We start from the raw sequence: 201,144 nt of genomic DNA on the forward strand, positions 1-201,144 counted from the left end.
TAGACGGTTATCATGTCGGTCTGTTTGCGGAAACTTTTCAAAAACTTATGGATTTGTAAATGTTCCCGATTGCCTATCACCCAATTTACAAGCATCCGTTACCAGAGGACCATCGCTTTCCGATGATCAAATATGAACTGTTACCCCAACAACTTTTATATGAAGGGATTGTAAGTAACGGCGCTTTTTTTGAACCAGATTTACCAGACTTGCAACATATTTTATCCATTCACAAGAAAGAATATGTTGAAGATTTGCTCAATCTTACTTTGGATGCTCGAGCCGTTCGAAAAATCGGGTTTCCGCTATCCGCTGAATTGGTGGAACGCGAGTTACGATTGGCTCAGGGTACTATTTTAGGAGCTGAAAGAGCACTGCAAACCGGCATCGCTTTTAACATCGCCGGAGGAACACACCATGCCTATTCTGACCATGGGGAAGCTTTTTGCCTTTTGAACGATCAGGCGATTGCCGCACAATATTTACTGGACAAAAAACTCTCAAAAAAGATTCTGATTGTCGATTTGGATGTACATCAAGGCAACGGTACGGCTGAAATTTTCCAAAAAAACAAAAAGGTTTTCACCTTTTCCATGCATGGCAAATCCAATTATCCGTTTAAAAAAGAAAAATCGGATCTGGACATTGAGCTTCACGATAACACGGAAGATGCTAAATTCTTAGAACTACTCCAAAATACGTTACCCTATCTTATCGAAACACAAAAACCAGACTTTATCTTTTACCTGAGCGGAGTTGATATTTTAGCTTCCGATAAATTAGGAAAACTTGGATGCACCTTAAACGGATGTAAAAAACGTGATGAAATCGTATTGTCTCTATGTCACAAATACGAAATTCCAGTTCAGGTAAGCATGGGAGGAGGTTATTCTACCGAGATCAAAACCATTATTGAAGCACATACCAATACCTACCGAACAGCAGCAAACCTTTATTATTAAAATAAAACCACCGAGAATCTCGGTGGTTTTCCCCCAACTTAAACGGCGTTCAATAAAGCAATAATGTCCGCGCCTAATTTTTCGGTTTTCACACTTCCAAAACCTTTTATTTCTTTTAGTTCATCAATAGTTTTAGGCAAGTAAAAAGCAATATTTACCAGCTCTGAATTGGTGCAAACGTAATATCTTGGCACTTTCAACGACTCTGCCTTGTCTGCCCGCCATTCTTTCAAACATTCCAAAACGTAAGAGCTCCCGGGGCTTAAATCCGATTCCTCTATGTTTGGCTTTTTATCAATCTTGGATTCCTTTTTTGGTTTTTCTTTGAGCTCATAATGAACCAACACCGACCAATATCCGCCTTGTTCCAACTCTACAAAATGCGTTGCAGATTTTACAAACTTTACAGTTTCAAGAAAGTCATTTATCTTTTTCTGATCCGACTCCAGTTCTTGCGCGATAAGCCGAACGGCAAAGACTTCAATATACATAACCGCTTATTTTCCTCCTAAAAGCAACACTTCATTGGCTACCACTTCGGTAACGTATTTTTTATTTCCGTCTTTGTCATCGTAGCTGCGATGGGTAAGTTTTCCTTCAACAGCAATCTCTTTTCCTTTTTCAACGAATTTTTCCACAATTTCTGCCGTTTTTCCCCAGGCAGTCACTTTATGCCATTCGGTTTGCTCTACCTTATCTCCTTTTTCGTTATAATAAAAATCATGGGTCGCTAGTGTGAAGTTGGCAACTTTTCGTTCTCCGTTAATGATTTTTACTTCCGGTTCCTGACCCACATTCCCGATTAATTGTACTTTGTTTCTCATGGCGTTTAAAATTAAAATTTGCGTAAATAAAATTGGTTATACTCGAAAATTTGATTCCGACCCTGCAAAGATGAACAGACCTTCAAAAGTTAATCGGTACTTAGTCGTTTACTTTCGATTGTACTCGTTTGTTGTCGTTTGTTTTCAGGAATTTTCCTATATTTGAAACTTGTAAGAAATTATTAACACAATCTTTCCGAATCAAATCATGAAATCATTTCATAAGTTAGAGTTACTTTTCCTGTTATTGGTGTTTTCAGCAAACGTCTTTTCCCAAGAAAACGCACCTCATATTAAAGGAAAAGTAAAAATTTCCATAAAAGAAGGCACTTTTGATTGCGATCTGACTTTAAGCAACATCCCAAGAGTAGAAGATTATGTAATACGATTGAACTCCGGGATGAATTTACTGCATATCCGAAGCAAAAAACCAAATGATTTTGTGCTTGGCTATGATAGATCCGACAAAGATTCCACCTCAACAGGAGAATCGTTAGCTTATTATTTTCCGGGTAATAGTGGCAAAGGCAAATTTCTTCCGCAAGAATTACAATTTAGATACGTCGGTAAATTTCCAATTGCCAATGACACCCTACAAAATTATTCAAAGGCAGACTGGAAAGGAAACATTGCCTTTAACGGAATGTCTGTGAGAAGTGACGGTACTCAAAGTGCCTGGTACCCTATTTTGTACGATGCCAAAAAAGATGTGGCTTATAACAAAGTAGTATACGACATCGAATTGACCTGTAGTGATTGCTCAACTTTATACCTAAACGGAAACAAACCCATTAGTGCTACCTCAGCGAACCTAAAAAGCGCTGAACCACAAGAAATGGCCCTGTTTTGCGGGAATTTCAATGTTACAGAGGATGGAAATATTGCGATTTTAAATCCTACATTTTCTCAAAAGGAAATACAGGAATTTTCAAATTTGGTAGCGACGTATAAAAAGTATTACGAACAGAAAACAGCTATAAAATTCAACCAAACTCCAGTATTTGTAAATACAACTCCAACTTCGATAAAAAACGCCTGGCTTTTTGTCTCCTATCCTACCATTATGGGAATTGGTTATGGTAAAAATGGTTTAGGAGGGCTTTTCGAAAAAGAAAGCCAGAAGTTCTACAAACCTATGATCGCTCATGAATTGGGTCATTATTACTTTGGAACCTTTAAGGTGTTTAATTCGGAATTGGGTGATATGATCTCGGAAGGGTTTACCGAATACATGGCACTAAAACTAACCGAAGATCTACAAGACATCTCCACTTACAACAAGATGTTAACTGAAAAATTCAACAGTTTAAAAGAATTCAAACCAACACCAGTTGCCGCTGTTAAATCGATAAACGACATAAGCGACAGACAAACTTATGTGTATGACTATGCTCCTATACTTTTTACAGCCATTGAAAAAGAAATTGGGAAAAAGAAAATGTGGCAATGGATGAAAACGCTATTGGAGAAGAAAACAGCGTTCACCAACTATGAGTTTTTACTTTCAGCACTAAAAGACACTCTCAAAGACGACAAAAAACTAGAATTAATTAAAAACCAATACCTTACAAGTGAAAATGCAGCCGAAAATGCCATTAAAAAAATAAATGAAAAATAAATTCACCAGTGAAACAATTCCTTAAATTTACTGTAACTTTTACCGAATCATCAGAAGTTTACAAACACAAAAGACCCTAACCAACCAGCCCTGGTTGCAGTGAAAATCCTTTTACAACGTAAAAAATTGCAACGAAAAACAGGAACAGGGCTTCCTGATAAAAACCGAGCCATTCGCTCCAAAAATTAAAATTTAAAAGCCATGAAACACCATGTAGAGCTTGAACACTTAAAATTCCCCATCGGACGTTTTAGCTGTCCGTTAGAAATCGATTCCGAACATTTAGAACAATGGAAAGCAACCATCAGAAACTTTCCGCAACAGCTTCAAGAGATAACCAAAAACCTTACTGTTGAGAATTTGAACTGGAAGTACCGCCCTGAAGGATGGACAGTAAAACAAGTTGTGCACCATTTGGCAGACAGTCATATCAATGCGATAATCCGATTAAAGCTTTCCCTAACCGAAGATGCTCCGGTAATTCGCCCTTATGAAGAAGCACTTTGGGCCGAACTAAACGACGGATTGAACAACGATGTAAGCGCTTCCCTAAAAATAATTGAAGGGGTACACCAGCGTTGGTTCCAACTTTTAGATTCGCTGAACGAAAAAGACTGGAACCGTATGTATTTTCATCCGCAGCACCAGCGTTTGTTTTCCGTAAAGGAAGGTTTGGGCATTTACCATTGGCATTGCAAACATCATTTGGCACATATTCATCAGGCGTTGCAATACAAAGGGGAATTCTAAACTGATTTTATGAAAACGTGTTTGGAATGCGATGAGAAAATCATCGGGCGGGAAGATAAAAAATTCTGTAGTGACGGCTGTCGAAATACCCATAACAACAAGAAAACCAGAGACAGTACTAATTTAATGCGCAACATCAACAATAAATTGCGAAAAAATTACCGAATTTTGTGCGAGCTCAATACGGAAGAAAAAACAAAAATCCCAACCAAAAAAATAAAGGAAAAAGGATTTGATTTTGAGTATTTTACCTCAATACATCAAACTAAAAACGGCAATACTTACTATTTTCTGTACGATCAAGGCTATCGGTATATTGAAAATAATGGAGTACTCTTGGTAAAAAGAACCCAATAGAAAATGAACAAAAAAAAGGAAACCATTTCAATTTTAGGCTGCGGCTGGCTGGGTTTACCCTTATCGGAAGCATTGATTCGTGATGGATTTTCCGTAAAAGGATCGACTACTTCTTCCGAAAAAATGCAATTGTTGAAAACCAAAAACATTCAACCTTTTTTAATTGAACTTTCAGAATCTAAAATTCAGGGTGACATTGACCTTTTTTTAAAGGATGCTAGCCTTCTTATTATTGATATTCCGCCGAAATTGCGCAGTGTTATCTCAGAAAATTTTGTTCAAAAGATAAAAAACCTGATTCCGTTTATTACAGAATCTTCCGTTGAAAAAGTACTTTTTGTAAGCTCCACTTCGGTTTATGCCGATCAAAACAAGACCATTACCGAGGCGACGCTTCCCAATCCCGACACGGAAAGCGGAAAACAACTTTGGGAGGTTGAACAGCTTTTGCAAAACAACCCGAATTTTAAAACTACAATTGTGCGCTTCGGTGGTTTATTGGGCGAAGAACGCCATCCAATCAAACAACTGGCCGGTAAAGAAAATCTTGAAAACCCGGATGCCCCCATCAACATGATTCATCAGAAAGACTGCATAGGAATCCTTCAGGCCATTATTGAAAAACAAGCCTGGAATGAGCAATTTAATGCGGTAGCGCCTTTTCATCCCACCCGAAAAGAATTTTACCAAAGAAAAGCTCAGGAATTGAATTTGCCTTTACCTACCTTTGTTTCAGAAAAACCGTCTTTAGGAAAACTGATTTCAAGCGAAAAAACTGAAACGGTTTTAAACTATACCTTCCGAAAAAAAGAACTTTAACGTGATAAAAATCTCAAAGCTCCATCATTCCACCAAAAACCGATTACAATCTGTTGGGTTACCGATGTTGGCGCTGATTTGGGTGAGTTTTTTCTGGGGCACCACCTGGTTAGCTTCCAAAGAAGGGGTAAAACACATGCCCGCATTACAATTAGCGGCAATCCGTCAATTTTTTGGCGCAGCAGTTTATATCTTTTATTTTCTTTACAAGAAAACCGATTGGCCAAAAGGAAAGCAGTGGAAAACCATTGTCATCCTGAGTTTTCTGAACTTTGTGTTGAGCAACGGGCTGAGCACTTGGGGCGTAAAATACATTTCCAGCGGATTGGGTGCCATCATCGGGGCGATGTTCCCCTTGTGGATCGTAGTGATTAATTTATTCCGGGGAGAACGACTTTCCAAATGGTCTATTATAGGAATGCTGATCAGTTTTGGAGGGGTATGCCTTATTTTTTACGATTACTTGTCCGATTTTCTAAAACCCGACTTCCGTTTTGGCATCTTGCTTTCAGTTACCGCAACCCTGACTTGGGCTTTTGGAAGTTTGTATACTAAGAAAAAAGCCGCAAGTTTCAATCCTTATTTTAGTTTAGGACTCCAAATGCTCCTTTCCAGCTTTTTGCTTTTTGCTTATACCGGTGCGACTGGAACTTCGGTACCGTTAACTGAAATACCGGCTGCTTCCTGGTGGTCGATTGCTTATCTGGTAGTCTTCGGATCTGTGTTTACTTTTATAGCTTTTATTTATGCTTTGCAGCATTTACCGGCCGAAATAAGTAGTGTGTATGCTTATATCAATCCAATAGTAGCTGTAATTTTAGGATCTTTTATTTTTGACGAACCGCTTACCGTTATGATTGCAATTGGCGGAACGGTAACACTTTTTGGTCTGTATTTGGTGAATCGAACCATGCGTAAAAAATAACTTGCTGTGAAAATTTCATTCTTTATGAAACTCATGAAAATGCCGCATTATCTAATTTTATTCCGATTTATGTTGGCTCCTACAATCGTTAGCTTAGCCTTAGTTTTAAAAGGTGAAAGTCGCTTGGTTATTGTAATTCTGATGTATTTAGGATTATTATCTGATATTTTTGATGGAATTATTGCACGAAAACAAAATATCGCTACTGAAAAATTAAGACGCTTAGACAGTCAGGTTGATTTAATTTTTTGGATCGCCATTGCTTTAGCTACCTGGATTATATTTCCCTCATTAATAAAGGCAAACCGTATTGGATTACTTTGCATTCTGGTTATGGAAGGTTTGTGTTACTTAATCAGTATTCTAAAATTTGGGAAAGAAACCTGTACGCATGCATTTTTATCCAAAATGTGGGGCATCTCATTACTGATTGCTTTCACTGCCTTAATCGGGTTTAACCATGCTGGGCTTCCTTTTAAAATAACAGTTGCCTTAGGAATTATTTCACAGGCCGATGTAATTGCCATCATTTTAATTCTTCCTAAATGGACGCATGATATTCCGAGTGCTTACCATGCCTATTTAATTCGAAAGAACATTCCTTTCAAGAAAAACAAACTTTTTAACGGATAAAAAAAATCCCAAGCGTTCACTCGGGATTTTTAATTTATCTAAATTTTCAAAATTACCAGATTTTAACTCGGTTTTCCGGTTTTACGTACAACTTCTGACCTTCTTTAATGTCGAATGCCTGATAGAACGATTCCACATTTTGTAACGGTACATACGCACGGTACATTCCCGGAGAGTGCGGATCGGTTTTTACCTGATTTTTGATTGCTTCGTCTCTCATTTTTGAACGCCAGATCGTTGCCCAAGAAATAAAGAAACGCTGCTCTTGCGTATAACCATCGATTAAAGCCGTTTTTCCACTTTTCTTCATAGCAATTTGTAAACCATCGTAGGCTGCGTTTACTCCACCTAAATCCCCGATATTTTCCCCTAAGGTAAATTTACCGTCTACAAAAGTTCCCGGAAGCGGCTCCAAAGCACTGTACTGCGCTGCTAAAGCTCCACCTAAACCTGTGAATTGTTTTAAATCGTCATCCGTCCACCAGTTTACTAAGTTACCGTCTGCATTGTAACGAGCACCTGAATCGTCAAAACCGTGAGAGATTTCGTGACCGATTACCGCCCCGATTCCACCGTAGTTCACGGCATCGTCCGCTTTATAATCGTAAAATGGCGGTTGTAGAATAGCCGCTGGGAATACGATTTCATTGTACGATGGGTTGTAGTAAGCATTTACCGTTTGTGGCGACATTCCCCATTCGGTTTTGTCTACCGGTTTTTTTAATTCGGCTACGTTCTCCTCAAATCCCCAACGTGCCACATTTTTCATGTTCTCGAAATACGTTCCGCCTTCCGCTTTAGATTTGATTTCTAACTTAGAATAATCTTTCCATTTATCAGGATATCCGATTTTAATGGTCGATTTTCTTAATTTTTCAATTGCACCCTTACGCGTTGCCGGTGTCATCCATGGCAAGTTGTTGATGCGGTTTTCAAAAGCAAGGAACACGTTATCGATCATCGCTCTAGCTTTAGCTTTAGCTTCTGCTGGGAATTTTTTCTCAACGTATAATTTTCCTAATGCTTCACCAACAGTACCGTTTACCACTTGAAGTGCTCTTTCCTCACGAGGACGTTGTTTTAACGCTCCTGTTAACGTTTTGCTGTAAAACTCCCAGTTCGCCTTTTCAATATCGGTCGTTAAAACATCTGTAGATTTATTGATTAACGTCCAACGCATGTAGGCTTTCCAATCTTCAATTTTGTTTGCCTTGAAAATACCTTCCAACGCCGTCATGTATTTTGGCTGTGATACAATTAACGAATCCACTTTTCCAATACCAACCCCTTCTAAATAACCGTTCCAGTTTATCGAAGGTGTTAACTTTTGCAGATCAGCAACCGTCATCGGGTTGTAGGTTTTTCTGCGGTCACGACGTTCAACACGGTCCAAACGAGGACGTGCCATTTCCGTTTCAAGGGCTAAAACTTTCTCCGCCTGAATTTTCGCTTCCGCCGGTTTAATTCCTAAAAACTGAAGCATTCTTGCTACGTGAAGCACATATTTTTCACGCTTTTCTTTCGAATCTTTATCATCAGAAACGTAATAATCACGGTCTGGTAATCCTAAACTTCCCAGTCCTAAATAAACTACGTTACGGTTACTGTTTTTAGCATCGGCACCTACACCCACACCATAAAAACCTAAACCACCTTGAGATTCCATTTCGATTAAAAGTTTGTTCACATCGGCAACAGTTTTCACTGCATTGATTTTTGCCAAGTACGGTTTTAAAGGTGCAATTCCTAATTTATTTCTGGAAATTGTATCCATGTACGTTCTGTAAACGTTTACCGCTTTGGCCTGATCGGATTTTGGATCAAGATTTTTATTAGCTGCTGCTTCTTTTAAAATCGCAAGCGCATCCTTATCCGTGTTCTGACGCAACTCATCGAAACTTCCCCAACGGGTTTTGTCTGCCGGGATTTGCGTTTTGTCGAACCATGTTCCGTTTACATAACGAAAGAAATCGTCTCCCGGTTTAACGGATTTGTCCATTAAATCCAGGTCGATTCCCGGATTTTTGGGCTTTGCCTGTTGTGCCGAAGCCTCTAGACTAAGCAGTGAAAAAACAGCAAGCGAGCCGGCTGCCAGAATGTTTTTTTTCATAATCTTATAATTTGTTTTTGCTTTTTGATGATAGAGCCGTTTGGATAATGTATTGCTTTTTATAAACGACTCACAGTCAAATAGGTGTTCCCTTTTTTCATTTTGTTACAACCTGAGCCAAATTTATAAATTCTGAAATGGGTTTTGCAATTTTTAACATATTGTAAATAAATTGGTTTGCCGTTGTTTTGATTCTAATTGTACCTTTGCGAAAAATTTTGGCATGCTTAGCTTTTTTAAAAAATACATTCCTTTTTTTATCGTTTTAGGGATTTTATCCGTGGTAATTATTTTTCTTTTTTACAACGCACTGAAACCTAAGAAAACATTACCTATTTATACTCCATCAATGGTTAACCCTGAACTAGTGGATTCCACCGTTCAGCACATTGCCAACAAAACCCAACACCATATTGCGGATTTCGCCTTTACCAACCAAAACGGGAAAACCATTACCCAAAAAGACTACGAAGGAAAAATTTACGTGGCCGATTTTTTCTTTACCACTTGCCAAAGTATCTGCCCGATAATGACCAACAACATGGGCTGGCTGCAGGAACAAATCAAAAACAACCCGAAAGTTATGCTCCTTTCCCATTCGGTAACTCCCGATATTGATAGTGTTTCCGTTCTGAAAAAATACGCGCAGGAAAAGGGCGTAATCGACAGCAAATGGAACTTGGTTACCGGGAACAAAAAAGATATTTACTACATCGCACGCAAATCCTATCTGGCGGTTAAAACAGGGAATCCTTCCGAACTATACGACATGGTTCACACCGAAAACTTCGTATTGGTAGACAGCAAACGTCGTGTGCGCGGTTTTTACGACGGAACCAAAAAAGAAGAAGTTGAAAGATTATTACAGGACATCAACTTTTTAGTGGAAGAAGAAAAGTAGTTCACCGGATCATAAAATTTTGCAAAATTGACTTTTATCATCTTTTCAAGGATTATTATCCTTATTTTTGCAATCTAAATTCAATCTAAATAAAATTTGACCCTTACGTTAGCCCAATTACAACGCGGACAAAAAGCGCTCATTCAGGATTTTAACATCGATGAAATTCCGTTAAAATTATTGGAAATGGGTTGTTTGCCCGGAAACGAAGTGGAACTGCTGCAAGTGGCTCCTCTCGGTGATCCGTTGTACATTAACGTAAACGACAGTCATGTGGCCATTCGATTGGAAACCGCCAAAGAAATTCAAATTACCATCATAAAAGAAACTGCTTTATGATGTACAATACCATAAAAGTTGCCCTGATCGGAAACCCCAACGTGGGAAAGACTTCCGTTTTTAATGAGCTGACCGGCCTTAACCAGCAAGTCGGGAACTATCCCGGAATTACCGTGGAAAAGAAAGTCGGTTTTGCCAAATTATCCGAATACACCAAAGCAACCATTTTAGATTTACCCGGAACCTACAGTTTGAATGCCAGTTCGATGGATGAAAGTGTGGTGATTGAACTGCTCATGAACAAAAACGACAAAGATTTCCCGGATGTAGCCGTAGTGGTTTCGGAAGTGGAAAACCTAAAACGTAATTTGTTGCTCTTTACCCAAATTAAGGATTTGGAAATTCCTACGATTTTAGTAATCAATATGTCTGATCGTATGGAAGCTAAAGGAATTACTTTGGACATTCCGTTTTTGGAAGCGCAATTGAAAACTAAAATTGCCTTAGTAAGCTCCCGCAAAAAAACCGGAATTGAAGAACTGAAAAAAAACATCATCAACTACAAGGAATTGCCCACCGATCCTTGTTTGAACGCCTCAAGCATCGATCCGGAGTATTTCAACAGTTTACGTCGGGCCTTTCCAAACCAGTTATTGTACAAGTTGTGGCTGGTAATTACCCAAGACGTGAATTTCTCCAACTTGCACCGCAAGCATATCGAAGAAAATTCGTTTGCCAAACCCAAGGTGGAATTAAAGCGTTTGCAGCAGAAAGAAACCATCAAGCGGTATCAGTTCATCAACGATACTTTAAAAGTTGGGTATAAAGTCGACAAAGAAAAAGCTACCGATATCCGTGAAAAACTGGATCGGATTTTAACCCATAAAGTATATGGTTACTTAATTTTCTTCGGGATTTTAATGCTGATTTTTCAATCGATTTTTGACTGGTCAAGCATTCCGATGGATTTTATCGATACCAGTTTTGCCACCTTAAGTTCGTATGCTAAAACGCATTTACCAGCCGGAATTTTAACCGATTTAATAGCCGAAGGAATCATCCCGGGCTTGGGCGGGATCATCATTTTTATTCCTCAGATTGCCTTTTTGTTCCTTTTCATTTCAGTCTTAGAAGAGAGTGGCTACATGAGCCGCGTGGTGTTTCTTATGGATAAGATCATGCGCCGTTTCGGGCTGAGTGGTAAGAGCGTCGTGCCCTTAATATCAGGAACAGCCTGTGCTATTCCGGCAATTATGGCGGCCCGAAATATTGAAAACTGGAAAGAACGTCTAATTACCATTTTGGTAACCCCGTTCACCACTTGTTCTGCGCGTTTACCGGTGTATGCGATTTTGATTTCCTTAATCATTCCCGATAAACGTGTGCTGGGTGTCTTTAACATGCAAGGGCTTACTTTGATGTTGTTATATATGTTAGGTTTTGGAATGGCCATTTTATCGGCTTATATTCTGAACAAAGTCCTCAAAATTAAATCCCGCTCCTATTTTGTGGTGGAAATGCCAAGTTACAAAGTTCCGATGCTTAAAAACTTGGGAATCAATGTGGTAGAGAAAACCAAATCATTTGTCTTTGGAGCCGGGAAAATCATTTTGGCCTTGTCGGTGATTTTATGGTTTTTAGGTTCTCACGGGCCGAGCGACACCTTCCACAAAGCAGAAAGTATTGTAGAAACCCAAATAAACAACAAAGAAGTTTCAGGAGAAAAAGACGATTTAGTCGCTTCTTATAAATTGGAGAATTCCTATATCGGTATCGTTGGAAAAACCATTGAACCGGTAATCAGACCTTTGGGTTACGATTGGAAAATCGGGATTGCCGTAGTGAGTTCCTTCGCCGCCCGTGAAGTTTTCGTAGGTACGTTGGCAACCATTTACAGTGTGGGAAGCCATGCCGAAGAAGAAACCACCATCAAAAACAAAATGGCAGCCGAAGTACATCCGGTAACCGGAAAGAAGATTTTCAACTTTGCTACGGGAGTTTCCTTGTTATTGTTTTATGCTTTCGCCATGCAGTGTATTTCTACGTTGGCCATCACCAAAAAAGAAACCAATTCGTGGAAATGGCCCATGATTCAGCTGCTGTTCATGAGCGGATTGGCCTATAGCGTTTGTTTAATCGTATTTCAGATTTTAAAATAAGATGATCTCGTTTCAGGAAATAATTGCTTATTTATTACTCGGATTTGCTGTTGCTTTTCTGTGGAAGAAATTCTTCGGAAAAAAGAAGAAAAACGACAATTGCGGCAACGGCGGTTGTGGCTGCAGTTAATAGTCCAGCACAATTTTATAGTCTTGTGGTTGAATTTGAATGCCTTCTTTAGGATATGGAAGCACACTCACCCCTTTTAGTTCTTGCTGTTTTTTAGGCGAATGAAGGTCAAACCATGTTTTTATTTCCTTCTCGTTTTTTAAGTTGAAGGTAAATTGAGTTTGTTCTACCAGTTTTTTATTTTCATAAGCCGCAACTTCTACCGTGACTTCACCGGCCCAAACACATTGCACGCCCTCGGGACAGCGCGAATCCTCAAGCACTTTTACCAATACGATTTCCTTATCTGAAGGGCTGTCCAATTTTTGATTGACTTCGTTATTTGAAACGGAAGCACATCCTCCTAACAAAACAAGTACACTATAGAAACTAAACCTTTTTTTCATCAAATTAATTTTTTACAATCAAGAGCGGGATAGAAATACCATGACGTACCGCATCAACTGTAGTACCGAAAAGCAAATCCTTGAACCAATGGTGCCCGTGCGCTCCTAAAATAAGAATATCAAAATTTCCCTCGTTTACGATTTTGGCAATGCTTTTTTTCGGGTTTCCGAAATCCAGTTTTATGGCGACTTTATAGCCTTTATCTTCCAATGCTTTTTTATAATCGTTCAGATAATTGGAATCACTCGAAGTTTCAAAATCTTCAATTTCATCACCGTATACCATCGCTCCGACAGTTTCAACCACGTGGATGATAGTATAATTCGCTTCTTTTCCTCCCAATTGTAACGCACTTTCGATGCTTTTCTCATCCGTAGTAGAGAAATCCAAAGCAACGGCAATATTGGAATAAACGATAGGCTGCTCGGCTTCCCGCACCACCACTTTTTTAATATGCGGCACTAACGTTGGGGAGACCATCGTTTTTTCTATAAACGGTTTGATGATGATGTACAAAAGCAACAATGCTGCCGCAATGGCTAGCGGAACCACAAAAATCCAAATGTAAACCGGGTTATCCGAAGTTTCCATCCAGCCTTTGATTTCGTCATAAACCAAGCGGGCATTCAGCGAAACAATCACCAGCGCAATCAGCCAGGAGGCTATTTTCGTATATTTTCCAATGGCGAAACCTTTCATCTTTGCATTGTCGCTCACAAAATGAATCAGCGGAATGATCGCAAATCCTAATTGCAAACTCAAGATTACCTGACTTAAAATTAGTAATTTCCCGGTAGCTTCTTCTCCAAAATACATAATTGTGATAAAAGCGGGCACAATGGCAATTAACCGCGTAATGATACGGCGCACCCAAGGCTGAATCCTTAAATTCAGATAGCCTTCCATTACAATCTGTCCGGCTAAAGTTCCCGTGATTGTTGAACTTTGTCCGGCTGCCAATAAAGCCAGGGCAAACAAAATCGAAGCCCATTTGGTTCCCAAAAGCGGTGCCAATAAACGGTGGGCGTCCTGAATTTCGGCTACTTCAAACATTCCGTTTTTATAAAACGTTGCTGCGGCAAGAATCAAAATGGCGGCGTTTACAAAGAAAGCCAGATTTAAGGCAATAACCGAATCAAAGAAATTATACCGAATCGCTTGTTTGATGCCTTTTTCCGAACGATCAAATTTTCGGGTTTGCACCAATGAAGAATGCAGGTATAAATTGTGTGGCATTACGGTCGCCCCAATAATTCCGATGGCAATATAAAGCGCCGTGCTGTTGGGAATCGAAGGAATAAGACCAGTAGCTATCTGACTCATGTCCGGTTGGGCCAAGAACATTTCCACTAAGAAGGAAAATCCAATAATGGCAATTAACGCAATGATGAAGGCTTCCATTTTTTTTATTCCTTTATTCAGTAGAAACAGAAGCAGAAAAGTATCGAGCATCGTAATACTCACCCCCCACAGTAGTGGAATATCAAAAAGTAATTGCAACCCGATGGCCATCCCTAAAACTTCGGCCAAATCACAGGCGGCAATGGCAATTTCGGCTAAAAAATACAACACAAAGTTAATCGGTCTGGAATAAGTATCACGAGAAGCCTGCGCCAAATCGCGCTGACGCACAATTCCTAATCGTGCACTTAAACTCTGCAGCAACAAGGCCATAATGTTGGACATCAAGAGCACCCAAATTAAGGTATAGCCAAACTGACTCCCCCCGGCCAAATCGGTTGCCCAGTTCCCGGGATCCATATACCCTACACTCACCATGTAAGCGGGTCCGAAGAACGCCAAAACGCGCTTCCAAACGGTTGTGTTCTGGGTAATTGCCACCGACTGGTGTACTTCTTCTAAGGAATTGGATTTTGTTGAGGCCATACTTATGAAATGGTTTTCGCAAACAGATTGCCTGCTATTTTATTGGAAATGATCATGGATTTTCCGTTTACTTCTATCGTTAAGGACATATCAAAACTTTCTTTGGCAACCACTTTAATTTTAGAACCCAAAGCGATTTGCTGCTTGTCCAGGTATTGTAAAAAGCTGGAAGAGGAATCTTTAACCCCTACACAAATTCCGGTTTGCCCAATTTCAAATTCCGAAAGCAATTGTTTTTCGACTTTTATGATGTTTCCGTTTTTATCCGGAATCGGGTCGCCGTGCGGATCTTCGGTAGGAAATCCTAAAAAAGCATCCAGTTTGTTGATGAGTTTTTCGGATTTGATGTGTTCGAGTTCTTCGGCTACATCATGCACCTCATCCCAAGCAAAATCCAGCTTCTCTACCAAAAAAACTTCCCATAAGCGGTGTTTGCGTACAATCATCTTGGCAGCCATCAAGCCTTTATCGGTAAGTGATACGCCTTGGTACTTCTGATAGATTACCAGTTCTTTTTCGGCTAATTTTTTAATCATATCGGTTACCGATGATGCCTTACTTTCTATTAATGCAGCTATGGCGTTGGTACTCACTCCTTGCTTTTGTGATAAAGAAAGATGATAGATCGCTTTGAGATAATTTTCTTCCGAATAAGTCATTACTAGCTTTTTACGTTTCCAAAAATACAAATTTTTTTGATTGAAAATAATTTTTTAGATTTGCCTAAATTTTTATTTCAATTACAACTAAAATATAATTGTGAAAAATCTAATTTTAATACTGTTTCTTTTTCTTTCATTTATACTTTCTGCTCAAAACTCAGTTAAAGGAAAAGTTTCTGCTGAGGGCGCACCTTTGCCTTATGCAACTGTGGTTCTGGTCAAAACCCAATTGGGAACCGTAACCGACAGCCTGGGAACTTATAACTTAACCAACATCCCTAAAGGTGAATACCATCTCAAAATATCGCATACCGGTTTTAAAAATCAGCAGCGAAAAATTATTCTCAACGACACTACAACACTTGCCTTCGATTTTGATCTAAAAGCCGACAACGCTTTGGACGAAGTTGTAGTAACCGGAACCCTAAAAGCTGTAAACCGACTGGAAAGCCCGGTTCCTGTTGAAGTCTACAAACCCACGTTTTTCAAAAAAAACCCAACGGCGAATATCTTTGAAGCCTTGCAAAACGTAAACGGAGTGCGTCCGCAATTGAACTGTAACGTTTGTAATACCGGCGATATTCACATCAACGGTTTGGAAGGCCCTTATACTCTGGTTTTAATTGATGGAATGCCCATTGTGAGCGGGCTTTCAACAGTTTACGGGCTCTCGGGAATTCCGAATTCATTATTGGAAAGAATCGAAGTAGTAAAAGGTCCGGCTTCATCCTTATACGGTAGTGAAGCCGTGGGCGGACTGATCAACATCATCACTAAAAACCCGAAAAGCGCTCCGGTTTTTGCTGCGGATGCTTTTTCCACGAGTTGGGGCGAGGCCAATCTTGATTTAGGGTTCAAAGCCAATCTTGGAAAAGTCGCTTCGTTGTTAACCGGTGTGAACTATTTCAACTACAGCAATCCGATTGACAACAACCACGACAATTTTACAGACGTAACCCTACAAGACCGTATTTCCGTTTTTCAAAAATTAAATTTCAACCGCAAAAACAACAAATTATTCTCTATGGCGGGACGTTTCTTTTATGAAGACCGTTGGGGCGGAGAAATGCAATGGGAGAAAAAATACCGAGGGGGAAGTGAGGTTTACGGAGAAAGCATTTACACCAAACGCTACGAAATCTTAGGTTCTTATGAATTGCCCATAACCGAAAAAATGCTGTTCACGTTTTCCTATACCGACCACGATCAAAATTCAGTGTACGGAAACATTCCTTATTTAGCGCAGCAAAAAATCGGTTTTGGGCAATTAACTTGGGACAAAAAAATGAGCCGTCACGATTTTCTTTTCGGAACTGCCCTTCGCTATCAGTTTTACAACGACAACACACCGGCTACTCCAAAGGCTGATAAAAGCTGGATTCCCAGTTTGTTTGCGCAGGACGAAATCCGCTTGAGTGAAAAACACAACCTGCTTTTAGGCATGCGTTACGATTACAACAACCGCCACGGCAACATTTTTACTCCGCGCTTGGCACACAAATGGAAAATCAACGAGAAGGCCATTTTTCGTTTTAATGCAGGTACGGGCTTCAGGGTAGTGAACCTTTTTACAGAGGAACACGCCGCGCTGACGGGATCTCGTAAGGTTGAAGTTTTGGAAGATTTACAGCCGGAACGTTCCTACAACGCCAATGTAAATTTTTTAAAAAAATTCTATACCAACGATGGAGACTACATCGGTTTGGAAACTACGGCTTGGTACACCTATTTCACGAATTCCATCATTCCGGATTACGATACCGATCCGAACAAAATCATTTATAAAAACTTAGATGGACATTCAGTAACACAAGGAGTGAGCATTAATCTGGATGCGGTGTTCCAAAACGGTTTGAAAATTATTTTGGGTGCCACTTACATGGATGTAGCTAAAACCGAAAACGGCATGAAGACCCGTCAGATGCTTACCGAGAAATTCACCGGAACCTGGGCGATTTCTTATCGTTTAAAAAAATTATACCTCGATATTGATTACACCGGAAATGTTTATGGCCCGATGCGTCTGCCAACCCTTGGAGATTCCGACCCGAGAAAAGATTATTCGCCAACTTGGAGTATTCAGAACATACAATTTACCTTCAACAAAATAAAAAACTTTGAATTTTACGCCGGAATCAAAAATTTATTAAATTGGACTCCAAACAAAGGCAATCCGTTTATCATTGCAAGGGCAAACGATCCTTTTGACCAAAATGTACAATACAATCCTGATGGAAGCGTTATGGTTACACCAAACAATCCGTATGCTTTAACGTTCGATCCAGGCTATGTTTATGGTCCCAATCAAGGTATTCGAAGTTTTTTCGGCCTCCGATATACTTTAAAATAATGAACAAGAAAGTGTTACTCCTATTGCTTTTCCTTTGTGGTTTCTCCGGATTCGCACAACTGAAAACCTATACCTTTTCCGAAGCAGAACAATTGGAACAGCAAAGTCCGAAACCTATTTTTGTCTTTGTACACACCTCATGGTGCAAGTATTGTAAAATGATGGAAAACTCAACGTTCAAAAACACGGAAGTCGTTCAGCTTTTAAACGATCATTTTTATTTTGTGTCTCTTGATGCGGAACAAAAAACCCCGATTACCTTCAAGAACCATACTTTTAAATTCAAGCCCAAAGGACAGAATTCCGGAGTTCACGAACTCGCTGAAGAGCTAGGAACCGTTGACGGCGCCATCACTTATCCGACTTTTTCAATTCTGGACAAAAACAATACTATTTTGTTGCAAATCAGTGAATATACCGATGCAAAAACCATGATTACCTTGCTCAAAGAAGCAGCCACTTTTCATTAACAAGATTGTAACAGTAATTTGAATTTTACTTTGTAAATTTGCCTCACGATAATCTTAGAACTTAAAAATATGTATCCAGAAGAAATGGTAAAACCGATGCGCGCTGAACTATCAGAAGCCGGTTTTCAGGAATTATATAGTGCAGAAGCAGTAGAAAATGCTTTAGCTAAAGAAGGCACTACTTTGGTAGTGGTAAACTCCGTTTGTGGTTGTGCAGCGAGAAATGCACGCCCGGGAGCAAAAATGAGTTTGGAAGGCGGTAAAAAACCGGACAATTTGGTAACGGTTTTTGCAGGGGTTGACAAAGATGCTGTGGATGCAGCGCGTCAGCACATGTTCCCGTTCCCACCCTCTTCTCCAAGCATGGCTTTGTTCAAAAACGGAGAGTTGGTACACATGTTGGAACGCCATCACATTGAAGGCCGTCCGGCAGAGCTAATCGCCGAAAACTTGAAAGATGCTTACAACGAATTTTGCTAATCGGTACTATGCAAGCATACAATAAAACCGCCATTTTCTTGGCGGTTTTTTATTTTATAAGCTTATATTTGCCTATTATTTGATAAAAATGCAAAAGATTGTCTCTTATCCCATCTCTATCGTTTTCTATGTGGCCTTTGCATTGTGCCTTTTAGTATTCCATCCGATTCAGTGGATTTGCTTCAATGTGTTCGGTTATCAGTCCCACAAAAAAAGCGTGGATTATCTGAATTTCTTCCTTACCAAATGCACCAATATTTTAGGAACAACGTATCATTTTCAAAACGTAAACCTGATCCCGAAAAACGTTCCGGTTATTTTCGTGGCCAACCATCAGAGTTTGTATGATATTGTTGGGATCATATGGTATTTAAGAAGATTCCATCCGAAATTTGTCAGTAAAAAAGAATTAGGCAGAGGAATTCCAAGTGTATCGTACAATTTACGTCACGGCGGTTCCGTTTTAATTGATAGAAAAGACCCCAAACAAGCCTTACCCGTTATTAAAGGCTTGGGGGAATATATTGAAAAGCACCGACGTTCGGCTGTAATTTTCCCGGAAGGAACCCGCAGCAAAACCGGTGTACCGAAGCGTTTCTCGGAAAACGGGCTGAAGATTTTATGCAAATATGCCCCTTCAGCATACATTGTTCCGATATCAATCAACAACTCATGGAAAATGGTGCGTTACGGCCAGTTTCCGATGGGCTTAGGCAACAGATTACAATTCACCATTCACGAACCTATAGCGATTAAAGATTTTTCATTCCAAGAAATAATGGAGAAGACCGAAAATGCAGTAGTACAAGGAATAAAAAATTAAAGATTATGTCAATACAAAATGTGCGTCTGGAAGTGATGCAGTTTTTAGAAAAAAACATCGACAGTTTCGTAGAAAACTACTTGATTCCTGTTGAGAAAATATGGCAACCGAGCGATTTATTACCCAATTCTGAAAAGGAAACTTTTTTGGATGAAGTAACTGAATTGCGTGAGATCGCCAAAGACTTACCTTATGATTTCTGGGTGGTTTTAGTAGGTGATACCATTACCGAAGAAGCCTTGCCAACTTATGAAACCTGGCTAATGGACGTAGAAGGTGTAAAGCAAAAAGGAGATGGAGGCGACAACGGCTGGGCCAAATGGTTACGCCACTGGACCGGTGAAGAAAACCGCCACGGCGACCTTTTGAACAAATACCTATACTTATCCGGACGGGTTAACATGCGCGAAGTAGAAATCACTACCCAACATTTAATCAACGATGGGTTTGACCCGGGAACCGATCGCGATCCGTATAAAAATTTCGTGTTTACCAGTTTTCAGGAATTGGCAACGTACATCTCCCACAACCGTGTGGCGCAGATGGCCAAAAAATTCGGCGATCATAAATTGTCGAAAATCTGCCGTTTAATTGCCGGAGACGAAATGCGTCACCATCATGCCTATTCGGAATTTGTAGACCGTATTTTCAAAGTTGACCCTAGCGAAATGATGCTGGCCTTCCAATACATGATGAAACAAAAAATCACCATGCCGGCGCATTTAATCCGCGAATCCGGGGAAAGCATCGGAACTGCGTTTGAGAAATTCTCAGAATCCGCACAGCGCATTGGGGTGTATACCTCTATGGATTACGTGGAAATTCTTCAGAAGCTTATCGACCGTTGGGAAATCGAAAAAATCGGAAACCTTACCGACGAAGCAGAAAAAGCACGTGATTACCTAGTAAAACTTCCGGCACGTATGACCCGAATTGCAGAACGCATGGTAGTACCTACCGAAGAAAAAATCTTCAAATGGGTACAGCCAGCCTTAGTGAAATAATTTTCAAAAATCCTTTTCAAAATAAAAATCCTTTCCGCAACGAAAGGATTTTTTAATCCAATACCATGACTTTAATCGAGAACACCATACTTTTTGTAAAACAGCAATTGGAAAATGCCGAAGGTGGCCACGACTGGTTCCACATTGAGCGCGTGTATAAAAACGCGCTATTAATTGCCCAAGGAGAAGCATGTGATTTAACCGTGTTAAAATTAGGCGCCTTACTGCACGATATCGCCGACAGTAAATTTCATAATGGCGACGAGCAAATCGGCCCGAAAACAGCCCGTGTTTTTTTGGAAAGCCAAGGCGTTTCGGAAGAAATCATTTTACACGTGATCGCGATCATCCAAAACATCTCGTTTAAAGGTGGCAACTTTGAAAAGAAATTCACCTCCAAAGAACTGGACATCGTTCAGGATGCCGATCGTTTGGACGCGCTAGGCGCTATCGGAATCGCGCGTACTTTTAACTATGGTGGTTTTAAAAACCGTCCGCTATACAATCCGTCGGTTCAGCCCAAGCTGAACATGAGCAAGGAAGAATATAAAAATTCTCAAGCGCCAACCCTAAACCATTTCTACGAAAAATTACTGTTGTTAAAAGACAAAATGAATACCAAAACCGGAAAACAAATCGCCGAAAAACGCCATGAGTATATGGAAAACTTTTTAGCGCAGTTTTATGCGGAATGGGAGGGCGAACGTTAATCAAAAATCAATTCGAATCGTTGTTGAAGCACCATAAATCATGCCGAAATCTACAAAAGCTTACTTTCGATCTTAATCGTTTTTAATGATTTTTTTAGTTAGTTCACCGTTGGCTGTTTTAATCTTAAGTAAATAAATCCCTGATTCTAAATCTCGGACATCTAATTCTATCCCGATTATTTCTTTATCGAGGATACGTTTGCCTTGTATATCGTAAACCTGAACATTTAAAACACTTTCGCCATCATTTGTGTTTATGAATAACGTCTCTTTTACCGGGTTGGGAAATACCACTATCGCTTCCTTGGTAAAATCAGCATCAGAAAGCAACTCTCCTGCTTCTATACGGATTAGTCGGGTGTGAGTTTGTCCTTTATAGGAATTGAACATCCCTCCTGCGAGAATCTTACCATCCGGCTGTGAGGTTAGGGTGAAGATATTACTGTCAAATCCGGTTTCAATATCAAAGGTGGTATCTTTAGATCCGTTAGCATTCAAACGAATTAAATAGTTTTGGGGCTGCCCTTGATAAGAGTTAAACTGCCCTCCCAGAATAATCTTCCCATTAGCTTGCAATACCGATCCGGAGACACTCCCGATGAAACCGGTTCCAACATCAAAAGAAGCATCCTTAGAACCGTCAGAATTCAAGCGAACCAACCCTTTTTGAGATTGCCCTTGGAAGGTACTAAACCAGCCTGAAGCTAGTATTTTTCCATCAGGTTGCACCTCTACCATGTTAACACTTTGGTCAAAGCCTGTTCCGATGCTAAAAGAAGTATCTTTCGTACCATCCGAATTTAAGCGAATCAGTCCTTTTTGACCTTGTCCTTTATAGGTGGTAAAGCCGCCTGCAACAAGGATCTTTCCATCCGCTAGAATGGTGACATGATTGACGACACCATTGAGCCCGCTTCCAATATCAAAAGAAGCATCTTTGGAACCATCCGGGTTTAATCGGATCAATCTCAGCTGTGTTTGGCCTTTATAAGAAGTAAAGTTCCCTCCCACGAGAATTTTACCGTCTGTTTGCATCGCCAAAGCATAAACATAACCGCCAAATCCCGATCCAATATCGAAAGTATTGTCTTTAGTACCATCCGGATTCAATCGAATTAAATAATTTTGCAATTGCTCTTGAAAATAATTAAAACCGCCTCCCACAAGTATCTTTCCATTATTGTCCCATACTATCGGCATTACGAATTGATTAAAACCGGTTCCGATATCAAAAGAAGTATCCTTGGAGCCATCAGCATTCAGACGAATTAAACTATTTTGAGACTGGCCTTGATAGGTAGTAAACAAACCACTTACAAGGATTTTCTCGTCAGGTTGGACATATATTTTATAAACATTATTATTAAACCCTGTGGAGGCATTAAAAAGCGGATCCGGATCGGATGGATTTTGAGCAGTTAAAAAAACGGATTGTAAAACACAAAAGAATAGTACAAAAATCTTCATAAACGTCGAATTAGTGGTTAAACAGTACTTCTCTTATCCTATTTGTTTTCTAATTTTAATTGGAAATTTCGGCTCCATTTTAAGCAAGATGACCATTAGCAATGAAATAAAACATAAGAATTTACCACCAAATTAATCGAAACAATGTTATGATTTAAAGATTTTTTTTATATTTAAGTTATTATCACAAAGTTGATTCTCAGGGTTATAAAAAAAACGGCTTCGATCCAAAGACCGAAACCGCTGGTATTAAAATCATAGAATAGCTATCCACTATCGCAAAATTTAATCACACCACACCTTGCGCCAACATTGCATCGGCTACTTTCACGAAACCGGCAATGTTTGCTCCTTTAACGTAGTCAATATAACCCGTTCCGTCGGCACCGTATTTCACACACGCTTCGTGAATATCGTGCATGATGCGTTTTAAACGCTCGTCCACCTCTTCAGACGACCAGCTCAAACGCAAGGAGTTTTGTGACATTTCCAAACCGGATGTAGCCACCCCACCAGCATTGGACGCTTTCCCAGGAGCAAATAGCGTTTTCTTGTTATGAAATACCTCAACAGCTTCCGGTGTACAAGGCATGTTGGCGCCTTCAGCTACTGCAATGCAACCATTGTCAGTCAATATTTTTGCGGCTTCCCCGTCCAATTCGTTTTGGGTGGCACACGGTAATGCGATATCACATTGTACTTCCCAAGGCGTTTTTCCTTCCACAAATTTTACATTCGGATATTGGTTAACATACTCGCTTATTCTTCCATAACGCACATTTTTAAGATCCATTACAAAAGCCAGTTTATCGGCATCAATTCCATCGGCATCATAAATATAACCCGAAGAATCGGAAAGCGTTACCACTTTCCCGCCTAACTGACGGGCTTTTTCTGCCGCATATTGCGCCACGTTTCCGGATCCCGAAACTACAATCGTTTTCCCTTCAAAACTTTCGCCTCTGGTGGATAACATACTTTGTGCAAAATACACACAGCCATACCCCGTAGCCTCTGGACGAATCAAAGAACCTCCAAAAGAAACTCCTTTACCGGTTAAAACTCCCGTGAATTCGTTGCGCAGTTTTTTATATTGTCCGAATAAATAGCCTACTTCTCTTCCTCCAACTCCGATATCTCCCGCGGGAACGTCGGTATCGTTACCGATGTGACGTGCCAACTCGGTCATGAAAGCCTGGCAAAAACGCATGATTTCCGTATCGGATTTTCCTTTAGGATCGAAATCAGAACCTCCTTTTCCACCACCCATTGGCAGCGTGGTCAAACTGTTTTTGAATACCTGCTCAAAAGCTAAAAACTTAAGGATGCTCAAGTTTACAGACGGGTGAAAACGCAATCCTCCTTTATAAGGCCCAATCGCGGAATTCATCTGAATACGGTACCCACGGTTTAATTGGGTCTGTCCTTTATCGTCGATCCAGGCTACGCGAAACATTACCACGCGCTCCGGCTCGGCCATACGCTCCAAAAGCATTTTATTTTTATATTTTTCATTTACTTCGATAAAAGGAATTACAGTTTCGGCTACTTCTTTTACCGCTTGTAAAAACTCCGGTTCGTTTGGATTTTTCTTCTCTACGCTTTCTAAAAAATCGCTAATTTTTTTGTGTGTCATTTGTTTTTCTTGGTTTGTGTGTTATTTATGTTTACAAAAAAAGCGAACCAAATTGGTTCGCTTTGTAATTATTCTCCAGGAAATACTGCTTTTCTTTTTTCTAAAAACGCAGTGGTACCTTCTTTAAAGTCTGCAGTTCCGAAACAGTCCCCGAAGGCTTTGATTTCCGACTGATACCCGTTAACGCCATCTACATAATTGTCGTTGATCACTTTGATGGCATGAGCAATTGCTACAGAAGAGTTGTTCATGATTCGCGTGGCAATTCCTTTGGTGAACTCCAACAAGTCCGGTTGCGCTACCACGTGGTTTACCAGTCCGGCGCGGTAAGCATCTTCTGCCGTGACCATTCCGGCGGTCATGATCATTTCCATGGCGCGTCCTCTTCCTATTAATTGGGCCAAACGTTGCGTTCCTCCATATCCAGGAATAACGCCTAACGAAGTTTCCGGAAGGCCCATTTTGGCGTTGTCGGAAGCTACTCTGAAATGTGCGGCCATCGCCAATTCCAAACCGCCTCCTAAGGCAAATCCGTTAACGGCTGCAATTACCGGAGTAGACAGATTCTGCACAAAGTCAAACAACAATTCTTGTCCTTTGGCAGCTAATTCTGCTCCTTGTTCTACTGAAAAACTTGCGAATTCCGAAATATCGGCTCCGGCCACAAAAGCCTTTTCCCCGCTTCCGGTTACAATGATCACTTTGGTAGTTTTATCCGCATCTTCCGCCTTAAAAGCGTGGTGCAATTCCTCAATGGTCGCTTTGTTTAAAGCGTTCAGTTTGGTCGGTCGGTTGATGGTTATTACGGAAATTCCGTTGTCTTTTTCAATTAAAATGTTTTCGTAGTTCATGATGCAATTTATGTATTTATTATAGGAAGGGTAACGGTGAATTCGGTGCCTATTCCCAGTTCACTTTCAAAATCGATGGAACCGTGGTAACTTTCCACTATGTTCTTGATAATTCCCAATCCAAGACCCATTCCGCTGGTTTTGGTGGTGAATTTAGGTTCGAAAATACGATTTTTATTTTCAATGGCGATACCTTTTCCGTTGTCTTTTACCACAATTTTTGCCGCGTCGTTCTCACGGAAGACTGTAACGGAAACCATAGGATGCGCTTCCTCCTCCGGAATCGCCTGAATCGCGTTTTTCACCAAGTTGGTAATAATACGGATTAACTGGGTACGATCGATTTTGGTGATGATTTCCTCTTCTTCGGATACAAAACGGATGTAATCTTCATTGAAAATATCCAAAGCCAGCTGCACCACGTACACAATATTTAAAGTTTCGTTCTGTTGCGCCGGAAGCGATGCAAAATTGGAAAAAGCCGAAGCCACCGAACTCATCGTGTCGATTTGTTGGATGAGCGTTTTGGAGAAATCGTCCATTTTTTGCTTTACGTTGACATCGTTGGGATCGAATTTCCGTTGAAAACTTTGCACGGTCAAACGCATTGGCGTGAGTGGATTCTTGATTTCATGGGCCACCTGTTTGGCCATTTCGCGCCAGGCTTGTTCCCGTTCGCTTTGCGCCAACAATACCGCACTTTCTTCCAGTTTGTCCACCATGGCGTTGTAAGCCGTAATCAGGGATTTGATTTCCTTACTGGATGATTCGAGCTGGATTTTTTCGTTCTTTTTATAAAATTGCGTTTGCTTTAATTTGTCGCTAATGGTTTGCAACGATTTAGTAATGTAACTCGAGAGAAAATACGCCAACACGAAAGAAATCAAGAGCATAAAAGCATACACCTGGCTGAAACGCATTAAAAAACTCTTTACCTCGTTTTCGTAAAACCCGGTTTCTTCCACATAAGGTAAGTTAATGATTCCCAAAGGTTTGAATTTCGTGTCTTTCAGATAACTGTAGGAAGAACGGTATTTTTGCCCTTCCACCATCTGCAAATCGACAAAGCGTTTGCTGGGCGAGGATTGGATGATTTTCAGAATAATCGGCTGGATTGGTTTGGCTACCTTGTCTACCGAAAAAGCACCTTTAGAAGAAATCAGCAGTTTTCCATTCAAATCGTACATATTAATCTCCAGACTGTGAATGTTGGCCAGTTCGTAAATCTTGTCTTTAAAAATAAGGGGAAGATTCTGAGTGGTTAACGGATAAGTTGTCGTGGAAAGAATGTAATTGATGTGCTCAGTAATGGCATCTTCCTTTCGTTCCAAACGGTCCTGATGGTAATCACGTGCTTCTTTTCGGAACTGATAAATGGAAACGGCCGCAATTAAAACCGACGCAACCAGCGTTAAAAAAATCATCGAAAGGAAAATCCTCAATCGAAGGGAGAGCTGCGTTATTTTAAAAGCGTCCGGCATTTAGCTTTGGTTTTTCTCGCGTAATTTTTTATAAAATTTATAGCCCAACATGAGCAGTATGGAAAAAAGAAGAATTCCTATTACTCCGTACACCCAATTAAAGGCATCTTTTAATATTACCAGAAAAACAACTGCAAACAAGATAATGGTCGCTCCTTCATTCCACAATCTGAAAAAAGAAGAAGAATGCTTTACCTGATCGTTTTGCAACTGCTTAAAAATCTGATGACATTTCAGATGATATAAATATAGTAAAAAGACAAAACCTAATTTAACGTGCATCCAGGGCATTTTCAGCCAGGCATTGCCCAAAGCCGTTCCGAAAAGCATCCAAAAGGCGAAAACACTCGCCAAAACCGCAGAAGGCCACGTAATGATGTACCACAAACGGTAGCTCATCAATTGGTATTGTTTGATCAGTATGCTTTGTTCCGGTTCGGGTTTGGCCTTCGCTTCCGCATGGTACACAAAAAGCCGAACGATGTAAAAAAGTCCGGCAAACCAAGTGATCACAAAGATCAGGTGTAATGATTTTATGTAATTGTAGTACGTGTCCATAATTACTTGTTGGCCCAGTCGTTGATCCAACGGGCTATGGTGTCCATCCAGGCATCATCGTCATTTAAACAAGGGATGAATTTGAAGTTTTCTCCTCCGTGTTCCTTGAATTGATGGTTGGCTTCCATGGCAATTTCTTCCAGAGTTTCCAAGCAATCCGCAACGAAAGCCGGTGTTACCACAGCCAGATTTTTGATTCCTTTGCCGGGCATCTTATTGATTTCGATATCGGTATACGGTTCCAACCATTTGTCCCCCGCCAATCTTGACTGATAGGTTTGGCTGTATTTTTCCTTCGGAAGCCCTAAAAGCTCCACGACTTGCCTGGTGGTTTCCGTACACTGATGACGGTAACAAAACTCATGCGCCGGCGAAGCCACCGAACAGCAATTCCCGTCAATTTTACAATGTGATTTGGTTACATCGGCCTTACGGATGTGACGTTCGGGAATTCCGTGATAGGAAAACAACAAATGGTCGTAGTCAAATCCTTCCAAATGTCTTTTGATGGAATCGGCAAGGTTTTGAATGAAATCCTTTTTATTATAAAATGCCGGCACGATTGTAAACGTCATGTTTGGAAAATGTTTCTTGCGCAGTTCTTCGGCCAAAACCAAAATTGTGGTTGTGGAAGCCATCGCATGTTGCGGATATAAAGGGAACAGCATAACTTCTGTCACTCCTTTATCATGTAATTCCTGTAACCCGGAAAGAATGTTCGGTTTTCCGTAACGCATGGATAACGCAACCGGCACCTGAACCCTTTGCTGTACTTTCTTATGTGTTTTTTTTGAAATAACGATTAGTGGTGAACCTTCCTCAGTCCAGATTCTTTTGTATGCATTGGATGAATTTTCAGGACGCTTTCTTAAAATGATTCCACGAACCAAAAAAGCACGCAACAGATATGGTACATCAATTACGTATTTATCCATTAAAAATTCGTCCAGATATGGCTTGACATCTTTCGGCTCCGGACTGTCCGGAGAACCTAAATTGACCAATAAAACTCCCTTCATTTTTTCTTTTTTTCAAAAGTACTATTATTTAATAACATACATGCTTTAAACTATTCTTAACAATAAATTATTTTAGATAAATAGTTCTCAATAAATATAACAATATTTTATTATAATCATTTTTTTTAAACAAAAACATTGTTATTAGTTAAAATTAAGTTAACTTAGATAAAAAGTAGCTTTTAAAAGGCAAAATACTAACAATCACATTCTTACAAATGAAAAAAAACTAAAAAAATAACAAATCACGCGCAACCATTGTTAAATAATTGCGTCTTTACGGTAAATAATTTTACAAAACTAACAAAACGTGGACTTATGAGAAAAATTTACATTATGCCCCTAATCATACTGTTAAACACTCTTCTTCATGCCCAGGTTAGCGGTGTTGGAATTGGAACCTCCAACCCTCAACAAAAACTACACTTAGCCTCATCTAGCGGAACAATTCGAATCGACGGGCTGAATTCCGCCAACAACGCATTCAACGGAGGCGGTATAGACAAGACCTATCCCGTATATGTTAACGACACCGGTGATTTAACACTAAGCTTATCGACTTTTCAAAACAGTGACGGTAGTGATGCCATAACTGCCACAACTCCTTTCGTTACAACATCACTGCTCGTTCCTACTTCAGCAACCGCTCCAAACAACGGGCTTCGAAACCTTGTCATTCTTCCTTACACCATTACTATTGCAAGAGATGCAGTCTTGGAGATTAAATACAGCATCAGTTTTGAAGTAATGAGTACTGCTGCCACTAAGCTAAAAAGTACAAAAGCCAGAAGAATTTCAACCTTTTACACTGTTGATACAGCACCCGCTTCGTTTACATCAACAACACCAAGGTTCGGACAGGCCTCAAAATGCTATCATAACAATAATGATCTGGCAGCCACGCCGGTCAATGCCTCTAAGGGGAATATGTACAATTCCAGCACAACTTACATTAGTCTGACCGCCGGAACACACACTATTCGATTTTATGGGGAAGTGAGTACCGGAACCACAAATGATCAGACCCGAGTAAATTTTGCTGTAGGTAATGATTCTGTTTTCATGCGTTTATACTAAAAACTTAGAATTATGAAAAAATTACTACTCATACTATTAATACCTACCGCAACGATAGCACAAGTGGGTATAGGAACCGCCAATCCGCAAAAAGATCTGCATGTGGCCGGCAGTACTTCCACCATTCGTATTGAGAAATTAAACTCTGTAAACGGCGCTCCTTTAAATGATGGTGTAAAATTAGCGCCGGTATATGTCGATAAAGACGGAGAACTCACATTGTACCCTCCAAACTATGCTTCAGGAGGTGGGGTTCCCGGAACGGTTGCTCCTCTAAATTTCTTAATTAATGTGGGTAATTTTATCCCTGATGGAACCGCTCCTTACTACAATGGAATTGTTTTAAACAATGACACTACCACAACTACTGCTTCTATGGAGTTAGTTTCCGTACCTTTTTCAGCACCACAGGCTGCATTAATCGAAGTAAAGTACGGAGTAACCATTATCGTTTCCGGAACCGATATGATTACCACTCCTGCCGGATCAACCCTAAACGACCGATCTGCACGAACGTATGAACTCTACTTCTGTATCGATCTTAACAACGATGGTCTGGATGCAACAGAACTTTCAAAACAATACGGAAACAAAGGACAATCCTACACCAGTTTATCTCAAGGAATCATGGGGTACCCCTATATGAATGCACATGGATATGCTAATATTCCGGCTGGAAACCATTCCTTACGCTTTTTTGCAAAAACTACAGACGGAACCAACAAATACACCAGTATTGGATTTGGCGGTGATTTGGATTACTTAAAAATCAGATTATATAATTAATATGAAAAAACTACTTTACTTAGTATATGTTATTCCTTGTTCTGTTATAGCACAAGTTGGAGTAAACACCTCAACCCCACAAGAAGAATTACATATCGCCGGGAACACCTCAACGGCTCGAGTTGAAGGTTTGAGTGCTGCAAACAATACCGCAAATTTAGGAGCCGGAAACTCCACCCGCGTCTTTGTCAATGCAAATGGAGACTTGGTTCTGGGTGCCGCAACCAATAATGTGGAAATTCTTTTCAACCCCTACAACTACTTAAACGATGCTCAGGATACCGGAGGAAGTGATGCAAACGTAATCACACAAACCGGTGTTGGTTCCGGTTACACAATTGCTGGATGGCCAAGACAAATTGGGGCAGGTCTCTCTACTTTCACCTTAACCAAATCCGCCATTGTTGAAATTAATTATTCGCTTTCTTGGGAATTGGAAAAAAATGCCAGCAGTGCTCCTGATGATGAAAATGCTAGGGTTATTCAAACCTATATGTATTTACTGAAAATGCCACTTACTTCGCACGATCCAACCTTTGCAACCGGACTTGTGACTACTGATTTAGACGGAGTCCCTTTAACCATTGGAAGAGCCTTAGGGCTGAACGGACAATTTCACACCAATGCTGCCAGTGACGGAGCTGCAAAGTTATTTCACAATACCGGCACCGATTATGTTAAACTACCAGCCGGAAGATATTGCCCGATGTTTGCCGCACAAGTTGCTGTAGGAAACACCGGTGGAGCTGGAGCTTGTAAAATGTACATCGGAACAGGACAAGACGAAGTTCAGGTTATTGCTCATTATTATAATTAACGATTTATAGCAAACTAAGAAAGCAGCCTATTGGCTGCTTTCTTAGTTTATAGAAGTTAAACAACCCGAAAAAATATACATTTTATTTAGATTTTGTTACACTTTATAAGACAAAAGCACTCCTTGTTAAAATAACTTCAAAAACATTCGTTTTGTCGTAAAAATCATCAATTAAACCAAATTGTAACATTTCTAATGATTAATGTTATTTTTAATGAATTTTCATTATTAAATATTTATAAAAACATAACTTTTTATTAACTTACCTCAACAGACTAAGTTTTTTTTTGTCATTTTACTTGTTTTTTAATATTTTTTTTAAAATTAACGCAACCCTATTTTGTTTTCTGCATCTTATAAGTACAAGCCCCCTTAACAAAGTACTAACCAAATCCTAAAGAGCATGAGAAACGCCTACATTTTATCCGCATTGCTCATTTGTTGTTCCCTATTTGCACAAACCAGTGCAGTAGGAATCGGAACAACAAATCCACAACAAAAATTGCATTTAGACAAAAGCGTTGGAACTGTTCGTGTTGAAAGTCTTAGTAAAGACAATAATCCGTTTAACGGAGGAAACACCAACCCAACAGGTACCTATCCGCTTTATGTTGACAGCAATGGAGTCCTTACCTTAGCATTAAATACCTTTGAAAATTCCGATGGTAGTGATGCTATTGACCACACCACAATCCCAACTGCCACCCTAACAATGACCGCCGCCGATGCTGACGGTAAAGTAGACGGGACCATCCTTACGTATACTGTAAGTGTGCCAAGACAAGCCATCTTGGAAATCAAATACAGTATCAGCTACGAAATTTACCATAACAACTCCATGCTTAAAATAAGAGATGCTGGAGCAAGACGCATTACCACTTATTATACGGTTGATGACCTGCCAAGAAAATACGGTCAAGCAAGTAAAAGCTACATGAGTTACAATAAAAACAATCCTGCTCCCTACATTGCTACCGATCGTCTTTGTGCGGTAGGACAAATGTACAACACTAGTACAACTTATGTTCAATTATCTGCCGGAACACACACTATTAAATTAAAAGGCGAGATCAGTTCAAATCTTCCATCTTTACCAACTTATGTGAAATATGCCGTAGACACCGATTCGCTATTTATGAGACTTTACTAAAACCCCAAGCTTATGAAAAAGTCATTACTCGCTTTACTATTAACCTCATTTATAGGTTATTCCCAAGTAGGAATTGGCACAGCTAATCCTCAATCGGATTTACATATTGCAGGAAATCTTTCAACCATTAGAATTGAAAAACACAGTGCAGTAAACAACCCTACACTAAACAACGGACTAAAACCGGCGCTTGCATATGTAAACGCAAACGGAGACATTACATTATCTCCCTCAGGAGCAAATGGATCTAGCTCAACAGGTCTTACTCCGCCTATTAATTTCTTAATTGACGTTAATGATTTTGTACCTGCGGGTCCTTTGGGATATGGTACCATAATCAATAATTCAACCGCCGTAACTTCATCAAACGGATTGATTACCGTGGTTCCTTTTTCTTCCCCACAAGCCGCCTTAATTGAAGTAAAGTATGGCATTACCGTTTTATTTTCCTCTACCGATTTGAATTCTGCCGCAACCCCATTTAACGACTCATCTGCAAGAATAGCCAAGGTGTATTTTTGCATTGACTTGAATAATGACGGGCTTGACGCAACAGAATTATCAAAAAGATACGGTTTAAACGGTTTACCTTATTCTTCATTTGCACAAGGAATTTTAGGGTATGCCTACATGAACTCTCACGGCTATTCCTCCATTCCAGCAGGCAACCACTCCTTACACTTTTTTGGGCAAATCAATGATGGTGAAAGCAAACTAACAAGTGTAGGCTATGGTGGTGCAAAGGATTTTCTTAAAATAAGAATCTATAACTAAACTTACTATGAAAAAATATATTACACTCTCCGTTCTATTAACTGCACTGGGCGCCAATTGCCAGGTAGGAATCAAAACAACCAATCCACAGGAAGGCGTTCACGTTGGTGGCGCAAATTCAACGGTAAGGATTGAAGGTTTAAATGCGGCAAACAACACAAACAATCTTGGAGTAGGAAATTCATCTCGTGTTTATATTGATGCCAATGGCGATTTAGTTCTTGGTTCAAAAGACAACAACATCGAAATCTTGTTTGATGCAGAAAATTATTTAAAAGACGACAAGGAAAACGTGAACAACGTAATCCAACACGGCTATGGTGATGGTTACACCTATGCGGGAATCCCGAGAGATATTCCAAACTCAACCTTTACCTTAACGCGTCCGGCAATCGTTGAAATCAATTATTCCGTGTCTTGGAATATCGAGAAAAATGCCAATTTACGTGTAGGCGACAGTTATGCCCGTGTTGTTCAAACTTTATTGTACTTTAGACAGGGAAGTTATGTTGGTCCTGTCGTTACAACTGATTTGGAAGGAAATTTAATTGGTGGTGCCTTCGAAATTGACGGCGGCACTTCAACCTTAGGGGGCGGACTGGGCATCACCGGACAATACTATTCCAATGGAGCTACAGGAACCGGGGAAATTGAAAACTTCCACAACACCGGTTCAGATTATGTTAAACTGCCTCCAGGAACGTACTGCCCAATGTTTTCTGCTCAGTTAGCCGTTACCGACACCAGCGGATCCGGAGCGATGAAAATGTATTTGGGAACCGCAAACGATGAAGTTCAGATTATTGCACACTACTATAATTAAAAAAAACGGCCAGAGGGCCGTTTTTTTATGCACTTTTCTCTAACAGGTATTTTTTTGGAGTTGTCCCGAATTTCTTTTTGAAGGCTGCAATAAAATGACTTGCGGTACTGTACCCGATTTTCAATCCGACTTCGTTCACATTGTAAGAACCAGAATCCAACAGTCTTCGCGCATGTTCCATTTTATAATCAAACAAAAAACCGTAAACCGTATCGCCGTAAATCTGTTTAAAACCCATTTTTAGTTTTTTTAAATTCAAACCAACTTGATCCGCCAGTTCCTGTAATCCTGGTGGTTCCGCCATGTTTGCGATGACGATTTCTTTGGCTTTTTTGAGTTTCTGAACATTTTCTTCATCAATTAAAAACGGACATTGTTCGGCATCCGGATCTTCGTTTCGGTTAAAAAACAGACTCAGCAACTCATAGCCCTTGCCTTTGTAATACATATTTTTGATGGACGGGTTCAACGAATAATGAAACATCTGGTTGAGCACAATGGCCATGGAAGGACTGATGTTTTCTTCCCCATAATACTTCTTATCCTTATTCTCATCACTCAAAAAAGGAATATGTTCCGCTTGCTCAGAAAACAAACCATGGAATTTTTTAATCGACACCAAAACAGTGATTACCCAAGATTTTGGCGCAATTTCCATTTGAAGCGGCAATTCTTTCTGCGGATTGTACAACAAAAGTGACTTTTCTTCCTTCAACTCTAATGCGTAATTCCCTTGATTAAAGATGAATTTTGCACTGCCTTTCAATCCGAAATGAAACTGGATCAGCCCTGTATGTACCTGACGCTCAAAACGAACCGTCTCTTCCGAATCGTTCTGAAAACGCAACAGGATAAAATCCTCTTCAATTTTTATTTCTTCCGTAGAACCCATAGCGGTATTTTTTCGTATGTATTTATAAATCAAATTTACAAAACTATTTAGAATCACTCTAAATTAAAAAGTTCTGAAGGCTTGATTTTCATACAAATTTAAGAGAAATAACGCGTAAAAGTCAAATTCACTCAAAAATATCCCTGAGCGACATAAAAAGAACTTCCAGCGTTATTTTTATAAAATTGCAGGTAGTACTTTTGTTGAACTTTAAGGATAAAGTGAAAAGAATGGAAAATAACACGATATCAAAGCCTGCTTCGTTCTATGTTGTTGGATTGAGCTATAAGAAAGCAGACGCCGAGATTAGAGGTAAATTCAGCCTTGACCCCGAGGCCAAAACCAACTTGTTACAACAAGCCAAAGATACAGAAATTGACAGTTTACTGGTTACTTCAACTTGTAACCGTACTGAAATTTACGGTTTTGCCCAGCATCCGTTTCAACTGATCAAATTGCTTTGCGACAATTCCCAAGGGACCGTGGAAGATTTCCAACAGGTGGCCTACGTACATAAAAATTCTGAAGCCATCAACCACATGTTCCGTGTAGGAACCGGTCTGGACAGCCAGATTTTAGGGGATTTTGAAATCATCAGCCAGTTGAAAAACGGTTTTATCGAAAGTAAAAATGTCGATCTTACCAACAATTATATGGAGCGTTTGACCAATGCGGTAATACAGGCCAGCAAACGCATCAAGAACGAAACGGAAATTTCTTCCGGAGCCACTTCGGTTTCTTTTGCCGCGGTTCGTTACATTTTCAATAATGTTGAAGACATTTCCAATAAAAATATTCTGCTTTTCGGAACCGGAAAAATCGGAAGAAACACTTGCGAAAACCTGGTAAAACACACCAAACACGAACAGATTACCTTAATCAACAGAACCAAAGACAAAGCCGAGAAATTAGCCCGAAAATTAAATGTGGTGGTAAAAGACTACGCGAATTTAGAGGCTGAAATTCAAAAGGCCGATGTTTTAGTGGTGGCCACAGGAGCACAAAATCCAACAATAGACAAAGCGATTCTGAACCTGAAAAAACCTTTGTTGGTTTTAGATTTATCTGTTCCGAAAAACGTGAACGAAAACGTGCAGGACGTGGAGGGCGTAACTTTAGTACACATGGATCATTTATCGCAAATGACCGATGAAACTTTGGAAAACCGCAAAAAGCACATCCCTGCTGCCGAAGCGATTATCGAGGAAATCAAAGACGAGTTCATCGGCTGGACCAAAGCAAGAAAATTCGCCCCAACAATACATGCTTTAAAGGAAAAATTAAACACCATTAAAGATAAAGAATTGACCGCTCAACGCAAGAAAATCAGTAATTTCGACGAAGAGCAGGCGGAACTTATCAGCAACCGCATCATTCAGAAAATAACCAACCATTTTGCCAATCATCTGAAAGACGACAATACCATGGTCGATGAAAGCATCGAATGGATCGAGAAAATCTTCCAGATAGAAACCGTAAAAAATGACTAAAAAAATACGCATCGGAACCCGTGACAGCGAATTGGCGCTTTGGCAGGCACACACTGTACAGCACCAATTGCAGGAGTTAGGGTATTCCACCGAAATAGTGGCCGTAAAATCTACCGGTGACATCATACTGGACAAACCTTTATACGAATTAGGCATCACGGGCATTTTTACTAAAACCCTAGACGTTGCCATGTTAAGAGGCGATATCGACATTGCCGTACATTCCATGAAAGACGTACCCACCGCTTTACCGCAAGGGATCATTCAGGCAGCTGTTCTGGAACGTGCTAATGTGCTTGATATTTTGGTTCATAAAGGAAACGTTGATTTCTTAAGTGGAGAAGGAACCGTGGCTACCGGAAGTTTACGCCGTCAAGCCCAATGGCTGAACAAATACCCACAACACCAAGTGGTCGATTTACGCGGAAATGTAAACACCCGTATGCAGAAATTGCAGGAAAACGATTGGAACGGAGCGGTTTTCGCAGCAGCTGGTTTGGAACGCATCAACTTAAAACCGGAAACCTATCTCGATCTGGATTGGATGATTCCGGCTCCGGCACAAGGCGCGATGATGGTAGTTGCGATGGAAAACGATGAATTTGCCTTGGACGCCTTAAGTCAGTTGAACCATATCGAAACGGAAATCTGTACCTATATCGAACGTCAGTTTTTAAGAACCTTGGAAGGCGGTTGTACTGCTCCGATTGGAGCTTTAGCAAACTACAATGAAGAGAACGATACCATTGATTTTCACGGTGTTTTATTTTCCATTGACGGAAGTCAAAAACTGGAAATCAAACGCGCTTTCGATATTTCCGAGTGGAAGAAATTAGGCTTCAACTGTGCCAAAGAAATTTTAGACAACGGCGGCTCGGAATTAATGGCCGACATCAAATCGAAACTGAAAAAATAATGAGTGAAGCTGTTCGCATCGTATCCACCAAAAAACTGTTAAGCAATCAGAAACAATATCTTTTGAATGCCGGATTTTCAGTTGTGGAAGCCGATTTCATTGCCACAAAACCAGTCGATTTTCAATTAAAAGACATTAATGAAACCTTGATTTTCAGCAGCCAGAACGGCGTGGAAAGTGTATTAAAACATCCTAAAGCTGAAGAATTAAAAACAAAAGACGTTTTCTGTGTAGGTATCAAAACCAAAACTTTATTAGAAGCAAACGGTTTTAATGTAGTGGCTTATACAGGTTATGCTGAAGATTTGGCAGAAATCATCACGCTTGTCTACGGAAACAACAAATACACATTTTTCAGCGGCAACCTGCGTCGTGACACCTTACCGGAAATGATGAAAGAAGCAGGTGTAGTCTTCAACGAAATTACTGTGTACGAAACCATTTTAACACCCCAAAAAATAGATTCCAAACCGGATGGCATCCTATTTTTCAGCCCATCAGGTGTGGAAAGTTATCTGAAACAGAATAAAATCACCTCCGAAATCGCTTTTTGCATCGGGAACACCACAGCAGATGCGGCCAGCCAATCGGGAATCAAAAATATCGTAATCGCCAATCAACCTACCATTGAGAACACGATTATCCAATGTATCAACGAATTTAAATAACACTTGCAATTACTGCAACAGATAGAAAGCATGATTAAAAACGACCTATTTCTAAGAGCACTAAAAGGAGAAACTGTAGAGCGCCCTCCGGTATGGATGATGCGTCAGGCAGGAAGATATTTACCGGAATTCCGTGCACTTCGCGACAAATACGATTTTTTCACCCGTTGCGAAACTCCGGAATTAGCGGCTGAAATTACCGTACAACCGATTCGTATCGTAAAACCCGATGCTGCAATCTTATTCTCGGATATTTTGGTAGTACCAAGAGCAATGGGTATTCACGTGGAATTAAAGGACAATTTAGGACCTATCATTCCTGATCCTATCCGTTCGATGGAGCAAGTAGAAAAGGTATTCATTCCAAATATTGAAGAAAGTTTAGGCTATGTGATGGACGCCATCAAACTAACCAAAGAAATGCTGAACGACGAAGTACCGTTAATCGGATTCGCCGGTTCGCCTTGGACGATTTTCTGCTATGCTGTGGAAGGAAAAGGATCAAAAAGCTTTGATACCGCTAAAGGATTCTGCTTTTCAAACCCAGTTGCCGCGCATACCTTATTGCAAAAAATTACCGATACCACCATCCTATATTTAAAAGAAAAAGTAAAATCGGGAGTAAACGCTGTACAGATCTTCGATTCTTGGGGTGGCATGTTATCCCCAACCGATTACCATGAATTTTCGTGGAAATACATCAACCAAATCGTAGAAGCTTTGGCTGAAGAAACTGAAGTGATTGTTTTCGGAAAAGGCTGTTGGTTTGCTTTAAACGAAATGTCAAAATCGAAAGCATCTGCTCTAGGAGTAGATTGGACGTGTTCTCCAAGAAACGCCCGTTATTTAACCGGAGGCAACATCACTTTACAAGGAAACTTTGACCCAAGCCGTTTATTATCGCCGATTCCAACCATCAAAAAAATGGTACACGAGATGATCGACGAATTCGGAAAAGACAAATACATCGTGAATTTAGGCCACGGAATTTTACCGAACATTCCGGTGGATCATGCTAAAGCGTTTGTGGAAGCGGTAAAAGAATACAATATGTAATGCTTAAAAAAAGAGAAAGTATCTTCAATTTAGAATTTGATAGCCCTTGGGTTAAATACTTTTTCTTTGCTTTTGTACTTGGTTTGGGATTCTTTATTCTTGCTCATGACATTTATAAGCAATCAAATTATGATTATAAAGGAGAATTTTATAAAGAACACATAAAAGATGAAGTCAATGCAAAGGTTCAATACAAAATAGATAATGAATGGCATAGAGATAAATTAGGAAAAAATCATTTTGACCGAGCAGTATTAAGACTTTCTGACTCATCTGAAATTGGTTATTATTCTATTTATTTCAAAGTAAATGTTGGAGATTCACTTATAAAAGAGAAGAATTCAAAAACAATAAAAATCATAAAAAAAGATACTATTATTTATAATGATATTTATGATGAAAATAAATTCCATTATGAATTAAGATACGTTTCTAAAAATGAAAGAACAATTTTATTCCTACATACAGAATCTTCAAGACCAAATCTGTAAAGGTTTGGAAGGTCTGGACGGCAAAGCCAAATTTCGTCAGGATTTATGGGAGCGTCCCGAAGGCGGTGGCGGAAGAACCCGCGTGATTGAAAACGGCAACGTATTCGAAAAAGGCGGTGTGAACATTTCAGCCGTGCACGGTGCCTTACCGGTGGCGATGCAAACCTATTTTGGAGTTGGTGAAGTCGATTTTTTTGCCTGCGGACTAAGTCTGGTGATTCATCCGAAAAATCCGATGGTGCCGACTGTTCATGCCAACTGGCGCTATTTTGAAATGTACGACAAACAAGGCAACATCGTAAACCAATGGTTTGGTGGTGGTCAGGATTTAACCCCATATTATCTGTTTGAAGAAGACGCAAAACATTTTCACCAAACCTGTAAAACGGCTTGCGACAAGCACAACCCGGAATTCTATCCAAAGTTTAAAAAACAATGCGACGACTATTTCTGGAACGCTCATCGTGACGAAGCACGAGGCATTGGCGGTTTGTTTTTCGACCATTTAAAAGCAACTGAAGAAATGTCAATGGAAAACTGGTTCAATTTTGTAACCGAAGTCGGCAACAGTTTCCTTTCCGCTTATTTACCGATTGTTGAAAAACGAAAAGATTTACCTTCTACAGAAGCCAACCGAACCTGGCAGGAAATCCGTCGCGGTCGTTATGTAGAATTCAATTTGGTTCACGATAAAGGCACCCTATTCGGCTTAAAAACCAACGGAAGAATCGAATCGATTTTGATGAGTTTACCTCCGCATGTGCAATGGGTGTACGACCATCATCCGGAAGCGCGAAGCGAAGAAGAAAAATTAATTAAAGTATTAGCCAATCCAGTCGATTGGATTTAAAAATAAACGTTATGTACCCATTACACCGAGGCAGAAGATTACGCGTAAACGAAAGCATTAGAAGTTTAGTGCGTGAAACTAGTTTAAGTCCCGCAGATTTCATGTTCCCGATGTTCATCGCAGAAGGTGAAAACGTAAAAGTGGAAATCCCATCAATGCCGGGTATTTTCCGCCGTTCAATTGATTTGACGGTAGAAGAAGTAAAAGAATTGTTTGCTTTAGGCATTCGTGCGGTAAACATTTATGTAAAAGTAAACGACAACTTAAAGGACAACACCGGAAAAGAAGCCTGGAACCCCAACGGATTAATGCAACAGGCAATTAAAGCAATCAAAACCGCTTGCCCGGAAATGATCGTAATGCCCGATGTAGCTTTAGATCCGTATTCGATGTATGGACACGATGGAATAATAAAAAATGGCGATGTAGCCAACGATGAAACGGTGGAAGCACTTGTGAAAATGGCCGTTTCCCATGCGCAGGCCGGAGCTGATTTTGTAGCGCCCAGCGACATGATGGACGGACGCGTGTTGCGTCTACGCGAAGGTTTGGATGCAGCTGGTTTCCATAATGTGGGAATTATGAGTTATTCGGCGAAATATGCTTCGGCATTTTACGGACCGTTTCGTGATGCTTTGGATTCTGCCCCAAAAGAAGCGGATATCGAAGTACCGAAAGACAAGAAAACCTATCAAATGGATTACGCCAATCGCATTGAAGCCATCAAAGAAGCGGTTATGGATGTGGAAGAAGGAGCCGATATGGTCATGGTAAAGCCGGGAATCGCTTATCTGGATATCGTTCGTGAAGTTAAAAACGCCGTGAACGTTCCGGTGACGGTTTTTCATGTTTCGGGAGAATATGCGATGATTAAAGCTGCTTCGGAACGAGGCTGGTTGGATCACGACAAAATTATGATGGAACAACTCATGTGCATCAAGCGTGCCGGAGCTAGTTTGATTTCTACTTATTTTGCCAAAGAAGCCGCTATTTTATTGAATCATAAATAATGAAGAAGAATGTTTTAGTGCTTGCTGCTCTTGCCCTGACAGCCTGCAAAAATGAAGAAAAAGAAAAAGCTGCCTTATATCCGGAAGTAAAAAAGTCTCCAAAAGAAGTCGCTTTAGCTTTAGGAAAAGAAGTTTTTGACGGAAAAGGTATGTGTTATTCGTGCCACAAACCCAATCAGAAAGTAATTGGGCCGAGTGTGGCGGATATTGCTAAAATTTACAAAGAAAAAGGCGCCAGCATTACTGATTTCCTTACTGAAAAAAGCGGTCCAATTGTAGATCCGACACAATACAGCGTAATGAAAACGAATTTTGCCATTACCAAAAACCTGCCGGAAGAAGAACTGAAAGCCCTTGAAACTTACATACTTAGTTTCGCTAAATAATATTTCTGTCCTCTTCGGAGGACATTTTTATTTGACAAAATGTAAAATTTATTTGTCATTATGGAAATTATGTTTTACATTTGAAGTAATCATTTAAAAATCAATCATCATGAAAACGAACTTTTTATTTCCGAATGTGCTTAAAAAACCAAGCTTAATTCTATTGTTACTTTCTTTTTTCGGACTGGTATTTGTGTTGAATTTCAACGACGACGAAGCGGTGCAGCTGCAAGCCAAAGTATTTGCTTTAATGAACGATCAGAACTTAAAAGGTCCTTTTTATTTCAGTTGGGCCAAGAACAACATACTTGATGAACTGGCAATGCTGCTTTTCATTGCAAGCGGATTGGTGTTTGCCTTCTCTAAAGAGAAAACCGAAGACGAAATGGTCGCAAAAATTAGGGTGGAAAGCTTGGTATGGGCCACCTATTTCAATTACGCAGTATTAGCATTCTGCATTCTTTTTATTTACGGACTGCCTTTCTTGAATGTGATGATGTACAACATGTTTACCCTGTTGGTCTTCTTCATCATCCGTTTCCATTGGATGCTATACAAATCAACTAAATTTGAACCCAATGAAGAATAACGTAAAAGTACAACGCGCCATCGCCAACCTCACTCAGGCGGAACTGGCCGAAAAAATTGGGGTAAGCCGACAGACCATCAACGCCATTGAAGCGGGAAAATACGTTCCTTCCACTGTTTTGGCTTTAAAGATTGCCAAACTGTTCGAAAAATCCGTTAACGATATTTTTGAATTGGAAGCCACCGACTAATTTGCTATCTTTAGCAGATGCAAACGGTTTTTATCAATACTCCATTAGGTACCGCTAAAATAAAAGGCGATGAACTGGGCGTTTCGGTGATTTCGATTCTTCAGGAAGGCGAAATTTCGAAAACCATACCTGTGGAGTTGAAGGATGCCGTAAAGCAATTGCAGGAATACTTCGAAGGGAAACGCACCACGTTTAATTTTCCGATCAATCCCAAAGGTACCGAGTTTCAGCAAAAAGTATGGAAAGCCCTTTTGGAAATCCCGTACGGAAAAACCACTTCCTATATGAATTTGTCCAAGAAGTTGGGCGATGTGAAAGCGATTCGTGCCGTTGCTTCGGCAAATGGCAAAAACCCTCTGTGGATTGTGGTGCCTTGTCACAGGGTGATTGGTTCCGATGGTTCACTGACAGGTTATGCCGGTGGTTTGTGGCGTAAGAAATGGTTACTTGATCATGAAAACCCGCAAAAGCAACAAAGTTTATTTTAATGCCATGGCTTCCCACCAGCCCCGATAGCAGCAACTACCTTGTAGTGCGGATAGCGGGAATATGGTTTACAAAAATTCCTGAATCATTCGCTCCAAAAAATAAAAAAGATAATCCGAATTTGTGTAAATTCGTGGAAATCGGTTAAACCTTACATTATGAAATTCCTGAAAAGCTTCCTGAAATGGTTTTGCATCATTTTGGCATCCATCATTATTTTGATGTACATTTTCGATGTAGATTACTTACTTCGCGCCGTAAGAACCATTTATTTCAGAGGGTATACCACGGCATTTTTGGATGATTACACCCATTTTCCGAACCGTGAAATCAAAAAAGGAACAGGTCAGCCGTGGGCTATTGCCAAAGATTATAATTCTGTACCTGCAACTGAAGAATTAAATAAAACCCATAAAGAATTGGGAACCGTCGCTTACCTCATCATTAAAAACGACAGCATCTGGCACGAGAGTTATTTTGACGGGTATGGAAAAAAATCCAAATCGAATTCGTTTTCTATGGCCAAAAGTGTGGTTTCGGCAGCACTAGGCAAAGCAATTATGGATGGTAAAATAAAAAGTTTAGACCAAAAAGTAACTGATTTTTTTCCGGAACTCAAAGGTAAATTTGCCAAGGAAGTAACAGTAGGAGATTTATCTTCAATGGCTTCCGGATTGAGTTGGGATGAAAAGTATTACAGCCCATTTTCCATAGTCACCCGCGCCTATTTTGACAACGATTTAAAGAAAGTGATTTTAGGATTGGATGTTAAGGAAAAGCCCGGACAGTCTTTTAAATATTTAAGCGGTGCCACGCAATTATTGGCGATGTGCCTCGAGAAGGCGACTGGCGAATATTTATCGGATTATGTTTCCAAGAATTTCTGGCAACCGATGGGCGCAGAAAACGACGCACTCTGGCAATTGGACCACAACGGCGATGGAATTGAAAAAGCGTATTGCTGTATTGCCAGTAACGCACGAGACTTTGCCCGCTTTGGGAAACTCTACCGCGATTTTGGAAAATGGAACGGCAAACAACTTTTAGACAGCACTTTTGTAGCGAAATCCATTAAACCAAGATTTGCAGACAGCCCACAGTATGGTTATGGCTTCTGGTTGCATAAAATCAATGGGAAACAATTGTTTTACATGCGAGGCCATTTAGGTCAGTTTGTGATTGTAGTACCACAAGACAATGTGATTATCGTTCGTTTGGGTCATATCAAAGGGGTGCAAACCGAGGAAGATCCTCATAGTAACGATTTATACGTATACTTTAACGAAGCTTACAAAATGTTGGAAAAGCGAAAAAAATAATCTTAATTTGTACTACTTTTCATCTATAAACCAAATAGCATTTTTATACACCAAACATCATGATTGAGAAAATTGCCTTAGACAACATTCTGTTTCTGGACATTGAAACCGTACCTGAAATAGAAAATTTCACCGAACTGGATCCGGTAAAACAGGAACTTTTCGCGACAAAAACCCAATACCAGCGCAAAGAAGATTTCACTCCGGAAGAATTTTACGAAAGAGCCGGAATTTGGGCGGAATTTGGAAAAATCATCTGCATTTCGGTTGGGTATTTTACCTTGAAAAGCGATATCCGTCATTTTCGGGTGACTTCTTTCTTTGGGGAAGAATCTAAAATTCTGAAAGACTTTTCTAATTTACTGAACAATCATTTTTCACAGCCCCAACATCTGTTGTGCGGGCACAATGCCAAAGAATTCGATTTTCCGTTCATCGCCAGAAGAATGCTTATTCATGGGATTCAAATCCCCCAGAAACTAAATTTGTTTGGGAAAAAACCTTGGGAAGTACCTCATCTGGACACTATGGAACTCTGGAAGTTCGGGGATTATAAAACCTTTACTTCTTTAAAACTACTGACCAATGTTTTGGGTATTCCTTCACCTAAAGACGATATCGACGGCAGCGAAGTTGGAAAAGTGTATTACATCGACAAAGACATCGACCGCATAATTACTTACTGTGAAAAAGATGTAATAGCCGTGGCGCAAATCTTTTTGAAAATGCGCCGCGAGGATTTGCTCATTGAAGAAGAAATCATTCATGTGTAACCATAAAAAAAGGGCTTCAGTTATGAAGCCCTTTTTATTTGTATCATTTTAAATTATCGGTTTAAAACAATTTTCTTAGTGGTTTTCTTCCCATTGTTCTCAATAGAAAGCATGTAAACCCCACCTTGTAGGTTTTCAATATTCAACACCTCGAAAGATGTAGAGATTGTTTTAGAAAGGATATTTCTTCCTTGAACATCCATCAGTTTCAATTGCGTATCTCCGGAAAGTTCCTGAGGCAGGCTGATGTTTAAAATCCCTTTTGTTGGATTCGGATACACCTTAGCGCCTTTTATTTCGTTATCTACAACACCCATCGATGGTGTAAGGTTACAGATTTCAATACTAACACTATTTATTGAACCACCATCAGTAGCATAAGGATCATCTACGTGAAGTACCCAGGTTCCATCTGCAACCAAACCGTTTAAATTACTCAAGGGTTGTAATGGTGCAATAGAGCCGGAAATGTTAGGATTTCCTGAACAGGTTGGTGCACCACCTGAATCCTCAACGGTACAAATAATATTGTCTCCGCCTCCACAAGCTTCCTGGATTAAGGTTACCGTTGGGCTTCCAAGAGCCGCCGGCCCTTCTAACCAAATAGTCATATCCTGCACATATATGTGAGAAATATTCAAATTAATTTTCATTTCTCCGATGGTTAATCCACCTGTTATATCTACCGGAACAGTTGCTGTGGCATTAGCGGTGTCAGCAATATAAGCATTCGAATAATCCGTAGCATCAAAAATGTTTCCGCAAACTAAAAGACCGGTTTTAAAGTTAAACACCGTTGCATTAGAAGCAGAAGCCGCACCACATCGATTCGAAGGCACTACTCTCCAAAAGTAAACTGTATCTTCGTTTAATCCTGTTAATAAAAATTTATTAATTGTAACCGTTTCATTAGCAACCATCAACGTAAAGTTTGGATCGGTAGCTACTTGAAGATTATAACTTTCTGCGTTGGCATCAGCATTCCAAGTAAGAATTAATGATGTAGAAACACCATTACTTTCAATTGCAGGAGAAGTTAAAACCGTCGGTTGGAACGTCGAGTTAAAAATTTTCAAAACTCTGTAACGAGTTTCGGTTTCTGTACCGTTGTTTCCAACAATTCCAATATTGTACTCTCCCGGAACTACACTTGAAAGGTTGCTAATCGTAGCCGTTACCGTACCATTGGCACTTAAAGAACTTGGTGTAAAGTTTGCAACTGCACCTGCGGGTAATCCTACCGCAGAAAACGTTGTAGTACCCCCACCAGTTTGTTTGTAATTAAAAGTATAAACCGCATTTTGGTTGGCACACAGCAAAGCATCTGTAGAGGTTGGCACTAATGCAAACACTGAATTTGCTCCACTTACAACAAAGGAAAATTCCTGTTTCCCATTTGTCATAGCATTTCTACCCGACAAATTCCCTTTGTGGCTAATCGTTACCGTATAATCTCCTGCTGTAGGCGCATCAATTTCAACTTGTTCAACGTTATCAACACTATTGTCTCCATCACGTAAAGCATCCGAAGTTGGGTCCACCAATCTCCATGGATAATAAGTCGTTCCGTTTCTTGTAACTCGTATATCCAAATCATTTACCAGTGCAGGAGTCGGATCGTTTGTTGGTAGCGTTCCATTATTGGCAACCCCTGGCAAGTCTGTCCATGCAATTCCAACGATAAGAGGTGATGATCCATTAGATCTAACGGTGGTGGTAAAGGTTTCTCCTTGACTAAGGGTTTGCTCGGAAACCCAACTGTTTAATCCGTTATCGGTTATGGCTTGTGCCGCTCTTTTAGCGTTCAACAATCCCCAACCGAAAACTGCGTCCGGCCCTGTGTTTCCGGCATCATCTGCTGTTTGACACACTAAAGCTTTTAAAGTAGCCGCTTTCATAAAACCATTGGTTAGGTTTTTATAATGTTGCTGCAATAACAATATAGTTCCTGCTACGTTAGGACTCGCCATAGAAGTTCCTGAGAGTGTTTGAGTAGCTGTATTAGAGGCACTTCCTGTTGATGTAACACCCGTTCCGTTCCCGGTAATATCAGGTTTGATTCGCAAATCATCCGTTGGACCTTGACTACTGCTCGTGTTTATCTGCAATGGTGCAGTTAGATTTCCAGCTGTATCCACAGAAGCATCTTGAGCGTTGGCTACCACTAAATTATTTTTACAAACTTTATTTCCTGTAAGTTTATCATACCCTCCAGCTAAAGGTTCATTGTTTTCATCAAGTCCGTTATTACCTGCCGAAGCAACCATTAAGTAATAGGGAGCCAGATATGCTACTTCGTCCCAATTTCTAGCATCTTGAGTGTAGGCTCCAATATACCAGGCCGGAATCGGATTTCCATTACTGATGATCGGAACGCCATATGAATGATTGGAAATCAACATCCCTCCTTGAATCTCCGTTAACACTTCTGAAATATCATTGGTCCATTCAAAAGTTCTTGCCGATGCTTTCCACGCCATTCCTTTTGTTGCCGCCGAAAGATCAGAAGCCATAATAGTTCCTGTTACGTGTGTTGCATGAAAATTATAGGTGGTTCCAGAAGGATCGTCTACCGTGGTAACTCGGTTGGAAAAGGAGTTATGGGTACGTCTTACTATACCTCCATCCCATACGCGGGCTACCATATTCTCCCCATTAAGGTTCAAACCTAAAGACCCTCCAGTATGCAGATGATTAGCTCTAGTTGATTTTGCAGCAGCCGCATTGTCTGTTGAAAAATACAATGGAAAACCATCCGGAGTCAACCTCATCAATTCTTTATACGAACCATCCTTTTCTATAATTTTGATTGGCCAGTTGTTCTGTATGGCTGCCTGCTCGGCTTTGCGCTTTTCATCAGCGTCTTTTTTCTGATGAAATTCCCTTAAGGAGTTGATTTTTTTTAAGTCGTAATTTTCAGTTATCTTACTTACATCCTCTTTTGTTTGTGCAAAAGCAGAAGCGGAAGAAACCAGAAACACAAAACTCAACAAATAATTTTTTTTCATTTTTTGGTAGTTCTAGTTAGTTATGTTGTCAAATATACATTTTTATTTTTTATTCTGTTATAAAACAGCAACTTAGACACATAATTTCACACAATTGTTAATTTATTGTTTTCACAATCGTTCACCAATGATCGTGGCAGATGAGCCAAAAAATTGAAATCGGTGAAAATATTTCGCAACAAAACCTATAAATGTTACATTTACGAAAAATATAGTTTTATGGTATTAAGCAGATTTTGGCTCGCAATTTTCATTTCTTCCATTGCATTTGTAATCATCAGTTTGTTTTCCGGGAACAGCTATTCCATCGATTATATCCTCAATGGAAAAAAAGACGAACCAATGCTTATTTCGGAAAAGTACCTAAACGAAATACCAGTATTTGTCAAAGACAGCATCGAAAAAGCACCTGAAAACACGATCATAATTAATACGGTTACTTCCAATCCGGATACAACCTACGTTTATAAAAACCAAACCGTAAAAATCTATAGCGGCGTTCAAAAATCGGACGGTTTATTGCCTACCTGTAAAAACAGCTTATTGGATTTGATCCTGCCGTTAATTGCCTATCTGGCTTTTTTCTGCGGACTGATGCAATTGCTGATTGATTCCGGTGCCGCCGAAAAGCTGGCCAAAAAACTAAGTCCTGTTTTTGTAAAAGTCTTTCCTTCGGTTCCCAAAAACCACGAATCGATTTCGTATATGACCCTTAATTTTGCCGCAAACTTTCTCGGATTGGATTCCGCGGCAACCCCATTCGGTTTAAAAGCCATGGAAAGTTTACAGGAACTCAATCCCGAAAAAGACAAAGCCAGCGATGCCCAAATCATGTTCATGTGTTTGCATGCAGCCGGCTTAACATTAATACCAACCTCGATTATTGGTTATCGTGCTGCTGAAAACGCTTCCAACCCAGCCGATGTGATGCTGCCTTGTATTATCACCTCGTTTGTGGGGACTATTGCCGCATTTCTTCTAATCGGAATCAAACAGAAAATTAATTTTAAAAGCGCTTCGCTGGTTTTGGCATTAATGACCATCATTGCTGCAATAGCCGGTTTGTTGTTCTACATCAGCGGATTGGATTTGATCGGTAAAAACTATTTCACCGGGAATCTTTCCGGGTTGATGCTGATCGCTATCATCGGTTTTACCCTAGTGTTTTCCTTCATTCATGAAAAAAAATTCGCCGAGAAAAACACTACAATTTTTGATGCTTTTGTTGAAGGCGCCAAAAACGGACTGCAAACCGGAGTTAAAATCTTCCCTTATGTAATGGGAATGCTAGTGGCCATTTCGTTCTTCCGCAACAGTGGCTTGTTTGAAATTATTAGTAACGGGATTTCGTTTGTTTTTTCCAACATTGGAGTAAGCAAAGAGATTACCGATTCCTTACCGGTGGCGATGTTACGCCCTTTCAGTTCGGGAGGTTCCCGAGGATTTATGATTGATGCCATGCGTAATTTCGGGCCGGACTCCTTCACCGGACGCTTAAGCTGTATTTTCCAATGCAGTGCCGAAACCACTTTTTATGTGATTGCGGTTTATTTTGGGTCGGTAAATATCAAAAACACTAGATATACTTTAGGAGCAATGCTTTTAGTGGATTTGATTTGTGTGATTACGGCGATTTTCGTGGCAAGCTGGTTTTTTTAATCGAATAACTATTAATTATGAGACCATTCGGTTTACTGCTTGGACTTCTGCTGCTGCTTGGATGTAAGGATAAAAAACAAAGCATCAGTCAGCATATTGATACCGAAACACCTAAAACCTTACCGGAAGAAACCGTCATTTCTAAAACCGATACGATTTTCTTTTTTTACGAAGAACCTCAAAGACTCAAAGAATATGTACTGGTCCGCTTTCTGGATCAAAAGTTCGACAAAGACAGTATTTGTACCGCTAATTTTAAACTGGACTTCATCAAAGATAAAAAACCCCTTGGCTCTTACAAAATACAAATAAAAGGTTTTGATCAAGGTTCGGATTGGTCGGGTTCTCTGGAACTGGACTCCATTGCATCACCCTTGAAAAGCATTCGCGTAGGCTATCCTGCCTGTGGCTACAATCAAAACAATTTTCTCTTTCACACCCAAGGGAAAAAGATTGATTTAGTTCATCAGTGGCTTTCCATGTCCGACAGCGGTTGGGGAACTTGGGGTAAGATAGTTTCCGGAACTCCTCAGGATTTTTATTTCAGAATGGAATCCTATCTGCCGGATGATAACGAGGAAGAAATGGGAATCAGTGAATGTTTCGACTCCACCCATTTCGAATTAAAAGACAACCGATGGGCAAAAAAACTCTTAACTCCCCAAGGTAAAGCCTACCGAAGTAAAAAGTTATCCTTCAACGATTTTCACAAATCTTAAGAAGAGTCTAAAGAAAAACTGTTCCTAAAAAAGGACAATATTCCTTATATTTACGCTCCGAAAAATTACTAAACTATGGACTTTCTATACCAAGACCCGTATCCGATTTTAAAAGACGATACGCAGTACCGAAAAATCACTTCCGACTACGTAAAAGTAGAGCAATTAGGCGACCGTGAAATTCTAACGGTTGACCCAAAAGGATTGGAATTGTTAGCCGAAGAAGCCATGAGCGATGTGTCGTTTATGCTTCGTTCTTCGCATTTACAAAAATTGAGAAACATCATCGAAGATCCGGAAGCGACCGACAACGACCGCTTCGTAGCCTACAACTTATTGCAAAACGCCGTAGTAGCTGTTGACGGGCAATTACCTTCTTGTCAGGATACCGGAACGGCAATCGTGATGGGAAAAAAAGGCGAGAACGTGTACACCGGAGCTGATGACGGTGAATGGCTCTCAAAAGGAATCTTCAACACCTACCAAAAAAGAAATTTGCGTTATTCTCAGATTGTACCGATTTCGATGTTCGAGGAGAAAAACTCGGGTTCGAATCTTCCGGCACAAATCGATATTTATGCTAAAAAAGGCGCTTCGTATGAATTTCTGTTTTTAGCCAAAGGTGGAGGTTCTGCCAACAAAACCTTCTTATACCAGAAAACCAAATCCTTATTAAACGAGAAATCGCTGGATGAATTCGTTCGCGAGCGCATCATGGATTTGGGCACCTCAGCTTGTCCTCCGTACCACTTAGCCATTGTGATTGGCGGTACTTCTGCGGAAGCGAATTTAGCAGCCGTTAAAAAAGCCTCAGCCGGTTATTTCGACAATTTACCAACTTCCGGAAACATGGCGGGTCAGGCCTTCCGTGATTTGGAATGGGAAAAACGCGTTCAGCAAATTTGCCAGGAAAGCCACATCGGAGCGCAGTTCGGTGGAAAATATTTAACGCATGATGTTCGTGTGATTCGTTTACCACGTCACGCTGCTTCTTGCCCGGTGGGAATGGGCGTTTCCTGTTCGGCCGATAGAAACATCAAAGGAAAAATCACCAAAGACGGAATTTTCGTAGAGCAGTTGGAAGTGAATCCGAAACAGTTCTTGCCGGAAACCGCTCCGCATTTGGAAGCACCGGTGGAAATCGACTTGAACCGCCCAATGGCTGAAGTTTTAGCCGAGCTTTCAAAATACCCAATCAAAACACGTTTAAAACTAAACGGAACCTTGATTGTGGCCCGTGACATCGCCCATGCAAAAATCAAAGAATTATTAGATGCCGGAAAACCAATGCCGGACTACTTTAAAAACCACCCGGTGTATTACGCCGGACCAGCAAAAACTCCAGAAGGAATGCCTTCGGGAAGTTTCGGACCAACTACAGCAGGACGTATGGACGTTTATGTAGATGAATTCCAAAAACACGGTGGTAGCATGATCATGTTAGCCAAAGGAAACCGTAGCAAAGACGTAATGAATGCGTGTAAAACGTATGGTGGTTTCTATTTAGGTTCCATTGGTGGGCCAGCCGCAATTTTAGCTAAAGAAAACATCCTTTCTGTGGAAGTGGTTGATTTCGAAGAATTAGGTATGGAAGCGGTTCGTAAAATTACCATTAAAGATTTCCCTGCATTTATTATTACCGATGACAAAGGAAATGACTTTTTTGAAAATTTATAATCCGAACAAATTGCTATAAAAAAAAGACCGTCTTAATTGACGGTCTTTTTTTTATTCTACATATAAAACTAATCCTTTCAGGTAATGCCCTTCCGGATGGTAAATGTTGGTAGGATGGTCCGGGCCTTGGGATAATTTATGCAACACACGGATGTTTCTTCCGGTTTCGATGGCTGCAGCAGCTATGGTATTGTAAAACAACACATCGTCAATTACCTGTGAACAGGAAAATGTGAATAGAATTCCTTTTGGAGCTAAGGCTTTTAATCCGGCGATATTTAAGCGTTTATAAGCTTGGGTTGCCGTGTGTTTGCTTTTGATACTTTTGGCAAAAGCCGGCGGATCCAGTACGATCAAATCGTATTGTTGGTTGTGTTCTTTTAAGAAATCGAAAACGTCGGAAGCTACAGCCTCGTGGTTGCAATCGTCGTAATTCAGCTCCATGTTTCGTTCGGCTAGAGCCACCGCTTTTTCGGAAATATCTACCGAAGTAACCAGTTGCGCTCCTGCACTCATCGCATAAATGGAAAATCCACCGGTATAACAGAACGTATTCAGAACACGCTTACCATGAGCATACTGTGCCAATAATTTACGGTTGTCTCTCTGGTCTAAAAAGAAACCCGTTTTCTGTCCTTCCACCCAATTAACTGCAAACAAAATATTGTTTTCTTTGGCTACGGTTTCAGGCTTATTTCCATGTAAAAAAAAATCTTTTCCTGTGTTGGGAAGCGTTCCGGAACTTTTGCAATATATCGTTTCGCAATAATCGGCAAAATTATTTCTAATGGCTTCCGTAATTTGTTCCATTTGAGCATAAATTCCGGAAGAATGTGCCTGCAATACCCAGTTTTTATCGTAATAATCGATAATCAAGCCCGGAATTCCATCCCCTTCTCCATGAATTAGACGGAACGCATTGGTTTCTTCTAACTTTAATAATTTCAAACGCAATTCCCATGCGGATTTTAATTTATCGGCCCAGAAATTGGTATCGAATTGTTCCTTTTCGAAAGTTAAGATGCGCACCACGATACTTCCGCGGTCACTGAAATAACCAGTTGCCAAGTGCTTATTATTGGAATCTACCACATCGACCATTTCTCCATCGTTCAACTCCTGACTCACACCATACACCGCTCCACTAAACACCCATGGGTGACGGCGTTGTACTGATTTTTCTTTTCCCGGCTTTAATATTACTTTCGGATAACTCATTGTTCTGTATTTTGATGCAAAGTTAAAAACAAAAAGCATCTTTAGTGTTTTTTACTAAAGACGCTTTTTAACTATTTTGATTCTGATTAATCGATAGCCATTTCCGGAATATCGCCTTCAATGATCAATTCGGCTTCGGTAGCTTTGATAATATCTTCAACAGTTACTCCTGGTGCGCGTTCCAAAAGTTTGAATCCTTTCGGAGTTACTTCTAAAACAGCTAATTCGGTTACTACTTTCTTCACACAGCCAACACCCGTTAAGGGCAAAGTACATCGTTTAAGGATTTTAGATTCCCCCGCTTTGTTCACGTGCATCATGGCCACGATGATATTCTCTGCGGAAGCTACCAAATCCATAGCACCTCCCATTCCTTTTACCATTTTCCCCGGAATTTTCCAGTTGGCAATGTCTCCGTTTTCAGAAACTTCCATCGCCCCTAAAATAGTTAAATCCACTTTTTGCGCGCGGATCATACCGAAACTGAACGCCGAATCAAAGAAACTTGCGCCCGGTAAGGTAGTGATGGTTTGCTTACCGGCGTTGATGATATCGGCATCTTCTTCCCCTTCAAACGGGAAAGGTCCCATACCCAAAACCCCGTTTTCACTCTGAAATTCTACGGAAATATCGTGACGCACATAATTTGCCACCAACGTAGGAATTCCAATTCCTAAGTTTACAAAGTAGCGGTCTTTTACTTCTTTTGCTATGCGTTTTGCAATCTGATTTTTATCTAAAGCCATGATTATTCTTCTCTTTTTCGGGTGGTACGTTGTTCGATTCGCTTCTCAAATTTCGCTCCTTGGAAGATGCGCTGCACCATAATTCCCGGGATGTGAATCTGGTTCGGGTCTAAAGTTCCAGCAGGCACCAATTCTTCCACCTCAGCGATGGTAATTTTTGCCGCTCCGGCCATACAACCGTTAAAGTTACGTGCAGTTCCTTTGAAAATCAGGTTTCCGGCTTCATCACCTTTCCATGCCTTCACAATGGAGAAATCCGCATTGTACGCCAATTCCATTACATGCATTTTTCCGTTGAATTCACGGGTTTCTTTTCCTTCGGCTACTTCGGTTCCGAAACCTGCCGGTGTAAAGAAGGCTGGAATTCCTGCTTGAGCTGCGCGGCATTTTTCTGCCAAAGTGCCTTGAGGAGTCAATTCCACATCCAATTCTCCGGAAAGCATCTGACGCTCAAACTCCGCATTTTCCCCAACGTACGAAGAAATCATTTTTTTAATCTGATGTTTCTGAAGCAACAAGCCCAATCCGAAATCATCCACCCCTGCATTATTGGAAATACAGGTCAATTCTTTTATGTCTTTTTTTACCAATTCGGCGATACTGTTTTCGGGAATTCCGCACAGTCCGAAACCACCCAACATGATGGTTTGCCCGTCTTTGATATCGTGCAACGCTTCCTGAACATTGGCCACTTTTTTGTTAATCATAACGTTATTGTGTTAGTTTTAGTTGTTTGTATATAAAGCAAGCGCCTTATGGTAAGGCGCTCATAGTCTTAAAAATCAAATTCTTCGGTTTGAGTATCCCCTTCCACGGCTGTACTGTCGACCACTGCTTTTTTAGGCGTCCAACAGTCTACCTTAATAGAGAAATTTTCCGGTTTTTCAAAGGGTTTTTGGGAAACATTCAAACTTGGGTCTTCATAACATTTTTTCATAAAGATTCCCCAAATCGGCAAGGCCATTGTGGCTCCCTGTCCCATATTGGTCTGTTCAAAATGTGCGGATCGGTCTTCATTCCCTACCCAGACTCCGGCGGCTAAATTCGGCACCATCCCGATAAACCATCCGTCGGAATTGTTTTGGGAAGTACCTGTTTTCCCCGCTATCGGATTTCTTAAATTATACGGAACTCCGGTAACTCTGGCCGATTCCGGTGCACTTCCCCAGCGCAAACGGGAACCAGTTCCGTATTCGGTAACCCCTTCCATCAATTTGATCATGGTATAGGCGATGTCTTTACTCATTACATCACGGGATTCCGGCGCCGGTTCATATAAAACCACTCCGTTTTTATCCACAATTTTCACAATTACCTGTGGCTTCATGTAAACCCCTTGATTGGCAAACGTACTAAAAGCGGCAACCATTTCTTCCACAGTGATATCCACAGCTCCCAAAGCGATGGAAGGCTGAACGGGAATTTTAGAGGTAACGCCAAGTTTTTTGGTCATGTCCACCACCGCTTCAGGACCTACTTTGTCAATCAATTTCGCAGAAACGGTATTTATGGAATTTGCTAAAGCAGATTTTAAGTTTACCAAACCACGATAATTTCCGGTAGAGTTTTTAGGCGTCCAGTCGGCATCGATCCCGTAACGTCCTTTTGGCATAGTAAACGGTGAATCTACTATAGAGTCACAAGGAGACATCTTCAATTGTTCTATGGCAGTAGCATACAAAAATGGCTTAAACGTAGAACCTACCTGTCTGGCCCCTTGTGCTACGTGATCGTATTGAAAGTGCTTATAATTGATTCCACCAACCCAAGCTCTTACATGACCTGTTTGTGGTTCCATGGCCATCATTCCGGCCTGAAGGAAATGCTTGTAGTACAAAATGGAATCGCGCGGTGTCAACAAAGTGTCTTTTTCTCCTTTCCAGGTAAAAATTTGCATTTTTGTCGGTACTTCAAATGATTTCAGGATTTTGCTTTCCTCAAAACCTTTTTCTTTCATGATACGCCAACGTTCAGAGTTTTTCATGGATCGTTCCATGATTAGTTTGGTCTCCTCTGGTGTAATACCTACGAAAGGTGCGTTTGGATTGTCTTTTTGTCTTTTGTTAAATTCCTCTTGCAGATTAGCCAAGTGTTCTGAGGCCGCTTCTTCTGCATATTGCTGCATTCTGGAATCAATGGTTGTATAGATTTTCAGACCGTCACGGTAAATATCATATTCACCATCACCGTCTTTTTTAGGATTTTCTTTCACCCATTTTTTCATAAAATCACGCAAATATTCTCTAAAATACGTTGCGCTTCCTTCAATATGACTCTCAGGTGTAAATTTTAAAATGATCGGTTGCCTTTGGAAGTATTCTTTTTTCTCTTTGGTTATAAATCCGTTTTTCTCCATCTGGTGCAACACCACATTTCTTCTTTGTCTGGATTTTTCAGGATTTTTTTTCGGATTATACGTAGACGGAGCTTTAAGCATTCCTACAAACACAGCCGCTTCATCCACCGTCAGATCTTTAGGTTCTTTCCCGAAATACACTTTAGAAGCCGAACGGATTCCCACTGCAGTATTCACAAAATCCACCGTATTCAAATAGTGGGCAATAATTTCCTGTTTGGTATACTGACGCTCCAATTTAGTAGCAATAATCCATTCCTTAGCTTTCTGAATGATACGGAACGGTAAAAACTTCGATCCTTCTCCGTGAAATAGGTTCTTCGCCAACTGCTGGGTTAAGGTACTTGCCCCACCACTTCTTCCTAAACTCAAAACGGCACGAAGGGTTCCTTTACTGTCAATTCCGGAGTGTTCGTAAAAACGTTCGTCCTCCGTAGCCACTAAAGCTTTTACCAAATGGTCCGGAAGCTCTGCATATTTTACCGGGGTTCTGTTCTCCAGATAGAATTTCCCAATGGTTACCCCATCGGAAGAAATAATCTCTGTAGCGACGTTAGAATTCGGATTCTCCAATTCATCAAACGAAGGCATCGAACCGAAAAGCCCCCATGAGGCGAAAAGAAAAAATAAAATCACACCACCAAAACAGTAAAAAAACAGTTTCCAGAACTTTTTAACGTACGGTGAAAAATCTTCTTTTTTATTATTGATTTGAGCCATGCTTATTTTGTTTTTTCAATTCTAAATCCAACTTCAGAAACTCCGGGAAGTTGCTCCATTCCAGGTACTTTTCCGGTTTCTCGAACTGCCTGTTCGATACTCACAACATACTTTCCTTTTTGATGAAAATTCTCGTTTTCCTTGTACCAAAGTTTGCTTTCTTTAACATCCGACCAGCCTTCACCCATTAGTGAACCATCCGGATTTGCCATCTGGTACTCCAATGTATCTACCTTGGTTACCCCGTTTGGCTGCAACATGGAAACAATAAGGAACAAATTATTGAACGGATAATCGTTGTTGTTTCGAATGTTAACAAACATATTGTAGCGTTGCACCGTATCGTTCTGATCAAAGGTAAAGGCAATCTTCTGTTTTTTATGCCAAGAACCGTCTATTTTTTGGTACTCGTCGAAAACTCTTTGCTTATCACAGGAAATCAGCGAAAAAACAACTGCAAATCCCAAAATGAAAAATTTATTCTTTGGAAGCATCTTTATCATTTGACGGTTTGTTTCGATTAGGTTTGTATCGTTTTTTAGTTCTTTTTTGCTCCTCAGAAGCATTGTTTTTATTGGTTGGTTCCGGACGCTCCTGATTCTCCTGTCTTTGCGGACGCTCTCCACGCTCTTGCCTTTGTGGCTTTTCAGGACGCGGTTTTCGTTCCCCTTGAGGTCGGTCTGTTTTTTCTACGGTTGCATTCGGACGTTTTTTATTGGGGCGTTTCTTTTTCTTTGGTTGATCAAAACGGGTCAGACTGTCTTGCCCTACCGCATTTTGGAAGTTTTTCTCCACCGATTGGGTTTCTTCCACCGCATAATCTTCTATAGACGAAATGCGTTTTTTCTCTTTGTTTATCGCAACAATTTCCTTTACCTGCTCCACGCGCAACACGTGCCAATGGGCAAAATTATCGGTATAAGCAAACCACATTAGCCCTTTAAAAATGTCTAATTTTTGGCAAACCGCGTCTCCTTTTTCGGTGTAGAGTTTGGTGTCCATTTCCGGAAAGCCTTTTAAAGCATCCAGATACGTGTCTAGTTCATAGTTTAAACAGCATTTCAGTTTTCCGCATTGTCCGGCTAATTTCTGTGGATTCAATGAAAGTTGCTGATAACGCGCCGCCGCTGTATTCACACTTCTAAAATCAGTCAGCCAAGTCGAACAGCACAATTCACGGCCACAAGAACCAATTCCTCCCAAACGAGCTGCTTCCTGACGGAAACCAACCTGCTTCATTTCAATTCGGATACTGAATTCTTTTGCAAAATCTTTGATCAATTGACGGAAATCCACACGGTCGTTCGCCGTATAATAGAAGGTCGCTTTGGATGCATCGCCCTGAAATTCAATGTCGGAAATTTTCATTTCCAGTTTTAATGCGATAGCGATTTCACGCGCACGCACTTTCATTGGTTCTTCCCTGTCGCGGGATTCACTCCAGATGTCGATGTCTTTTTGAGACGCTTTTCGGTACACTTTAGGGACTTCTCCTTCCGGATTCACTGCTTTTTTCTTCATTTGCACCTTTACCAACTCGCCGGTTAAGGTTACAATTCCCACATCGTGACCTGGTGAAGCCTCTGTGGCTACGATGTCACCAATGGACAAAGTTAACTTTTCGGTATTTCTGAAAAACTCTTTTCTTCCGTTTTTAAAGCGAACTTCCACGCAGTCGAAAGGTTCCTGACCTCCCGGTAAACTCATGTTGGAAAGCCAATCGAAAACCGTTAATTTGTTGCAGCTATCGGTGCCGCAAGTCCCGTTATTTTTACATCCGCGCGGTGTTCCGTCCTTGGAACCCGTGGAACAGTTGGTACATGCCATAGTTTGAATATATAGTGGTCGTCCTTGAATTGGACTACTTGGTTCGTAATTAAGTTTTGTGTGTAAAGATAGTATTTTTTACTTGCAAAGCCACAATCTGAAAAGTTGTAATCTTCTTAAATTTTGCAAACAAAAAAACCTACTACATTTATAAAACGCAGTAGGTTTAGTATTAGTATTTTAAAACAGACTTAGTCTAAAATTTTGTATAATTTATCGGACAAACGAACACGGAACGGAACCGCAAAGGTAATTTTATCGCCTTTTATTGCTACCGTATTGTCTTGGCCGTTGACACGCATTGCCTCTACAATCAATTCCTGATTTCCAGTAGTTGGCCCAACAATTAAAATTTTATCTCCCGTTTTAATTTCGTTGTGTGTTAGTGAAAATTGTGCCACACCGGCTTTGGTGAAATAATGTTCTGCAACGCCCAAGATCGTTTTCTTGGTTTTAATGCGTTGACGGATGTTTTTCGGTGCTTCATCCTCCGATGCAACAGCTAACGAAATGCCTTCCAAAACACCTGATTTTTTAAATTTCAGGGATTCCGATTTCCCTTTGCGGAAGATTTTATTCCCTACTTGTAATCCTTTACGTTTTTTGATTTGATCCACTAATGGCAAATGGATTGTTTCCTGACAGTCTGTAGAACAACAATTTTCCATTTTTTCCGCACACGCATCACACTGAATGAACAACAAATGACACGCATCGTTGGCACAGTTGGTATGATTGTCACACGGTTTTCCACACTGGTGGCATTGTGCAATGATATCGTTGGTGATTCTTTCTCCTAAACGGTGATCGAATACGAAATTCTTTCCGATGAACTTGCTCTCGATCCCTTCTTCTTTAATCTGTTTGGCGTAGTTAATGATTCCGCCTTCTAACTGGTACACATTTTTAAAGCCTTGGTGTTTGAAATACGCCGAAGCCTTTTCACAACGGATCCCTCCGGTACAGTACATCACCAGGTTTTTGTCTTCTTTGTGATTTTGCAATTGCTCGTTAATAATAGGCAACGATTCGCGGAAGGTTTCCACATCCGGAGTGATGGCTCCTCTGAAATGGCCTACTTCACTTTCATAATGGTTTCTGAAATCCACCACGATGGTATTTGGATCGTCTAAAATATCGTTGAACGCTTTGGCATTTAAGTGAACACCTTTATTGGTTACATCGAAAGTTTCATCGTTTAAACCATCAGCAACAATCTTATTTCGAACTTTGACCGTTAATTTTAAAAAGGAATGGTCGTCGTGTTCTACCGCTACATTAAGACGAATCCCTTTCATAAAATCATACGCTTCCAAAGTATCTCGAAAGGCTTCGAAATTTTCGGCCGGAACGCTCATTTGGGCATTGATTCCTTCTTTAGCCACATAGGTACGGCCAAGAGCATCCAGCCTGTTCCAAGCTAAAAATAAATCGTTACGAAATTGTTGAGGGTTTTCAATGTGCGCGTATTGGTAGAAAGACAAAGTAAGACGCTGTTGACCTGCCTGATCGATTAGCTCTTTTCTTTCTTCTGCGCTTAAGGTGTTATACAGTTGCATGCTATAAACGTTAAGTGAGAAATTATGTTCAAGACTCTAAATGGAAGAATCCGCTGCAAAAATAATCATTTTAAAATAAATTCCAAACACACTAACAATCAATGCCTTGAAAATATATTCAATTGTTGATAACATCTTCATGGTAACTCAAAAAAAAGCATTATTTTTAGCAAAAATTTATACCATGAGTTCAGAGAAAGAAGCCAAATTAAAAGCCTTACAATTAACATTAGACAAGTTAGACAAAACCTACGGAAAAGGCACGGTAATGAAGTTGGGAGATGCTGCCGTTGAAGAAGTAGATGCCATTCCTTCAGGTTCATTGGGAGTAGATTTAGCCTTAGGGGTAAACGGCTACCCGCGCGGAAGAATTATAGAAATCTACGGACCGGAATCTTCGGGAAAAACCACTTTAACGTTACACGCCATTGCTGAAGCTCAAAAAGCGGGAGGCTTAGCCGCCTTTATCGATGCAGAACATGCTTTCGATCGTTTTTATGCACAAAAACTAGGTGTGGATATCGACAACCTGATCATTTCACAACCGGACAACGGGGAGCAAGCCTTGGAAATTGCCGAGAACCTGATTCGTTCGGGAGCCATTGACTTAGTAGTAATTGACTCCGTAGCTGCTTTAACACCGAAAAGTGAGATTGAAGGAGAAATGGGTGATTCCAAAATGGGATTACACGCCCGTTTGATGTCACAAGCACTTAGAAAATTAACTGCTACTATTAATAAAACCAACTGTACCGTTTTCTTCATCAACCAGTTGCGTGAGAAAATCGGGGTGATGTTCGGAAATCCGGAAACCACAACAGGTGGTAATGCACTGAAATTCTACGCTTCGGTTCGTATTGATATTCGCAAATCGACACAGATCAAAGACGGGGAAACTGTTTTGGGTAACCGCACTAAAGTAAAAATCGTTAAAAATAAAGTAGCGCCACCGTTCCGTACCGCAGAATTCGACATTATGTATGGTGAAGGAATTTCAAAAACCGGCGAAGTTTTGGATTTGGCCGTAGAATTTGAAATCATCAAAAAGAGCGGTTCTTGGTTCAGTTATGGCGATACTAAGTTAGGACAAGGTCGTGATGCCGTGAAAGCTTTAATTAAAGACAATCCGGAATTGATGGACGAATTGGAACAAAAAATCAAAGAGCTCATCAAAGAAAATAACAATTAAGTTTAAAATCCCGATTTTTTTCGGGATTTTTTATTTCCAGACGCAACCTTTCTGTTTTTTTGCATCCTATAAGTACTAACAGACTATTAAATGAAAAAGTTTTTATTGTTACTAATTGTTCCTTTGTTTCATGTTTCCTGCAGCAATGACAGCGAGAGTGAAGATGTGACCTTGGAATTGTTACCGGTTAGCGAAGTGGAAATTCCCGGAAACATCAATGCTGGGAAAGACAACTCAATAAAAGTGCGTTTTGTGCGCCCTACGGAATGTTACTCATTCAATAAGTTTTATTTTGAAATGAGCAGCTCCACCCGAACAATAGCTGTGGAATCTAAAGTTGCCCATAATAATGGCAACGGTAATTGCAGGCCTTTAACAAGCAACAATATTTCCACTGAGGTTTTGAAATTTCACCCGGAAACAACAGGTAATTACAAATTAAAATTTTGGAAAGGGAAAGACACCAACGGAAACGACTTGTTTTTAACCTATGACGTTACAGCACAGTAAAAATTAAAGTTTTGGGTATAGATCAGATCGTATATAATTGCCAGCAGAACGATGTTGCAGCTCAAGAACAGCTGTACAGACTTCTTGCTCCCAAATTATTCGGGGTCTGCTTGAAATATTCCCGCAATTCCGTTGAAGCGGAAGACAATTTACAGGATGGTTTTATCCTGATTTTTGAAAAAATACACAAATTTGAATTTAAAGGCTCTTTTGAAGGCTGGGCAAAAAGAGTCATTATTAACAATATCCTTCAGCGTTACCGCACCGAAGGGGTTTTCGAAATTGTTCACGAAAACATACCCGATGTGCCCACAATAGATATTGAAGAAGACTCTGTTTCGATGGATTATTTGGTTTCAATCATTCAGGAACTCCCCGATCGGTACAGACTAGTGTTTAACCTTTATGTGGTAGATGATTATTCCCATAAAGAGATTGCAGAAATGCTGAAGATTACTATCGGAACCTCCAAATCGAATTTGGCACGTGCCCGAATGATTTTGAAAGAAAAAATTGAATCGCAACAAGCAAAAAGAAAAATTCAATCGAACAAATGAGCGAAAGACAAAATATAGATCGACTCTTTCAGGAAAAATTTAAAGACTTTGAAGTAGCTCCACCCGAACACGTTTGGAATAACATTCAATCTAAAATAAGTACTGATACCAAGAAAACACAGCCTTCTCTTCCATCATGGTTGAAATTAGGAGGTACTGCTGTGGCCTTGCTTATCGGACTGTTCCTTTTTGAGACTGTTTCTGAGAAAGGCATTCACTTTTTAAACGATAAGTCAAGAACCGCTCCAGAAACTAAATCTACGACCGCCGGTTCAGATAAAAACAATACCATTACAACTGCTGATTCGGAAACAGTAACTAACAATTCTGAAGTTAATCCAGATCAGACAGCGGTTGACAACCAATCGGTTTCTTCCAACACCGCTACCGACAAGGGTACTATTAATGCTTCGAATGCCCTGAGGGAAACAACAGCTGGAAGTACTTCTAATGGAGTATCCGCAAAAGAAAACAGTTACTCATCCTATTCAACAAATACTGTTTCTGGATCAAACAACAAGAACTCAACATCAAACAACAGCTCTTCAAAAAGAGGAACTTTTGCAAATGGGGTTTCTACAGCAAATGCTTACGCAGTAGAAAACTCTGGAAGAAAATCGCATGGAGATGCCAAATACAGCATAACCGCAAAATCTGTAAAGAGAGGCTCAACTGCTGCTTCCTTTTTGCAACGTAATACTAAGATAAATAACGGAACAATTGTAAGTGGTAAAAACGCAACTGCAAATCAACACCTTGCATCGGAAAAAGCACTTGCGGTTTCTGGCGATTCTTCTGCATTGAAAACACAAAACACTTCAAATCAGAAACTACAAAACAATGGGCAAATTATTACTAATGATGCTCAAACTGTTGCTCAAGTAAAATCAAACGAAAACAATAAATATACACTGGCTAATTCCGCTAATCAAGAAGCACACAAAACGGAACCCGGAATTAAAAATGAACCTCAGGACAACAGCGGTGATTTATTGTATGAAAACAACGCCAAATCTAAAATCGCTTACGAATCAGGCAACCGTCACCTGACTCAAAAAAACAAAAACAAAGCAGTGGTATCAGAGGTTAAAAACGAGAGCGCTGCTAAAAATAATTCTGAAAAAGACTCTAAAACTCTTATTGTCAACAGCAAAGGTGCCGATAAGATCACTTTGAATGAAAAAGCAACTAATTCTGCCCTTTCTTCTTCAGACTCAATTGCCGTTAAACAAAATACTGTAGCTAAAAATTCAGAGAAAAAAGGCGAAAAAGAAGCTACTGAAGAAAAAGACAAAAAAGACACTAAACGCAAAGACCGTTGGACCATAACCTCAAGCACAACTCCTGTTTACATGAATTTGAACGGGTATGGTTCGACCATCGATTCCAAATTCGACAACAACTCTAAAAGTTATCTTACCAAGATGAGTTACGGAGCCGGAGTAAAATATGCTCTTAACGAGAAATGGGCCATCCAAACCGGAGTAAGTACCGTAAACTTTGAATACAACACCAACGACATTACATTTTATCATTCCAATAGAAATAATGGTTTGGAACACGTTACACCCAATGGTGCAGGCACAGGAATTGTGGTGGAAAACCCAGATCCTAAAGGAATTGCATACGACAGTGGCGGTATAGTAACCACTCGTTTTGTTGGAGACATCAACCACAGAATCAGTTATGTAGAGGTTCCGATGCAGTTAAACTATAAATTGCTTAATAAAAAATTCGGAATCGATGTTATCGGAGGATTCAGTACCTTGTTTTTGAACGAAAACCGTGTAAGTGTGGTTTCTGCTGAAACAAGCATCCATATTGGTGAGGCAAACAATTTGAACCGAATCCATTTCAGTACAAACGCCGGTTTAGGTTTTCATTACAATTTTATGAAAGCTCTTCAGGTGAATTTCGAACCAATGTTTAAATATCAGATCAATACATTTAAAAGTGAATCCGACAATTTCAAACCGTATTTCATAGGGTTGTATTCCGGAATCAGTTATAAATTTTAAAAGTTAGTTAGTTAAGTTTTAGTTAAGTCAGTTTCTTTCGTGGTGGTTAGAAACGTAAATAGGCACTCTTTTGGGTTAGAGTGCCTATTTTATTTTTAGTACTTAGCTGTTTGAAATCACTTGCTGCTTTCAAAAACTTCCAACTGATTTAAAATCACTTGTCGAACCTGCTGTTTGATTTCTGCTTTATTTTCCAATGTTTTTCCTGAAGTTTCAATTGGCTCATGAATTTTGATGCGCATTTTTCCAGGACTTCCGCTAAAGAACGTAAAAGAGAATCGCTCCTTAACATCTCCAAAAGTCATTGGTAAAATTGGCAATTGGTGCTCTATGGCTATACGGAACGCACCATCTTTAAATTCATCCAACATAACACTTTCGTCTTCCGGTACACCGCCTTCGGGAAAAATACAAATACTCAATCCTTGATTGATTCTTCGCTGTGCGCGCTCAAAAACGGCAAAACGACTTTTCGAACTGCTTCGGTCAACCATAATGCAAGTCCTTTTATAGAAAAAACCAAAAAGCGGAATGTTTACCAGTTCTTTCTTCCCTACAAAAACAAACGGGTTGTCTTTTACCAAAAGCAGCATCAGCATAACGTCCATCATGGAAGTATGATTAGCCACTAACATATAACTTTTGTGCTTTTCCAATTCGTATTCCTTTTCCACTACGTAATAGAAACCCATTCCGTACAAAATGATGCGCGCCCACAAACGAGCCAACACAAAAAATTGTGGATACGTTCGTTCCGAAACAATCGAAAGAAACAATAATGGAAACAAGATTACGATTGGCACGGTCACCAAGATGTAAAACCAAATACGCCAAAGCGTCCAGAAGAGGATTTTAAAAACTTTCATAGCTTCAAAAATAACAATTCGGTTCCAACATTTTAGTAAAACCTTTACCTTTGCGTAAATTTTAAACAATGGCAAAAATATTAACCGGTGTTCAAAGTACAGGAACGCCACACTTAGGGAATCTTTTGGGAGCAATTATCCCGGCGATTGAAATGGCCGGAAAACCCGAAAACGAATCGTTTCTTTTTATTGCCGATTTGCATTCGGTAACCCAGATTAAAGACGGGAAAACATTACGTGAGAATACCTATAGTGTAGCGGCAGCTTGGCTTGCCTGTGGTTTGGACGTTAATAAGGTTACGTTTTACCGCCAGAGCGACGTTCCGCAAACGGCAGAATTGTCCTGGTACCTGAGCTGCTTCTTTCCATTCCAGCGCTTAACCTTGGCCCATTCTTTTAAAGATAAAGCCGATCGTTTGGAAGATGTAAACGCTGGGTTATTTACGTATCCGATGCTAATGGCTGCAGATATTTTATTATACGATGCTAATTTTGTACCGGTAGGAAAAGACCAGTTACAACATGTGGAAATTACTCGTGATGTTGCTTCACGCTTCAACCATCAAATGGGAGAAACTTTTGTGTTGCCTGAGGCAACAATCGAAGAAAACATCATGATCATTCCGGGAACCGATGGAGAAAAAATGAGTAAATCGCGCAACAATTTCATCAACATCTTTTTAGATGATAAAGCGTTGCGCAAACAGGTGATGTCGATTGTTACCGACAGTACCCCACTAGAAGCTCCTAAAAATCCGGATACTTGTAACGCTTTTGCTTTATATAAATTGTTGGCCACACCGGAACAAACCGAAGTGATGCGTACCAATTATTTAGGAGGAAATTACGGTTATGGTCATGCCAAACAAGCGTTATTTGAAGTTATTGTAGAAAAATTCCAAACGGAAAGAGAAAAATACAACCACTACATCAATAATCTAGAAGAAGTAGACCGACTTTTAAAAATAGGTGCCGAAAAAGCCCATAGCGTTGCTGATGGTGTTTTAGCTCGAGTACGAGAAAAATTAGGATACTAAAAAAAGCGTTCCCATTGCGGAACGCTTTTTAATTTTATATCGCTTCAAAAAGTTTGCCCGGTAATGGGCGCACAATACCTTTCATTTCGAGATTAAACAATATGGTTGCCATTTTATAAACTGGAATATGGTTTTTTAAAGCGATTAGGTCCAGCATTTCTTTTCCGTTTTGTTGCAGATACTCATAAACTTTTTGCTCTTCCGGTTCTAGCGAAACAAAAAGCTGCTTTTGCACAGTAGAAGTCTTGTTCGCATCACCAACTTTCTGCAGCTGCCAACCCAACATATAAATTAAATCTGAAGCCGATTCCAGTAAATGGGCACGCTGTGTTTTAATCAGTGCATTGCAACCCTGACTGAATTTGTCGGTACTTCTTCCCGGCACGGCAAAAACTTCACGATTATAATCGTTGGCCATGGTCGCGGTGATTAACGAGCCTCCTTTTTCGGCACTTTCAATAACGATGGTTGCTTCCGAAATTCCAGCTACTATACGGTTTCGCTTTACAAAATTTTCCCGTTCGGGATTGGACGAGCTCCAAAATTCCGTGAGAAAACCACCATTTTGTTCCATTTTTGGAATGTACTTCTTGTGCGTTTTCGGATAAATTTGGTTCAAACCGTGCGCCAAAACACCGATGGTTTGCAAACCACAGTCTATTGCGGCCTGATGGGCAACAATGTCCACCCCGTAGGCAAAACCACTCACAATTGTCGGTTCAAAGACAGAAAGCTCTTCAATGAGTTTACGAGTGAAATCGATTCCGTAACCCGTTATTTGTCTGGTACCGACTATGGAGATTATTTTTTTTGTTTCGGTTGAAAAATTTCCTGATTTGAAAAGAATTGTTGGCGCGTCAATACAGTGTTTAAGTCGTTCCGGATAAGATGAATCCTGATAATAATCGAAGGCGATCTTATGCTGTTCTATAAAATCCAGTTCGGTTTGGGCTAAACTGAAAACGGTTTTGTTCTGTAGTTTTTGATAAAGTTTCTCTCCAACACCGTCTATGGTGAGAAGCTGCTTCTTTTTGGCAGCAAAAACTTTTTCGGCGGAACCGCAGTGGTTGATGAGTTTTTTGGCAACGATGTCGCCTACTCCTTCGACTTTCAGTAAAGCCAACGTGTAAAATAAATCGGATGTGGTCATGGCGTAGAATAAAATTCAAAGAAACTCATTTTTTATAAAATTTGAAATAAAAAGATTACAAAAATTAAAATGATTTCCAAAATAGCCCCGGTTGCAGTGGAAATCCTCCCTTAGGAGATTGCAACGAAAAACGGGAAAAGAGAAGCCAAAAAAACCTAAACCATTCGCTCCTAATCACTTAAACAATATTCAGATTGTTAATAAAATTTGTTGATAATTTTTGGAGGTGGCTATTGAATAATTAAATTTGTAGCTATGAAGATTGAAAACCACATCTCCGCTTTATTATATCGCTATCAGTGCGTTACCGTACCTGGTTTCGGTGCGTTTTTAACGGAAATCCAATCATCCCAGCTGCTTTCGGATTCCAACACGTTTTTCCCACCGAAAAAAGTAGTGTCGTTCAATCCGCACTTAAAAAACAACGACGGTTTGCTGGCCAATCACGTGGCGTTACAGGAAAAGATTTCCTATGACCAAGCGGTTTCCGCCATTCAAAACGAAGTTGCGCTTTGGGTTGAACAGTTGCAACGTAAAGAAGTTTTGGTATTAAAAAACATTGGCGACATTTCGGTAAATTCCGAGTGGAACTGGGTTTTTGAACCAATCAGCGCTGTAAATTATCTGGCAGATGCTTTCGGATTAAGCACGGTGGTTTCTCCTGCTGTAAAACGCGAAGTGTTCAAAGCTCAAGTAGAAGAACTGGAAGAAAAAGCACCGATTGTTTTCACACCGGAGCGTAAGAAAAACTATTCGTTCCTGAAATACGCAGCAGTAATCGTAATGGCATTCGGAGTGGGAGGCGCTGCTTATAAAGTACAGTACGACCAACAAATTTCTCAAGAAAACCTAATGGTGGAGAAAGCCGTTCAGGAAAAAGTACAACACAAACTACAAGAGGCTACGTTTTTTATAGAAAGTCCGCTGCCGGCAGTTACCTTAAACATTAAGGAAAACGCAAAAAAACCGTATCATGTGGTTGCAGGCTCGTTCCGTAATCAGGCTAATGCCGATAAAATTTTCAACGAACTGAAAGCTTTGGGGTATGAACCTATCCGTTTGGAACAGAATCAGTTTGGATTGTATCCGGTACTGTACGGAAGTTTCGCCAGTTATACCGAAGCACAGAATAAAATGAAAGAAATTCAAAAGACGCACAATAAAGAAGCCTGGGTGCTGATCAAAGAACTATAAAATTACGAAATCCTCATTTTTTGAGGATTTTTTTATTTCATAATTGCTAACTTTGCAAAAAACAAACACAATGCAAGAGAAATTCCCATCTGATTCCCTTACCACCTTAACCGATTTGGTCCTGCCGGGAGAAACCAATCCTTTAAACAATCTTTTTGGAGGTGAATTGTTAGCGCGTATTGACCGTGCCGCCAGTATTACAGCCAGAAGGCATTCGAGAAGAATTTGTGTTACGGCCTCGGTGAACCATGTGGCATTTAACCGCGCCATTCCTTTGGGAGCGGTAGTTACCATTGAGGCGAAAGTATCCCGAACCTTTACCAGTTCGATGGAAATCGTGATTGATGTATGGACCGAAGACCGCGAATCCGGAATTAAAAACAGCGCCGGAACCGCCATCTATACTTTTGTAGCAGTAGACGATACCGGAAACCCTGTTCCTGTTCCTGCAGTGGTTCCGCAAACCGAAGAAGAACAAAAACGTTTTGAAGCGGCTTTGCGCAGAAAACAATTAAGCTTAATCTTGGCGGGAAAAATGAAACCTTCTGAGGCTACAGAACTTAAAGCACTCTTTGCGGGAGAATAAATAAAGTTATCACATAAAAAAAGCGTTCATTTTCTGAACGCTTTTTTATTACATATTGTTGATCCAACTCTGTGGATTAAGTGTAGTTGTGTTTTGCAGTACTAAAAATTTCATAACCGCTTTACCGGAAGAATTGGTATGAATCCTCCCTAAGTTTTGCTTGGCAGAAACCTTATCGCCTTTCCCAACATTTACGCTCGATAAGTTCAGATATACTGTAATATAATCCCCATGCTGAACATATACTGCTTTATTGTTGGCAGAAATCACCTGAACCTGAAGCACCGTTCCGTTAAATACCGCTCTGGCATTGGATCCTGGTTCGGTAGTAATCTCTACCCCACTGTTATGCACGGTTAAATCTGGATAAGCCGGGTGAGGCTGGTCTCCATAACCTAAAGAAACGAATCCTTTTTCTACCGGCCAAGGCAAACGACCGCGGCTTGCTTTGAAATTGTCAGCCAATTCTTTTCCTTCGGTTGTTAAGACAAAACGAGCGGATTCATCTGAAGAAGTTTTAGCAATGGTTTTCCCTGAAGCTTTGGTTTGACGGTTGGCCGCAGCAATCGCCTCACGAATCATGCGTTGGATTTGCGCATCAATTCTTCGGGACTCGGCCTGCATTTTCTTGATTTCACCGGCATATTTTTTCTTGTCCTTCTGAACCACTTTTGCCAAACGTTGCTGTTCGGCCTTATCTTTTTCGTATTCCTTTTTCTCTTTTTCGCTTTCGGCAATTACCTTTTCCTTTTCTTTTTTCTTGACTTCCAGTTTTCCGGTTGCTGTAACCAATTGCCCTGATTTTATTTTGATCTCATCACCTTGCATTTTTCTAAAACTGGCATATTGCTTCATATACTGCATACGCTTATACGCCTGAAGAAAATTTTGAGAAGACAGCACAAACATAATGCGGCTCTGTTCGGAGCGGCTTTTGTACGACTTCACAATCATGTTGGAATAATCTTTTTTAAGTTCGTCAAGCTCTCGTTTGAGCTTGTTGATTTCCAACTGCTTCAGATAAATATCATCGGATAGCAAACGTTTTTGTTTTGAAGTAGTATTGATCAAACGTTCACTCAATCGAATTTTTGCGTTTTGTTGGGAAATCTGACCCAAAATATTTTTTTCTTTCTTTTTTTCTGCCTGCAACAACTGCTGCATCTCGCGGATTTCTTTCTGAATCTGAGCTTTGCGTTCTTCCAACTGGCGCTGCTTATCGTCTCCATTTTGCGCTAAGGCAACGGTAGCGGTACAAAAGAAAAGTATCGTGAGAAGTATTTTATGCATGTTTTATTTTTTTGGCGAATTTAATCAATAAAAATTTGTTCGAACCCTTCCGGCACATTATACGAAAAAGACAGGTCTTCATTTATTGCAAACGAATTGTACACAATCTGAATTGTGGTTTTGTGCTCCTGAAACGCCTCAATTAAAATTTCCATCGGAAGAATCCCTTTTCCGGAATCTTTATGAGCCGGGTAAGCAATTTCGATGGAGCGGGTTTGGCTGTCTTCTTTTTGAGACAGGGTTTCTTTTTTCAGCAGGAAATTACCTTCCTCAAACAAAAACTCTTTTTGAATGGCCTCGGTTTTTTTAGTAGACAACTTGTGCAGGTTGTTTTCAATGCTCTCAATAAATTGACCTTGAGTTAAATCATCAATAGCCTGACCCAAAAACAGATTCTGAACTTTCTGGTAATCCAAATCGGTTCCCAGCCAATTGCTTAGCACCTTATAATTTCCTTCAAAATACTTTCCGTTGATTTTTTCGTAATAGCTTACCTTATCCGGTGTAATCAAGGCTTTGGCCATGGTAATCCCGAAGAAACGAACGATTACCAAAATCTTTTCGTCTTTCTTGATCCGTATTTCAGCCGTAACGTTCTGCGTTTGTTTATCGTCTTGATAACGGGCACTTGCCTTGAAGTTTATGGTTTCAAAGTTTTTTTTGTTTGCATAATGTCCACTAATGATTTTGGACACCGCCACGGTTTCGGAAGCCGTTTGTTCCGATACTATTGCTTGTTTTGATTTACACGACACTAAAAAAAGTACGCTAAAGACGACAAGAAATTTTCGCATTATTGTTTTTTTTGTTTGAGCAGCTGTTCTGCTTTTAAAAAATATTTTTCTTTGTTTTTGGTGTCGCCCAATCCGTGGTAGGCTTCTCCCATCTGAATGGCAAAATTAACTTCCAATTCAAAATCATCTACCACAAAATCCATTCCCGAATTTAAAAAGACAAGTGCTTTTTTGAAGTTTTTTAGCTGATTTTGTGCCAAACCTGCAAAGTAATACAATCTTGCGTGCGTAGGAAACAACTCCAAATAATTTTCCGCTTTTTTACCTACAACGTCAAACTGCCCTTTTTCCGTATATGCCTGAAGCAAAAGTTCTATGGCGCTAATGTCGTCTTTATGTGTAGCAACGCTTTTTTCAAAATAGACAATCGCCAAATCCACTTTCTTCTTGTTCAGGAAAAACACACCAACTTCTTTGGCCACATTGATGGTTCCATCGTCTCCTAAAAATTCCACCGCCTGGCTTAATTCTTTTTGAAACGTATTGGTATTGTTCACAAAAATCAGGAATTCGTTTAAAATACGATGTTTGATCTTCGCATCAATTTTTCTGCTTTTCAACACTTGGAACATCGTCTCGGAAGCTTTTTCCCCATTGCGGTTGTTCAGGTGAAATTTGAACAGACTCACTTGTGCCCAATCCGAATTTGGAATTTCTTTCTCAAGGCGTTTGGCCACTTCCAGTGCTTTTTCCTCCTGATTGCTTTCCGAATACAGATAAATAAGCTGGATGTAATTTTGCTCGTCTTTCGGATTTTTACGGATGGCTTCTTCCAACTGGTCTTTTTGCGGTTTTTTATAACGCGTTTCACTGGTAATCTGCATTTTGTACAATTCCAAAGTACTGCTAATCCCAATGGTTTGTTCCATCTCTTCAATCAGCGCTAACGCTTTGTCGTACTGTTGGGTATACATATAGAGCGACACCAAATCTTCCTGGTATTTTTTGTCGAATTCGATGAGTTTCTGCACCACTTCTATAGCGCGGTTGAAGTCTTTGGTGTCGTAAAAGACATCGTAAAGACCGCTCCAGTACCAACGCTCTTTCGGGTTAAGTTCCACCGCTTTTTTGAAGGCTTTTTCAGCTTCAGAATAATTGCGCAGCGAGAGGTGATTTTTTCCCAATTCGTTGTAAAGCGCAGGATTAGCAGGTTGCGTTTGGATGCATTGCTGAATTTCGTCGATCGCTTTGTCGTAGTTTTCGATGGCGCGTTGCTTCAACGATTCATAAAAATGGTTCTCAAAGGCATCGTTTTTCAAAGCAATATCATCCGGATTGACCTGCGCGCCGATCTGCATCGGAAAACAGCACAATCCCAACAAAAGAAAACGGATGATATACTTGTTGCCTTTCATAAATCTATTCTAAAACGGAATAATCCCCAATACTGATACTCTGGAATTCCCCATCAAACGACGCGTGGTTTCCAATCATTGAATTGTCCAATTTTGCATTTTTGATATGGGCGTGGGTTTGCACCAAACTGTTTTCAATCTTGGTGTTAGTCAAATGTGTAGCTTTTCCTAAAGATACATTAGGCCCAACTATTGAGTTAATCAACACTACGTCCTCCCCAATAAAACAAGGTGGAATGATGGTTGAATTTTCAATGCGTACCGAATCGGAAACCAAATTTTCTCCGTCCTTGTGAAGGAAATTCAGCATTCGGGAATTGGTTTCCACTGTAACGTTTTTATTTCCGCAGTCCATCCACTCGTCTACTTTACCCGGAACGAATTTCAGTCCTTTTTGTTTCATGTTTTCCAAACCGTCCGTTAGTTGGTATTCGCCACCTTTCACCACATTGTTGTCTAACAAGTATTGCAATTCGGCACGTAGAGTTTCCCCGCTTTTGAAATAGTAAATTCCGATGATAGCCAAATCCGACACAAAATCTTTTGGTTTTTCCACGAAATCTACAATCTGGTTGTTCTCATTAAGCTGGACCACTCCAAAGGCGCTTGGGTCTTCCACCTGTTTCACCCAGATCACACTGTCGGCAGTAATATCCAAAGTGAAATCGGCACGGAAAAGCGTATCGGCATAAGCCACCACAATCGGACCACTCATACTTTCCTTGGCACACATAATAGCGTGCGCCGTTCCCAAGGCTTCATTTTGATAATAAATCGTTCCTTTTGAACCTAACTTTTCTGCAATAGCAATAAGGTCATTTTCAACCGCCTTCCCAAAACTTTCGTGTATGATGAAAGCAATTTCTTCAATGTCCTGATTGATTACTCCTGCGATATCTTCCACCAAACGGTGTACGATCGGTTTTCCGGCAATCGGAATTAATGGTTTTGGAACCGTTAACGTATGTGGACGAAGGCGCGAACCACGTCCGGCCATAGGTACTATAATCTTCATATTGTTTTATTAAAAGATTGAAAGATTAAATAATTAAAAAATTCACATAAATCTTTAAATCATTCAATCTTTAAATTATTAAATTATTTCACTCCGGTACTTCCGAAGCCACCCTCACCTCGGGAAGTTTCGGAAAGTTCAAAAGTTTCTTGCCATTGGGCTCTTTCGTGTTTGGCAATCACCAATTGAGCAATGCGCTCTCCGTTTTCCACCACAAAAGGCTCGTTAGATAAATTTACTAAAATTACCCCGATTTCCCCTCGATAATCTGCATCGACTGTTCCCGGAGAATTTAAAACGGTAATTCCTTTTTTGAAAGCCAAACCGCTTCTCGGGCGTACTTGCGCTTCATAACCAATAGGTAACTCGATAAAAAGACCTGTTTTTACTAATGCTCTTTCTAAAGGTTTTAAGGTAATGGGTTCGGAAATATTGGCGCGCAAATCCATACCGGCTGAAGCGTTCGTTTCATAACTAGGCAGCGGATGCTCAGATTTATTGATGATTTTGATTGTCATTGTCGGTAAAATTTATAAAGTCTAAAAGTAAAAAAATTAAGCCACTTTTCTTCGTAGAATGCGCAGTAAAGTTTCTTTTTCATTGTAATAAATGAAATAACTGAAAAGCAGCAGAGCAGCAATTCCGAAAATATAGCTTTCGCGGAATAATTCAACATAAAACGAAAGCCCTGCCAAGATCGTGGAAAGCAGCAAATACCCAAAAATTCGTTTTTTATCGTAAGGAATCGGATAGTATTTGTTTCCTAAAAAATAAGAAATTGCCATCATGGAGCCATATGCCGCCAGAGTTGCAACTGCGGACCCCATATAACTGAATTTCGGTATCAGTAAAAAGTTTAACACTAAAGTAACCACTGCTCCAAAAACAGAAATATAAGCGCCAATTTTGGTCTTGTCAATGAGTTTGTACCATACGGATAAATTCGTGTAAATTCCTAAAAAGAAATTCGCCAAAATAATTAGTGGAACTACTTTCATCGCGTCCCAATAATCATCGTTAGGTACCAATACCTGTTTAATCAAATCTGCAAAGACTACCACCCCAAGAAAAATGAGCGAACCGAAAATCACAAAATACTTGGTAACCGTGGCGTAGGTTTGCGGTGCGTTGTCATTGCCGGCATGACTGAAAAAGAAAGGTTCAATCCCTAACGTGTACGCCGTTCGGAACAACACCATAAACAAACCGATTTTATAACAGGCAGCATAAGCCCCAACCTCTGCTTTGGCAATGTTTTCCGGTAATAAATTGTCCAGCAGAATTTTGTCAAAATGTTCATTCACCCCGAAAGCCAATCCGGCAAAAAGAACCGGAAGCCCATATACGAGCATTTGCTTCCAAAGTGAAAAATCAAACTTCCATTTCAAGGTGAAATACTCCGGAACAAACACCAGGAGCGTAGCCAAACTCGCCAGCAAATTCGCCACAAAAACATAGCCTACTTGAAAATCGGGAATGTAAAGGCTTTCGAAAAAACCTTCCGGATCGGCATGGGCCAGTTTGGGCAGAAAGATTAAAAAGAAAATGTTCAAGCCTAAATTAATCAAGACATTTCCAATTTTGATCGCCGCGTATTTCATCGGTCGCTGGAAGGCTCGTAGTTTACAAAACGGAATGGCAACCAGGGCATCTAAGACCAAAATCCAAATCGTGTAAGTGATGTATTGGGAATCAATATTCAAAAAAGCGGCAAGACTGTTTTTGAAAAGTAAGGCCAATCCTAAAAATGACAAAGAAGTCCAGAAAACCGAAAGAGTCGTGGTTTGGATAACGTTCTGCTTGTTTTCCTCTTTATTGTAAAAACGGAAAAACGCCGTTTCCATTCCATACGAAAGCAGTACATTGAAAAAGACCATATACGAAAAAACCACCGTTACTTCACCAAATTCGCTTTTATTGGGCAAATATTTTACGTAAAGCGGGTTGAGCAAAAAACTGATCATACGCGGAAGCACCGTGGCGATTCCATAAATAAAAGTTTGTTTGAAAAGATTTTTATATAAACTCAAAGTGTTTTGTTTTGACTTGTGCTAAGCAAAAATAAGGATTCTGATGGTTTTTTGGCAACGAATCTCAGGTTAAACCTTCGGGATCGAGAATTTTTACAAAGTGGAAGCCCTTCGGACCATACCCCTGATTGTAGTAAAAACGATGCGCATCGAAATTTGTTGTGAAAGCATCCAATACTATATTAGTGCAATTCAGCTTTTTTGCCTTTTCTTCGATGAAATCCGTGAGCAATTTTCCAATTCCGTTGGAACGGTATTCCCGGTCTACAATAAAATTATCAATTTCCAGGTACTTTCCGCTCCAGAGTTTGGTGGAAGACCAGCATCCGGTAAGCCCTAAACATCGGCCTTGTTTGAAAACTGCTATCTGAGTGTAATCCTTGGGAATCATTTCCTTTAGAAAACAACGGTATTTTTCCTGAGTCATCTTCGGATACAATTGCTGCATCAGCTCCAATTGCTCCAGCATCTGCTCGAGTGTAGTCAGTTCACGAATTTCCATGTTGCTGTTGTTGGTTAGCATAAATGTAACCAAAAAAACAACAGCTCTGCAAAGGGATTGGTTTATATTTGCATAAATTTTCTTTCACTTTTTATGATCAAGCACATCTTAAATTTACTGTCTTTTTTAGTTTGTACAGTAATGCTCTCACAAAACTCGGTTTCTGTCCAAAAAAATACTGATACTTATCGCAAACACGACACCTTGATTTCCGATAAATACGCCTGGTTGGAAAATTACGAAGCTTCGGAAGTAAAAAATTGGGTACGCTCTGAAAATGAAAGCTTTCAAAACCATTATGAAATGGTTAAAAAAGACAATTCCAGTGCTTTTAAAATAAAAGAGTACAATTACTATTCATCAAACCCCATGCCTTCAAAAAAAGGACGTTACTTCTATTCTTTGTATATTGAAGACCGAAGCAAACCCGCATCGCTCTTTTACCGAAAAAGTTTAAATGATGATGCCGTTATGCTTTTTAATCCCTCAAAAGTTTATAAAAACAATACTGCTTTTGTAGCAAATTACCATCCATCGAAACATTCAAAATACGTTGCCTGCAAAATCAACACCAACGGAAGCGATGTGCATGAAGTAAAATTCGTAGACATTACCAACAATAAGATTTTAGAAGAAACTCTTTCTGAGGTCAAATATTCCGATATAGCCTGGAACGAGGACAAGGGTGTTTTTTATACCAAAACCAGCAATGAGCGTGTTTTCGATGTAGATTCAACCTATCAATTGTTTTACCATCAAATTGGAACCTCACAAATTAAGGACCGGTTAATTTTTGACACCACGGTTTCCGGAAATTATTTCTCCTACTATACCCAAGACAACAAACTCTACATCACGGAATCCACAAAAAATAAAGACAAAAACGCATACTATTTTACAAACCTAAACGACCCTGAGTTCAAAATCAATCGTTTTTTGGAGGATGAAGCCCCCGATTTTCAATTGTTAAAAATTCGTAACGGTAAAGTGTATTTTACAACGGATCAGTATGACTGGGGAAATATTCGGGTTTTTGATCTGGAAAACAGAACTTCTGAGCGTTCGCTTATTCCACAAATTTATACTCATTTGCTGGTCAATTCTTATTTTCTGGACGAGTACATTGTCTGCAAATACAAAACAATCGCAAAAAGCTACATGATTGTTTACGATTATACCGGAAAATTCATTCGGAAATTTGACATTCCTTTCAATATGGATTTCAAGGTTCGTTTCTACAATCCGGAAACCCAAGATTTATTTGTGATGTTCTATTCACGCACCATTGCGTATCAAAACTATCAATTAAACCTGCAAACCGGAGAAGCGAAACACTTTTTTAATGATTACATCAAACCCAAACCTACCGTATTTCCACTTAATTATTTTGAAACCAAAAGCATTACCTATAAAAATCGTGACAACAAAGAGGTGCCAATAACTATTATTCATAAAAAAGGAATCACTATGGACGGCAATAACCCAACCCTTTTGGAAGCTTATGGTGGTTTTGGAGTGGTTAGTGGGCCACAATACGATACCGGTTTACTGTATTTCCTTGAAAAAGGTGGTGTGTACGCTTTTGCTGAAATTCGTGGAGGAGGAGAACGCGGAAAAAAATGGCACATCGAAGGCCGGGGAAAAAAGAAAAAGAACACCTTTAATGATTTCATCGATGCAGCCGAGTTCCTGATCCGCGAAAAATATACTTCTCCGAATAAATTAGGAATTACAGGCGCTTCCCACGGTGGGTTGGTTGTTGGTGTGGCCATGACTCAACGACCGGAATTATTCAGGGTAGCCATTCCAAAGGTTGGAGTTTATGACATGGCAAAATTTAATTTATTCACGGTTGGGAATTATCATTTGGATGAATTTGGCGATCCACAGAAAAAAGAAGATTTCAAAGAGTTGCTTAGTTATTCTCCTTATCATAATATTAAGGAAACGGTTAATTACCCCATAACCTTGATCATTGCTTCGGAAAATGATAACCGTGTCACTCCTTTTCAATCCTATAAATTTGCGGCTGCATTGCAAAACCGTACAGCGCAAAAAAATCCCATCTATTTAAAAACAAATGAAGATGCCGGACATTACGGAAAAGTAGCTTCTTATAAAGATCAGATTTCGAGTGAAGCGCTTTTCTATGATTTTTTAATGTACCATTTAAGCCAATAAAAAAAGCGGAACCAATGTTCCGCTTTTTTTATTTTAACTATTTTATTTCTTAGTTGTTCAACGCCTCTGCTCCACCTACAATTTCCAAAATTTCTCCGGTAATTGCCGCCTGACGCGCTTTGTTGTACGTTAACTTCAATTGATTTCTCATTTCGGTTGCGTTGTCGGTTGCTTTGTGCATTGCCGTCATACGGGCACCATGCTCTGCTGCAAACGAATCACGGATTGCTTTATACAACTGTGTTTTTAACGATTTTGGAATCAACGTCAACACAATTTCCTCTTTTGAAGGTTCAAAAATATAATCCGATGAAGCTGCTTCTTTGCTTTGTATAGGAGCTAACGGTAAAAACTGCTCTGTAACTACATTTTGTGTAGCCGCATTTTTAAACTGATTGTAAACCAATTCAATTTTATCGTATTGTCCTTCTACAAATAAATTTGTTAAAGATTCTGCGATGTGTGCAACGTTCTCGAAAGTTAAATCATCAAAAATATCACTGCGGTTTGCCACCACAAAATTTGATTTGTGCAACGCATCGTTTGCTTTTTTACCTAAGGCAAAAATTCCAACGTTGTCGTTTCCATAGGTTTCCGTTAACGTTTTTACCTGCTTAAGCACATTGGAGTTGAAGGCACCACAAAGCCCACGGTTGGAAGTAATAGCAACCACTAATACTTTCTTCACTTCTCTTTGCTGCGTGTATTGTCCTGCAAAATCTCCTTCTAATGAAGCGCTCAGGTTTTGAATCAATTCCGTAAGTTTTTCGGCATAAGGGCGCATGGCTGTAATTGCATCTTGTGCTTTTTTCAGCTTGGCCGCAGAAACCATTTTCATCGCCGAGGTGATTTGCATCGTCGATGATACGGAGGTAATCCTGTTACGTATTTCCTTTAAGTTTGCCATTGTTCTTTTAAGTAATAGCGGACCGCAACCAGTGATTAGTTTTCGTTAACCACTGATTACCAATCACATTTATTAATATTTTGCAGAAACTTCTTTTGCTACTTTTTCTAAAACATCAGTGATGTTGTCATCGAATTTACCTGCTTTTAAAGCATCCAACGTATCTCTGTGTTTCGCTTTTAAGAAATCCAAGAAGTCTTTCTCGAATTCTTTCACTTTCTCAACCGGCACGTTTCTCAATAAGTTCTTCGTTCCAGCGTAGATAATTGCAACCTGATCTTCCACAGTAAACGGAGTATTTACCGACTGTTTCAAAATTTCCACGTTACGTTTACCTTTCTCGATTACGTTCATTGTAGCCGCATCCAAATCCGAACCGAATTTTGCGAACGCTTCCAATTCACGGAACTGCGCCTGGTCTAATTTTAACGTACCCGATACTTTTTTCATCGATTTGATTTGCGCGTTACCTCCAACACGAGATACCGAGATACCTACGTTGATCGCCGGACGAACCCCTGAGTTGAACAAGTCGGACTCTAAGAAGATCTGACCGTCGGTAATCGAAATTACGTTGGTTGGGATATACGCAGAAACGTCACCCGCTTGTGTTTCGATGATTGGCAACGCTGTTAACGAACCACCACCTCTAACGATTGGTTTTAACGATTCCGGTAAATCATTCATATTTTTAGCAATGCTGTCATCCGCGATAACTTTTGCAGCACGCTCTAATAATCTTGAGTGCAAGTAGAATACGTCTCCTGGGTAAGCCTCACGACCTGGTGGTCTTCTTAACAACAAAGACACCTCACGGTAAGCTACCGCTTGTTTAGATAAATCATCATAAACGATAAGTGCCGGACGACCTGTATCACGGAAGTACTCTCCGATAGCCGCACCAGCGAATGGAGCATATACCTGCATTGGAGCAGGGTCTGAAGCATTAGCAGCAACGATAACCGTATAAGCCATTGCTCCTTTTTCTTCTAATGTTTTAGCGATTCCAGCTACTGTAGACGCTTTTTGTCCAACAGCAACATAGATACAGAATACTGGTTTTCCAGCATCATAGAATTCTTTTTGGTTTAGGATGGTGTCGATACAAACCGTTGTTTTACCAGTTTGACGGTCACCAATTACAAGCTCACGCTGTCCACGACCTACAGGGATCATCGCATCTACTGATTTGATACCTGTTTGTAACGGTTCAGTTACCGGCTGACGGAAGATAACTCCCGGAGCTTTTCTCTCTAATGGCATTTCGTAAAGATCACCACCGATTGGTCCTTTACCGTCGATAGGGAAACCTAAGGTATCCACTACACGACCTACCATTTGCTCACCAACTTTTAAAGAAGCGATACGCTGTGTTCTCTTTACAGTTGAACCTTCTTTGATTCCTGTAGAAGGTCCTAATAATACAACCCCTACGTTATCTTCTTCTAAGTTCAATACAATAGCTTCCAACCCGTTTTCGAATTGTACTAACTCCCCGTATTGAGCATTAGACAAACCGTAAACACGAGCGATACCGTCACCCACCTGAAGAACTGTTCCCACTTCCTCTAAGGTAGCACCTGATTCAAAACCAGATAATTGTTTCTTTAATATTGCTGAAATTTCAGCAGCTTTAATCTCTGCCATTCTGTTTTATAATTTAAACACTTTTCAGTGTGGTAAATACTAATTTAAAAGTTCTCTTCTTAATGTCTGTAACTGACTTGCAATTGAAGCGTTGTACTGTTTGTCGCCGATTCTCAATACAAATCCTCCAATGATTGATTCATCCACGATGTTCTCAATAGTGATAGTTTTATTTGAAAATTCTTTGATTTTAGCCATTACTTTAGCTTCCAATTCCTGAGTGATAGGAAACGCTGTGGTTACTTTCGCCACTTCAACACCACTCATTTCATCAAACAACAAATTGTACTGAGATGCTACCGCAGGTAAAATCTCGAATCGTTTGTTTTCCAATAAAAGTTGGAACAAGCCTTTTGTTTCATGCTGTGCCGAAGCAAATATTTCGGATAAAGCAGAACTTTTTACCTCGCCCTTTACAGTTGGGTTGGTCAAAAATTCTCTCAACTCTGCGCTTTCAGCCACCGATGTAACGATAGATTTCATATCGTCGTTCACGTTAGTTGCCTTACCGTTTGAGTTTGCAATATCTAAAATTGCTTTTGCATATCTAATCGCTGCTCTTGACATATACGATTAATTTAATTTTACCTCGTCTAACATTTTCTCAACCAAAACCGTTTGAGAAGCTTTGTCAGAAAGTTCACCTTTCAATAATTTCTCAGCAATTTCCAAAGAAAGTCCTGAAACCTGAGTTTTCAATTCTGCCATAGCAGCATTTTTCTCGCTTTCGATGGTTGCTTTTGCCTGTGCAATCATTTTTGCACCTTGTACTTCCGCTTCAGATTTAGCATCGGCGATCATTTTTTCTTTGATTTCGCGCGCTTCTTTAAGCATCGTATCTCTTTCGGCACGAGCCTCGTCCAATAATCTTTGATTATCAGCCTTAAGGTTCATCATTTCTTTTTTAGCAGTTTCAGCAGAAGCGATAGCATCGCGAATACCTTCTTCTCTTGCTGTGATCGATTCCATGATTGGTTTCCAAGCAAATTTCACCAAAAGTAAAATAAGTACTAACAAGATGATTGCCTGCCAAAAGAACAATCCGAATGAAAAATCGTTAATTAATTTCTCCATTATAATGACTATAAAATGATTTAATTTTTTTCTAACTGATAAAACAACACCTGTAACCAACCGTTACAGGTATTGTTAAATTTCTCTTTATTATTTTCCTAAGATTAAAGCAGCAAATGCTAAACCTTCTAATAAAGCCGCGATGATGATCATCGCAGTTTGGATTTTTCCAGCAGCTTCTGGCTGACGAGCGATAGCGTCCATAGCCGAACCACCGATTTTACCTAAACCTAAACCAGCACCGATTACTACTAAACCTGCACCTACTAAAGTTGGAATAGTTCCCATAAGTATATATATAAAAAATTAAACTTCTAAATTATTAAACTAACGAATTATCTGTATAGTCATGTCCGTCATGGTGTTCATGCTCATCATGGTGATGATCCTGAACCGCCATTCCGATAAATAATGACGACAACATGGTAAAGATAAACGCCTGTAAGAACGCTACCAACAATTCAATTACCGAGATGAACAAGGTCAATCCAATTGAAATTGGCATATCGGATGCTAAATTTTTACCCACGAAAATCATCGCAATCAAGCTCATGATTACTACGTGACCCGCAGTAATGTTTGCAAATAAACGAATTAATAATGCGAAAGGCTTGGTTAATGTTCCTAAAATTTCAATTGGAGCCAAAATGATTTTCATCGGCACCGGTACGCCTGGCATCCAGAAAATGTGTCCCCAATAATCTTTGTTTGCACTAAATTGTGTAATGATATAGGTGAAAATTGCCAAACAAACGGTTACCGCAATGTTTCCTGTAACGTTGATTCCGATTGGTGTCATCCCTAAAAGGTTCAACAACCAGATAAAGAAAAACACAGTCAATAAATACCCCATGAATTTTCTATACTTCTTCTCTCCGATGTTCGGGATTGCTACTTCATCTCTAATGAAAAGGATAAGCGGCTCTAGTATTCTTCCGAAACCTGTTGGAACCGGTCCTTTTTTGTATGATTTAGCTAAGCTGGTAAACATGAACAACAACATCGCAGCCACAATCAACATGGAAAACACGTTTTTCGTAATTGAAAAATCTAGTGGTTTCACATTGGTTGGGTGGTGGTGCTCATCAAAAGTAATGGTTCCAGCCGCATCGGTTTTGTAGATTTTACCGTGCTCTAATTTATAATAGTTTCCGTCTACTTCCGCCACTGCTTCTCCGTGGTGTAATTTGGAAGAAGAGAATATTTTCAAACCGTTGTCCCATAAGATAACCGGCAACGAGAAACCATAATGTTTCCCTTCTTTCTCGTCAGAGAAGAAAGTAAAATCGTGAGAATCCTGAAGGTGGTGCTCGATAAACGCTGCAACTTTTTCTTTCTTTTCCTCTTCCGGAGTTAATGCTTTTACTTCGTGTCCTGCCTCTGCGTGAGCAGTTTCCGCAGTAGCGTGCACCTCATGAGCCGCTTCGGTTTTTACTTGCGTTGAATCCGTCGTAGGATTTGCCATTGCAACAAAAGAAAGCAATCCTACAAAAGTTGCCAACATAAATCTTACAGGTTGTTTAGAAATCACCATACCTTATTAAATATCTTAATTTTTACGGTCTTTAAATTTGGTGCAAAGGTACATTTTAAATTAATATCTCAAGACACCTGAACAGATTTTTTAATGCATTTGTGAATATTTATTCGCTTTGTTTTGTATCGTTCAAAAGTTTTGAAGTAAAAACTACTTCTATTGCTAAAAACAAAACGAAAATCATAAAAAAGTTGATTTTTTCCCAATCGGCTCCAGCTCCGTCTTTTTCTAAAACCGGCAGCAATACAAGATAACACAAAGCTAATTTAATGCTACTCACCAACAGAAAAACATAGCCCAGCTGATCCCGATGCTTGTCTTTCATCTTAATTAGGATGCCTAAAACAAGAACTGAAGTGCTTATAAAAAACAAGTAAAGCTCAAAAATGGAATAATGAAATGCTTGAAAAACTTCTTTGGGAAGCAAATATTCCAAGATCAAAAAATTCAAAAAGGCAAGTGGTAAAGCAATGAATACTACTTTAAGAAGGAGTGCATATTTTTTACGCTGCATTATTTGGAACGGTTTAAATCGTTTACCTGACGGATTACATTATAAAGAGCCACAAAAACCCCAAACAAGGTAAGTCCCTTTACATAGAGATCATTAGGGTTTGGGTATTTTTCATCCAACCAGGTGCCCAGCCAGGAAAAAGCAAAAATAATTAACCCCATCTGAAAAGGGATGTTGATTAACGCCATCCATTTATTGTTAGGTCTTTTATCCTGCTGCTCCATAATCAATTCTTTATTTAACCACAGCTAAATACTGTTCCAAAAGCTTCTTGATTTGCACCACTTTATAATCTTCGGTAGAAATTACAAAAGCGGGTTCCGAAACCTTATATCCTTTAAAGTCTTTTAAAACACTAATGGTGGACTGAGCTCCTTCTTTATTGCTGAAACCGTGAATAACCACTAAACTTTTATCCATAGTATAGACGTCATTGGAGAGGAAAATTTCCTTACTGTCGCGGTCCTTTACATATTTTTGAAGCTTAGTTAATAAGGTTTTCACCTTAGCGTCATTATCGTTCGGAAACGGGATTTGATACACGATTTTCCAACTTGACGGTGCAGCACCCAAGGCCATTTGTTCCAATTTAGGTAAATCGTTTTTCACGATAGCATCAGCTCTTTTTCCTTCGTCGATGTTCGGATAATTGTGAGCAATCTCCAAAAGTGTCTTTTTGTATTCCTCCAAACCTTTAAGACGTCCCAGAATATTGGCGCGTAAGAATTCGAATTTAGGAGCGGTTTCATCTCCTGAAAAACCTGGAAGCAACGCCTCTACTTGTTTTAAGGTTTCTTGATAATTTCCTTTTTGGTATTCCTTATACAAAGTATTGAAAACCGTTTGCGGATTGTCTAGTGTTTTGGCAATTTCAGAATTCGGATTAGCCAACACCTGAGCATAATGGCTTCCCGGATAATTGGTGATGATGTCCTGTTTCAGCGCTTCGGCTTTGGCAGGATTAATGATTTCGTAGATTTTGTACAAATTGTATTTCGCCGGAAGCAGCAAACGTTCTTCCGGTTGACTTACCAAGAGTTTTTCAAGTTTGGATGCCGCCAATTCGTATTCTTTGAACTTTTCCTTATAAATGGTTCCCAATTGGAAATAGGCAAAATTGCGGTCGCGCGCCAAACTGTCCAATACTTTTGAATCCGTTGGGAGTTGTTTCAGGTAAAAATCAACCGAATATTCCTGTTTTTCGGTTTTAATCACAGGGTTTTCATCCACTTTCACCACTTCGTCTGGTGTTTCTGTGTCGTCCGACTGGTCTTTGGTAGAACTTGAAGACCAGCGCCAATTGTCTTTCATGGCTCTAGTACCCCATTTCTTCTTAAACTCGGTTTTTCCGTAGGCAACAGTTGTCGGATTATAAAAATAGAAATTGCTTTGTACCTCTACTCCTTGTGCCTGCGTAGACACATTGTCTTTTACAGGAGCCTGAATTTGAATTTCTTTTTTTCCAACCCCTTTAACAGAGCTCATATCGTCCATCAAATCAGGATTAAGCCCTGGAGGCATGCCTTTACCTCCTTGTGGTTGGATCTGCTGCTGGGATTGCTGCTGTAGCTGTTGCGCTTTTTTAGCCTCTTCCAATGCTTTTTTTTCATCGGCAATTTTTAGTTGGGCAATGTGTGCTTCATAGAAATTTCTACGATCGTTCTCATTCATGGCCACCACTTTCAAAATACTGTCGTTGGCTTGTACAATTCCTTCGTATTTGATTACATCCGCCAAATTCTCGCGTTTCTTTTTAATTGAAATAAATTCACGGGATTTCGCATTAAGATGGGTTAAAGTACTATCGTAGTACATACCCGCTGTCTTATATTTTGCCTCCTTAAAATAAAGTTCTCCAAGATTACGATAGTTGGAAGCTGTTAGGTATTGATCCTGAACTCCGGAACGCAACGATTTATTATAGTATTTTTTAGCTTTGTCTTTAAGTTGTTGCTTATCATAAAATACGGCCATTTGGTGATTCAACACATCCAGATACGGTCTGTTTTCACGGTCTTTTAGTAAGTCTCTGAATTTTTCTGTAAACTGAAGCGTATCACCTGACTTATAATCAAACTGCTGTGCTTGTTTTGCATGGGCCCAAACCACATAACGACGCGGTGCTTTTCGTTTCATGTCGATAACATTCTGAAACTCGGTATAAGCACTGTCTTTGTAGTTTAAACTTTCATACAGTTGACCTAAGATGAAATGATAACGGGCCTTTTCTTCTTTATGATCGGTAAGGTCGCGTGCAATTTTAAGTTTGGCAATTGCGGTATCTTTTACATTGGTATTTAGATATGCCTGTGCCAGAATCGCGTTGGCATCGGCTTTAACCTGACCTTTTAACTTATTCTCTTTAAGAAGTTTTTTTAAATTTTTGATGGCCTGAACATCATTCTCCAAACGAATATTGGTTTTTTCCCTCCAAACCTTGGCCTCATAAATTTTATCACTGTTGGAATATTTATACAAAATGTAGTTGAAGGCTTCTAAGGCGGGAAGAAAACGATTATCGTAATAACGGGCTTTACCTAAAAGCAAATGCGCCTCGTCCATTTGTGGGTTTTTCTCGCCTCCTTCAATGTACATGGCGTGCTTTTGAATTGCCTTAACCGCTTTGGTTTCGGCACGTTCAAAATTGGAATTTTTAGCTTGACCCGGGAGCATTGCTTCGCTTTTTTCCTGCATACGCTCCACTGGTAAGATGTCCCAGAAATTATCCTTGTAGGTAACTTTTAAATCCTCTACCCCTTTATCAAAGGCAACCTGACCGTTATACAATACGTTGTACTCGGTGGTTACGGCGTGAAAATTTCTATTGACAAACGAATTCCTTTTGGTTGAACAGGCGATCAGAAAAACAACAGCTGCAACACTCAGAACATATTTTTTATAATTGGCTTTCAATGTAAAACGCTTTTATCCTTTAACTTAAAAACTTCCTTTTTGGTATAAAGTAATGGGTAAAAATACGTTTCTTTTTGATATGTAAGAAATTTGAAGGGAAAAATCGGCAGGAAGTAAAAAAAATCCCCTGAAATTTCAAGGGATTCGTTATTATAAAGCAAAAAAGGCTTCGAGTTCCTTTAAGGTTTCCGGAGAAGTTTGTATGTCTTTCACAATCGTTCCTTTTTCAAGGGTAACAATACGGTCGGAAACCTCAACGGTGTGCTGTAGATCATGACTGGAAACCAAAATCGTTACTTGTGGATTGTCGGCCAGTTCCTTAATGATTTTCTTGAGTCGAATTTGGGTGGTCGGATCCAGATTAGCAAAAGGCTCATCTAAAATAATCACTTCCGGATTTCCAATTAACGAAGCGATGATCCCTACCTTTTTCATGTTTCCTTTGGAAAGATCGCGTAGGTATTTTCTCTTTTTAAGGATTTCCCCGTTGAAAAAATCTTCATGTTTGGAAAGCAGTGCATCCACATCGGCTTTGTTCTGTCCGCGTAATTCTCCGATAAAATAAAAATATTCCTCCGGAGTTAGATAACCGATCAAAAAACTCTCATCTAAAAAAGCAGACGTGAACGGTTTCCAGGCTTCACTGGTATTGATTTGGATTTCGTTACTGGTAATTTTTCCGGTAGAAGGCTGAATCAAATCCAGCAGCAAACTGAAAAAAGTAGTTTTTCCTGCACCGTTGTTCCCTACTAGTCCGAAACTTTCTCCCTTTTTAATCTCAAGCTGGTCAATTTTTAAAACGGTTACTCCGTTATATACTTTGGATAAATTATGTACTTGTATCATGTGGTTCTGAATTAGTCTTTTTGGTTATACGCTGCTATGGTTAAGTATTTTTCCTTTTTATATACCTTCTCGATCAGGGCAAACATTTTGTTTCTAAAGGCAAATCCGGCAATTCCAGCCAAGGCAACAAAAAGAAGCCCGATTTCAACACTGAAAAAGGCTTTACCCGACCAATACAACAACATCGGGACCAACAATTTTGGAATCGAAATTAAAAAGGTTTGGATGTTAAACCCTTGAGAATTTCCAAAGGCTCCTTTAGCCGAAGTCAAATCGATGGGTTTTTTCACATACGCCCCGCCCAACAAAACCAGGTGTGCGTTAACCCCAATATTATAAATCGCTCCTACCACAATCAGCATATAAATCTGCCAGCCGAAATACAGGTAAAAAGAAGCAACCAACGTCGATATAATGGTTGCAATAACGATAAGCCACCATTTTGAATTTAAGTACTCTTTGTACTGAATGTTCTGGCTCATCATTAAAGGATAATACGCGCTGTCCCAACTCGGTACAAACTGGCCAAACGTAAAGAGAAACCCTCCGGAAACGAAAATTCCGGCAAAAACCTGCATCATTGGGTTTTGATACGCTTCAATGGAATTGGTAAAAAACAATAGTCCGTAAAAAATAAAGATAACGCTCATAAACAAGGTTGCACGCGAACGCTTGTTTCGCTTGATGAGTTTGATGTCGTTTTTAAGGAAGGTTCCTAAGGTTCCGAACTGGTTCAGCCATAATAAATCTTCGGTTTTGGCTTCGGATTGTTTTATGGAAAGCCCTTCGTCCAAATAAAGATTTTTGATAAAGAAACGAAACGTAAACCAATAAATGATTAGCAAGGCCAGTAGCGGAAAAACAATCACCCATTTAGACTGATAAATCAGGTTAAAAAAAGCTCCGGTATACTGGGTAATGTCAAAAAGCTGATAATACTGTGAAAGACCGAAACCTGCAAAAATTAAGGCAACCGTGTAAAAAACCGTATTCTTCTTATCAATGAGAATGTTCAGGAAATTATTGAAAAACACAACTGTCATCGCGGTAAAAAACCAACTAAGCACTCCGGTTACCTGAAAACCTTCTTTCAAAAGTACCACCGAAAACGGAATAAAGAAAAACAGATGCAGCACATTAAAAAAAGACAATAAAGTCTTCCCTAAAGCGAAATTGACAATGCTCTTCCTTTTAATGTTGATGTACAGTAACGGCTTAATGTTCATTACCGGGGTTTTCTGCATGAAAAAACGCAGCAGTAAATCGAAAAAGAAATAATAAATAAGGTACTGGTTGATGGTTTCCAGCGGTTTTAGTCCGTAATCTTCCAACATATAATACGAAGCAGCTCCCAGAACAAGGAAACAACCTCCAAAGTAAAGCGCCCCGATAATCATAAAAATTTTCAGCGCTACATTGGTTGAAAAGGAAGCAGACCGTAAAAACGATTTCCATTCCAGGGTAATAAAATGTTTCAGCATAATAAAGTTGATTGTACGAAATTAGATGCAAATACTGTTAAAACGTTACAGCGAATTTGCAAATTTATATTCGGGATACGTTTCCAAAAGGTAAACTTCCGATTTTTTAGGAATTTCGACCAGTAGAATGTACTCCAAAAGTGCCATGACAACAATACCTGTGCTCACAATCCAAAGAACGTATGCGCTATCAGTATGATTGAAAAGGCGCAAAAGCAGCTGCATCGGAAGATAAGTCAGTCCGGCGAAAGAACCGTAGTTATAAATGATTTGCTCAAGCATCCATTTTTTACCTGAGGATTTGAAACGCACATTAATTTTTCTTCGAGAAAGCACCAGTCCGGTAAAGAACATTAACAACAATCCTAGGAATAACGCAAACGTCAATTCTTCTGCAAAAGAAACCTTTGACAAGATTAGCTTCAACAACAAAACTGCTATAAGACTAAGTACAATTTTAGGAGTTTTGAAAAACATTTTAAAGTGGTTCCAGACCAAACCGTTATACTTTTTTGTTAAAGCCGCCTGGCGTTGCTCCACCACCGTCATAAAACCGAATACTCCAAACTTTTTGAATTCTTTTTGCAAGGCTTCCTCAAAAGTAAGCTTAGGATTTTCCCGCCACTGGCGTTCAATTCCGTTAGCCAGATGATCGACCAGTTCGGTTTGCAAATCGTAGTATTCTACAAAATGCTGACGGGTAAAAGCGTATAATTGTTCGATGTGTTGGTCGGTTATTTTCATCGTTTTATTCTAAATCAATTTCAAATAATTCTGGTTCTCTTTACGCAATTGAAAAAACACCACCCAATAGTAAACCGAAGCGCTCATAAAAAAAGAAAACAACAGCAATCCAAAAAGCGAATCCCATTTACGAACCAGTTGAATCCCAATCATCAAGTAAAACATAAAAAGAAAGTTGATGGAAAACAAAACCGAAACCAATCTTCTGACGAATTGTTTTTTATATAAAAACTGATACAGTAAAACCGCTGATATTGGTGCCGGCAGAATCATGGGCAAAACATCAAAATTTCCCATCAACCAATCTTTACCCATAGTTTGAGTAAGTTGATACAATACCGAGGTCATTACCAAATACACCACCAGAAAAGGCACTGAAAAAAGTTTCTTGAAGAAAAGACGAAAACCTTCCACGCCGTTATTCTTATTAATCAAGACCAGCATTTGGTCCAGCATTGGTTTTTTGGATTCGAAATACGGTTCAAACTCGGTGTCAAAATCTCCGTCCAACTGCTCAAGTTCCTCTGCAAAATGATCGATTAACTCGTAACGGGTATCTAAATAAACCACCGGGTAATTTTTTAATTTCTGATTAATGGTGTTGATGTTTTCAGTAGTAACTTTCATATTAATAACTTAATTTAGGGTTTACAAGGGTTTGCATGTTTCGAATAAATTCTTCCAGTTCCGACAAACGGTTTACGGTTTCCTGCTGGCCATTTTGAGTAAGCTTGTAGTACTTGCGCAGGCGGTTATCTACCTTTTCTACTTCCACTTCCAAAAAACCTTCCGCTTCCAATTTATGTAAAGCCGGATAAAGCGCTCCTTCGGTTATGCTAAGTTCTCCCGCAGTAATTTCTTTTACCTTTTGGGTGATTTCATACCCGTACATTCGTCCGTTCTGATCCAGCAGTTTCATGATGATTGTATTGAGGCTTCCTTTATATAATTGTGAATTTTTCATCGGTTTTCTTTTCAGCAAATATACATAAGTTTCTTATACATAAAAATCTTAGGTATCTTTTTTTATGATTTTTATCATTCTTACAAAACTCAGAATGTCTATTTTTGTAACTACAAACAATATACTTATGTCTACATTTCATACTCTTACCATAAAAGAAGTTTCCCGAGAAACCCCACATGCCATTTCAGTGGTTTTTGATGTTCCCGAGAATTTAAAAAAAGACTACGCGTTTATTGCAGGTCAATACCTTAATTTAAAGTTTATCATTGACGGAAAAGAAATCCGCCGTGCTTATTCTATCAGTTCTTCCCCCAACAACCACGAATTGCGCGTTGCCATTAAAGCGGTAAAAAACGGAGTGGTTTCCTCTTATGCCAACGAGAAAATAAAAATCGGTGATAAAATGGAAGTGGGAACTCCCGAAGGACGTTTTACTTTCGAACCTAAAGCTGACAACCAAAAAAATTATGCAGGATTTGCAGCGGGAAGCGGGATTACTCCAGTGATGTCCATCATCCACAGCGTATTGGAAAACGAACCGAAAAGCACCTTTGTATTAACCTACGGAAACAAATCGCCGGAAGAAACGATTTTCCACAAACATTTACACGAATTACAGCAAAAACACGTTGGACGTTTCTTTGTTCACTATGTTTTTTCTCAAGCTAATGCTCCTGAAGCTCATTTTGGAAGAATTGACAAATCGGTAGTAAATTTTATTCTGAACAACAAACACGCTGAAAAAACCTTCGATAAATTCTATTTGTGCGGACCGGAAGAAATGATTTCTTTGGTAAGCAATGTTTTAAAAGAGCACAACATCTCCGAAAAAGAAATTAAATACGAGTTGTTTTCCACTACGCCAAACGAAACAAAAGCTGAAAATACCCTAGGAGGCCATACCAAAATAACCGTGATGGTAGACGATGAGGAGTTCGAATTTGAAATGGCACAAAAACAAACCGTTTTAGAAGCGGCTTTAAAGCAAGGTATCGATGCACCGTATTCTTGCCAAGGAGGAATTTGCAGCAGTTGTATTGCCCGTGTAACCAAAGGTGCGGCTGAAATGAAAAAGAATTCCATCTTGACGGATAAAGAAATTGCAGACGGTTTGATCCTGACGTGTCAGGCACACCCAACTTCTTCAGAAATCTATGTGGACTATGATGACGTATAAAACATTTTGTCCCGAATAAGAATATTTACATCCCAAAAATTACCGAAAATCGACAAATCATGCATTTCGTCGATTTTTTTGTTGTTTAATCGAAAATATTTAACAATAAGAATTAGTAATGTTTGTTTTTTATAGTTTCGCCCAAATTTCACAAAAACTATAACATTATAACCTAATTACTAACCCCTTATGAAAACTTTTATCAGGTTTTCAATTTTTGCTTTGGTATTCGTTATCAACACTACGGTACAAGCACAAGTTGGAATCGGAACCACAACACCTAACTCAAGTTCAGTACTTGATGTTACCTCAACTACAGCGGGTCTATTAACACCGCGAATGACAATGGCACAACGCAACGCCATTACAACTCCGGCAACCGGTTTATTGATCTATCAAACCGACAACACTCCCGGATTTTACTACTACAACAGCTCAGCTTGGGTTCCTTTTGGGGGATCAGGTTGGGGATTAACCGGTAATGCAGGTACCACTGTTGGAACCAATTTTTTAGGAACCACAGACAATCAGGATTTTGCCATCAAAACCAATAATACCGAAGCAATTCGCGTTAAGAATGACGGAAAAATAGGGATTGGTAATACTGCCCCTTCGAGTAAAATCCACATTACCGGAACAACGGTGCCAGGAGTTACCGGAGGAACCACAAACCTTATCAATCAGAATTTCTCCTCGTATACGGTAACTCAAAACTACACTCCGGATGCTGCTTGTACTACTACTACCGGATGGACAACTTCATCGGCGGCTCCGGCTTCGTATGTATGTACCACTTGTGTGGCTCCATATTTATATATTGATTCGGATGATTCCGGATGTGACCAGGTAGCTACGGCATACATGAACTTTACACCAACAACTTCCTCTGTGGCAGTTAGCTTTGGATATCGCTTCGATGAGTATTCATCCGGTGTAGATTCCTTCCGAGTATATCTATACAATAACGGAACATCGGCTCAAGTAGGAGCTAACTTAGTTTCTGCTGCCGTTGATGTTAACTCCACTTATTCAGGAACGTTGACAGTTACTCCGGGAGTAAGTTATTCTTTGCGTTTTGAATACATCGGAACTTATTCTTTTGGCGCAACTGTAGATAACGTTTTAGTAACCGAAACTGTTGCTCCGGTAACCGGTTCTTATGTATTCCGTTTAGAAGACGGAACTCAGGCTGCTGGAAAAGTATTGACTTCAGATGCAAACGGAAATGCTTATTGGCAAGTACCTGGTGGGGGATCAGGTTCGGGAAGTACCTATACGTTCACAAATGGTCTTACCAATGCATCCGGAACGGTAAAACTAGGTGGTGCTTTGATCGAAAGTACTACTATTGGAGCTACTTCTTTTCCATTAAACGTAAGCAGTGTAACTAAACCCTACATGTTGCGCGTGGATAACGACGAAGACGTGGTAAAATTTGGGCATGATACCACCTTGTCTGATGAAGGTGCTGCTTTAACCATTGATGGCTATGCTACCACCGTGAAGTACTTAACTTCTGCAAAGAACGGAAATTCAAGAGGAACTGCCGTGGGCGTAGGATCAATCGAATATTTAGTGGACGGTGAGGCAACCATTGCTTCGAGTTTCAGTCTTACTCCAACCATTACCAATACTTATGATTTGGGGACCAGTGCAAGCCGTTGGAGTAACATTTATTTACAAAATGCTCCAATTGTAACTTCAGACGTTACTTTAAAAAAGAACATCAAAACATTAGGATACGGTTTAAAGGAACTTATGAAATTGACTCCGATTTCCTATCAGTGGAAAAACGACTACATTGGAAAAACATTGATTCCTGAACATTTAAGACAAACCTCGCTTGGTTTTTCGGCACAGGAATTACAAACCGTTTTACCGGAAGTAGTAAAAACTCACGACTGGAAAATCAAAAGTGAAGCTACCCCGGATCAGTACGAGTATGTACAAAACGATAAATTGGGGGTAATGTATTCACAAATTATTCCGGTAACGGTAAAAGCAATTCAGGAGCAACAAGCGGAAATCGAAGAACTGAAAACCGCAGTAAAAGAACTGAAAGCACAAAACGAAATGTTAATGCAATTGCTTCAAAAGAAATAAAAAATAAAAGAGCTGAATTACTTCAGCTCTTTTTTTATAGTATTAATAACAGTTTGAGGTGAGATGGTACGCATAGCATCTTCGTATCCCGGAACTTCTTTGTTACCATAAACCGAAGTAGGCAACAAGGGGTACTTGTCACGATCCGCAATTATGCAATTTTCCATCGGTTGATTAAAAGGAACAAAACCAGCATACGGATGTGTCGCACCCCACAAGGTAATAACCTTTACCCCCAACATCGCGGCAATATGCGCGTTTCCGGAATCCATGCTGAGCATCACATCAAGGTTGGAAATCAAATCCAGTTCTTGGTTCAGGTTTAGCTTACCAGCAACAACTTCAACATTAACGTGATTTTTTTTGAGTTGGTTCAACAACTGTATTTCTTTAGCTCCGCCTCCAAAAAGCAAAAGCTTATTTTCTAGGTCTAAGGCCAATTGATCAATTACTTCCTGCAGCAAATCAAGCGGATACACTTTACTTTGGTATTGTGCAAAGGGAGCAATTCCAATCCATTTTTGGTCTTTCAATCCGGTCACTGTAATAACTTCAGGAGTTAAAACCGTTTTTGCTGGAAACTTCGGATGCGCTAAATTAATAGGAAGTCCAAGAGCTTTAAAAGTATCGGCATGACGCTCGACCATTGGTTTAACCGGTTCTAAGACTTTGTTTTCGGCTCGCGTCAGCGCCTTTTTTGCCGCTCTTCCTTTATCGGTTGTGGCAGTCGCCTTTCCGCTAAGGGTAAAGAGGTTTCGAACTACATGAGAGCGCAAAACGTTGTGCAAATCGGCAACGGCATCAATATTAAGTTTTCGCAGATCATTAAAGAGGCGTAACAAGCCTACAAAACCTTTATGGCGTTGTTTTACGTCAACCGCAAAGAAATTAACATTGGGTATATCGCGAAAAAAAGGTTGAAAAAAAGGGCGGGAAACCACCGTTAGTTTTACTTCAGGGTACTGCAAAACTAAGGCTCTGAGCACGGGAACTGTCATTGCGACATCGCCCATTGCCGAGAGCCTTATTACTGCAATATGCTTTGGTTTAGCCATCAAAAAGATGCTATTTTTTATTCTGATACAACACCGGATTCAATTCTTCGTCGTTGTACATTTTCATTTGTTTGTACACTTTCATGTACTTGTCTCCACTTGAAATATCGGTAAGCAATTCACTAATGGAAGTAAACATATCGCTTTTCTGATCTAACAATACGTTTAATTTTTCCTGACATTTTGCGCGGTGCTCCGGGGTAGCTTCCACTCGGTTAGCTTCCTCGCTCATGTGGTAAATTTTAAGTGCTAAAATCGACAAACGATCAATCGCCCAAGCCGGACTTTCGGTATTGATTTTGGCATTCGGTTTTACCTGAACGTCTTTGTATTTCTGTAAAAAATAACTGTCGATGAATTCTACCATATCGGTACGCACCTGGTTCGAAGCATCAATCTTACGTTTTAAATCTAAGGCCGCTACCGGGTCAATGTTCGGATCACGAACAATATCTTCATAGTGCCACTGTACGGTATCTACCCAGTTTTTAGCATACAATAAATATTCGATAGAACCTTTCTCATAAGGATTTTTTACCGGTTGATACACATCGTCAATTACGTGGTAATCGTTGATGCTTTGCTCGAAAATAGGAAACGCGAATTCAGCAAACATACTTCTTAATTTTATTTACAAACCTACATAAATTTTTCCATCTGGGAATATACTATCTAAATTATGTGGCCCGCTTTGCCCCAAAATAAAACAACGCTTTTACCAAAAGAACTATAGTTTTTATACCTTTAACCTTTACTTTTGTATTTCAAACTTTAAATAAAATTTATGCACATTCATTATATCTCCGAAAAAAACAGCATCCTGAACCACTTTCTAACGCAACTTCGCGATGTAACCATTCAAAAAGACAGCATGCGTTTTCGAAAAAACATCGAACGTATCGGAGAAATCATGGCGTATGAATTGAGCAAAACTTTAGACTACAAAGATATTTCCGTTCAAACTCCTTTAGGCATAAAACACACTACCACAGTTGCTGAGCCCGTAGTTCTGTGTTCCATCCTAAGAGCAGGGCTGGCTTTGCATCAAGGATTTATGAACTTTTTTGACGATGCGGAAAACGGATTTGTATCGGCCTACCGCCATCATTACAACAACGATGATGCCTTTGAAATTTTAGTGGAATACCAAGCCGCTCCGTCTTTTGAAGGTAAAAACCTTATTCTGATTGACCCGATGTTGGCTACCGGACAATCGTTAGTGGCGGTACTTCATAAATTACATCTGGAACAAAAACCAAAAGAAATCCATATCGCGGTGGTAATCGCTGCTCCGGAAGGAATCGCTTATCTTGAACAAAACTTACCGGAAAACTGTCATTTGTGGGTAGCGGCGCTGGATGAAAAACTCAACGAGAAAAACTACATTGTTCCCGGATTGGGCGATGCTGGAGATTTGGCCTACGGAAGCAAACTATAATTGTCCGAAGAAAATAATCAGGGAAATAATTACTAATCCGCCAAGTACACTTTCCTTAACCCATTTATTTTCCTGACTTTCCAGAAAGTTAGTACCTAGAACCGATAACGGGAAAAAAGTAAACATAAGAAAACTGTTGTTTTTTTCTGCGGAAAGTACATAAATGGCAACCCCTAAAAGAAACGTAAATATAATTTTCTTATAAGAAGACTGCATGTTTAATGGTCGGTTCGGCAATGAAATCAATTGGGTTGCAAAAAACAAAACCGCCACCGAAGAGAAAAATGCCAGGGCTATATTTTGAAAAACGTTTTCGAAATACGTGAAATCAAAACTAATGCGCACCTGATCCGTCACAAAATCCAAAAAACTTCGGTCAATAATTAACACTGCCAAGGCAAAAAGCACAGCAACAGAGAAAAAAGCAATGAAAGGAATCAGCCAGTTTCGATAATCGCCCGAAACGTGGAAAATAATGGAAATGAAAACCAAAATCAGGAAAAGGATACTCCAAAAATGAAATAGCGCCGCAACAAAAATCCAGAGTGAGGCATCAAATATTTTTTCTTTCGGAGTAATCATCGACTGCATGGAAACCAAACGACGCATGGCTAAGAGTAAAAAGAAATTCGCCAGAATAACATTTATATTTACCAAAGTAGTTGGGAAAAGCACCAAAAAAATAAAAAATAAAAAGGCCGCATAACTATTGTCTTTACTTAGCCCGTTGCGCTTGGTAATGAAACGAACTAAAAACATCGAAACAATTAAAACTGAGAGCAAGACCAATTTTTGACCCACCGTATAGATGTTTTGCGTCCAGGAAAAGTCTCTGGTTTGGTACAAAAAGTAGAATAAAACCAGCAACAAACTGATTAAAATGTAATTTATTGGACGGGATTTATTAAAAAGACTTGCTATCATGCAGATATTTTATATTTTTGTGACTGTAAAGATAACATTTGTACAAAAGAGACTAACATGAAAGGAGAAGTTTTTTCTTTTCTGTCAGTTCCCGATAAATTTAAAAAACTAAACCTATGAAAGCTTTTTTTGAAGGAATTCAGTATTTATTCGTAGACATCCTTTTCAAACCAATGGATTGGTTCCGTGAAATGGAATTATCGAACTGGTGGACTGCCAACATCGTAAACTGGATTTTCATTGCAGTTTGTTGCTACTGGACTTGGTACTGGACCAAAGAATTAAAAATATTCAAAGATAAAGGACAGGACGAGCAAGACACAACGGCTCACTCTTTCTTAAAATAAGACTTAAAATAAAAAAACCCGATTCTCATGGAATCGGGTTTTTCTTTTCTATAAATCGAAACCGATGTCTTTGCGGTAATACATCTTGTCGAATTTTATTTTTTCAATATTGGCATACGATTGGGCAATGGCTTCTCTAAAATTATCTCCATAAGAAGTAACTGCAATCACACGACCGCCGTTAGTAACCACCTCATTATCTTTTATAGCAGTACCGGCGTGAAAAGCAATAGATCCTTCTACGTTTTCCAATCCCGAGATCACTTTACCTTTTTCGTACTCTTCCGGATAGCCTCCCGATACGATCATAATCGTTGTTGCGCTACGCGGATCGATTTCAAAATCAACCTGATCTAGAGTTTGTGTAGCAATCGCTTTAAAAATCTTCACCAAATCTGATTTAAGCCTCGGCATCACCACTTCGGTTTCCGGATCACCCATACGCACATTGTATTCAATCACAAAAGGATCATCTCCAACTTTGATTAAACCGATGAACACAAAACCTTTGTATTCGATAGTGTCTTTCTGAAAACCATCTATGGTTGGCTTCACAATACGGTCTTCAATTTTTTGCAGAAATTCGGGTGTAGCAAACGGCACTGGGGAAACAGCGCCCATTCCACCAGTATTCAACCCGGTATCGCCTTCTCCGATTCGTTTATAGTCTTTTGCAGTTGGTAATATTTTATACGATTTGCCGTCGGTTAAGACAAAACAACTCAGTTCAATTCCGTCCAAAAACTCTTCAATGACCACTTTAGAAGAAGCCGCACCGAATTTTGCTTCCACCAACATATTTCTTAATTCCTGTTGTGCTTCTGACAAATCATTTAAGATCAAAACGCCTTTTCCGGCCGCTAATCCATCTGCTTTTAAAACATAAGGAGCGTTCAGTGTGGTTAAAAATTCGCATCCGGCTTCAACCGTTTCTTTGGTAAAACTTTGATAACGGGCTGTTGGGATGTTGTGCTTTACTAAAAATTCTTTGGCAAATTCTTTACTGCCTTCCAATTGTGCGCCGTGTTTTGACGGACCAATAACGGGAATATGCTGCAAATCAGTATCTGTTTTAAAAAAATCGTACACTCCGTTTACCAGTGGATCTTCCGGTCCTACCACTACCATTTCAATGTTTTCGGTTTGCACAAAGTTTTTAACCGCTACAAAATCATTAGGGTTGATCGCTACATTCACGGCAATAGACGCGGTACCCGCATTACCGGGAGCGACAAACAATTTAGAACAGTGAGAACTCTGAAGCATTTTCCAGGCTAGGGCGTGTTCTCTTCCGCCGGAGCCTAACAGTAGAATATTCATGTTGTTGTGTGTTGTTTGAGACGGCAAAAATACTTTATTTTTAATTAGCTTCCCAGATTCTGTTAAAAGTAATTTTTTTTACAGAATTTTTCTATATTTGTACGTCTTAAAACGTAAAAAAATGAAAAAACAACTACTTACATTAGCTTTGGCTATTATGGGAAGTTCTGTCTTTGCTCAATCATGGACTGAACAGAACACAGGATTTTCAACTCCTTCAAGAGGAATTAGCGAAATCCGAATTGTAAACACAAACACCGTTTGGGCTTTGGCTTACGATGGTGCTGCACCTACAACCAACATTCAAGAATTCACAACAACAAGTGACGGAGGGGCAACTTGGACAGCCGGTATAATTGATATTGGTGACCCAGCTCTTAAATTGACAAACATTACCGCAGTTAGCCCAACCACAGCTTGGGTAGGTGCTTTTGATGAAGTTACCGGTATTGGCGGTGTTTGGAAAACAGAAGATACAGGGGCAACATGGACTCAGCAAAACTCAAGTGCTTTTCAAACAAATGGTGAGTCTTGGTTTAATGTGGTTCATTTCTTTGACGCTAACAACGGAATTGCCATGGGTGATCCTGAAGGTGGCGAATTTGAAGTTTATACTACAAATGACGGAGGAGATAACTGGACACGTGTTCCTGCGGCGAGCTTACCAGATCCACTTTCTGCAGAATACGGATATAACGGAGGTTATGTTACGGCTGGTAATACGTTCTGGTTTGTAACCAATAAAGGAAAAATCTACAGAACAACTGATATGGGGGCAACTTGGAGTAAATTCAACAGTCCAATTTCTGATTTCGGTAGTACTGCGGTTAACGGAAAAATGTACTTCAGCAATAACACTAATGGTGTATTATTGAGAAATGGTGCTACTAATAATTTCTACTCTACTACTGACGGTGGAGCAACTTGGAGTGCTGCATCAACTTTTACCGGAACAAGAAAAGTATTGTCATACATCCCGAACACTTCAACAATTGTTGCTACTTCTTCAACTAGTGGCAACACAGGATCTGACTTCAGTTCTAACAACGGAGCTACTTGGACTAACATCGAAAGTGGTGGTGACCAAAGAGGTTATGTAGCTTTCATCGATGGTTCTACTGGATGGTGTGGTGGATTTAACACCGATGCTACTACAGGAGGAATCTTCAAATTCAGCGGTAACTTATCTGCTAACTCATTCAACGCAAACAAAAGTGCAATCTATCCTAACCCAACAAACGGTTTAGTAACTATCGCTTTGGCAACTGCTGAAACTTTTGAAGCTAAAGTAATGGACATTAACGGAAAAGTTCTTTTAACTAAAACGTTCAACGCTTTAGAAAACAACATCATGGATGTTTCTTCTCTTTCAAGTGGAGTTTACATGATGGAACTAAAATTTGCTGACAAAAAAGAAGTTAAGAAATTAGTGAAAAACTAAGCTTACTTAAAAGCATACTAAAAGGCAAACTTTAGGGTTTGCCTTTTTTTGTTTTCATAAACACTATCGCTATATTTACCGCTTAAAGTGTACTTGTGTTTCGACTATTTGACTTATCGCTTCGTTTGAACGGTTTCCCAATTAAGGAAGCAAAACAGGCTTTTGCCAAAATTGTTGCCCGTCCGGAGAAAGGTTATACCCAATATTTAGAAAACAAACGCAACGAAATTGTTCAGTTTCATTTCAAACACAATGCTTTTTACAGACAACTCGCCGGCAGTTCAGAATTCTCTAGTTGGGAAGATCTTCCGGTAGTAACCAAAAGCGATTTCCAAAAACCTTTAACCGAACGATTATCCGATGGATTTACACCCAAAAACGTATACATCAACCGAACGTCCGGTTCCAGTGGCGATCCGTTCATTTTTGCCAAAGATAAATTTTGCCACGCGCTTATCTGGGCTTCGGCTTTTTATCGTTTCGGATGGCACGGTATTGATTTCAACACTTCGTTTCAGGCTCGGTTTTATGGCTATCCTGTAAATTTCACCGATGCTTTAAAACTGAAAATAAAAGATTATTTCGCCAACAGGTACCGTTTACCGCTCTTGGATTTATCGGAACCTTCACTGGATAATTTTATCCGGATCTTTTCGAGAAAAAAAATAAATTACATCAACGGTTATACCAGTTCTTTGGTGATTTTTGCCAAACATTTAAAAAAACGGAACCTGATTTTGCAGTCCGTTTGTCCTGGCTTGAAAGTTTGTGTGGTCACTTCCGAAATGCTTTTTGAAGACGACAAAAAACTGCTGGAATCCCAATTCGGTGTGCCGGTCGTAAACGAATACGGAGCCTCGGAATTGGACATCATCGCCTTTCAGAACAAAGAAAACCAATGGATGCTTAACACGCAATCCCTTTATATTGAAGTATTGGACGACAACAACCTGCCCGTTGCAGATGGCGAGCAAGGTAATTTGGTGATTACCTCTTTATACAACAAGGCACATCCGTTTATTCGGTATAAAATTGGAGATTGGGGAAGTATTCAGAAACTGAATGAAAAAGACTGGATCTTGAAAGAGCTGGTGGGCAGAACCAACGACATCATTCAGCTTCCAAGCGGAAAAATAGTTCCGGGTATGGCTTTTTATGTGATTACCAAAAAAGTACTGGATCAGGACACTTCCTTGAAAGAATTTGTAGTTACTCAGAAAAAAATAGATGTTTTCGAAATCGATTACGTGAGCAGCGAGCCGTTGTCTGAAAATCGAAAAAAAGTATTAAGTTCGTTATTTGCAGACTATCTGGAACCGAATTTATTTTTTATTTTTAACCAGAAAGAAAAGCTTCAGCGCACCAAAGCCGGCAAGCTTAAACAATTCACATCCGAACTGTAATGAAACGATTTACCATAGTAGCGGGAGCGCGGCCGAATTTTATGAAGATTGCCCCGCTGATCCATCAAATCCAGGAAAAACAACGAGAGGGAGAACCTTTTTCGTTCCGCTTGATACACACCGGGCAGCATTACGATAAAAACCTGAGCGAAACCTTTTTTGAAGAACTAAACATCCCTAAACCGGATGCCAATTTACAAGTAGGTGGCGGCACGCAAGCCGAACAAACCGCGGGGATTATGATTGGTTTTGAAAAAGAACTCGCTGAGCACCCTACCGATCTGGTGATTGTGGTGGGTGATGTGACTTCTACTATGGCCTGTAGTATTGTGGCTAAGAAAGCAAATGTAAAAGTTGCCCATATCGAGGCCGGAATACGATCTTTTGATCTGACCATGCCGGAAGAAATCAACCGTATGGTAACCGACAGTATTACCGATTATTTTTTCACTACTTCTGAATTCGCCAATGAAAACCTAAGAAAAGCCGGAATTGAAGGGCACCGTATTTTCTTTGTCGGAAACATCATGATTGATTCATTGGTCAAAAACCTGGAACGTATCGAAAAAGCTTCTTTTTTTAATGATTTACAACTTGATGTTAGAAAATATTTGGTGTTAACCATGCACCGTCCTGCCAATGTGGACAATAAAGAAAATCTACAAAATTACCTGGATAACATTACTGCTTTTGCCAAAGATTTCACCGTGGTGTTTCCGATTCATCCCAGAACAAAACCTATTGTGGATGCCATTGGAAAAGCGTACCCTAATTTGGCAATTGTAGAACCACAACCTTATTTAAAATTCATACACTTGCTTAAAAATGCTTCGGGAGTTGTTACCGATTCTGGTGGAATTACCGAAGAAGCCACATATCTGCACATTCCTTGCATCACTTTACGCGAAAACACGGAACGCCCGGAAACGTGTACTTTGGGAAGCAATGTTTTAGTAGGGAACGATGTTGATGCCCTAAAGGAAAACATCGAAAAAATCTCGAATAAGAACTGGAAGAAAGTACAGGTTCCTGAACTTTGGGATGGCGCTACCGCAAAACGAATTGTCGAAATCTTATCCGATTTACCTCTTTAATGCAAGACCTTTTAATCATATCGAATTATTACCCTCCGGAAACCGGTGCAGCAGCAAACCGCATTGAAACTTTAGCGCATGGGCTTCGGGATAAAGGCTGGAAGGTTTCGGTTTTATGCCCTTTGCCAAATTATCCGGACGGTAAAATTTTCGGGGGTTTCAAAGGTAAAATTAAACACAAATCAATAGAAAAAGACATTACCGTTTACCGTACCTGGGTTTATCCGAGTAATTCCAAAAACAAGATTATCCGCTTGATTTCCATGCTTTCGTTTTCGTTTTCATTAAGTGTCTTTTTGTTGTTCACAAAGACGCCCAAGAAAGTAATTATTCAGTCGCCTCCTTTGTTTGTGGCTTTTTTTAGCGTGCTTGTGAATCGTCTCAAAGGCAAAAAAATCATTCTGAACGTTTCCGATTTATGGCCTTTAGCGGGAAAGGAATTAGGGGTAATGAAAGAGAGTTTCAGCTACAGAATGCTCGAGCGAATCGAACGTTATAATTACCGTAATGCGGCTCTTGTTTTAGGTCAATCTCAGGAAATTTGTACCCATGTAAACCAACGGGTTGCCACACCCGCTCTACTGTACCGCAACTTTCCAAAATTTCAAACCCAACCAAAGCAGACACAACAAGCAGCTACTGAAATACATTTGGTTTACGCCGGTTTATTAGGCGTGGCGCAAGGAATTGTAACGCTGTGTAAAAACATTCAACTTCCGGAAAATGTTGTTTTGGATATTTATGGCAATGGGGCAGAAAAAGCCGAACTCATCCAATTCATTGAAAAAAATCCTAATAGAAACATTTACTTTCACGGGGAATTGACCCGACCAGAACTCCATAAAATACTTACCCATCAGGCAGACTATGCCTTGATTCCGTTGGTAAACCGAATTTACGGATCAGTACCTTCAAAAATATTTGAAATGGCACACATCGGATTGCCTATTCTGTATATTGCCGGTGGAGAAGGTGGTGAGGTAGTTACGGAAAACCACTTGGGAACGGTTATTGAACCAGGGGATTTCAGCTCTTTGAATGAGGCCCTTAAACTGCTTTCTAAAATCAATCCCGAAACTCGAAAAAAAATACAGGAAAAGGCTCAGGTTTCATTTTCGTTTGACAAGCAATTGGAAGTGATCAACCAAGCAATCAGTATGCTTTAGTATGCTTTCTCTTCTCCCTTTAATGCGTTATAAACTGTTGTGAATACAATTTTCATGTCCAGAAGCAAAGACCAATTCTCTAAATAAAAGATATCATATTTAACACGGTTGATGATGTCTCTGTCGGATTCAACTTCGCCGCGGTAACCATTGGTTTGTGCAAGCCCGGTAATTCCCGGCTTAATAAAATGACGCACCATGAATTTATCCACGCTTCGTGCATACATCTCGGTATGGCTTACCATGTGAGGTCGTGGGCCAACAACCGACATGTCCCCAAGTAAAACGTTGAAAAATTGAGGCAATTCATCAATACTTGTTTTTCGGATAAATTTTCCTATGTTGGTAATTCTTGGGTCGTTTTTGGAAACCTGTTCAAGGTCGGCAATTTCATTGGGACGCATCGATCGGAATTTATAACAATCGAATTCGTGGTAATTCAGACCGTTTCTTCTTTGTTTAAAAAAGACCGGACCTTTCGACTCGCGTTTGATCAGTACAGCTAAAATTGGTGTTAACCATGAGAGCAAAAGAACCACAACGACTAAGGATAAGATAATGTCAAAACCTCGTTTCAGTATTTTATTCGTAGTCTTGTCCAGTGGAATATTTCTTAGGGAAACCACCGGAATGTAACCGTAATAATCAAACTTGATATTATGTGAAAAAATCTTATTATCATCCGGTAAAAACTTCAGCACTTTAAGGTTGTTATCGGTGAAATCTATTACCTGGTTAACCTCTTCATTTTCCAAATCGGAAAGTGAACAATAAATTTCATCGATTGCGTTGTCCGACACAAACTTTAAACATGCCTCAATTTGCTGTTGCTTTTTTCCATTAACACTAAAGGTATCTACCAATTTGTAGCCGTAATCCGGGTTTTCATTAAAAAAATCTGCCAGCTGCGACACGCTTTTACTGTTTCCTAAGATCACAACCCTTCTGAAATTTCCACCAAAAACAACTCGAAAACGCTTTAAAAAATAATACACAAAAAGTTTGATTGCCGACACAGTTACCACTGATAGTGTTGTAAACTGAATGATCTGTGACGGTTTGGAAAACTCCAAAAAATACCCTAAATAGGCAAAATTAAGGATGACAAACAAACAATATTGTTTTAGGATTTTGCCAAGAATATCAATTACTTTGGTATAGCGGTACACTTCATAAAAGCCTACATTCAAAGCAATAATAACCCATGAAACGGAAATAAAAAGATGGTAATAGAACTCATTCAAAGACTCCAATAAAATATTGGCTGCCAGCAAATTAATAATAATTAAATCTAGCAGATAAGTAACGGGCCTTAAATACCCCGAATATCTTCCGGTTTGTCTTCTCACTTAGAATTAAAATATAAACTTTGAAAAATCTTTATGCTCTTCTTTGGCAAGTTCTTCAGGGGAAAGTGATTTGAAATAGTCGTAGGTAAGTCGCATTCCTTCCGAACGGGAAACTTTAGCTTCCCATCCTAAAATCTCTTTTGCCTTAGAGGTGTCCGGCTGACGTTTCATTGGATCGTTTATCGGTAATGGTCGATACACAACCTTTTGTTGGGTTCCTGTTAACTTAATAATTTCTTCAGCAAAATCTTTTATGGTAATTTCATCAGGATTTCCAATATTTACCGGTAAATGATAATCGGAATGCAGCAAACGGAAAATCCCTTCCACTTGATCGTCTACATAACAAAAAGAACGCGTTTGAGAGCCGTCTCCAAAAATAGTTAAATCTTCGCCGCGCAAGGCCTGACCAATAAATGCAGGGATAACCCGTCCGTCATTAAGACGCATTCTCGGCCCATATGTATTGAAAATACGAACAATTCGGGTTTCTACTCCATGAAAGGTATTGTAAGCCATGGTGATAGATTCCTGAAAACGCTTTGCTTCGTCATAAACTCCGCGCGGCCCTATTGTATTTACATTGCCATAGTACTCTTCAGTCTGAGGATGCACCAAAGGATCACCGTACACTTCTGAAGTAGAGGCTATTAAAATTCTGGCTTTTTTAACCCGAGCCAAACCTAATAAATTATGTGTTCCTAAAGAACCTACTTTAAGGGTTTGAATCGGAATTTTTAAATAATCGATAGGACTCGCCGGTGATGCAAAGTGAAGGATGTAATCAAGTTTTCCGGGAACATGGACAAATTTGGTAACATCATGGTGATAAAATTCGAAATGTTCCAGCTTAAAAAGGTGTTCAATGTTTTTCAAATCACCTGTGATAAGATTGTCCATTCCTATAACATGATAGCCTTCTTTGATAAAACGGTCGCACAAATGGGAGCCTAAAAAACCAGCAGCTCCTGTTATAAGAATTCTTTTCATCGGTTAATTTTTATAATTCTTTTTTGCTTTTTAAAGAGTTAAATAAGCAGTATAGAATTATAAAAAAAACTATCCCTCTTTGCCTGCAAAAAAATGATTCGGACAAAAATAACATTATCATCGTGATTGCAAAAGCAATATGAAGAAAATCTTTGTTCATAAAAGCATTTCTAATGTTTGCAAACAACATCAGCAATAAAATCAGAAAACCAAAAATTCCTAATTCGGCAAAAGTTTGGATGTACTGATTGTGGAAATTAAGATTCCCGTATTCGTAATAAAGATTGTATTCTTTGGTTTTTTCTCTGATATACCTCTGTGAGGCTTCCAGTCCGGAACCGGTTAATAAAATAGGATACTTTTTCAGGATTTCTGCAAAGATTCTGGTTTGGTAAACCCTTAAGGCTGCTCCGGGGAAAAAGTCGTTTTGTTTGAATTTTTTGTTGTGCCACGCTTGCCCTATACTTACATTGTGAACTACCACATTAGTAGTGTCAATTGGGCTTTTTAAAGTATTGTCTACAAAAGAAGTTTCGTATTCCACCAAAAACCTTTCTTTTACTTCTTTCACATAAAGGATGGAAAAAAACAAAAAGACGGTAACCGTTACTATAGTAATGAATTTTGTGCTTTGGGGGATGGGCGCAAAAAAAGCATAGTAACAAACAATGATCAGAAAATCAATGGTAATGATGCTTTTGGAAGACAGTAAGAATAAAAAAACGGTAAGTATAGTTAAAGCCACTTTATCCAAATGGCTTTTGGATGTAATCTGAACAAAATAAAACAGCGCAAAAGAACAAAATACAGAAATGTAAACGGCTCCGGGATCAATTGGCACCAAATTATTGTAAAAAAACAGCGCAGTGTCTTTAGTTTTGACAAAGCTTAAAAAAGCTCGAGCCAAGAAAAACAACGCAAACAAAACCACGGAAAAACTAAATGCCTTAAATATTTTATCCAGTGATTGCCTTGAAAGTTTTAATTCCGACTGAAGAACAAACGCAAGCGGAACAACCAAAAAAGGAAGTGCTTTTTGAAGCCCAAAAAGAGAACTTTTCACATCTATACTCCATAGTAATGAAAAAAGCATCGTCAGGTATAAAGCGATCGGAAAAAAGAATTCACTCTTCAGATTAAAACTTCCTTTTTTAATTTTTAAGAACGCGAAAGATAAAAACACGATTATCGATATGCTGATGAAAATATTCTTTAACAACAAGCTTATCAATATAATACCCAAAAGATAGACTAACGTTTGGGTTGTATTATCTCGTATTGTTTTAAACATAACTTTATACTACTTTTTATTGATTGCAGATTTTTGATCCTCTTCTCCGGTGTTCAAAAAAGAAAAAACCAAACTGTACATGGTTGCAAATAAAAACACTCCCTTTTGACGGCTTAAAAACGATTCTGTAAAAAAAGCAATCATAAACAACATTATAACCACCAATTGGTATGCGTTCTTAAACCTAAAAGCCTTAAAAAATAACCAAAACAACAACCCTAGACCAATAAAGCCTAACTCTCCCAAGGTTTGTAAATATTGATTGTGGAAATTTATATAAAAATAACCTTTATACAGATTATAATAGCTAAAATATTGGTTTAAAAGATAATCGATATTGTAAAGTCCTAATCCGAAGATCCCAATCTGGTGGTTTTGAATCATCTCACCCATGATCCTCCATTGGAACAAACGAACCTCGAAACCACTGAATTTGTAGTTATAAAAATCCTGCCCTATCCATACAAAATCGGCATTAACACTCAACTCTCTTATAAATCTTTGCTTTACTGGATTGTCAAAGACAATTAAAACCAAAAGAGCAACAAGCAGAACCGTTGAAATTACTAAAACCTTTTTACGGTTTTCTTTGTGATTAAACAAGGTGATTAACGAGAGAAAAAAAGTAGATACAATAATGTTTTTAGAGGATAAAAAAAATAAAAAAACACCTAACAATGCAATTACCACATAATCTTTTACTGTGTTGTTTGGCAGATTGATTCCGATTAATATACAAACAGCTACGGCTAATGAAATGTAAATAGCATTATTCTCAAAAAGCGAAACCAAACCATGGTAAAAGAAATGGCTAAAACTATGGTCTTTGAAAAAAAGAATCGTGGCATTTATAAAACACGCCAAAAAGTACAAAAGAAGGCAAAGGCTGAAAACCCGTATTGTTTTTCTTAAGTCTGAAGTGTTAAATCTGGAATATTGTGAGAGTAAAACCGGAATAATTGCTAAGGGCAACGTAGAGTAAATTCCTTTTGCTGTAACCGAAACATTAGTAGTCCAAAATAAAGACAGTGCTCCAAAGAGAAAAAAAACTATCATTGGCACCAAGCTTTTATTGAAAAATACTTTTCTGTTTTGCACCCATTGAAAAACAAACAGGGCCAATAGAAGCCCTAAAAAAATATTTCCAATGGCATACTTGAAAAGTATAGTCGATAAAAACAAACCCCAGATAATGGGTTTATTATTTTCAACAATGCCTAGTATTTCTTTTCCTGAACGCATTTCTCTATAAAATCTAAATAGGCTTTATTTATTACTTCCCAATCAAATTGGTATCGGATTTTGTTTTTATTGTTTTCTACTTTATTTGCAATAGCCACTTGGTTTTTGTCTAAAGACAAGTGTGAAGCCAATTGATCATCGTCTGAAAAATAAAACGCATCTTCTGCCAAAATCGATTTGTTGAACACGTTATCATGAGCTACAATACAACAGCTACATGCCATCGCCTCTAAAAGTGAAGGGTTGGTTCCTCCTACCGAATGTCCGTGAAAATACAAATTAGAATAATAGCGAAGGTTGTCCAAAACGTTCATATCATAAATCGATCCCAAAAACTCTATGGATGGATGTGAGCCGTAGGTTTCAAACAAGTATTTGCCAAACTTGGTCCCGTTGTGGTTGCCGATCAGCAATAATTTCCTTGGGGATTCTTTTTTAATGTACCCCTTAACAATGATTTCTATATTGTTCTCGGGCTCCATTCTTGCAATCAACAAATCGTAAGAATACGGCGACTCTACAATATGCTTGATTTTTCCAAAATCGGGGGTTTCAAACAGTGTAGCGCCATAGGCAATGTATTCTGAGTCTTTTTGGTATTTTTTCTTTAAAAATTCCTGAATTCCTATCGAGTCAGAAATAAGGTAATCACTGTGCTTTACCGCTAATTTTTCGGCGAATTTTAAAAACCGCTGAACCATAGGACTGTACTTGGTGCGCTTCCATTCCAAGCCGTCCATATTGGTAACAATAAGTGCTTTCCTTGGAAACAAAAAAGACCAAATACTGCTGCTGGTATATCCTAATTGCAAAATCACATCAAAATTTCTTTTTCTGGCATCCAGTATGCAGTTCAAATCGTAAATAAATTGCCCGGCCGTTCCGATTTTATCTTCGGCATCCGAACAAACTATACGGGGTACGTTTTGGTATTTTTCCTCTTTATACGGGTGAATCGAAGAACAATACACATAAACTTCCACTCCTTTTTTTTGAAGGTAAACAGAAAAAAACTCGGCAAATTGTTCAAATCCTCCGTGGTAGTTTGGAATCCCTCTTGTGCCAAGTATAGCTATTTTCATTTTTTGAAGCAGTTTTGGGCAAAAATATAGAATTTAAATGTAAAACCCATCGATATTTAGTAGGCTTTTCAATAATTTTCTATCTTTGAAATCCAATTCTTTTTTATGACTAAACGATTTCCTTATACTTTCAATTATAAAAAATTTCTTCCATTTCTGGTGTTGGTTTTAGGTTTTTTTTTAGGGGTTTCCTGTCAAAGAAAGCAGGTGAAAAACGACGCTAGTTTTAAAACCACCATCTCTTTGAAATGTTCTAAAAACAACAGCATTCAGATTTTTTACAAAACCGTTACCGATGACCGCTATTATGAAGAATTCAGTCTTCGTGAAAACATCAGCGCCAGTCAAAGCCTTCAGGATTTGGTTTTTGAATTTCCTCAGGGCGTTAAACCCAGAAACCTGCGAATCGATTTGGGGGAGAATGAAAATGAAAACGACTCGGTAAAGGTTCAAGGCATTACCTTTCAATACAAAGACCGCCTGTTGGACGGAAGTCGTGGTAATTACAAATCTTGGTTTGAATTTAATCCGAATGTTGTGGCGGGAAAAGACAGCCTTACCTATCATTTGATCCGAAAAAACAATACTTTTGATCCGCAACTCAACGGAAACCGAAAGCTTAATGCCAAATTGGTTAAACTGTTCCCTCCGGATATTTACGAGAATTAGACAAGTAAGGAAAAATGAATGTACTATTTATAGCAAGGGCAACCCTTTACGATTCACCCGGTGGTGATACCGTTCAACTTTTGAAAACAGCCGAAGGCTTAAGAAAACTTGGCGTTACAGTTGATATTGGATTAACCACGGGAACCTTTGATCATCACAAGTACGATATCATTCATTTTTTTAATATTATCCGACCGGCTGACATACTGTTCCATTTCAGAAAATCAAAAAGAACCGTAATTTCTACAATTTTTGTAGACTATACCGAATCTGAAATCCAGACCAGTACCTTTTTACGATCCACAATAACCCGAGTTTTTGGAGGCGATCTTACGGAATACCTAAAAACCGTTGCGAAGTTTATTTTCGGAAAAGAAAGACTAATTAGCAAAGAATACCTTTTTAAAGGGCAATTCAATTCTGAAAAATACCTGTTCAAAAACGCAGGGGCTCTGCTTCCCAACTCTAACAGCGAAGCTTCCCGATTGAAAAAGAAGTTTGGCTCCACAAATGCCTTGTTGACTAAAATTGTAAATGCAATTGAACCTATTGAAAGTATAGTTCCAAATTCAAATTTTTCCAATAGTATCATTTGTGTTGGAAGAATCGAGCGACGAAAAAATCAACTTAATTTGATAAAAGCGGTAAAAGATCTTGACATTCCGTGTTATATTATTGGAAAAGCGGCCATCAATGATCCGAGCTACCATGAAATGTGCAAGAATGAAGCTGGAAAAAATGTTCATTTTATTGAAGCTTTGCCTCAACATGAAATCTTTTCTATAATGAAAGCCGCACGCGTTCATGCTTTACCGACCTGGTTTGAAACTACCGGGCTGGTTTCTTTAGAAGCTGCCTATTATGGTTGCAATATCGTGATTACTAAAAAAGGGGATCAAGTAGAATACTTTCAAGACTATGCTTATTATTGTGAACCGGATGATATAACCTCTATTCGTGAGGCTATACTTAAAGCATATCAAGCCCCTTTTAACGAAGATTTTAAAGAAGTCATCGGAACAAAATACAACTGGACAGAAACAGCCCGTCAAACCTATGCCTGTTACCAAAGTCTTATGAATCAGTAGTATTTACAGTTTCATTTTTCCGTCTCTGTAATAATAGTAAAGGGTTATCCAGAAAAGATTAGTACCGATTAATGTACTGTAGAGCAACACACTTTCCATAAGACCGTAGAACATAAAACTGAGAATCACACAAATTGGAACCCAAGCTTTTTGGTTTACCATTTTGGTAGTAGCAAGTATGTAAAAATAACATATGAAGAGGAAAAATATAAATCCTCCTTCAAAAAGCAATCGAAGATAACTGCTGTCGATAACGTAGTGCTTAAAGGTTGAAGACCCGAAAAAGAAATCTTTTGGTGTTAAAGTATGCAAGAACCATTCGTAAAAAGTTAGACGTTTACTGAACAAACGATCCAAGGCCAGGTAAGAACTCCTTTGAAGACCAAAGAAAACCGTTATCGCCGGAAATAACACAATGAGAAAGACAAAACTATAATTTACAAACTTGAAAAGTTTTGTGAGGTTTAAATTTACCTTTTCTTTCAAAAAGATTCCGGCATGATAAAAAATAAACGTGCCGTAAAGAGTAACCATTGATAGTAAAAAACTTCTTGAAGCAGTTCGGTTGTAAATGTAAAACCATAGCGGAATGATCAAAATCATGTACAGATAAGCCTTTTTACTGTATTTGGAAAAATGCACTAACAACAATCCGTTTACAATAAAACAAAAATAATGCAATGCCCCCACGTTGGGCTGGTTAAACCCGAAGCTCATTCGGGTCTTTCGCTCAAAACCATAAGCAAATCCAGGCATATTGTATCCTTCTCCATAGGCTATAAACATAATCAAAAGGAATACACCGCTGATAATGAAATTGATGAGCAGGTACCTTCTAAACCGAATTCCAGAAACCGATTGTATAATCAGCAAGGGCATCAGTACATTTAATTTATACGATGAAAAATTAATCAAAGTATAAACCCCAATGATAAGTCCTGTTTTTATTAACGATTTATAACTCCAGTTCGAATAGTTAAAGGTAACTATGAATAAAAGGTATACAAAAAGCTCTAGAATTACATTTCTATTATGAGTAATAATGATGGTCGTTAATTTTATATTCAGAAAAAGAAGCAATAAAAAAACTCCCAGTTCTTTAAAAGTAAATCCTAATTTGAAATTACTTCTAGTAACGATATTTTCTTGTTCCAAAGTTCCTTCTTTATTTAGCATTCTTACTCATTAACGGTTTAGCTCCATGGTAAATTCTTTCATTTCTTGTATAAGAACCGGTAGTTTTCTACATTTTGAAAAAGTTTCAAACGCACCATTACTTAATTTTTCACTCAGGGTGCTGTCTACTAAAGTTTGCTTTATTTTATCTTTTAAATTCTGAATGTCCTCATTTTTGGCCAACAACCCGTTGTATCCGTTTTTTATACTGTATGGCATTGCCGAATTGTCAAATGCAATAACCGGAAGTCCGAAAGACATTGCTTCTATAATTGCCATTCCGTATCCTTCCAATAAAGAAGGGAAAACACACAATTCTGAAGTGCTCAGGAACGAATCTTTCTGCTCATCAGAAACTCTACCGTGAAAGATAACGTTGGCGTGCAAATCATATTCCTTTACTTTTTGAACCAGGTCATTATAATAATTGGTATCGATAACCGATCCAAGAATATTTACCTGAAAAGCTACGTTTTCTTTTTTGAGTAAACGCAATGATTCCACCAGTAAATGTAGTCCTTTCCGTGGCTCAATATTACCCACAAAAACCATTTGTCCTTTGTTCACAGAGCTTCTTCCTGCGTTGTTTTTATCCTGAAAGGCGATTTCCAGATAACTCACCTTATTTGAAGGTAACAGTTTCTTTGTTTGATCCAAAATATATGGGCTTGGGATAACAATAGTATTGGCCATTCGAAGGAAGTTTACCTCAAAAAATCGAAACACGGTTCTCTTGACACCCTTCATTTCCAGAAACTTATAATGGTGGTGCAAGATAAAAACCTTCTTCTTTGGGAAAAACACCCGTAAAACAAAAACCAATAAAAAACAATGGTAGGCATCTACACTGTTCCAAAAGAAATTATCGGCCTGATTTACTTTTTTAAGCCATTTCAATTCTAGAAATGGGGTAATGAATTTTTTAAAGGCAAATCCGCCTTTGTGCACTTTCGGCTTATAAAATGTTATCGATAAGTCTTGGTTCTGCTTCATTGTTCTATACAACAACGAATCGTATAAATTTCCGCCGGTTAAGGTTAAATTTTCAAGAGCAAAAACAATGACTTTCATTTTTAATAGTAAATTGATTGAACTAAAATTGTGTTTTCCTGTTTTAAAGAATAAGCTTTTTTTATTGCTGCAAATATTTTTTTTGAACTCCACTGGCATAATAATACATCAGAAATGCAATAATTATTTGGGAAATTATACTTGAGGATGCCGTGCCAAGATAATTAAAATAATACGAAAGAACTGCGCAAAGGATCAAATTAAAAACCGCACAAGCCGAAAAGATCTTAAAGAAAATATCGGCCCTGCCCAATACAATAAGCACTAATTTCCCATAGACCTGATCCAAGAAAGACACCAATGGAAATACAATCATGATTCTAAAAACCAGAACGCTTTGCTCAAGATTGGCCACATCTTTGTTTTTATAGATGATGTCAAACAATAGATCTGCAAAAACAAAAACAAAAACGGTTCCAAAAATGATGATTAAAACACCCCACTTTTTCGCTTTTTCAATAAATGCCATCCCTTGCTTGTAATCTTCATTAACCAATTTTGAAACGTGCGGATAAAGCGTATTGATTACCGGAGAGAGTAAACTTGCAGCGGCACGAATCACTTTTTCAGCAGCAGAATATATTCCAACACTCTGATTTCCGGAAACAAAACCAAGAATCAAAACATTGGAAAAGGTTAAAACCGCCATATAAAATTCAGACATAAACAAGTGATAGCCTGTTTTTAATTGTCCGGTTATGGCCTCAAACTTAGGAAGTGTATAGTGTATGTCCAGAACAAATCTAATTACCACTAAAGAAGCTATTCCTGAGAAAACAGCTCCTGCCGATAAAAACAAAGGAACCATCCAAATGTCTGGAACCCCTTTTACGAAAATAAAAATACAAACTGTAAATATGGTTTTAAAAAACACGTTGATGTAACTAACGTATTTCATTTTTTGTAATCCTTGAAAGAGCCATAAGGAAAATAAAGTTTGCCCAACAACAATTCCAAAGTACAAAAAGTAAATTAATGCGTTCTCGCGAAACCTGTCAAAACAAAAAACAACAACTGAAAACACAAAAAAGCAAACCAGCAATAAAAACAATTTTGCACTAAGTACCTCGGAGTAAATACGCTGAACCTCTTTTTTATCATCAGAACAAATCGAAAGTTCCCGGGTAGTAGAAATGTTAAAACCGTATTCAACAAAGATTACCAAAAAAAGTACAAAAGAGTGAACAAAAGTAAGCAGTCCGAATTTTTCCAAACCAACGGTTCTTATTAAATAAGGTATGGTAAGGAACGGCAATACAACATTGAGTACCTGTAAAAGCACAAGAGAAAAAAAGTTAGTAATCAAGGTACTAACTTGCTTGGTTTTAAAACTTTTGGTGTTTATTTTAAACATTTCAAAACAGTTTATAGCACTTATCCGGGAACAGCTAGGGTATAAAAATAAAAAAGCCATAAGATTACTTATAGCTTCTTTATTTTATGTTTGTTTATTTAACTTTTAAATTTTTTCAGCTTACTAACCAACAAATCGTTTCCTATGATAAAAGGATCGTATTGATTGTCTACTTTTATTAATTTGTGTCCTACATATTCAGGATCCCATGTAACGAAAATATTAGGCGCAAAATATTTACTGTAATTTCCAAAATCTCCATTTACTACATGTGATTTATATTTTACGGTAATGTTTTTTATTGTAACATTGTTTTGAGTAGGATTTGTCCCTAAATCAATTCTTAGGTTTTCAGGTATTATTCCTTTTGGTAATTCAAAATCAACTGTTTGCATCTCGTTAGAAGCATAAATTGGTTTAGAAACCGAATTTGCATCACTCCATTCGGAACCTTTTACTAAATAATAAATTTGTAGATAGTCGTTTTTAGCAAAAACAGTTTCAATTACAATAGATACATTGTCTTTTCCTTCTGCTTCAGTGTTTTCTCCATTTTTACAAGATGAAAACAAAGACAATATAAATAAACCTGCTACAATAAATTTTGATTTCATGTGTCTGTCTTTTTTTTGGGCAAAAGTAATTATTTATTAAAAATAATACTAAGGTTTTTTTTAACAAAATTTATATATCCAATACGATTTTGGTCATTTATCATTTTTTGCAGCGGCACTTCTATAAACCTGTAGCTAATTGCAGAAACCACGATCAAAAAAACAACTCCTGTGTAAAAAATATACGTCGGATTGTTTAAGTGTATTTGCTTCATAAGAGCAGTTGTCCAGGAAAAAACCGGATGCTGTAAAATATAAATACCATAACTGATTTCCCCTAAAAAAATCAACGGTTTAAGATTGGAAATTTTTGTAATCAAACCATTGTTTCTGGAAATAAAATAAATAAGGGGAACAAATACCACGGCCAACATTCCGTTGTGGTAGACAAGGCCAATATTTGTTTTCAAAGCAATTAGAACTAAACCAATTAAACCTAATATATAAAGATCATAGTTTCTACTCTCTTGCTTGTTTTGGTTTATTAAAAACAATCCAAGAGCATTTCCTACCAGAAATTCATTGAAATGCAATAATGGGAAATAATATATAAACTGGTAATTATCCGAAGGGAAGGGCTTGTAAAATTGAGAATTGATCAATAAATGAAAAACTATCTGGCTCAGAATAAAAACAATACCAATCGGAATCAGGATCTTTTTTAGCGGATAACGGTTATAAAACCAGTTAAACAAAAAGGGAAACGTTACATAAAAAAACATTTCTACGGTTAAAGACCAACTCGGGTAATTGAACGCGAAGACATGCCCTGGAAGCCAAGCTTGTAATAAGGTGCTGTTTAATAAGAGTTGACCAATTGGCAGCGGCTCTAAAGTGTAAGCAAAATAAGCGATCAACATTAAAATTGCAAAACCGTAGGCCGGATAAATCCGGGCAATTCTTTTCTTAATAAAATTCCAGAAGTTAATGCTGCCTTTATTTTGATAAGCAATGATCATTACAAACCCTGAAAGAATGAAGAAATAACTCACCCCTACATTTGCCTGTTTAAAAATAGAATTCAGAAATTTGTGTTCAAACGGAAAAACATTTACTCCGTAATGGTAGATCACTATAGCCATTGCTGCTAAAAATCTGGTAAACGTTAACTGTTCTAAACGCATAATATGGTCTTTATCAATTTAATTTTTAATTTCAAACACAGTTTTTGCCTTATACGTATCCATAACACTGTAAGCCGGTCGTTTAGCCGGTGTAGGATAAGCACTTGTTGGTATTGGATGAACGGTTATCTGAACATTATTTTCTTTAAATATTTTCAAAGCAAAATCAAACCAACTCATAACCTCATCCCCTGAGAAATGATAAGTACCGAAAAGCACTCCGATTTCAGCAGAAGAAACCGTGTTAACTTTAACAATTATTCTAATTAAGAATTCGGCTAAATCTACTGCGTTTGTTGGACATCCGATCTGATCGCTAACCACAGAAAGCTCATCGCGCTCCTTGGCCAGGCGTAACATGGTTTTATAGAAATTATTTCCAAACTGAGAATACACCCATGAGGTTCGCACAATAATATGTTTTTCCCATGTTTTTTGGATTACCTGCTCCCCTTCAAGTTTGGTTTTGCCATAAACCCCTAGCGGATTGGTAGCATCTTCCTCTTTGTAAGGAGAATTTTTGGTGCCGTCAAAAACAAAATCGGTGGAAACATGAAGCAATACCGCATTGTGCTTTTTACAAACTTTTGCCAAGTTCTCGGCCCCGGTAACGTTTATGGAATAGGCTTTTTCCGGTTCGCTTTCGGCTTTATCAACTGCGGTATAAGCCGCTGCATTAATACAGAAGTGGGGGTGGTACTTCTCAAAGACCGACTCACAATTTTGCAAGTCTGCGATATTCAACTCCGAAGAAGTACAGTAAACAAACTCAAACTGCGGAAAATTACCCGAAATATACTGAAGTGCTTGTCCTAATTGACCCGCAGCTCCGGTAACTAAAACTACCATATTTTTTTAGCGTTTGCCAAGGTTGGTAAAACGGTGTCTTTTTCAGATACCAATAATTCGCTTTCCATTAATTGCCAATCGATTCCTAAAGTAGGGTCGTTATAAATGATGCCGCCTTCCGATTCTTTATTGTAAAAATTATCGCATTTATAGAAAAAAACGGCTTTTTCACTCAAGACCACAAACCCGTGGGCAAATCCTCTTGGGACAAATAATTGACGTTGATTTTCTGCCGATAAAAGTTCGGCCACATACTGACCATAGGTTGGTGACTCCGGACGGATATCCACTGCAACATCCAAAACCTCACCGTGAAGTACGCGCACCAATTTTGCCTGAGCATGCTCCCCACATTGGTAATGAAGCCCGCGCAAAACACCTTTGGTGGAATACGACTGATTGTCCTGAACAAAGTGCACCTTCGCTCCGGTACCCTGCTCAAAGGTTCTCTCGTTAAAGCTTTCCATAAAATATCCTCGGGAATCTCCAATTACATTGGGCTCAAGAATAAAACATCCGGATAATTTGGTTGGTATAAAATTCATGTTGTTATAACAAACTCATTAAGTGTTTTCCGTATCCGCTTTTTAATAACGGTTCGGCTAATGCTTTTAATTGTGCGGCATCGATAAAGCCCATCTTGTAGGCGGCTTCCTCTATGGCGCCAATTTTTAAGCCCTGACGCTCTTCGATTACTTCCACAAACTGACCCGCCTGCATTAAAGATTGGAACGTTCCGGTATCCAACCAAGCTGTTCCTCGGTCTAAGATGCTTACCTGAAGTTTGCCTCGGTTTAAATATTCCTTGTTCACATCGGTAATTTCCAATTCGCCGCGGTGACTTGGTTTGATGTTGGCGGCTATTTCAATTACATCGTTATCGTAAAAATAAATTCCCGGAACTGCATAGTTTGATTTAGGCTCAAGCGGTTTTTCCTCAATAGAAAGTACTTTTCCGTCTTTGTCGAAATCTACAACCCCGTAACGTTCCGGGTCGTGCACATGGTATGCATAAATAATTCCGCCGTCCGGATTATTGTTCGCCTGAAGCAATTCTGCCAAACCGGTTCCGTAGAAAATATTATCCCCTAAAATCAGGGCCACTTTATCGTTTCCGACAAACTCTTTTCCAATGATAAAAGCCTCGGCCAGTCCGTTGGGATGCTCCTGTACTGCATATTCAAAACGACAACCTAATCTGCTTCCGTCTCCCAACAATTGGCGAAACAAAGGCAAATCGTGCGGGGTCGAAATAATCAAAATTTCACGGATTCCGGCCCACATCAACGTTGATAGTGGGTAGTAAATCATCGGTTTGTCGTAAATTGGCATTAACTGCTTGCTTACCGCAAGCGTTAAGGGATGCAAACGGGTTCCTGAACCTCCTGCTAATATTATTCCTTTCATAAAAAGACTAAAAATTAAAAGATTGGAACGCAAAACGCCTTCCAATCTCTGAATCGTTTATTTATTGAATTTTTCTAAATACCACTCAATGGTTTTCTCAATTCCGGTTTCGAAATTCTCATCGGCCTTCCAACCCAATTCGTTTTCAATTTTGGTTGCATCGATGGCATAACGCAAATCATGACCCGGACGATCGGTAACAAAGGTAATCTGATCCTTATAGCTTCCATTGGCCTTAGGCTGTTTTTCATCCAAAAGCGAACACACTTTGTCAACTATATACAGATTATTGCGCTCATTTCTTCCTCCAATATTATACGTCTCTCCGGAGGCTCCTTTTTGAAAAGCCAATTCGATTCCTTTGCAATGATCCAGCACGTACAACCAGTCGCGAACGTTTTTTCCGTCGCCGTAAATTGGAATGTTTTCTCCCGATAACGCTTTACGGATAATGGTTGGAATTAATTTCTCGTTATGTTGTTTTGGCCCGTAATTGTTGGAACAGTTCGTGGTAACCACGTCCATTCCATAAGTGTGGAAATAACTACGAACAATCATATCCGAACCTGCTTTGGATGCCGAATATGGACTATTAGGTGCATACGGTGTGGTTTCCTCAAAAAGACCGGTTTCTCCCAAAGTTCCGTAAACCTCATCAGTAGACACATGGTGGAAACGGCAATTTTCGTACCCGGTTTTGTATTGGTTCGGAGCAGACATCCAGTGCTTTCTGGCAGTATCCAACAAGTTGAACGTTCCTAAAACATTAGTTCTGATAAAAGCTTCCGGCCCTGAAATGGAATTGTCTACATGGCTTTCCGCAGCAAAATGGATTACATCGTGAAAATCGTGCTCTGTGAAAAGTTGTTCAATAAATGTACGGTCACAAATATCACCTTGTACAAAAGTATAACGCGGATGATTTTCTACTTCTTTTACATTCTCCAGATTTCCTGCATAGGTTAACAAATCCAGATTCACTAAATGATATTCTGGGTTGTTTTCCACAAAATACGGAACGAAATTCGCCCCGATAAAACCGGCTCCTCCGGTAACTAATATCTTTTTCATTATGCTAAATTTCTTTTTGCTAACTGACGACGGTAAAACCCGCGTAAGATTCCAAAACCTACAAATAAACCAACAAACAATACCGGTAAAATCAATTTCATTTTACCATTAATGCTTTTATGGTTTTCAATGTTTAAAACATGGCTGTTTTCTTTTACAATCTCATCCAAATTTACCAAATCCATACGTTGATTTCCCTGCTGCTTAACGAGTTCATCTTTGGTTTTAATGATGTCATTAAGCTGGGTGTTTTCATTATAATAGATTAGTTTATCATTTTTAGAATTGCTCGAAGTATTTTTAGAAAATTCATTCAAAATACCGTTGATTTGACTAATAATACTGTCGTTTTCTTTTATTTTTTGTTGAATATTGTCTACATACACTTTCTGCACCCTTTGAAAATAATCACTCTGGTTTAAGAAATTGAGAATAGGCTGCAAAGTCCCTGCTTCTGTAGCTTTTTTTCCTGTAGAAAAGGAAATTAAATGTGCCGAGTAATTTTTACTGGTAGTTTTTTCTTCAATGATTTTCTTGATATCTCCAGCCTCAGCCATTAACTTCAATAACTCAAAATTACGCTCATTATTATTTACAAAAGGATACACGTCTATAATAGGCTCAATCTTAAAACCGTATATCTCTTTAGGATTTTTAACACCGATTTGCTTTAAAAATAAGGTATCTCCTTCTTTTATTTTAGCGTTAAGTAATTCTACTTTTGAATACAAATAATCTGCACTTCCAAAATTTGGGGAAACAATAATTTGATGGTCATAAACTTTCTTAGTCTTATCTAAGTAAAGCCCCAACCCTACTCCTAAAACAAATAATCCTCCGATTATGAATTTGTTTTTAATCACGAAAAGCAAGCCGTCAAACAGCCAATCAATAAACGATTGAACGATGCTCCCTATTTTTTTTGAAAGTTGACCTAAATCGATTTCCTGGTCATTCGGATTAATTTGAGGACTGGTGCTCATAAAAAAGTTGTGTATTATTTTACGTTAAAAATTTGTTCTAATATCTTAATAGTAATCAGGTAAGTAGGTTTTACTCCTGTGGTTCCCAATCCACCTGAAGCCAAAGTGCTTCCGGTTTCTAATGGATTATCCGAAGCATAGTAAGCATAGCGTACTTTTACATTCGGATTGATGCTCTTACGGATTTTAGATGCCGACTGAATCGCTTTCTGATAGTATGCTCCTTCCATTTCCAGACCAATTGCTCCCCAAGTCGATTCGTGGAAGAACTTAAGTAAGTCTTTATTTTGAAGCGAAGTTCCCAATACCGAAACCATAGGCCCGGCAAAAACAGGAATATCATTGCCTTCAAACATTTCTTTGGTCAATTCGTTTTCAAACGGATAGTTGTCTGCGGTTCCTTCGTTGATGTGCGCATTCGGGATCATGATGTCTCCTTTTCCGCCTTCCAGAATTCCCGCTTTACCCATGATGGAAACCGATTCCACATTCAGGAACACTTTTCCTTTACCGGTTTTGTATGGTTTTAGTAATTCGTCGATGGTTTCAAAAGCCTGTTCCCCGAAAGCATAATCCATCACGATAAGTACCGGTTTGTCTTTTCCTAGGTTTGCTTTAGGAAAGGCCGATTTTTTTACATCAATTTTAGCCGTATCAAAAATTTGCACGTCGATATTTGTTCCTGAAGTGTCCGGTAAAGAAACCATTCCGTGTTGTAACGCGAATTCTTCCACTTTCTTGCGCAAAGGATCGCTTCCGGATTTACTCAAATCTTCAAAAATCTGGAATTCATCGTTTGCTTTGTATTTTTTGCCGTGAACCGGTTCTGCAAAAATCGAATTCATCACACTGTGCATGTTCGCACTGATGATGTGGATCGGTCGTGCCAGCAAATCGTTTTTTTCTAAAACTTCCTTGATGCTGTTGGCCCAGATCTCCCCATAAATATGGTGCCCTAAGCGTTCTCTTAAAATCGGGCTGAAAGTAATGGTGCGTTTGTTGTTGTCTACCACTTCTTCGATGGCCAGTTTCCCTAACCAGTAAATTACGTGAAGGAAACGATCGGGTTTTTCTTTGGTTCCGAAGCCGTCGTAAATGTCCATGACTTCCGCAAAGGTTCTTCCTAAGATGTTCGAAGCGTGGGAAATCGCCTGCTCGCGGTCTACTAAGGTTAATTTTTTATTCTGAAGCACCACCTGTTCCAGTTTTTCCCAATCGCGGGTTAAACGGCCGTCTTCATCGATTAACACGCGGTCTTTGATTTTGTGCGATTCGATAAAGATAAAAGTCAGGTGGGTTAAAATGTCGTAAATATCGGAACGCCCGCGGGTGATTTCCACGTTCATCTGCTCGTCGTCAATACGGTAGCAGTTTCTTCTTCTTTTGGGCGGTACAATCGGTTTGAAATGCGAACGGGAATACCCTTCATCTGAAGTTAGGTTGATGTAACGGCATTCTTCAATTCCAACCGGTAGACGCTCAATTACATAAAGCAATCCGTTAAGCTCCACTTTTTCTTCGGCTATGGAACCGTAAATTTCAGGGCGAAGCGACAATAAAGCCTCACGTAAGGTTTCTCCGGAAACACCCATCGGCTTGTAAAAACCTCTGTTGAATAAGTGTCTCATGGTAATGTACAGTCGCTCGATAGCTGCCGAGGACTCTTGCGCTCTGGAGCGCGAAATGTTCTTTAATTCTTTCATTAAATTTTCTATTTTCTAACCAGCAAATATAGTCTTTTTATTTTTAGTTAGTCAATGTAAGATTTATTGCCGGTTCATAGACCCTTTTGGGATCTTCCGAGGCGTTTTCACGAAGCACTTTTTTCATCCATTTTCCACCCGAATACACAAAGACGAAATCTTTAGTAACATAATTGTAAAGCACTAAAGGATAGAATCTTATGTCGGTTCGGTTTTTTTCGATCATGAGTTTTTCAAAACCTACATAAATTCCGTTTTCGGGCATCTTCAATCCCAATTCGGAAATATTGAAACTGGACTTCCCTACTCCTTTTTTAACTGTTACGATGTAATCATCCTGAAGCAGTTCTTCACCGGGAAACCCATTCGCGCCCACACTGTAGAAATGAAGTTTGATGGAAGCATTGTCAATTCGGCAATCGGTATAGATGGCCACTCTTTTGATGAATTTGGTTTTCTTGTATTCCGATAAATAAGGAAAGTATTTTAAGTCGATGTTGGGCGCATTGTCAAAAGCCTGACAAATTCCGTTGTCGGTTTCCCCAATTTCCTTGTGTTTGGTGCCTTTCCATTTGGAAATCACCATTTCTTTGAGCGCAACACTCTTTGGAGAAAGCAGGATTTCCATTGGTTTTACTGTTGAAGCGCCTTTTCGCCTTACTTTTTCATAGCCTAGAGTCGAAAAAATAAGCGTTTTACTGTCTCCTTTGGGATGAATGTAAAACGAACCGTCTTCTTCCGAAGTGGTTCCCTGGGTTTCGTTTTCCACCCAAATGCTCACATAAGGAATGGGCTGCCGGGTAAGGCTGTCTTTAACAACGCCTTTAATTTGTGCTACTGCAGAACCAGTCGTGAGTAACAGCAGTATTGTGATTTTTTGAAAATTCATTTTTATTTTCCGCTTAAAGCATCAGCAATTTTTCGATCGTTGGAAAGTCTTGGCAATTTGTTCTGTCCGCCCAGTTTTCCTATAGATTTCATATATTCCTGAAACCCATTTTTAATTACTTTGGTAATAATGAGCGTTCTTAAAACGTGCCCGACAATTAAATCGTCGTAGTACACGTTTTGCTTGCGCATGGCTGCATCTATCTTTAAGGCGAATTCCTCTAAATCATTCGGCTCGTTTTCAAATTCGATGAACCATTCATGATACGGCAAACCATAGGCAGGATTGATTTGTGGGGCAACGGTAAATTCATTCACCCGAACTTCTGTGCCTTCCATGGCTTCTTGCAAAGCGGCTTCCACTTCCTTCCCAATCACGTGTTCCCCAAAAGCGGAAATATAATGTTTGATTCTCCCCGATACAATCACCCGATAAGGTTTCAAACTGGTAAATTGCACAGTATCACCAATATTATAAGCCCAAAGACCGGCGTTGGTGGAAAGAATCAAAACGTAATTTACTCCCAATTCCACTTCGCCAATGGTATAGCGTTTTGGATTTTCGGTGAAAAACTCTTCCGCTTTAATAAATTCGTAAAAGATACCCGAGTTCAAAAGCAAAAGCATTCCTTTCTCTTTTTGGGAATCCTGATAGGCAAAAAAACCTTCCGAAGCCGGAAAGAGTTCAATCGAATCCACTTTTCGTCCGATGAGGTTTTCAAACTTGGCGCGGTACGGTTCGTAATTCACACCTCCGTAAATGAAAAGGTTAAAGTTTTTGAAAATATCGCCCACCGGTTTACCGCCTTTCTCTTTGAGTTTTTCGAAATACATCTGCACCCAGGAAGGAATCCCTGAAATCACCGCCATATTCTCGTGGAAGGTTTCTTCCACGATCGCGTCGACTTTGGTTTCCCAATCTTCGATGCAATTCGTTTCCCAAGACGGCATTCGGTTTTTCTGCAAATACTTCGGAACATAATGCGCTACAATCCCGGACAACCGCCCAAACTGGACGCCATTCTTCTCTTCGAGAATTGGACTTCCTTGTAAAAAGATCATTTTTCCGTCTACAAAATCAGCCTTTCCGGTTTCATGGATGTAACTTAAAATCGCGTTGCGTGCCGCTTCAATATGATAGGGCATCGATTCTTTGGTTAACGGAATGTATTTTGCTCCGGAAGTGGTTCCCGAGGTTTTGGCGAAATAAATCGGTTTGCCGTTCCAAAGGATGTCCCCTTCACCTTTAACCACACGGTCAATGTACGGTCGCAAGTCTTCATAATCGCGAACGGGAACCTGATTGGCATACTCTTCAAAAGACTGTATCCGGTCAAAATGATGGTCTTTACCGAATTGTGTTTCTTTGGCAGCGGCAATCAACGCTCGGAAAACTTTTTGTTGGGTAGCCACAGGGTTTTGTGCCCACTGCTGGGTCTTATTGTGGATGCGTTTTGCAAATAGCTTCGCTAATACAGCTTTTAATGACATTCGTTACGAATTTGGAAATTTATTTTTAAGCGAACGCTCGGTGCTCCAGAGAATATAGAAAACCGTAAGTAACGGTAAGGCTGTTCCTAAAACAAGCTGTGTTTTTTCATCAACTTTGATCAATAACCCCAAAAACGAGGCGACCACTAAAAAACAACCGCCCACCATCATTTTAATACTGGAAAACCTTTGGGCAAACTGCCAGCGTTCCTCCGATTTCATCGAACTTGAGGTTCTATACCCATACCAATTGTTGATCTTCTTGGGCGGAAAAACATACATGATTGTTGCCGCGATTGAAAACACAACCCCGCACAACAAAGGCAATTGCAATAATTTGGTGGTCCATTCCATAGTTTCAGGCGCTAATGCTCCACAAATGTAAAAAATATCGCGGTGGTTTGTTTCAACTTCGAGTAAAGGTTTTGCGCATTTGGTTAAAGAAAACCTAAATTTCGCTTAGTTTCTTTAAAAACAAAACAATAGTTGCTTGTAAAATTGTTTTTATGTATAACTTTGCCCCATACGATCGAATCAAAATATCAGAAACATAATTAATAAGAAATCATGGGAAAATTAGGGGCAACCGAAGTAATTTTAATCGTTGTAGTGATTGTTTTGCTTTTTGGAGGTAAAAAAATTCCAGAATTGATGAAAGGTTTAGGAACCGGAATCAAAGAATTTAAAGACGCAGCCAAAGGTGAGGAAAACAAACCTGCAGACTCTAAAAAAGACGAAGAGAACAAATAATTGCTCTTTTACGATATTAAAAAACCCAAATTCCGATTTAAGAATTTGGGTTTTTTATTGTTATAAAATCATGGTCAACTGAATGCGCTTCCTGCTTTCATCCACCTCAACCACTTTTACCTGAACGTGTTGATGGAGTTTGACTACTTCGTTCACATCGGAAACAAAGCCTTCTTTTAACTGAGAAATGTGTACCAAACCGCTTTCCTTGATGCCGATATCTACGAAACAACCAAAAGCGGTAATGTTATTCACGATTCCGGGTAAGACCATTCCGGAACGCACATCGGCAAGGGTTTTAACATTCGGATCGAATTCGAATACTTTTGCTGCTTTTCGAGGATCCAAGCCTGGTTTTTCCAGCTCTTTCAAAATGTCTTTCAACGTTAAAATCCCAATATCGCTTGTAACATAATTTTCAGCTTTTATAGCCGTTATTTTTTCTTTATTAGCAATCAGTTCATGGGTTTTGATGCCTAAATCTTTAGCCATTTTTTCCACGATACCATACGCTTCCGGATGCACCGCCGAATTGTCCAACGGATTTTTTCCGTCTTTGATGCGGATAAACGCCGCCGCCTGTTGAAAGGCTTTCTCTCCTAAACGCGGTACTTTTTTCAATTGTTTTCGGTCTTCAAACGGGCCGTTTTCACTGCGGTAGGTTACGATGTTTTCCGCCATTTTTTCTCCAATTCCGGAAACATAACTGAGGAGCGATTTACTCGCAGTATTAATGTTGATGCCCACCGAGTTCACGCAACGAATCACGGTAGTGTCCAATTCTTCTTTTAATTTGGCCTGATCTACATCGTGTTGGTACTGCCCTACGCCGATGGATTTCGGATCAATTTTTACCAATTCCGCCAGCGGATCGGAAAGGCGTCTTCCAATGGAAACCGCACCTCGTACCGTCACGTCGTAATTCGGAAATTCTTCCCTGGCAATTTTCGAAGCAGAATACACTGAGGCTCCGGCTTCTGAAACCACAAATACCTGCACCGGTTTGTCAAAAGCTATCTTTTTGATGAAGAATTCCGTTTCGCGGGAAGCCGTTCCGTTTCCGATGGAAATGGCCTCGATATTGTAGGCGTTCACCATCGACTTTACTTTCTTCATCGCCATCGTGGTTTCGTTCTGCGGTGCGTGCGGAAAAATAGTTTCGTTGTACAACAAATCGCCTTTTTCGTCTAAACATACAATCTTGCATCCGGTTCTGAATCCCGGGTCAATGGCTAGGATTCTTTTTTCCCCTAAAGGAGAAGCTAACAACAACTGACTTAAATTTGCCGCAAAAACCCCAATGGAATTCACATCGGCTTTGGCTTTGGCTTCCTGCAGGGTTTCATTAGAAATTGCCGGTTCCAACAAGCGTTTATAACTGTCTTTAATCGCTAAACGCAATTGGTCAGCCGTTTCGTTCTTGTTTTTGATGATGTTCTCTTCGATAAAACCAAGTGCTTCTTCTTTTTCCACCTCAACGGAAAGTTTGATAAACCCTTCGTTTTCCGCGCGGAGCATCGCTAACAATCTATGGGCCGGCGCTTTGGCAACCGGTTCGCTCCAATCGAAATACTGCTCGAACTTTTTGGCACCTTCCTCCTCCTTTTTTGCTTTGACTACTTTGGTTGCAATCACAGCTTTACGCTGGAACATACGACGAAGATTTCTACGGATAAAGATGTTCTCGTTGATCCATTCCGCGATGATGTCTCGGGCACCTTGCAGCGCTTCGTCTTCATTAGCCACCTTGTCGTTGAGGTATTTCGAAGCCAAATATTCCACATCGTCCGAATTTTGGGCCATGATGATCTTGGCTAAAGGTTCCAATCCGTTTTCGCGGGCGGTATCGGCTTTGGTTTTCTTTTTCTTTTTATAGGGCAAATACAAATCTTCCAGCTCCTGTAAGTCGAAACTGTTTTCAATTTTAATCTTCAATTCCGGAGTTAACGCATTTTGTTCTTCTATCGATTTTAAAATGCTTTCTTTTCGTTTAACGATTTCCTGGTATTGTTTGTGGTACTTGGCAATGTTTTCGATTTGCACCTCATCCAGATTACCGGTTTTGTCCTTACGGTAACGGGCGATGAAAGGAATCGTACAGTCTTCGGCTAATAATTGTAAGGTAGCCTCTATATTTTTGGAAGCCGTTGGGACGAACTTCAGGATAAATTCAATGGCAGTCATAAAAATTCAAATGAAAATAAGACTGCTAAAATAGTATCTTTGAAGTGAATTTTACCGTTTATGCAGCCACTTTTCGTTTATCTTCTGGTTATCAATTGCATTGCGTTTCTGGCTAATGGAACCGACAAACTTCTGGCGACCCGCCAAAAAAGACGCATTCCCGAACGAAGTTTGCTAGGATTAGCGCTTCTCGGTGGAAGTGTTGGTGCAGGACTTGCGATGCTTTTGTTTCGGCACAAAACGGCCAAGAAAAGTTATCTTTTACTCTTCTTTGGAATTGTAGTTATACAGTTAATTGGTTTGTATTTTTATTTCAGAAATTAATCCTGCACAATAAAGTCTTTCGGATCTTCCTTACTGAATTCGGGCTGGATGTTCACGTGGTTAATGCCGAATTTCTCATACAGCACTTCCTCTACTTCATGCAACAAAATATTGAAATCAGTCATACGAATGTCTTCCGAACAATCCAAGTGGGCTTCCAAGTGCAGTTCTTCTTCGTTTAAATGCCAAACATGGATGTGGTGCAATTTATTGATGCCGGGAATTTTATGCACTTCACGCACAATTTCTTTAATATCGATGTGTTCTGGTGTGAAAAGCATAAGCATTTTGGTAGATTTTACCAGTAAATCGGTTCCAACGATGATAAGATAAATCGCGATGATTAAGGTCATGACGCTGTCAATCCAGTAAATCTGGAAATACTTCATCAGTAAACCACCCACCAAAACCGCCACCGAAGCCATCATATCGGTCAGTAAATGCAAATACGCCGATTTCATGTTCAGGTTATGATCGGCATCTTTTTTCAATACCAATACCGAAATTCCGTTGGCTACAATTCCTAACAACGCAAGCCAAATTACTGTATCGGAAGCAATTTCCTTAGGTTCGAAAAAACGCATCACCGCTTCATAAACCAAATAAATTGCTACAAGTACCAAGGTAAACGCATTGACAAAGGCAGCAATCAATTCGGCACGCTTTAAGCCAAAAGTTTGATTAATAGAAGCCTTTCTTCGGGACAATTTATGAGCCACATAACTGAAAACCAAAGACAGCACATCGCTGAAGTTGTGCAACGCATCGGAAATCAGGGCCAAACTTCCTGAGACAATTCCTCCTACCACCTGCGCCAAGGTAATGACCGCGTTAAGGAAAATCGAGATGATGAGGTTCTTGCCCTCCACATTGTGTTTGTGAATACGATGGTTGTGCGTGTGCTCCATAGCTTAAAATATTGGAAAAAAAATCCGATTCTTTTTAAAAATCGGATTAGGTATATTTTGGGTTATTGACAGGCAATTTTGTTTACTCGTGTGGCATGTCTGCCGCCTTCAAAATCTGTGGTTAAAAACGTTTCCACCATTTCCACTGCTTGTTTGATGTTGGTGTAACGCGCCGGAATACTGATAATGTTCGCATCGTTGTGCTGACGCGCCAAAGCCGCAATCTCATTAATCCAACAAAGTGCTGCGCGAACGCCTTGATGTTTGTTGGCCGTGATGGCAATCCCGTTACCGCTTCCGCAGATGATGATGCCGAAATTGGCTTTACCGGTTTCCACATCAGTGGCTACTGCGTGACCGAAATCGGGGTAATCCACACTGTCAAACGTATCGGTTCCGTGGTTAAGTACCGTATGTCCTTTTTCTTCTAAATGTTTTACAATCGCCGCTTTGTAATCTGGTCCGGCGTGGTCGTTTCCGATTGAAATAATCATGGTAGTTGTGTTGTTTTTGTTTGCTGCAAAGGTAATTCAAACGATTTTCAAATTCGAATCGTCGCTCAATTTTTTAACAATTTCTTTAGCTGCTTCCACATCTTCGCGATGCACTTTTAATTTAATACCTCCTAAAGCCTGCGAATACATCGGGACGATGTTCATCATGGTTTCATTTTCAAAGAAATACTCGATTTCGGCTTGGTCCAATAAATGTTTGAGCACGGTAATTTGGTGCGGATAATCGAAAACGGCCACAGTTACAAAATTGTTCATAGTAATTGTTTGGTTAAAGATACGAAAGTTATTTTTTCCATAATTCTAACGCGTAAATTCTGATTTGTTATTTGTTATTCGTAATTTTCAGCAATAATAGAAAGAGAAAAATGAGTAAGAAGTTTCACAAAGCCGGAAAAAAACAACAGGATTTTTCCGCAAAGATTTTTAAGATTTTAGCACAAGACCCCAATAAAACCTTCAATTACAAACAAATAGCGGCAGCGTTAGAATTAAACGACACCAAAAGCCGTAACGAAATCATTAAAGAATTAGGTTATCTGACTTCCAAAGAGAAGATTCAGGAAGTAGAACGCGGCAAATATAAAATCATCGCCAAAACCGAATATTATGAAGGTACTGTTGACATGACCAGCCGCAAAACCGGTTATTTGGTGTGCCCGGATCTGGAACACGATGTGTTCATTCCGTTCCAGAACCTCAACCATGCCTTGGATGGGGACAAAGTACGGGCTTATGTTTACAACCGAAGAAGTTCCCGCCGTCCCGAAGCCGAAGTGCTTGAGATCCTGGAACGTGCCAAAACCGAATTCGTAGGGGTAATTGACATCCAGAAAAATTTCGCCTTTTTAACCACGGCCAACGCTAAAATGTACACCGATATCTTCATCCCTAAAGACAAAATAGGCGAGGCACAAAACGGAGATGTAGTTTTAGTAAAGATGCAGGACTGGCCGAAAAAAGCCGACAGCCCGTTTGGAGAAGTAATCAAAGTTCTGGGTAAACCGGGCGAACACGATACCGAGATTCATGCGATTTTGGCTGAATACGGTTTGCCGTACGATTTCCCGATTGAAGTAGAAACTTTTGCTAAAAAACTGGATACGTCCATCACGGCAGAAGAAATTGCCAAACGCCGTGATATGCGCGATACTTTAACGTTTACCATCGACCCGAAAGATGCTAAAGATTTTGACGATGCGCTTTCCTTCAAAGTCTTAGAAAACGGGAATTACGAAATCGGAATCCATATTGCCGACGTTTCGCATTATGTACAAGAAGGTACTATTTTAGAAGAAGAAGCTTATAAGCGCGCCACTTCTGTGTATTTGGTAGACAGAGTCGTGCCGATGTTGCCGGAAGTGCTGAGTAATTTCGCTTGTTCGTTACGTCCGCACGAGGAAAAATATACCTTTTCTGCAGTTTTTGAATTGAATAATAAAGCCGAATTACTAAACCAGTGGTTTGGAAGAACCGTGATTTATTCCGATCAGCGTTTTGCGTATGAAGAGGCGCAACACATCATCGAAACGAAAGGTGATGTTATTCCGTCTGAAATCTCTTTAACAGGTGCGGAATATCAAGTTCCTTCAGCAATTGTGGAAGCTACCTTAAAATTAGACGAATTAGCCAAAATCATGCGAAGAAAACGTATGGCTAACGGAGCAATTTCGTTTGACAAAGTAGAAGTGAAGTTCAAATTGGATGACAACGACGAGCCGGTAGGTGTGTACTTCAAAGTAGCTAAAGATGCGAATCACTTAATTGAGGAATTCATGTTGTTGGCCAATCGAAAAGTGGCGGAGTTCATCGGTAAACAGAAAAAAACCTTTGTCTACCGTATCCACGACGAGCCGAACGAAGATAAATTAATCAACCTGCAAACGGTAATCGCGAAATTCGGTTACAGCCTGAACTTTAAGTCGCGCGAGAGTATTTCCAAATCGTTGAACACCTTACTGGAAGATGTGAACGGGAAAAAAGAGCAGAATTTAGTCGATACTTTAGCCATCCGAAGCATGAGTAAAGCGGTCTATTCAACAGAGAACATTGGTCATTATGGATTAGCATTTGATTATTATTCCCATTTCACTTCGCCAATCCGACGTTATCCCGATGTAATGGCACACCGTTTGTTGCAGCATTATTTAGACGGTGGAAAAAGCGTAAGCGAAGAAGATTATGAAGAAAAATGCGTGCATTCCTCCCAAATGGAAGGTATGGCTGCCAACGCCGAGCGTGATTCAGTAAAATATATGCAGGTGAAATACATGCAGGATCATAAAGACCAGGAGTTTTTGGGCGTGATTTCCGGAGTAACCGAATGGGGAATTTATGTGGAAATCATCGAAAACAAATGTGAAGGTATGGTACGCATCCGTGAAATAAAAGACGATTATTATACGTTTGATGAAAAACAATATGCTTTGGTAGGTGAACTATCCCACAATATTTTACAATTAGGCGATGAGGTTTACGTTAAAGTTAAAAACGCCGATTTAGTAAAAAAACAACTCGATTTCCATTTTATAAGAAGAAACGAATGATTCCGTTATGAAAAAAATTATACACAATATTGTAAAAAACATCTCGGTTTTTAACTGTATCGGAATTGCTATTTTGGCTTATTCCCTGTTTAAGATTGTTACTTATAATCCGGAGAATTCCAATCATGAACTCTTCAGTGCTTTATTAATTGTTTTTTTATTGTGTGCCATTCCTTTTTTATTATTTGATTTAATCATGAAAAAGATCATCACAAACCGACTCTTATTAAATTTCATGCAGTTTTTGATTGTCGTGGTTTTGTCCATCATCTTTTATTTTAAATATTCAGATTCCTTATTTTAATACTTATGAAAAAAATAGCTGTAGCCTTGTTTTTGCTTAGCCAAACAGGTTTTTCCCAAAACAAAATCTCTAAAAACGTTGGCGATTTTACCGTGGTTAAAGCGTTTGATAAAATTTCCGTACAACTGGTTCAGGATACCGAAACCAAAGTAGAACTTTCCGGAGACCGCAGTAGTGAGGTAGAACTGATCAACAAAAACGGAGAACTTAAAATTCGTATGCCACTGAAAGGTTTACTTAAAGGCGAAGAAATTACGGCCATCGTCCATTTTAAAAAACTAGAGGGAGTAGAGGCCAGTGAAGGAGCTTATGTGTCATGCCCGACAGTGCTTTCTGTCCTTGATTTTAATGCCAATGCTAAAGAAGGTGCTGAAATCAAATTAACTTTAGACACCAAAAGAGCCATAGTAAAAGCCAGCTCCGGGGCCACGATTCGTTTGAACGGAAAAGCACAGAATCAAGACATCGTAGTTACCGGTGGAGGCACTGTAAAAGCAAGCAGTCTGGAAGGTGAACAAACTGTGGTAGTAGTTAATGCCGGTGGTGAAGCCGATGTAACGGCAACTGAGTTGGTAGATGCTAAAACCAGAGCTGGAGGAAGTATAACCATTTACGGAAATCCGAAGCAAATCAACCAAAAAACCATTGCCGGCGGAACCATTCGTCAACACAATCTGTCTAAAAAGACGAATTAAATTTAAAATTTTATCTTTGTAAGAATAACAGCTTTTGAATGATTAACGACATCCTAACCGGAATTCCTCTTGGGTTCTTTCTTAGTTTTATGATTGGCCCTGTTTTTTTTGTGCTCATAGAAACCAGTATTACCAAAGGTTTCCGTGCGGCCATGTCGTTTGATTTGGGCGTGGTGATTGCAGATATCTTCTTTATTGCGGTAGCCTATTTCAGCAGTTATCGATTGATCCAAAGTATTAAAGACGATCCGGCCTTGTTTATTTTTGGCGGAATTATCATGTTTACCTATGGATTAATTACCTTTTTAAAACTTCGAAAAGCGCACAAAAACATCGATCCAGACGAGGAAGTAGTGGAAATGATCAAGAAGGACTATTTCAGCTTGTTCATCAAAGGGTTTCTGCTGAATTTTATCAATATTGGAGTTTTAGGATTCTGGTTGGCCATTATTATCGCTTTCGGCCCAAAACTGGACATGGATGCCTCGCGTATGGGGATTTTCTTTTCGGCGGTAATTGGTTCGTATTTGGTTACCGATATCGGAAAAGTATTGTTAGCCAAACAATTAAGACGAAAATTAACGCCTACCAACATCATCAAAGTAAAAAAAGTAAGCAGTGTTTTACTGATTGTCTTCGGATTGGTCTTAATGCTTCAAGGCTGGTTTCCGGAAGAGAAGAAGTTTGTGAAAGACACTTTGGAAAAAATTGAAGAAAAAGCACAATAAAAAAAGCGTTCATTTAGGTGAACGCTTTTCTTTTAATAGAATAGAGTAGATTTGGGAAATCTCTTTAGTTCTTTACGATTTTGATTGCTTTTCCATTTACTTGCAAGAAATAAACTCCGCTTTTCAAACTTTCCAGATTCAAGGTGTTCGACTGAAGTTTTCCTCTTAAAACCACCGTTCCCAAAACATCTACTACTGAAAAGTCGGGACGTTCTTCAATATTTTCAAGATGAATCACATTTTGAAACGGATTCGGATGCACTTGAATTTTCAAATTGTTACCTGTTAAATCGTTGGTTACTAAAACCACATTATTGTTAGGAATATAATTCTGAAGCGCATTTGCTCCGTTTAATTTGTAAATGAAAAGGGTCGATTTTATGTTGTTTTCTGCGGCAATACCATTTTCCAAAGCTGAAAACTGACCGTAATCGTTGTCGTTACAAATCGCAATGGTATTGGCATCGATTATTGTAATTCCTTCCGCTTTATCTAATGTCGTTGGCCAGCCGTTGGCGTGCAAATCGAAAACCAAGGTTTTAAGTACCGGGATAATCCAATTAGAGGTTAAATTTGCCGGAGTATCCAGTTCTTCCAAAGTTTTTGAATTGCTGGCGTATGCCAAACCACTCACTACAGGAGTAGCTCCGACAATATCAATATGATATAGTTTTTTGATGTTTTGAACTCCACGCGCTCCTTGTTCGATTACCAAAAAGGTAGTGTTGTTGATGGCTTTCAAATCCCCGATTTTTAAATCTCTTGGACGAATGTCTGAGGAAGTTCCAATCGGTCCTTCATTTACATAAGCAAACATCTGCGTAGTATTGGTTGCTGGGTCAATTTCCAAAATTCTATGGATTCGGGAATTCCCTAACGTCCCGCTTCCTGCTGTTCCACTCATATTTTTATAGTACATCGGGCTTTGAATGATGGCGTAAATTTTTCCGTTGGGCGTAATGGTCAATCCTTCAAAACCACGGTTATTTCTACGAAAAGCAAAAGCCGGATCAATCGCTACGTCTTCAGGATATTGCAAACTGTAAGGAGTATAGCGCTTTAAAACCACTCCGTTGGGGTTAACTTTCCAGATCGTTGGCCCTCCTTCTTCACAAATCCAGAAATTTCCTTCGCTGTCAATATCCAATCCTTCCGAGTCAATCCCCCAAACATCTTTAGCTGCGGTATTGGCATCAAAATCAGCACAATCGGTAACTACACTGGTAGAAGCAACTTCTGCTGCCGTACTTCCAAAACCGGTTGGGTTGATAAGCCCGGAAACCTCGGTTCCATTAGGTCGCTTTAAAGTAATGGTTTGTAAAATTTGCACTTCATTCCCAACAATTTTGATACGCATAATTTTAGGGGCATACGATGGAAAAGCATAAATCTTATCATAGGTTGGTACACAACCTGTAGGATATTGTGCCGAAGTTGTGGCTGATGTATTGGCATTTGCTGCATCGATATTTACCCCACGGTCGGTCACGATCCAAAATTCGGTTCCGTTTGTGTTTGGGATGTATTGCATAGCGGAAAATCCACCTTCACGGAAAGTGATTCCCTGAAAAACACCTATAGTGGCTGAGTTTAGGTTTTCATGCGTGCTTTCCAAAGTAATTTGAGCCTGCAATGCGCCAAAGCTTAACATGCTTAAAGCGAAAAGTACTGTTTTCTTCATGGTTAGTAGTTTATTGTATGTGATACAAAACTACTGGTGATGTAAGAAAAAGACGTTTAGCTAAAATCAACTTTATATTAATCTTATGCCAGAAAAAAGAGTTTTTAACCTTAAGCTAGATTTAGGGTAAAGATTTGCTAATACCCCATAAAAAAAGCCCTCTTAAAAAGAGAGCTCTTTTGGAGGCATCGCCCGGATTCGAACCGGGGTAGACGGTTTTGCAGACCGCTTCCTAGCCACTCGGACACGATGCCATGGTTATGGACGGCAAATATAATAATAAATTTCAAATTCCAAATCGGAAAAGCCAAATTAACTGCGGTATTCTTCCATTTGAACAGTAACTGCTTCAACATCACCACCTATAGGCGGATTGATTTTCGAAACGCTTACAATAATTCGCGATACCTCGGGAAGTTCTTTAAAGGTGCGGGCAATAATTCGCTGTGCCACGTGCTCTAAAAGTTTGGAACGGATGGCCATTTCTTCCACTACAATTCGGTTTAAATGAACATAATCCACGGTATCGGCTAATTCATCGGAAAAAGAAGGCTTGCGCAAATCGGTTTTTATTTCAAGATCAACCGTATAATCCGAACCTATTTTGCTTTCCTCCACCAAACACCCGTGAAAGGAAAAGGTTCGAATGTTTTTTAATTTAATAATTCCCATAGTTATTGTTAGCAGTCATTTTTCAAATCTTCAAAATTTTCAAATTGACTAATTAAACTTATCTTTGCTAAAATTACATAAAATCTATGTCAACGAAAGAAAAATCATTGAATTTTATAGAACAAATCATTGAAGAGGATTTAAAAAATGGTTTGTCCCAAGATAAATTGCGTTTTCGCTTTCCACCGGAACCCAATGGCTATCTGCACGTAGGTCATGCCAGTGCGATTTGCCTTAATTTCGGTTTGGGAATTGATTACAACGCGCCTGTAAATTTACGTTTTGACGATACCAACCCGGCTAAAGAAGAGCAGGAATATGTAGATGCGATCAAACGCGATGTGGAGTGGTTAGGATTTAAATGGGCGGAAGAATGTTACGCATCGGATTATTTCCAACAGTTGTACGACTGGACCGTTGAGCTGATCAAAAAAGGGAAGGCTTATGTAGACAGTCAAACTTCAGAAGCAATGGCTGAGCAAAAAGGAACGCCTACCCAAGCCGGAACCGATAGTCCGTACCGCAACCGTTCGGTAGAAGAAAATTTAGACTTATTCGAGCGCATGAAAAACGGCGAATTCGAAGAAGGAACCCATATTTTACGTGCTAAAATCGACATGGCTTCGACCAACATGCTAATGCGTGACCCGATCATGTATCGTATTTTACACAAACACCACCACAGAACCGGGGACAACTGGTGCATTTACCCAATGTACGACTGGGCACACGGAGAAAGCGATTATTTAGAACAGATTTCGCACTCGTTCTGTACGCTGGAATTTTTACCGCACCGTGAATTGTACGACTGGTTTTTGGACAATATTTACGACAGCAATAAAGTACGTCCGAAACAACGTGAATTTGCCAGAAGAAATTTATCGCATACGGTAGTTTCAAAACGTAAATTACTGCAATTGGTTCAGGAAGGGCATGTGAACGGTTGGGACGATCCGCGTATGAGCACCATTTCCGGTATGCGTCGCCGTGGTTATACCCCGATGTCGATTCGTAATTTCGCGGAAACCATCGGTATTGCTAAGCGTGATAACTTAATCGATGTTTCCTTGTTGGAATTCTGTGTTCGTGAGGATTTGAATAAAATAGCACCACGTGTAATGGCTGTGGTAGATCCGGTTAAACTGGTAATTACTAACTATCCGGAAGGAAAAACCGAATGGATGGAAGCGGAAAACAATCCGGAAGAAGAAGTGATGACCTACCGTCAAGTGCCTTTTTCTAAAGAATTATATATTGAAAGAGAAGACTTTTTAGAGGAGGCAAGCAACAAGTTTTTCCGATTGACCTTAGGTAAAGAAGTTCGTTTAAAAAATGCGTACATCATTAAAGGAGAAAGTGTTATTAAAGATGCGGACGGGAAAATAACAGAAATTCACGCGACTTACGACGACGACAGCCGAAGCGGAAGCGGAAGTGAAGCCAGCAACCGTAAAGTAGCCGGAACCATTCATTGGGTATCTGTAGCACATGCGGCTAAAGCGGAAATTCGTTTGTACGACCGTTTGTTTATCGACGAATCACCTGATACCCACAAGGATAAAAACTTCCTGGATTTTGTAAACCCGAACTCCTTGAAAACCGTTACCGGATTTGTGGAGCCAAGCTTAACAACCGCTAAAGAAGGGGAGAGCTTCCAGTTTCAACGTGTTGGTTATTTCTGTGTAGACCGTGACAGTACACCGGAAAATCTAGTGTTCAACAAAACCGTAGATTTAAAAGATTCTTGGGAAGAAAAAGGTAAAAAAGAAGAGAATACCATCAACAATTCCTTAAAGGAAATCAACAAATACTTCAAGGTAACTACTGATGAAGAACGAGCAGCTATTGAAAAAACCATTGGTGAAAACATCAAAACCATTGCCAATTACAGCTTGTTGCAAAATTCTTTGAAAAAAAATATTGCCAATAATAAAGCATCTTTATTATTCTCTAACTGGTTGCTAAAATATTCTGAGAGCATCAAAGTTTCGGATGTGGAATCTGAAACGCTTCACAAATTATACAATATGTCCTTGAAAAGTGAGTCGCCGTTTGTTCGATTGGAAGTACTTCAGAATTTGAAAAACGATGTTGCGCATTTCGAACAATTCAAAACCCAACTTTCCGAAATGAAAACCTCGGAAAAAAACGAAGTGGTTTTAAAATTACTTTCTGAAATGATCTAGTTCACTAATACATTTTAACATATAAAAGCCCACTAACCGGTGGGTTTTTTGTTTATTTTTGACATCCAAATCGCCCCACCCAGATGACAAAATGCACCTTTTTTTGGCTTCTCTTGTTCTTTTTTTCCGTTGCATCTGCACAGCAAAATAACTTGGAAAAAACAATAAATGAAGTAAAAAACAACCAACACAATTCAAAAGCAATTTTAAATCTTGAGCGGTTAATCCTTAGTTCCAAAGATGAAAAAAACAAGGCTAAAGCATGTTCCGTTTTAGGCGAAACCTATAATACACTGGAAGTTTATGATAAAGCTTACGATTACTTCATTAAGGCTTTAAATCTGGCTAAAAAAAACAAACTTTTTCATGAAATAGGGCTAATTACCGAGGATTTGGGGAACATCCAGTTTCGATTAGGCAACTATAAAGAAAGTATTCGTTTTTATACGGAATCCAAAGCAGCATTTCAAAAGATAAAAGAAGCTAACGGAGTTATTCGGGCCAAGGGAAATATGGCGCTTGTTGCTTTAAAAACTGGGCAAAAACAACGCGCCATTGCATCGTTAACCGAAATCATTCAGGACAAACAATCCGATAGTGTAATCAAGGCAACAAGTCTTTTATCTCTTGGAAATATTTACCTGGAATCGTCCAATACTCAACTGGCCATTGAGTATTATCTGAAAACACTTTCTTTAATCGAATTCGGAAAAAAGGATAAATTGAAAATTTTGGTCTACCAAAATCTGGCTGAAAGTTACATCGGTTTAAAACGCTATGACCGCGCTTTGTTCTACAATCAAAAAAGTGAAATGTTGCTGAAAAAAAACAGCAGCAATGAATTCAAAGCCAGTTTATACCTCTTGTATTCCCAAATAAACAAAGGGAAATCTCAATTTAAGGAAGCATATGAAAATCTGCAATTGCATCAGAACTTTAAAGAACGTGCCGATAATTCACAACAGGCAATACAGATTGAAAACATTGAAGTGCGCAATAAACTCCAGAGTCAAAAGTTAGATTTACAGCTAAAAGAACAGAAAATAATCTTGCTTCAAAACGAGAAAATTGTGGCTAGAATCAAGATTGCTTCTCTGATATTATTAGTAATCGCCTTTTTATTTTTATTGTTTTATCTGATCAAAAGGCAACGAAAAAAAGTAAAAAAACTAAGCCAAACCATTCTTCAAACCGAAGACAGACTGGAATTCAGCCAGACCAAAACAGACAAAATGGTTTTGAACATCCTTAAAAACAATGACTTTATCGTGCGTTTTGGAAATAATTTAAAACAGATTAAAGCCAAAATAAGCGATTCTGAAACCAAAAATGAACTTACAAAACTGATTTTTGAGCTTCAGAATTTTAAACTGATCAACGACACCAAAGACGATTTGTTCAATCAGGTTGATGCGCAATTTACCTATAAACTCGAAAAAAAATATCCGGAACTAAAGGAAGTAGAACGAAAAATTTGCGTTTTAATTTACCTGAATTTAAAAAACAAAGACATGGCGGCTATCCTGAATTTATCGGTAAGAAGCATCGAAAACGACCGTTATAGAATCCGAAAAAAATTGAAGCTGGATTCGAACGATAACCTTTACGAGGTACTTCATAATTTATAAGCTATTGATTTACAATACCTGAGTAGTTTTTGAGTAGTGTATTTTTTTATGGTTTGGTGCACTTAGTGCTACATTTGGCAGACTAACTAAAAAAATCACATATGAAAAAATTTATGCTTATTTTATCTTTACTCACCTTCACGCTTACTTTTTCAAATATAGTTGTAAGGGATATTGCCGATTTTACTTTCAGCAATGGAAATTCTTTAAATTTCGATTTTAATAGCGACGGTACTACTGAATTCACGTTCTTTGATGAAGACGGAAGTGTTAGTGTGTACTATAATTCGAATTCGGTAAATTTTTATGGAACCGGAACGTTAGCAAGCGGTCACGGTTGGGACATCATTAAATCCTTATCCTTAAATACGCCGATTAATTCTTCCTCAACTTTTGATGGACAGGGGGATGCTTTTATCAATGCGCCTTGGGCAAATCCAAACGAAACCTTTCCTAATGGCGATTCTTATGTAGGAACCACGTTTAAAATTGGAACTAACCGCTATTATGGATGGATATTGGTAAATGTAAACGCTGGGGTAATCCAGGTAAAAAGTTATGCCTACAATGATAGTGCCAACCAAAGTATTAATGCCGGGCAAACCACTGCTTTATCAATGAATGATTTTTCGGGTTTTGATTTCTCTTTGTATCCCAATCCGGCAACAAATTTTATTACCATCAAAAGTTCTGAAACCATTACAAGGGCAAAAGCAATTGACGTGACCGGAAGAACGATTTCATTAAACCTAAACGATGCATTGATCAATACCGAAAAATTACCTGCTGGAATTTATATTTTAGAACTAAGCTCGGATACAAATAAAATAGCGGTACAAAAAATCGTAAAAAAATAATGCCTGTCCATTCATTTTAAAAATTGGTTTTTAAGCCCACAATTTTTGTGGGTTTTTTAATTATAAATAAAATTTATGTTTTTATAAGAAAATATAGATTTTATATATTAATATTGGGTTTAATATTTTGCTTTGGTTTTATTTATTTTTTTAAGCAACCCAATCTTGTGTTTGTGTCAAAAATTGTTTGTTAAATCGCTTTAAAATGAATTTTAAGATTTTTAAGGGTTTTATTAACTAGAAATTAACGGGACAACGTTTTTTGAATTCGTAAGTTTATAATTATTAATCCAAAAAAATAAAATCATGGCAAGCAACACAGAAAAAACATTGCTGGCACTTTTAGCAGGTGCGGCAGTTGGAGCAGGACTAGGAATTTTGTTTGCTCCGGATAAAGGTTCGGCAACCCGAAAAAAAATCAAAGACGGTTTCGACCACGAAAAAGAACGATTGGGTGAAATGGCGGAAACTATCAAAAGTAAATTTTCCCGAAGAAAACACGATATCGAATCGGAATTTGAAGATTTACTCTCCCACACTCATTCCAAAAGAGAAGAAGTAATTGCAACTTTGGAGAAAAAGCTAGCCGAATTAAAACATCAGGCAACTACTGCTAAAAATTAACCATGCCTTTGGAAAAACTAAAAGAGAACGCTGAAGAAATCCAGGAGAATGTTAAAGCAGCAATCGAAAGTACCGCTGCATATTATAAACTTTTAGGGTTTAAAATAGCCACAAAAGCAACGGTAATACTCTTTAAAATGCTTTTGATGGCGGTTTTCTTTTTAATGGCTTTAGTGTTCATTTCCATAGCATTGGCTTTATATTTAGGGGATTATTATGGAAATGTGTCGCTAGGGTTTTTAATCGTTGGAGGAATCTATTTTGTCTTTGTTTTATTTGTATATCTACTGAAAGACAAAATTGCAGAAACTAGCATACTAAAGAAATTCTCAACTGTATTTTTTAACGACTGACGACTATGAACTTTAAAATGTATTCTTCATACGAACAAGTGGATAGGGATTTGGAAATTCTAAAGCTCCAAAGGGATATTGCTTATGAAAAACTATCACTTTCGGTAGAAAAAACCATAGAAAATTTAACACCGGGAAGCATGATACAGAACGTTTTAGGTAACGTCGGCTCAATAGTAAATAAATACGATTTACTCCAAAAAATAGTAATTCCCTTGCTTCTTCGCCGGTTGCTGAAATAAAAAAAGAGGTCGTAAACGACCTCTTTTTTGTTGTTATTTCCTTATGCCGGATCCGATGGATTGAAATCTGTTGAAGTATGATCGTCTTTTTTCTTAAGGCGTTTAGGAGCGTTTTTCATCGCTTCCCCCACTTGATTACTCGCTGCAAAAGACACTACCATGTTGTTGAGCATGTCGCTGGCGGCTTGTGGTGAATTCGGTAATAAAATCAGGTTCGAATTGGTATCGGCACCTACAGCTTGTAACGTATCGTAATGCTGAGTAACCACAATTAAAGCCGATGCTTCCTGAGAATTAATCCCTACTTCGTTCAATTGGTTTACCGATTCTACCAAACCGCGTGCAATTTCACGACGCTGATCGGCAATACCCTGTCCTTGTAAACGTTTGCTTTCTGCTTCGGCTTTGGCTTTAGCTACGATTCGAATACGTTGTGCTTCTGCTTCGTATTCGGCGGCAGTTTTTTCACGGTCGGCTGCGTTGATACGATTCATCGCGTTTTTTACCTGAATGTCCGGATCAATATCGGTTACCAGCGTATTGATGATTTCATACCCGTAAGTAGTCATCGCTTCGTTCAATTCGCGTTTAACGGCAATAGCAATATCGTCTTTACGTTCGAAAACATCGTCTAAAATTAGCTTTGGAACTTCGGCGCGCACCACATCAAATACATAGGAAGTAATCTGATCGTGTGGGAACTCCAATTTATAAAAAGCGTCGTACACTTTTTCCTGTAATACTTTAAACTGTACCGAAACTTTCATTTTAACAAATACGTTGTCTTTGGTTTTGGTCTCAATGATAACGTCCAACTGCTGAATTCTTAAGTTGACACGCCCGGCAATACGATCAAAAACCGGAATTTTCATCTGCAAACCGGATTGTCGGATGCTGTTGAAACGACCAAATCGTTCTACAATTACCGCAGTTTGTTGTTTCACTGTGAAAAAAGAAGCGAATAAAAGGAACAGTCCGATTACCACTAAAATTGGAAAAGCTACCATAATGAATAGTTTAATGATTTTATAAGATTATACGTATAGTGTTAAAAAAGGTTACAAAATTCTCAGAAATAAGTTTACATTTGCTCAAAATTTACAAAATACCACCATGAAAAAATTACTGATTATAACCCTTTTACTAGGTTCGGGATGCTTGTTTGCCCAATACGGCTACCGCGACGGGAACCGCATCGGAATTTTAGGAGGCGTTACCCAAACCAACCTAATGACTTCCGATTTTAACACCAAACCCGAACTGGGATGGGGCGCCGGATTGCAGGTTCGAGGAAATTATTACAACAACTTCAGTATGATCTTCGGCATGTTGTTTTCGGAAAACAATTTTTCGGTTGAGACGGTTTCGCCTTTACTGAAAAAAGAAGAAGTGAAGTACAAACTAATGGGTGCTCAAATCCGTTTATTGTTGAGTTATAATGTGGTAAAAGACCATGTTTCCCTGGATTTTGGCCCGGTTTTAATGGTAAACGACAAATTCAAAATCGATAAAAAATACGAGAACAATCTTGTAAACAGTCAAGGTCTTACCGCTAAAGAAATCACCGATATCAATAAAATCAACGGAAATATTTATGTTGGACTATCCGCTGGAAACCGTCGTGTGCGGTTTTTGGTAAACTATCAGTACGGGATGAATAACATTTTAAACCACTTAAACAAAAAAGACGAACTGAAAGTAAAAAATAATAACAGTGCCTTCAGCGGGCATGTAGGGATTTTGAGTGGTCAATTGCTCTTTAATCTATAATTGTGATAACCTAATAATAAAAAAGCCCTGAAAATTTCAGGGCTTTTTTTATTTTATAAACTTGCAATGGCTTGCTGTAATCGTTTTATGGTTTGATCTTTTCCAATCATTTCCACGATATCAAAAAGGTGAGGCCCTTTTAAAGCGCCCACTAAAGACAAACGGAACGGCTGCATTACTTTACCCATACCAATTTCGTTTTTGCTCATCCAGTCTTTTACGATGGTTTCAATATTCATTGAAGTGAAATCACCGATGTTTTCCAATACGGAAATCAGTTCCTGCATTAAATGCGGGGTTTCTTCTTTCCAGTTTTTGGCTGCTTTTTCATCATAGGAAGCAGGAGCCACAAAAAAGAAATCGGAAAGCTCGTACAAATCCGTTACAAATGTAGCACGTTCCTTAACCGAAGCGACCACTTTAGTCACATACTCTTTATCGGTAGCAATTCCTTTTTCGGTTAAAATCGTAAGAAATTTATCCGCTAAAGACTCATCCGATTGCAGTTTTAAATAATGCTGGTTAAACCATTTGTTTTTCTCCGGATCGAATTTCGCACCGGCTTTGTGAACTCTTCCTAGGTCGAATTTCTGTACCAATTCTTCTAACGAGAATAATTCTTGATCGGTACCGTCGTTCCATCCTAAAAGTGCTAAAAAGTTCACCACTGCTTCAGGAAAAAATCCTTTTTCACGGTATCCTGAAGAAGTTTCTCCGGAAATCGGATCGTTCCAATCCAAAGGAAACACCGGGAATCCTAATTTATCTCCGTCGCGTTTGGATAATTTTCCATTACCTACCGGTTTTAAAATTAACGGTAAATGGGCAAACTCAGGTGCTTGCCAATCAAAAGCGGTGTATAATAATTCATGAAGTGGGAGGGAAGGCAACCATTCTTCCCCACGAATTACATGCGAAGTTTCCATTAAATGATCGTCGACAATGTTTGCTAAATGATAGGTAGGCATTCCGTCGCTTTTAAACAATACTTTATCGTCTAATAAATTGGTATCGAACTTAATTTCTCCACGAATAAGATCTTTTAAATGTAAGGTCTGATCCACTGGAGTTTTAAATCGAATTACAAATTCTTCACCATTGGCAATACGCTCGGCTACTTTATCAGCACTATTGGTAAGCGAATTGTCTAAATGCTCACGAACCGTATGATTGTAAATAAACGTATTTCCTTGTTCTTCAGCATTTTTACGCAATTGATCCAGATCTTGAGCGGTGTCAAAAGCATAATACGCCCATCCTGAATTTATCAACTGATCCGCGTATTGTTTATACAAGTCTTTACGCTCGCTTTGACGGTACGGTCCAAATTTTTCATTTTTCCCAACGGTTTCATCGGGAGCAATACCTAACCATTCCAATGCTTCCATAATATAAGCCTCCGCTCCGGGAACAAAGCGGTTTTGATCGGTATCTTCCACACGCAGGTAAAAGGTTCCTCCGTGTTTTTTTGCAAATAAATAATTGAATAAGGCAGTACGTACACCACCAATATGTAACGGGCCCGTCGGGCTTGGTGCAAAACGCACTCTAACCGGTTTTGACATTTTTTACAGAATTTTGTGCAAAGATACTTTTAAGTTTACAGTTAACCATTTACCCTTTAGAGTTTTTTAAAACAAATTTAAAACTATTGACAATTGTTAATAAAGCTAAAGGTTCTATAACTGCTTTATTTTAAGAGATTTGTTTGAACAGTAGCTTAAAAATTACTGATAAATTGTTAATAAAAACGATTAAAAACATATTTCTTTATAAGGATTTAACACCAAAATTTTACATTGTTAATTGATTTACCGGAATCGTTGAAAAACAGGCTTTTACCGATTAACAACTTTTGTTGAAAACTTTGAATAGAATTTTACAACTGTTTTTTGGATAAATGCTTTTTTTTCCTAATCAAAAAGACAAATCAGAAATGCAAGGGAAGTTTTTATTTTTTGTTTATAATTTATTAAAAAGGAATCCGTACTTATTAACACAAATTTGTAGAGTGAATTATTAAAAAAACAAATCAAAAGTTATCTTTCAACGATTGTTGATAACCTAAAATTTACATTTGATTTACAAAGTTTTAACTCTAAACTACCCTGTTGATAACTCGGTATAAAAAGAAATAACTCTAAATCCAACCTTATTCTAAAAAAGTTATTTCCACTATTAACAAACAATAATAACAATCAAAAAATTAAAATTTTAAAAATTCTTTTTTTCTTTTTTATAATGAATGTTGAAAACTCTTTGCTGTTTTTTGAATCGACTCTTTTCAAGATTTGGTTTAACCGAAAGGTTTTAACGTATTTTATACTTTTTGGTTTTGTTTAAAATTGTAATTTTATCGGTTATAAGTAAAACTTTAGATTTTGGAAGCCAAGAATGTCATCTTTGAGAAACTTGAAGCCTTTATTAAAAAGTACTATACCAATGAGTTGCTCAAAGGAATTATACTTTTTATAGGTTTAGGTTTGTTGTATTTTTTATTCACGACACTCGTGGAACATTTTCTATGGCTGAGTACCAAAGGGAGAACAATACTTTTTTGGCTGTTCATACTTGTAGAACTACTATTGCTTTTACGTTTTATACTGTTTCCGATTTTTAAATTGTTTAAACTTCAGAAAGGAATTGATTTTTCACAGGCTTCCCAAATCATTGGGAATCATTTTTCGGAAGTAAGTGATAAACTGACTAACTTTCTCCAGCTTAATTCCCAAAGCAATCCATCTGAATTATTGATTGCTTCGATCGAACAAAAGGCAAGAAACCTTCAACCGATTCCTTTTAGTAATGCGATCAATTTCAAAAAGAATTCAAAATATTTGCCTTATGCTTTTGTTCCGCTTTTGATTTTATCGGTTTTCATGCTCAGTGGTAATTCGGGAATGATTACTCAAAGTTTGGATCGTGTAGTACATTTTCAAAAACAATATTCTCCGCCGGCTCCCTTTGAATTTCAGATTCAGAATTCTAGTTTAACCTGCGAACAAGGGCAAGATTTTCTACTTAAAGTTAAAACCAAAGGAACAGTAATTCCCGAAAATGCTTTAATAAAAATTGGAGAAGAAACTTATTTTTTAACCAGTACCAAACCCGGTGAATTCGAATATCAATTTGAAAAGCCTTTAAAATCTGTTGAGTTTCACCTTCAAGCCAATAAAGTAATTTCCAAAGATTTACAATTGAATGTTGTGGCGGTGCCTACCATTGCCAATTTTGAAATGCAATTGGTTTTTCCTTCGTATTTAGGAAAAAAGACTGAAGTTGTTCAGGGTACCGGTAATGCAGTAGTTCCTGAAGGCACTAAAGTTCTTTGGAAGGTAATAGCTTTAGCCACTACCTCCGTTGGTTTTCTATCGGATTTCAAAACAATTGATTTTCAAAGAAATGAACAGTATTTTAGTTTCGGTAAAACAATCCTTCAAACTATTGATTATCAAATTATTACTTCTAATTCTAAAGTTAAGAATTATGAAAAATTGAACTATCAGCTTACTACGGTAAAGGATCAATATCCAACGATTTCCGTTCAATCAGCACCGGATAGTTTAAAATTAAAAAAGGAAGTGGTTTTAGGACAAGTTTCCGATGATTACGGCTTAACCAAATTGCATGTGGTTTTTTATCCGAAAGATAAACCTAATTCAATCCGAAAAGGAACAATTCCAGTAAAAAGTGCCGCTTTTGATCAGTTTGTGTACACTTTTCCTTCCGGACTATCGATAGAACCAGGAGTTGCTTATGATTATTATTTTGAAATTTTCGACAACGATGCCATTCATCATTTTAAGAGTTCTAAATCCGCCGTGTTTTCGCACCGTGAATTAACAGATCAGGAAAAAGAGGAACAAGTGCTTCAAGAGCAAAATTCGAATATTAACAGTCTTGAAAAATCAATAAAAAATCAGGACAAACAGCTTTCGGAACTTGACAAACTTCAAAAGTTGGGTAAAGAGAAATCCAACCTTGATTTTAAAGATCAGAAAAAAGTACAGGATTTCATCAACCGTCAGAAACAGCAGGATGAGATGATGAAGGAGTTTTCAAAAAAATTAGAGGACAACCTGCAGCAATTCAATCCCGAAAAGAAGGATGAATTTAAAGAGGAACTTTTAATTCGTTTGGAAAAGAACGAAAAAGAAATCGAGAAAAACGAAAAACTTTTAAAGGAGTTAGAAGAACTTACCAATAAACTAAAAGAAGAAGAACTGTTTGATAAAGTTGATAAACTCAAACAAAACACAAAGGATCAAACCAAAAGTTTGGAGCAATTGGTTGAACTTACCAAGCGTTTTTATGTTGAAAAGAAAGCAGAACAACTTGCCAATAAATTAGAAGAATTATCTAAAAAAGAAGAGAAACTTTCCGAGAGTAAAGACAACAATTCTAAAGATCAAAATGATATCAATAAAGAATTTGATAAACTACAGCAAGATCTTAACGAGCTTGATAAAGAAAACAAAGAGTTAAAAGCTCCTATGGACATTCCTAACGATAAGCAGGAACAACAAAATATTGAGGAAGATTTAAAAAAAGCTTCCGATGAATTGCAGAAGCAAAACCAATCCAAAGCAAAACCTAAACAAAAATCAGCAGCTCAAAAAATGCAGCAAATGAGTCAAAAAATGATGCAGTTGATGGAGTCTGGTGATATGGAACAAATGGATGAAGACATTAAAATGCTACGCCAAATACTAGATAATCTTTTAGCTTTTTCTTTTTCACAGGAAGAGGTGATGAATACTTTTAAAATTACTAACGGTCGTTCATTAGGTTTTAATAAATTATTAAAAAAACAACAGGATTTAAAAACACAGTTTAAACACGTTGATGATTCGCTTTTTGCAATGTCGTTGCGAAATCCTAAGATTACGGAGACCATAACAAAAGAAGTTGGTAAAGTGCATTACAATATCGATAAATCCATAGATCGTTTGGCGGATTCGGATATTTCACGAGGGGTTTCTCATCAGCAGTATACCATTACATCAGCCAATACACTTGCAGATTTTTTAAGCGATACGATGAATGAAATGCAAAGCGAAATGATGATGCAGGGTCAAGGCAAGGGTAATCCTAAACCAGGAAAAGGCCAAGGAAGTGGCATGCAATTACCAGATATTATCAAAAAACAAGATGGTTTATCCGAAAAGATGAAACAAGGTATGAAACCTGGAGATAAGCCAGGAGACAAACCTGGTGAATCCGGTCAGAAAGGACAGCAAGGTCAAAAAGGAGGCCAACAAGGGGAGAATGGAGAAGATGGAGAAGGCGATGCTGGTAAATTACTTGAAATTTATAAAGAACAACAACAACTGCGAGATGCCTTACAGAAAGCTTTAGATAAAAACGGAATGGGAGGTAATGGACAAAATGCCTTGCAACAAATGAAAGATATTGAAAAGCAATTACTCAATAAAGGTTTTAAAAACGAGACATTGCAAAAGATGTTGAACCTTAAGCATGAACTTTTAAAACTGGATAAAGCGATGCAACAACAAGGAGAAGAAAATAAGCGTCAATCACAAACCAATACTAAACAGTTTCAAAATCAAGCGAATCAAATTCCACCTGCTTTAAAAGATTATTTAAACAGTGTTGAAATATTAAATAGACAAAGCTTACCTTTGCGCCCAAATTTCAACCAGAAGGTGCAAAATTATTTTAAGATACATGATTAGTTTTAATTACGAAACCGACTTTCAGTTGGATAATGAACAAGCGTTTGAAAATTGGATTTCGCGCGTAATTGAGTCTGAGAACAAAGAATTAGGCGAGATAAGTTATATCTTTTGTGACGATGAATACCTGCATAAAATCAACGTAGAATACCTTAATCATGACGATTTGACTGATATCATCAGTTTTGATTATTCTGAGGGAAAAATATTACAAGGTGATATTTTTATTTCGATTGAACGCGTTCGAGATAATGCAAGTGATTTCAATGTTTCTTTTGAAGAAGAACTTAAGCGGGTTATCATTCATGGAGTGTTACACTACTGTGGATATAAAGATAAATCTGAGCAAGACGAACAGTTGATGCGTACTAAAGAAGATGAAAAAGTTTTAATGTTCCACGTGGAACATTAATTATTATACTAAAAATTTTGAAGCATTTAAAATGTTTCACGTGGAACAATGAGTTTATTTCAAGATGTATATGATGTAATTGTAGTTGGTGCAGGTCATGCCGGTTCAGAAGCTGCGGCTGCGGCTGCAAATATGGGTTCCAAAACACTGCTGGTTACAATGAGTTTGCAGAACATTGCACAAATGTCGTGCAATCCTGCAATGGGAGGAATTGCAAAAGGACAAATCGTTCGTGAGATTGATGCGCTCGGTGGCTATTCAGGAATTGTGTCGGATCGCACAGCGATTCAATTCAAGATGCTGAATAAATCCAAAGGGCCTGCTATGTGGTCGCCACGCGTTCAATCGGACCGTATGCGTTTTGCTGAAGAATGGAGAAACATGTTGGAGCAAACCCCAAACCTTGATTTTTATCAGGAAATGGTTTCCGGGCTCTTGACCGAGAATGGGAAAGTTACCGGAATCCGAACTTCGTTGGGAATTGAAATCAAAGCAAAATCGGTAGTGCTTACCAATGGAACTTTTTTAAATGGTTTGATCCATATCGGAGAAAAACAATTCGGTGGAGGTAGAGCTGGTGAAAGTGCCGCTTACGGAATCACCGAAGATTTGGTGAAATTAGGTTTTGAAGCCGGACGTATGAAAACCGGAACCCCTCCTCGAGTAGACGGCCGTTCATTAGATTATTCTAAAATGGAACCCCAACCCGGAGATACAAAACCAAATAAATTTTCTTATTTAGGAATTACCAAACCACTTTCAGTGCAAAGAGATTGTCACATGACCTATACTTCGGAACTGGTACACGATTTATTACGGGAAGGTTTTGATCGTTCTCCAATGTTCAACGGACGAATCAAAAGTTTAGGACCGCGTTACTGTCCATCCATTGAAGATAAAATCAACCGTTTCGCCGATAAAGAACGCCACCAGTTATTTGTAGAACCTGAAGGTTGGAACACAGTGGAAGTGTATGTAAACGGATTTTCAACTTCACTACCCGAAGACGTTCAATTCAAAGCTTTGAGTTCTGTAGCTGGTTTCGAAAAAGTAAAATTCTTCCGTCCAGGTTATGCTATCGAATACGATTATTTTCCGCCTACGCAATTAAAACATACTTTAGAAACCAAACTAATTGATGGTTTATATTTTGCCGGACAGATTAATGGAACCACTGGTTATGAAGAAGCCGCTTCTCAAGGTTTGATGGCTGGAATTAATGCTTCGTTAAAAGTACAGGGACGTGATCCTTTTGTTTTAAAAAGAAACGAAGCTTATATTGGCGTATTAATTGACGACTTAATCACCAAGGGAACGGAAGAACCGTATCGTATGTTTACTTCCCGTGCGGAATACCGAACCTTGTTACGTCAGGATAATGCAGATTTCCGTTTAACACCTATGGCTTATGAAATTGGTTTAGCAAAAGAAGACCGCTTGCGCACAATGGAAAAAAAACGCGATGAGTCGGATGCGTTTGTAAACTTCTTCAAGGAAACCAGTGTGAACCCGAAAGAAGCAAATCCAATTTTGGAAGAGAAAGGATCTTCGCCAATGGTGCAACCGGATAAAATGTTCAAAGTTTTTTCAAGACCTCAATTGGAGTTGGAAGATATCTTGCGTTTCGAAGATGTTCAAAAATACATTCAGGAAAATAATCTTGAGGAAGAAGTAATTGAGCAAGCGGAAATTCAAGTTAAATATTCGGGTTATATCGAGAAGGAAAAAAACAACGCGGATAAATTAAACCGTCTGGAAGATTTAAAAATAAGACCCGACTTCGATTACGATCTGGTGAAATCCATTTCACACGAAGCGCGCGAGAAACTGAAAAAAATTAAACCGGTAACAATTTCTCAAGCATCGAGAATTTCCGGAGTTTCCCCAGCGGATATTTCTATATTATTAATTCACATGGGACGCTAAATTAGTTGACAGTCTCGGTTTGTAGTTTTTTTGTTTTACTATACTATTTACTGCGACTGCAAACGGAGATTTTAAAAATGTTCCACGTGAAACTACGGCGGCAAGCCTTATAAACAAAGCGATTAGTAAGAAACAAAAAAAATAAATGCACTTTTCAACCGATAACGTTTTTATTCATGTTCAAGATTATTCCGTATCTGGAGAACATTTTGATTTGCTTTTGGATAAGGAATTACAACTCCTAAAAACCCATCCGCAACCGTCATTGGAAAAACTTCCGAGTTATTACGAAAGCGAGGATTATATTTCTCATACCGACGCAAAACGTTCGTTGTTTGAAAAAATATATCATTTCATTAAACGAAAAGCGATTCGTGATAAAGTAAAATTGATCACCAAACTGCAACCACAAAAAGGAACCCTTTTGGACATTGGAGCCGGAACCGGAGACTTTTTATCCGAAGCGAAAAATCAATCTTGGAGCATTACCGGGATAGAACCCAGTTCAAAAGCTAAAGCTATTGCCGTTTCAAAAGGAGTACATTTTGCAGATGCTTTAGAAGCTTTAGAAAATCATTCGTTCGATGTAATTACCATGTGGCACGTTTTGGAACACGTCCCGGACTTGGAAAAACAAATAAAGGAATTGAAACGCTTGCTCAAACCAATGGGAACAATTATTATCGCAGTTCCGAATTATAAATCATTCGATGCACAGCATTACGGAAAATTTTGGGCGGCTTACGATGTGCCTCGTCATTTGTGGCATTTTTCAAAAACGTCGATAGAAAAACTTTTTGCTAGAGAGAATATGCAACTAGTAAAAATCCTTCCAATGGTTTTTGATAGTTTTTACGTTTCGCTTTTATCGGAAAAATACAAAACCGGAACAATGAATTTCGTTCAGGGATTTTGGACCGGTTTACGCTCAAATTTAAAAGCAAAGCAAAATAGGGAGTTTTCTTCCCATATTTATGTGATCAAAAACACTGAAAATTAAAATAAAGCCTGATTTTTATATATTTCTACTCAAAACAAGGAAATACCTTCTGTTTTTTAGATCGTTTCTTAAATCGCTTTATTTGATTTTGGTTTTAATAGTAAGTTTTTATTTGTATTTTAATAACGATAAATATTCTTTATACTTTAAAAAAGAACAAAAACTTGCGATTTTCATTCTAAAATTAGCATCTTTGAAAACCAAGGACGAATTTTATACTTTTACACAAAAATAAAACGCATTAGAAAATGAAAAAATTGATTTTACTTTCGGTTGCTTCTTTAGCAATCCTTTCTTGTAATAAAGAAACTGCTTCGGCTGAAAAAATGAAAACGGCTTACATCGATACTTCAAAATTATTGGAAGAGAATAAAGAGGCTAAAGATTTAGAAGAAAAATTCAAAGTAAAACAAGAAGAAATGGGTCGTGAATTGCAGGGTGAAGCAAAGCAGTTTCAAAGTGAAGCAGCTTCTTTCCAACAAAACGCGATGATTAAAGGGCAGGCATGGGCGCAAGCCAAAGGGGCTGAATTGCAAAAACGCGAGCAGCAATTAGGCATGAAACAACAGGCTATGATGCAAACGTTGCAACAAGAAAGCGGTAAAGAAATGGACAGCCTTGTGAAACGCATCAAAAATTACGTAAAAGAATACGGGAAAAAGAACGGTTACGACTACATCTATGGAACAGGTGACGCAGCCACTGTACTTTATGCAAAAGAGGCTTACGATATCACCACCACTATCAGCAAAGAGTTGAACGACAACTACAAAGGTCCTAAAAAGAGCGAAACCGCTAAAGAGGAAACTAAAAAATAATCCTGAAGCCTTCCCATTATGGAGGGCTTTTTTTATACCTTTACCCATCAAACTATACGCCACGTGGAACAAATTTCTCAAGCCGCCGAATACACGCTTCGGTTCATCAACCAAACCAATAGATCCATCTTTCTTACCGGAAAAGCTGGGACGGGTAAAACGACTTTACTCCGTGAAATCATTGCTACTACTCATAAAAATACCGTGGTTGTTGCGCCTACCGGAATTGCTGCCTTGAACGCAGGGGGAGTCACGATTCACTCGATGTTTCAATTACCTTTTGCTGCCTTTCTTCCTGATAATAAACAACTTCCGCATTTTTCAGAATCGGTTAAGTTTGAAAATAAGGATTCGCTTACCCGTCATTTTAACATGAATGTGACCAAACGTTCCGTGATTCGTAACATGGAATTATTGGTTATAGATGAAGTCAGTATGTTGCGTGCCGATGTATTGGATGCTATGGATTTCATGATGCGCAGGGTCCGAAGAAACGAACAGGCTTTTGGAGGTGTACAGATTTTATATATAGGAGATTTATTACAATTACCTCCTGTTGTAAAGCAGGAGGAATGGCAACAGCTTTGCAAATACTACCGAGGAATGTTTTTTTTTCATTCGCACGTGGTACAGCAGTATCCGCCGCTTTACATCGAATTGGAAAAGATTTTCAGACAGAGTGATGATACGTTTATTTCGGTACTTAACAACCTAAGAAACAACACAATAACTGAAAATGATCTCCAGATTTTAAATCAGTTTGTGCAACCCGAATTCGATTTTAAAACCAACAGCGAATACATTACGCTTACCACGCACAATGCAAAAGCCGATGCGCTCAATTCCGACTCTTTAGCTGCACTGAAGGAAAAACAGTTCACCTTTTTACCCGAAATTATTGAGGAATTTCCGCAGAAAATTTTTCCGGTGGAAGAAAAACTGCAACTTAAAGTTGGCGCTCAGGTAATGTTTGTTAAAAACGATTTGTCTTTTGAAAAACGTTTTTTCAACGGAAAAATGGGCATAATCAAATCGCTTTCCGAGAACGAGATCCTTGTGCATTTTCCGGAAGAAAACAAATCCATTGAAGTAGAGCGCTATGAATGGCAGAACATTAAGTATAAAGTCAATGAAAATACCAAGGAAATAGAGGAGGAACTCTTGGGAACGTTTACGCATTATCCCATCAAATTAGCCTGGGCAATTACCGTCCATAAAAGCCAAGGCTTAACGTTTGACAAAGCTGTGCTTGATGTATCCAATGTTTTTGCTCCCGGACAAGCCTATGTGGCTCTTTCGCGTTTACGCTCCTTAAACGGGCTTATTTTGCTTTCTCCACTGCGTATGAATGGCATTTCTTCGGATGAGGATGTACTGGATTATGCAACCAACAAAGCTTCAGAAGAAGTTTTAAAGCAATCTTTATCGGTTGAAACCAAAAATTATTTGCTTAAATGCTTGATTTCCAGTTTTGATTTTAAAGTATTGATTCAAGAATGGCGTAACCACAGTTTCAGCTACAATCAGGAAGCACCGAAATCGCCCAAACGAAAGCATTTGCATTGGGCGGAAACCAACACGAAAAGTATTTCCGACTTAGGAGATGCCTCGGCAAAATTTCAAGTTCAACTGCACAAATTGTTTTTGGAGGAAAACCCCAACATTGAATTTATCCGTCAGCGTTGTGAGGCGGCTTATGATTATTTTTTCAAAACACTGGATCAGGTCGTCGAAGAATTGTTGTTGAAAATTGAAGAAATCAAGCGCACCAAAAAAGTAAAAGCCTTTTACGACGAATTACTTCAATTGGAAGAATTGCAAATCAAGACGGTTTTGCAACTGAAAAAGGCGCTTCAATTAGTGAAAATTGTTTCCGAAGGCAAAGAAATTTCGAAAGAAAATTTAAAGTTGGAAGAAGCCAAAGTGTATAAAATCAATAAGCTGGTTACTGTAGCCCAACGCTTCAGAACCGAACATGCTGCTTTGATAGAGGAAGACCAGGACACTTCCTATTACGAACATCAACCTAAAAAAGCCAAAGAACCCAAGAAAGCAACCATCGAAGAAACGTTAGAATTATGGAAGCAAAATTTGTCGATCCATGAAATTGCTAAAAAACGAAAACTTACACCGGGTACTATTTTTGGGCATTTCACCAAATTAATTCAACTGGAAGCCATAACCCTGCCGGATATTCTGCCCGAGGATAAAATCGACGAATTACGCTTGGTTTTTAAAGACTATAACGGTGAAAGTTTAGGGGAACTCAAGGACAGGCACGGCGATAAATTCAGCTGGGATGAACTGCGTTTGTACAAAGCAACGTTATAAAAAAACCGCATAAAACTATGCGGCTTTTATTGAGTTTAGTTTGATTTTACAGCCAATAAACGGCCAGTATCGCAGGGATAAAATAAATTACGATGGTTCTTGCGCCGTCGTAATCTTTAGCGATGCGTTGTCCGAAAAGTAAAAACAACAAAGTGATGCAGGAAACTACCGCACCGTAATGACCAATGGTAGTACTTCCGTTAGCAATCAACTGGAAAATTCCCGCCACACAAAGTGCTCCGGCAATGATTTCCAAAATTAGGACCAAACCTAAGGAGGCCGGTACCTGATTTTTAATAAACGTTTGTGAAAAGTGGCCTTTCAACCATTCTACATTGCCGTTCCAATCGGCTATTTTATCGTATCCGGACTGTAAAAAAGTGATGGCTAAAAAGGCTAAAATCAAGACGCCAAAAAGTTCGGTGTTGGTCATGTACATAGTGTTATTTTTTATGGATTAAACGGGTAAGTTTTATGGATAAATCGGTTAAAATGATTTTTGCATTACCGTTGCGCTCAATGTGGTAAATCGCATCGGAGAGTTCCTTGAAAATTTCTTCAATATTGTTGCCGTTGACAAAGGGCGCAAAGTTTTCCAGTTTGAATTTGTCTACGGTTGGCTCGATGTACACCAGCGAAGGCGACTGGTAGTTGAGCAATAAGGCCTGTCGGAACATTTCCACGCAAAAATGCAAAAACTGTTTTTGGGCTTCGCGACCGATTCCCGCAATTTCCTCGCTCCAGGAAGTAAGGTCCAGAATTGCCGAAGCATTGCCTTTGGCACGAAACGCAGCGCGAACCCACTGCACAAACCACTCTTCAAACGGAAATTCGTTTTGGTCTTTATGTAAAAGTTGCAGGGCACGGTTGTAATTTCCCTGTGCTTGATGAGCGATTTTAAGTGCTTGCTTTTCTTCTAAATTTTCACGTGAAACTAAAGCCTCAGCTATCACATTTTCGGGTAATCCTTTAAAATCCAGCACTTGGCAACGCGACAAAATCGTTTGCATGATGTCGTCCTGATTTTCGGTCACTAAGAGGAAAACGGTTTTTTGCGGTGGTTCTTCCAGTAATTTCAAAAGTTTGTTGGAAGTTTCGGTGTTCATTTTTTCGGCCATCCAAATGATCATCACTTTGTAACCGCCTTCGTAGGCTTTCAGTGATAATTTTTTTACAATTTCCTGCGCTTCATACACATTGATGAGCCCCTGTTTGTTTTCAATCCCAATGAATTTCAACCATTCGAACAAACTTCCGTACACATTTTTAGAAACGAATTCACGCCAGTGCTGGATAAAATTGTCGCTCACCGGATGGGATTTCACTTCGCTGTTGGCCGCCACAGGAAACACAAAATGCAAATCGGGATGGGAAAAATGCTCAAATTTCAGGTTACAGGCTTGATTGCCGGTGTTGTTTTCTCCCGAAACATTGGAACACAAAATATAACGGGCATAGGCAATTGCCATGGCTAAGGTACCCGATCCTTCCGGTCCCACAAACAGTTGGGCGTGCGGAATACGGCCCAAATCGGCACTTTTGGTGAGATGGCTCTTGAGGTGTTGCTGTCCTAAAATTTCCTGAAATAGCATGAAGCAAAGATAACAGAAAGTTGCAAAGTTTAAAATTGAGGATCTGCCAAAAAAATGACAGAAAAAAGACCAAAAAAATAAAAATGCTATATTTGCTGATTAATGAATAAACAAACAACAAAATAATTGCTCAATGAAAACCCTTAACGATTTTAATTTTTCAGGTAAAAAAGCCATCATCCGTGTAGATTTCAACGTTCCTTTGGACGAAAATTTTAAAGTAACCGATGCCACGCGTATCGAGGCGGCTAAACCAACGATTGATAAAATTTTAAAAGACGGGGGAAGTGTTATTTTGATGTCCCACTTGGGAAGACCAAAAGGGGTTGAGGCCAAATATTCGCTTCAGCATATCGTGGCAAAAACCTCTGAAGTATTGGGTGTTCCTGTAAAATTCGCTTCGGATTGTATCGGAGAAATTGCTGAAAATGCGGCAGCTGCTTTGCAAAACGGAGAAGTATTGCTTTTGGAAAACCTTCGTTTTTATGCCGAAGAGGAAAAAGGCGACTTGGATTTCGCCCAAAAATTAGCCAAATTAGGAGATATTTATGTGAACGATGCCTTCGGAACGGCGCACCGCGCACACGCTTCGACCACGATTATTGCCCAGTTTTTCACGGAGCACAAATGTTTTGGTATGCTTTTGGCTAAAGAAATCGAAAGTTTGAATAAAGTGTTGAACAACTCTGAAAAACCGGTAACCGCGGTGTTGGGCGGATCGAAAGTATCTTCCAAAATCACGGTAATCGAAAACGTTTTGGACAAAATCGACCACATGATTATTGGAGGAGGAATGACCTTTACCTTCATCAAAGCGCTAGGCGGAAAAATTGGAAATTCCATTTGTGAAGACGATAAGATGGCCTTAGCCTTAGAAATTCTTGAAAAAGCTAAAGCGAAAAACGTACAGATTCACTTGCCGGTGGATGTATTAGCTGCGGATGCTTTTTCTAACGAAGCCAATACACAGATTGTAGATGTAAATAATATTCCGGACGGTTGGCAAGGGTTGGACGTAGGGCCAAAATCGCTAGAAGCTCTGAAATCAGTAATTAAAGATTCGAAAACCATCCTTTGGAACGGACCGTTAGGGGTTTTTGAATTGGAAAAATTTGCCGAAGGAACCATCACTTTAGGAAACTTTATTGCCGAAGCTACCAAAAATGGCGCTTTTTCTTTAGTTGGAGGAGGAGATTCTGTGGCAGCCGTAAAGCAGTTCGGTTTGGAGCCTAAAATGAGTTATGTTTCCACGGGCGGCGGGGCCATGTTGGAAATGTTGGAAGGGAAAACCTTACCGGGAATCGCCGCCATAGAACGTTAAAATTTCGTTTTTTAACAATATTTTTTGAAATTATCAGTTATTAGCTATTATGTTTGCAATCTTCGTAAGAGATTGAATGATAACGGATTAAATAAACAAGCATGAGTAAAACAAAAGTATTTTCTTTGTTTTTTGGTTTGGTTTCCTTAGCAGGAATTGCTCAGGAATCAGCCGAAATAAAAGAACAAATTACACAGCTCCCAAAGCTATCGTACCTTGACTCTATTAAAGCGACTTTCGTAGGACACGAAACCAGCAACTGCATCGACGAAATGTGGATGAAGGAGCTGAGCAATCAGGAACTTTTCAACGACATGCAATCGGATATCAACAAAGCAAATTCGAATGAAGCCGTTTCCTATGATCTAAACACAGAACTTTTAAAAGAGCGTTTGGAAAAACTGAATCAGAAATCGCCTTTCAACGTAGAATACAACCCTACAATAGAAGGAGTTATTAAAGGGTTCTTAAAAAATCGACCGCGCGCTTTTGAGCGTTTGATGGCTTTATCGGAATATTATTTCCCGATGTTCGAATCCAAGCTTTCAAAATACGATCTTCCACTGGAAATCAAATATTTAGCCATCGTGGAATCGGCACTGAATCCATTGGCAAAATCCCGAGTGGGAGCAAGCGGTTTATGGCAGTTCATGTACGAAACCGGAAAACAATATAATTTGGAGGTAAACTCTTATGTGGATGAGCGTTACGATCCGTTAAAAGCTACCGAAGCAGCGTGTCAGTATTTTACCAACATGTATAAGATTTTCGGAGATTGGGATTTGGTTTTGGCTTCTTACAATACAGGGCCGGGCAATATTTCCAAAGCGATTCGTCGCTCGGGCGGACAGACCAATTACTGGAACATCAGAAAGTACATGCATCAGGAAACCCAAGGCTATTTGCCGGCGTTTTATGCTACCATGTACATCTACGAATACAAAAAAGAACACGGAATTGTGCCTAAACGTGCAACGATGACCTATTTTGAGACCGATACGGTAATGGTGAAAAAGCAAATGTCGTTCAAACAACTTTCCGATTTATTGGATATGCCGGAAGAGCAATTGCGTTTCCTAAACCCGATTTACAAACGTGACGTGGTTCCTTTTGTTACGGATAAAGCACATTTCATTCGTTTACCGAAAAATAAATTGGCGGTATTTACTTCGAATGAAGATAAAGTGTACGCCTACATCAACTACGAAGACAGCAAACGCGAAAAACAAATTTTCAAAGTTAAAAAACCAAGAACCATAGTTTCGGATTCTATTCCAACAGCTGTAGCCTCTACCAATGTGAGCAATTCTGCTGAAGAAGACAATGAAGAAGTGACCAGTAAACCGGTTAAGAAACTTAGAACGAAATACTACACGGTAAAACGAGGGGACAACCTTTCGGAAATTTCAGAAAAAAACAACGTTTCCATGGCTGATTTAAAGAAATGGAACAAGATCAAGGGTTCAACGGTAAATGCGGGTCAGAAACTTAAAATCCAATTCGAAACCAATGTAGTGGTTGCCGAAAAAATGGCTAAGAAAAAGAAAACCGACACGCTTAAAGTTAGCGAGCCAATCGTGAAGAACGAGGAGCCTAAAACTGAAGTGACAACAAATGAAAAAGTTTATGTAGTTCAGAAAGGGGACAACCTTACTCAGATTGCTACCAAAAATAACGTAACTATTGCCGAACTTAAAGAATGGAACGCTATCGATAGCGAAGGCATCAAAGCGGGTCAGGAGTTAAAAATCAAAACTTCAGAAGAGGTGGTTGCGGCAGTTGAGAAGGCTGAGAAAAAAGAAGTAAAAAAATCTACTTTCAGAGAACGCAGTCTTGAGAAAGAACGCATGTATGTTGTGCAAAAGGGAGATTCACTACTTAGAATTTCCAAAAAACACGGTATTAGTGTGGCGGCCATCAAAAAACTCAACAACATTCAAGGAGACGAGATTCGACCGGGTCAGAAACTTAAAATCAACGGATAATTTAGTAAATTCGCTTTTCAAACGGTTATTGTGAGAAAAGCGAATTTTTTTTTAGGATTGCTGCTGTTGCTGCTTTTGTTTTCCTGTAAAGAGAATACAAAAAAAGCGGGTTTGGTTTTGCCTGCCTCGGCCGGTAAAATCAATTCGGTTGCCATAATCATTGACGATGTGCTCTGGAACGGTGAAATAGGGGACACTCTTAGAAAAAAACTTGCCGCTCCGGTAGATGGGCTTCAGGATGAAGAACCGTTGTTTACCATTAATCAATATTCCCCAAAAATTTTTGACGCTTCGGTGCAGCTGAACCGAAACATTGTTGTGGTTTCCAAGGCTAACAGTAACGAATTCAAACACGTGGAAAATAAATACGCTTCGCCTCAAAACGTATTTTACATCACTGGGCATTCCCTAAAACAACTAATTGAAACCATTGAACTGCATTCCCAAACTCTGGCCAGCAGCATTAAGTTTTATGAAATTATTGAAAACCAGCGTCAAATGTCTGCCTCACTGTTTAACGACAAACGCATCCGAGCAACCTTTGGTTGTACACTGTTGATTCCTTCGTCTTTTTCGTATGCCTTACTAGACAAAAAGTTTCTGTGGCTGAAAAAAGACATTCCTTCGGGAAATTCCAGTTTGCTTATTTATGAAGTACCAATATCGAGCCTAGAAAAGCAAAACGGATATGTTTCCAATCTTGTTCGGATAAGAGACTCTATTGGAAGACGTTACATTAAGGGGATGGTAGACAAAGCAAGTATGATTACCGAAGAAAGCTATGCGCCGTATTTGTCTAAAACTAAAATTGACGATAAAAAATCCTTTGAAGTTCGCGGCACGTGGGAACTTGAAAACAGTTTCATGAACGGGCCTTTTATTAATTACGCCATCAAAGACCAAAAACGAAACCGCTATGTGGTTGTGGAAGGCTTTGTCTATAATCCTTCCAGTACTAAACGCGATATGATTTTTGAACTGGAATCAATTATAAAATCGTTGCAATTTGTAAATTCAAAAACCAATGGAACCAAAATTCGAAATAAAGCCCTTTAAGATACTTTCTCTTGATGAGCTATATCAAATACTACAATTGCGCTCAGAAGTGTTTGTAGTGGAGCAAAATTGCGTTTATCAGGACATAGACGGAAAAGATTCAAAAGCACTACATGTTTTAGGAACTTATGAAGGTGTTTTAGTGGCGTATGCCCGCTTGTTTGCCCCAGGAGCTTATTTTGATCAGGCTTCGATAGGACGTGTGATCATAAAGCAGGTTTATCGCGATAAAAAATGGGGTCACGATTTAATTCGGGAATCGATAAAAGGAATTCAAGAGCACTTTGGTCAAACGAACATCACAATCTCTGCCCAACTTTATTTGCAGAAATTTTATGAAAGCCACGGCTTTGTACAAACCAGCGCCATGTACCTCGAAGATGACATCCCACACATCGAAATGAAAAAAAGCTAGTTTAATCGATGCTGGTAATGGAAATTTCCACGCGTTTGTTGTTGCGTTCTTTTTCTCCTTCCAAAGGGAAATCACGGCCATAGCCTTTATAAGTCATGCGACTTTCCGGAATTCCGTTGGCTTTCAGGTAGGCGAAAATTGCTTTAGCACGGGCTTCGGATAAGTTGTTGATTCCGGTATCTTCGTCTACGGCATCACGAAAATAATCGGTGTCTATGCAGCACACATGGCCTTGGATTTCAAATTTAAAATTAGGATTGTTTCGAAGTTCGTTCAGTAATTTGTCCAGCTGTTTTTCCGATTTTCGAAGTAAAACGGCGCGGCCTCCTTCAAAATACAATTCTTTAAGTTTGATGATATCACCCACTTTTAGCGGCTTGTCTTCAAAAGTTTTTAAACGAAGCTGACGGCTGGCCACTTCAATTTTTGAAGGCAAAGAATCTTTTGGTTTGCTTAAGTCGATGTAATCGTTGTGAAAGTATTCCAGATAAACATCCACACGGCGGTTAAGCTGACGGGTTGCATCGAGTTCGTCGTCGCTTAGTTTTAGCTCGGTAATACGCAAATCGATTTTCCCTTTTCCTTCCACGTTTTTCTGCTTGGAGGCAATTTCCTGAAGGATGTCTTCAACGGTTTTGGCGCGGCGTTGGGAAAGCAAACGGTTGTATTCTATTGAACCACGATCGTCACAAAACCCTTCCAGCCCAATGGAGAGGATCACAATATTTCCAAGGCTTTTTACGTACTCTTTCAGTTTCTGGTCTTCGGCATCGGTGAGTTTGTGCTTGTCGAAATCGAAATACACCGAATACTTATCCATTTTTACCTGAGTTAATTCCTCCTGTGAATAACCCAAGGCAAAGGCAAGTAAAAAAAGTAGCGTAAAAAGTTGCTTCATAAGCCGTTATATTTTGGTGATGACTAATTCTACTCTTCGGTCCTGATCGGGTCCGTTACCAAGAGGACGCGTGTTTCCGTAGCCTTTAAAAGTCATTCTTTTTTTATCGATTCGTTTGTTGATCAAATACTTGTAAACGGTTTCGGCGCGGTTGATGGAAAGCATCCTTTTTCGGGTGTCTTTATCAATGGCTTCTTTTTGAAAGGTAGGGGTACAACAAATGTGGCCCTGAATTTCGAATTCAATGTTTTTATACTTCTGAAGCAGTTTGGACACGCGTTCCAATTCCTGCTTTGATTTGAAAGTAAGCTTGCTGCTGCCGTTGTCGAATAAGATCTTATCCAGATAAATACGGTCGCCCACAATCAAATCTTTCTTCAAATCTTTATAAACTCCGGGCACCGGTTTAGGAGGAATCGGTTTGAAATTCATTACTACATCCACGCGGCGGTTTTTCTGGCGTACTTCGGGTAGGTTTTCTACGATATCATCATCAATTAAGATACGTCCTTTACCCTCGATGGTCACAATGATTTTATTTTTAACCCCTTTTTCAATGAGTTTGTTTTTGATGGTATTTGCCCGGTCGTTGGACAGTTTGTAATTGTAGGCGTCTTTTCCACGGTCGTCGCAATAACCGAAAATTTGAACACTTTCTATTCTTGAAGTGTCTACAGAGGTAACGAAGGCCACGACATCATTGGCTTTTTTCTCGTCAAGGTTGAACTTGTCAAACTCGAAATAAACGGAATGCACTACCTCTTCCTGCGCGGAGATCAGGTTGGCAAATAATAACAAAAGGTAAAAAACTCTTTTCATCTTAATGATGGCTACGGTCTTTGATTCGGTGTAAATTAATTTCTCCCGGCGGATGGATCAAAATCGGGTACTGTTCCACTTTTACGGAACTGCTGTCCAGACCAAAGGCCTGTTCTTCCGACAAACTGATTTTCTTCAGGAAATAGTAAAGATCTAAAATAATTCGTTCATACCAAGGGAAATCGTTATCGTAGGATAAAAATTTCTCAATAAGTACAAATTTAAAATCGCCAATGACGTTGTTTCGGTTTAAAGATTCGTAACGACTGGTAATATCTACTTCGCCATTTTTTACCATGTCCTGTACTACTTTTTTGAACAACAGGTTAATACGAGGTGCCACACGGAAGCCCAAATAGAAATCCACACGAATAATGTCGTCTTTTACCAAATCACGTACGCGGTATTCCATTTCATACGGTTCGTCGGTTACGTTTACGTGAACAAACCAGTAAATGTCAGCTCGTTTTGGACGTTTCTGTAAGATCGAATACACGATTTTAGATTCTATTTCATCGCCGTGGTTGGCATTGGTAAGGTATACTAAGTGCGTTGCGTATTTCGGGATGGACAAATCGTTGCTCAAATCGGAAATAACTTTTTTGAACGCATCGAGTTTTACAAACTCGGTATATTCCCTTCTGATTTTTTTCGCGGTGAACCAAACCACCATGATAAAGGCCAGTAATCCGGCGATAAACACCGAAACGTAACCTCCGTGAGGGAATTTGTCGATATTGGCGATAAAGAACGAAATTTCGATCGATAAATAGGTTAACAGTACTAAAATGATCAGGAACGGGTTGTAGCGTTTCAGTACCATGAAGAAACCAAGTAAAATTGTGGTCATGATCATACACAGTACAATAGCTAAACCGTAAGCGGCTTCCATGTTTCCGGATTCTTCAAAGTGCACTACGATAAACACACAGCCTAAGAATAACAACCAGTTGATCGATGGAATGTACAATTGACCTTTTAATTCGGTAGGGTATTTTACACGCACTTTTGGCCAGAAATTCAGGCGCATTGCTTCGGAAATCAAAGTAAACGAACCACTGATTAAGGCCTGAGAAGCAATAACCGCCGCAGAGGTGGCAATGGCAATTCCGAAGGGTAAAAACCAATCCGGCATTACCAGATAGAACGGGTTTCCGGGGTTGCTTGCGTTTCCGCTTAACTGGGTTAAAGTTTGCCCTTCATGAGCGATCAGGTAGGCACCTTGTCCGAAATAGTTGATCACCAACATGGTCTTTACAAAAATCCAGCTGATGCGAATGTTCTGAATACCGCAATGCCCTAAATCACTATACAAAGCTTCGGCTCCGGTAGTACAAAGGAATACGTAACCTAAAACATAAAATCCTTCGTGGTGAATTTGCAGTAGATGTATTGCATAGTAGGGGTTCAACGCTTTAAGAACCGAAATGTTCCCTACCAAATGGATCGCTCCCAAAGTTCCCAACATCCCGAACCAAAGCAACATCATCGGGCCGAAAAATTTCCCGACAAATTTGGTTCCGAAACGCTGAATAAAGAACAGGATGAATAAAATACCGATGATGATCGGGATGGTGTTCAGTTCCGGGTTATAGGTTTTTAACCCTTCAATAGCCGAAGCCACAGAAATCGGCGGAGTGATGATTCCATCGGCCAATAAGGCACTTCCCCCAATGATGGCCGGAACTATCAGCCATTTTTTCTTCAGTTTTTTTACCAGGGTGTACAGCGAGAAAATACCGCCTTCCCCTTTATTGTCTGCGCGAAGCGTTAAAACAACATATTTTAAAGTAGTCTGTAAAGTCAGGGTCCAGAAAATACAGGAAATCGCGCCGAGTATGATGTCGTGGTCGATGGCCTGTTTGCCGACGATGGCTTTCATTACGTAAAGCGGAGATGTACCAATATCTCCGTAAATAATTCCTAAGGTTACAATTAAACCGCCTAACGTTAGTTTGTTAAGGTGGTTACCGCTGTGTGAACTCACTTTTTTTGAAAATTTAATAATGACAAAATTATCATAAAAAACATAGCAGAAGTTAAAATCCGTGTGAAATTTAGTTTTTCAGAATTTTATTATATTCTACCGTGTTGTTTAAGATGGAGGAAGCCTTGGTAATTTCAGGATTACTGGTGGTGTAATACTGGTACAAACCTTCGCGGTATTGGTAACGTTTGATGATTTCGTCCAACAGCAAATTTTTGATTTCCTCTTTATTTTTGTCTAATGCTTTTTCTTCGGTACGTTGCAGTGCGGCAAGCAATTGCTGGTATTCGGTAGCGATGCTTTCATCAATTTTTTCTTTTTTAGCTACAGCGAGTGTGTTTTTTAAAGCTACTTCGGTTTCTGTATCTAACTGGAAATTTTCTTTCTTTAAAAAAGCCTTGAAGTTGGTAAAATCCTGATCGGTAACAGTTGGAATTTTAGTGCCAAGATTTGGATTTTTGTAATAATACTCCGTTGCAAAATTGAAAATACCGTCTCCTTTTACCAAAGCAGCCGCGATGCTACTTTGTTTGGCTTCTTCCATTTCGATATCCGGTTGAATTCCACCGCCATCGTATACCGTTCTTCCTTTTTTGGTTTTGAACGCGTTGTAGTTTTTGGCTTCGGTACGGGTAGCTTTTCCGTTTTTGTCTTTATGCGAATAGTCCAACGCCTGAATACAGCGTCCCGAAGGGGTGTAGTATCTAGAAATCGTCACTTTTACCTGAGTTCCGTAAGATAAATCCAAAGGACGTTGCACTAAACCTTTTCCAAAACTACGCGCGCCAACTATAACAGCACGATCTAAGTCCTGAAGGGCTCCGGCTACAATTTCAGAAGCGGATGCACTTTTTCCGTCTACCAATACGGCCAGCGGAATGTCGAGATCAATTGGTGCTTTTTGGGTTTTATAGGTATTGTTGTGTTTTTCGTTTTTCGATTTGGTGGTTACAATGATTTCATTTTGAGGTACAAACAAGTTACAGATGTTCACCGCCTCGTGCAACAAACCGCCCGGATTACCTCGCAAATCCAGAACAATTTTAGTGGCACCATCGGTTTTCAGTTTCAAAAGCGCTTCTTTCACTTCTGAGGAAGCCTTGGCGTTGAACTGGGAAAGCACAATGTAGCCCGTAGTTTTGTCGGACAGCATCGAATAAAACGGAACGGCTTTCACATCGACTTCGTCTAAAACAATCTGAGCCGAAAGCAATTTGCCCTGACGTTTGTATTTGATATCAACTTTTGTGTTTTTGGCACCGCGCAAAAGGGTTCCGGCATCTTCTTTAAAATCCACCAGATTTACATCGCCAATCTGAACAATTTCGTCACCAGCTTTAAGCCCTGCTTTGTCGGCCGGAAAGTTTTTGTAGGGTTCCACAATAATCAGGCGACCTTCTTTGCGGCTAATCATCGCGCCAATACCGGTGTACTCTCCTGAGGAATTGATTTTGAAACGCACCACGTCCTGTTCGTTGAAATAGTTGGTGTACGGATCCAAATCGGCAAGCATGCTTTTAATGGCTTTGTCCATCATTTCGCCCGGATTCACTTCATCTACGTAATTCTGGTTTACGGTTTTGAACATGGTGGTAAAAATCTCGAGCTGCTTGGCAATTTCAAAGAAATCCTGCTGAAAGCTCACGCCCACAAACAGAAAACTTCCTGCAAGTACCGGGACAACATATCTTTTTTTGAAGTAGGAAAACATGGTTAAGTCGTTTTTTTCTTAAATCTTCTTCGGATGAACAGTATCATCACCACGAAAATAAGAATAAAAGGCCAAATGTGCAGTAAACCAAGCAAGAAAGTTGCCAGGTTGTTGCCTCCGGATTTGACTGCGTTCCACATTTTTGTGAAATAGGAAACCATAGCACCGCTTTCCGATGGGTTGTTGGTGTACATTTCCAAATGAACCGTGCTTAGGGAAACCTGATTTTGCAGATACTTCAAACGGCCTTCTTTGGCTTCGATTTCCTCGCGGATGGCAGAGAGTTCCTTTTCAATTTCCAGCATTTCCGAAACCTTTGTGGCTTTGTTCAGCAGTTCGAAATAACGCTTTTCCAAAACTCTTTTGGCGTTGAGGCGCGCTTGAACATCGATGTATTCTTCGGTAACATCCTGTGCTGAAATTTCCTTGCGGTCAAAATGTTTTACACCTTGACTTATGGCGGCGATAAAAACCTCGAAGGAAGCGCTGGGAATGCGAACGGTGATGTTGCGGTAGGCCGATTCGTAATTCTTTCCCGAATCGTCGTTTTGGATGGTCGCTTTGTGCTTTAAAATTTCTTTTTGGATGCTGTAAAAAGAAGCGTTTAAGTCTGGAGTTTCAAAGCGTAACGTTGCGGTTCGGATGATTTTAGGCTGAAAAGTTATTTCTTTGGAACTGTCCCTGTCAGCATACGCGTCGCTAGTTTTGTCTTGCAAAGGCGTTACGATGAGGTTGTCTGAAGACTCTTCGGCTTCAGCTTCAACAACTTCAACGGCTGCATCTAAAGCCTCTTCTTGTTTGTGTTCGGCTTTTTTACAAGCCAAAGGAAGCAGTAAGAGCGAAAAATAAAGGACTAGGGTTTTCATACGCTTTTCGTTTTTTAGCTATAACGCAAAAGCGAAAACAAAAAGTGTTTTTTAATCAGAAATTATTGCTTTTCTGGTTTGATGGCCTCGCCAAATTTGGCAAACAGCTGAACGGTTTTCTCCTGTAGTTCCGCGTAGGAAAGTTTTTCCTTGGTTTGGTAGAAAAACATCATCGCGTAAGGCTGTTGCATTTGCTCCAAAAGTAGGCTTTTGTTCAGGCGGTAACACTCACGCAGCACGCGTTTGAAATAATTGCGGTCGGCAGCTTTTTTGAAGTACTTTTTGGAAACGGAAACCCCGAATTTGATTGTCTGATCGTTTTGGTCAGAAATCGGAACATATACCAGACGCAAAGGGTATTTCGATACCGATTTTCCTTCGGAAAACAGTAAGTCGATAGTAGTTCTGCTTTTGAGCTTTTCGTGTTTCGGGTAAGTATGCTTCATTTCTTGGGCAAAGGTACGAAGCTTACGGTTAATTGGGGTAAAAAAACGGAAACACGTCGAGAATTTATTTCAGAAACCGACCAACTGCGCTTTAATGGTTAACTTTAAGTTGGAAAGGGATTGCTTTTTGATTGTACTGCTGCTTGTTAATTGCACATACGTTCACGCCCAAATAGGATGGTTTCGGCTCGGCTTTTGTTATGGTTTTGGGAGTGAATTCAACAATAGCGATTATACTTACCAAAACCGATATTTTAAGATTTCTACGGATTATCGTTTGAAAAAAGGTAAATTTTTAGATTACGAATTAGTGGTTCAACCCGAAATAAATTTTTCCAAGCATCAACTTAAAAACCTTTATTTTATTACTCCCGAAGAACTGGATTATCAGCACAAACGGGAGGAATTTTCCAAGTTGAAAAACTTACACGAATACGTTTTGAATCTTGGGCTTCGGGTTCGAAAAGCAATTACTACAAAAAGCAGTATTTATCTTCTGGGAAGTGTTGGGCCAATGCTCATTGATACTGAAACCGAGCGTCTGTCTAAAGGATTTGCGTTTTCCGATGTCTTGACTTTAGGAGTTTCTTTTAAGGTTGAAAAACTCAGCTTTGATATTAATGGAAATGTACGCCACACCTCTAACGGGGGTTTTCAAGGTTCTAATGCGGGTTTTAACACCTTTAACCTAGAGTTTGGCACTGCCTTTTCATTATAGTGCAGGTAGATTTGGTAGCAGTGCCAACTTAGATTATTGCTTTATTAGTATTTTCTTAGTGGCTTTTCCTTTTTGGGTGATAAGTTCCACATAATACGCACCTTCGGATTGACACTCTTTTAAATCAATTTTTTGAGCATTACCTTCACTTTTTTCTGACTTCAGTAATTTTCCTTCGGAAGAATACAGGTTGATTTGCTGTAGTTTCAAGCCTTGTTTTAAAGTTACAAAAACCTCATTGGTTGCCGGGTTTGGGTAAACCGAACAGTTGTTCATTACAAATTCGTTGGAAGATAATATGGCGGTCAAATCATAAACTTTAACCTGACCGGTGTAATTGGGGCCAAATTGGGGAGCACCAACCGCTAAACGAGTCCCATCATCAGACAAAGAAACGGAATGGCCAAAATTTTCGTAGGCTGCCGAACCCATTAGTGTTGTACCTAGCTGTGTCCAGTTATTGTCTGCGTAATGGAAGACGCTAACACTTCCTGATTCTTCACCGTTGGTGTCGTTTCCTATGGCACCGATAGCTATTTTAGTTCCATCGGCTGAAAGATCAAGGCTTATGCCGAAGTTGTCTGTAGTTGATTCTCCTGTTAAGGCATTACCAAGTTGAACCCAATTCTGCCCGTTATAGCCAAAAACACGCACTTTTCCACTGGAATCATTGTTTTCTAAATCGGATAGAGCAATTTTAGTTCCATCGGAAGAAAGTTTAATTTCCCAGCCGGTACTGTATCCAATCATTTCAGGATAGATGTCGGTTCCCAATTGCTCCCAACCAGTGCCGTTATAGTGGTAAATTTTCGTTTTTCCGGATTGTGTTTGTCCGGTGCATGTAGCTATTCTGCTGCCATCAGAAGAGATGGTAACGATCATAGGAATGGTATTTATACTTGAGTCCTGAACATCAATATCGGTTCCTGTTTGAACCCAGTCGTTACCGTCAAAACTATGAACGCGAACTCTGTTCTGATAGGAAGAATTGCCGAAATCTGTGGTTGAAGCGGTTACGATTCGTAATCCGTCCGATGACAAAGCTAGAGGACTAATTCCGGAATTGATTGAATTTTCTTGATTTATATCTGATCCTAATTGTGACCATGTACCGCTATTGTAACTGTATACGCGATAACTCTTTAAATAATTTCCATTTCCTGTGTAAAGATGTCGTTCAACGGCAAGCTTGGTTCCGTCAAGAGATAATGAAATCCCTTTTGAAATAACTCCACCATCATTTGTTATGTTGTTCCCAAAAGGAACCCAATTGCCATTTTCGAAATGATAAACGCTTATGTGTTCGGTTTGGTTGTTGTTAAAGTGTTTAACCGCTACTTTACTTCCGTCCTTTGAAAGGGAAAGACACCAGCCTAAAGAGTTTTCCTGTTCCGTTCCGTTGATAGGGTTTCCTAATGATGTTTGAGCTTTTGCTCCAAGTAAGGAAACTATGGTAATAGCGCTAGTAAGAATTATCGATTTTGTATTCATTTTATAAACGATTAAAATTCTTACAAATATATTTTTAATAATTTATGAGTAGTGTTAAAAATTGCAATACTGAGGTAATAAAACAAATAAGAATCAGATTGTTAAATTAAAAAAGCTGCCTTTTCAGACAGCTTTTCGTTTTATTTTTTGTAGATATTATTGGTTTTATCGACATCGGCCATGAGTTCACTTGGATCGATCACGATGGTTTTGATTGCTCCTTTTTCTTTGTTTACGATGAAATCAAAAGCAGGGTAGGCCCAATCCCAACCTTCTAAAACGGTCCTTTTTACATTCGAAAACGGATTGTCTTTGTTCCAACGCATCAAAGTTTGCGGAATGTAGAAACTTTCTTGAGTTCCGTCTTGGTAAGTTACCATAATATCCAGCGGCATAGGCATTCTTCCGATGCGCTCTAATGTAACTTTTGTGGTTTTTCCGTTTTCTTCGATTGTTTTAATACCATAATCGATGGTATTGGTGGTTTTGGTCCATTCGGTTAAATACCAGTCCAGATTGGCTCCCGATACTTTTTCAGCCGTGTGTTTAATATCGTTTGGCGTCGGATGGGTAAATTTATAATCGGAATAATAGCGTTTTAGTGTTTTTAAGAGGTTTTCTCTTCCAATAAGATATTCCAGTTGTGACAAGAAAATATTTCCTTTTCTGTAGGCTTGTATGCTGTAAGGAAGGTTTTCGTCGTAACGGTCGGCATGTGTAGTTTGTGGTTGTTCTTTGCCTGATTTTACAAGGTAATAATACCCATTATAGGAATCTCCTTGAGGGTTGTCAACTTTTTTGTCGGCAATTTCATTTAAGCCGTAATTCTCCAGCCAGCTCGTAAAGCCTTCGTCCATCCAGCTGTGTTTGGTTTCATTGCTAGCCAGTACATGCTGAAACCAAGAGTGCGCCATTTCGTGAGCGGTCACGCCTAATAATCCTTCGAAAGTGCCCTCGCCTAAAATCAAGGTACACATGGCATATTCCATTCCTCCATCACCCCCTTGAATCACAGAATACTGATCGTACGGGTATTTTCCAACAGTTTGGTTGTAAATCTGCATTAACTGTACGGTTTTTGGCTGTAACTTTTTCCAGTTTTCAATAATGGCCGGATTGTTTTTGTACAGAAAATGAACCGTGGCCCCACCGGGAACTTGTGCAGTATCATGCAGGTAGTTTTTATCGGCTGCCCAAGTGAAATCATGCACGTTTGGTGCTAAAAAATGCCAAGTAAGCGTTTTGGTTTTCTTAGGATATTTCACCGAAACGCCCGCGTCTTGGTATCCGTGTCCGATTTCGTTTTTGTTCTGTAAATAACCACTTCCGCCTAAAACGTAGTTTTTATCAATAGTGATTTTCACATCGAAATTACCCCAAACCCCATGAAATTCGCGGGCAATATAAGGGTCAGCCTGCCAACCCTCAAAGTCGTATTCCGCCATTTTCGGGTACCATTGTGCCATGGAAAGTTCTACACCTTCTTTGTTGTTGCGTCCTGAACGTCTGATTTGTACCGGAACCTGTCCGTCAAAATCCAAAGAAAAGGTTGTGGAAGTGTGAGGAAGCAACGGTTTACTTAGCGTCACTTCTAATATGGTTCCGACCACTTTATTAGTAAGCAAAGCACCGTCTTGTTTCAGATTGGAGATTTTTAAATATCCGATTTCATTTGGTTTTAAGGCCGCGATTCGACTTTCCTTTACTTCCTTGTCGCCAACTTTTGTTTTGGTAACCATACGACCGTCAGGATCTTTGATTGCTTTCAAACGGGCATCCATAGCGCTGTTTGGTTGAAACGCGTTGTTAAATAAATGATAGTACACGCGGTGTAAAGTGTCGGGAGAATTATTGGTATACACCAAAGTCTGTTTCCCTTTGTACTGATAATTTTTTACGTCCATGGAAACTTCCATTTTGTAATCGGCATGTTGTTGCCAATAGCCTGGATTTGGGTTTTTCTGTGCCATCACCCCGAATGAGGCCAGCAACAAAAGCAAAAAGTTTTTTCTCATTTTCATTCAAATAAAAAGGAAGGGAAAAACTCCCTTCCGAATTACACTATGTACCAAAGGTACTTATTTTTTTGCCATTTTCTCAGCCATTAACAAAGCATTAAATGCATTCACGATTTTTCCGGATTTGGAAACTTCGCTGAACGACTTTACTTCTTTAGTTTCTCCAACCACTATTTTTTGCGTTAGTGCAGAGCCCGAATCCATAATGATTTGTTTTACCTGAGCCGCTGTAAGGCTTGGGTAATACGAACGGATTAAAGCTGCAACACCCGCCACGTTTGGCGAAGCCATTGAAGTTCCTTGCAAGTACGAATAAGTATTGCTTGGTGTGGTGGCATAGATTTTTTCCCCTGGAGCAAAAATATCCACACTGGTTTTTCCGTAATTTGAGAAATCGGCCACCATATCTGAACCGTAATTTGGAGTTATGGCACCAATAATCAGAACATTGTTTGAAATTTCGGGTTGCCCATCGTAGGAATCGGTTGGGTATTTGTTGATTGTATCTAGATCATACGATTCGTTACCGGCAGCAAAAATTACCAACACATCTTTAGAAGCCGCATATTTAATGGCATCGTGTACCCAATCTCTGTGAGTAGAGTAGTACTTTCCGAAACTTCCGTTGATTACTTTGGCTCCGTTGTCTACGGCATAGCGAATACCTAAAGCAATATCTTTATCGTACTCATCCCCATTGGGAACCGCGCGTACCGCCATGATTTTTACGTTGTTGCTTGCCACACCGTCACCGCCTTTATTATTTCCGCGTGTTTGAGCAATAATACCTGCCACATGGGTTCCGTGTTTGGCTCCTTTTTTCTCTGGACCGATCACATTGTTGTTCCCGTATTTTGTATCGCTAAGGTTTTCCGGGTTGTCTCCAACCGCTTTTCTTCCGTCAAACTGTAGGTTCAAATGGTAGTTCAGTTGATCGTAAATATGATCTTTGAATTCAATAATTTCTTTATCGAATTCTTCTCTTGAAGTTTCGGCTAAAATCTGCATCATCATCCCTTTGTACTGAAGAAGGGTCGGGTCTGTAGTTTCCAGTTTCTTAACATCATCAAGAGTATAGTTTTTCTTATTGAGTTTTTCAGCAACTGTTTTGTCTCCGGTCATGATGAAGTCCACCTGCATTTTTCCCTGATTGGCTTCCTGAAGGTCTTTTTCGTAATCTGCTTTAGCGCGGCGGTACGTTTCCGAACCGTCATCGACTTTCTTTAAGATACGCACATATTCCATGTTTTCATTGTCGGAATTGCCCAGGAAATTCCAACCATGAATATCGTCAATATATCCGTTGTTATCGTCGTCTTTTCCGTTTGCTGCAATTTCTTTAGGATTGCTCCAGATGGCCGGTTTCAGGTCTTCATGGTCGATATCGATTCCCGAATCTACTACGGCTACAATTACTTTGGTGCTTTTTTTTCCTTTGAGCAATTCTGCGTATGCTTTGTCAACACTCATTCCTGGAATAGTATCTTTTACTAAATCAAGGTGGCTCCAGCGTTTAAGGTCTTTTTCGGCAATTTTCCCAACCTTTACAGGCATTTTGTCGATGTTTTCGACAGGGGTGGAAACCATGGTTTGGGTAGTTCCGCAGCTGACCAAAGCCAGGGCAAGTGCCGCGCAGAGGTAATAAGGTTTTAATACATTCATAGTCGTTTCTCTTTGTTTGAATAGAATAGGTCGAACAAGTTTTAATTTGTTACAAAACTGTACCGCTCATTTTCATTGATTGAATACCAAAGTAAGGTTTTCATTGAAAACAAACAAGTAAAAAAAATGAGCCTCTTTATATGAAAAGAAAGCTCACTGCTTTAATTGCCAAGGTAACCAGATATAAAACAACCTTAATCATAATGTTCGTTTTTTGATTGATGATTTTTGACTGATGATGCTATTTACAATTTTGTATTATTTTCTGCAGAACCTTATCGGCAATTTCCAAATCGGTTGCGTTGATTCCTTTTAATGCCTTGTCGCGGTTTTGCAGTACAATTTCCTGAACGTTTTTTATAATTTCCTCACCTTCTTTAGTAACGTGCAGGATGAACTTTCTACGGTCTTCCGGATTGATTTCTTTCTGGAGGTATTTTGCCTTTATCAGCAAATCAATAATCCGGGTTACCGAAGCATTGTCCTTAAAGACCAAATCACTCAATTCGTGTTGGGTAATATTTGGGTTTTCAAGGATGCATTTAATTACGAGCCACTGGTCTATGGTAATTTTAAAACCGTGTTCGCGCAATTTCTTCTGGGCATACATTCGGTACAAACGAATACTGTGATCGATGTTGTAAAAAATGATGTTATTTAATTTTTCCACAGGCGAAATCTTTACTCAAAAGTACTAATGATTTTGAAATAATTGACATATCAAACAAAAATTAATATAAAATTAACAGCTTTCTGCTTAAGGTGTTAGAAAGCTGTTAAAGTTATTTAAAGAATATCTTCACAACGGAATACCTCTTTTAAACGAACTCCTTTTTCGGTTGGTTCCACGGTGATTATTTGATTATGTGCATCGTGTTCCAACCATAAATAGTAGTTGTTTTGGGCAGCCGTATTCAGGAATTTTGTTTTTTCGGGCATTGTCAGGAGCGGACGGGTGTCGTATCCCATCACATAAGGAATCGGAACATGTCCGGCGGTGGCTAACAAATCGGCACAAAAAACAATGGTTTTTCCGTTGTAATTGATGTGCGGGATCATTTGTTTTTCGGTGTGTCCGTCCACATAAAAGATGTCAAAATCTAATTCTTTGGAAGTGCCAAAATCAGCATCAGGACGATTGATGAACTTGAGTTGCCCGCTTTCCTGCATCGGTAAAATATTTTCGGAAAGGAACGAGGCTTTTTCACGAGGATTTGGTTGGGTTGCCCATTCCCAATGGTTCTCATTACTCCAAAAAGTTGCGTTTTTGAAGGCCACTTCATAACCGGTTTTGTCTTTGTTCCAGTTCACGCTTCCTCCGCAATGGTCAAAATGCAGGTGCGTCATGAACACATCGGTCACATCATCGCGGTGAAAACCATATTTTGCCAAGGATTTGTCTAAGGTAAGATCGCCCCAAAGCGAGTAATACCCGAAAAATTTCTCAGATTGCTTGTTTCCCATGCCTGTATCGATTAAAATTAACCGGTTGCCGTCTTCAATCAGCATGCAGCGGGCCGCGATGTCAATTAGATTATTGTTGTCGGCCGGATTGGTTTTGTTCCAGATGGTTTTTGGGACCACACCGAACATGGCGCCGCCGTCCAATTTGAAATTTCCGGCTTCTATAGGGTAAATTTTCATGGTTTCTGCTTAAAAAATTGTGATTGCAAAGTAAGAAATCTTGAGGGAATTCGCAATTTAAATCCCTTGATAAGAAAAGACTATGACTGAATAAGTTATAAAAATGTTAGTAGTTAGGTAATAATGGTTTTATGTAATATCTTTGCACTAAATTAGAATTAATCTGTTTTAACGTTATGATTAAAGTTTCAGAAAGCGCAAAAAAGCGCATCGCACTTTTAATGGAGGATGACGGGTTCAGCACAGCGACGGATTACGTTCGCGTAGGCGTAAAAAGCGGTGGCTGTTCCGGCTTGTCGTATGATTTAAAGTTTGACAAAGCTTTAGGAGAAGATGATAAAGTGTTCGAAGACAACGATATAAAAATTGCCGTGGATAAGAAAAGTTTCTTTTACCTAGTGGGAACCACCTTAGAATATTCCGGAGGATTGAACGGAAAAGGATTCGTGTTTAACAATCCGAATGCACAGAGAACTTGCGGATGCGGGGAAAGCTTTTCCTTATAATTTTTAAATTTTAAAAATGTCAAAATACACAGAAGACGACTTAAAGGTCGAACTCGAAAATAAAGAATACGAATACGGTTTTTACACCGACATCGAATCGGAAACGTTTCCTGCGGGACTGAACGAAGATATTGTTCGTGCCATTTCCAAAAAGAAAAACGAGCCGGAATGGATGACCGAATGGCGTTTGGAAGCCTTCCGCGCCTGGACCGAAATGGAAGAACCAAACTGGGCGAACGTACACTACGAAAAACCCGATTTTCAGGCCATTTCCTATTATTCGGCACCGAAGAAAAAAGACAAATACGAAAGTTTGGATGAGGTCGATCCGGAATTACTGGAAACCTTCAAAAAATTAGGTATCTCGATTGATGAGCAAAAGAAACTGGCAGGCGTTGCGGTAGATATCGTAATGGACTCGGTTTCGGTTGCGACTACGTTCAAAAAGACGTTGGCAGAAAAAGGGATCATTTTCTGTTCGATTTCCGAAGCGATTCAGGAACATCCGGAATTGGTTCAGAAATACATCGGAAGTGTTGTCCCTCAAAAAGATAATTTTTACGCAGCGCTAAATTCGGCGGTTTTCTCCGACGGATCATTTTGTTATATTCCAAAAGGCGTTCGTTGCCCGATGGAATTGTCTACGTATTTCCGTATCAATCAAGGAGGAACCGGACAGTTTGAAAGAACGCTTGTGATTGCCGATGAAGGAAGTTATGTTTCGTATTTGGAAGGTTGTACCGCGCCAAGCCGTGATGAAAACCAATTGCACGCAGCCGTTGTTGAGCTAATCGCTTTAGACAATGCCGAAATCAAATATTCGACCGTACAAAACTGGTACCCAGGAAATAAAGAAGGTAAAGGAGGGGTTTTTAACTTTGTGACCAAAAGAGGTTTGTGTGAGAAAAACGCAAAAATTTCCTGGACACAAGTAGAAACCGGTTCTGCCGTAACCTGGAAATATCCATCATGTGTGTTGAAAGGCGACAACTCGATTGGAGAATTCTACTCGATTGCCGTAACCAACAATTTTCAACAAGCCGATACCGGAACCAAAATGATCCACTTGGGTAAAAACACCAAATCAACCATTATTTCCAAAGGGATTTCTGCCGGAAAATCGCAAAACAGTTACCGTGGTTTGGTTCAGATTTCCTCCAGAGCCGAAAACGCACGTAACTTCTCGCAATGTGACTCGTTGTTAATGGGGAACAATTGTGGGGCGCACACCTTTCCGTACATCGAATCTAAAAATACAACCGCAAAAATCGAGCACGAGGCAACCACTTCCAAAATTGGGGAAGATCAGGTGTTCTATTGCAACCAACGCGGGATCCCAACCGAAAAAGCCATTGCGCTTATCGTAAACGGATTCAGTAAAGACGTACTAAACAAGTTGCCAATGGAATTTGCTGTGGAAGCGCAGAAATTGTTGGAGATTTCCTTAGAAGGATCGGTGGGATAATGGGAAATACGGTAATTATTGTCGGCTCTTCACGTAAAAACGGAAACACCACAAGAATCGCTGAGGCAGTAGCTTTGCAATTCGGGATGGATCTTGTGAATTTAAGTGACCATAATTTCTCGTATTACGATTACAACAGTAGCAATATTGAAGATGATTTTCTTCCACTAATCAAAGGGATTATTGAAAAATACGACACTTTGATTTTTGCCACACCGGTGTACTGGTACAGCATGAGCGGGGTGATGAAAGTGTTTTTTGACCGTTTTTCCGATTTGATACGCATCGAAAAGGAGTGGGGCAGGAAACTAAGAGGAAAAAAAATGGCGGTGCTTTCGAATTCCCACGATTTTGAAAACGAATTGGATTACGATTTTTACCTGCCGTTTCGAAAATCGGCCGAGTATTTAGGAATGGATTATCTGGGAAACAAGCATTTTAACGCCGATGTTCCCGAAGAAACACAAAATATAGAATTAGCTTTTTTATAAAATAAAAGACAATGTTATCAATTAAAAACTTACACGCTTCCGTTGAAGACAAAGAAATATTAAGAGGAATCAACCTTGAGGTAAAAGCAGGAGAAGTTCACGCGATCATGGGACCGAACGGTGCCGGAAAGTCTACGCTTTCTTCTATTATTGCAGGAAATGAATCGTATGAAGTAACCGATGGGGAAATCATCTTAGACGGAGAAGACATCTCGGAATTGGCTCCGGAAGAAAGAGCGCACAAAGGTGTATTCTTATCGTTTCAGTATCCAGTGGAAATCCCAGGGGTTTCGGTAACGAACTTTATGAAAACGGCCCTTAACGAAAGCCGTAAAGCAAGAGGAGAAGAGGAAATGCCAGCGAACGAAATGCTGAAACTAATCCGCGAAAAATCGGAACTATTGGAAATCGACCGTAAATTCTTGTCGCGTTCTTTAAACGAAGGATTTTCCGGAGGAGAGAAGAAACGTAACGAAATCTTCCAGATGGCGATGCTCAACCCGAAATTGGCGATTTTAGATGAGACTGATTCCGGTTTGGATATCGATGCACTTCGAATCGTTGCTAATGGGGTAAATAAATTAAAAAGTCAAGACAACGCGGTGGTGGTTATTACCCACTATCAACGTTTATTAGATTATATTGTTCCGGATTTTGTACACGTTTTAATGGATGGAAAAATCATCAGATCGGGTGGAAAAGAATTGGCGCTTGAGTTAGAGGAAAAAGGATACGACTGGTTAAAAAGCTAAACAATGGAATTGAAAGAAAAACTGATTTCATCGTTCATGGCTTTTGAAGAAAAAGTCGATGTAGGCACCCAGCTGCACGACCTTCGCACATCAGCCTTAAAAAACTTTGAAGCAAAAGGGTTTCCGACCAAAAAAGAAGAAGCCTGGAAATATACTTCGCTGAATGCCGTCTTGAAAAACGATTTCAGCATCTTCCCGAAAAAGGAAAACAACATCGATATTAAAGATGTAAAAAAATATTTTTTAAATGATTTAGATACGTACAAGGTAATCTTTATCGACGGGATTTTCAGTACGTTTTTATCCTCGACCACGCATGATGGTTTGGATGTTTGTTTGATGTCATCAGCATTAACCAAACCCAAATACAAAATGGTGATTGATACCTATTTCAATCAAGTGGCCAGCAAAGAGGAAAGTTTAACCTCGTTGAACACTGCTTTTGCTTATGAAGGAGCGTACATTAACATCCCAAAAAGCAAAGTGGTGGAAAAACCCATCGAAATCATCTATTTCTCAACCGGAAAAGAAGATGCGTTAATGGTTCAGCCTAGAAACCTTGTGATTGTTGGGGAAAACGCACACGTACAAATTGTGGAGCGTCATCAGAGTTTGAACGAGAATCCGGTATTGACCAATTCGGTAACCGAAATTTTCGCGCAGAAACGCGCTATCGTGGACTATTACAAAGTACAAAACGATGAGCAAACCGCAAACCTGATCGACAACACTTATATTTCCCAGAAACAGGAAAGCCGCGTTTCGGTACATACCTTCTCTTTCGGAGGAAACCTAACGCGTAACAATCTGAATTTCTACCATCACGGAGAACGCATCGATTCTACGTTAAAAGGAATTACCATCATCGGCGACAAACAACACGTCGATCATTATACCTTAGTGAACCATGAACAACCCAACTGCGAAAGCCACCAGAACTATAAAACGATTCTGGACGGACAATCAACCGGAGTGTTCAACGGTAAAATTTACGTAGAAAAAGAAGCCCAAAAAACGGATGCTTTTCAGCAAAACAACAATATCTTGTTAAGCGACAGAGCGACGATCAACGCGAAACCTCAATTGGAAATTTTTGCCGACGACGTGAAATGTTCGCACGGTTGTACCATCGGGCAGTTGGATGAAAACGCAATGTTCTACATGCAACAACGCGGGATTCCTAAAAAAGAGGCAAAAGCGCTGCTTATGTACGCGTTTACCAGTGAAGTGACCTCGAGTATCAAAATACCGGAATTAAAGGCTAAAATCGCAAAAATCATCGCTACCAAGCTTAATGTGAACATGGGCTTTGATTTGTAATCAGCTTCAAGACATAAAACAGAAAACCGTTCTTCAAGAGCGGTTTTTTCTTTTTTAAGTAATTTCCGATTGGTTCTATTTGCTATATTTGAGTAAATCAATCGCAATTCCATGGAACAACTCCCGGAACATCAGCTCAAAAAACTCCTCGAAAAAGGGTTTCTTTCCGAAGCCCAACATCAGGAAGTAAAAGAATATAAAGCCCTTGGTATTTTTTCCCTGAATACGGAACTTTTGTTTTTATTGTATTTGTCGGTCTTGCTGTTTACCGGCGGTGTAGGAGCTTTAATCTACAAAAACATCGACAGTATTGGGCATATTGCCATTCTGGCTGTGAATTTTGTGTTGATGTTGGTTTGTTTTTACTTCAGTTTTAAAAAGGCGAAAGGGTTTTCCAAATTGGAAGTGGTTTTTGACAATCCGGTGTACGACTATTTGGTTTTGACGGGAAGTTTACTCGCGACTATTTTCATTGGTTACCTTCAGTTTCAGTACAGTGTTTTCGGAACAGATTTCGGTTTGGTTTCCTTGTTTTCAGCCATTCTTTGTTTTGCAGTAGCTTATTATTTTGACAACCGAACGGTGCTTTCCATGGCGATAACCTCACTAATTGCTTTTGCCGGGATTACTTTGACGCCGAAAACCGTTTTTGAAAACGAGATTTATTCCAATCCGAATCTGGTGTATTTTGGAATTTTCATCGGGGTTTTACTGATTCTCTGGACCTTGTACAGTTTGAAAGAAAAACTTAAAGCACACTTTTATTTTGTTTATTACATTTTTGCGCAGCATTTGTTAGGCATTTGTACCATTGCGGGCTTAATTGAAGACTATTGGTATGGCTTTTTTCCGGTTTTAGTGGGAAGCACTTTATTTTTCTACAAGGAAAGTTATAGGCACAAGGCAACCTCGCTGTTTGTGTTTTCCTTGCTTTACGGATTTATTGGGCTTAATATTTTCTTTATCAGAACGTTGGACGTACTAGGGATTAACGATTTTATCGAACCACTCATCTTCGTTTCCCCGATTTATGTGATATTTTGTATTGTGATGTTTATCAGAGCAGTACGCAACTTTAACAAAGAGAAGCATGCAGGCATATAATAAAGAAATTTTAAACAATGAAGTTTTGGCTGCGCAAGCGAAAGAACTGTACAAAATGAAATTTATCCCAAAGGAGCAATTCAAAGAGATTACTTCCCGATTGACATTATTCAATTCCAGTAGTAATTTATTGGTTCGAATTGGTTTTTTTCTTTTAGGATGTTTGCTTTTATCAGCAATCAGCGGTTTTCTGGCGCTTTTTTTTGGATCAATTTTAGACCGAAATTTTGAAGTATTGGTTTTTGTTTATGGAATCATAGGCGTAATTGGGGCTGAGTTTTTAGCCAGAAACGGGTATTTTGGTCATGGTTTGGACGATGCTTTTGTACTCTCGATCCCTTTGTATTTCTGCATCGGAACAGGGATTACTACAGAATCCATGTCCATGGTTTTTGCAGTAATGACACTTTTAGGATTTGTGTGTTGTCTGCGCTACGTGCATACGCTTTCCGTATTGGTGGGAGGTGTTGGATTTGTTGGCTTTGTATTCGATTTGATTGTAAATCATGCGCTTATGGATAAATTGTTTTTACCTTTCGTTGGGTTTTTCATGGGCGGTGGGTTGTATTTTATCAGTAAAAATTTAAAGAAAAAGGGACGTTTTTATATTTATTCGAATGCGCTATGGGTTGCCAAAGGTTTTGCCTTGCTCCTGATGTATTTCTCCGTAAATTATATGGTGGTTCGAGAGTTTTCCGAAGATTTGATGAACCTTGTGGTAACACCCGGAAATGATATCCCATTGGCTTTTGTATTTTATACATTGACGTTTTTGCTTCCCTTATTTTATATCGGGTATGCCCTAAAAACCAAAGATCGCCTAATGCTTCTCTTAGGCCTTTTTACTTTAGGGTATTCCATCTTTACTATTCGATTCTATTACCACTTAATGCCTTTGGAAATTGCGTTAATCTTGGGAGGAATTCTTCTTTTTGGAATCAGCTATTTAGCCATCCAAAAACTGAAAGACGCCCGGCAGGGAATAACCTTCCAGCCGGATCGTAGTAACGAGAGTAGTTTTCTTTTAACTGCTCAGGCTTTAATTGTTACCACTCAAATTCAGACTAAAATAGTAACCTCCGAGGACAAAATGCCTTTTGGAGGGGGTGGTTTTAGTGGTGGTGGAAGCGGAGGCGGATATTAATGAAAATATAGCCACTAAAAAGCGGCTTTATTTTTTATAAACGCTATGTTTTGTACTGTTCCTTCGCTCGAAACCAATAAGCTCTTTATTTTATGGTTATCATCTCTTACAAAGTGGTATAAGGTGCGTTGGTTGTTCCCAAATTCGTCTTGTTGCACTGGTGTTAACGGAATGTTTTCGTTGTTTTTGTAGCTTAGGAAAAGTTGGTTTCCTTTTTTTGTAAATTGGTAGGTTACCTCTAATTCATCGGAATAAAAATCCCCGATAAATTCATCGATTTGAACAGCTTCCGGTTTCACAAATTCGGCGCGTTTAAAGTAGAAGGGTGTTCCTCCAAAACGGATAACTAAATCAGTATCAGTAGTTTTAGTGAAGTCGTATTTTACGCTTTCGTTGACTGTCCGGTGAAATTTCCCTTTTTCATAACCAGTTAATGCAATTGCTTTTTTTGCCTGGCCTCCTTTGGCTTTGAGCGTATCATTTTCCACTAGGATTTCCATTTTCATATCGCTGTTGACTTCTTTGTATTGCCCGATATAGTGCTGAAATTGTTTTGGATCTGCTTTGAAAACAGCTGTTTTTTTTTACTTTGGATGTCGAGGTATCTGTTGGCAAAATCAAATCTAAAAGTTCATAAGAAAGAGGCGTAGGGTTTATGGGTTCCAGATTTGTCATGATGATGATGCCTAACTGTTTTTCCGGTAGTGTAATTAGCTGTGATTGCCCACCCCAGGCATAACCACTGTGACTGATGGTTCTATAACCTTTGTATTGGTCCAGCATCACGCCACGAGCGTAGTTTGCTTTTTCTTCGGCTTTATAATTGTCACAAGTTGTTAGAAATTCGGTTAATCCTTTGATTTTTAAACTCGTGCCGTTTAGAACATTCAACCATTTCGCCATATCGGTTATTGTCGAAGCCATACTTCCTGCGCCATAACTGTTTTGAATTCTCGGATTCTGAATATAGTTGTTGTCTTTTTGCTGATAACCCACCGCCTTATTCTTGATAATAGATTGATTTTCAACCCTTATTTGGGTATGGATCATGTTTAAAGGATCAAACAATTGTTCTTTAGCGTACGCGTTTAGATTTTTCTGTGAAACCCGTTCTACGATGAGCGCTAATAGCGTATACGAAGTATTGCCATACACTGTTTTGGCTCCGGGAACATGATTCAGTTGTTTTTGTTTTGAAGCGAGTTCTAAAACCGTAGTGTTGTCGTAGTATTCCAAATCATAGTTGAAGCCCTTTAAATCCATTAAAGTATGGTAATTGCTCAGTCCGCTGGAATGGTTTAACAAGTGTTTGATTTTAATTTTTTGCGGATGTTCGGGCATTTCGGGCAAGTACTTTCGGATGTTGTCTTCCAAAGAAATTTTTCCGTCCCGAACTAAGGTCCAGATGCAGGCTGAGGTAAACTGTTTGGCAATCGAAGCCAGACTATGGGCCGTTGAATCCGAATTTCTGATGTTGTAGTCTAGGGAAGCAAATCCAATTCCTTTGGAATAAACCAATTTGTCGTTTTGTACAATGCCAATACTAAGTCCGGGAGCGTTGGGTTTGTCGTATTTTTGGAGCAATTCGTCTATTTTGGAATAGGGATTGTTTTGTGAGATACAAATCCATGAAAGAAAAAGACAACAAGTCCAGATTAACCGGCGTTTCATTTGACTGCTGTTTTGTATTTATGATAAAAAAACATCGGAACCACGCCAAAATTCAGCAGTAAGAAACCAGCAAAAACAATCATGCCTCGAAAGGGCCAGTGCAGGAATTCGAACATAGCTCCAATTCCTAAAATAAAGGCGGTCAGAAAGCCAACCAAGTAGAAGGATTTTTTCATAGTTTATTTATTTAGAAGTAACATTTTTTGAGCTTTCAATTTGTACTGTTCGTAGATAATAAACGGTATTGTAATCAAGATAAGTTGTGAAAATCCAATTAAAATCAAAACCCCTGAAAAAGGCCATTTAAAGATAAAAAACAAGAACCCGATCAGCAGTATAACTGAGTTGATGGCACAGGTTAGGTGCACATTGCGCTTCCTGCGGATAAAACTCAAGATTAAAGCTTTTTCGTTTTTCTCTCTTTGAATAAGTTGCATCGCTGCATAGCCGCCCAGATTGTGTATTGCTTCCTGATAGGCCGTTTCGAAATCGTTTAGGTTTGATTTTTCAAGATGCGTACAGATGTGGTCCAGTAAATCTTCTTTAAAGTCCCTGTCGGTAATGCCGTAAAACGTCAAATTGGTCTCGATATACGTGATGTGGTCGTCGGTTACAATCATGAGTTGATGGGTTTAGGGTTAAAAATCAGATTCAGGGTAGTTATAAAATCATTCAGTTCGGCACTGAGTTCCAGTACGTATTGTTTACCGGTTGCCGTGATTTTATAGTACTTTCTTACCCGTTTTCCTATAAAAACCTTTTCGGTTTCCAGGATGCCGTCCGCTTCCAATTTGTGTAAAATCGGATACAAAGCCCCTTCGGAAATATCGATCTTGCCCGAAGTGATTTCCTTTACTTTCTGTGTGATTTCATAACCGTACATCCTGTCGTTCTCGCTGATGAGTTTTAAGATGATCGGCAATAAAGTCCCTTTGGTTAATTCTTTACTATACATAGTTTAAATATACATTTTATTTAGATGTATTTGTATTAACGCTATTGTTTTTTTGATATTGTGTTTTTAGACAGATTTTATCATTTATTTATACTAATTGTAAATAACAAGCCGTAAATTTGCAAAAACTAGAAGTACGAAAATGTTTGATGTTCAAAAAGTAAGAGCACAATTCCCAATATTGTCCCAAAGTGTAAACGGAAAACCACTGGTTTATTTTGATAACGGAGCGACCGCCCAAAAGCCTCAAGTGGTAATCGACGCAATTGCCCAATATTACAGCGAGATCAATGCTAACATCCATCGCGGGGTGCATACACTCAGCCAATTGGCTACGGATGCCTACGAACAGGCGCGTGATACCATTCAAAATCACCTAAATGCGAAATACAACCACGAAATCATCTTCACTTCCGGAACTACGGCAGGGATTAATTTAGTGGCCAACGGTTTTGCCAAATTTGTTAAAGAAGGCGATGAGGTTATGGTTTCCGCTTTGGAGCACCACAGCAACATCGTGCCGTGGCAGTTTTTGTGTGAGAAAACCGGAGCGAAATTGGTCGTAATTCCTATGAACGACAAAGGCGAATTGGTAATGGAGGAATTTGAGAAATTGCTTTCTTCCAAAACTAAAATTGTGGCGGTAAATCATATTTCCAATGCACTGGGAACCATAAATCCAATCAAACATATTATTGAAAAAGCACATAGTGTAGGGGCTGCGGTTTTAATCGACGGCGCTCAGGCCACTCCGCATTTACGCCCGAATGTTCAGGACTTGGATTGTGATTTTTATGTCTTTTCCGGTCATAAAGTGTGTGGTCCGACTGGAGTAGGAATTTTGTATGGAAAGGAAAGTTGGTTAAACGAATTACCACCCTACCAAGGCGGAGGTGAAATGATCAAGGAAGTTACTTTCGAGAAAACCACTTATGCGGAACTTCCTCATAAATTTGAAGCAGGAACGCCCAATATCGAAGCGGGAATTGTTTTAGGAACCGCCATTGACTATTTGAACGGGATCGGTTTTGAGAATATCGCTAACTACGAACAAGAATTACTGGAGTATGCTACGGCAAAACTTCTGGAAATTGAGGGTTTGAAAATCTTCGGAACCAGCGAAAATAAAGCCTCGGTAATTTCGTTCAACATTGAAGGAATCCATCCGTACGACATTGGCACAATTATCGATAAGTTAGGAGTAGCGGTCAGAACCGGCCATCACTGTGCACAACCGATCATGAATTATTTCAATATTCCGGGTACCATCAGAGCAAGTTTTGCGTTCTACAATACCAAAGAGGAAATTGATATCTTTGTGGAAGCGGTAAAAAAAGCGCAGATGATGTTATCTTAAAAACTAAGAAAGTATGAAGGCAATTACAGTATTAGCGTCTATGGTTGTTGTTTTTTCAAGTTGCAACTGTCAAAAAACAGCAGCCGAACAACCAAAAGCAACTCCGGAAAAGGAAATGGTTACACAACAAACAATCCCGACTTTGGAATACGAGGAAAGCACCCGTGGTTTCTTCAGAAGTATCACGGTGGTAAACCAAACCGTAGCGGTAATTAGCGTTCGTAATGGGGAGGCAAAAACCACCAAGATTTCCGACACCGACTGGAAAGAGCTTACGGCTTTATACCAAAAAGTAAACAATGAAAATCTGGCTGGGCTAAAAGCACCTACTGAAAAGCGTTTTTACGACGGTGCCCCGATTGCGCGTTTGCGTGTAATGACCAAGGAAAAAGAGTTCGAATCCGCTCCGTTTGACGGTGGTTTTCCTCCGGCGGAAATTGAACAAATTATAAATAAACTTATCGCCATAGCTGATAAACAACAATAAAATGACCATTAAAGAAATACAGGAAGAGATTGTAGACGAGTTTTCGATGTTCGACGACTGGATGCAGCGCTATGAATACATCATCGAGCTGGGAAAATCGTTGCCACTGATTAACGAACAATTCAAAACCGACGACAATATTATTAAAGGCTGTCAGTCCAAAGTGTGGGTTCACGCCGAGGAACAAGCCGGGAATGTAGTTTTTACTGCTGATAGCGACGCGATTTTGACTAAAGGCATCATTGCTATTCTGGTGCGTACCTTTTCCAATCAGTCACCAAAAGCGATCTTGGAATCCGACACTGACTTTATCGATGAAATCGGGCTTAAAGAACATTTGTCGCCTACGCGTGCCAACGGACTGGTTTCGATGATCAAACAAATAAAAATGTATGCCTTGGCGTTTCAGGCTAAGAATTAATTAAATAGTGCAGATTTTAAATCGCGCAAAGATTGATAAAAATGGAAGAATTTAACGATACCATCAATTTAGGAGAAGACGTTGTAAAAGTATTAAAAGGCATTTACGACCCGGAAATCCCAGTAGATATTTACGAATTAGGATTGATTTACGACGTGATGATCAACGAAGACAACGAAGTGAAAATCTTAATGACGCTAACCTCGCCCAACTGCCCGGTGGCGGAAACCTTACCGCAGGAAGTGGAAGAGAAAATCAAATCCATCGACGCGGTGAAAGCCTGTGAAGTGGAAATTACCTTCGATCCGCCTTGGAGCAAAGATTTGATGAGCGAAGAAGCAAAATTAGAATTAGGAATGCTATAATTCAACGAACAGTTTACAGTCCCGGTTTTCAGTTTTTCTGTAACTGTGGCTGTCTGCTGTGACCGTTACTATAAAAATGGACGAAATCATCAACAGAGTCGCCAACAGTGCGTTACAGGTTTTCGATTTAGAGGATTATTTCCCGAAACAATCTATTGTGGAATTGGATATTTCGCAATGGCTTTTCGGGGGTTTTATTCTGAAGGAAACTGAATTCCGTGAGCAGCTCAAAGCCCATGATTGGGCACAATACCAAGGTAACTACGTAGCGCTTTATTGCTCGGAAGATGCGATTCTTCCCGCTTGGGCTTATGCTTTGGTTTCGGTCTATTTGCAACCGTATGCACTCAAAGTGGTAAATGGTTCCTCAAAGGAATTGCTGCTTTCCCTATATCAGCAAACGCTTGATAATTTAGATTATTCCGATTTTAAAGACAAACCGGTGATCTTAAAAGGCTGTTCCAATAAACCGGTTCCGCAGGAATTGTATGTTTTAGCGGTTCAAAAATTAACTCCTTTTGTCAAAAGCCTTATGTTTGGTGAGGCGTGTTCTTCCGTTCCACTTTATAAGCGCAAATAAACCGTTCAACGATTTTATACACTTTTTCTGAACTATTTTTAGTAATTTGGGTAAAACTGAAAATTCACGCAAATGAGAAAAGTAGTTCCAATAGTGTTTTGCGTTCTGGGAATGCTGAGCGCCAAAGCACAGAATACCGAAAAAGAGTTAATCGACAAAACCTCCAAAGCGGCTGCGAAAACTCACGATACTTTAAATATGGGTTGGAAAAAAGCAGGTACGTTTGTTTTCCTGTTCAACCAATCTTCTTTTAACAACGATTGGCGGGGCGGCGGAACTTCCAATATCGCCGGAAATGCTAGTGTCAATTACGACTTCAACTACAAATCGCCCACCATGGTTTGGGACAATAAGGTTTTTGCCGCTTACGGATTGACCAAACTTAAAGATCAAGACATTACCAAGTCTGACGACCGCTTTGAATTTACTTCTATTGTGGGTAAACGTGTTGATGCGACGTATTGGTATTATTCCGCTTTTCTGAATTTTAAGACTCAATTTGATTCGGGTTTTAAGAAAGAGAAGTACACTGTTAGCGACAACGGAACTCCTTTAAATCCCGCCGATGATATTATGGGTGAACGCGACGTGAAAATCTCGCATTTCTTTTCCCCGGCTTATTTGCAGTTAGGGCCTGGAATGCTTTGGAAAAAATCGGATAATCTAAAGGTGAACATCGCTCCGGCCACTTCGCGTTTTATCTTTGTGCATAAACACTTTACCGATTTTGGTTCCGCTTTTGGGGTTAAGCAGGGAGAAACCATGCGCTTTGAGTTTGGTGCGGCGCTCAACGCGTATTACAAATTCAATATCATGGAGAACATCTCGATGGAAAACATCCTGAACCTGTATTCGAATTACTTGGAAAAACCGCAAAACGTGGACATCGATTACCAGATGAATTTAGTAATGAAGATCAATAAGTACATTTCTACCAATTTGGCGTTTCAGGCCATTTACGACGATAATGCCATTGGAGCCTTTCAAATCCGGGAAGTTTTCGGTTTGGGGGTGAACTATGGTTTTTAAAATAAATAAGAAACCCCAACTTTTACAGCTGGGGTTTTTCTTTAGTCATTATCCACGGCATCTTTATAATCCGGATATAAAAACTTATTGTACGGAAAGCGCGTGATGTGAATTTCACGAACCGCTTCGTAAACCTTTTCGCGGAATTCTTCAAAATTCAATTTATCGGTAGCCGATATAAATAAGGTGTGGTTTTTACCCACTTTGGACATCCAGGTGTTTTTCCAGTCTTCCAAAGTATAATGTTTGGTGGTTTTTTCCTCAATTTCGTCTTGGGAAAGGCTCAGGTGTTTGTAAGCATCGATTTTGTTAAACACCATAATGGTAGGTTTATCGGCACTTTTAATATCCTGTAAAATCTGGTTCACCGATTCGATATGGTCTTCGAAATCCGGGTGGGAAATATCCACGACATGCAGCAATAAATCCGCCTCACGAACTTCGTCTAAGGTACTTTTAAAAGATTCTACTAATTGGGTAGGTAACTTTCTAATGAATCCAACCGTGTCCGATAATAAAAACGGTAAGTTTTTAATCACTACTTTACGCACGGTCGTGTCAAGCGTAGCGAAAAGCTTGTTTTCCACAAATACATCACTTTTCCCCACCGCATTCATCAAAGTGGATTTTCCAACATTGGTATAACCTACCAAAGCCACACGAACCATGGCGCCTCGGTTACTGCGCTGCACCGACATTTGTTTGTCGATGGTTTTGATTTTGTCTTTGAGTAAGGCGATGCGGTCGCGCACGATACGACGGTCGGTCTCGATTTCCGTTTCCCCCGGACCGCGCATCCCAATTCCTCCACGCTGACGTTCCAAGTGCGTCCACATTCCGGTAAGTCGAGGTAATAAATACTGACATTGTGCCAATTCTACCTGGGTTCTTGCATAAGAAGTTTCGGCACGCTGGGCAAAAATGTCTAAAATAAGGTTGGTGCGGTCTAAAACCTTACAATCCAGTTCTCGGGTAATGTTTTTTTGTTGCGCCGGAGTAAGTTCATCGTCGAAAATTACCGTAGTAACGTCGTTTTCTTTGATATAAAGGTTGATGTCTTCCAGTTTTCCGGTTCCTACAAAGGTTTTCGGGTTGGGTTTGTCCATCTTTTGCGAAAAGCGCTTGATCACTTCACCACCCGCTGTATAGGTAAGGAATTCCAATTCGTCGAGGTACTCGTTGAGTTTGTCTTCGTTTTGGTGTTGGGTGATGATCCCGACAATTACGGTTTTTTCAAAGTTTATGGTTTCTTTTTCTAACATAGTCACAAATCAAGAGGCAAAAATAAGTAATTAATATTTAGCAATAAACCAGATATTTATAACACAAGACTGATAAAAATTGAAACATTTGGTCGATTTTTTGTGAATTTTAACACTCCTATTGGGCAAATCCGCAAAAAAGGCTATATTTGGCGATTATACATACTACAAAAAACTAAATATTAACTTATGAAAAAAATTACATTATTAATCCTAATGTCATTATTGCCTCTGATAGGACTGGCCCAGTTCACAGAGAATTTTGACACAGGATTTCCGCCAACAGGCTGGACGGTCTACGACAATAATGTTGGAACTGTTCAAGATTGGGGCTCGACAACGGCACCAACCGCAGTTTACGGAGGAACAGGCCGTTCGGCGTTTGTCCAAACTGAGGATCTGGGTACGGGTGAGATAGCACAAGACTGGCTAGTTACCAATTTGAAAACTGTCCCAACTGATGGAAAGTTAATTTTCTGGATGCGCCAATTGATTGTTGGTAATCAAGGTTCGAAATTTAAAATTATGTTTTCTCCCAGTTCACAAACCGATATTTCTTCGTTTGTGTTGATTGGACAGTTTACAGAAGATGAGTTGAACAGTACAAACAATTCGCAATATTTTGAGCACTCAGTTGATTTTCCGGCGATATACCACAATACTACCGGATATATTGCTTTTGTTAGGGAGATCCCAAATGAACCAAGTAACCCTGTAGGAGTTCAAGATGGAGACCGATTGTTGTTGGATCAAATTAATTTAACACAAGGGTGTAAAGCTCCTCAAGTGCTAAATGCAAGAAACATTACCACAAATTCTGCGTTGCTTTTTTGGCAAAACACTGCGGGAGCGGGAGCAACTCAGTATGAGTTAACGGTAATTAACGAAACAGACTCAAATACTGTAGTGCTGCCTCCGACGCTTATCACTCCAGGAGCGGATGCACTGAATCCTCCATTGGGAGTAATGTATCAGCTGAATTCATTGTTGCCGGCTAAAAGTTATAAATACATTCTAAGAACGTTTTGTACTAATGGAGTTTACAGTAATCCTGTAGAGTTGTCCTTTTTTACTAAAGCCTTAGGAACATCTTGTGCGGAACCTATACCGGTTACGACTATACCTTATTCACATACTAGTAATACGGTGTTGTATTCTGATGCTATTGACGGTTCACCTGGAAGTTCTTGTGGGATTACAGGCAGCTATTTGAACGGTCACGAAGTTATTTATAAGTATACGGCAGACTTCACAGGTAACGTAATTATTACCATGACACCAGGTGGCGGAGCTACCAATACAGGTATGTTTGTTTACAGCAGCTGTGCCAATATCACAAACAACTGTATGGCGGGTGTTGCTAATGCCGGAAGTGGTGTTCGTGAGATTATGCCTTTTGCGGTAACCAATGGAACATCTTATTATATAGTACTTTCGAGTAATGGAACGCCACAAACGTTTGATTATACTTTAATAATTCAAAAATTAAACTGTTTGCCTCCAACGTCTCCTCAGGTGACGGCAACTACGCAAACAAGCGCAACACTTACTTGGGGTGGAACTTCAGTTAATGGTTGGGAATACATTATTCAGTCACCAACGGCAACATTCCCTCCAACAGGATCAGGAATACCGGTGGCTTCAGGTGGTCTTCCAGTAACAGACAACACACTTACGCACTCTACACAATACGTGTTTACCGTAAGAGCGGTTTGTCCTGACGGAGTTACCTATAGTCCATGGACTGCACCAGTTGCTTTTACAACACAGTGTGGTACAGTAACTACATTCCCATATACAGAAGGATTCAACTCAACATCTGCTACAGAATTTTGTTGGTCAAAGTTTAACGGGAATGCCGATGCAAACCAATGGGACATGAACTACACTACGAATGCCTTTGAAGGCGATCAGTGTGCGAGCATTGTTTCAAGTAATGCAACCAATAACGATTTCTTAATTTCACCGAAGTTCAACTTTACGGGAACACAACGTTTACGTTTCAAGTATAGAGCGGAATCTGGAGCAAATCATAATTTTCAGGTGAAGTATTCTACAGCGTCTACTTCTGCTGCAGATTTTAATGCGAACCCGGTTTTATCTTCAATAACGGCAACCAATACTACATATTTAGAAAAGGTAATTAACCTTAATACGATCAATGTACCGGCACATATTTCCTTCCATGTTCCACCGGGAGCAAATGGGGCAAGGATTTATATTGATCAGGTTATTCTGGAAGAAATCCCACAATGTTCTAACCCTACCGATTTAGCGGTTGGAAGTATAGGCTCGAACAGTGCGGTAATTACATGGAATCCAGGATTTAACGAAACTTCATGGCAAGTACAAGTAGTTTCACCGGGAGCTTCTCCAGGTCTTCCTACCGATGGAGTTACTGTTAATGGAACACCAACATATACACCGGCATTAAACAGTTCAACATCGTATGATGTTTACGTATTGGCGAACTGTGGTATTGACGGAACCAGCAGTTGGGTTGGACCGATAAGATTTACAACGTTACAGGTTCCGGGAACAATTGCTTATGTGGATACTTTCGAGTCAAATCCTGAATGGACCCTTAACAGTGGTACCGTTGCTCAAACTAACAAATGGATTATCGGATCTGCCGTAAATAACGGTGGTGCTAAATCACTTTATATTACAAACGATAATGGAGCAACTAACGCTTATACTTTAGGCGCTGCAACTGTTTCTCACGCTTATAGAGATATCGTGATTCCTGCGGGAACTACCAATTTGAATTTAGGTTTTGATTGGAGAGCGGAAGGAGAATCTACCAACGACTTATTAAAAGTTTATTTGGTTCCGAATAGTTTTGTTCCACAATCAGGAACTGCTATTGTTCCATCGGTACCTCTTAATCGTATTAAACTTGGAGGTGATTTAAACAGAACCAGTTTCTTTACCAGACAAAACATTACTGTAAACGGTGCTCTTTTCGCGGGAACTACTGCACGTTTGGTATTCGAGTGGATTAACGACAATGGAGGAGGTTCTCAACCACCGGCAGCTGTTGATAATATTAATTTCTCAGTGTTATCATGTCCGGCACCGTCGGTATTATCAGCTACGGTTTCTTCTTCGACTTCAGCGGTACTAGACTGGACTAACGGAGGATCGGAAGGTTCTTGGGAAGTAGTGATCCAACCAGTAAATACAGGTTATCCAACAGCTTCAAGTGCAATCTTGCCTGTAGGAGCACATCCTTACACAACACCAACACTAAACGATTCTACTACCTATGAGTATTATGTAAGAGCGGTATGTGGTACCGGAAATGAAAGCATCTGGGTAGGGCCGTTTGTGTTCAGTACTCAACAAATCCCGGCAACTTTAAATTATGTTGACGATTTTGAAAACCCTATTAAATGGACGTTCCTTAACGGAACACAAACCAATAAATGGGTAGTTGGAACAGCTGTTAACAACGGTGGAAGTAAATCGTTGTATATCAGTAATACTAATGCAGCAAGTAATAATTACTCGTTAACTTCTGCTACTACTGCGCACGTTTACCGTGACATTCAAATTCCATCTACTGCTGCACTTTTAACTCTTTCGTTTGACTGGAGAGCTAATGGAGAAACCAGTGTGGATTATTTAAGAGCGTGGTTAGTGCCAGTTACCTATACGCCAACTCCGGGTACTTTAATTACTACTGGAGGTGGTCGTATTAATATTACAGGAAATTTATTTGGAACTACTGCATTCCAATCAGAGAACAATATGATTCCTACAGCTGGTTTTGCAGGACAAACCATGCGTTTGGTATTCGAATGGAGAAATGACGGTGCTAACGGTAATCAACCACCGGCAGCTATTGACAATGTTAACTTGTCTGTAGTAACCTGCCCTCCTCCAACGGCTTTAGCGGTTCAAACAACTTCAGCTACTTCGGCTACTTTAACCTGGACTCCGGTTGGACCGGCAACTCAGTGGGAAGTTTACGCTGTTCCTTTTGATGGTGCTACAGTACCGGGACCATTAACAACTCCGACACATACGGTTAATGGTATTCCAGCTCAAATCACAGGATTAATCCCTGGAACACGTTATATTTTCTATGTAAGATCCGTATGTTCTTCTACCGATACAGGACCTTGGACAGAGACTACAGGAGAATTCTATACTAAACCAATCAACGACGAGTGTGTTGACGCTATTTTAGTGCCGGTTAATCCTGATATGCATTGTACACAGGTAACAGCAGGAACCTTAACGTATGCAACTGCTTCGTCACAACCAGCTGCTTCAGGTACACAATGTACCGGAACAGATGACGACGATGTTTGGTTCCAGTTCGTTGCTACCAATAACTATTTACAAGTTTCGTTACAGGATATCGTAGGTACTTCCAGCGATTTAGTGATGAGTGTTTATTCAGGAAGCTGTAGCGGACCAATGTCAGTTGTGGAATGTATTAATGATAACAGTGATGTGTTAAACGGATTAACCGTAGGACAGACATACTACATTCGCGTATACTCCACTGAGGCTACACCTCAAACAGTAACCTTTAACTTATGTATTACCACACCATCAACTTGTGGTAACGCCTCTTCAATATGTACTGTGACACCTTATACCTATGTAAATACTACAGGGGTTGACAGCCAGGGTTCAGTAGGTTGTTTAGGATCTACTCCTAACCCAACGTATTTTACAATTCAAATTGCTCAAACAGGGCCAATTAATCTTGAAATTGGTCAGTATTCTGCTAACGGAAGTGTTACTAACCCTGATCTAGACGTGGATTACGCACTTTGGGGACCTTATACTTCTCAATCTGCAGCGTGTGCTACCGGAATTCCAAATATTCCTCCGGTTCATACCAATAACAATAATGGTTCTCAAACGGATTACGGTTGTAGTTACTTGCCTGATTTTGTTGAGCAGTTAAACATTCCTTTTGCTCAGCAAGGACAGATTTATATCTTGTTAGTAACTAACTTCTCTGACGATCCTGGTCATATAACCATTAGTCAGTTGAATAACAATGCACCTGGTGCTGGTCAGACACTTTGTTGTCCAGATCCATATTTTAAATATGATCCGGTAACGTATTGTACTAACGGAGCGACTAACCCTGTTGCAATCATTAATGCAGGTTCAGTTGCCGGTACGTTCTCATGTGTGAACTCAACTGCTCTTGTTTTTGCTAATACGGCAACAGGAGAGATCAATCTTGCTGCAACACCTCCGGGAACTTATTTGATTAAAAATGATACCACTGGTGCCGCTGGTGCTTGTGCAGGAAGAGAAGCTTATTTTACAGTTATAATTAATGCGCCTTATTCTGCATCAATTGCTTATTCTGCAACTTCTTATTGTAAATCGGATGGTCTTCAGTCAGTAACAATCACAGGGGATCAAGGTGGAAACTTCGGAATTGCAAACGGTCAGGTTGGTTTATCAATCAATACGGATACAGGGCAGATTAATCCTGCTTTGAGTCAACCGGGAACTTATACAGTAGAGTACTACTTCGTTGGAAACAACAATTGTACTTCTGCACCAATCAGAACTACCGTTACCATTAATGCCAGCCCAACTATGGCGCCGGTTGTAACACAGGCAAATTGTACTGTACCAACTGGAACTATTACCTTAACGGCTAACTCAAATTATGAGTACAGTATCGATAACGGAACAACGTTTGGAAGTTCAAATGTGTTTAGTGGATTAAATCCGGGAACAACGTATCAGGTAGCTATTAGAGATATTACTAATGGTTGTATTTCAACTACTTCGGTTATTCTTAACCCGATTCCTAATAATCCACCTGCGCCGACAGCAAGTTTGACTCATCCAGCGACTTGTTCGGGAACAGGTACAATTAATGTTACAGGACCAACATCAGGACCTAGTGTTTATACTAATTTGTTCATTTCTGAGGTGACTGACTCCGATGTATCGGGTAGTTCATTGACTTATATTGAAATTTTCAATGGAACAGGAGCTCCTGTAAATCTTTCAGGATATAAATTACAGGTTTACAATAATGGAAACACAACACCTTCTACCAACTGTGATTTCGCTTTATCAAACTTCACTTTACCAAACAATGGCAAGTGGGTTGTTAAGATAAGTACAAGTCCTAATTTAGGTGGAGTCGTTCCTCATCAGACTGTTTCTCCTTGTGCGGGTATTAATGAGAATGATAACATTCGTTTAGTTACTTCCACAGGAACTCTAATTGATGAATGGGGAGTACGTACTGGTGTTGCCTTTACTCCAAATGGTCAGCCTGGATATACTTACCGTCGTTTAAATACGGTTGTGGCTCCTAGTACAACTTTTAATCCTCTAGATTGGCAAGTTTTAGATCCGGAAGACTATTCTGATCTTAGACAGTTTACAACTTCTGCAGGTGTTAATTATCAGTACAGTATTGATGGTACAACTTTTGGTACCGGAACTGTTTTCACAGGATTGAATCCTGGAAATTATACGGTAACGGTTCAAAATCCTACTACGGGTTGTAAGTCTACTCTTGCAGTAGTGATTAACCCGGCACCAGGTGCTCCAGTTGCTCCAACAGCTGCTCAAACAGTCGCACCTATTTGTAGCTCGCCTACAGGTGAAATTGGAATAACAAATCCAACTGGTGCTACTTTAGAATACAGTGTTGATGGAGTAACGTATCAATCAGGACTTACTTTTAGTAATTTAACTCCTGGAACAACTTATAATGTTTCGGTTAGAGATACTGCAACAGGTTGTATTTCTGCATCAACTCAAGTAACGATTGATCCGTTGCCTGCTGCTCCTGCAGATCCAACGGCAACTCAGACAATTGCACCAACATGTACAACACCAACAGGAACGTTGGTTGTGTCAAACCCTACTGGAGCGACATTAGAGTACAGTGTGGATGGAATAAGTTATCAAGCCTCTGCTACTTTTGGCGGCTTAGTACCAGGAAATTACAACGTAACCGTTCGTGATATAAATACAGGATGTGTGTCTAATGCTGCTACAGTAACTATTGATGCGCTTCCTGCGGCTCCAACTGCGCCAACTGTTTTAGTGACAGTACAAGCAACATGTGTATTACCAACCGGAACTATGGTTGTTCAAACACCGGCTGAGTCTACAGGCTTTGAATATGCAGTTGACGGTGGAACTTATCAAGCAAGTGCAACTTTTACAGGTTTAGCACAAGGTAATCACACGGTTATTGTTAAAGAATTGGCAACAGGATGTGAGTCTGCAACAACTCCGTTCACTATTGATTCGCCTGTTCTTCCAAATGCACCAATACTAGATGCTGCTGCAACAGTTCATGCAACTTGTAATGTACCAACGGGAACCATTGTAGTTCAAACTCCAGCTGAGTCTACAGGTTTTGAATATGCGGTTGACGGTGGAACTTATCAAGCAAGTGCAACTTTCACTGGTTTAGCACAAGGAAATCATACGGTTACTGTTAAAGAGTTGGCATCAGGGTGTGAATCTACTGCAACAGCGTTCACTATTGATGCGCCAGTAGTTCCAACTACACCGTTATTGGACACTGCGGCGACTATCCAACCTACATGTGCGGTTGTGACTGGAACAATTGTTGTTCTAACACCAGCACAAGGTTCAGGATTTGAATACGCGGTTGATGGAGGAGCATTCCAAACGAGCTCAACTTTTGCAGGCTTGGCTTTAGGTGCTCATACTGTTACGGTTCGTGATATCGCTACAGGATGTATTTCTGCAGCTTCAGCTCCAGTAACTTTGGTTACTCCAGTTCCAGTAAATGCACCTAGTCTTTCTATTACGGTTGAACCAACTTGTGATGTGCCAACAGGTACAGTAACAGTTACTTCTCCTATAGGGTCTGGCTATGAATATTCTATTGATAATGGCGTAACTTATCAGTCTTCACCATCATTTGCAACTATTGCTGCCGGTGCATCTTATTCAATTATTGTTCGTGATATTCTTACACAGTGTGTCTCTACTGCAACAACCGGAACAATGGATAATCTGCCACCTGCTGATGTTATTACAATTGATGGAGGATGTCTTAATGGTTCTTATACTTTAACAACAACGACAACTGCTCAAGGAACCTATGCTTGGTTTAACCTTTCTGCACCGGGTGTTGTTTTAGGGACCAACAGCTCTTATGTAGTTACAACTCCTGGAACATATGGGGTTGAATTAACCACTAGCGGAGGTTGTATAAGCTCTGACGATTTTAGTGTGAGCGACATCAGTTGTGAGATTCCAAAAGGTATTTCACCGAATGGAGATACTAAAAACGATGCTTTCGATTTAACTACATTAAATGTGAAAGAACTTAAGATCTTCAACCGTTACGGAAGACACGTTTACCAACAC

Annotated in this window: 190 protein-coding genes and 1 tRNA gene (1 of these 191 running past the window's edge); 96 read left to right on the top strand and 95 right to left on the bottom strand. The window is 39.4% G+C overall.

Annotation, left to right across the window (positions count from 1 at the left end):
* On the top strand, nucleotides 1-59 hold the end of the coding sequence (locus LZZ90_RS01900; protein ID WP_237788987.1) for a chloramphenicol acetyltransferase. 571 nt of this gene lie to the left of the window's left edge; only the last 59 of its 630 coding nucleotides appear in the window; its start codon lies off the left edge, out of view; it ends in the stop codon at nucleotides 57-59.
* Nucleotides 60-962, top strand: coding sequence for a histone deacetylase (locus LZZ90_RS01905; protein ID WP_237788988.1), 903 nt, complete (start codon nucleotides 60-62; stop codon nucleotides 960-962).
* Nucleotides 963-1,000: 38 nt separating this feature from the next.
* Here the strand turns inward: LZZ90_RS01905 and LZZ90_RS01910 are convergent, their stop codons facing one another.
* Together LZZ90_RS01910 and LZZ90_RS01915 are read right to left on the bottom strand one after the other, a co-directional pair.
* Complete coding sequence (locus LZZ90_RS01910; RefSeq protein ID WP_237788989.1) at nucleotides 1,001-1,453, bottom strand: HRDC domain-containing protein; 453 nt, start codon at nucleotides 1,451-1,453, stop codon at nucleotides 1,001-1,003.
* 6 nt (nucleotides 1,454-1,459) lie between these two features.
* Nucleotides 1,460-1,786 carry a single-stranded DNA-binding protein gene (locus LZZ90_RS01915; protein ID WP_237788990.1) on the bottom strand — a complete coding sequence of 109 codons (327 nt, stop codon included), beginning with the start codon at nucleotides 1,784-1,786 and terminating at the stop codon, nucleotides 1,460-1,462.
* 208 nt (nucleotides 1,787-1,994) lie between these two features.
* Between LZZ90_RS01915 and LZZ90_RS01920 the strand changes: the two genes are divergently transcribed.
* The 6 genes from LZZ90_RS01920 (at nucleotide 1,995) to LZZ90_RS01945 (ending at nucleotide 6,888) form a co-directional block, all read left to right on the top strand.
* Nucleotides 1,995-3,404, top strand: a complete 1,410-nt coding sequence (locus tag LZZ90_RS01920) for a hypothetical protein (protein WP_237788991.1) — start codon at nucleotides 1,995-1,997, stop codon at nucleotides 3,402-3,404.
* Between the two features lie 201 nt (nucleotides 3,405-3,605).
* A complete protein-coding gene (locus tag LZZ90_RS01925; protein WP_237788992.1) occupies nucleotides 3,606-4,154 on the top strand; it encodes a YfiT family bacillithiol transferase in 549 nt (182 codons plus the stop codon).
* 9 nt (nucleotides 4,155-4,163) lie between these two features.
* Entirely contained in the window at nucleotides 4,164-4,511 is a 348-nt protein-coding gene (locus LZZ90_RS01930; protein WP_237788993.1) for a hypothetical protein, read from the top strand.
* A 3-nt stretch (nucleotides 4,512-4,514) separates the two neighbouring features.
* A complete protein-coding gene (locus tag LZZ90_RS01935; RefSeq protein WP_237788994.1) occupies nucleotides 4,515-5,330 on the top strand; it encodes an SDR family oxidoreductase in 816 nt (271 codons plus the stop codon).
* 64 nt (nucleotides 5,331-5,394) lie between these two features.
* Entirely contained in the window at nucleotides 5,395-6,255 is an 861-nt protein-coding gene (locus tag LZZ90_RS01940) for a DMT family transporter (RefSeq protein ID WP_237789181.1), read from the top strand.
* Nucleotides 6,256-6,288: 33 nt separating this feature from the next.
* Nucleotides 6,289-6,888, top strand: a complete 600-nt coding sequence (locus LZZ90_RS01945) for a CDP-alcohol phosphatidyltransferase family protein (RefSeq protein ID WP_237789182.1) — start codon at nucleotides 6,289-6,291, stop codon at nucleotides 6,886-6,888.
* 52 nt (nucleotides 6,889-6,940) lie between these two features.
* Here the strand turns inward: LZZ90_RS01945 and LZZ90_RS01950 are convergent, their stop codons facing one another.
* Nucleotides 6,941-8,998 carry a M13 family metallopeptidase gene (locus LZZ90_RS01950; protein ID WP_237788995.1) on the bottom strand — a complete coding sequence of 686 codons (2,058 nt, stop codon included), beginning with the start codon at nucleotides 8,996-8,998 and terminating at the stop codon, nucleotides 6,941-6,943.
* A 223-nt stretch (nucleotides 8,999-9,221) separates the two neighbouring features.
* Here LZZ90_RS01950 and LZZ90_RS01955 point away from each other — a divergent pair, with 223 nt between their 5' ends.
* The 4 genes from LZZ90_RS01955 to LZZ90_RS01970 all read left to right on the top strand — a co-directional run bounded on the left by LZZ90_RS01955 (nucleotide 9,222) and on the right by LZZ90_RS01970 (nucleotide 12,467).
* Nucleotides 9,222-9,899 (top strand): SCO family protein, encoded by a 678-nt coding sequence (locus LZZ90_RS01955; protein WP_237788996.1) that lies wholly within the window; start codon nucleotides 9,222-9,224, stop codon nucleotides 9,897-9,899.
* 96 nt (nucleotides 9,900-9,995) lie between these two features.
* Nucleotides 9,996-10,238, top strand: coding sequence for a FeoA family protein (locus LZZ90_RS01960; RefSeq protein WP_237788997.1), 243 nt, complete (start codon nucleotides 9,996-9,998; stop codon nucleotides 10,236-10,238).
* A complete protein-coding gene (gene feoB, locus LZZ90_RS01965; RefSeq protein WP_237788998.1) occupies nucleotides 10,235-12,337 on the top strand; it encodes a ferrous iron transport protein B in 2,103 nt (700 codons plus the stop codon). Before LZZ90_RS01960 ends, feoB begins: the two co-directional genes overlap by 4 nt.
* Nucleotide 12,338: 1 nt before the next feature.
* The gene (locus LZZ90_RS01970) at nucleotides 12,339-12,467 is read left to right on the top strand and encodes a FeoB-associated Cys-rich membrane protein (protein WP_255702304.1); all 129 of its coding nucleotides are present in this window, start codon (nucleotides 12,339-12,341) and stop codon (nucleotides 12,465-12,467) included.
* On the opposite strand, the gene LZZ90_RS01975 is transcribed toward LZZ90_RS01970, so the two are convergent.
* From LZZ90_RS01975 to LZZ90_RS01985, 3 genes are read right to left on the bottom strand one after another with little or no spacing between them, the layout of a single operon-like run.
* Entirely contained in the window at nucleotides 12,464-12,853 is a 390-nt protein-coding gene (locus LZZ90_RS01975; RefSeq protein WP_237788999.1) for a hypothetical protein, read from the bottom strand. The two genes, LZZ90_RS01970 and LZZ90_RS01975, sit on opposite strands and share 4 nt — an antisense overlap.
* Before the next feature lie 4 nt (nucleotides 12,854-12,857).
* Nucleotides 12,858-14,741, bottom strand: coding sequence for an Nramp family divalent metal transporter (locus LZZ90_RS01980; protein ID WP_237789000.1), 1,884 nt, complete (start codon nucleotides 14,739-14,741; stop codon nucleotides 12,858-12,860).
* A gap of 2 nt (nucleotides 14,742-14,743) precedes the next feature.
* The gene (locus LZZ90_RS01985; protein ID WP_237789001.1) at nucleotides 14,744-15,400 is read right to left on the bottom strand and encodes a metal-dependent transcriptional regulator; all 657 of its coding nucleotides are present in this window, start codon (nucleotides 15,398-15,400) and stop codon (nucleotides 14,744-14,746) included.
* Between the two features lie 100 nt (nucleotides 15,401-15,500).
* Between LZZ90_RS01985 and LZZ90_RS01990 the strand changes: the two genes are divergently transcribed.
* The 6 genes from LZZ90_RS01990 (at nucleotide 15,501) to LZZ90_RS02015 (ending at nucleotide 21,240) form a co-directional block, all read left to right on the top strand.
* Nucleotides 15,501-17,753 (top strand): TonB-dependent receptor, encoded by a 2,253-nt coding sequence (locus LZZ90_RS01990; protein WP_237789002.1) that lies wholly within the window; start codon nucleotides 15,501-15,503, stop codon nucleotides 17,751-17,753.
* Nucleotides 17,753-18,223 carry a thioredoxin family protein gene (locus LZZ90_RS01995; RefSeq protein WP_237789003.1) on the top strand — a complete coding sequence of 157 codons (471 nt, stop codon included), beginning with the start codon at nucleotides 17,753-17,755 and terminating at the stop codon, nucleotides 18,221-18,223. The genes LZZ90_RS01990 and LZZ90_RS01995 overlap by 1 nt, the downstream gene beginning before the upstream one ends.
* A gap of 69 nt (nucleotides 18,224-18,292) precedes the next feature.
* Nucleotides 18,293-18,703 carry a BrxA/BrxB family bacilliredoxin gene (locus LZZ90_RS02000; RefSeq protein ID WP_237789004.1) on the top strand — a complete coding sequence of 137 codons (411 nt, stop codon included), beginning with the start codon at nucleotides 18,293-18,295 and terminating at the stop codon, nucleotides 18,701-18,703.
* Nucleotides 18,704-18,791: 88 nt separating this feature from the next.
* Entirely contained in the window at nucleotides 18,792-19,526 is a 735-nt protein-coding gene (locus LZZ90_RS02005; protein WP_237789005.1) for a 1-acyl-sn-glycerol-3-phosphate acyltransferase, read from the top strand.
* 5 nt (nucleotides 19,527-19,531) lie between these two features.
* Entirely contained in the window at nucleotides 19,532-20,530 is a 999-nt protein-coding gene (locus LZZ90_RS02010; protein WP_237789006.1) for an acyl-ACP desaturase, read from the top strand.
* Between the two features lie 65 nt (nucleotides 20,531-20,595).
* Nucleotides 20,596-21,240, top strand: coding sequence for an HD domain-containing protein (locus LZZ90_RS02015; protein ID WP_237789007.1), 645 nt, complete (start codon nucleotides 20,596-20,598; stop codon nucleotides 21,238-21,240).
* A 72-nt stretch (nucleotides 21,241-21,312) separates the two neighbouring features.
* On the opposite strand, the gene LZZ90_RS02020 is transcribed toward LZZ90_RS02015, so the two are convergent.
* The 6 genes from LZZ90_RS02020 to hemH form a co-directional block, all read right to left on the bottom strand.
* Complete coding sequence (locus LZZ90_RS02020; protein WP_237789008.1) at nucleotides 21,313-22,707, bottom strand: T9SS type A sorting domain-containing protein; 1,395 nt, start codon at nucleotides 22,705-22,707, stop codon at nucleotides 21,313-21,315.
* Between the two features lie 289 nt (nucleotides 22,708-22,996).
* Nucleotides 22,997-24,343, bottom strand: a complete 1,347-nt coding sequence (gene gdhA, locus LZZ90_RS02025) for an NADP-specific glutamate dehydrogenase (protein ID WP_237789009.1) — start codon at nucleotides 24,341-24,343, stop codon at nucleotides 22,997-22,999.
* Nucleotides 24,344-24,411: 68 nt separating this feature from the next.
* Complete coding sequence (locus LZZ90_RS02030; RefSeq protein ID WP_237789010.1) at nucleotides 24,412-25,194, bottom strand: enoyl-CoA hydratase/isomerase family protein; 783 nt, start codon at nucleotides 25,192-25,194, stop codon at nucleotides 24,412-24,414.
* Nucleotides 25,195-25,202: 8 nt separating this feature from the next.
* Nucleotides 25,203-26,675 carry a PAS domain-containing sensor histidine kinase gene (locus LZZ90_RS02035; RefSeq protein ID WP_370640595.1) on the bottom strand — a complete coding sequence of 491 codons (1,473 nt, stop codon included), beginning with the start codon at nucleotides 26,673-26,675 and terminating at the stop codon, nucleotides 25,203-25,205.
* The gene (locus LZZ90_RS02040) at nucleotides 26,676-27,233 is read right to left on the bottom strand and encodes a CopD family protein (RefSeq protein ID WP_237789011.1); all 558 of its coding nucleotides are present in this window, start codon (nucleotides 27,231-27,233) and stop codon (nucleotides 26,676-26,678) included.
* A 2-nt stretch (nucleotides 27,234-27,235) separates the two neighbouring features.
* The gene (gene hemH, locus LZZ90_RS02045; protein WP_237789012.1) at nucleotides 27,236-28,252 is read right to left on the bottom strand and encodes a ferrochelatase; all 1,017 of its coding nucleotides are present in this window, start codon (nucleotides 28,250-28,252) and stop codon (nucleotides 27,236-27,238) included.
* Nucleotides 28,253-28,570: 318 nt separating this feature from the next.
* Here hemH and LZZ90_RS02050 point away from each other — a divergent pair, with 318 nt between their 5' ends.
* The 6 genes from LZZ90_RS02050 to LZZ90_RS02075 all read left to right on the top strand — a co-directional run bounded on the left by LZZ90_RS02050 (nucleotide 28,571) and on the right by LZZ90_RS02075 (nucleotide 33,679).
* Nucleotides 28,571-29,329, top strand: a complete 759-nt coding sequence (locus LZZ90_RS02050) for a hypothetical protein (protein WP_237789013.1) — start codon at nucleotides 28,571-28,573, stop codon at nucleotides 29,327-29,329.
* Between the two features lie 12 nt (nucleotides 29,330-29,341).
* Nucleotides 29,342-30,115: a hypothetical protein gene (locus LZZ90_RS02055; protein WP_237789014.1), complete on the top strand. Its 774-nt coding sequence runs from the start codon at nucleotides 29,342-29,344 to the stop codon at nucleotides 30,113-30,115.
* A gap of 1 nt (nucleotide 30,116) precedes the next feature.
* Nucleotides 30,117-30,932 (top strand): hypothetical protein, encoded by an 816-nt coding sequence (locus LZZ90_RS02060; protein WP_237789015.1) that lies wholly within the window; start codon nucleotides 30,117-30,119, stop codon nucleotides 30,930-30,932.
* Between the two features lie 403 nt (nucleotides 30,933-31,335).
* On the top strand, nucleotides 31,336-32,082 hold the full coding sequence (locus LZZ90_RS02065; protein WP_237789016.1) for a hypothetical protein: 747 nt from the start codon (nucleotides 31,336-31,338) through the stop codon (nucleotides 32,080-32,082).
* A gap of 12 nt (nucleotides 32,083-32,094) precedes the next feature.
* A complete protein-coding gene (locus LZZ90_RS02070) occupies nucleotides 32,095-32,856 on the top strand; it encodes a hypothetical protein (RefSeq protein WP_237789017.1) in 762 nt (253 codons plus the stop codon).
* A gap of 7 nt (nucleotides 32,857-32,863) precedes the next feature.
* Entirely contained in the window at nucleotides 32,864-33,679 is an 816-nt protein-coding gene (locus tag LZZ90_RS02075; RefSeq protein ID WP_237789018.1) for a hypothetical protein, read from the top strand.
* Nucleotides 33,680-33,704: 25 nt separating this feature from the next.
* On the opposite strand, the gene LZZ90_RS02080 is transcribed toward LZZ90_RS02075, so the two are convergent.
* On the bottom strand, nucleotides 33,705-34,571 hold the full coding sequence (locus tag LZZ90_RS02080) for an AraC family transcriptional regulator (RefSeq protein ID WP_237789019.1): 867 nt from the start codon (nucleotides 34,569-34,571) through the stop codon (nucleotides 33,705-33,707).
* A 230-nt stretch (nucleotides 34,572-34,801) separates the two neighbouring features.
* On the opposite strand from LZZ90_RS02080, the gene hemA reads away from it, so the two are divergent.
* The 13 genes from hemA to LZZ90_RS02145 all read left to right on the top strand — a co-directional run bounded on the left by hemA (nucleotide 34,802) and on the right by LZZ90_RS02145 (nucleotide 44,795).
* On the top strand, nucleotides 34,802-36,061 hold the full coding sequence (gene hemA / locus LZZ90_RS02085; RefSeq protein ID WP_237789020.1) for a glutamyl-tRNA reductase: 1,260 nt from the start codon (nucleotides 34,802-34,804) through the stop codon (nucleotides 36,059-36,061).
* The gene (gene hemC / locus LZZ90_RS02090) at nucleotides 36,054-36,977 is read left to right on the top strand and encodes a hydroxymethylbilane synthase (RefSeq protein WP_237789021.1); all 924 of its coding nucleotides are present in this window, start codon (nucleotides 36,054-36,056) and stop codon (nucleotides 36,975-36,977) included. Before hemA ends, hemC begins: the two co-directional genes overlap by 8 nt.
* Nucleotides 36,977-37,645 (top strand): uroporphyrinogen-III synthase, encoded by a 669-nt coding sequence (locus LZZ90_RS02095; protein WP_237789022.1) that lies wholly within the window; start codon nucleotides 36,977-36,979, stop codon nucleotides 37,643-37,645. The genes hemC and LZZ90_RS02095 overlap by 1 nt, the downstream gene beginning before the upstream one ends.
* A gap of 30 nt (nucleotides 37,646-37,675) precedes the next feature.
* Nucleotides 37,676-38,701 (top strand): uroporphyrinogen decarboxylase, encoded by a 1,026-nt coding sequence (gene hemE, locus LZZ90_RS02100; RefSeq protein ID WP_237789023.1) that lies wholly within the window; start codon nucleotides 37,676-37,678, stop codon nucleotides 38,699-38,701.
* Nucleotides 38,701-39,192, top strand: coding sequence for a hypothetical protein (locus LZZ90_RS02105; protein WP_237789024.1), 492 nt, complete (start codon nucleotides 38,701-38,703; stop codon nucleotides 39,190-39,192). The genes hemE and LZZ90_RS02105 overlap by 1 nt, the downstream gene beginning before the upstream one ends.
* Nucleotides 39,140-40,042 (top strand): oxygen-dependent coproporphyrinogen oxidase, encoded by a 903-nt coding sequence (gene hemF / locus LZZ90_RS02110; RefSeq protein WP_237789025.1) that lies wholly within the window; start codon nucleotides 39,140-39,142, stop codon nucleotides 40,040-40,042. Before LZZ90_RS02105 ends, hemF begins: the two co-directional genes overlap by 53 nt.
* A gap of 11 nt (nucleotides 40,043-40,053) precedes the next feature.
* On the top strand, nucleotides 40,054-41,052 hold the full coding sequence (hemB, locus tag LZZ90_RS02115; RefSeq protein ID WP_237789026.1) for a porphobilinogen synthase: 999 nt from the start codon (nucleotides 40,054-40,056) through the stop codon (nucleotides 41,050-41,052).
* Nucleotides 41,052-41,438, top strand: coding sequence for a c-type cytochrome (locus LZZ90_RS02120; RefSeq protein WP_237789027.1), 387 nt, complete (start codon nucleotides 41,052-41,054; stop codon nucleotides 41,436-41,438). Before hemB ends, LZZ90_RS02120 begins: the two co-directional genes overlap by 1 nt.
* A 109-nt stretch (nucleotides 41,439-41,547) precedes the next feature.
* Nucleotides 41,548-42,027, top strand: a complete 480-nt coding sequence (locus LZZ90_RS02125) for a hypothetical protein (RefSeq protein WP_237789028.1) — start codon at nucleotides 41,548-41,550, stop codon at nucleotides 42,025-42,027.
* The gene (locus LZZ90_RS02130) at nucleotides 42,017-42,217 is read left to right on the top strand and encodes a helix-turn-helix transcriptional regulator (protein ID WP_237789029.1); all 201 of its coding nucleotides are present in this window, start codon (nucleotides 42,017-42,019) and stop codon (nucleotides 42,215-42,217) included. Before LZZ90_RS02125 ends, LZZ90_RS02130 begins: the two co-directional genes overlap by 11 nt.
* A 17-nt stretch (nucleotides 42,218-42,234) precedes the next feature.
* Entirely contained in the window at nucleotides 42,235-42,705 is a 471-nt protein-coding gene (locus LZZ90_RS02135) for a methylated-DNA--[protein]-cysteine S-methyltransferase (RefSeq protein WP_237789030.1), read from the top strand.
* Between the two features lie 156 nt (nucleotides 42,706-42,861).
* Complete coding sequence (locus LZZ90_RS02140) at nucleotides 42,862-44,022, top strand: serine hydrolase (protein ID WP_237789031.1); 1,161 nt, start codon at nucleotides 42,862-42,864, stop codon at nucleotides 44,020-44,022.
* Between the two features lie 59 nt (nucleotides 44,023-44,081).
* A complete protein-coding gene (locus LZZ90_RS02145; RefSeq protein ID WP_237789032.1) occupies nucleotides 44,082-44,795 on the top strand; it encodes a 3'-5' exonuclease in 714 nt (237 codons plus the stop codon).
* A 53-nt stretch (nucleotides 44,796-44,848) separates the two neighbouring features.
* On the opposite strand, the gene LZZ90_RS02150 is transcribed toward LZZ90_RS02145, so the two are convergent.
* Nucleotides 44,849-47,803: a S8 family serine peptidase gene (locus LZZ90_RS02150; RefSeq protein WP_237789033.1), complete on the bottom strand. Its 2,955-nt coding sequence runs from the start codon at nucleotides 47,801-47,803 to the stop codon at nucleotides 44,849-44,851.
* Nucleotides 47,804-48,022: 219 nt separating this feature from the next.
* On the opposite strand from LZZ90_RS02150, the gene LZZ90_RS02155 reads away from it, so the two are divergent.
* The 3 genes from LZZ90_RS02155 (at nucleotide 48,023) to LZZ90_RS02165 (ending at nucleotide 51,858) form a co-directional block, all read left to right on the top strand.
* Nucleotides 48,023-49,462 (top strand): nucleoside recognition domain-containing protein, encoded by a 1,440-nt coding sequence (locus tag LZZ90_RS02155; RefSeq protein WP_237789034.1) that lies wholly within the window; start codon nucleotides 48,023-48,025, stop codon nucleotides 49,460-49,462.
* Between the two features lie 17 nt (nucleotides 49,463-49,479).
* Nucleotides 49,480-50,181 (top strand): hypothetical protein, encoded by a 702-nt coding sequence (locus LZZ90_RS02160; protein WP_237789035.1) that lies wholly within the window; start codon nucleotides 49,480-49,482, stop codon nucleotides 50,179-50,181.
* 75 nt (nucleotides 50,182-50,256) lie between these two features.
* Complete coding sequence (locus LZZ90_RS02165) at nucleotides 50,257-51,858, top strand: fumarate hydratase (protein WP_237789036.1); 1,602 nt, start codon at nucleotides 50,257-50,259, stop codon at nucleotides 51,856-51,858.
* Between the two features lie 51 nt (nucleotides 51,859-51,909).
* Here the strand turns inward: LZZ90_RS02165 and LZZ90_RS02170 are convergent, their stop codons facing one another.
* The 7 genes from LZZ90_RS02170 to LZZ90_RS02200 all read right to left on the bottom strand — a co-directional run bounded on the left by LZZ90_RS02170 (nucleotide 51,910) and on the right by LZZ90_RS02200 (nucleotide 60,284).
* Nucleotides 51,910-53,076 carry a class I SAM-dependent rRNA methyltransferase gene (locus LZZ90_RS02170; protein WP_237789037.1) on the bottom strand — a complete coding sequence of 389 codons (1,167 nt, stop codon included), beginning with the start codon at nucleotides 53,074-53,076 and terminating at the stop codon, nucleotides 51,910-51,912.
* An 86-nt stretch (nucleotides 53,077-53,162) separates the two neighbouring features.
* On the bottom strand, nucleotides 53,163-53,822 hold the full coding sequence (locus LZZ90_RS02175) for a 3-oxoacid CoA-transferase subunit B (protein WP_237789038.1): 660 nt from the start codon (nucleotides 53,820-53,822) through the stop codon (nucleotides 53,163-53,165).
* 2 nt (nucleotides 53,823-53,824) lie between these two features.
* Entirely contained in the window at nucleotides 53,825-54,529 is a 705-nt protein-coding gene (locus LZZ90_RS02180) for a CoA transferase subunit A (protein ID WP_237789039.1), read from the bottom strand.
* 68 nt (nucleotides 54,530-54,597) lie between these two features.
* Nucleotides 54,598-56,898, bottom strand: coding sequence for a penicillin-binding protein 1A (locus tag LZZ90_RS02185; RefSeq protein WP_237789040.1), 2,301 nt, complete (start codon nucleotides 56,896-56,898; stop codon nucleotides 54,598-54,600).
* 2 nt (nucleotides 56,899-56,900) lie between these two features.
* Entirely contained in the window at nucleotides 56,901-57,392 is a 492-nt protein-coding gene (locus tag LZZ90_RS02190; RefSeq protein ID WP_237789185.1) for a gliding motility lipoprotein GldH, read from the bottom strand.
* Nucleotides 57,376-58,725, bottom strand: coding sequence for a regulatory iron-sulfur-containing complex subunit RicT (ricT, locus tag LZZ90_RS02195; RefSeq protein ID WP_237789041.1), 1,350 nt, complete (start codon nucleotides 58,723-58,725; stop codon nucleotides 57,376-57,378). The genes LZZ90_RS02190 and ricT overlap by 17 nt, the downstream gene beginning before the upstream one ends.
* 191 nt (nucleotides 58,726-58,916) lie before the next feature.
* Nucleotides 58,917-60,284, bottom strand: a complete 1,368-nt coding sequence (locus LZZ90_RS02200) for a rhodanese-related sulfurtransferase (protein WP_237789042.1) — start codon at nucleotides 60,282-60,284, stop codon at nucleotides 58,917-58,919.
* 184 nt (nucleotides 60,285-60,468) lie between these two features.
* Here LZZ90_RS02200 and recA point away from each other — a divergent pair, with 184 nt between their 5' ends.
* The 4 genes from recA (at nucleotide 60,469) to LZZ90_RS02220 (ending at nucleotide 64,558) form a co-directional block, all read left to right on the top strand.
* Nucleotides 60,469-61,473 carry a recombinase RecA gene (gene recA, locus LZZ90_RS02205; protein ID WP_237789043.1) on the top strand — a complete coding sequence of 335 codons (1,005 nt, stop codon included), beginning with the start codon at nucleotides 60,469-60,471 and terminating at the stop codon, nucleotides 61,471-61,473.
* A gap of 90 nt (nucleotides 61,474-61,563) precedes the next feature.
* Nucleotides 61,564-61,983, top strand: coding sequence for a hypothetical protein (locus tag LZZ90_RS02210; protein ID WP_237789044.1), 420 nt, complete (start codon nucleotides 61,564-61,566; stop codon nucleotides 61,981-61,983).
* Nucleotides 61,984-61,994: 11 nt separating this feature from the next.
* A complete protein-coding gene (locus LZZ90_RS02215; RefSeq protein ID WP_237789045.1) occupies nucleotides 61,995-62,540 on the top strand; it encodes an RNA polymerase sigma factor in 546 nt (181 codons plus the stop codon).
* A complete protein-coding gene (locus LZZ90_RS02220) occupies nucleotides 62,537-64,558 on the top strand; it encodes an outer membrane beta-barrel protein (protein WP_237789046.1) in 2,022 nt (673 codons plus the stop codon). Before LZZ90_RS02215 ends, LZZ90_RS02220 begins: the two co-directional genes overlap by 4 nt.
* 116 nt (nucleotides 64,559-64,674) lie before the next feature.
* Here LZZ90_RS02220 and LZZ90_RS02225 read toward each other — a convergent pair whose 3' ends face one another.
* Complete coding sequence (locus tag LZZ90_RS02225) at nucleotides 64,675-65,424, bottom strand: 1-acyl-sn-glycerol-3-phosphate acyltransferase (RefSeq protein WP_237789047.1); 750 nt, start codon at nucleotides 65,422-65,424, stop codon at nucleotides 64,675-64,677.
* Nucleotides 65,425-65,492: 68 nt separating this feature from the next.
* On the opposite strand from LZZ90_RS02225, the gene trpS reads away from it, so the two are divergent.
* Entirely contained in the window at nucleotides 65,493-66,461 is a 969-nt protein-coding gene (gene trpS / locus LZZ90_RS02230; protein WP_237789048.1) for a tryptophan--tRNA ligase, read from the top strand.
* Between the two features lie 34 nt (nucleotides 66,462-66,495).
* On the opposite strand, the gene dprA is transcribed toward trpS, so the two are convergent.
* On the bottom strand, nucleotides 66,496-67,611 hold the full coding sequence (gene dprA / locus LZZ90_RS02235) for a DNA-processing protein DprA (RefSeq protein WP_237789049.1): 1,116 nt from the start codon (nucleotides 67,609-67,611) through the stop codon (nucleotides 66,496-66,498).
* Between the two features lie 255 nt (nucleotides 67,612-67,866).
* Between dprA and LZZ90_RS02240 the strand changes: the two genes are divergently transcribed.
* Nucleotides 67,867-68,805, top strand: coding sequence for an SPOR domain-containing protein (locus LZZ90_RS02240; protein WP_237789050.1), 939 nt, complete (start codon nucleotides 67,867-67,869; stop codon nucleotides 68,803-68,805).
* Nucleotides 68,806-68,875: 70 nt separating this feature from the next.
* Nucleotides 68,876-69,391 carry an acyl-CoA thioesterase gene (locus tag LZZ90_RS02245; protein WP_237789051.1) on the top strand — a complete coding sequence of 172 codons (516 nt, stop codon included), beginning with the start codon at nucleotides 68,876-68,878 and terminating at the stop codon, nucleotides 69,389-69,391.
* A gap of 48 nt (nucleotides 69,392-69,439) precedes the next feature.
* Here the strand turns inward: LZZ90_RS02245 and LZZ90_RS02250 are convergent, their stop codons facing one another.
* The 7 genes from LZZ90_RS02250 to LZZ90_RS02280 all read right to left on the bottom strand — a co-directional run bounded on the left by LZZ90_RS02250 (nucleotide 69,440) and on the right by LZZ90_RS02280 (nucleotide 76,398).
* Nucleotides 69,440-70,681 carry a murein hydrolase activator EnvC gene (locus tag LZZ90_RS02250; protein ID WP_237789052.1) on the bottom strand — a complete coding sequence of 414 codons (1,242 nt, stop codon included), beginning with the start codon at nucleotides 70,679-70,681 and terminating at the stop codon, nucleotides 69,440-69,442.
* A 20-nt stretch (nucleotides 70,682-70,701) separates the two neighbouring features.
* Nucleotides 70,702-71,475 (bottom strand): DUF4292 domain-containing protein, encoded by a 774-nt coding sequence (locus LZZ90_RS02255; protein WP_237789053.1) that lies wholly within the window; start codon nucleotides 71,473-71,475, stop codon nucleotides 70,702-70,704.
* Nucleotides 71,475-72,830, bottom strand: coding sequence for a lipopolysaccharide assembly protein LapB (locus LZZ90_RS02260; protein WP_237789054.1), 1,356 nt, complete (start codon nucleotides 72,828-72,830; stop codon nucleotides 71,475-71,477). Before LZZ90_RS02260 ends, LZZ90_RS02255 begins: the two co-directional genes overlap by 1 nt.
* 4 nt (nucleotides 72,831-72,834) lie before the next feature.
* Nucleotides 72,835-73,845, bottom strand: coding sequence for a sugar phosphate nucleotidyltransferase (locus LZZ90_RS02265; RefSeq protein ID WP_237789055.1), 1,011 nt, complete (start codon nucleotides 73,843-73,845; stop codon nucleotides 72,835-72,837).
* 83 nt (nucleotides 73,846-73,928) lie between these two features.
* On the bottom strand, nucleotides 73,929-74,363 hold the full coding sequence (gene dut, locus LZZ90_RS02270; protein WP_237789056.1) for a dUTP diphosphatase: 435 nt from the start codon (nucleotides 74,361-74,363) through the stop codon (nucleotides 73,929-73,931).
* A gap of 36 nt (nucleotides 74,364-74,399) precedes the next feature.
* Nucleotides 74,400-75,875 carry a lipopolysaccharide biosynthesis protein gene (locus LZZ90_RS02275; RefSeq protein ID WP_237789057.1) on the bottom strand — a complete coding sequence of 492 codons (1,476 nt, stop codon included), beginning with the start codon at nucleotides 75,873-75,875 and terminating at the stop codon, nucleotides 74,400-74,402.
* A 64-nt stretch (nucleotides 75,876-75,939) separates the two neighbouring features.
* On the bottom strand, nucleotides 75,940-76,398 hold the full coding sequence (locus tag LZZ90_RS02280) for a GNAT family N-acetyltransferase (protein ID WP_237789058.1): 459 nt from the start codon (nucleotides 76,396-76,398) through the stop codon (nucleotides 75,940-75,942).
* 72 nt (nucleotides 76,399-76,470) lie between these two features.
* Here LZZ90_RS02280 and LZZ90_RS02285 point away from each other — a divergent pair, with 72 nt between their 5' ends.
* Entirely contained in the window at nucleotides 76,471-78,558 is a 2,088-nt protein-coding gene (locus LZZ90_RS02285) for a prolyl oligopeptidase family serine peptidase (protein WP_237789059.1), read from the top strand.
* A 49-nt stretch (nucleotides 78,559-78,607) separates the two neighbouring features.
* On the opposite strand, the gene atpG is transcribed toward LZZ90_RS02285, so the two are convergent.
* From atpG to LZZ90_RS02355, 14 genes are all read right to left on the bottom strand, one after another.
* On the bottom strand, nucleotides 78,608-79,465 hold the full coding sequence (gene atpG, locus LZZ90_RS02290) for an ATP synthase F1 subunit gamma (RefSeq protein WP_237789060.1): 858 nt from the start codon (nucleotides 79,463-79,465) through the stop codon (nucleotides 78,608-78,610).
* Nucleotides 79,466-79,537: 72 nt separating this feature from the next.
* Complete coding sequence (atpA, locus tag LZZ90_RS02295; RefSeq protein ID WP_237789061.1) at nucleotides 79,538-81,112, bottom strand: F0F1 ATP synthase subunit alpha; 1,575 nt, start codon at nucleotides 81,110-81,112, stop codon at nucleotides 79,538-79,540.
* A gap of 39 nt (nucleotides 81,113-81,151) precedes the next feature.
* On the bottom strand, nucleotides 81,152-81,679 hold the full coding sequence (gene atpH / locus LZZ90_RS02300; protein WP_237789062.1) for an ATP synthase F1 subunit delta: 528 nt from the start codon (nucleotides 81,677-81,679) through the stop codon (nucleotides 81,152-81,154).
* Nucleotides 81,680-81,685: 6 nt separating this feature from the next.
* On the bottom strand, nucleotides 81,686-82,186 hold the full coding sequence (locus LZZ90_RS02305; protein WP_237789063.1) for a F0F1 ATP synthase subunit B: 501 nt from the start codon (nucleotides 82,184-82,186) through the stop codon (nucleotides 81,686-81,688).
* Nucleotides 82,187-82,276: 90 nt separating this feature from the next.
* On the bottom strand, nucleotides 82,277-82,474 hold the full coding sequence (atpE, locus tag LZZ90_RS02310; RefSeq protein ID WP_008465835.1) for an ATP synthase F0 subunit C: 198 nt from the start codon (nucleotides 82,472-82,474) through the stop codon (nucleotides 82,277-82,279).
* A gap of 34 nt (nucleotides 82,475-82,508) precedes the next feature.
* Nucleotides 82,509-83,720 (bottom strand): F0F1 ATP synthase subunit A, encoded by a 1,212-nt coding sequence (gene atpB / locus LZZ90_RS02315; protein WP_237789064.1) that lies wholly within the window; start codon nucleotides 83,718-83,720, stop codon nucleotides 82,509-82,511.
* Nucleotides 83,721-83,829: 109 nt separating this feature from the next.
* Nucleotides 83,830-84,237, bottom strand: a complete 408-nt coding sequence (locus tag LZZ90_RS02320; RefSeq protein ID WP_237789065.1) for a DUF6168 family protein — start codon at nucleotides 84,235-84,237, stop codon at nucleotides 83,830-83,832.
* Nucleotides 84,237-84,461, bottom strand: a complete 225-nt coding sequence (locus LZZ90_RS02325; RefSeq protein ID WP_237789066.1) for an AtpZ/AtpI family protein — start codon at nucleotides 84,459-84,461, stop codon at nucleotides 84,237-84,239. Before LZZ90_RS02325 ends, LZZ90_RS02320 begins: the two co-directional genes overlap by 1 nt.
* Before the next feature lie 10 nt (nucleotides 84,462-84,471).
* Complete coding sequence (locus LZZ90_RS02330; protein WP_237789067.1) at nucleotides 84,472-87,150, bottom strand: gliding motility protein; 2,679 nt, start codon at nucleotides 87,148-87,150, stop codon at nucleotides 84,472-84,474.
* 150 nt (nucleotides 87,151-87,300) lie between these two features.
* Nucleotides 87,301-87,996, bottom strand: a complete 696-nt coding sequence (locus tag LZZ90_RS02335) for an ABC transporter ATP-binding protein (protein WP_237789068.1) — start codon at nucleotides 87,994-87,996, stop codon at nucleotides 87,301-87,303.
* 11 nt (nucleotides 87,997-88,007) lie between these two features.
* Nucleotides 88,008-89,477, bottom strand: coding sequence for a DUF5687 family protein (locus LZZ90_RS02340; protein ID WP_237789069.1), 1,470 nt, complete (start codon nucleotides 89,475-89,477; stop codon nucleotides 88,008-88,010).
* A gap of 45 nt (nucleotides 89,478-89,522) precedes the next feature.
* Nucleotides 89,523-90,221 carry a hypothetical protein gene (locus tag LZZ90_RS02345; protein WP_237789070.1) on the bottom strand — a complete coding sequence of 233 codons (699 nt, stop codon included), beginning with the start codon at nucleotides 90,219-90,221 and terminating at the stop codon, nucleotides 89,523-89,525.
* A 9-nt stretch (nucleotides 90,222-90,230) separates the two neighbouring features.
* Entirely contained in the window at nucleotides 90,231-90,848 is a 618-nt protein-coding gene (locus LZZ90_RS02350) for a hypothetical protein (RefSeq protein WP_237789071.1), read from the bottom strand.
* Nucleotide 90,849: 1 nt separating this feature from the next.
* Nucleotides 90,850-91,185, bottom strand: coding sequence for a PadR family transcriptional regulator (locus tag LZZ90_RS02355; RefSeq protein ID WP_237789072.1), 336 nt, complete (start codon nucleotides 91,183-91,185; stop codon nucleotides 90,850-90,852).
* A gap of 127 nt (nucleotides 91,186-91,312) precedes the next feature.
* On the opposite strand from LZZ90_RS02355, the gene LZZ90_RS02360 reads away from it, so the two are divergent.
* Together LZZ90_RS02360 and LZZ90_RS02365 are read left to right on the top strand one after the other, a co-directional pair.
* Complete coding sequence (locus LZZ90_RS02360) at nucleotides 91,313-92,365, top strand: ferredoxin--NADP reductase (RefSeq protein WP_237789073.1); 1,053 nt, start codon at nucleotides 91,313-91,315, stop codon at nucleotides 92,363-92,365.
* Between the two features lie 189 nt (nucleotides 92,366-92,554).
* Nucleotides 92,555-94,468, top strand: a complete 1,914-nt coding sequence (locus LZZ90_RS02365; protein ID WP_237789074.1) for a tail fiber domain-containing protein — start codon at nucleotides 92,555-92,557, stop codon at nucleotides 94,466-94,468.
* A gap of 17 nt (nucleotides 94,469-94,485) precedes the next feature.
* On the opposite strand, the gene LZZ90_RS02370 is transcribed toward LZZ90_RS02365, so the two are convergent.
* Together LZZ90_RS02370 and LZZ90_RS02375 are read right to left on the bottom strand one after the other, a co-directional pair.
* Nucleotides 94,486-95,523 carry a glycosyltransferase family 9 protein gene (locus LZZ90_RS02370; RefSeq protein WP_237789075.1) on the bottom strand — a complete coding sequence of 346 codons (1,038 nt, stop codon included), beginning with the start codon at nucleotides 95,521-95,523 and terminating at the stop codon, nucleotides 94,486-94,488.
* Nucleotides 95,524-95,533: 10 nt separating this feature from the next.
* The gene (locus LZZ90_RS02375) at nucleotides 95,534-96,139 is read right to left on the bottom strand and encodes a DUF4254 domain-containing protein (protein WP_237789076.1); all 606 of its coding nucleotides are present in this window, start codon (nucleotides 96,137-96,139) and stop codon (nucleotides 95,534-95,536) included.
* 168 nt (nucleotides 96,140-96,307) lie between these two features.
* Here LZZ90_RS02375 and upp point away from each other — a divergent pair, with 168 nt between their 5' ends.
* Entirely contained in the window at nucleotides 96,308-96,961 is a 654-nt protein-coding gene (gene upp, locus LZZ90_RS02380; protein WP_237789077.1) for a uracil phosphoribosyltransferase, read from the top strand.
* Here upp and LZZ90_RS02385 read toward each other — a convergent pair.
* Nucleotides 96,956-97,885 (bottom strand): DUF6427 family protein, encoded by a 930-nt coding sequence (locus LZZ90_RS02385; RefSeq protein WP_237789078.1) that lies wholly within the window; start codon nucleotides 97,883-97,885, stop codon nucleotides 96,956-96,958. The two genes, upp and LZZ90_RS02385, sit on opposite strands and share 6 nt — an antisense overlap.
* A 116-nt stretch (nucleotides 97,886-98,001) precedes the next feature.
* On the opposite strand from LZZ90_RS02385, the gene LZZ90_RS02390 reads away from it, so the two are divergent.
* Entirely contained in the window at nucleotides 98,002-98,232 is a 231-nt protein-coding gene (locus tag LZZ90_RS02390; protein WP_237789079.1) for a uracil phosphoribosyltransferase, read from the top strand.
* Between the two features lie 48 nt (nucleotides 98,233-98,280).
* Here the strand turns inward: LZZ90_RS02390 and purD are convergent, their stop codons facing one another.
* A complete protein-coding gene (purD, locus tag LZZ90_RS02395) occupies nucleotides 98,281-99,552 on the bottom strand; it encodes a phosphoribosylamine--glycine ligase (RefSeq protein WP_237789080.1) in 1,272 nt (423 codons plus the stop codon).
* Nucleotides 99,553-99,673: 121 nt separating this feature from the next.
* Here purD and LZZ90_RS02400 point away from each other — a divergent pair, with 121 nt between their 5' ends.
* The 4 genes from LZZ90_RS02400 (at nucleotide 99,674) to LZZ90_RS02415 (ending at nucleotide 104,656) form a co-directional block, all read left to right on the top strand.
* Complete coding sequence (locus tag LZZ90_RS02400) at nucleotides 99,674-100,993, top strand: T9SS type A sorting domain-containing protein (protein WP_237789081.1); 1,320 nt, start codon at nucleotides 99,674-99,676, stop codon at nucleotides 100,991-100,993.
* 95 nt (nucleotides 100,994-101,088) lie between these two features.
* Nucleotides 101,089-102,396, top strand: a complete 1,308-nt coding sequence (locus LZZ90_RS02405) for a phenylacetate--CoA ligase family protein (protein WP_237789082.1) — start codon at nucleotides 101,089-101,091, stop codon at nucleotides 102,394-102,396.
* Nucleotides 102,396-103,490, top strand: coding sequence for a non-hydrolyzing UDP-N-acetylglucosamine 2-epimerase (gene wecB, locus LZZ90_RS02410; RefSeq protein WP_237789083.1), 1,095 nt, complete (start codon nucleotides 102,396-102,398; stop codon nucleotides 103,488-103,490). Before LZZ90_RS02405 ends, wecB begins: the two co-directional genes overlap by 1 nt.
* Nucleotides 103,490-104,656 (top strand): glycosyltransferase family 4 protein, encoded by a 1,167-nt coding sequence (locus LZZ90_RS02415; RefSeq protein WP_237789084.1) that lies wholly within the window; start codon nucleotides 103,490-103,492, stop codon nucleotides 104,654-104,656. Before wecB ends, LZZ90_RS02415 begins: the two co-directional genes overlap by 1 nt.
* On the opposite strand, the gene LZZ90_RS02420 is transcribed toward LZZ90_RS02415, so the two are convergent.
* The 5 genes from LZZ90_RS02420 to LZZ90_RS02440 all read right to left on the bottom strand — a co-directional run bounded on the left by LZZ90_RS02420 (nucleotide 104,653) and on the right by LZZ90_RS02440 (nucleotide 110,610).
* Nucleotides 104,653-106,005 (bottom strand): undecaprenyl-phosphate glucose phosphotransferase, encoded by a 1,353-nt coding sequence (locus tag LZZ90_RS02420; RefSeq protein ID WP_237789085.1) that lies wholly within the window; start codon nucleotides 106,003-106,005, stop codon nucleotides 104,653-104,655. The genes LZZ90_RS02415 and LZZ90_RS02420 overlap by 4 nt on opposite strands.
* Nucleotides 106,006-106,011: 6 nt before the next feature.
* Nucleotides 106,012-106,995, bottom strand: coding sequence for a UDP-glucuronic acid decarboxylase family protein (locus LZZ90_RS02425; RefSeq protein ID WP_237789086.1), 984 nt, complete (start codon nucleotides 106,993-106,995; stop codon nucleotides 106,012-106,014).
* A gap of 10 nt (nucleotides 106,996-107,005) precedes the next feature.
* Nucleotides 107,006-108,286, bottom strand: a complete 1,281-nt coding sequence (locus LZZ90_RS02430; RefSeq protein WP_237789087.1) for an O-antigen ligase — start codon at nucleotides 108,284-108,286, stop codon at nucleotides 107,006-107,008.
* Nucleotides 108,287-108,295: 9 nt separating this feature from the next.
* Entirely contained in the window at nucleotides 108,296-109,342 is a 1,047-nt protein-coding gene (locus tag LZZ90_RS02435; RefSeq protein WP_237789088.1) for an O-antigen ligase, read from the bottom strand.
* 161 nt (nucleotides 109,343-109,503) lie between these two features.
* The gene (locus tag LZZ90_RS02440; protein ID WP_237789089.1) at nucleotides 109,504-110,610 is read right to left on the bottom strand and encodes a DUF1972 domain-containing protein; all 1,107 of its coding nucleotides are present in this window, start codon (nucleotides 110,608-110,610) and stop codon (nucleotides 109,504-109,506) included.
* Nucleotides 110,611-110,715: 105 nt separating this feature from the next.
* Between LZZ90_RS02440 and LZZ90_RS02445 the strand changes: the two genes are divergently transcribed.
* The gene (locus LZZ90_RS02445) at nucleotides 110,716-111,279 is read left to right on the top strand and encodes a hypothetical protein (protein ID WP_237789090.1); all 564 of its coding nucleotides are present in this window, start codon (nucleotides 110,716-110,718) and stop codon (nucleotides 111,277-111,279) included.
* 14 nt (nucleotides 111,280-111,293) lie between these two features.
* Nucleotides 111,294-112,367, top strand: a complete 1,074-nt coding sequence (locus LZZ90_RS02450; protein ID WP_237789091.1) for a glycosyltransferase family 4 protein — start codon at nucleotides 111,294-111,296, stop codon at nucleotides 112,365-112,367.
* Between the two features lie 3 nt (nucleotides 112,368-112,370).
* Here LZZ90_RS02450 and LZZ90_RS02455 read toward each other — a convergent pair whose 3' ends face one another.
* The 14 genes from LZZ90_RS02455 to LZZ90_RS02520 form a co-directional block, all read right to left on the bottom strand.
* Nucleotides 112,371-113,543: a hypothetical protein gene (locus tag LZZ90_RS02455; RefSeq protein WP_237789092.1), complete on the bottom strand. Its 1,173-nt coding sequence runs from the start codon at nucleotides 113,541-113,543 to the stop codon at nucleotides 112,371-112,373.
* Between the two features lie 9 nt (nucleotides 113,544-113,552).
* Nucleotides 113,553-114,614, bottom strand: coding sequence for a glycosyltransferase family 4 protein (locus LZZ90_RS02460; protein WP_237789093.1), 1,062 nt, complete (start codon nucleotides 114,612-114,614; stop codon nucleotides 113,553-113,555).
* 61 nt (nucleotides 114,615-114,675) lie between these two features.
* Nucleotides 114,676-116,028 carry an oligosaccharide flippase family protein gene (locus LZZ90_RS02465; protein ID WP_370640598.1) on the bottom strand — a complete coding sequence of 451 codons (1,353 nt, stop codon included), beginning with the start codon at nucleotides 116,026-116,028 and terminating at the stop codon, nucleotides 114,676-114,678.
* A gap of 38 nt (nucleotides 116,029-116,066) precedes the next feature.
* Nucleotides 116,067-116,582, bottom strand: coding sequence for a hypothetical protein (locus LZZ90_RS02470; RefSeq protein ID WP_237789095.1), 516 nt, complete (start codon nucleotides 116,580-116,582; stop codon nucleotides 116,067-116,069).
* 29 nt (nucleotides 116,583-116,611) lie between these two features.
* Nucleotides 116,612-117,706: an acyltransferase gene (locus tag LZZ90_RS02475; protein WP_237789096.1), complete on the bottom strand. Its 1,095-nt coding sequence runs from the start codon at nucleotides 117,704-117,706 to the stop codon at nucleotides 116,612-116,614.
* Nucleotides 117,707-117,724: 18 nt separating this feature from the next.
* Nucleotides 117,725-118,555 carry a dTDP-4-dehydrorhamnose reductase gene (gene rfbD / locus LZZ90_RS02480; protein WP_237789097.1) on the bottom strand — a complete coding sequence of 277 codons (831 nt, stop codon included), beginning with the start codon at nucleotides 118,553-118,555 and terminating at the stop codon, nucleotides 117,725-117,727.
* Nucleotides 118,549-119,100 (bottom strand): dTDP-4-dehydrorhamnose 3,5-epimerase, encoded by a 552-nt coding sequence (rfbC, locus tag LZZ90_RS02485; RefSeq protein WP_237789098.1) that lies wholly within the window; start codon nucleotides 119,098-119,100, stop codon nucleotides 118,549-118,551. The genes rfbD and rfbC overlap by 7 nt, the downstream gene beginning before the upstream one ends.
* A 4-nt stretch (nucleotides 119,101-119,104) precedes the next feature.
* On the bottom strand, nucleotides 119,105-119,962 hold the full coding sequence (gene rfbA, locus LZZ90_RS02490; protein ID WP_237789099.1) for a glucose-1-phosphate thymidylyltransferase RfbA: 858 nt from the start codon (nucleotides 119,960-119,962) through the stop codon (nucleotides 119,105-119,107).
* Nucleotides 119,963-120,019: 57 nt separating this feature from the next.
* Nucleotides 120,020-121,033 (bottom strand): dTDP-glucose 4,6-dehydratase, encoded by a 1,014-nt coding sequence (gene rfbB / locus LZZ90_RS02495; protein WP_237789100.1) that lies wholly within the window; start codon nucleotides 121,031-121,033, stop codon nucleotides 120,020-120,022.
* Nucleotides 121,033-122,016 (bottom strand): hypothetical protein, encoded by a 984-nt coding sequence (locus tag LZZ90_RS02500; RefSeq protein WP_237789101.1) that lies wholly within the window; start codon nucleotides 122,014-122,016, stop codon nucleotides 121,033-121,035. The genes rfbB and LZZ90_RS02500 overlap by 1 nt, the downstream gene beginning before the upstream one ends.
* Nucleotides 122,017-122,030: 14 nt before the next feature.
* On the bottom strand, nucleotides 122,031-123,719 hold the full coding sequence (locus LZZ90_RS02505) for a hypothetical protein (RefSeq protein WP_237789102.1): 1,689 nt from the start codon (nucleotides 123,717-123,719) through the stop codon (nucleotides 122,031-122,033).
* 43 nt (nucleotides 123,720-123,762) lie between these two features.
* Nucleotides 123,763-124,608 carry a carboxypeptidase-like regulatory domain-containing protein gene (locus LZZ90_RS02510; RefSeq protein WP_237789103.1) on the bottom strand — a complete coding sequence of 282 codons (846 nt, stop codon included), beginning with the start codon at nucleotides 124,606-124,608 and terminating at the stop codon, nucleotides 123,763-123,765.
* Nucleotides 124,609-124,610: 2 nt separating this feature from the next.
* On the bottom strand, nucleotides 124,611-126,098 hold the full coding sequence (locus tag LZZ90_RS02515) for a GH3 auxin-responsive promoter family protein (protein WP_237789104.1): 1,488 nt from the start codon (nucleotides 126,096-126,098) through the stop codon (nucleotides 124,611-124,613).
* Between the two features lie 3 nt (nucleotides 126,099-126,101).
* A complete protein-coding gene (locus LZZ90_RS02520; RefSeq protein ID WP_237789105.1) occupies nucleotides 126,102-126,452 on the bottom strand; it encodes an SdpI family protein in 351 nt (116 codons plus the stop codon).
* A 213-nt stretch (nucleotides 126,453-126,665) separates the two neighbouring features.
* Here LZZ90_RS02520 and LZZ90_RS02525 point away from each other — a divergent pair, with 213 nt between their 5' ends.
* Nucleotides 126,666-126,848 (top strand): twin-arginine translocase TatA/TatE family subunit, encoded by a 183-nt coding sequence (locus tag LZZ90_RS02525; RefSeq protein WP_237789106.1) that lies wholly within the window; start codon nucleotides 126,666-126,668, stop codon nucleotides 126,846-126,848.
* 60 nt (nucleotides 126,849-126,908) lie between these two features.
* On the opposite strand, the gene LZZ90_RS02530 is transcribed toward LZZ90_RS02525, so the two are convergent.
* A complete protein-coding gene (locus LZZ90_RS02530) occupies nucleotides 126,909-129,032 on the bottom strand; it encodes a Tex family protein (RefSeq protein ID WP_237789107.1) in 2,124 nt (707 codons plus the stop codon).
* Between the two features lie 60 nt (nucleotides 129,033-129,092).
* On the opposite strand from LZZ90_RS02530, the gene LZZ90_RS02535 reads away from it, so the two are divergent.
* Nucleotides 129,093-129,356, top strand: coding sequence for a DUF1294 domain-containing protein (locus tag LZZ90_RS02535; protein WP_237789108.1), 264 nt, complete (start codon nucleotides 129,093-129,095; stop codon nucleotides 129,354-129,356).
* Here LZZ90_RS02535 and LZZ90_RS02540 read toward each other — a convergent pair.
* The 3 genes from LZZ90_RS02540 to LZZ90_RS02550 form a co-directional block, all read right to left on the bottom strand.
* The gene (locus tag LZZ90_RS02540; RefSeq protein WP_237789109.1) at nucleotides 129,353-130,264 is read right to left on the bottom strand and encodes a cation diffusion facilitator family transporter; all 912 of its coding nucleotides are present in this window, start codon (nucleotides 130,262-130,264) and stop codon (nucleotides 129,353-129,355) included. The genes LZZ90_RS02535 and LZZ90_RS02540 overlap by 4 nt on opposite strands.
* 62 nt (nucleotides 130,265-130,326) lie before the next feature.
* Nucleotides 130,327-130,758, bottom strand: coding sequence for a ribose 5-phosphate isomerase B (gene rpiB, locus LZZ90_RS02545; protein WP_237789110.1), 432 nt, complete (start codon nucleotides 130,756-130,758; stop codon nucleotides 130,327-130,329).
* A 36-nt stretch (nucleotides 130,759-130,794) separates the two neighbouring features.
* Nucleotides 130,795-131,034, bottom strand: coding sequence for a putative signal transducing protein (locus LZZ90_RS02550; protein ID WP_237789111.1), 240 nt, complete (start codon nucleotides 131,032-131,034; stop codon nucleotides 130,795-130,797).
* A gap of 110 nt (nucleotides 131,035-131,144) precedes the next feature.
* Between LZZ90_RS02550 and rnr the strand changes: the two genes are divergently transcribed.
* From rnr to LZZ90_RS02570, 4 genes are read left to right on the top strand one after another with little or no spacing between them, the layout of a single operon-like run.
* Nucleotides 131,145-133,322 carry a ribonuclease R gene (gene rnr / locus LZZ90_RS02555; RefSeq protein WP_237789112.1) on the top strand — a complete coding sequence of 726 codons (2,178 nt, stop codon included), beginning with the start codon at nucleotides 131,145-131,147 and terminating at the stop codon, nucleotides 133,320-133,322.
* Nucleotides 133,323-133,329: 7 nt separating this feature from the next.
* On the top strand, nucleotides 133,330-133,626 hold the full coding sequence (locus LZZ90_RS02560) for a hypothetical protein (protein ID WP_237789113.1): 297 nt from the start codon (nucleotides 133,330-133,332) through the stop codon (nucleotides 133,624-133,626).
* Nucleotides 133,627-133,631: 5 nt separating this feature from the next.
* Nucleotides 133,632-134,321, top strand: coding sequence for a head GIN domain-containing protein (locus LZZ90_RS02565; protein WP_237789114.1), 690 nt, complete (start codon nucleotides 133,632-133,634; stop codon nucleotides 134,319-134,321).
* Nucleotides 134,322-134,359: 38 nt separating this feature from the next.
* Nucleotides 134,360-135,049 (top strand): LysE family translocator, encoded by a 690-nt coding sequence (locus LZZ90_RS02570; RefSeq protein WP_237789115.1) that lies wholly within the window; start codon nucleotides 134,360-134,362, stop codon nucleotides 135,047-135,049.
* Nucleotides 135,050-135,113: 64 nt separating this feature from the next.
* On the opposite strand, the gene LZZ90_RS02575 is transcribed toward LZZ90_RS02570, so the two are convergent.
* The 3 genes from LZZ90_RS02575 to folB form a co-directional block, all read right to left on the bottom strand.
* Entirely contained in the window at nucleotides 135,114-136,730 is a 1,617-nt protein-coding gene (locus LZZ90_RS02575) for an esterase-like activity of phytase family protein (RefSeq protein ID WP_237789116.1), read from the bottom strand.
* 180 nt (nucleotides 136,731-136,910) lie between these two features.
* Nucleotides 136,911-136,984: transfer RNA gene (locus tag LZZ90_RS02580), tRNA-Cys, on the bottom strand.
* A 58-nt stretch (nucleotides 136,985-137,042) separates the two neighbouring features.
* Nucleotides 137,043-137,402 carry a dihydroneopterin aldolase gene (gene folB, locus LZZ90_RS02585; protein WP_237789117.1) on the bottom strand — a complete coding sequence of 120 codons (360 nt, stop codon included), beginning with the start codon at nucleotides 137,400-137,402 and terminating at the stop codon, nucleotides 137,043-137,045.
* Between the two features lie 86 nt (nucleotides 137,403-137,488).
* On the opposite strand from folB, the gene LZZ90_RS02590 reads away from it, so the two are divergent.
* The 6 genes from LZZ90_RS02590 (at nucleotide 137,489) to LZZ90_RS02615 (ending at nucleotide 143,292) form a co-directional block, all read left to right on the top strand.
* Nucleotides 137,489-139,588 carry a glutamine--tRNA ligase/YqeY domain fusion protein gene (locus LZZ90_RS02590; RefSeq protein WP_237789118.1) on the top strand — a complete coding sequence of 700 codons (2,100 nt, stop codon included), beginning with the start codon at nucleotides 137,489-137,491 and terminating at the stop codon, nucleotides 139,586-139,588.
* 152 nt (nucleotides 139,589-139,740) lie between these two features.
* Entirely contained in the window at nucleotides 139,741-141,216 is a 1,476-nt protein-coding gene (locus LZZ90_RS02595; RefSeq protein ID WP_237789119.1) for a tetratricopeptide repeat protein, read from the top strand.
* Nucleotides 141,217-141,317: 101 nt separating this feature from the next.
* Nucleotides 141,318-142,073, top strand: coding sequence for a T9SS type A sorting domain-containing protein (locus LZZ90_RS02600; protein WP_237789120.1), 756 nt, complete (start codon nucleotides 141,318-141,320; stop codon nucleotides 142,071-142,073).
* 306 nt (nucleotides 142,074-142,379) lie between these two features.
* Nucleotides 142,380-142,697, top strand: a complete 318-nt coding sequence (locus LZZ90_RS02605; RefSeq protein WP_237789121.1) for a YtxH domain-containing protein — start codon at nucleotides 142,380-142,382, stop codon at nucleotides 142,695-142,697.
* 2 nt (nucleotides 142,698-142,699) lie between these two features.
* Nucleotides 142,700-143,050, top strand: coding sequence for a competence protein (locus LZZ90_RS02610; RefSeq protein ID WP_237789122.1), 351 nt, complete (start codon nucleotides 142,700-142,702; stop codon nucleotides 143,048-143,050).
* A gap of 5 nt (nucleotides 143,051-143,055) precedes the next feature.
* Nucleotides 143,056-143,292, top strand: coding sequence for a DUF6327 family protein (locus LZZ90_RS02615; protein ID WP_237789123.1), 237 nt, complete (start codon nucleotides 143,056-143,058; stop codon nucleotides 143,290-143,292).
* A gap of 41 nt (nucleotides 143,293-143,333) precedes the next feature.
* Here the strand turns inward: LZZ90_RS02615 and LZZ90_RS02620 are convergent, their stop codons facing one another.
* A complete protein-coding gene (locus tag LZZ90_RS02620) occupies nucleotides 143,334-144,299 on the bottom strand; it encodes an SPFH domain-containing protein (protein WP_255702305.1) in 966 nt (321 codons plus the stop codon).
* A gap of 106 nt (nucleotides 144,300-144,405) precedes the next feature.
* Between LZZ90_RS02620 and LZZ90_RS02625 the strand changes: the two genes are divergently transcribed.
* Nucleotides 144,406-145,062, top strand: a complete 657-nt coding sequence (locus LZZ90_RS02625) for a PorT family protein (protein WP_237789124.1) — start codon at nucleotides 144,406-144,408, stop codon at nucleotides 145,060-145,062.
* 53 nt (nucleotides 145,063-145,115) lie between these two features.
* On the opposite strand, the gene gltX is transcribed toward LZZ90_RS02625, so the two are convergent.
* Nucleotides 145,116-146,627, bottom strand: a complete 1,512-nt coding sequence (gltX, locus tag LZZ90_RS02630) for a glutamate--tRNA ligase (RefSeq protein ID WP_237789125.1) — start codon at nucleotides 146,625-146,627, stop codon at nucleotides 145,116-145,118.
* Nucleotides 146,628-147,443: 816 nt separating this feature from the next.
* Here gltX and LZZ90_RS02635 point away from each other — a divergent pair.
* The 6 genes from LZZ90_RS02635 to LZZ90_RS02660 all read left to right on the top strand — a co-directional run bounded on the left by LZZ90_RS02635 (nucleotide 147,444) and on the right by LZZ90_RS02660 (nucleotide 157,245).
* Nucleotides 147,444-150,758, top strand: coding sequence for a DUF4175 family protein (locus LZZ90_RS02635; RefSeq protein ID WP_237789126.1), 3,315 nt, complete (start codon nucleotides 147,444-147,446; stop codon nucleotides 150,756-150,758).
* Nucleotides 150,751-151,170 carry an rRNA maturation RNase YbeY gene (gene ybeY, locus LZZ90_RS02640; RefSeq protein ID WP_237789127.1) on the top strand — a complete coding sequence of 140 codons (420 nt, stop codon included), beginning with the start codon at nucleotides 150,751-150,753 and terminating at the stop codon, nucleotides 151,168-151,170. Before LZZ90_RS02635 ends, ybeY begins: the two co-directional genes overlap by 8 nt.
* A gap of 48 nt (nucleotides 151,171-151,218) precedes the next feature.
* Nucleotides 151,219-153,096, top strand: coding sequence for a tRNA uridine-5-carboxymethylaminomethyl(34) synthesis enzyme MnmG (mnmG, locus tag LZZ90_RS02645; RefSeq protein WP_237789128.1), 1,878 nt, complete (start codon nucleotides 151,219-151,221; stop codon nucleotides 153,094-153,096).
* 145 nt (nucleotides 153,097-153,241) lie between these two features.
* Nucleotides 153,242-154,096, top strand: coding sequence for a bifunctional 2-polyprenyl-6-hydroxyphenol methylase/3-demethylubiquinol 3-O-methyltransferase UbiG (locus LZZ90_RS02650; protein WP_237789129.1), 855 nt, complete (start codon nucleotides 153,242-153,244; stop codon nucleotides 154,094-154,096).
* A 248-nt stretch (nucleotides 154,097-154,344) separates the two neighbouring features.
* On the top strand, nucleotides 154,345-154,914 hold the full coding sequence (locus LZZ90_RS02655; RefSeq protein WP_237789130.1) for an OmpH family outer membrane protein: 570 nt from the start codon (nucleotides 154,345-154,347) through the stop codon (nucleotides 154,912-154,914).
* A 63-nt stretch (nucleotides 154,915-154,977) separates the two neighbouring features.
* Nucleotides 154,978-157,245: a helix-turn-helix domain-containing protein gene (locus LZZ90_RS02660; RefSeq protein ID WP_237789131.1), complete on the top strand. Its 2,268-nt coding sequence runs from the start codon at nucleotides 154,978-154,980 to the stop codon at nucleotides 157,243-157,245.
* 46 nt (nucleotides 157,246-157,291) lie between these two features.
* On the opposite strand, the gene LZZ90_RS02665 is transcribed toward LZZ90_RS02660, so the two are convergent.
* Together LZZ90_RS02665 and LZZ90_RS02670 are read right to left on the bottom strand one after the other, a co-directional pair.
* Nucleotides 157,292-157,678, bottom strand: a complete 387-nt coding sequence (locus LZZ90_RS02665; protein WP_237789187.1) for a DoxX family membrane protein — start codon at nucleotides 157,676-157,678, stop codon at nucleotides 157,292-157,294.
* A 10-nt stretch (nucleotides 157,679-157,688) separates the two neighbouring features.
* The gene (locus tag LZZ90_RS02670; protein WP_237789132.1) at nucleotides 157,689-158,837 is read right to left on the bottom strand and encodes a DNA polymerase III subunit delta'; all 1,149 of its coding nucleotides are present in this window, start codon (nucleotides 158,835-158,837) and stop codon (nucleotides 157,689-157,691) included.
* Between the two features lie 133 nt (nucleotides 158,838-158,970).
* Between LZZ90_RS02670 and pgk the strand changes: the two genes are divergently transcribed.
* The 4 genes from pgk to LZZ90_RS02690 all read left to right on the top strand — a co-directional run bounded on the left by pgk (nucleotide 158,971) and on the right by LZZ90_RS02690 (nucleotide 163,614).
* Nucleotides 158,971-160,158: a phosphoglycerate kinase gene (gene pgk, locus LZZ90_RS02675; protein ID WP_237789133.1), complete on the top strand. Its 1,188-nt coding sequence runs from the start codon at nucleotides 158,971-158,973 to the stop codon at nucleotides 160,156-160,158.
* A gap of 101 nt (nucleotides 160,159-160,259) precedes the next feature.
* Entirely contained in the window at nucleotides 160,260-162,143 is a 1,884-nt protein-coding gene (locus LZZ90_RS02680; RefSeq protein WP_237789134.1) for a LysM peptidoglycan-binding domain-containing protein, read from the top strand.
* Between the two features lie 30 nt (nucleotides 162,144-162,173).
* Nucleotides 162,174-163,199, top strand: a complete 1,026-nt coding sequence (locus LZZ90_RS02685) for a DUF4837 family protein (protein WP_237789135.1) — start codon at nucleotides 162,174-162,176, stop codon at nucleotides 163,197-163,199.
* A complete protein-coding gene (locus LZZ90_RS02690; RefSeq protein WP_237789136.1) occupies nucleotides 163,168-163,614 on the top strand; it encodes a GNAT family N-acetyltransferase in 447 nt (148 codons plus the stop codon). Before LZZ90_RS02685 ends, LZZ90_RS02690 begins: the two co-directional genes overlap by 32 nt.
* Before the next feature lies 1 nt (nucleotide 163,615).
* Here the strand turns inward: LZZ90_RS02690 and LZZ90_RS02695 are convergent, their stop codons facing one another.
* From LZZ90_RS02695 to rnpA, 6 genes are all read right to left on the bottom strand, one after another.
* Nucleotides 163,616-164,512 carry an OmpA family protein gene (locus LZZ90_RS02695; protein ID WP_237789137.1) on the bottom strand — a complete coding sequence of 299 codons (897 nt, stop codon included), beginning with the start codon at nucleotides 164,510-164,512 and terminating at the stop codon, nucleotides 163,616-163,618.
* Nucleotides 164,513-164,518: 6 nt separating this feature from the next.
* A complete protein-coding gene (locus tag LZZ90_RS02700) occupies nucleotides 164,519-165,331 on the bottom strand; it encodes an OmpA family protein (RefSeq protein ID WP_237789138.1) in 813 nt (270 codons plus the stop codon).
* A gap of 1 nt (nucleotide 165,332) precedes the next feature.
* Nucleotides 165,333-167,318: a KUP/HAK/KT family potassium transporter gene (locus LZZ90_RS02705; protein ID WP_237789139.1), complete on the bottom strand. Its 1,986-nt coding sequence runs from the start codon at nucleotides 167,316-167,318 to the stop codon at nucleotides 165,333-165,335.
* A gap of 70 nt (nucleotides 167,319-167,388) precedes the next feature.
* The gene (locus LZZ90_RS02710; RefSeq protein WP_237789140.1) at nucleotides 167,389-169,029 is read right to left on the bottom strand and encodes a S41 family peptidase; all 1,641 of its coding nucleotides are present in this window, start codon (nucleotides 169,027-169,029) and stop codon (nucleotides 167,389-167,391) included.
* Between the two features lie 2 nt (nucleotides 169,030-169,031).
* Nucleotides 169,032-169,895, bottom strand: a complete 864-nt coding sequence (locus tag LZZ90_RS02715; protein WP_237789141.1) for a DUF4349 domain-containing protein — start codon at nucleotides 169,893-169,895, stop codon at nucleotides 169,032-169,034.
* Nucleotides 169,896-169,957: 62 nt separating this feature from the next.
* Entirely contained in the window at nucleotides 169,958-170,341 is a 384-nt protein-coding gene (rnpA, locus tag LZZ90_RS02720; RefSeq protein ID WP_237789142.1) for a ribonuclease P protein component, read from the bottom strand.
* Nucleotides 170,342-170,435: 94 nt separating this feature from the next.
* On the opposite strand from rnpA, the gene LZZ90_RS02725 reads away from it, so the two are divergent.
* Nucleotides 170,436-171,059, top strand: a complete 624-nt coding sequence (locus LZZ90_RS02725; RefSeq protein ID WP_237789143.1) for an acyloxyacyl hydrolase — start codon at nucleotides 170,436-170,438, stop codon at nucleotides 171,057-171,059.
* 33 nt (nucleotides 171,060-171,092) lie between these two features.
* Here LZZ90_RS02725 and LZZ90_RS02730 read toward each other — a convergent pair whose 3' ends face one another.
* The 5 genes from LZZ90_RS02730 to LZZ90_RS02750 form a co-directional block, all read right to left on the bottom strand.
* Complete coding sequence (locus LZZ90_RS02730) at nucleotides 171,093-172,550, bottom strand: T9SS type A sorting domain-containing protein (protein WP_237789144.1); 1,458 nt, start codon at nucleotides 172,548-172,550, stop codon at nucleotides 171,093-171,095.
* A gap of 140 nt (nucleotides 172,551-172,690) precedes the next feature.
* A complete protein-coding gene (locus LZZ90_RS02735) occupies nucleotides 172,691-174,565 on the bottom strand; it encodes a M1 family metallopeptidase (protein ID WP_237789145.1) in 1,875 nt (624 codons plus the stop codon).
* Nucleotides 174,566-174,628: 63 nt separating this feature from the next.
* Nucleotides 174,629-176,230, bottom strand: a complete 1,602-nt coding sequence (locus LZZ90_RS02740; protein WP_237789146.1) for a S8 family peptidase — start codon at nucleotides 176,228-176,230, stop codon at nucleotides 174,629-174,631.
* Nucleotides 176,231-176,471: 241 nt separating this feature from the next.
* Entirely contained in the window at nucleotides 176,472-176,900 is a 429-nt protein-coding gene (locus LZZ90_RS02745) for a MarR family transcriptional regulator (protein ID WP_237789147.1), read from the bottom strand.
* Between the two features lie 116 nt (nucleotides 176,901-177,016).
* Nucleotides 177,017-177,874: an MBL fold metallo-hydrolase gene (locus tag LZZ90_RS02750; protein ID WP_237789148.1), complete on the bottom strand. Its 858-nt coding sequence runs from the start codon at nucleotides 177,872-177,874 to the stop codon at nucleotides 177,017-177,019.
* Nucleotides 177,875-178,050: 176 nt separating this feature from the next.
* Between LZZ90_RS02750 and LZZ90_RS02755 the strand changes: the two genes are divergently transcribed.
* From LZZ90_RS02755 to LZZ90_RS02785, 7 genes are all read left to right on the top strand, one after another.
* Entirely contained in the window at nucleotides 178,051-178,380 is a 330-nt protein-coding gene (locus LZZ90_RS02755) for an iron-sulfur cluster assembly accessory protein (protein ID WP_237789149.1), read from the top strand.
* Nucleotides 178,381-178,396: 16 nt separating this feature from the next.
* On the top strand, nucleotides 178,397-179,845 hold the full coding sequence (gene sufB, locus LZZ90_RS02760) for a Fe-S cluster assembly protein SufB (protein ID WP_237789150.1): 1,449 nt from the start codon (nucleotides 178,397-178,399) through the stop codon (nucleotides 179,843-179,845).
* The gene (locus LZZ90_RS02765) at nucleotides 179,845-180,336 is read left to right on the top strand and encodes a flavodoxin family protein (RefSeq protein WP_237789151.1); all 492 of its coding nucleotides are present in this window, start codon (nucleotides 179,845-179,847) and stop codon (nucleotides 180,334-180,336) included. Before sufB ends, LZZ90_RS02765 begins: the two co-directional genes overlap by 1 nt.
* A gap of 11 nt (nucleotides 180,337-180,347) precedes the next feature.
* On the top strand, nucleotides 180,348-181,088 hold the full coding sequence (gene sufC, locus LZZ90_RS02770) for a Fe-S cluster assembly ATPase SufC (RefSeq protein ID WP_237789152.1): 741 nt from the start codon (nucleotides 180,348-180,350) through the stop codon (nucleotides 181,086-181,088).
* A 3-nt stretch (nucleotides 181,089-181,091) separates the two neighbouring features.
* Entirely contained in the window at nucleotides 181,092-182,408 is a 1,317-nt protein-coding gene (sufD, locus tag LZZ90_RS02775; RefSeq protein ID WP_237789153.1) for a Fe-S cluster assembly protein SufD, read from the top strand.
* Nucleotides 182,409-182,519: 111 nt separating this feature from the next.
* Nucleotides 182,520-183,512: a DUF2157 domain-containing protein gene (locus LZZ90_RS02780; protein WP_237789154.1), complete on the top strand. Its 993-nt coding sequence runs from the start codon at nucleotides 182,520-182,522 to the stop codon at nucleotides 183,510-183,512.
* Nucleotides 183,499-184,656 carry a hypothetical protein gene (locus tag LZZ90_RS02785; protein ID WP_237789155.1) on the top strand — a complete coding sequence of 386 codons (1,158 nt, stop codon included), beginning with the start codon at nucleotides 183,499-183,501 and terminating at the stop codon, nucleotides 184,654-184,656. Before LZZ90_RS02780 ends, LZZ90_RS02785 begins: the two co-directional genes overlap by 14 nt.
* Nucleotides 184,657-184,670: 14 nt before the next feature.
* Here LZZ90_RS02785 and LZZ90_RS02790 read toward each other — a convergent pair whose 3' ends face one another.
* Genes LZZ90_RS02790 through LZZ90_RS02810 form a run of 5 tightly spaced genes read right to left on the bottom strand, consistent with a single transcriptional unit; the run spans nucleotide 184,671 to nucleotide 187,282 of the window.
* A complete protein-coding gene (locus LZZ90_RS02790) occupies nucleotides 184,671-185,156 on the bottom strand; it encodes a hypothetical protein (RefSeq protein WP_237789156.1) in 486 nt (161 codons plus the stop codon).
* On the bottom strand, nucleotides 185,134-186,327 hold the full coding sequence (locus LZZ90_RS02795) for a serine hydrolase (protein ID WP_237789157.1): 1,194 nt from the start codon (nucleotides 186,325-186,327) through the stop codon (nucleotides 185,134-185,136). Before LZZ90_RS02795 ends, LZZ90_RS02790 begins: the two co-directional genes overlap by 23 nt.
* Nucleotides 186,324-186,503, bottom strand: a complete 180-nt coding sequence (locus tag LZZ90_RS02800; RefSeq protein WP_237789158.1) for a hypothetical protein — start codon at nucleotides 186,501-186,503, stop codon at nucleotides 186,324-186,326. Before LZZ90_RS02800 ends, LZZ90_RS02795 begins: the two co-directional genes overlap by 4 nt.
* 3 nt (nucleotides 186,504-186,506) lie before the next feature.
* Nucleotides 186,507-186,947, bottom strand: coding sequence for a hypothetical protein (locus LZZ90_RS02805; RefSeq protein WP_237789159.1), 441 nt, complete (start codon nucleotides 186,945-186,947; stop codon nucleotides 186,507-186,509).
* Nucleotides 186,944-187,282 (bottom strand): PadR family transcriptional regulator, encoded by a 339-nt coding sequence (locus tag LZZ90_RS02810; protein WP_237789160.1) that lies wholly within the window; start codon nucleotides 187,280-187,282, stop codon nucleotides 186,944-186,946. Before LZZ90_RS02810 ends, LZZ90_RS02805 begins: the two co-directional genes overlap by 4 nt.
* A 142-nt stretch (nucleotides 187,283-187,424) precedes the next feature.
* Between LZZ90_RS02810 and LZZ90_RS02815 the strand changes: the two genes are divergently transcribed.
* From LZZ90_RS02815 to LZZ90_RS02840, 6 genes are all read left to right on the top strand, one after another.
* A complete protein-coding gene (locus tag LZZ90_RS02815) occupies nucleotides 187,425-188,639 on the top strand; it encodes an aminotransferase class V-fold PLP-dependent enzyme (RefSeq protein WP_237789161.1) in 1,215 nt (404 codons plus the stop codon).
* A gap of 13 nt (nucleotides 188,640-188,652) precedes the next feature.
* On the top strand, nucleotides 188,653-189,126 hold the full coding sequence (locus tag LZZ90_RS02820) for a hypothetical protein (protein WP_237789162.1): 474 nt from the start codon (nucleotides 188,653-188,655) through the stop codon (nucleotides 189,124-189,126).
* Between the two features lies 1 nt (nucleotide 189,127).
* Nucleotides 189,128-189,547, top strand: coding sequence for a SufE family protein (locus LZZ90_RS02825; protein ID WP_237789163.1), 420 nt, complete (start codon nucleotides 189,128-189,130; stop codon nucleotides 189,545-189,547).
* A gap of 41 nt (nucleotides 189,548-189,588) precedes the next feature.
* The gene (locus LZZ90_RS02830) at nucleotides 189,589-189,912 is read left to right on the top strand and encodes an SUF system Fe-S cluster assembly protein (RefSeq protein WP_237789164.1); all 324 of its coding nucleotides are present in this window, start codon (nucleotides 189,589-189,591) and stop codon (nucleotides 189,910-189,912) included.
* A 76-nt stretch (nucleotides 189,913-189,988) separates the two neighbouring features.
* Nucleotides 189,989-190,492, top strand: coding sequence for a DUF2480 family protein (locus LZZ90_RS02835; protein WP_237789165.1), 504 nt, complete (start codon nucleotides 189,989-189,991; stop codon nucleotides 190,490-190,492).
* 72 nt (nucleotides 190,493-190,564) lie between these two features.
* Nucleotides 190,565-191,521: a DUF3078 domain-containing protein gene (locus LZZ90_RS02840; protein WP_237789166.1), complete on the top strand. Its 957-nt coding sequence runs from the start codon at nucleotides 190,565-190,567 to the stop codon at nucleotides 191,519-191,521.
* 41 nt (nucleotides 191,522-191,562) lie between these two features.
* Here the strand turns inward: LZZ90_RS02840 and hflX are convergent, their stop codons facing one another.
* Nucleotides 191,563-192,783, bottom strand: a complete 1,221-nt coding sequence (hflX, locus tag LZZ90_RS02845) for a GTPase HflX (RefSeq protein ID WP_237789167.1) — start codon at nucleotides 192,781-192,783, stop codon at nucleotides 191,563-191,565.
* A 189-nt stretch (nucleotides 192,784-192,972) separates the two neighbouring features.
* On the opposite strand from hflX, the gene LZZ90_RS02850 reads away from it, so the two are divergent.
* Nucleotides 192,973-201,144, top strand: an 8,172-nt coding sequence (locus tag LZZ90_RS02850) for a choice-of-anchor J domain-containing protein (RefSeq protein WP_237789168.1), incomplete at its 3' end; no start/stop codon positions are given.

The sequence above is a fragment of the Flavobacterium sp. SM15 genome (assembly GCF_022012335.1).
GTDB lineage: Bacteria > Bacteroidota > Bacteroidia > Flavobacteriales > Flavobacteriaceae > Flavobacterium.

Bases quoted from the DNA above. Each gene is read 5' to 3' on its own strand.
- LZZ90_RS01905 (WP_237788988.1), top strand. From the start codon at position 60: ATGTTCCCGATTGCCTATCACCCAATTTACAAGCATCCGTTACCAGAG.
- LZZ90_RS01910 (WP_237788989.1), bottom strand. From the start codon at position 1,453: ATGTATATTGAAGTCTTTGCCGTTCGGCTTATCGCGCAAGAACTGGAG.
- LZZ90_RS01915 (WP_237788990.1), bottom strand. From the start codon at position 1,786: ATGAGAAACAAAGTACAATTAATCGGGAATGTGGGTCAGGAACCGGAA.
- LZZ90_RS01920 (WP_237788991.1), top strand. From the start codon at position 1,995: ATGAAATCATTTCATAAGTTAGAGTTACTTTTCCTGTTATTGGTGTTT.
- LZZ90_RS01925 (WP_237788992.1), top strand. From the start codon at position 3,606: ATGAAACACCATGTAGAGCTTGAACACTTAAAATTCCCCATCGGACGT.
- LZZ90_RS01930 (WP_237788993.1), top strand. From the start codon at position 4,164: ATGAAAACGTGTTTGGAATGCGATGAGAAAATCATCGGGCGGGAAGAT.
- LZZ90_RS01935 (WP_237788994.1), top strand. From the start codon at position 4,515: ATGAACAAAAAAAAGGAAACCATTTCAATTTTAGGCTGCGGCTGGCTG.
- LZZ90_RS01940 (WP_237789181.1), top strand. From the start codon at position 5,395: ATGTTGGCGCTGATTTGGGTGAGTTTTTTCTGGGGCACCACCTGGTTA.
- LZZ90_RS01945 (WP_237789182.1), top strand. From the start codon at position 6,289: ATGAAAATGCCGCATTATCTAATTTTATTCCGATTTATGTTGGCTCCT.
- LZZ90_RS01950 (WP_237788995.1), bottom strand. From the start codon at position 8,998: ATGAAAAAAAACATTCTGGCAGCCGGCTCGCTTGCTGTTTTTTCACTG.
- LZZ90_RS01955 (WP_237788996.1), top strand. From the start codon at position 9,222: ATGCTTAGCTTTTTTAAAAAATACATTCCTTTTTTTATCGTTTTAGGG.
- feoB (WP_237788998.1), top strand. From the start codon at position 10,235: ATGATGTACAATACCATAAAAGTTGCCCTGATCGGAAACCCCAACGTG.
- LZZ90_RS01970 (WP_255702304.1), top strand. From the start codon at position 12,339: ATGATCTCGTTTCAGGAAATAATTGCTTATTTATTACTCGGATTTGCT.
- LZZ90_RS01975 (WP_237788999.1), bottom strand. From the start codon at position 12,853: ATGAAAAAAAGGTTTAGTTTCTATAGTGTACTTGTTTTGTTAGGAGGA.
- LZZ90_RS01980 (WP_237789000.1), bottom strand. From the start codon at position 14,741: ATGGCCTCAACAAAATCCAATTCCTTAGAAGAAGTACACCAGTCGGTG.
- LZZ90_RS01985 (WP_237789001.1), bottom strand. From the start codon at position 15,400: ATGACTTATTCGGAAGAAAATTATCTCAAAGCGATCTATCATCTTTCT.
- LZZ90_RS01995 (WP_237789003.1), top strand. From the start codon at position 17,753: ATGAACAAGAAAGTGTTACTCCTATTGCTTTTCCTTTGTGGTTTCTCC.
- LZZ90_RS02000 (WP_237789004.1), top strand. From the start codon at position 18,293: ATGTATCCAGAAGAAATGGTAAAACCGATGCGCGCTGAACTATCAGAA.
- LZZ90_RS02005 (WP_237789005.1), top strand. From the start codon at position 18,792: ATGCAAAAGATTGTCTCTTATCCCATCTCTATCGTTTTCTATGTGGCC.
- LZZ90_RS02010 (WP_237789006.1), top strand. From the start codon at position 19,532: ATGTCAATACAAAATGTGCGTCTGGAAGTGATGCAGTTTTTAGAAAAA.
- LZZ90_RS02015 (WP_237789007.1), top strand. From the start codon at position 20,596: ATGACTTTAATCGAGAACACCATACTTTTTGTAAAACAGCAATTGGAA.
- LZZ90_RS02020 (WP_237789008.1), bottom strand. From the start codon at position 22,707: ATGAAGATTTTTGTACTATTCTTTTGTGTTTTACAATCCGTTTTTTTA.
- gdhA (WP_237789009.1), bottom strand. From the start codon at position 24,343: ATGACACACAAAAAAATTAGCGATTTTTTAGAAAGCGTAGAGAAGAAA.
- LZZ90_RS02030 (WP_237789010.1), bottom strand. From the start codon at position 25,194: ATGAACTACGAAAACATTTTAATTGAAAAAGACAACGGAATTTCCGTA.
- LZZ90_RS02035 (WP_370640595.1), bottom strand. From the start codon at position 26,675: ATGCCGGACGCTTTTAAAATAACGCAGCTCTCCCTTCGATTGAGGATT.
- LZZ90_RS02040 (WP_237789011.1), bottom strand. From the start codon at position 27,233: ATGGACACGTACTACAATTACATAAAATCATTACACCTGATCTTTGTG.
- hemH (WP_237789012.1), bottom strand. From the start codon at position 28,252: ATGAAGGGAGTTTTATTGGTCAATTTAGGTTCTCCGGACAGTCCGGAG.
- LZZ90_RS02050 (WP_237789013.1), top strand. From the start codon at position 28,571: ATGAGAAAAATTTACATTATGCCCCTAATCATACTGTTAAACACTCTT.
- LZZ90_RS02055 (WP_237789014.1), top strand. From the start codon at position 29,342: ATGAAAAAATTACTACTCATACTATTAATACCTACCGCAACGATAGCA.
- LZZ90_RS02060 (WP_237789015.1), top strand. From the start codon at position 30,117: ATGAAAAAACTACTTTACTTAGTATATGTTATTCCTTGTTCTGTTATA.
- LZZ90_RS02065 (WP_237789016.1), top strand. From the start codon at position 31,336: ATGAGAAACGCCTACATTTTATCCGCATTGCTCATTTGTTGTTCCCTA.
- LZZ90_RS02070 (WP_237789017.1), top strand. From the start codon at position 32,095: ATGAAAAAGTCATTACTCGCTTTACTATTAACCTCATTTATAGGTTAT.
- LZZ90_RS02075 (WP_237789018.1), top strand. From the start codon at position 32,864: ATGAAAAAATATATTACACTCTCCGTTCTATTAACTGCACTGGGCGCC.
- LZZ90_RS02080 (WP_237789019.1), bottom strand. From the start codon at position 34,571: ATGGGTTCTACGGAAGAAATAAAAATTGAAGAGGATTTTATCCTGTTG.
- hemA (WP_237789020.1), top strand. From the start codon at position 34,802: ATGGAAAATAACACGATATCAAAGCCTGCTTCGTTCTATGTTGTTGGA.
- hemC (WP_237789021.1), top strand. From the start codon at position 36,054: ATGACTAAAAAAATACGCATCGGAACCCGTGACAGCGAATTGGCGCTT.
- LZZ90_RS02095 (WP_237789022.1), top strand. From the start codon at position 36,977: ATGAGTGAAGCTGTTCGCATCGTATCCACCAAAAAACTGTTAAGCAAT.
- hemE (WP_237789023.1), top strand. From the start codon at position 37,676: ATGATTAAAAACGACCTATTTCTAAGAGCACTAAAAGGAGAAACTGTA.
- LZZ90_RS02105 (WP_237789024.1), top strand. From the start codon at position 38,701: ATGCTTAAAAAAAGAGAAAGTATCTTCAATTTAGAATTTGATAGCCCT.
- hemF (WP_237789025.1), top strand. From the start codon at position 39,140: ATGAAAGAACAATTTTATTCCTACATACAGAATCTTCAAGACCAAATC.
- hemB (WP_237789026.1), top strand. From the start codon at position 40,054: ATGTACCCATTACACCGAGGCAGAAGATTACGCGTAAACGAAAGCATT.
- LZZ90_RS02120 (WP_237789027.1), top strand. From the start codon at position 41,052: ATGAAGAAGAATGTTTTAGTGCTTGCTGCTCTTGCCCTGACAGCCTGC.
- LZZ90_RS02125 (WP_237789028.1), top strand. From the start codon at position 41,548: ATGAAAACGAACTTTTTATTTCCGAATGTGCTTAAAAAACCAAGCTTA.
- LZZ90_RS02130 (WP_237789029.1), top strand. From the start codon at position 42,017: ATGAAGAATAACGTAAAAGTACAACGCGCCATCGCCAACCTCACTCAG.
- LZZ90_RS02135 (WP_237789030.1), top strand. From the start codon at position 42,235: ATGCAAACGGTTTTTATCAATACTCCATTAGGTACCGCTAAAATAAAA.
- LZZ90_RS02140 (WP_237789031.1), top strand. From the start codon at position 42,862: ATGAAATTCCTGAAAAGCTTCCTGAAATGGTTTTGCATCATTTTGGCA.
- LZZ90_RS02145 (WP_237789032.1), top strand. From the start codon at position 44,082: ATGATTGAGAAAATTGCCTTAGACAACATTCTGTTTCTGGACATTGAA.
- LZZ90_RS02150 (WP_237789033.1), bottom strand. From the start codon at position 47,803: ATGAAAAAAAATTATTTGTTGAGTTTTGTGTTTCTGGTTTCTTCCGCT.
- LZZ90_RS02155 (WP_237789034.1), top strand. From the start codon at position 48,023: ATGGTATTAAGCAGATTTTGGCTCGCAATTTTCATTTCTTCCATTGCA.
- LZZ90_RS02160 (WP_237789035.1), top strand. From the start codon at position 49,480: ATGAGACCATTCGGTTTACTGCTTGGACTTCTGCTGCTGCTTGGATGT.
- LZZ90_RS02165 (WP_237789036.1), top strand. From the start codon at position 50,257: ATGGACTTTCTATACCAAGACCCGTATCCGATTTTAAAAGACGATACG.
- LZZ90_RS02170 (WP_237789037.1), bottom strand. From the start codon at position 53,076: ATGAGTTATCCGAAAGTAATATTAAAGCCGGGAAAAGAAAAATCAGTA.
- LZZ90_RS02175 (WP_237789038.1), bottom strand. From the start codon at position 53,822: ATGGCTTTAGATAAAAATCAGATTGCAAAACGCATAGCAAAAGAAGTA.
- LZZ90_RS02180 (WP_237789039.1), bottom strand. From the start codon at position 54,529: ATGATTAACAAAAAAGTGGCCAATGTTCAGGAAGCGTTGCACGATATC.
- LZZ90_RS02185 (WP_237789040.1), bottom strand. From the start codon at position 56,898: ATGGCTCAAATCAATAATAAAAAAGAAGATTTTTCACCGTACGTTAAA.
- LZZ90_RS02190 (WP_237789185.1), bottom strand. From the start codon at position 57,392: ATGCTTCCAAAGAATAAATTTTTCATTTTGGGATTTGCAGTTGTTTTT.
- ricT (WP_237789041.1), bottom strand. From the start codon at position 58,725: ATGGCATGTACCAACTGTTCCACGGGTTCCAAGGACGGAACACCGCGC.
- LZZ90_RS02200 (WP_237789042.1), bottom strand. From the start codon at position 60,284: ATGCAACTGTATAACACCTTAAGCGCAGAAGAAAGAAAAGAGCTAATC.
- recA (WP_237789043.1), top strand. From the start codon at position 60,469: ATGAGTTCAGAGAAAGAAGCCAAATTAAAAGCCTTACAATTAACATTA.
- LZZ90_RS02210 (WP_237789044.1), top strand. From the start codon at position 61,564: ATGAAAAAGTTTTTATTGTTACTAATTGTTCCTTTGTTTCATGTTTCC.
- LZZ90_RS02220 (WP_237789046.1), top strand. From the start codon at position 62,537: ATGAGCGAAAGACAAAATATAGATCGACTCTTTCAGGAAAAATTTAAA.
- LZZ90_RS02225 (WP_237789047.1), bottom strand. From the start codon at position 65,424: ATGAAAGTTTTTAAAATCCTCTTCTGGACGCTTTGGCGTATTTGGTTT.
- trpS (WP_237789048.1), top strand. From the start codon at position 65,493: ATGGCAAAAATATTAACCGGTGTTCAAAGTACAGGAACGCCACACTTA.
- dprA (WP_237789049.1), bottom strand. From the start codon at position 67,611: ATGACCACATCCGATTTATTTTACACGTTGGCTTTACTGAAAGTCGAA.
- LZZ90_RS02240 (WP_237789050.1), top strand. From the start codon at position 67,867: ATGAAGATTGAAAACCACATCTCCGCTTTATTATATCGCTATCAGTGC.
- LZZ90_RS02245 (WP_237789051.1), top strand. From the start codon at position 68,876: ATGCAAGAGAAATTCCCATCTGATTCCCTTACCACCTTAACCGATTTG.
- LZZ90_RS02250 (WP_237789052.1), bottom strand. From the start codon at position 70,681: ATGCATAAAATACTTCTCACGATACTTTTCTTTTGTACCGCTACCGTT.
- LZZ90_RS02255 (WP_237789053.1), bottom strand. From the start codon at position 71,475: ATGCGAAAATTTCTTGTCGTCTTTAGCGTACTTTTTTTAGTGTCGTGT.
- LZZ90_RS02260 (WP_237789054.1), bottom strand. From the start codon at position 72,830: ATGAAAGGCAACAAGTATATCATCCGTTTTCTTTTGTTGGGATTGTGC.
- LZZ90_RS02265 (WP_237789055.1), bottom strand. From the start codon at position 73,845: ATGAAGATTATAGTACCTATGGCCGGACGTGGTTCGCGCCTTCGTCCA.
- dut (WP_237789056.1), bottom strand. From the start codon at position 74,363: ATGACAATCAAAATCATCAATAAATCTGAGCATCCGCTGCCTAGTTAT.
- LZZ90_RS02280 (WP_237789058.1), bottom strand. From the start codon at position 76,398: ATGCTAACCAACAACAGCAACATGGAAATTCGTGAACTGACTACACTC.
- LZZ90_RS02285 (WP_237789059.1), top strand. From the start codon at position 76,471: ATGATCAAGCACATCTTAAATTTACTGTCTTTTTTAGTTTGTACAGTA.
- atpG (WP_237789060.1), bottom strand. From the start codon at position 79,465: ATGGCAAACTTAAAGGAAATACGTAACAGGATTACCTCCGTATCATCG.
- atpA (WP_237789061.1), bottom strand. From the start codon at position 81,112: ATGGCAGAGATTAAAGCTGCTGAAATTTCAGCAATATTAAAGAAACAA.
- atpH (WP_237789062.1), bottom strand. From the start codon at position 81,679: ATGTCAAGAGCAGCGATTAGATATGCAAAAGCAATTTTAGATATTGCA.
- LZZ90_RS02305 (WP_237789063.1), bottom strand. From the start codon at position 82,186: ATGGAGAAATTAATTAACGATTTTTCATTCGGATTGTTCTTTTGGCAG.
- atpE (WP_008465835.1), bottom strand. From the start codon at position 82,474: ATGGGAACTATTCCAACTTTAGTAGGTGCAGGTTTAGTAGTAATCGGT.
- atpB (WP_237789064.1), bottom strand. From the start codon at position 83,720: ATGGTGATTTCTAAACAACCTGTAAGATTTATGTTGGCAACTTTTGTA.
- LZZ90_RS02320 (WP_237789065.1), bottom strand. From the start codon at position 84,237: ATGCAGCGTAAAAAATATGCACTCCTTCTTAAAGTAGTATTCATTGCT.
- LZZ90_RS02325 (WP_237789066.1), bottom strand. From the start codon at position 84,461: ATGGAGCAGCAGGATAAAAGACCTAACAATAAATGGATGGCGTTAATC.
- LZZ90_RS02335 (WP_237789068.1), bottom strand. From the start codon at position 87,996: ATGATACAAGTACATAATTTATCCAAAGTATATAACGGAGTAACCGTT.
- LZZ90_RS02340 (WP_237789069.1), bottom strand. From the start codon at position 89,477: ATGCTGAAACATTTTATTACCCTGGAATGGAAATCGTTTTTACGGTCT.
- LZZ90_RS02345 (WP_237789070.1), bottom strand. From the start codon at position 90,221: ATGAAAATAACCGACCAACACATCGAACAATTATACGCTTTTACCCGT.
- LZZ90_RS02350 (WP_237789071.1), bottom strand. From the start codon at position 90,848: ATGAAAGTTACTACTGAAAACATCAACACCATTAATCAGAAATTAAAA.
- LZZ90_RS02355 (WP_237789072.1), bottom strand. From the start codon at position 91,185: ATGAAAAATTCACAATTATATAAAGGAAGCCTCAATACAATCATCATG.
- LZZ90_RS02360 (WP_237789073.1), top strand. From the start codon at position 91,313: ATGTCTACATTTCATACTCTTACCATAAAAGAAGTTTCCCGAGAAACC.
- LZZ90_RS02365 (WP_237789074.1), top strand. From the start codon at position 92,555: ATGAAAACTTTTATCAGGTTTTCAATTTTTGCTTTGGTATTCGTTATC.
- LZZ90_RS02370 (WP_237789075.1), bottom strand. From the start codon at position 95,523: ATGGCTAAACCAAAGCATATTGCAGTAATAAGGCTCTCGGCAATGGGC.
- LZZ90_RS02375 (WP_237789076.1), bottom strand. From the start codon at position 96,139: ATGTTTGCTGAATTCGCGTTTCCTATTTTCGAGCAAAGCATCAACGAT.
- upp (WP_237789077.1), top strand. From the start codon at position 96,308: ATGCACATTCATTATATCTCCGAAAAAAACAGCATCCTGAACCACTTT.
- LZZ90_RS02385 (WP_237789078.1), bottom strand. From the start codon at position 97,885: ATGATAGCAAGTCTTTTTAATAAATCCCGTCCAATAAATTACATTTTA.
- LZZ90_RS02390 (WP_237789079.1), top strand. From the start codon at position 98,002: ATGAAAGCTTTTTTTGAAGGAATTCAGTATTTATTCGTAGACATCCTT.
- purD (WP_237789080.1), bottom strand. From the start codon at position 99,552: ATGAATATTCTACTGTTAGGCTCCGGCGGAAGAGAACACGCCCTAGCC.
- LZZ90_RS02400 (WP_237789081.1), top strand. From the start codon at position 99,674: ATGAAAAAACAACTACTTACATTAGCTTTGGCTATTATGGGAAGTTCT.
- wecB (WP_237789083.1), top strand. From the start codon at position 102,396: ATGAAACGATTTACCATAGTAGCGGGAGCGCGGCCGAATTTTATGAAG.
- LZZ90_RS02415 (WP_237789084.1), top strand. From the start codon at position 103,490: ATGCAAGACCTTTTAATCATATCGAATTATTACCCTCCGGAAACCGGT.
- LZZ90_RS02425 (WP_237789086.1), bottom strand. From the start codon at position 106,995: ATGAAAAGAATTCTTATAACAGGAGCTGCTGGTTTTTTAGGCTCCCAT.
- LZZ90_RS02430 (WP_237789087.1), bottom strand. From the start codon at position 108,286: ATGTTTAAAACAATACGAGATAATACAACCCAAACGTTAGTCTATCTT.
- LZZ90_RS02435 (WP_237789088.1), bottom strand. From the start codon at position 109,342: ATGATAGTTTTTTTTCTCTTTGGAGCACTGTCTTTATTTTGGACTACT.
- LZZ90_RS02440 (WP_237789089.1), bottom strand. From the start codon at position 110,610: ATGAAAATAGCTATACTTGGCACAAGAGGGATTCCAAACTACCACGGA.
- LZZ90_RS02445 (WP_237789090.1), top strand. From the start codon at position 110,716: ATGACTAAACGATTTCCTTATACTTTCAATTATAAAAAATTTCTTCCA.
- LZZ90_RS02450 (WP_237789091.1), top strand. From the start codon at position 111,294: ATGAATGTACTATTTATAGCAAGGGCAACCCTTTACGATTCACCCGGT.
- LZZ90_RS02455 (WP_237789092.1), bottom strand. From the start codon at position 113,543: ATGCTAAATAAAGAAGGAACTTTGGAACAAGAAAATATCGTTACTAGA.
- LZZ90_RS02460 (WP_237789093.1), bottom strand. From the start codon at position 114,614: ATGAAAGTCATTGTTTTTGCTCTTGAAAATTTAACCTTAACCGGCGGA.
- LZZ90_RS02465 (WP_370640598.1), bottom strand. From the start codon at position 116,028: ATGGCTTTTTTATTTTTATACCCTAGCTGTTCCCGGATAAGTGCTATA.
- LZZ90_RS02470 (WP_237789095.1), bottom strand. From the start codon at position 116,582: ATGAAATCAAAATTTATTGTAGCAGGTTTATTTATATTGTCTTTGTTT.
- LZZ90_RS02475 (WP_237789096.1), bottom strand. From the start codon at position 117,706: ATGCGTTTAGAACAGTTAACGTTTACCAGATTTTTAGCAGCAATGGCT.
- rfbD (WP_237789097.1), bottom strand. From the start codon at position 118,555: ATGGTAGTTTTAGTTACCGGAGCTGCGGGTCAATTAGGACAAGCACTT.
- rfbC (WP_237789098.1), bottom strand. From the start codon at position 119,100: ATGAATTTTATACCAACCAAATTATCCGGATGTTTTATTCTTGAGCCC.
- rfbA (WP_237789099.1), bottom strand. From the start codon at position 119,962: ATGAAAGGAATAATATTAGCAGGAGGTTCAGGAACCCGTTTGCATCCC.
- rfbB (WP_237789100.1), bottom strand. From the start codon at position 121,033: ATGAAAAAGATATTAGTTACCGGAGGAGCCGGTTTTATCGGGGCGAAT.
- LZZ90_RS02500 (WP_237789101.1), bottom strand. From the start codon at position 122,016: ATGAGCACCAGTCCTCAAATTAATCCGAATGACCAGGAAATCGATTTA.
- LZZ90_RS02505 (WP_237789102.1), bottom strand. From the start codon at position 123,719: ATGAAAGAATTAAAGAACATTTCGCGCTCCAGAGCGCAAGAGTCCTCG.
- LZZ90_RS02510 (WP_237789103.1), bottom strand. From the start codon at position 124,608: ATGAATTTTCAAAAAATCACAATACTGCTGTTACTCACGACTGGTTCT.
- LZZ90_RS02515 (WP_237789104.1), bottom strand. From the start codon at position 126,098: ATGTCATTAAAAGCTGTATTAGCGAAGCTATTTGCAAAACGCATCCAC.
- LZZ90_RS02520 (WP_237789105.1), bottom strand. From the start codon at position 126,452: ATGGAATGGACCACCAAATTATTGCAATTGCCTTTGTTGTGCGGGGTT.
- LZZ90_RS02525 (WP_237789106.1), top strand. From the start codon at position 126,666: ATGGGAAAATTAGGGGCAACCGAAGTAATTTTAATCGTTGTAGTGATT.
- LZZ90_RS02530 (WP_237789107.1), bottom strand. From the start codon at position 129,032: ATGACTGCCATTGAATTTATCCTGAAGTTCGTCCCAACGGCTTCCAAA.
- LZZ90_RS02535 (WP_237789108.1), top strand. From the start codon at position 129,093: ATGCAGCCACTTTTCGTTTATCTTCTGGTTATCAATTGCATTGCGTTT.
- LZZ90_RS02540 (WP_237789109.1), bottom strand. From the start codon at position 130,264: ATGGAGCACACGCACAACCATCGTATTCACAAACACAATGTGGAGGGC.
- rpiB (WP_237789110.1), bottom strand. From the start codon at position 130,758: ATGATTATTTCAATCGGAAACGACCACGCCGGACCAGATTACAAAGCG.
- LZZ90_RS02550 (WP_237789111.1), bottom strand. From the start codon at position 131,034: ATGAACAATTTTGTAACTGTGGCCGTTTTCGATTATCCGCACCAAATT.
- rnr (WP_237789112.1), top strand. From the start codon at position 131,145: ATGAGTAAGAAGTTTCACAAAGCCGGAAAAAAACAACAGGATTTTTCC.
- LZZ90_RS02560 (WP_237789113.1), top strand. From the start codon at position 133,330: ATGAAAAAAATTATACACAATATTGTAAAAAACATCTCGGTTTTTAAC.
- LZZ90_RS02565 (WP_237789114.1), top strand. From the start codon at position 133,632: ATGAAAAAAATAGCTGTAGCCTTGTTTTTGCTTAGCCAAACAGGTTTT.
- LZZ90_RS02570 (WP_237789115.1), top strand. From the start codon at position 134,360: ATGATTAACGACATCCTAACCGGAATTCCTCTTGGGTTCTTTCTTAGT.
- LZZ90_RS02575 (WP_237789116.1), bottom strand. From the start codon at position 136,730: ATGAAGAAAACAGTACTTTTCGCTTTAAGCATGTTAAGCTTTGGCGCA.
- folB (WP_237789117.1), bottom strand. From the start codon at position 137,402: ATGGGAATTATTAAATTAAAAAACATTCGAACCTTTTCCTTTCACGGG.
- LZZ90_RS02590 (WP_237789118.1), top strand. From the start codon at position 137,489: ATGTCAACGAAAGAAAAATCATTGAATTTTATAGAACAAATCATTGAA.
- LZZ90_RS02600 (WP_237789120.1), top strand. From the start codon at position 141,318: ATGAAAAAATTTATGCTTATTTTATCTTTACTCACCTTCACGCTTACT.
- LZZ90_RS02605 (WP_237789121.1), top strand. From the start codon at position 142,380: ATGGCAAGCAACACAGAAAAAACATTGCTGGCACTTTTAGCAGGTGCG.
- LZZ90_RS02610 (WP_237789122.1), top strand. From the start codon at position 142,700: ATGCCTTTGGAAAAACTAAAAGAGAACGCTGAAGAAATCCAGGAGAAT.
- LZZ90_RS02615 (WP_237789123.1), top strand. From the start codon at position 143,056: ATGAACTTTAAAATGTATTCTTCATACGAACAAGTGGATAGGGATTTG.
- LZZ90_RS02620 (WP_255702305.1), bottom strand. From the start codon at position 144,299: ATGGTAGCTTTTCCAATTTTAGTGGTAATCGGACTGTTCCTTTTATTC.
- LZZ90_RS02625 (WP_237789124.1), top strand. From the start codon at position 144,406: ATGAAAAAATTACTGATTATAACCCTTTTACTAGGTTCGGGATGCTTG.
- gltX (WP_237789125.1), bottom strand. From the start codon at position 146,627: ATGTCAAAACCGGTTAGAGTGCGTTTTGCACCAAGCCCGACGGGCCCG.
- ybeY (WP_237789127.1), top strand. From the start codon at position 150,751: ATGATTAGTTTTAATTACGAAACCGACTTTCAGTTGGATAATGAACAA.
- mnmG (WP_237789128.1), top strand. From the start codon at position 151,219: ATGAGTTTATTTCAAGATGTATATGATGTAATTGTAGTTGGTGCAGGT.
- LZZ90_RS02650 (WP_237789129.1), top strand. From the start codon at position 153,242: ATGCACTTTTCAACCGATAACGTTTTTATTCATGTTCAAGATTATTCC.
- LZZ90_RS02655 (WP_237789130.1), top strand. From the start codon at position 154,345: ATGAAAAAATTGATTTTACTTTCGGTTGCTTCTTTAGCAATCCTTTCT.
- LZZ90_RS02665 (WP_237789187.1), bottom strand. From the start codon at position 157,678: ATGACCAACACCGAACTTTTTGGCGTCTTGATTTTAGCCTTTTTAGCC.
- LZZ90_RS02670 (WP_237789132.1), bottom strand. From the start codon at position 158,837: ATGCTATTTCAGGAAATTTTAGGACAGCAACACCTCAAGAGCCATCTC.
- pgk (WP_237789133.1), top strand. From the start codon at position 158,971: ATGAAAACCCTTAACGATTTTAATTTTTCAGGTAAAAAAGCCATCATC.
- LZZ90_RS02680 (WP_237789134.1), top strand. From the start codon at position 160,260: ATGAGTAAAACAAAAGTATTTTCTTTGTTTTTTGGTTTGGTTTCCTTA.
- LZZ90_RS02690 (WP_237789136.1), top strand. From the start codon at position 163,168: ATGGAACCAAAATTCGAAATAAAGCCCTTTAAGATACTTTCTCTTGAT.
- LZZ90_RS02695 (WP_237789137.1), bottom strand. From the start codon at position 164,512: ATGAAGCAACTTTTTACGCTACTTTTTTTACTTGCCTTTGCCTTGGGT.
- LZZ90_RS02700 (WP_237789138.1), bottom strand. From the start codon at position 165,331: ATGAAAAGAGTTTTTTACCTTTTGTTATTATTTGCCAACCTGATCTCC.
- LZZ90_RS02710 (WP_237789140.1), bottom strand. From the start codon at position 169,029: ATGTTTTCCTACTTCAAAAAAAGATATGTTGTCCCGGTACTTGCAGGA.
- LZZ90_RS02715 (WP_237789141.1), bottom strand. From the start codon at position 169,895: ATGAAAACCCTAGTCCTTTATTTTTCGCTCTTACTGCTTCCTTTGGCT.
- rnpA (WP_237789142.1), bottom strand. From the start codon at position 170,341: ATGAAGCATACTTACCCGAAACACGAAAAGCTCAAAAGCAGAACTACT.
- LZZ90_RS02725 (WP_237789143.1), top strand. From the start codon at position 170,436: ATGGTTAACTTTAAGTTGGAAAGGGATTGCTTTTTGATTGTACTGCTG.
- LZZ90_RS02730 (WP_237789144.1), bottom strand. From the start codon at position 172,550: ATGAATACAAAATCGATAATTCTTACTAGCGCTATTACCATAGTTTCC.
- LZZ90_RS02735 (WP_237789145.1), bottom strand. From the start codon at position 174,565: ATGAGAAAAAACTTTTTGCTTTTGTTGCTGGCCTCATTCGGGGTGATG.
- LZZ90_RS02740 (WP_237789146.1), bottom strand. From the start codon at position 176,230: ATGAATGTATTAAAACCTTATTACCTCTGCGCGGCACTTGCCCTGGCT.
- LZZ90_RS02750 (WP_237789148.1), bottom strand. From the start codon at position 177,874: ATGAAAATTTACCCTATAGAAGCCGGAAATTTCAAATTGGACGGCGGC.
- LZZ90_RS02755 (WP_237789149.1), top strand. From the start codon at position 178,051: ATGATTAAAGTTTCAGAAAGCGCAAAAAAGCGCATCGCACTTTTAATG.
- sufB (WP_237789150.1), top strand. From the start codon at position 178,397: ATGTCAAAATACACAGAAGACGACTTAAAGGTCGAACTCGAAAATAAA.
- LZZ90_RS02765 (WP_237789151.1), top strand. From the start codon at position 179,845: ATGGGAAATACGGTAATTATTGTCGGCTCTTCACGTAAAAACGGAAAC.
- sufC (WP_237789152.1), top strand. From the start codon at position 180,348: ATGTTATCAATTAAAAACTTACACGCTTCCGTTGAAGACAAAGAAATA.
- sufD (WP_237789153.1), top strand. From the start codon at position 181,092: ATGGAATTGAAAGAAAAACTGATTTCATCGTTCATGGCTTTTGAAGAA.
- LZZ90_RS02780 (WP_237789154.1), top strand. From the start codon at position 182,520: ATGGAACAACTCCCGGAACATCAGCTCAAAAAACTCCTCGAAAAAGGG.
- LZZ90_RS02785 (WP_237789155.1), top strand. From the start codon at position 183,499: ATGCAGGCATATAATAAAGAAATTTTAAACAATGAAGTTTTGGCTGCG.
- LZZ90_RS02790 (WP_237789156.1), bottom strand. From the start codon at position 185,156: ATGGAAATCCTAGTGGAAAATGATACGCTCAAAGCCAAAGGAGGCCAG.
- LZZ90_RS02795 (WP_237789157.1), bottom strand. From the start codon at position 186,327: ATGAAACGCCGGTTAATCTGGACTTGTTGTCTTTTTCTTTCATGGATT.
- LZZ90_RS02800 (WP_237789158.1), bottom strand. From the start codon at position 186,503: ATGAAAAAATCCTTCTACTTGGTTGGCTTTCTGACCGCCTTTATTTTA.
- LZZ90_RS02805 (WP_237789159.1), bottom strand. From the start codon at position 186,947: ATGATTGTAACCGACGACCACATCACGTATATCGAGACCAATTTGACG.
- LZZ90_RS02810 (WP_237789160.1), bottom strand. From the start codon at position 187,282: ATGTATAGTAAAGAATTAACCAAAGGGACTTTATTGCCGATCATCTTA.
- LZZ90_RS02815 (WP_237789161.1), top strand. From the start codon at position 187,425: ATGTTTGATGTTCAAAAAGTAAGAGCACAATTCCCAATATTGTCCCAA.
- LZZ90_RS02820 (WP_237789162.1), top strand. From the start codon at position 188,653: ATGAAGGCAATTACAGTATTAGCGTCTATGGTTGTTGTTTTTTCAAGT.
- LZZ90_RS02825 (WP_237789163.1), top strand. From the start codon at position 189,128: ATGACCATTAAAGAAATACAGGAAGAGATTGTAGACGAGTTTTCGATG.
- LZZ90_RS02830 (WP_237789164.1), top strand. From the start codon at position 189,589: ATGGAAGAATTTAACGATACCATCAATTTAGGAGAAGACGTTGTAAAA.
- LZZ90_RS02835 (WP_237789165.1), top strand. From the start codon at position 189,989: ATGGACGAAATCATCAACAGAGTCGCCAACAGTGCGTTACAGGTTTTC.
- LZZ90_RS02840 (WP_237789166.1), top strand. From the start codon at position 190,565: ATGAGAAAAGTAGTTCCAATAGTGTTTTGCGTTCTGGGAATGCTGAGC.
- hflX (WP_237789167.1), bottom strand. From the start codon at position 192,783: ATGTTAGAAAAAGAAACCATAAACTTTGAAAAAACCGTAATTGTCGGG.